We start from the raw sequence: 230,686 nt of genomic DNA, 5'->3' as shown, positions 1-230,686 counted from the left end.
CAGTTATTGGGCACGCCATTGATGGTGCGATTAATGTAATTAATCATCTGTAAGCTGTCAATATAATTGATGTACCCCTGTTGAGGAATAGGCTGGCTTGTACTTAACACTTTACAGGTAAAGCTGGTAGCTCTGCCGAGGCTGTCCACTGTAACCGTCAGCGTGGTGTCCCATCCGTTTTGCAGGAAATATCGGTGGTTACCACAATATCGCACATCAAATGACCACACATGCCACAGATCGGAGTAGTCTGAGTTCATGGTGAGATGGGACAGGCGGCCGGTGCTGTCATAGGTATATAATGCAACCGGGCGAAGCTGTCCGTTGATGGTGTACCAGAATTCTTTAATGCGCCAGGTAGTGTCTGTACCGGCGTTGGTTTGGGAAAGAGATAAGGCCTTTTTTCCGGTAATGGGCTCGAGGCCGGCATGTGGTTCCCGGGTACAGGCGGCGAGTAACAACGCCGCGAATACGGCCAGGAATAAGGGTCTCAGATGTTGGGTCATAGAAGGCTGATTTGTGGGTGAAAAAATTTAAGTACGTATCAGCGGCGTATCGGTAGTAGGATGCTGGCAAAATTAGGAGGGGAGCAGGAACGAAAAAAAGTGGTTTTTCGGGTAAGTATATACGAAAAAAGCTGGTCTACTGACCAGCTTTTCCTTGTTATTTGAAAACGTAATTTACTTACGCTTTGTATTTTTTGAATACGCAGATAGCGTTGTGACCACCAAAGCCGAAAGTGTTGCTCATGGCGATGTTCACAGGTCGCTCCTGTGCTTTACCCAAGGTCAGGTTCAGGTTGGTTGGGATACCTTCGCCCAGCTCTTTGGTGTTGATGGTAGGAGGAACGATATCTTCCTGTGTAGCTTTGATACAAGCGATCGCCTCAATAGCACCGGCAGCACCCAGGAGGTGACCGGTCATGGATTTGGTAGCGGAGATGTTGAGTTTCTCTACATGTTCGCCAAATGCGGCGCAGATGGCTTTCAGTTCGCTGAGGTCACCAACCGGAGTAGAGGTGGTATGTGAGTTGATATAATCCACATCGGCTACAGTCAGTTCTGCATCTTCCAGAGCCTGTTCCATACCCAGTCTGGCGCCGAGGCCTTCAGGATGGGTGGCAGTGAGGTGATATGCATCACAGGTCATGGCGCCACCTACCATTTCACCGTAGATGGTAGCTCCGCGTGCAATAGCATGTTCATATTCTTCGAGGATGATAGCACCGGCGCCTTCTCCCATTACGAAACCATCGCGGTCAGCGTCGAAAGGACGGGAAGCGGTGGAAGGATCGTCGTTGCGGGTAGACAGTGCTTTCAGTGCGTTGAAGCCGGCAATACCAGCGCGGGTTACAGGGGCTTCGGAGCCACCGGCAACAATCACATTGGCTTTACCCAGGCGGATATAGTTAAATGCATCCACCAGCGCACTGCTGGAAGAAGCACAGGCAGAAACTGTACAGAAGTTGATACCCATGAAACCATATTTCATGGCAATCTGGCCGGCAGCAATGTCGGAGATCAGTTTCGGAATAAAGAACGGATTGAATTTAGGTACAAAGTTTTGCTGAGTAAACTCTACGATCTGCTCTTCGAAGGTGAGCATACCTCCGTTTCCGGAAGCCCAGATTACCCCTACTTTAGTTTTATCAATGCCTTCGTTGGTGAGGCCTGCATCCAAAACAGCTTCCTGTGCAGCCGCCATAGCGTACTGGGTGAAGTTGTCCATTTTGCGGGCTTCTTTCTTATCCATGTATTTTTCTACATCGAAGTTTTTAACCTCACAGGCAAATTTGGTTTTGAACTCTGTGGTGTCAAATTTGGTGATGGGGCCAGCGCCACTAACACCAGCCTTTAAGTTGCTCCAAAAAGTATTTACATCATTCCCGATAGGTGTTAATGCCCCCAAGCCGGTGATCACAACCCTTTTCAGTGTAACAGTACGCATATTTTTTACTTTAAATAAAAAAGTTAGAGCGCAAATTTAGTTACTTATTGTTATGAATAATCATAATCATTAAGATATTCTGTTATAATATCTGTTAAATAGTCTTAAAAATCAACAGGGGCAAAGGTTTTAAGCCCTTGCCCCTGGTATAAAAATTAAAAAATCAGACTGAAATGGTAAATAATTGTATTATGCTGCGGCCATTGCAGGTGCTGTTACCAGCGCAATAGGCTGAGTTCTGGCCCGCAGGAAAGCGATAATTTCTTCGTCAGACTTGTATTTGCCGCTAATATTTACAAAGTGTTTAGCTAATAAATCGTAACGCCTGGTCACCAGCCACAACCATACGTGAAGGAAGTGAATACCATCAAAAACGATCGCATCGTTATCTACATACAATGCTAAAGTTTTCTTAAAATAGATCGGATGTTCCGTCCAGTGCATGTTCGGTTTATCGTGGTGACTGATATGATACCCGTCGTTCCAGCACTTGTGGTTATATTTTGTGTTGATGCAGGTGATACTGTTTTTATAGGCATTGTCAGGGTCGGCAGCATCTATGAACGCATGCTGTGCCCAGTTACCCACCATCATAATCACCCTGGAGATCAGCAGCGGCAGGATAAACACCACAAAGGTTGCCGGGAAGTTTACGATGGATAGACCTATGCAGGCAAGTACAAAAAATACTTCACCACGTATGGAACGTACCATCAGGTTTTTCCTTTTTTTCCTGGAAAAGTAACGGGCAAGATTGTATATCCCTCCCCAGCAGAACCTCCACAGGTATTGCATAAATCCTTTGAAGGAGTCCCGCTGGTAAGCCATGGTAGAGCTTTCATCTTCCGGCATATTGTTTTCCGGATGGTGCATGCCTATATGGTGACTATAATATGTTTCAGGTGTTTGGCCAAAGAGCGGGCCTATCACCCAGGGCAGGTAGTGATTGAGAAGCTGGTATTTGCGGTCAAAGAAAACCCGGTGGCTGGTGCAATGCAGCATCAGGCCAAAAGGTCCCTTAAATGTTATATTGTTGAGGAACTGGTAAGCAATTACCGCAGTCCACCATATCCAGTTGTTAAGTCCGGGTACGTAAAGCAGTAACGCCAGCGGCCAAAGGGTAAACGTGATTTGTAAGGTCAGGTATACAAAAGGCAGGTCCCTTTCATCACGGATGTAACGCAGGAGAAACCGGTCCAAAGCCGTGTAGGTTGCAGGTTTCGTATATACCGGGTCTGTGATCGTAGTGAGTTGCTTCATGTAAACTGTGTAAAGTTGGCTACAGCAGAACTGCCTCCGTGAATGAAATTGCGAGCTATATTTGCTTAACGTGGAAATCACGTGTGATATTATCCAGCAAAAAAAAACTGTTTTGGGAAGATAAGCAATTTAAGCTGGTCTGCCACTATTTTTGTAATTTCCGGCCCCGGAAATCGGCAGAATGCTGTTAAAATTTGTTAAAACACGGCAAAGCGTTCTGGAAACTGTCCAAAATATTCCCAAATGAAGAGACTGACTCTCAAAGATGTAGCCAGAATGGCTGGCGTAGCACCTAGTACAGTATCGTTTGTTTTAAACGGCAAAGCAAAGCAGATGCGTATCCGCGACGAGGTAGCGCAGAAAATCATGAGCGTGGTCAATCAATCCGGCTATGAGCCACATCGTGTAGCCGTTAACTTACGTACCGGGCAATCCAAAACGCTGGGCCTCATTGTAGAAAGTATTTCAGGCAGCTTCTTTGCCAGCCTGGCCCGTACCATTGAAACCGAAGCGGAACGCCTCGGCTATAACGTAGTTTACTGCAGCACTGAAAATAACGCCGAAAAAGGTGGTGAACTGATTCGTATGCTGGGCCGCCAGATGGTAGATGGCTACCTCATTACCCCCGCCCCCGGCATGGAAAATGAAATCAGGCGCCTGCTGCAGATGCATAAGCCGGTAGTGCTGATGGACAGCTATTTTCCGGGCATTAAGGCGCCGTATGTGCTAATCGACAACTTCCACGGTGTACAACTGGGCATGGACCACCTTTTCGAAAGGGGCTACCGCAAAATCGGCTACGTAACCGTAGATGTGTCGCTGATACAATTAGCTGAGCGCCAGCGTAGTTATACACAGGCACTGAAGAAAAAAGATATCCCTTTCCGTAAGAAACGCGTGCTGGAACTGAATTACCATGATAGCCGGGAACAAAACCTCGCTACCCTGGAAGCCTTTATCCAGGAAAATAGTGATATGGACGCTATCTTCTTCGCTACCAACTACCTGGGGATATTGGGCCTCGAAGCCATGGGACGGTTAAAAATCAGTATGCCTAAGCATATGGCCGCCATTTGCTTCGATGACCATGATATCTTCCGCCTCTATCCGCCGGGCATAACGGTGATAGAACAGCCTATCGAAGGTATCGCGGCCAAGGCTATCAGCCTGCTGATGAAGCAGCTCGACAAACAATCAGGCCCGCTCAGGGAGTCGCAGGTGGCCCTTCCCGGCAGGTTGATCGTGCGCAGCTCCACCTGATTTTGCCGGCCATAAAATTCTGGCCGATATTTGCCTGCAATCAGGAAAAAAATTATACATTTATTGCCAGTAGCGGTAAAGAGATAGTAAAGATTCTTCAGAGAATCTTTTTTTAATTCACCTGTGCTAAATCGATTTTGTAAGTATTCCATTTATAAATACAAGTATGAAAAAAGTTGGATTGCTCGCTGTAGCTGTTTTATTAATGCACCATGCCAAGAGCCAGACGGTCGAAAAGACAGGCGAACCGGTGGAATGGGTCAACACCCTCATGGGTACCGATTCCAAAGTAAGCCTGTCTAACGGTAACACCTATCCCGCCATTGCCCTGCCATGGGGAATGAATTTCTGGATGCCTCAAACCGGCGCCATGGGCGACGGATGGGCGTATCAATACAGCGCCGACAAAATAAGGGGGTTCAAACAAACACACCAGCCTTCGCCATGGATCAACGACTACGGCCAGTTTGCCATCATGCCGGTAACGGGATCAATTAAGTTTGACCAGAAAAAAAGAGCCAGCTGGTTCTCCCATAAATCAGAAATTACCAAGCCTTATTATTATAGTGTATACCTCGCCGACGCAGACGTGACCACCGAAATCACGCCTACTGAAAGGGCCGCGCAACTGCGCTTTACCTACCCTGCCAGCGATAGCTCGTTCCTCGTGGTAGACGCGTTCGACAAAGGCTCTTACGTCAAAATAATTCCTGAAGAGAAAAAGATCATTGGCTACACTACCAAAAACAGCGGCGGCGTACCAGCGAACTTCAAAAACTATTTTGTTATCTATTTTGATAAACCGTTTACGGTTGCACATACCTGGCACGACAGCGTGCTCGTGGCCGGAAAGCTGGAAATGCAGTCCAACCACAGTGGCGCGGTAGTAGGCTTTAAAACAGTACGCGGGGAAAAAGTGACGATTAAAACAGCATCTTCCTTTATTTCCTACGACCAGGCTGAACTGAACCTGCAAAAAGAAATCGGCAACGATAACTTCGACGTAACCAAAAATAAAGCAAAGGATACCTGGAATAAAGAGCTGGGCAGGCTGGCAGTACAGGGCGGCACACCTGAGCAGGTGCGCACATTCTACTCCTCCCTATATCGGGTACTGCTCTTCCCCCGCAAGTTCTACGAAATCAACGCTAAAAATGAAGTGGTACACTATAGCCCATACAACGGCCAGGTGCTGCCAGGCTATATGTTTACGGATAACGGCTTCTGGGACACTTTCCGCGCGGTACATCCGTTCTTCACCCTGATGTATCCCAGCCTCACCAGTCACATCATGGAAGGCCTGGCAAACGCTTACAAGGAAAGCGGCTGGCTGCCTGAATGGGCAAGCCCCGGCCATCGTGATTGTATGATCGGCTCTAACTCCGCTTCCCTCATCGCTGACGCCTATATTAAAGGTATTCGCGGTTATGATATCAACACCCTCTACGAAGCGGTACTGAAAAATTCTGAAAATGAAGGCCCGCTTACTTCTGTGGGCCGTAAAGGGGTAAAATACTACAACACGCTGGGCTACGTGCCTTATGATGTGGATATTAATGAAAACACTGCCCGTACGCTGGAATATGCCTACGATGACTTTACCATCTTACAACTGGCAAAAGCCCTAAACAAACCTAAAGCTGAACAGGATCGCTTTGCTAAACGCTCCCAGAACTTCCGCAATGTATTTGATCCGGAAACGAAACTGATGCGCGGTAAAAATAAGGATGGTAAATTCCAGGTACCTTTTAACCCATTCAAATGGGGCGATGCATTTACAGAAGGTAACTCCTGGCATTATACCTGGTCTGTTTTCCACGACGTAAACGCGTTATCAACTTTAATGGGCGGAAAAGAACAATTTGTGCAGATGCTTGATTCTGTATTTAAGATGCCTCCAGTATTTGATGACAGCTACTACGGCGGCGTGATTCACGAAATTCGTGAAATGCAGATCATGAACATGGGCCAGTACGCACACGGTAACCAGCCGATTCAGCATATGATCTACCTGTATAACTACGCAGGCCAGCCATGGAAAACACAATACTGGATCCGCCAGGTGATGGACCGTTTATACAAACCTACTCCTGATGGTTATTGTGGTGATGAGGATAACGGCCAAACTTCCGCCTGGTACGTATTTTCTGCTATGGGCTTCTATCCGGTATGCCCTGGTACACCGCAGTATGTGTTTGGCACACCATTGTTTACCAAACTCACCATGACGTTGGAAGATGGTAAAAAAATGGTGATCGAAGCGCCTGCCAATAGCGATAAAAATCTCTATGTGCAAAGTGCTGCACTTAACGGTAAAAACTATACGAAAAACTGGATCAGCCACCAGGACCTGCAAAATGGCGGTAAGCTGATATTCAATATGGGGGCCAGTCCGGCGAAGAACAAAGGAACAAATCCGGCCGATTTCCCGTACTCTTACTCTACTGCGGTAAAGTAATTGAAAACGATTTTCATTGTTCACTGTAAATATTTCATCCCGATTCTTCGGGATGTATTTTTTATAGCTCTTAAATGTCAACCATGAAGAAAATTCTAACGCCACTGCTTCTCACTGTTGCAGTAGCAGCCAACGCACAGGAAAATGTATTGCAATACGTAAAGCCTATCACCGGCACCATGAAGATGGGACACACCTATCCCGGTGCTACCGTGCCTTTTGGGGCAGTACAGCTGAGTCCTGAAACGGATACTATCCCCTATGAAATGGATGGTAAGTATAATAAGGATGTGTATAAGTATTGCGCAGGCTATCAATACGAGGATAAAACAATTGTCGGGTTTAGCCATACCCATTTTAGCGGTACGGGGCATGCTGATCTGGGCGACTTCCTGATCATGCCTACCACCGGCCCGCTGCAACTCAACCCTGGTACAGCCGATCATCCTGAAACAGGTTACCGTTCTACCTTTTCGCATGCCAACGAAGTGGCCGAAGCCGGCTACTATAAAGTGAAACTGGATGAGCCGGATGTATTGGCGGAACTCACTGCCACCAGTCGCGTAGGGTTTCATCAATATACTTTTAACGGAAAGGAACCTGCACATATCATACTGGATATGATGTCCAACATCTATAATTATGAAAATAAGAATGTATGGACTTATATCCGCGTGGAAAATGATTCCACCATCACCGGGTATCGCCAAACTAACGGTTGGGCACGTACGAGGACGGTCTATTTTGCCATGACTTTCTCCAAACCGTTTAAAAGCTATGGCCATCAAAACTATGCAAACAACGTGTACCGTGGCTTTTGGCGAAAGTTTGATCAAACACATAACTTCCCTGAAATGGCCGGCCGGCAGATCCGTGCCTGGTTTGATTTTAACACCACACCGGGAGAGCAGGTCAAAATTAAACTGGCTATCTCCCCGGTAAGTACAACAGGTGCACTCAATAATTTAAACACGGAAGCACCTGGATGGGATTTTAATAAAGTAAAAGGGGATGCACAGGCACTGTGGATAAAGGAACTGAACAAGATCCGCATCCAATCTCCGTCAAAAGAAGAGAAAGAGAATTTCTATACCGCGATGTATCACGCTTTCATCAATCCTACTACTTACATGGATGTGGATGGTAATTACCGCGGTCTGGATATGAATGTGCATAACACCAACGGATATACGAATTACACTACGTTCTCACTTTGGGATACTTATCGTGCGCTGCATCCTTTCTTTAACCTGATCCAGCCTGCCCGCAATGCGGACATGGTGCGCTCTATGGTGGCGCATTTTGAACAAAGTGCCCAGCATATGCTTCCGGTATGGTCGCACTACGCGAACGAAAACTGGTGTATGATCGGGTACCATAGTGTATCAGTAATCGCGGATGCCATCATGAAAGGCAATGCCCCGTTTGACGCTGCCAGGGCATTGGATGCCTGCGTTACCACCGCCCGCCACCGTAGTTATGATGGCCTGGGATACTACATGGATAATGGTTACATTCCCGAGGATAAGCAGGGAGCATCCGTTTCCAAAGTCCTGGAATATGCTTACGACGACTGGTGTATTGCGCAGGTAGCGAAAAAGTTAAACCGCCAGGATTTATATGAGGAGTTTATCAAACGCTCTCAAAACTATAAAAACGTGTATGATGCCGGCACCGGTTTTATGCGTCCGCGCCTGAGCGACGGCTCCTTTAAGAAAGATTTTGATCCCCTGCAAACACACGACCAGGGCTTTATTGAAGGGAATGCGTGGAATTACAGTTTGTATGTACCACAGTATCCGGCTGAAATGATTGAGATGATGGGTGGCAAAAAACAATTTGCCCAACACCTGGATTCCCTGTTTACCATGGAGCTGCCGGATAAATATTTTGCTGAAACGGAAGATATTACCCGTGACGGAATCATTGGTAATTACGTACATGGCAACGAGCCATCACATCACGTAGCCTACCTGTATAACCACACCGGACAGCCCTGGAAAACGCAGGACCGTATCCGTATGATCCTCAAAAAAATGTATCATCCGGGCCCTGATGGCCTTGGCGGTAATGATGACTGCGGACAAATGAGCGCCTGGTATATATTTTCTTCGCTGGGATTTTATCCGATGTGTCCGGGGGCTGATCAGTATGAGCTGGGGAGTCCTGCAGTGGATAAGGCTACATTGCAATTAGAGAATGGCAAAACATTCACTGTTGATGTAAAAAATCAATCCGACAAAAACGTATATGTGCAAAAGGTATTACTGAATGGTAAAGAGTGGAAAAAATTAACCATCAGTCATGGTGATATTATGAATGGAGGGGTGATCACCTTTGTGATGGGGGCTAAACCGAAGGACTATACGAAATAAGAACTGTGGACAATTTTTAAAGGAAAAGGCGCAAGTGATTGCGCCTTTTCCTTTTGGTATAAGCAATGACACCTTCGGTGTTATTGGCGTAGGTGCCGCGCTGCGCGCGGTTAGCTACTGTGATAAATTTATTTCAGCAAAATCGTCGTGATTCCTAACTGCGCCTGTTTAGCAGGGTCAATCGGTTTAAACACGAATTTCAGTGTATGTTTTTTACCATCACTCACGCCTTGTAATTTTACCGAACCAGCTGCTGGCTGCATTGGCTGAGCACCCGGTCCTACCTGGAAAGTACCAATCTGGTTGCCATCCAGGAAAGCAGTTACATCAAAGCCTGCATCGGTAGCTGCGTTGATCATATAGTTCATGTCTACGGAAGTAACATCGGTGAGGTCGAGGTCACCATATTCCACAGCGCTGGAAGGAATGCCCGGAATCAGGAATTTCATGCCGTTGATTTCAAAGCTGGACACGCCATCCGCCTTGGTATAGGCAGATGCCGGAATACGCGGATTATACAGCGCTACGCTGGCAGTACCGGTCATTGGTTTAATGCCTGCGGCTCCTTTATCGGTATAGCTGGCATGGATATACAATACACCGTCGTCTTTCAGTGGTCCTTTTGAGGCAGGGTTGATGCTGCCGGAAGCTGCGAGTGACGGCTCTTTGGAGGTGGCACCACCCACGGAGTAAATATATTCCACCAGTTGTTTTGCTTCTGATGTAGAGAGACCCGGGTGCGCCGCCATAGCAGTTTCACCCCATACACCACCGCCGCCGTTGATGATTTTCTGCGCCAGTTTCTCCGGTGCATTCGGATCTGCTTTGTATTTGTCTGCCACTTGTTTGAAGGATGGTCCTATGGACTTCTCATCTACTTTATGACAGGTTTTACAATCGGAAACCTCCATGATGTTTTTACCTGCAATGGCACCGGTGATAATCTGGTGGCCCTGTGGCATAGCGGCTTTATCACGGCCCTGTACATAATCGGCTTTTACATACAGGTTACTGTTATCGATTTTGCCGTTGGCGGAAGAACCATCTTCTTTATCCACCACGTTTACCGCGTATTGCACCTGCTTACCAGGGAAGTAGAACATTTTGTTACCGGTGATATTGATGCTTACCACTGGTGCTTCGTTACCTGCATACACAGGTATCTGCTGGCTACGGGTGCTGGCACCGTTGTTATCTTTTACTTCCACGCCTACATTGTATTCGCCGGCAGTGGTAAATGTGTAGGTAACAGTAGGTTCAGTAGTCTCCTTTTTATTCCCGTTACCAAATGTCCAGAGGTAAGTAAGTTTATCGCCGTCCGGATCTTTACTGCCATTAGCAGTGAGTTTCACGGTGAATGGCAGTCCGCCGCTGAGTTTATCCACCTGGATGTCGGCTACGGGAGCGCGGTTACCACCATTGTAATCGATACGGGTGAGGGCTGCATCCGCATTTTTGCTGAACCAGCCATTACCGTATTCGAGGACGTAAAGGCGGCCATCAGGACCCATTTCCATATCGATAGGCGCGTTCAGCTTCAGGTGAGGCATGAAGCGCTCCATTTTCGAATAGTTGTAATCCTTATCCATAGTTACTGCCATAATCCATCCACGTACCCAGTCGTAGATAAACAGCTTGTTGTTATAGTAATCAGGGAAGCGTGTTTCTTTCGGATAAAACTCACTGTAGTATACCGGACCGGCTTCGGCATTACGGCCACCAGCGCCTACCAGCGGGAATTCTGCTGATTTGGCGTAAGGGTACCAGATGAATGCAGGCTCGGCAGGAGGTAATTCTTTCAGTCCCGTATTATTGCGGGAGTTGTTGATCGGTTTTTTGGGATCATAGAATTTACCACTTTCACCGGTTTCATAATTATACTCACGATAAGGTTTGTTATCTGCAATAAACAACGGATAACCGTAGTAGCCGGGCTTTTTAGCCTGGTTCACCTCATCATAGCCACGCGGGCCACGGAGGGAGTCGTCGTTGTTGGCGTCAGGACCTACTTCTCCCCAGTACACATACCCGTTTTTACGATCCACGGATATACGATAAGGGTTACGGGTACCCATCGCAAAGATTTCAGGCCTGGTGCCTGCTGTACCCTGCGGAAACAGGTTGCCTTCCGGAATAGTGTAGGTACCATCTGCCAAAACCTTTATACGCAGAATTTTACCACGCAGGTCGTTGGTATTGGAAGAGGATCTTCTGCCATCGTACTGCAAATGTCCGGGGCGATCGTCAGTAGGGCCATAACCTTTGCTGCCGTATTTCTGGTTCGGCTCATCAAACGGTGTAGTATTATCACCGGTAGAAAGATACAAGAGATTATCAGGGCCGAATGCAATAGAGCCACCGGTATGGCAGCAGATATCACGCTGCGAATAGAATTGCAGGATGATTTTTTCTGATGCGCTATCCAGTTTATTATCCTTGAAAGTGAAGCGGGAAAGGCGGTTTACCGATGTATCTCTGGGAGAATAAAATGCATAGATATAGTGGTTGTTCTTATAATCCGGGTCTGCTGCGAGGCCCAGGAAACCTTCTTCAGCGTTTACATGCGGCACTTCCGTTTTATGATAAACATGCAGGAAGCCTACCTGTGAAATGGACCTGTCCGCCTGTTTATACAGCAACAGTTCCCCACGGCGCTGTGCCACGAGGATATCGAGGTTAGGCAGGATGGTCATTTCTGTAGGTTCGAAGAACTGACCGGCTGCCAGTACGTTTTTGGTAAAACGATCTTCGGAAGGTACGCGGATAGTGGTCGCTGCTCCGTAGTCCAGTACTTTGTTGTCACCGATGGCATATTTCAGCCCTGCTTTCAGCTGGTTAAGGAAATTCTCCTGAGAATATGCTTCAGGAGTGTGTCCCATACCGGTGTAAAAAGCGCGGCCGCCGTCGTAATCGTGGTACCAGGCGATGGGGTGATTATTATTCATGGTACCGCCTTTGTACGACGTTTCATCCAGCTGGATCAGCACTTTGAGGGTGGAGTCCATTTTTTTGAAATTGTACCACTCATCGATCTGGTTGAAGGTGGCCAGCAGCTTATACGGATCAAAAAACTGCTGGTCTTTCACGAGGAGTTTAGCATCGTGGATACCTTCCGGGTGGTTGGCAAATTGCGCACCTACCAGGTGGTTGTACCATGGCCAGTCGTATTCTGTATCAGTGCCTGCGTGTACACCTACAAAGCCGCCGCCAGCCTGAATATATCTTTCGAAGTCGGCTTCCTGGTAGTTGTCCAGTACATCGCCGGTGGTATTGAGGAATACTACGGCTGCGTATTGTGAGAGGGTATCTTCATTGAATTTGCTGGCATCTTCTGTAGTATCAACAATGATATTCAGGTCGCTGGCAATTTTATTCTGAAAGGCTGCGATACCGGCAGGAATAGAAGCATGCCTGAACGCCGCGGTTTTGGTAAACACGAGGATGCGGGGCTTGCCTTCTCTTTTTTTCGTACATCCGGCAACGGTAGCAACAACGGCTATTACCAGGAGTAGTCTGAAAATAGGTTTCATAATTTTAAAGGGATTATTTCACTTTGATGTTAGCGGCATATTGTATTCCTCCGAGCAGGTGCTGCAGGTACAGCGGGTCGGCGTAAGACTCTTTGGTATGGCCCATTTCGGTGTAGAAGGAACGTCCTCCTTCGAACTCATGGTACCAGCACATCGGGTGGTTATCGCCGTTCTTACCTCCTTCGTAGGTAGATTCGTCTATTTTAATGAGCACGTGAATATCCGGGTTGATATCTCTGAAATTATACCATTCATCTTTGCGGGTCCAGTCGTCCGGGAGGTGTTTGGTAGAGATATGAGATTTATCGACCACTTTAAGGGTTGCCACCTGCTGTTTAGGGTGACTGGTGAAATAGGCGCCGGAGAGCTTACCGAACCATGGCCAGTCGTATTCCGTGTCGGTAGCGGCATGGATGCCCATAAACCCACCACCTTTGTGGATGTATTTTATGAAAGCTTCCTGCTGGGCGCTATCCAGTACATCACCTGTGGTGCAACTGAAAATAACAGCGTCGTATTTTTTCAGGTTATCGTAAGTAAAAACGGAGGCATCTTCCGTGGTGTCTACTGCAAAGTTATTTGCTGCGCCAAGTTGCATGATGGCTTGCCTGGCAGTAGGGATACAATCGTGGCGGAAGCCTTTTGTTTTAGAAAATACCAGCACGCGGTATTTGTGTTTAGCATTGGCCGAAATGGCGGCCACCAGTAATAAAAAGGCGAGGAACGTGGTGAGTTTCTTCATCGTATGTGCGTGGTTGTTATAATAAAATGGCTGTAAAAGGAAAATCCGCCTGAGGCGGATCTTACCTGCTTTTGTTCGGGAGAGCGGAGGGACCTTGGGTCCCCGCTCCCCCGAACTTTAACGTCCGCCGAAGGCGGACGTTAAAGTTCGGGCTTGTAATTACAGTTGACGGATCTTAATGTCGCGGTAAGATACTACGTTGCCATGGTCCTGGAGGGCGATATGGCCTTTTTGATATTTGCCGAAGCCTTTCCAGGTTTTAAACTTACTGTTGGCTACCAGTGCATCCCATTCAGGAGTACCTATGGTAGTGGTAACGGTGGTTACCCCATTAAGTTTCAGTGTAAGGTGACCATCCTTTTTAATGATCTGTGCGGTGTTCCATTGGCCTACTGGTTTTACGGCAGGTTTGGAAGACTTTTTCAGGTCGTAGAGGTCGCCGGAATTATGTTTAACGATTTTGCCGTCGCTATGTCTTTCATCATCCAGCACTTGCATTTCAGGACCGGTTTCGTAGGTAGCGTGAAACTCAGGTGATTCGTGTACGCCGAAGATGATACCACTGTTGCCGCCTTCGGAAATTTTCCATTGGATGCTCAGTTCATAGTTTTCATATTCATCGTTGGTAACGAGGTCACCACCTGGCGCGCCGTTCTTTTTGGCTTCCTGGTCGAGTACCAGTGCGCCGTCTTCTACTTTCCAAGCAGGGCTGGCTTCATTTTTCAGGTAAGTATGCCAACCGGTGGTGGTTTTGCCGTCAAATAGCAGTTTCCACCCTGCTTTCTTTTCCTTTGCGGTAAGTGTATTGATATTTTGAGCAGATGCAGCGGTGCACATGAATGCAGCCAGGGCAGCTCCCATAATTACTTTTTTCATGCTGGCATTTTTGAAGATGAAAGGTTATTAGTTGGCAGAAGAAAGAGAAAGGATATATTTCACCATTTCCTTCGCATCGTCTTTAGAGATGTTGGAATGCGGCAGCATTGCTACTTCTCCCCAGTTGCCTGAGCCACCTTTGATGATTTTATCAGCCAGTTTATCCACGTTTTCTTCGTTGTTAGGATATTTTCCTGCGATGTCTTTGAAAGACGGGCCTACCAGTTTCATTTCTTCTTTGTGGCAGGTTTTGCAGTCTTGCTGTGCCATCAGTTCCTGACCTTTGGTCATTGGCTTATCGGCATTAGGTGATACCATGGAGTTGTCTGCTGCATGCTCAGTTTCGCTGGTACTAGCCTGTTGCTCTCCTGAATTACTACCGCCTCCGCAGGCTGCGAAGAATAAAGCACTCAATACAAACGGCGCCAAATATCTCTTTTTCATTTTTCTGTTTTTTTTAGATGCTTGTTATTTTATCAGATTCCCAAAATTCTCTTGTTGAAAGCGTCGTCAGTGGCGGCGCCTGCGAAATCATCGAATGCCTTGTCGGTCACACGGATGATATGATTTTTAATAAACGGAGCACCTTCCCTTGCACCGTCTTCCGGATGTTTCATGCAGCATTCCCATTCCATTACTGCCCATCCGGCGTAATCGTATTGAGTCAGTTTGCTGAAGATGGATTTGAAGTCTACCTGTCCGTCGCCGAGGGAGCGGAAGCGTCCGGGGCGGTCGATCCATGCCTGGAATCCGCCATATACGCCGCTGCGTCCTGTTGGGTTAAACTCAGCATCTTTCACGTGGAATGCTTTGATTCTTTCGTGATAAATGTCGATATATTCGAGGTAGTTGAGGCATTGCAGTACGAGATGGCTTGGATCGTAGAGCAGGCAGGCACGTTTGTGATTGCCTGTGGCTTCGAGGAAGCGTTCGTAGCTGGCGCCGTCGTGGAGGTCTTCCCCTGGGTGGATTTCGTAGCATACGTCTACACCCTGTTCGTCAAACGCGTTGAGGATAGGCATCCAGCGTTTTGCCAGTTCGGCAAAGCCGGCTTCTACCAGTCCTGCAGGGCGTTGCGGCCATGGGTACATGGCTGGCGCCCACAGCAGGGCACCGCTGAAAGTAGCGTGTGCATCAAGGCCCAGGTTACGGCTGGCTTTAGCAGCGTATTTCAGCTGGTTTACGGCCCACTCCGTACGTGCGTTGATGTTATTATGATATGGTGCAGGTGCAAACTGATCGAACATTTCAGTGAAGGCAGGATTTACTGCCACCAGTTGCCCCTGCAGGTGCGTGCTCAGTTCGGTGATTTCCAGTCCGGCTTCATTTACGATGCCTTTGATCTCATCCGCATAGGTTTTACTTTCTGCTGCTTTTTGCAGATCGATGAGGCGACTATCCCAGCTGGGGATCTGTACGCCTTTAAAACCGATGGAGGCTGACCATTCGCAAATGCTTTTCAGGCTGTTGAAGGGTGCTGCATCGCCCATGAACTGAGCGAGGAAAATACCAGGTCCTTTAATAGTTCTCATAAATACCTTTCCGTTTAACCGATTAGATCTCGAAATTAGTCCATTTAACGTCGCTCTGCGAAGATTTCACCACGTTGTCGATAAACGCCATACCGCGGATACCTTCTTCTACACCCGGGAAGTCCAGGGATTCTGCAGAAGGCTGTGTGCCGTCGATTTTGGCAGATAACGTCTGTGCAAAGTTACGGTACAGGTTACCGAACGCTTCGAGGTATCCCTCCGGATGGCCGCCTGGTGTGCGGGTATTATGAGTCATGTAGGAGCTCTGGAAGCCATATCCGTTGCCTGCTCTGTAGATTTCGGTTGGTTTATCCAGCCATTTTACCAGCAGGGTGTTAGGTTCGTGCTGTGCCCATTCAAGGCCGCCTTTTTCGCCATACACGCGGATTTTCAGTGCATTTTCTTCACCGGCAGCTACCTGTGATGCCATGAGCACACCGGAAGCACCATTGTCGAAGCGCAGCAGTACGCCACCATCGTCATCCAGGGCGCGACCCGGCACTACGATATTAAGGTCAGCGCACAATTTTTCCAGTTTTGCGCCGGTGATATATTCAGCCAGGTTAAAGGCATGCGTACCGATATCGCCCATGGCACCGGCTTTACCGGAACGTTTAGGGTCGGTTCTCCATGCGGCCTGTGCATTTCCTTCTCTTTCGCTGAGTTTAGACAGCCAGCCCTGCGGGTATTCCACCCATACTTTGCGGATTTTTCCGAAGTCGCCGTTTTTCACCATCTGGCGTGCCTGTTTTACCATAGGGTAGCCGGTGTAGGTGTGGGTGAGCAACAGGGAAAGTCCGGTAGCTTCTACCTTGGCTTTCAGTTGTTTGGCTTCGTCCAGGGAGATGGTGATCGGTTTCTCGATTACCACGTTGAAACCCAGGTCCAGCGCCATCATCGCAGGTTCAAAGTGCGCGAAGTTAGGGGTTACGATCGTAACAAAATCCAGGCGTTTATCTGCCGGCATGGCAGCTTCTTTTTCCAGCATTGTTTTGAAATCGGTATAAGTGCGTTCCGGATCGAGGAACAGCATTTTACCGGATTCAGTGGCCACTTCAGGATTAATACTGAGTGCGCCTGCAACGAGTTCAATAAGACCGTCCATATTGGCGGCGATACGGTGGATAGCACCGATGAAGGCATCTTTACCGCCTCCGATCATTCCCATTCTTAGCTTGCGTGTCATATATTCAGATCAGCTTTTTATCTAGATAATTGAGATGTATTTAGGCAATTGCGATATCCGGTTTCTTACGGTTACGCATATAGAAGTACAGGCCGGTAAAGGCAAATATCAGTACAACAGGAATTACTAAAGTCACATTCAGGATTTCCGGACCTGCAACGGCCTGCGCTTTGGCAAAGGCGGCAGCTTCTTCAGTGCCTGCGGCAGCGGTACGATAGGCGTCCAGTGAGGCGCCGGCAGGTAACTGCTTAGCCAGGATGCTGTCGTAAAATCCACCCATGAAGATAGTGTAAATTGAAACGGCAAACATCCCTGCACCACCTACGAGGTTCATGCCGAGCGCACCTGATTCAGGAATATTTTCAGATACAAAACCTATCATACAAGGCCAGAAATAGGTTACGCCCATACCAAATATGAAGGCGGCCAGAAATACCATATTTCCACTCACATGCGCCAGCATATACAGGCCTACGGCAGAAAGTACAGCGGAAATCAACAGTACGCCGGTAGGTGACATGCGATGTACAATAGGACCTGCAAAAGCACGTCCCAGGGTTTGCACACCGGCAGTCATCGCCAGGATCAGGATGGCATTTTCTGTTACATTTTTTAACAGTACTTCTATCCACTGACCGGTAAATAGCTCGGTGATAGCGGTACCAAACATTAATACAAAGATCACGATGAAGAGCGGACTACCAATGCTGCGGTACATCTGGGCATTGCTGATGCCGGAAGCTACACGCTCAGTTACAGGGAAGTCCAGTTTGAGGAACAGGTAACCATATAATAATGTTGGTATGATCATCGTAGCCATCTGCACCTTGTAGTTGAGGCCCATCCCGGAGAGGAAGAACACCACCAGGGCACCTACCACGATACCGCCGGGGAACCAAAGGTGAAAGTGATTGAGTTTGGTAGTTTTGTTATTGGGGTAGATGGTAGCTACCAGCGGATTACACGCTGCTTCTACAGTACCATTAGCCATACCAATAAAAAGGGTGGATACAAACAGCGTACTGAATCCGGTGGCGAATATAGTCAGCAGAATGCCGGCAAGGTGGAGCACAAAGGCTGCCAGGAGCAGGCGTTTCATGCCTATAATATCCACCACAAACCCTCCTATAACTACTGCCAGCGGGAAGCCCCAAAAAGCAGTGCTGGCTATAATGCCCAACTGCGACGCGCTGAGATCAAACTGTTTTCCCAGGTCTCCCAAAATACCGGCACGGATACCGAAGGACAGGGAAGTAACCAGTAATGCCATGCAGCTGGCCACAAATAATTTAGACGGCTGAATCGCCTTTGCCATAAACGTGGAGTTTTGTGTGGTTTATATAAACTAGTAATAAAACGACTAAATTTATAAAAAGTATTCACACTTTTCAGGGTTTTTCTGGATGAATGGCATTTTTTTGAAAATTTTCAGGAGGTCCGATGAAAAAGCATTTCTGACGCCGGACAAGCCCCCGGATTTTGCAATTAAAAATCCACCTTTCCTTATTAAATAATCGCCGTTTAGATTAGCCGGCCCGCCTTTCGCTGAGCAGTTACTTTTTCGGCATTTTGACAGCCCGCCGTGTCCAATCCGCAGTATACATGTCAAAATCCGTCAATTTGACCTGATCCGGAATTGTATTTTGTTAAAAATCATTTCTTGCGTATTATGCCCCGAATTCATCCCGGAATTCCCCAAATTTATTACTAATTTTACAGGCCTTGAAAAGCAGTACCTGCAACTGTCACCTTGTCAGGGAGGTTTTCCAAGCATAGTATTTGAATAGCTACCATCCCCGTCTATCCAACTAACCAGGCCTGTCAGCGGCCATTTTAGGGGAAGATGAAAACTGATGATGGATTTTGCTCCACCACAGTCAGAGGGAATGGTTACACAAAGAAATTGAAATCGTAATTCGTAATTAAACATTCTATATGCTAGGTTTTTTAACAAAACTGTTTGGAGGGAATAAGTCTGAGAGAGATATCAAGTCTATCGCTCCAATAGTGAAGCAGGTCAATGAGGAGTTTGAAAAACTGCAATCCCTGCCTATTGACGACCTGCGTCATAAAACCCAGGAATTCCGCGCTCGTATCAAGGAACACCTTGCTGCTATCGATAAAGAAATAGCCGAGAAAAAGGAAACTGCCGATAGCTCAGAGGATGTTACTATAAAAGATGCTATATACCAGGAAATAGATACACTTAAAAAAGATCGTGATAAACAACTGGAGGTGGTTCTCCTGGAACTGCTACCACAGGCTTTTGCAGTGATCAAAGAAACTGCCCGCCGCTTCTCCACAAATCCTACACTCACTGTTTCCGCTACTGCACTTGATCGCCAGCTGGCTGTTACCAAAGACTATGTGACCATCGAAGGCGATAAAGCCACCTGGAAAAACACCTGGACTGCCGGTGGTAACCAGGTAACCTGGAACATGGTGCACTATGATGTACAGTTGATTGGTGGTATCACCCTGCACCAGGGTAAAATCGCTGAAATGGCTACAGGTGAAGGTAAAACCCTCGTATCTACCCTTCCTGCCTATCTCAATGCATTAGCCGGCCAGGGTGTACACATCGTAACGGTGAATACTTACCTCGCTCAGCGTGACTCTGAATGGAACGGTCCGCTGTTCGAATTCCTCGATATTACTGTAGACTGCATCGACGCACATCAGCCTAACAGCCCTGCACGTCGTCAGGCCTACCTTGCTGATATTACCTACGGTACCAACAACGAATTTGGCTTCGACTACCTGCGCGATAACATGGTGCATAGTCCTGAAGAAATGGTACAGCGTAAACACCACTTCGCAATGGTCGATGAGGTGGATAGCGTATTGATCGATGATGCCCGTACCCCGCTGATTATCTCCGGTCCGGTACACCGTGGCGAAGAACAGGAATTCCATGTGCTCAAACCACGCATTGCCGACCTGTATGAACTGCAGAGAAGAGAAGTGAATAAATATCTCCTCGAAGCTAAAAAACTCATCTCCGAAGGTAAAGATGATCCTAAAACAGGTGGTCTGGCCCTGATGCGCGCCTGGAGAGGCTTGCCTAAGAGCAGCGCCCTCATCAAGTTCCTCAGCGAACCTGGTATGAAAGTGCTCCTGCAGAAAGCAGAAAACTACTACCTGGCCGATCAGCAACGTGAAATGCCTAAAGTAGATGCTGGCCTGTACTTCACCATCGAAGAAAAAAATAACAGCGTAGACCTCACCGATAAAGGTATCGCCCAGATCACCAAAGCAGGTGAAGATGCAGACTTCTTCATCATGCCGGATGTAGGTTCTGAAATCGCTGAAATCGAAAAACTGGATGTGGCTCCTGAAGAAAAACTGCAGCGCAAAGATGCATTGCTGCAGGACTTCGCGCAGAAATCAGACCGTATCCACTCCGTACAGCAACTCCTCAAAGCATATACCCTCTTCGAAAAAGATGTGGAATATGTGGTGATTGATGATAAAGTTAAAATCGTAGACGAACAGACAGGTCGTATCCTCGATGGCCGCCGCTACTCCGATGGATTGCACCAGGCAATTGAAGCGAAAGAAAATGTGAAAGTAGAAGCTGCGACACAAACCTTCGCTACCATCACCTTACAGAACTATTTCCGTATGTACCACAAACTGGGTGGTATGACCGGTACCGCTTCTACTGAAGCTGGTGAGTTCTGGGAAATTTATAAACTGGATGTGGTAAATATTCCTACCAACATTCCGATCTCCCGCATTGATGCGGAAGACCTGGTTTATAAAACCAAGAGAGATAAATACAAGGCAGTAATTGAAGAAGTGAAAAAACTCCAGAGCCAGGGCCGTCCTGTACTGGTAGGTACCACTTCCGTAGAGGTATCCGAATTGCTGAGCAAAATGCTGACCTTCGAAAAAATCCCTCACAACGTACTCAACGCAAAACAACACGCCCGTGAAGCACAAGTGGTGGCTGCTGCCGGTTTAGCCGGTGCCGTTACCATCGCTACCAACATGGCGGGTCGTGGTACGGATATCAAGCTCGGACCTGGCGTGAAAGAAGCAGGCGGTCTGGCAATCATAGGCACAGAAAGACACGAAAGCCGCCGTGTAGACAGGCAGCTGCGTGGTCGTGCAGGTCGTCAGGGTGATCCGGGATCTTCCCAGTTCTTCGTGTCCCTGGAAGATGACCTGATGCGTATGTTCGGTTCCGACCGTATCGCAGGACTGATGGACCGTATGGGTTACAAAGAAGGGGAAGTGATTCAGCACAGTATGATCACCAGATCCATCGAAAGAGCACAGAAGAAAGTAGAAGAAAACAACTTCGGCATCCGTAAACGCCTGCTCGAATACGATGACGTAATGAATAAACAGCGTACCGTTATCTATGCTAAACGTAACCACGCCCTTTTTGGCGAACGTCTGGCAATCGATGTGGACAACGCATTCTACGATGTAGCGGAAAATATGATCACCACCCACAAAGAAAGCGGCGACCACGAAGCTTTCAAACTGGATGCTATCATGAACTTCGCAATCGATACCGAAATCACTGCGGAAGAACTGGCTCGTACAGACGCACAGGCACTGGCTACCCGACTGTATAACGAAGGTAAATCCAACTACCAGCGTAAAGTAGATGCCATCAGCGCACATATGCTGGAAGCAGCGCAGAACATCCTGCAGCAACACAACCAGTACGGTACCATCCGCGTACCTTTCCACGACGGAAGAAAACAACTCTGGATTTATGCGGACCTGCAGCAGATCGAAGCTACCAAAGGTCATGAGGTAATGAACTCCCTGGAGCGCAACATTACCCTGCACCTGATCGATGACGCCTGGAAAGAACACCTGCGCGCCATGGACGACCTGAAACAATCCGTACAGAGCGCCGTTTACGAACAGAAAGATCCGTTGCTGATCTATAAATTTGAAGCCTTCAACCTCTTCAAACAAATGGATGGCGAAACTAGCCGCGATATCGTCTCCTTCCTCTGTAAATCCATGATCCCTGTACAACAGGATGAGCAGGAAGAACAACTGGTAGAAGAAGCACATCGCCCTGAAGAAAGGACTGATATGAGCAAAATGCGCGCTACCCACGAGGAAATGAACGAGCATGCCAACTACCAGGAATCAGGCCCGCATTACGCCCAGGAAGTCGAAGAGAAGACAGAACCGGTACGCGTAGGTCCTAAGGTAGGTCGCAACGACCCTTGCCCTTGCGGAAGTGGTAAAAAATTCAAACAATGTCATGGTCGTGATCTGTAAAAGATAACACCAGCATCATAGGTTGTGAATTGCTTTCAATCATACTGAAAACGGATTGCAGAAAATGCAATCCGTTTTTTTATTTAATTTCGCCCTAACAACTGTACAAAATGGAGATAAACCGCTATATAGATCATACCGTATTGAAGCCTACCACCACCCTGGAAGATATCAAGAACCTGTGCCTGGAATGCGTGGAATACAACTTTGCCGCTGCCTGTGTACCACCGCTGTACGTGAAGCTGGCCAAGCAGTTCCTCGGCGCTACGGAGTCCAAAGTGGCCACCGTAATAGGTTTCCCTTTCGGGTACTCCGCCATAGAGGCGAAGGTGGCCGAAACGGTACTGGCAATAGTAGACGGAGCAGATGAGCTGGACGTGGTGATTAACATCTCCGCAGTAAAAAATAATGACTGGGAATTCCTGGAAAAGGAAATTGCCAACCTGATGCTGGTAATCCGCGAAAGAAAGAAGGTAATCAAGGTAATTATCGAAAGCGGCATTCTTACCGACGACGAAATAGTGAAATGCTGCCAGCTGTACGCGAAGTACGGCGTGGATTTTGTTAAAACATCTACCGGTTATGCGGAAAAAGGTGCCAGCGTACATGCAGTGCAACTCATGCGTACCAACCTGCCGGCAGATATCCAGATCAAAGCCAGCGGCGGTATACGTACCCTCGCCTTTGCGCAGGAACTGATTGATGCCGGTGCTACCCGTATAGGTGCAAGTGCCAGTGTATCCATCGTAAAAGAGGCCAAAGCCTGATTGCTAACGACCAATAATTAAGCTATGCATAAGATTTTCATCCTGATCTGCTGTCTCCTCGGAAGTACCTGCGTAATGGCGCAGGACGTGGCCAGCAATGGGAACGTAAAAGTGATCAAAGATAGCCGTATCGATGTGATGATTAAAAAACAGGTCTACATCAATACCCTCGCTATCCGCAACCAGCCCGGATTCCGTGTGCAGGTGATCTCCACCAACAAACGCGCCGATGCCAACGAAGCGAAACAAAAGGTGATGCAATTGTACCCGGATGTACGTACCTATCTTGAATTTCAGGCTCCCTATTTCAAAGTGCGTGTAGGCGACTACAAAAGCCGAGAAGAAGCTAGTGAGCTGCGCGAAAAACTTTCCAGCCTGTTTTCAGGAGGAGTTTTTGTTGTACCAGCTACTATTAACGTGACACCGGATAAAGAACTATCTAATGAAGAATCTAATTAAGGAGCTGGCAAAAACCTATGCTCCTGAGTTTATCAGCATCAGGCAACACCTGCATGCACACCCCGAACTCTCTTTCCAGGAATATAAAACGTCTGAATTTATTCAGCAGAAACTGACTGAATTCGGTGTTCCTTTTACTGCCGGCATCGCCGGAACCGGTATCATTGCCCTGATCGAAGGTAAAAATCCAACATCCAGGGTCATAGCCCTCCGGGCCGACATAGATGCGCTGCCTATCACCGAAGCCAATGACGTGCCCTATAAGTCGCAGAACACCGGCGTAATGCATGCCTGCGGCCACGATGTGCATACCACCTGCGTGCTTGGTGCAACCCGCATCCTCCATGAATTAAAAGACCAGTTCGAAGGAACGATCAAAATATTATTCCAGCCGGGAGAAGAAAAACACCCGGGAGGCGCCAGTATCATGATAGAAGAAGGTGCCCTGGAAAATCCAAAACCGGATGCTATCCTCGGTATGCACGTGCAGCCTACCATGGAAGCCGGTATTGTTGGTTTCAGAGCCGGCCAGTACATGGCCAGCGCAGATGAGATTTATATCACGGTGAAAGGTAAAGGGGGGCATGCTGCTTTACCGCAGCTTACTGCGGATACCATCCTCATCGCTTCCAATATTGTGGTAAGTCTGCAGCAGATCATTTCCCGGAATAATAATCCATTCTCTCCGTCAGTATTGAGCATCTGCGCTTTCAACGGGGGCTTCACCACCAATGTGATCCCAAGTGAAGTAAAGCTCATGGGCACTTTCAGGGCAATGGATGAAACCTGGCGTTTCAAAGCGCACGACCTGATCCGCAAACAGGCCAAAGGCATTGCCGAAGCCATGGGCGCTGAAATTGATATCGATATCCTCGTTGGGTATCCTACCCTGTATAACAACGAAGCTGTAACTGCCCAGGCACGTGGCCTTGCAGAGGACTTCCTCGGCAAAGAAGCGGTAGTGGATACAGAAATTCGTATGGGTGCAGAAGATTTTGCCTTCTATTCTCAAATCATACCTGCCTGCTTTTACCGCCTCGGAACCGGCAACGTAGCCAGAGGAATTACCTCCGGTGTGCATACTGCTACCTTCGATGTGGATGAAAAAGCTATTGAAGTAGGAATGGGTACTATGGCTTATCTGGCCACCCAGTTCGTTAAATAAATAATGCCGATAGAAATCGGCATCACTCTTTTTGGAAAATGTTGTTAAAGAAGTCCTGATGGAGATCAGGACTTTTTTTATTGCTTGTAAAACTGATAAGTATAATTTATTCTTAACACTATTTTTCTTGTTGACCGGAGATCATCTTTACTGATTTTCCGTTGAGTGATACCTCTACCTTTTCGTCAAAATTGAAATGATGCTGTTTGAAATACACATCATTCAGGTTAATACCGCCTCCATCATAAATAGAGATATCTGCATTACCAATATCTTCACAGCTAAACATTTCAAGTTTTGTACGACGGCTGCCTTTGTAACTAAACTGCCCGAAACCAGCATTCGAAATCGTTATCCTGGCAGCAGTATCCGCTACGATGTCTAACTGGTTCGCATGAACGCCGTTGATTTCCATCCAGGCAGCGTGGTTGATAATTTGCGGTATATCTTTTCCCACGGCGACTTTAAATCCACCTGATCTGGCAGTTAAAGTTATCATGAGCGTGTCCCCGTTGCGTTTGTATTCGTCTCCGTTATAGCTGGTAACCGACCACGCATCCTCCTGCACTACTTCCACTTTGTTATGCTGCCGTACCTCTTCAAGGCCCTCTCTTTCTGTTCTGTCAGCATTTACATGCTCCCGGCGTGTCACATTCGTATTAAAGACGACCAGTACTTTAAAAGGTTGCACCGTAACCGGCAATATTTTTTTATTTTCTTCCTGGTTCACTTTTCTATTATGGACGTCTATCCATTCCTGGTTGGTAATGCCCTTCTTGTAATTGGCCCAGATGGTGATATCTGTGAGCAGCATCAGGAAAATCAGGATGCCTAAGGAAGCTATGATGAGTTTGGTACTAGTTTTCATGTCCGTTGAGTTTATTTTGCCTGAAAGTGGCGTAATAAGGTTTGAGATCGTCCAGGGTCATATCCAGGAGATATAAGTTGCGGAAGAACTGTGGTAGCTCGTTGCTGATGAAGGCAGCCTTTTTGGCCGCGATGATTTTTTTCACCGCATCTGACTGGATAAAGTAACCAATACCCCTTTTATTGGCAATGATTTCCTGTTGCTGTAGTAGTTCACAGGTACGCATCACCGTATTGGGATTTACTTCGAGGGTTACCGCCAGCTCCCGTACAGACGGAATTTTTTCTTCCGCCTGCCACTTGCCGAGCAGGATCTGTTCGTTTATATAGTCAGCAATCTGGAGGTAGATTGCTTGTGTATCTTTAAATTCCATTTGTCAAGATTTTATTGGATTTCTTTATCACCAATCCGGAAATAACTAAGCACCCACAAAGCTGGTATCAGCAGGAACTGTGCGATGAAGAGATTGGTTCTTCCTAACCATTCCGGTACTACGTAGGCAAACTTTTCCTGGTTGGTAAAAACGGCGAAGAAGGGAATGTTGGTAAACCAGTCGTGGAGTGATTTCCCAAATAAAACATTCGATATACCAATATTCAGGAACCATAAACCAAACAGGAAAATTAATAAGCAGAAAAATATTTTCGGAAAGCTGAATTTATAAAAGAAGGTAGCGCCAAAGAAGAAGGCTGCATGCAATCCCAGCATCAGCTGCAGAAAGTTGAAATAGGTAAATTTAGGATGGAACATGTTGTGCCAGTCGTATACCACCACGGCGTCTTTGTAAGTGACAGCAAGGGTCTGGTAGGTTTTGAAACTGATCCAGGCACATAAATGAAACACAATGGTTACAAATACGAAAGTGATCAGAAACTGACCCAGCACCTTTTCAAATTTAGAAGCCGGTAACAGGAAGAAGTCCATCCGCCGCTCCGTTTTAGCCAGGGCATTAAAGCTCCTGGAGGCATCCAGACCTATATACAGCGCAAAGAAGATAATATAGGGCGGCAGCATGTCTGATACACTGATTTCCTTTTCCCATTGGTGGAGATTAAAAAATGCAATGAGCGCAAAGCCGATGCCTGCGGCCAGCATCAGCGAAATAGTGAGCAGGTATGCTTTGTAGTTATCCGAAATTTCTTTTCGGAGATACATGCCCATTCTGTTTATTGAAAAGAAGTTGTTCTGCATGATAATTAGTTGAAGATTTCCTGGATAGATTGACGGTTGGAGAGTACAGCATTGAACAGCAGTTCCATATCGATGCGGCTGTGCTCCTGGTGTTGGTTAGGCGTCACGATCGCGTGGCCTCTCAGGTTGCTGTCGGCATACAACACTGTTTCCGCGGGGTTAAGCTGTGGCACCACTTTAAAACTCAGTTTATCCGTTACCGTTTCCACTGCTTCGCGGAAGATAATGCGGTGGTTATCAATAATCACAATACTATCGATCAGGTTGTCGAGGTCACGTACCTGGTGTGTGGAGATGATAATGCATTTGTCGTCCGTAAGCGTACCTGCAATCAGTTTCCGGAAGATGCTTTTGCTGGGAATATCCAGGCCGTTGGTAGGCTCGTCCATCACCAGCACGCGGGTGTTGGCTGCCAGTGCAAAGCTGATCACAAACTTCTTCTTTTGCCCGTAAGACATTTCAGGGAGATATTGGTGCTGCGGGATATCAAATTCTTTCAGGTAAGCTGCAAATGCTTTGTGATCAAAATTCGGATAAAAGCAAGCCCTCGTGGCCAGGTATTGTTTGATTTTTACTTTAGGGAGATATAACTCTTCCGGTACCAGGAAGATATCCTGTAAAAAAGAAGGGTTTCTTTCGGACGCTACTTCGCCAAATACCTCCACCTTGCCGGCATCGGGGAATAATAGCCCGGTTATTTGTTTCAGAAGCGTGGACTTACCCGCTCCATTTTTGCCCAGTAGGCCATAGATGTGGCCTGGCTGCAACTGCAGGTTCAGGTTTTCAAACAAGGGCCTGCCTGGCTTGTAGCTGAATGTAAGGGATTGGATGTTAATCATATACTAAGGGTGTGGTTTAGTGTACTACTTAACTAGTACACCATGAAGGTACGATAATTTTTGAATGGGCAAAGTTTTTTGTGAAGAAGATAAGTTCCCTGTTTTAAGTGCAGGCCAAAGGCCTGCACTTAAAACAGGAAGCCCGGCGCCAACGGCGCCGGGCTTCCTCTAAATAATATTTGCAAAGGATTGACTTATCCCAGCTCAGGATACAGCGAAAACTGGTGCATAAAGCCATTCACCTCACCACGAACTTTAGTAATCAGCGCCTCATTGTCAGCATCCATGAGCAATTGATCTACCCAATCAACGATTTGCTCCATGTGACCTTCTTTCAGGCCACGGCTGGTGATAGCAGGAACGCCCATACGAATACCGGAGGTAACAAACGCAGATTTATCATCGTAAGGAACCATGTTCTTATTAGTAGTGATATCTGCCTTTACCAGCGTTTGTTCTGCTTTTTTACCGGAGATATTCTTGTTACGCAGGTCGATCAGCATCAGGTGGTTATCGGTACCGCCAGAAACGATTTCATAACCTCTGCTGACAAAGCTTTTCGCCATTGCCTGCGCGTTCTTGATGATCTGGTTAGCGTATACGGTATAGTCGTCAGAAAGAATTTCGAAGAAAGAAACTGCTTTAGCAGCAATCACATGCTCCAGCGGACCACCCTGGATACCTGGGAATACCGCCAGATCAATCAGGGAGCTCATCATACGGGTTTCGCCTTTTGGTGTTTTCAGGCCGAATGGATTTTCGAAATCCTTACCCATCATGATCATACCGCCGCGAGGGCCACGTAATGTTTTATGTGTAGTAGTCGTTACAAAGTGGCAATGCGCAAAAGGAGAGTTCAGTAAACCTTTTGCGATCAGACCTGCAGGGTGTGCAATATCTGCCATTACAAAAGCACCTACCTGATCAGCGATCTCACGGATACGTTTGTAATCCCAGTCACGGCTGTAAGCAGAAGCACCGCAAATGATCACCTTTGGTTTCTCACGGTTGGCTACTTCTTCCATTTTATCATACTCTACAAGGCCTGTTTCTTTGTTTACACCATAGAAATGAGGCTCATATAATTTACCGGAAAAGTTAACGGAAGAACCGTGCGTCAGGTGTCCACCCATACTCAGATCCAGCCCCAGAATTTTATCGCCTGGTTTCAGAATAGCCAGCAAAACCGCAGCATTAGCCTGTGCACCAGAGTGAGGCTGAACGTTTCCATATTCAATACCGAAGATCTGTTTTGCTCTGTCAATAGCCAGTTGCTCGCTCAGATCCACGATTTCGCAACCGCCATAATATCTTTTGCCTGGGTAGCCTTCGGCATATTTGTTTGTCATCACATTCCCCATCGCCTGCATTACCTGAAGGCTGGTGAAGTTTTCAGATGCGATCAACTCAATGCCATGGCGCTGACGCTCCAACTCCTGGCGGATGATATCAAATATTTGCTGGTCTCTTTGCATGATGCCTTAAAATTTGACGCAAAGGTAGAATAAACCTGAATCAATTGCAATGCGCCGCCACAGAGAAAATTAATTTGCCATCACATAAAGATTTTGCTATATTTTTATACCGGTCTGACTATAGCCAAATTTATCCTATTTTCGCCCCATCATGAAGGCAATAATACCAGTGGCCGGAGCCGGCACAAAACTCCGTCCACATACATATACACAACCCAAAGCATTAATTCCACTGGCAGGTCGCACAATACTCAGTATTATTGTTGATCAGCTTGTTGAAGCAGGTATCAGCGAATTCGTATTCGTAGTGGGCTACCTGGGCGACAAGATCCAGAACTACGTGGAAAATAAATACCCGAACCTCACCTGTCATTTCGTGCAGCAAAACAGCCGCGAAGGAACGGGACACGCTATCCTGCTCACACGCGAAGTAGTTGCCAATGATGAAATCCTGATCGTACTCGGCGATACTATCGTGGAATGCGACCTGCAGGATGTGATCAACTCACCTTACTCCATGCTGGGCCTCAAAAAGGTAGACGACCCGCGCAACTTCGGCGTTGCCGAGCTGGACGATAAGGGCTTTATCACCCGCGTAGTGGAAAAACCCCAGATACCTAAGTCCAACCTAGCACTGGTAGGCCTGTATAAAGTGAAGGAAACACCGCTGCTCTTCGAATGCCTCCAAAAAAACCTGGATAATAAATTCAAGTCGCACGACGAGTTTCAACTCACCGACGCATTGGAGTGCATGATTGAACACGGCGTGAAATTCAATGGCTTCCGTGTTAACAACTGGTTCGACTGCGGTAGGAAAGACACGCTCCTGGAAACAAATGCCATCCTCCTGAAAAAATATAAAGCCGCCAGCAACCCGGTGCTGCCCTACGAAAACACGATTATCATCCCACCGGTAAGTATCGGCGAAGGCTGTAATATTAAAAACTCTATCATCGGACCTAATGTGGCCGTAGGTGATAACACCGTTGTCAACTACTCCATCGTAAAGGATTCCATTATTGGCTCCTTCAGCAACCTGTATGAAGTAGTACTCAAATCATCCCTGATCGGTAGCGATGCCAACATCAGAGGACTGAGCCAAAGCCTGAATATTGGCGATAATACAGAAATAGATCTCGGCTGATATTGATATTTATCTGATTGCTTATGAACAGGATTAATGAACTTTTCGGCATACGTTATCCCATCATCCAGGCCGGTATGATCTGGGCCAGCGGCTGGCGTTTAGCCAGTGCTGTTAGTAACGCCGGCGGCCTTGGTATTATCGGAGCCGGCAGCATGTATCCTAACGTATTACGTGAGCATATTCAAAAAATAAAACAGGCAACAGATAAGCCTTTCGGGGTAAACGTGCCACTGCTATACCCGGATATCAATCAGCTGATCGCCATCATCCTGGAAGAAAAAGTACCGATCGTGTTCACTTCCGCAGGAAACCCCAAAACCTGGACAGGCACCCTTAAAGCCGCTGGTATCAAAGTAGTGCACGTAGTGTCCAGCAGTCTTTTTGCAGAAAAAAGTGAAGCCGCCGGCGTAGATGCCGTTGTAGCGGAGGGGTTTGAAGCAGGAGGGCATAATGGGAGAGAAGAAACCACCACCATGGTGCTCATTCCCGCCGTTACCGCAAAAGTCAATATTCCGGTAATAGCCGCGGGAGGCATCGCCACGGGGAGAGGGATGCTCGCCGCCTTCGCATTGGGCGCCGAAGGAGTGCAGATAGGCAGTCGCTTCGTAGCCACGCCGGAAGCATCATCTCACCAGAATTTTAAAAACGCCATACTGGACGCCAGGGAAGGCGATACCATGTTATCTCTCAAAAAATTAACGCCGGTACGACTCATAAAAAACCATTTCTACGACCTGGTAAAGGCAGCAGAAGACAATGGCGCAGATGCAGCCGTACTTAAAGAAATACTGGGCCGCGCCCGCGCCAAAACCGGTATGTTTGAAGGGAACCTCTCCGAAGGAGAACTGGAAATTGGCCAGGTGAGTGCCCTTATCTCTCAAATAAAACCCGCAGCAGCTGTAGTAGCCGAAATCTGGGAAGAATTCGAAGCCGCCAGAAAGCAGCTTACGACTTACTGAAAATCCACCTGGTAGCTTCTTTCAGCGTAATCTTCTTACCATACATCAATATACCGGTCCGATAAATTCTGCCGGCAATCCAGGTGGAAGCTATAAAACCACCAATCAGTACCACCATACTTAATAACAGCTGCCAGTAAGGTACCGTGCCAGGTACGCCCGCCGGAATCCGCGCCATCATTACCAATGGTGAACTAAACGGGATAATACTGGCCCATACCGCCAGCGGACTCGTTGGATCGGCTACCGCCTTCACCAAAATAATACTGCTGATGATAATCGGCGCCGTGAGTGGCAACGTCATTTGCTGAATGTCACTCGCATCTTCATTAGCCAAACTACCCACTGCCGCATATAATGAGGAGTAAAACAGGTAACCCCCAAGGAAGTAAAACAGGAAGCAACCGATAAACAGCGCCCAGTTAATCTTACCCAGCATGAAGGAAAATTTCTGCACCGCTTCCGCCATTTCCGGGTTAGAACCCGCCTGGTTAGCGGATTGCAGGGCCTCGGGCGACATAAACACCGGCAATGCCATCGACAATAATATCAATAATATCCCCCATATCAGGAATTGTAATAGTCCTACTGCTGCAATACCAATAATTTTGCCCATCATCAGCTGAAAGGGCCTTACGCTGCTGATCATTACCTCAGCAATCCGGTTTACTTTTTCCTCCATCACACCGCGCATCACGGAAGTACCAAACAGCAACAACATGAAGTACATGGTAAAACCGCTGGCATAGCCCAATACAAACGACGCTGCTGAACTACCTTTCTTTTCATCCTTGCTGTCTTTGAACTCCACGGTAACATCGGCACGAATAGCATCCACTTTCGCCTTATCTATTCCATTCACCTCCATACGTTTTCTTTCGATCACGCTGTTCAGATTATTGGTGATGGTGTGCTCCAGCGCAATACTGGCTTGTGCGTCACTGTAGTACTCAAAGCCCGAAGGGCGTTCCAGGTCAATCTCAGGTATCAGCAGTACGCCGCTGTATCCCTGATCTGCGTAGTGGCGTTTCAGTGAGTCCGGCTGCTGGTCCGTAATAAATTTGAAATAGGTACCACGGCTATCGTGAAACTGTCCTGTAAACATGCCACTTTTATCTATCACGGCTACCTTGGTGCTGGAGTTCGAATTGCCGGCCAGTACAGCAGGTATGATAATCATGGCGGCAAAGGCCAGTGGCACCAGCAGGGTAACGATCAGGAAAGAACGTTTGCGGACACGGGAGAGAAATTCTCTCTGTATAATGAGGTATATCTTGTTCATGATTGAGTTGGATTAGGCGGTGGCAGCCAGGTTTTCGGTGAGCTGTACCTGTGAAATGAAAACTTCGTTGATGCTGGGGAGTATCTCTTCAAAATAGGTCACCGGTATCTCCTGGCGGATAAAGTGCAGCAGGATGTCGTTGGTGGTACTATCAGGATTCAGCTTCAGGGTATAGGAATGATCGTCGATGGATACGATGGTAAAATGCCAGGTGGCCATCTGTGCGGCATTGGGCATAACACCTACCCCTATACGGAAAAGCCCCTGTTTAAAGTCCTGGCGGATCTGCTTTACGCTGCCATCCAGTATCTTATGGCCTTTATTCACCAGCATAATATGGTCACATATTTCTTCTACCTGTTCCATGCGATGTGTGGAAAAGATAATGGTAGTGCCATTGTTACTGAGATTAAAAATTTCCTGTTTGATTAGATTGGAGTTGATAGGATCTAATCCGGAGAAGGGCTCGTCGAGGATCAGCAGTTTAGGTTCATGTATAATAGTGGAGATGAACTGGACCTTTTGCTGCATGCCTTTACTTAACTCATCTACTTTTTTGTTGGCCCAGGTGTTCATTTCAAACTTCTCAAACCAGTGCCTGATGCGGGTGTTCGCTGTTTTCTTATCAAGTCCTTTGAGTTGAGCGAGGTAAAGTATCTGTTCGGCCACGGGCATTTTCTTGTAGAGGCCCCGTTCTTCGGGCATGTAGCCGATGGCTTGCAAATCGTTCATCGGGTCAAAGTGTTTGCCATTCAGCAGGATGTTGCCGGAGTCGGGATAGAAGATGCCGGTGATCATGCGTAAGAGGGTTGTTTTACCGGCGCCGTTGGGGCCTAACAGGCCAAATATGCTGCCCTGCGCAATATTGAAGGAGATATCATCTACTGCTTTGTGGGAGGCATAGTATTTTTTCAGGTGTTGTACTTCCAGGAGGTTCATACTGGAAATTAATGATAAATCCTGATAATCCTCCTGGGTACATATTATAAAGTTTATAGAGATAATTTGGCTGCAATGGTAGCAGCTACGCGTTCGCCATCCATGGCTGCGGATACGATTCCACCGGCGTAGCCGGCGCCTTCGCCGCAAGGGTAAAGGCCTTTCACCTGCGGATGTTCCAGGGTATCGTTTTCACGGGGAATTCGTACAGGCGACGACGTGCGTGATTCAGTAGCCACCAGGATAGCATCGCTGGTGTAGTAGCCTTTCATTTTTTTGCCGAATGCTTTAAAGGCGCCACTTAGGCGGTTGTGTACGGCAGCGGGTAATACCTCCCGGAGGTTTACGCTGTTTACGCCGGGCACGTAGGAGCATTCCGGTAGGGTGGTGGATACTTTGTTGTTCACGAAATCGGTCATGCGTTGTGCCGGTGCTACAAACTTGCCTCCGCCGGCGTTATAGGCGGCTATCTCTACTTCGCGCTGGTAGTACATGGCGGCAAGGCTGCCTTTGTCTGCAAACGGCTGGTAGTCGCCGGCTTCGATGCTCACCACCATGCCAGAGTTAGCGAAGGGGTTATTACGTTTGGAGGGCGACCATCCGTTTACCACCAGTTCACCGGGATCGGTGGCGGCAGGTGCGATGATACCGCCCGGGCACATACAGAAGGAGAATACACCGCGGCCATCCACCTGTTCCACCAGGCTATAGCTGGCCGGTGGCAGGTATTCGCCGCGAATGGCGCAATGGTATTGAGCGCTGTCGATCAGCTCCTGTGGATGTTCAATACGTACGCCGAGGGCGAAGGGTTTGGCTTCCAGCAGTACCTGCTGTTCATCGAGCATGATAAATATATCACGGGCGGAGTGGCCGGTGGCGAGGATCAGGTGTTGCCCGGCGAAGTATGCGCCGCTGGCGGTTTTCACACCTTTCACCTGTCCGTCTTTGATATCTATGTGGTTAATACGTTGTTCAAAGTGCACTTCACCGCCGCTGGCGATGATTTGTTCACGCATGGCGGTGATGATATGCGGGAGTTTATTGGTACCGATATGCGGGTGTGCGTCGATGGCAATTTTCTCTTCTGCACCAAACTGTATGAAGATATTAAGGATGCGGTTAATATCGCCGCGTTTGTTGGAGCGGGTATACAGTTTGCCATCGGAGTAGGTGCCGGCGCCGCCTTCCCCAAAGCAGTAGTTGGAGTCGGGGTTTACTACACCGGTTTTGTTGAGGGCGGCGAGGTCGCGTCTGCGGGCGCGCACATCTTTTCCTCGTTCCAGTATGACAGGTTTCACGCCGGCTTCAATGAGCCGGAGTGCTGCAAACAGGCCAGCGGGGCCTGCTCCGGCAATGAGCACGGTGGGTGCTGTTGCTGGCAGGTCTTTATAAACCGGGGCATCAAATTCTTTTTTGTGAAACGGTTCATTGACGTACACCTGCACGGTGAGGATAAAGTACACTTGTCTGGAACGTGCGTCAATAGAGCGTTTGATGAGATTGTAACCGGTGATGGTTTGTGGAGCCACGCTGAGCGCTGCGGCAGCGGCTTTGATAACAGCGTTGCTGGACCCGGCATCGGCGGGCAGGAGTTTAAGGGAGACTTGTTGAATCATGTTAGGTAGTTATCCTAAAGAAATACGGATTTGCAGTGTTCAGGGGCTGCCTGATATACGCTGCAAATCCGTATAGGTATGTTGAATACAAAAATTAGAACGGCAGATCGTCGCTGCTATCTCCGCCACCAGCTGGCATTTGCGGAGTGTTGTAGTTAGGCATTGGATCAGCTCCCGGAGCAGGGGCAGCCATAACGGACTCCATACGCCATGCATCGAGGTTGGTGATATAGTTTACTTTGCCATCTTTTTCCCAACGGGTACCTTTGATATTGAAATAAACTTTAACGTTTTCACCTTCGTTGAACCGGTCAACAATACCAGTGCGGTCTTGTACAGCCTGGAACTTAATGTAGTTATTGATAACGCGACCGTTGATATCATCGGATTTCTCTATAACGAACTCTCTTGTTTTAAAAGTTTCGCTACGTTGAACTGTATTATACTTCACGACCAGCTTTCCGGTAATTTCAAAACTCATAGAAAAATATTTTAAATTCAGAAGGTCCAAAGATAGGTATTCGTGAAAGTGCGTGCAAATAATTTTTATTGATTACAAGCGCGCGGGTATATAAAAAATTAGTTCCTTATAAACTAGCCCCAAACACATTTTTTTTAATGGAGATACTAACATAGTTTTGCACCCTCGTCGGAAAAATTGTGAATATCTACAGAAATGATCTCTGAAAAAAAATAAGGAGAAAAAATCTACGATAGTATTTTATCATGAATGCGATACTATTTATGAGAAATGAGTCAATGCTTCCGGAAAGAGGTTGCAAATCAAGCTGGTTTGTAATACAAAAAAAGTGAGGAATGTCAATGCTGTAAAGCAATAGCAGCGGGCAGGAACAAGGTGTTTTCACACTGTATTCAGGATAATATAAACAAGGGTAGATAAATTTTTTTTTTCAACATTTTCTACAGATATTCGTCGTCCTGTCTGAACATTTTTCGACATCCTGCGTTGAGGAATAGCGAATTCGAGAACATCCTTAATTAGACGTGAATTGCTTTCATTAAATTAAGAAACAAACTAATTTTTTTTATCTCAATGAATAAAACTTGCGACCAAGTTTGGGAAAGGTGTCTTAATATAATTAGGGATATTGTTGAGTGGCAGCCTTTTAAGACATGGTTTGAGCCAATTAAACCGATTAAACTTGAAAACAATGTTTTAACCATCCAGGTCCCCAGCCAATTCTTTTACGAGTACCTAGAGGAGCATTATGTGGGATTGTTAGGAAAAACCATCAAGAGAGAATTAGGTAAAGAAGCCCGGTTGGAATACCGCATTGTAGTAGAGAACGGTACGCCACACCAGAACCCTAGAACTGTAAACATGCCTACGCAGTTTACAAAGCCCCAGAAAGACAATGAAGTTGATTTTCCATTAACGATCCAGAACCCGGTCAAAAACCCGTTCGTGATCCCCGGCATTAAACGTGTACAGATTGATTCGCAGCTGAATCCCAACTATACGTTCGATACCTATATAGAAGGAGACTGTAACCGCGTGGCTCGCCGCGCCGGTAAAACAGTTGCGGAAAAACCGGGAGGAACTTCCTTCAACCCACTCGTTATTTACGGTGGTGTGGGGTTAGGTAAAACACATCTGGCACAAGCCATCGGTAATGAGGTGAAGAGAATTCATCCCAATAAAGCCGTGCTGTACGTAAGTGCCGAGAAGTTTATCAATCAGTTCATCGATCACTCTAAGAATAATATCATAAATGACTTCATTCACTTCTATCAGTTAATAGATGTACTGATCGTGGATGATATCCAGTTCTTTGCCCGTGCAGAGAAAACACAGGATGCGTTCTTTGCTATCTTCAACCACCTGCATCAATCCGGTAAGCAGCTGATCCTTACTTCTGATAAGGCACCTAAAGACCTGGACGGTGTGCAGGAGCGTTTGCTCAGTCGTTTCCGCTGGGGCCTCAGCGCTGATATCCAGATTCCGGACTTCGAAACAAGAATGGAAATCCTGGAAATGAAAATGCGCAACGACGGGCTGGAAATGCCGAAAGAAGTAGTGAAGTATGTGGCGTATAATATACAAACCAACGTTCGTGAACTGGAAGGAGCGCTGATCTCGCTGCTGGCACAATCTTCACTCAACCGTAAGGAGATTGACCTGGAGCTGGCCAAGCGCGTGTTGAAATCTTTTGTAAAAACATCCTCAAAAGAAATTACCATCGAGAGTATTCAAAAGATGGTATGTGAGTATTTTGATGTACCATATGATAAGCTCCTGCAAAAAACACGTAAACGTGAAATCGTGCAGGCACGCCAGATTACCATGTACCTGGCTAAATCATTTACGAAAAACTCCCTGAAAACAATCGGTGAACATTTTGGCGGTCGTGATCATACTACGGTTATTCACTCCTGCCAAACAGTAAAAGACTTAATGGATACTGACAATAACTTCCGCGACAGCGTTATTGAGCTACAGCAGAAAGTGCAATTGGCAGCAATGTAATTTACCCCCTGTAACCTATTTGTGACATGCCCCCGTTTTAAACGGGGGCATGTCTCTTTTTATACAGGTAGTAGCTATCCTGCTTTCGTGCCGGGCAACAGGCGCCTTGTTAATAATCTCCATAATCACATTTAATTCATCGGCAGTAACAATTGCATTTTCGTGCTGCGGGTAATAGCCGCCTTGCAGGTTTAACCTCCTTCATAAGCTGCATTAAATTCCTAGCACTTTCGTACTGCCGGGTAATAGCCATCTTGTAGGTTTAGCAACCTCCATAAGCGGCATCAAATTCCTTGCACTTTCGTGCTGCCTGGAACTACCATCCTGTAGACTCAACAACCGCTATATCCTCTTTTAAGTCACCGGCGGTAGCCAACCGCGCGAAGCGCGGAACCAACCCAATGACACCGAAGGTGTCATTCTAATTCCCAACTATGTTTTTTATAATCGCACCTTTTTTCAAATATATACTGCTGTCTTTTTTAGGGAGAGAACTAACTGCCCGCCAGGAGTAACCTTGCTATTTTTAACTCGCTTTTGCACCTGTTAACCCAATATTTGAAATTTTTTTTCGTGTAGGTATGTCTGCGATGGAGGTGCTGAAATGTAATACAGTAAATGGTTTTGCAGTTTTTGTACCATCTCCTTCAATTATTTTTCAAAAAAAAGTTTGAAAAAACTGTAAATGTTTTTTGTGAATTTAAAATAATTCCTATTTTTGCAACCCCTTCAAGGAACTAACGCGAAAGGCGCTAATAGAAGGTAAACGGTGAGGTGCCTGAGTGGCCGAAAGGAACGGTTTGCTAAACCGTCGTACGGGTTAAACTGTACCGAGGGTTCGAATCCCTCCCTCACCGCAAATCCAGGTCGGGATTTTTTTCGGGGTGTAGCGTAGCCCGGTATCGCGCCACATTTGGGATGTGGAGGTCGTAGGTTCGAATCCTGCCACCCCGACTTAGAACGCTAAAAGCCTTACAGTACAAACTGTAAGGCTTTTTTATTGTTGTTTTGCTGTACACCTGATTCATGCAGATGACCCGGTCACTTTGATCTTTATGAAAAAGCGTTTAAAACGCATACCTCCGCATTCCTCCATCCACTACCGCCACTGTACCAGTTACATACTTCGCTCTCGGTGATACCAGAAAGGTAGCCATGTTCGCTATGTCCTCAGGTTCACCAAAATCACCCATCGGTATTTCTCTTTCTGCAAATTTCTTCCTTTCATCACCAGGGAAAATCCGCCTGATCTGGGCCGAGTCGATGATGCCAGGCTGCAGACAATTGACGCGGATACCCTGTGAAGCCAGTTCTCCCGCCAGCGCTTTTGACCAGGATGCAATAGCAGCTTTTGCCACCGCCGATCCATTGATGCTGCGCAGCTCATAGGTACTGATTAAATTGAGGATGGCTCCCTGTTTGCGTTCCATGAATTGCGGCAACAATGCCTGGGTTAACTGCCGGTGATGGTGGAAGTCGAGCGTAAAGGCAGCTTCCCATTCTTCTTCCGGGGCGATTGGGCCCAGCGGGCGACTAGCGCCGGCGTTATTAATCAGTATGTCCACATGACCCAATGCCTGGAGTGCAGCAGCGGCAATCGCCGCCGGGCCACCAGGTGCTGTGAAATCCTGTACCAGTATTTCAGGTACAACTCCGCCTTCCGCTTTGATTTCAGACTGTAATGACAACAGCAACGCTTCATTCCTGGCAGTAGCCAGTACTTTAACGCCTTCTGCGGCGAGCGTTTTAACGATACTGCGACCCAGGCCCTGACTGGCACCTGTAACTACTGCTGTTTTGTGTTGAAGATATAAATCCATGATGCATTAAATTTTTGTAATACAGATAATACCGTATTGCAAAAGTATTGCCCAAACGTAGTGTGAGTATGTGTTACAGTCGATTGTGAGTTGCGTACATTTTTGTTAGCAGGGAAGTACCGGATAAAAAAGCGGAGACCAAAAACGTCTCCGCAATATGGGGCCAACAAGATAACTCGAGTGCTACGTCAGATCTTGCAAATGGTTGTATTCGGATTGCTTTAATCGGTTAGAAGTAGTAGTAATGTGAAAGTACAAAGCCTTGTTTACCCATGGTAACGAAAAATGGCCGCCGGCAATTTCTGTTTCCTAAGTGGAGGCTTTACAACTATAAGTGCAATGCCTCCATCTTATCTACTGATAAAAAGTTTATTACTTACCCAACCTTTCATTTCCCCGCACCCGTTTACTTCAATATAAACCATTTTGTATGAGATATATACCGCTACTATGTTTGACCATGTTACTTGCCGTTATTATTGGTTGCAGAAAGGATCAGGCAACATTGCAGTCGTTGACTGTGAATACTTTAGCTAAGGCAAAAGATTCGGCTGGCATTCCCCGTGATACAACCGGTCATCCTGGCGATACGAACGGACATCCGCATGATACTATTATCCTGCCGCCCAAGGATTCAAATGTGCATATTCCTGGCGATACTGTTATCTATCCCCCTGTAGATTCACCATGGCACCCTCCTGTGGATTCGCCCCGGCATCCACCGGTAGATTCACCCCGGCATCCGGTTGATACTCCCTGGCACCCTACGGATAGTTCAATTGCTTCCCGTAAGTAATCAAGTTGTCGTGTAGCCGGCCATGTTAGTTTAACCGCGCAGGCATAGTATATTTACACTACTGTATGCTGCAACTTAAAACATAACAGGGGAGTTGCTATTTAACCCTGCATTAAGGCAACTATTGCTGTTGATAATAATGACCTTAATTCATATTCTTAACTGGTACTGTAATCAGGATTAGCCCTTTGGAAGAGATTCAGCAATTAGTACGGGATTGTTTGGCCAACAACAGGCTTAGTCAGGAACGACTATACCGGAAATTTTATCCGGCGCTATTCCTATTGTGCAGAAAGTTCTTCAATAATCCGGAAGAAGCAGTGGAAGTATTGAATGATGGCATGTTGCAGGTGTTTACGCAGTTGAGTAAATACGATGCCGAAAAAGGCGCTTTTTTTAACTGGGCTTATACAGTGGTCAGAAATACTGCATTAGATCGTATAAGGCTTCGAAAATGGCCGGAAAGCCAGGAGTTGGAGGAAGACGTTGGCTCTACGCAGAATAATATCCTGAGTAAGCTGGCCTGGGAAGATATTTATAAACTGCTGGATAATCTTCCCCCAACTACCAGGGCCGTCTGCTCCCTTTTTTACCTGGAAGGATTTTCTATCAGAGATATCAGTGATAAACTGCAGCAAAGTCCGGGAACAGTAAAATGGCACCTCAGCGAAACACGCAGTAAACTAAAGCCAATATTGGAACAACACTACCTTAAATAATGTACCGCCTGTGAACGAAAGCAATCTGCATAAGGGCCTGCCCAACGAAGGCACTCCACCCATTCCCATTCCTCCTGTCGGCGACAGCTGGATGAAAATGGAAGAGCGCCTCAATGAAGCTATGCCCCTGCAACCGGGTACACCGGAAAATGCTTTCAACCAAAACACAGGCCCAATAGAATCTGCAACCATGGAGTATAAAACTGGTAACGCCCTGCCAGGATTATCCCGGATCATAAGCAGCGCCGGTATCCTGGTATTGACGGCAATCATAATAACGGTTATCACCTGGCGTGTGATGACCTATAATAAACATGAACACCAAAGTACAACGGCTGGCACTGAACATAATGTTACCTCCGGCAAGGCAACCACCGGCGCCGTGGATATCGGAAGCAATGCAGGTTCCGGTAATAAGCGTAACAGCTTGCCGGCTGAACATGCAACAGACGACAGCATAGCCTTCGGCACCATTGACCCAAAAGCCGCAGCGCATGAGGAAACCGGTGGCAGGCCCACACCAGCAAGTAGCAACGATGCAGCAAGTGCAGGTGCAGGCGCCAGCCAGGCAGAGGTGAATAAAGTGACCGGCGAAAATTTGTTGCCAAATGGAGCAAATGCAGTAACGGCAGCCAAGGCAGCAGTGCCAGCTTCCAATGGCATGAGTGCACATAATTCCGAGGTGGAGAAGTCTGGATCGCACCACAACATTACCAACAAATCCAGGCATGGTGTCAGCAATACAGATCATACCATCCGCCGTACCAATCCGGCTACCATTAACACAGGAGCTCCTGCAGAGGATGATCAAAACACGCATGCCGGTAATTACAAACCACCGACTGCTGATACCCCGGTTGCCGCAGAAAATAAAACGGCAGGTACAAGCACCGATGTTGCCCGTGTAACCAAATACAGCACACCACAGATTGTCCTCCCGTCAACCACTGAGGTGGATAACCAGCACCTGTCAACCTCCACTCCAATGCTGCTGCAGTCATTACCGGTACTTAACAGTAGCCGCAACGCTATACCAACACTGAAAGCGCCTCCCGCTGTTACCGACAGGTACGCAAATCCATGTCTCATGGGGCCAGGCCCCAAAGGATACTGGCAACTTATGCCGCAATGGTCAGCCCAGCTGCCAGTTAACGGAAGTGAAAGCTGGTATAAAGGCCCCACCGGCAACAGCCAACTGTATAAAATATTGATCCCCGGCATCCGTGCGGAACGTACCTGGCCCAATGCAGCACTCAGTCTCGACCTTAACGCCATAGCTACACAAGCATTTAATAATAAATGGTACGATACCGTCCCGTACATTGGCAGTGGTACTAATACCATCTTTATTAGCCTCGTGCAAACCTACGGCTACAGCGCCACCCTGTCCTACAGCCATCGCGTAAAAGGTAACTGGTTCGCCGGAATAGGTGCACAGGCTTACTATGGCCGCCTCGCTGGTAAACAACGCACCTATCAGTACAACCTGGCTGTCGACACCTTCCGCCTGGCTCAGTTCTTCGGTGATAAAACGGAAATCTGGAATGCCATCGGACGCTTCCAGGGCAACGCCACCGCAGAAATATACTATGACCATACCAAATGGCAGGCTGCCATCAGAACCACCATACCAGTATATTTTCAGCGTATCGAACCCCTGGCAGACCCCATCAAACCCAAAATGCAATTAGAATTATTGTTCCGGTGGAAAATAATTTATCCTAAATGGTGATTTGTTGAAACGCTTTGTGGTACTACGATTTGGGTTGTAGTATGACCAGCAGGCCCCCACCAACACACACAGTTTGACGAACTTTTTTTTAAAAAATCTAATTCCTGATTTGGTTTTCTCGTAAACTTCGCTACCTTTGCACTCCGCAATCAGAGATACAAACACTCAGATTGCACACCGGAAAAAGTTCGGGGTGTAGCGTAGCCCGGTATCGCGCCACATTTGGGATGTGGAGGTCGTAGGTTCGAATCCTGCCACCCCGACTCAGAAAAGGACAAAATAGCACTTGCTGTTTTGTCCTTTTTTATTTAACCAGGATATATCATATCCCCCACCTCCACCCCAGTTGAAACCAATTTTATTACGCTATATTTAGGAATACAATAAGCTTCCGTCAAACGAAGCAACATGACCTCCGGATTAGCATATGGATCAACTAAATACATTACTGCCGTATTACACCGATATAAATGACTTTCTAGCCTCTATCCCCTGGCCAGGCCGGACAACTAATCCGGACTTCTACTGCCTGAGATTAACAAAGCAAAACCTCGAGGACCTACAGGTTTATAAACCACCTTTCAAACGTTCCTTTTACTTTTTAGCACTGTTGTACAACTCAGGAAGCGCAGAGGTAAACTATGGCAGCAAAAAGGTGAATAATCCGGAATCGTACCTCGTTTTCCACTCTCCTAATCTGCTCTATAGCTTTTCGCATAATAATTCACTTGAAGGGTATATCATCTATTTTAAGCCAGCATGCTATGCATTCTTCAAGCCCGACTTTCATAAAACATTTCCACTCTTCGACGTGCTGCACACCAACCTGTTTAAATTTGAACTGGATACTTTCCGGCAGCTGGCGCCACATTTTGAAGAAGTGTTCCTGGCCTATGAACGCTCTTCACAAGGCCAACACATGGAGGCTCGTATCAAACTATTGGGCCTGTTGTATTTCCTGGAAAGTTTCGCGAATGAAAAAAGGCACGACAACAGGCAGGCCAATGCACAGCAGTTATTACTACAGCGATTCACACAGTTAGTGAATCATCACTATATCGATAAACGAACCGTAAAGGAATATGCAGATATGTTATCCGTTACTGCAAACTACCTGTCGCAATCGGTTAAAACACTCACCGGTAAAAATGCACTGAGCTATATAGCTGACCGCCTCACCAACGAGGCACGGTCACTTATACAATACACCGATTTTGAAATTTCCCGGATTGCATATCAACTGAATTTTTCTGATCCTGCTAATTTTGGGAAATTCTTTAAAAAGCAGGTAGGACTTTCACCTTTGGAATATCGAAGGCTGCACAAGTGATGGAATGGACTGCTTTAACCAACGAATTGACCAAACCGTTTAAGAAGGAAATAGTTGTTTTGTACTCGTAATTTTTAAATCTCAACATTATGTCAAAGCAAATTTTTATTAACCTGCCTGTAGCGGACCTGAAGAAATCAATGGCTTTCTATGAAGCCATCGGATTTAAAAATAACCCACAGTTTACTGACGAAACTGCTGCCTGTATGGTGGTTAGCGATACGATATTCGTGATGCTGCTTACACACGAAAAATTCCTGCAATTTACCTCGAAAAAAATCACGGATGCAAAAAGCAACATCGCAGTGATTAACTCTCTTTCTATGAGTAGTAACGACGAGCTGAATACATTTATCGCAAATGCACTAAAAGCAGGAGGACGGGAATACCGTGAGCCGGTAGATTATGGTTTCATGCAGCAGCGCAGCTTTGAAGACCTGGATGGCCACAACTGGGAAGCAGTGTATATGGACATGAGCAAAATGCCTCCTCAGGGTTAATCTTACAGTATGACATAAAAAAGTCGGATACCAGCGGTATCCGACTTTTTTTATAAGGAGATGTTTACCGCAACATCAGCTGCATCGCCTTCTTATGCTCCAACTCCCGGTGATGCCGGAATACACTCTTCGTCACAAAGTGTCCCAGCGACATACCAATCAATACATCACTGCTCCAGTGCCGATTTTCATACATCCTCGTGACTCCTGTTAAACCGGCAATACCATAGGCTACCCACGGTACCCATGGATGATCTTTGCCATACAGTTCCGCTATGGCGGTGGCAACCGTCATCACCGTGTTGCTATGCCCGGAAGGGAAGGAAGTATGCTGTTTATCGCCGCTAAGCGGCGGTGCAAAGTTAAACGGACTATCGTAATAGGTAGGCCGCCCTCTTCTCACCACACTTTTAATAACGGTATAAATAGCGGTAGAAATAACCAGCGATTTAGCAGCCATTAAGCTGCCGCTCTCCAGTTTGCGGTCGTGTGTAACCACACCTGCCACATACATACCCGCTACAATGTAAGGGGCATAGGCATTACCGAAGGGTTCAATCTGATCAGTAACGCTGGTCCAGAAAGTACTTTGGTTGTGTACGAAGAATTGCTTTATACCATAATCGCTCGCCAGCAGTACACCGGTTAGGCCAACTATCGCTCCCGCCTGTACGAAATTTTTCTTTTCCCAATGCAGTGGTCGTGTTACAGTGTATTTGGTATCATCCCAGATGCTTTTAAAATATTTGCCATTAATCCGGTATAGGATAGTGGTATCTGCAGCGGTAATAGGGCGTATGGTATCAGCGGCTATGGCAACGGGCAGGCTGTCCGGCCTGGCCCGGGTAGTATCCTCCTGTGCGTATAATCCGGTTCCTGCTAATAGTAGCAGGAGTAAGCCAGTTATCCTTTTATTCATCATGTCGGGTATCGGTTCAATCTATTAAGCCGTCGTCCTTTAGTTTACGAAACGCCGTAAGAACACCAGGCACCTGGTGCTCCTCCGTGCTGTAGTCAGCAGGACTAAAAAATCTGATCGCTTCAATTTCTGCTGTAGGTTGAGGCATAGCTGTCAATTGGCACAAGTAGGTGTGCTGCTTCATCAGCTTATTGTTTTCACCGAATGCAGGCGCTTCGATGTAGTAATATTCCTGTAATTGTTCAGGGGAGAGTTCGAGGTTAAGTTCTTCCTTTATTTCCCTTCTGATAGCTTCCAGGTTGGTTTCCCCCGGGTCTACCTTCCCGCCGGGAAGGTACCAGGCCTGTTTATTGCGACTGTAAGCCAATAATAATTTCCGGTTTTCCAGCGCAATAAGTCCTACACAATTTATGTAATCCATCCGGCAAAAATAACTCATTATTCTATGAGCTTCCGCAGGCGCATTTCATCACGGATAGAGATCTCTTTTCCGGAAACAGTAACAATGCCCTCGTCTACCCATTCATTCAGCGTTTTAAACAGTGTTTCATAGGTGGTGCCGGCAAAGGAAGCAATTTCCTGGCGGCTAAGGGTACTGCGTATGGCGCCCTGAGGGGTAATGCCAAATATTGAACTTAGTTTGATGAGCGCATTTGCCATGCGACTTTTAGCGCTCATGTGCACCATGTCACGCATGCCCTGCTCGGCACGCTGTAGCTCGTTGCCATAAAATAATACCATTTTATAAGCGAGCTCATGATTTACCAGTAAAGTGGTGTGGAAAAACTCAGCCGTAATAAAACAGGCCTCTGCTTCCTCAATGGCGGTAGCCGTTACCGGGTAAAAATGATTTTCCCCCAGTCCCCTGTGCCCCAGAATATCCCCTGCAGCCGCGAATTTCACGATCAGGTCTTTATTGTCATCTCCCCACTTTTTATGCACCTTCACCCGGCCGGAATGCATAAAATAAACTCCTTTTACCTCCTCCTTTTCATGGAAAATCACTTCATTCTTCTTGAAATGCCGGATGGTGGCATTCGTGGCAATAGCCGCCTGCCATTCCGCTAAACTATGCTGGCAAAGGAAACAATGTTGATGTACATGCATGAGTTATATATGGATTTTATTGCATTGGCAATAAAATTTTAGATAAAATTGATAAATAATCTTGTTTAAATATTGCCAAGGCAATAATTTTGTACAAAAATACGCTATAATGAGTCACAAAAATAGGAAGCAGGCAGTATTTATTGCCCCTTCACTTGATAAATCAGCCTATGACCTCAAAAAAACATCTGAAAACGCAGTGTCTGGAAGATTGTTCTACGTATGTGTACAGGTAGTAATAAATGCAGTTATCATCGGTTTTATCGCAAAAGGATTAGTGGCATTGATCAGCCTCATTACCAACCTCTCTTTTTACGGAAAATTCTCCTTTGCAGAATCCAGCCCCGCTCATAACCAGTTGGGCCTTTGGGTGATAGTGATACCTGTTATCGGTGCTGTTATCATTGGTATTATGGCACGACTCGGATCAGCCGCTATTCGCGGCCATGGTATCCCGGAGGCTATGGAGCAGGTACTCACCAACGAAAGCAAAATCAAACCGGTTATTACGATATTAAAACCCTTGTCCGCTGCCATTTCCATTGGTACTGGTGGTCCCTTCGGTGCGGAAGGCCCTATCATCTCCACAGGTGGTGCCTTCGGTTCATTTGCCGGACAAATCATGCGGATATCGCCCAACGAGCGTAAAATCATGCTGACCGCTGGCGCTACCTCCGGTATGGCTGCAATATTCGGTACACCGGTAGCTGCCGTGCTGCTGGCCATTGAACTGTTATTATTCGAATTCAGTCCTAAAACAATTATTCCTGTGGCCCTGGCATGTGCTACAGGTACTGCTATGCACATCGCAATGTTCGGCTCCGGCCCGGTATTCCCTATGGCTGAACTGGCCGCCCCCACACCGGAAGCCCTGGCTTGGTATATCGGAATCGGTGCTGTTATTGGCGTGCTTGCTGCAATAGTTTCCAAAAGCATTTATCTGATAGAAGACCTGTTCGAAAAACTCCCCATGCATTGGATGTGGTGGCCGGCCATTGGTGCTGTCGCCATAGGTGTGGTTGGTTACTTCGCGCCTTACACCCTGGGTGTAGGATATAACAATATTACGGAACTCCTCAGCGGCAACCTGCCATTACAAATGGTGTTAGGTCTCTGCTTTCTTAAATTCATTTCCTGGTCCATCTCCCTGGGTAGCGGCACCAGCGGCGGTACACTGGCGCCTCTGCTTACTATCGGTGGCGCCACTGGGGTACTGATAGGTATGGCAGTAATGCACTTTGTGCCTAACACACAAATCAATCTTCCCACCTGCGCACTCATCGGCATGGCTGCGATGTTTGCCGGTGCTGCCAGAGCACTCCTCACCGCCGTGATTTTCGCCTTTGAAGTAACCATGCAGCCGCATGGCCTACTGCCACTGTTAGGTGCATGTACGGCTTCTTATTTCGTATCCTTCTTTTTGATGAAGGGAACCATTATGACGGAAAAAATCCAACGCCGCGGCGTTGCTACGCCTGATGCCTATGAGCCGGATATCCTCCAGCGCCTCAAAGCTGCTGATGTCATGGCCTCCGCACGTCAGGAAGAAGATGCAAAGGATACAGAAATTTACGTGTATCCGGATACACCGCTGCACATAGCGGTAGCCCTCATGAGTGAATATAAACTTACCAGCCTTCCCGTTCTCAATACTGCGGATAATACGCTTACTGGTATTATCACACCTGCGCTAGTGTTCGACGCCTATACCAACTTCCGTCAAACCGGAAATCAACATCAGCAGGTTATTTCCGTGAAGAGAAGAAGAAATAAGCTGCTGGTTCGGGGACGACATCTTTTCAATCGCCAATAGTTTACGGGTAAAAGCAAAGCAAAAAACGGCTGCCGTTACTGGCAGCCGTTACTTTTTAAAACTATTATCTGGTATAAGGACAAATAGGGAAAGGATTCATAGCAAAAGAAATAATTTTTCCCTGATCCACCATATCTCCTGTCCAAAATGGTATTTAAGTGTGATGACCATTTTTCGTATATCCTTATACTTTATTAAAAGCAGGTGGGTTTAGGTAGATGTCATCCTCGCGCGGGGCCGTAGCTACAGACAGGAGCGCATGCATCAGCCGGTCAATCGCCGTGAGCGTTTCCCCGTGCGTGATCACCCCATCCGGACTCATCTTCGTTTTAATAGCCGGTATCACCAGCTGCATCTCCTCCCTCATCCTCGACTCAATAATCAGTAAGGTGCCTAACAAAGATTTGTGTGCATGTACCCCTGAGGTACCCGCCGTGATCAATGCCACCGGCTTCTTCGAGAACTCCATGCTGGAAACGGTCCAGTCAATCGCATTTTTCAGACTACCGGGAACGCCTATCGCATACTCCGGTGTGCAAATCAATACGGCATCCGCCCCACGCAGCTGCTCCCGAAACGCTGCCACCGCCGCAGGCGGCTGATCCTGATCCAGGTCAGGGTTAAAATGTGGTAACTCCGTTAACCCGTTGAATAATGTAAGCTCCGCCTGTGATGCGTAACGCGCAGCTATTGCTGCTATGAGTTGGTGATTGGACGATTGCTGCCTGGTACTGCCTGAAATTGCCAGAATTTTAATCATAGAGTTTTCAATTATCAGCAGCAATTTAAGTGATCAATTTGATATCGCACCATAAACCACCTGTTGCAGATTTTCACGGAGTGCATTATAATCTTCCGGTAGATATTCCTGTGTTAATATGATGCCGATGATCTTCGATACCGGGTCCTGCCAGTATTTCGTATTAAAAGCACCGCCCCAATATATTGTTCCGATGCCGGCTGGCACCAGGTGCTGCGTACGGGGTGTTATAACAGCTACGCCTAAACCGAATTGCAACTGGTCAGTGTTTGCACTGCCGGTAAGGTGATTCAAACGCAGCTGGGCAATGGTGGCGGGACTCAAAAAACGATGCCCCTTATAAGTACCGCCCGCCTCCAGCATCAGCAAAAATTGCGCATAATCTTCAGCAGTACTGCTCAATCCTCCTCCGCCGGAATGAATCGTGCCGGGATCAGTAGGGTACTGTGGATCCACGCCATTGAACAGCATGCCCTTCACTTTCTGCAATTGGCCCTCCACCCGTTGCTGCAATGTTACCAGGCGATGCTCCTTTTCCTGCGGCAAATGAAAATGTGTATCGTGCATCTCCAGCGGATCAAAAATCCTTTCCTGGAAAAATTGTTCCAGGGTTTGTCCACTCCAGATTTCCACCAGGTAACCGAGGATATCGGTATTGAGGCCATAGGTGAAGGCTTCGCCCGGATGATGCCGCAATGGCAGTGACGCAATCTTTTCCACCACCGCCTTCAACTTTTCGTGTGTCCCGAAAACAAAGCCTAGTGCGGATTTGGCATAGATAGCATTCATCCGGGGATCTTCTGAAATCAAACCATAGCCAATGCCTGAAGTATGGGTAAACAAGTCCCGCACTGTAATCGGCCTCGCAGCGGGACGCGTGGTATAAGTACCGTCTGTTTCGTTGTACATGTCGAGTACTGCGGCATCTTTAAACGCGGGAATATGCTTTTGCAGCGGATCATCGAGCCGGTAGCAGCCTTCTTCCAGCAGCATCAGCGCAGCCACGCTGGTAATGGCCTTCGTTTGTGACGCAATGCGGAATATATGATCCGTGCGCAGCGGTGTTTGTGTGACTACATCCGCATAGCCCACTGCTTTGTTATACAGCACTTTCCCGTCTTGTAAAATGAGGATATGTGCCCCGGTCATCGCGCCGGAAGCAAGGCGCCTGGCAGCAAACTGATCTATACGGATGTTAAGTAGTTTACTGTCAAGCAAATGAGGCTGCGTGGCGGATTTTATTGCTGGTCTGGCGGATATTAGTTCATTAGTGTATGTTTCCATGGCTTGAATGTTTTAAATTTGTAAAGCAAAGGTAACACCAGTTAACCCGCATATTCAATACTGTGGCGGATTGTAAGGAACTAACAAAAATGTAAGCAAGCATGGCCAGCATCAAAAAAAACTCAACCAATAACATCAACCGGGAAACCATAAAGTCCCGTTGCCCGGAAGCATATGCTATGGATCTGATCGGCACCCGATGGAAGCTGTCGGTTTTCTATAACCTGAAAAACGGTCCTATGCGCTTTACTGTGCTCAGAGACAGGATTGGAAATGTAACAGACCGTATGCTTACGCTACACCTGCGCGAAATGGAGCAGGACGGCCTGGTGATCCGCACCGTTTATCCGGAAGTACCGGCACGCGTGGAATACCAGCTCACGGAAAGTGCCATGGAACTGCAACCGGTATGGGAGCTGCTCAGGGCGTGGGGAAGCCGTCATCGTAACCGGCAGGAGGGCGTAGAGGTAGCACCGTGATGGGGCCCGTAAGGCTAAACAAACAGTTCTCGTATGACCAATAACGTTATAAAATTATCGTGTTGGCCCGCTACCATTGTTGCGGCTATTTAGGATAGTATTTCAACAAAAACACAAGTCTTTCCTGCTTTGCTGCTCCTATGTTTGCAACAAACAACAAACAACAAAACACAAGTCTTAGCTGCTTACCTGCTTGGCTGCTTTGCGTGCAAAAAAGATCGCTCTCCTGGCGCCGAAGGCGCCAAAAGTCCAATAAGTCTTTGCGAGCTTAAAATCCTATGCTGTTTTGCGAGAAAAAGATCGCAAGGCTATTTAGCATAGTATTTGCAACTGTAGCCGCAAATCCCGAAAATGCTTTTCCACTATTACCGGATGATTACTGCGCTCAACCTGCCGTTTTCCCTTGCCGCCGCCGTGCTGGCCTGGCTGGCCACCGATTACGACTGGTATATTTTTCTAAGAACTTTTGGCACCGGATGGCTGACGGGTGGCTTTTTCATGGCCCTTTTCCTGTTTCAGCTGCGCTATAATCACCTTTATTACTTCTATCATAACAAAGGTTACTCCCGTACGCGACTAATCGTTTGGTCGTATGTGATAAACGTTTGCGAAGTCATTACCCTTGTTTACGCGTATAAACTAATCCATGCTTATGTCACACCGGCTTGAAGCGGATAGTATCATTAAATCATTCGGTGGCCGTGAACTGTTGACGGACTGCTGGGTATCCTGCGATACCGGCGAAATTCTGGGTATGCTGGGGCGTAATGGCTGTGGTAAATCCACCCTGATGAAGATTATTTTCGGGACCGAGCCAGCACTGAATAAAAGTATCCGTATTGATGGAAAGTATTACGAGACGCCGTTTACAGCAGGTAACCTGATTGGGTACCTGCCGCAAAAGTCGTTTCTGCCCAATAACTTAACCCTGCGCAAAATTGCAGATTTATATCTCCCCGATATAAAAGCAAAAGAAGCACTATTGGCCCACCGCCTTATTCAGCAACACATGCACCTCCGGCGCCACCAGCTTTCAGGTGGCACCGGCCGATTCTTTGAAATACTGCTGCTGGTGCATCTGGATGTGCACTTTGTGCTCCTGGATGAACCATTTAACGGCCTGGAACCTTTACTGAAAGAGGAAGTATTGCATCTCTTACAAGAAAAGAAAAAAGAGAAAGGCTTTATTATTACGGATCATGATTTCAGGAATATTATCCAGGTAAGCGACCGCATTATGCTGATCGACAATGGCGTTTGCAGGCATATAAAACAAATACAGGAGCTGGAAAGGTTTGGTTATGTACCTTCAGGTATTTTTTAGGGAGATGTTAGCGCCGTTGCGCCACGAGTCAATCGCGGCCACCCCAAAGAAGCCATACATTACCCCACCCAGGATGACAGCCAGGTAGTCCATTCCCTCGCAGGCGATAAAGTGGACCTGTTCATTAATTACCAAAATAATGCTGGATAAGATTCCAACCATTACCCAGAAAACGATCGCCGGCAGGAAAGGTATCCTGTTGGCAGCCGGCTTTATGGGAATTTTGAAAAAGTAGTAAAAAAGCACCATTAGCCCGGCTACGGAGGTCAGTATCTGCATCATATACCAGGCGGGCAGTTGGCCCCAGTGGCCCTGTAACGGGGGGATGATCCTTACAAAATACCCGCTTTCATGGGTAAAGGCGTCCAGGAACAAATGCGTGGTAATGCCTGCCAGTACGGAATAGAGCACTACCAAAGTATGCTGCATAAAATACTGGTGCCAGTTGAAAAAGTGGTAACGGGTTACCCGCGCCGCCGCAAATGTAGGTGCATAGCGCATCACCGGATACCGCAACCAATGATGCCAGGCATATGCCAGCAAAATGGCCAGGGGTAAATCGTACAGGAAAATGCCAGGCAGGTGATGCCCTGCATCAGCATAGGGATTTAAACGGAAAAAATACAGGAAATCCGGTACCATACTGCCTATGATCAATCCGGTTAAGGAGGCATCTTTAGGCCTGATCTTGTATAAAGGCGCCACTATGGCGGCATGCGAAATGGTAAAAGGCATACTTCCCCGACGATTTGGAATTATTTTTGGTAGGTTGATGGAAATTCGTCCATCGTTTCCGGTAATTTATCCAAATATAATTACGTTATAACACTTAATTTTATAGTCAAATAGAAAAATAGAAGAAACCATGGCAACCTGGAAAATTGACGAAGCGCACAGCGAAATCGGCTTTAAAGTAAAACACCTGATGATTACAAATGTTAGCGGTTATTTTACCCGCTTTACAGGTGAAGTGAAAACAGAAAGCGAGGACTTTCACGATGCATCGATCTCCTTCGAAGCAGCGGCCGACAGCATTGATACCTCCAACGCACAGCGCGATGAGCACCTGAGAAATGGTGAATTCTTTGATGCTACACATTTCCCTAAAATCAGTTTCGTTTCTACCAAAGTAAAAAAACTGGAAGACAAACAGTTTCACTATAGGGTGTTGGGCGACCTGACCATCAAGGACCAGACGCATCCAATTGAGCTGGAAGTAGAACACGGTGGTGTAACTAAAGACCCATGGGGTCAGGAAAAAGCAGGTTTCACCCTGAAAGGCCGCTTACACCGCACCGATTACGGTTTACGCTGGAATGCTACTACAGAAGCGGGCGGACTGGTACTCAGCGACGAGGTAAAACTCAACATGGAAGTACAGCTGGTGAAAGCGCAGTAATCCACGCCTTCTCCTTATCTTTGGCGCATGAAATTCGAACAGTACAACATTTCGTCCGAGATAAAAAAGAGCCTGGCTGATTTGGGCTTCAAACGCCCTACAGATATACAATTCAAGGCCATCCCATCTATCCTCAAGGGTGACGATGTGATGGCCGTTGCACAAACAGGAACCGGCAAAACTGCCGCTTTTGCCATTCCTGTGCTGCATCGCCTCCAACAACAAAGCTTCAGATACGATAAACGCAAATATGAGGTAAAGTGCCTCGTAATGGTGCCCACCCGGGAACTCGCCATCCAAATCGCTGAGGTATTCCAACAAATAGCCCAGTATACCGACCTGTCCATCCTCGCCCTCGTAGGTGGTGTGGACCAGTCCCCGCAAATCAAAATCCTTGAAAAGGGAGTGGATGTACTGATTGCTACCCCCGGCCGCATGTTCGATCAGCTCAACCAGGGCCATATCGACCTGCGCAGTGTGGAAACGCTGATCCTCGATGAGGCGGACCATATGCTGGACCTGGGCTTTATCCGCGATATCCGCGACGTAATCAAACACCTCCCGCGTGTACACCAAACGCTGTTCTTTAGTGCCACGCTGGACAAGGATATCAAGGACCTCGCCTATTCCGTGGTAAATAATCCCATCCGTATTCAGATATCCCCGCAGGACCCGGTATCTAAAAATGTTACCCATGCCGTTGCCTACGTAGGCATGGATGATAAACGCTTTTTCCTGGAGCGCCTGGTAAAAGAGTTTCCGGAAAATAAGATCCTCGTGTTTGTACGTACCAAAGTACGTGCGGAACGCGTAGTGGCTGCAATGGCCCGCGTAGGTATCACTGCCCTCGCCATGCACGGCGGTAAAGAGCAGGACGATCGCCTTTCCGTAATGGAAGAATTTAAAAGCGGCGCCATTAAAGTTTTGGTAACTACTGATGTAAACGCACGAGGTATCGATATCCCCAACGTGGAATATGTGGTGAACTATGACTTGCCGGATGTTCCTGAAAATTATGTTCACCGCGTGGGCCGAACTGGTCGTGGTGTGCAAAAGGGTAAAGCTGTTTCATTCGTGAGCCCTGAAGAAAAGCCCCTCCTGGATGAAATCCAGAAATTCATCGGTAAGCCTATCAGCGAAATGACCATTAGCAAGGATGATTACCGTGAAACCGTCAGCTTCTCCGAAGATGTGCCGAATGATAACTGGCAGCTGCTGCTGGATCAACACAACAAAGAGATGGAGGGAATGAAGAAGAAAAAGAAGAAAAAAAAGTAACTGATCTCTTAATAAAAGAAATGCCTTCGCACAAGAAGGCATTTCTTTTTCTGCTTGGGCTGCAGGGCGGCAGCCCTGTAACCCAAGCAGGGTAACTCAAGGCCTTCGGCCTTGAGTTACCCTGCCAAAAAATAAATTATTGTTTTACAACCTCCACATTCACCAATACATCCACAGTAGGTGATACCGCATACACACCGGAAGGTAATTTATCCGCATATTTCACGCCATAGTCCAAACGGTTTACCGTTGCTTTAGCAGTAAAACCAGCTCTTCTCAAACCCCAGGGATCTTTAACGATGCCGTTGAAAGTAACGTCAAAGGGTACACGCTTAGTAGTGTTGCGAATAGTAACATCCGCCAGCATCACATATTTGTTACCAGTGATTTTTTTGAAGGAAACACTTTTTACAGTGATGGAAGGGAATTCGGCAGCATTAAAAAAGTCATCCGATTTCAGGTGACCGTCACGCTGCGCTACACCGGTGTTGATACTGTTTACATCCGCAGTGAATTCAATTTTAGCGTTCTGAAAGCTGGTGCTGTCAGCAGTTTCCACGGTGCCGTTGAATTTATCAAACTTACCGTTTACGTAATTGATACCAAGGTGATTAACACTAAAGCCTATTTGACTATGTGCAGGATCTGCTCCCCATTTTACCTGTGCAAAAGAAGATACACCAGCGAGCAGCATAGCAGCGAATAAGAAAACCTTTTTCATGATTTGTTAGTTGTAATTTATTTTTAAAATCTTAGTTAGTATTCCTGATTATTGTTAAACAATAAAGTAAATAGTTGAGTTGTGTTACAGTTATGTAGCTACTATTATTGTATATACAACAGTTTAGCAAAAAAAATAGCTCAGCCTCTGAGCTTATCCAGCAATTCGTTTAGCAGTGCGGCTTCCTCCCTGCTGAAGTGCTGGAATATACGTTTGTTGTTAGCCTCCACAACGGGGTCTAACTCTTCCAGTAAAGCCAGGCCTTTGTCTGTGATAGCTATTTCCACTTTCCTGCGGTTTTCTTCGCATTGCTTACGTGTTAATAAGCCCTTCTGGCGGAGTTTTTCTACCAGGCGGGTAGCATTGCTCATACGGTCCATCATACGCTCCTGTATGTCCAGCAGGTTCAATGGGGAAGGCCTGCTGCCCCGGAGTATACGCAGTACGTTGTATTGCTGGGAAGAAAGATCATAAGGCTTCAGGGTATGCAGTATTCCTGCCTCCACCCATCCGGATGTAAACAGGATATTCAGCATCGCCCGCTGATAGTCGTCTTTAAATTTCGACTGCTTTAGTTCTTCTTCTAATCTCATTATTACAGTAACAACTATTGTATATACAACAAAGGTAAAGATTAATCTGCTTTCCGGCAAAAAATAATAAAAATTACCGGAATGCTACTGACATACTGTTGTCATACCCCGGTTGTTACTTTGTATTAACAAAACAAAATCAATATGTTACAAGCTACTCATCCACTGAATACCACTACTGCTTCCTTTACTGGAAATATTCTTGACCAGGTGCGTTACAACTGCTGGGCAAATACTACCCTGGTAAACTTCCTGCGCACCAAATCACCTGAACTGCTGGAAACAAATGTAGCCTCCAGCTATCCAAGCATAAAGGCTACATTATTACATATGTGGGATTGCCAGGACTGGTGGATGGCTAACATGCGGAATGAAAAGCCGGGATTTGCATGGTCCGAAGGCTACAACGGCACCCTGGAAGACATCCTTACCGGCATCGTGGAAAACTCTGAAGAGCTGGTGAATTATGTGGAAAACCTCCCGCCGTCGCAACTCAACGATACCTGCCTGGTGGCTATCCCGTTTACCGGCGATTTCCTGATTCCCCGTTTCGAAATGATGCAACAGGTAGTGATGCATAGTACTTACCACAGAGGTCAGGCAGTTACCATCGGTCGCCAGCTGGGCTTTACCGACGCACCCAACACCGACTTAATGTGGTACCTCCTGCTGGTAAAAAATAAATAACTAGATATTGTACCCGCCGTCAATCGTTTGCTCGGTACCGGTTATAAAGCTGCTCTCAGGGCTGGCCAGGAACGTCACCAATGATGCAATCTCCCTGGCTTGCCCATAACGGCCAATTGCGGTATGGGAGCGGATGCTTTCGGCATGTGGACCGTCAGCAGGATTCATGTCAGTGTCTATCGGTCCCGGCTGCACGAGATTGGCGGTAATGCCTTTGCCGGCCAGGTCCCGCGCCAGTCCTTTGTTAAGCCCCAGCAGCGCTGACTTCGACATGCTGTATAAAAGAGCACCCGCTGTAGCCAGTCTCTCTGCCATATTACTACCAATAGTGATAATCCTGCCACCCGCCGGCATATGCGCTACAGCGGCCTGTGAGGCCACAAATACCGCCTTCGTATTTACCGCCATCATATGGTCATAATCTTCCAGGGTATAATCTTCCAGCATCTTCATCTGAAATACACCGGCATTGTTTACTAAAATGTCGATTCGGCCAAACGCAGCCACCGCCTGCTTTACCGCCTGACGGAGGTCGTCCGCTACGGCACTATCAGCCTTCACTGCCAGGGCATTACGCCCCTGCTGCCTTACTTTTTCCACCACTTTATCCGCGCTATCCGCACTTTTCGAATAAGTGATCACTACATCCGCGCCTTCTGCTGCAAATCTTTCTGCAATGGCCGCACCCATACCGCGACTACCGCCAGTGATCAGGGCTACCTTGTTTTCCAGTCTTTTCATAGTTTTCGTTTTTGTAACACAAAACTATTACGGGGATTTGGAGGAGAGAAGAACGGCAGCAATTGTTAATAACTAACCTGAATGTTAGTTAAGCCACCAGTAAGGGTAACAGGAATACGGGATGTAGGCGTTGTTACGCTTACACCCCGTATATAATTTGATGAATAATTTATTTAGCAGCTAATATTTCCAGGTAGTGCGGGTTATACATTACACCCAGTACATTTCCAAACGGGTCCACTACAGAAGCTGTTACAAATCCGCCACCACGTTCGGTTACCTCATCAAACAGTGTAGCTCCCATACTCAGTAAACGCTCCACGGTAGCCTTTACATCATCCACATGCCAGTAAACAATTGCACCACCGGGCTTTGTAGCCGCACCACCCGGCGCATACCTGCTGTCAATAATTCCTAATTCAGCCTGGTAGTCGCCCAGCCGAAACTCTGCATAGCCAGGCCTTTCAAAGTAAGGAGCCATACCGGTTAATTCCGTGTACCACTTTTTTGCCGCGTCATGGTCAGCAGCAAAGTAGCTAATAGTAGCGAAGCCTCTTAATGGGTTTGTATTCGTCATAGCGATAGTTTTTGTGTTTTTGATGATGATGTAAAGATAGTAGTGAGGGTATGACAACCTTATGTCAGCAGGAACAAACAACCTTTAAAAAATATATTTTTGGGAAACGGTAGGTTTACTTCATATATCCACGAAAGCGGCCATGAGCATGCAAAAGAGCTGCTTTCTCCTTGTCAGAATGATAACCCGATTATTATGATGGGTGATGCCGTGGACATGCACCGGAAAGTAAGGACGCGCTTACAGATATTTTTCGCGCAGTACTTTAAAGTGATGGAGCTGATGGCCAATCAGCGTAAAGCCCAATGCCAGTACACTGGTTTCAATTTTCCAGCATACACCTGTGCGTAACATCACCGCCTCATTAAAGCCCCTGAATAAGGCTTCACTCGCCATACGGGTAGCTTTTAACTCATTTACTATATCAGACAGTGAACGGCCCTGGCTCAGCGTATTAGCTGCGTATTTTTCTTCATCAAATCCCGGTAACGGACCTTTGTCGTTACGGGCAAATACCATCGCCCTGTACATAAATACGCGTTCTGCATCCGCCATATGAAGAAATACATCCTTCATACTCCATTTGTCGGCCGCATACGCATAATTCCCCCTCGGCTCATAACGTGCTATGTCAAACTTATTCAACTCCTCATTAGCCAACTGGAAGGCATCTTTAAGATCCACATCCGGCACCAGATTGATATATCGGTCATAAAACTTGGGCACAGGAAAAATCAAACCTTTTTTCATAGCGGTAAGTTCAGGATGCTTTTGTATTAGTCTTTAATGTTCAGGCGCTGAGGCGCTGGTAATCCTGTCGCCCATTGCAGCGCTGACTGCAAATTAACATTTCTTACACTAAAATCCGCATCTGCATTATAGATTCCCTCCGTGCCGGGTTTAAGATTGATGGTAGTTCGTTGATCCGTCACCGTTACAGTGCCTTTGGCCAGTATTGTGCGTACATGTCCGCGGTCGTAACTATTGATTGCAAATTCAGCATCGGACGCATTAATGTCAGTCATAGGTGTATGTACCGTCAGTGAAGTAGAGTCGCCGGGTAATAACCTGAAATAAGCCTCCCCGTCTACAAACAACTGCTTGTTTCTGCCGGCAGTAATAAATTTGAACCGTACGGTGGTTTTGCTGTTCAGCAACACGTAGGTGCCATCGGCAAGTATGAGTGAGTACATTTTCCCTTCCGGAACATACAGCGTATTCCAGCTGGTAACCCCGATCCCTTTAGGACTGTAGGTAATGCCCTGCGGGGATGCATAAATAGTAGCATCACGGGATTGGAAAATCTTGTGCTGCCGGGCCGTAAGGTCCAGCACATCTCCGTTGGCCAGTGTTAATAATATCCTTTTCTCCGCCTCTTCCTTTACGATCGGAACAGGAACAATAGTTGGCTGCTGTACCCACCACCATATACCTCCGATTACGGTCAGTATGCAAACTAAAGTTATCCACACTGCCGGTGTTGCGGCTTGTTTCGGGTGTGGTTTCATGTGTTTAAATTACAGGTTTGGTACCAGGCAAATTTTGCCTGCGGAAAAGTACAAATTGCCTGGAAACTGACCAACAACGGCAGGCCTTACTTTGTTAGCATCCTGTTAAAACTGGTTTAAACTTTTAGCGGTTTTAATTGTCTATCTTTATTCACATTCACTTTTTTTACCAAATAGCCCGGCGGATGAGTAAATATTTTCTGTCTGTATTTATGGTAACGGTGACAGTCGCCTTTGCATCCTGTGGGCACCGTAAACAACCGGCAGCCAAAGAGTCCGGCCCTGTTATAGTAGATGTTATTGTTGCAAACCCACGCACTATCAGTAATATCGTAGAAGCCAACGGAACTGTTGTCGCTAACGAATTTGTGGAACTACACCCCGAAACCAGCGGGCGTATTACCTATCTGAACGTACCCGAAGGGGCACTGGTGCAAAAAGGCACCGTCATCGCCAGAATCAATGATGCGGATCTGGTAGCCCAGCAGGAAAAAGCCAAAGTACAGCTGGACCTGGCCGTTAAAACAGAGGAAAGACTTAGAAAACTACTGGCAATCAATGGTATAAATCAGGCAGACTACGACGCGGCATTGAACCAGCTGCAAGGCCTCCGCTCAGATATCGCCTACTACCAGGCCCTGATCGATAAAACAGTCGTTAAAGCCCCGTTTACCGGCGTTATAGGCCTACGCCAGGTTAGTATAGGCGCCTACGTTAGTCCCACCAATATTATTGCCTCCCTCCAAACCACCCATACGCTCAAAATTGATTTTACCATCCCTGAACAATATAATTACCTCGTAAAAAAGGGTAATAAAGTACAGGTAGCCATGGACGCTACCTCCGGTAAATTAATCGATGCCACCATCATCGCCGTGGAGCCACAGGCTAACGCCGCTACCCGCAACCTCGTGGTTCGGGTAATGCTGCCCAACGTATCCGCCCACCCCGGCGGCTTCGCCAAAGTATACGTCGATGCCGGCTCCCATAATAAAGCCATCCTCGTACCTACCAATGCACTTATCCCGGAAGATAAAAGCAATCAGGTGATCGTAGTCAAAAACGGCAGGGCTTCCTTTGTAAGTGTACAAACAGGTGTACGCCAGGCATCTAACGTGGAAATCACCAGCGGGGTCAACAGCGGCGACTCAGTAGTAGTCACCGGCGTGCTCTTTGCCCGCCCTAACGGTATCGTAAAAGTCAGGGAAATAAAACAACTGGAGAACTGATGAATATCTCGGAGCTGTCGCTGAAACGGCCGGTAATGGCCACCGTAATGAACCTGGCACTCATCCTGTTCGGAGTGGTAGGATTCACGTTCCTGGCTATACGCGATTATCCCGCCATCGATCCGCCCATCATCACCGTTTCCACCTCCTACACCGGCGCCAACGCGGATATCATTGAAAGCCAGATCACGGAACCACTGGAAAAACAAATCAACGGTATCCCCGGCATCCGTACCATCACCTCCTCCAGCTCCATCGGCAGCAGCGCTATCACCGTGGAATTCAACCTCGGGGTGGACCTCGAAGCCGCCGCCTCCGATGTACGCGATAAAGTAGGACAGGCCCAACGAAACCTGCCACAGGATATCGACGCCCCGCCGGTAGTTACCAAAGCCGATGCCAACGCCGATTTTATCCTCATCCTTGCTGTACAAAGCCCCACCAAAGGCCTGATGGAATTGAGCGACTACGCTGAAAATGTGCTCCAGCAACAGTTCCAGACCATCAATAACGTTAGCTCCATTAATATCCTCGGGCAAAAGCGCTACGCCATGCGCCTCTGGCTGGACCCCGACAAAATGAGCACCTATAACGTGGCATTCACAGATGTAAGTACCGCCCTTAACAACGAAAACATAGATCTCCCCCCGGGAAAAATTTATGGAACAGCAACGGAACTGACTATACGAACACTGGGGCGACTCACCACAGAAAAGGAATTTCGTGACCTCATCATCCGGGAAGACAGCAGCGGCATCATCCGATTGTCTGATGTGGCCAAAGTAGAACTGGGCCCCGAAAAATATGAACAGAGCTGGAAATACAATGGGGTAAATGCGGTAGGCCTCGCCATCACGCCACAGCCAGGAGCCAACAACGTAGAAATCGCCGATGAATTCTATAAACGGCTGGAAGCCATCGAGAAATCCAATAAATCCGATATTCAGTTTAAAGTACTGATCGACAATACTAAAATTATCCGGCAATCCCTGGAAGAAGTGGAAGAAACGCTGATGATCGCCTTTGCACTGGTAGTACTCGTCATCTTCTTTTTCTTCAGAAACTGGCTGATCGCCGTCCGCCCGCTGATCGACATTCCCATCTCCCTGATCGCCACCTTCTTCGTGATGTATATAGCCGGCTTTAGTATCAATATCCTCACGCTCCTGGGGATCGTACTGGCCACCGGACTCGTGGTGGACGATGGTATCGTGGTCACAGAAAACATCTTCCGGAAAATGGAAGAAGGCATGCCTATTCACCAGGCAGCACTGGAAGGGAGTAAGGAAATATTCTTCGCGGTAATATCCACCTCTATCACACTGGCAGTAGTATTTTTACCGGTAATATTCCTCGAAGGCTTTGTTGGGCGACTCTTCCGCGAGTTCGGAGTAGTGCTGGCTGCCGCGGTACTGATCTCCGCGTTCGTATCGCTCACCATTACGCCGGTGCTTAACGTAGTACTGAACCGTAAGGATGCGCAGCACTCTAAATTCTACCTGAAAACAGAACCCTTCTTTCAGGGCATGGAATCAGGCTACAAACGGTTGCTGGAAGGCTTCATGAAAATACGCTGGGTAGCCTGGGTAATTGTAGTAGTGTGCGGCGTCATCATTTACCTGATCTTAAATGGCCTGAAAAGTGAAATAGCGCCGTTGGAAGACAGAAGCAGTATACGCTTCCAGGTGACTGCGCCGGAAGGTACCAGCTTCGAAGCCATGCAATCTATTACAGACAGGATCTCCGACTATTTATACGATTCCCTCCCGGAACGTGATTTTGTGTTTGCCAGAACACCTGGCGGCGGCGGTGGTGGCGGTGGTGCCGTTAATCAGGCGCAGCCGCGGGTAGGCTTAATTGCGCCGCAGGACAGGATCCGTTCCCAAAACGATATTGCCAACGACCTGCAGCAAAAACTCTCCCGGTTCAACGAAGCCCGCATCTTTGCCGTGCAGGAACAAACCATCGCCGTAGGTTCCGGATCTAAAGCGGCTCTGCCGGTGCAGTTTGTATTGCAAACAACGGATCTGAACAAGCTGCGGGAGATCATTCCAAAATTCCTGGACGAAGCCAGAAATGATAAAACCTTCGCTAACGTGGACGTAAACCTGAAGTTCACGAAGCCGGAAGTACAGCTCTCGCTGGACCGTACCAAAACCCGCGACCTTGGCCTGTACGCCTCCGACGTAATCCGGGCTGCGCAGGCAGCCTTCAGCGGCGGACGTATGGCCTATTTCATCATGAACGGCTACCAGTATCAGGTGATTGGCCAGGTGGCATGGAATAACCGCAACAAACCCAACGATATCAATAACCTGTATGTCCGCAACAACAGGGGCAACCTCCTGCCGCTGGATGCAGTAGTGCATTTACAGGAGGGTACCAATCCGGCTATTCTGTATCACTATAACCGGTATAAGTCGGCCACCATATCGGCTTCCCTGTCGCCCGGCCATACCGTAGGTGACGGCATTGCAGCCATGCAGGCCATCTCCAACCGCCTGCTGGATGAAACATTTCAGACATCCCTGTCCGGCCCTTCCCGCGATTATGCAGAGAGTTCTTCCAACATCGTATTTGCGTTCGGGTTAGCCTTGCTGCTGATTTATTTAGTACTTGCTGCACAGTTCGAAAGTTTTATTGATCCGCTCACCATCATGCTCACCGTACCGCTGGCCTTAGCTGGTGCTTTGCTGAGCCTGTGGGTGTTTGGGCATACGCTTAACATATTCTCTGAAATAGGCATGATCATGCTCATAGGCCTGGTAACAAAAAATGGTATCTTAATCATTGAGTTTACTAACCAAAAAAGAGAGCAGGGGATGGCGAAGGTAGAAGCAGTGATTGAAGCAGCTTCCCAGCGTTTACGCCCCATCCTGATGACGAGCCTTGCTACCTCACTCGGTGCATTGCCGATTGCCATGAGCCTCGGTGCGGCCTCTACCAGCCGTGTGCCGCTGGGTATCGTGGTGGTAGGAGGTATCCTGTTTTCACTGATCCTTACATTACTGGTTATACCGGCGGTATACACCTATATCTCTGGTAAACACAAAGCGCATAGTCACGAATGAAAAGCGTAATGATTTTTTTAGGGTTGATGACCTGCTTGGCGGTGGCAACTGCACAGCAGCCTTATAAGCTGCCCCCGTATAAGCAGCCGCTGTATATGAAGCCGCCTGTAAAGCAGGACCCGCTTACCTTGCAGCAGGCGGTGAATATTGCTTTAAAAAACAGCCTCGACCTGCAACTGGCACAAAACGACCTGGAAGCCAACACGTTGCTCAATACCTACGGTTATGCCGGCGGATTACCCTTAATACAGGCCACCGCCAATGATAACGAGCAAACTACCAACCTCACGCAACGTCTCAACTCAGGGGAAGAAATCAAACGTACCGGTAACGTGAGCAATGCACTGCAAACAGGCCTCGGTGCGAGTATTATTTTGTTTAATGGTCGCCGTGTGGTAGCCACCAAGCGGCGACTGGAGCAATTACAACAGTTATCGGATACCCAGCTGGATTCCATGATACTGCGTGTAGTCGCTAACGTGGAATTAAAATATTATGATGTAGTGAGACAGCAGAGCCTCGCCGGAACACTGTTGCAGTCTATAGCGGTATCGCAGCAAAAACTCGATATTGTAAAAGCCCGCAAGGAAGTTGGTATGGCCAATGACGCGGATCTGTTTCAGGCAATGGTAGACATTAATGCGCAGCAGCAGGCATTGCAAACGCAGGACCTGGTAATCCAGCAATCCAAAACAGACCTGCTGACATTGCTCACCCTCCGGCCGGATTCCGTTATCACCATAAAGGATACTGTAATGGTGGATAAAGGGATCAGCCTTGATACAATCCTTAATCGCTTATACACAGAAAATCCACGATTGCAGGCTGCTGATATACAGGTGCGTATAAACGAACTGAGAGAAAGGGAGGCCGCTGCATTGCGCTATCCCAGCCTGTCTGCGAATGCAGGTTATAATTTCAATCGTACCTCTTCCTCAGCAGGTAATGTTACCTTTAACCAGAACTATGGCCCCTATGTGGGAGCGGGGTTAACGATCCCTATATTTAATGGTGGTATCTATAAAAAACAGCAGCAGGTAGCATCAATAGATACACGAAATGCAAAGCTGCTGAAAGAAACCTATATACGTGATTATACCGCGGCTACGGTGAAGTCGTGGCAGGCATATAATAATAACCTCGAACAACTGGCCACCGCCCAAAATACCTATGAGTTGTCCGCAAAACTGGTTAGTCTTACCATTCAGCAGTTACAGCTTGGGCAGGCCACCGTAATAGATGTAAAAACGGCACAGCAGAGTTTTGAAGTGGCTGGTTATCAGCTCACCAACCTCGCATATGCCGCCAAGGCAGCAGAAATAGAGCTAAAGCTGCTGGCTAATATGCTGCGCTATTAACTAACGTGCACGACTCATCTTCGCCTTCGCGTAAAAGTAATTCACGCCTAATACAACGATGCAGATAAACAAACCAAAGAACTCACGGGTATCTTCTATCCATGGTTTGGTAGCTTTCATGGACTGTGCTATGTTCTCAGCCTGATGCTGTGATACCCAGTCGACCACGCCATCTTTCGTAAAAAATAAATAGATAGCATATAACAGGTAGATGCCAATGCCGAGTAAATACAATTTTCTGTAGAACCTGTTGCGTGCTGCCATGGCGCAAAGCACGGCTGCATACAGGTAAATGGGCATCCACACGTATGGATCGGGGTCGTTGTATTGCAGGCCGGCGAAGATAACGAAGATGACGGCGAAAAAAATATTAAAAGCTTTCATGTATATTGAAAAGTATTGCAGCGCTAAACTTACGCAAAATGGAGATTGAAAGCGAGCAGGTTAGGAAATATTTTAAAAAAATGTTAAAGCGATACTTGTTTGAGTTAAATTATATTTCTAAATTAGTTGCGAAGAACTTATAAAATTCCACGTGAGAACCAAAATCTGGGTATGAGATAGAAAGGTTATGGAGCGCACTTCTCACATTTATTAATTTGTATTTTTTGTTATTCTGATTTCATTTAAAAAAGACACTGTTTGTTTTTTATGAGCTGAATTAGTATTGGTTTTACATAACGCTATGTATTGCCTGTCCCCTTATTGCACAGTTATATTGTAGCTGTCATCTACTCAATGTATATGCTTGCTGGTGCTGCATCTTGCCAGGAAGCAATGGCAAACTATTGCCCGTATTTTACTGCATTGACGGTAGGTGGTGGTGTGATATATACCAGGTACTCTATTTCTTAATTTTTCTTAAACGTCACCCTTAAACCACGTTATGAAAAAACATTTTTACCAGGCGCTGGCCGTTTTATGCGGCTTATTGCTGTTGTTGCTCGGTACTAACGTTTACGCACAAACGAAAATTACGGGGAAGGTTACTGATAAAACATCAGGAAATCCCCTGCCCGGCGTAACAATAGTTGTGAAAGGTACCAACAGAGGTACCGCCACCGATCCAAACGGTGTATTCTCTCTCCAGGCTAAACAAGGAGATATACTGGTAGCCTCGTTTGTAGGCTACGATCCACAGGAAGTACCAGTAGGTAGCGGCCCCGTTACCTTTGTACTCGCAGAAAAAGTAGGTTCATTGGAAGAAGTAGTTGTAACCGGTTATGCCAGCCAGAAAAAGAAAGATCTTACTGGTGCAGTAGCCGTAGTGCGTGTAGACAACCTTACCAAACAACCTACCGCTCAGATCTCTAACCAGCTGCAAGGCCAGGTTTCCGGTATCACTGTACTCGGTACAGGTCAGCCCGGACAAGAGCCACAGGTACAGGTGCGTGGTGTGAATACCTTCGGTAACAACACCCCGCTCTACATCGTGGATGGGGTGCCTATTAAAAGTCTGGTAGACATCAATCCTAATGATGTGGCAACCATGCAGGTATTGAAAGATGCCGGCGCCGCTTCTATTTATGGTGCCCGTGCTGCAAATGGTGTAATCGTAATCACTACCAAAAGAGGTACTGGTAAAGTAAAAGTTACTTATGATGGCTACTACGGCCGCCAGGTTCCTAAAGGAGGAAACGTGTACAACCACGCGAATCCTACTGAACAAGGCCAGCTTATCTGGACAGCCATCAAAAATACCAACGAAAGAAGCCCGGCCAACCAGCAGCTGAAATTCGAAGATGCACAATATGGTTCCGGCCCAAATCCAGTTGTCCCCGACTATATCGCCCCTGCCGGTAAAATGGAAGGTGATCCTGCAGTAGATCCATCTAAGTATTATGTAAATCCTTATTACAAAAACGCCAGCGATGTGGATAATTTCTACCGCATCTCCAAAGCAAATAAAGCTGGTACCGACTGGTTCCACGAAATCTTCAATCCTGCCCCTATTACCAGCCACAACCTTTCTGTTGCCGGTGGTGGTGACATCGGTAGCTATTATGTCTCTTTCTATTATTTTAATCAACAGGGTACGCTGATGAATACGTATAACAAACGTTATGCGGTTCGTGCAAACTCCAGCTTCAATATTACAGACCACATCCGCGTTGGTCAGAACCTGGAATACTCCCTGATCGATAACCCGCAAATCGGTATCCTTCAGGAAGGTAGTGGTATCGGTATGGCTTTCCGCGAGATGACTATCATTCCGGTGTACGATATCATGGGCAACTACGCTGGTTCCGGTTCCAAAGGCCTGGGTAACTCCAGAAATCCGGTGGCTATCCAGGATCGTTTTGGCAGAACCAAAACACTGGCTAACAGATTGCTGGGTAACGTATATGGGGAAGCAGACATTCTTCGTTTATTCACTTTCAGAACATCTTTTGGTGGAGAGATTTATTCCTTCGATAATAACAACTTCACTTTACCTGAATATGAAAATGCGGAAAATAATCGTGTGAATTCCTACACAGAAACTACCGGAAACGGTTACGACTGGACATGGACAAACACCCTCACCTTCCACAAAAATTTCAATAACAAACATGACCTGAAAGTACTGTTAGGTACTGAAGCATATGACGAATGGAACTACGGATTAACCGGTACTACCACCGATTATTTTACCTTCGATCCTGACTACGCTTCCTTGAGTACCGGTACGGGTTCTCCGACCAACGGCAGCTTCAAAAATTCAAACAGCCTCTGGTCATTGTTTGCAAGAGTAGATTATGCTTTTGCAGATAAATACCTGCTCGGTGCCCTGATCCGTCGTGATGGTTCTTCCAGATTCGGTTCCAATAACCGTTACGGTAACTTCCCTGCAGTGTCAGCAGCATGGCGTGTTTCCCAGGAATCTTTCATGAAAAATGTAACCTGGATCACCGACCTGAAACTGCGTGGTGGTTATGGTATCATGGGTAACCAGATCAACGTGGACCCAATGAACGTATTCAATACCTATAACTTCAACCGTACATCCACTTTCTATCCGATGGATGGAACAAATATTACCAAAGGTTTCTACCAGGATCGTATCGGTAACCCGAATGCGAAATGGGAAAGTAACGTGAACTCTAACATCGGTATTGATGCAACGCTGTTTAGAGGTAAACTCGAATTCACTGTTGACTACTACCAGAAAACAGTGAAGGACCTGCTTTACAATCCTGAACTCGCAGGTGTATACGGTGCCGCTATTGTGCCTTATTCCAACGTTGCTAAAATGAGAAATAAAGGTATCGACCTGAACATCACCACCAAAATAGATCTCGCAAAAGATCTGCGTTTGGATGCAACTGGTACCTTTACTACTTATAATAACGAAATCCTCGCCGTATCTACTGGTGCTAACTACTTCGATTCAGAACAACGCCGCTTCGGCAGCCCTATCATCCGTAACCAGGTAGGCCGTTCTATCTCTGAGTTCTATGGTTATCAGATCATCGGATTCTGGAACTCTAACGATGAGGTAAACAAGGCAAAAGAAGATGCGCAGAAGAAATACCCAGGCCTGGATGAATACCAGAAAGATGCCGCCCTCGGTCGCTTCAGATATGCTGATATCAACGGCGATGGTAAAATAGATGTGGACGACAGAACATTCCTGGGCGCCCCTACTCCTAAATTCAGCTATGGTCTTAACATCGGTCTGAACTACAAAAATATCGACTTCAGCATGTTCCTCTACGGTGTGTCTGGCAATAAAATCTGGAATCAGATTAAATGGTGGACTGACTTCTATGGTTCTTTTGCAGGAGCAAAAAGTAAAGATGCGGTGTACAACAGCTGGACACCAGAAAACCATAATGCTAAACTGCCGGTACAGGAAACCAAAGGCTTTGAAAGTACGTCCAACGTGCCTAACTCTTACTTCGTAGAAAACGGTTCTTACCTGCGCGCTAAAAATATGCAGATAGGTTATACACTGCCGGTGCATGTCCTGAAAGGTATAGGCGTAAGTAAGTTCAGAGCATATGTACAGGCTGCGAACGTATTCACCATCACTAAATACTCAGGCGTAGATCCGGAAATCACCGGCGCTACTACTGCATTCGGTATTGATGAAGGTGCTTATCCAAATCAGCGCCAGTATCTGATCGGTGTAAATGTGACTTTCTGATAGCATTATTCAACTAGCAAAACTAAAGAGATGAAAATAATTAAATATTCAGGTATAACATTATTGCTGGCTGCTACTATGCTGGGCGCCTGCAAAAAAAGCTTCCTGGAACGTCCGCCATATGCTGCATTAGGAGGAGACCTGGTTGCTAATAAGGATGGTGTTAATTACTTACTGATCGGTGCTTATGCCGCACTCGATGGACAAGCGCCCGACAACAACGCTTTAGGTGGCGGCGGCTCCGGCTGGATGGCATCACCTACCAACTGGGTATACGGCAGTGTGGCCGGTGGTGATGCGCATAAAGGCTCTGAGAGTCCGGACCAGCCAGACATCAACACCATTGCTACTGGTCAGCATTCTACGACCAACACTTTCTTCAATGCAAAGTGGAAAGCGGTGTTTGAAGGTGTGACCCGTTGTAACAACACCCTCAAATTTATGAAGGAAGCAAAGGATATGACCGCCGCTGAAAAAACACAGGTGGAAGCAGAAGCGCGTTTCCTCCGTGGTCACTACTATTTTGAACTGAAAAAAATGTTCAATAAAGTTCCATGGATCAACGATACCACCGCTGATGTGCTGCAGCCAAACAACGTGGACATCTGGCCCAACATCGTGGCGGATTTCACTTTCGCAAAAGATCACCTGCCTGCTACACAGTCAAATGTAGGTCGCGCTAACAAATGGGCGGCACAGATTTACCTGGCTAAATCACTGCTGTACCAGAAAAAATATGCAGAAGCATTACCACTCTTCCAGGATGCTATCGCCAGCGGTAACACTTCCAACGGTAAGAAATATGCACTGGAAGATGATTTCCAAAGGAACTTTAACGCTGCCTATAAGAATGGTCCTGAATCGGTTTTTGCTATCCAGATGACTGCCAATGATGGTACCAACGCTATCACCAATGCCAACGCTGGAGATATGCTGAACTATCCTTATAACAGTCCGTTTGGTTGCTGCGGATTCTTCCAGCCTACACAGGAACTGGTAAATGCTTACCGTACCAGCGCTACCGGTTTACCATTTGTAGATGATTATAATCTGCCTGCCAACGCAGTGAAAAACGATATGGGAATAAGCCCGGATGCTGCTTTTACTCCTGATGCAGGTTTCCTGGATCCGCGTTTAGACTGGACCGTAGGTCGCCGTGGGGTTCCATATCACGACTGGGGTCTGCATCCGGGAGCTGCCTGGGTACGTGACCAGAAAAGTGGTGGCCCATATGCTGGTAAAAAAATGATCTACTGGCAGTTTAACCAGAGCATCTATAAAGATTCTCACTCCTGGGCACCTGGATCTGCTATCAACGTAGTGCTCATCCGTTTCTCCGATGTACTGTTGATGGCTGCTGAGTGTGCAGTTGAAACCAGTAACCTGCCGCTGGCAGAAAGCCTGGTTAACCAGGTACGTGGCCGCATCGCCGACCATCCGGAATTCTGGCTGCACCAATACCTCGACAATACCAAGCCAATGGACGGTTTTTCCACCACCGCACTGGCAGCGAATTACAAAATCAGCAGATACCCTGCCGGTACCTTCAGTTCCCAGGCTATCGCCCGCAAATATGTTTATTTCGAACGTAAACTCGAGCTGGCCACCGAAGGTCACCGTTACTTCGATGTGGGCCGTTGGGGCGATATTGGCGTAGACCTGATGAAGAAGTTCTATGACTATGAAAGTACTATCACTACTGACCTCGTAGGGGCAAACTATAAAAAAGGTCGTAACGAATACTTCCCGGTTCCGCAACGCCAGCGTGATCTTTCGATTAAAAACGGAAAATCTGTACTGGATCAGAACGACGGATATTAATTATTTCATACTTGCCTGTCACAAAAATGAAATGCAGCGGACTGAGTGCCGCTGCATTCATTTTTTATCACCTTATTTGCTATTTTAGAGTCCCTTGAAAATTATTCCACATGTCAGCGCAACCAATGTCTATCAGAAAAGGCCTGCTCTACAGCTCTTTCGTTTTTGCTTCCATTATTGCCATTACCGTTGGTTGTCATACGCCTACCCGCGATGAACAGGCCGCAGCGCTGGCTGATAAACATTGTGGCAGCTGCCATATGCCGGTTTCGCCGGCATTGCTGGATTCTGTAACCTGGAATGACCATGTGCTGCCAGCGATGGCGCAGCGTGTAGGCATCCGCGTATGGAATGAAACCAGTTACTATCCCCCCATGCCGGGTGATCCGGCGCCTGCCATTCCATTTAAAGAATGGACAGAAATAGTGGCATATTACCAGCGAAATGCACCCAAAAAGCTGAAGCCGGCAGAGGTACCTGTTCCGCTGCGTCATGAATGGTCAGGATTCCAGATAGGCTTGCCACAGGTAAAAGATACCAGTACCAGGTCCACCGTGCTGGTGGCGGCCGATTCCGCCGGAAATATTTATACCGCTGACGCTTACGATAATACCCTTACCCGCTGGAACCCACAGCTGGTCCTTACCGGTAGCTGGAAAACACATTCCCCGGTAGTGGATATTGCTTTCCGGCAGTCGCCACAGCGGCAGCTGCTGGCCCGCATCACCCAGATCGGAGATATGAGGGCGGTGGATAAACCCAGCGGCATCATCGCCGATCTGAACCTGGAAGCCGGTACTACCACGGATATAAAGCCCTACCTGCAACGACCAGTACAAACTATTGCACTGGATTTTGATAAAGATGGTAGGGAGGAGATGGTCACCTGCGCTTTTGGTCACCATACCGGTGGACTTATTTACCTCCGGCAGCAGGCCGATGGCAAATATGAGGAACGCGCGCTGATGGAGCTGCCTGGTGCCACCAAAGCCATACCCGGGGATTTCAACAACGACGGCTGGACGGATCTGATGGTGCTTTTTGCAGCAGGGGAAGAAGGTATCTGGCTGTTTGAAAATGACAAAAAAGGAGGGTTTTCCTCCAAAAACCTGATAAAATTCCCGCCTGTTTACGGTTCAACGAGCTTTCAGCTGGCCGATTTCAACGGCGACGGAAAGCTCGATATCCTGTATACCTGTGGTGACAACGCCGATTACTCTATAGTTCTGAAACCTTACCATGGTGTTTATATCTATCTGAATGAAGGAAATAATCAATATAAACAGGCCTGGTTCTATCCCGTTAACGGCTGTACGAAGGCCATAGCGGCTGATTTCAACCAGGATGGTCAATTGGATATTGCCACAATCGCATTTTTCGCCGACCTGGAAAAGAATCCCGGCGAGAAATTTATTCTCTTCCAGGGAAATGAAAAACCGCTGCAGTTCACACCGTTTGCGCCGCCAATTGAAAAAGAAGGCCACTGGATGACCATGGAAGCCGCTGATATAGATAAGGATGGTGACCTGGATATCCTACTAGGTAACTATGCAAAAGGCTTTATTGTGCAGGAAGATTATAAACCTAACTGGAAGGAATATCAGCCGTTTATAGTACTTTTCAACACCCTCCGTTAACATAAATAATAACAAAATTTCAAAGAGAGATTTGGTGGGAAAATAGAATAATATGTATATTACAGCCGTATTTATCTTCCAAGACCATTAAAGTAACTGCCGGGCATCTCTGTGAAAGATTTTTCACTAAGATGGTTTTTGATCATAGTCGTTCTTGTTTTTTGCCCGTTTTCATAACTATAACACCTTATAAAGACATTATACAGGCCGTCGCTGTATATGTCCGGTAAAGATATCCTGATGAATAATCAGGCTTTAGAATGGCGGAAGGAGAGGCATTATTGCCTCTCTTTTATTTTATACCAGGCCAGCAACATTTTCAACACTACCATCCGCGCACAGTCAGAACAATCCCTGATATAATCCCTTTCAGTAAAATACTATAGCCAGCCCCGCGCGTAGCACGGCACTCGCGCCAATGAATCCTTCGGTGACATTGGAAACCTCACCGTTTGATCAACCACCCATCATATTTTACTATTTCCTTAGTATAAATCCGTGTTATCTGGTTAATTTTAGACCGTATTATTATTGCACTATATAAAAAGGCTTGAAGTGACCGCATATGTAATTGACCACGAAAATGTAAAAGCGTTATTAGGTCAACTCATCCAGCAACAGGAAAACGCACGCGCCATTGATTGGCTGCAACAACGCCAGGAACTGCAGCAAACCGCCCCGTTAACCCGGGATTTTTTGCAGACATTTACCGCTATGCCCAGATTTACAGGCAAACAGCCCGTAAAACCCGTCACGGAAATTATGGAGGCGCTGGAAAAAGCGATACCCGGATTTTTCGTGTATGATTGGACGTTAGACCGCCTCGCACGCGTTTGGTGGATGCTTTTTATTCCGGCAGCTGAAAAATCGATTTATGTAAATCAGGTGGAAGCACTTTTCAACGGCGCCGAAATGAATGAACTGGCAGCTCTTTACAGTGCACTGCCCCTGCTGGCCTATCCGGAAGAATGGATTGCCCGTACTGCGGACGGTATCCGCTCCAACATAGCACCAGTGCAGGAAGCCATCATGCTCCATAACCCTTATCCGGCGCAATACCTGCCGGAAGCCGCCTGGAACCAGCTGGTAATGAAGGCAATTTTCACGGAAAAGCCCCTGAACCAGATTTATGGCCTTCAGAAGAGGTCGAATGAGGCACTGGCTGCCATTATCACGGACTTCGCCCATGAAAGGCAGGCCGCTGGCCGCCCGGTGAACCCACTCCAATGGCAACTCCTCACCAACTTTCTCTCCACCGCCAACTTTCCGGACATAACACGTCTGTGGCAGTCGGCCTATAACGTGGAAAAAGAAGCCGCCGCCCTGGTATGCTACCACAGCAATTACCCGCCGGCAAAGGAACTGCTGGCATCAGCCCCCTACCTGGCCGATGAAATCAATACAGGCAGCCTCACCTGGGATAAAATTGCCGCTACCATCAACCTATCATAACTTTTTTTTGCCAACTATATTCCATCTTAAACAACATTTTTTATGTGCGGAATTCATGACTTAACAGAACAGGACCTCCAGCCACTGGCCCACTCTCCGGCATATCTCGATAAGATTAAGGGGATGAAATTTTTTGATCCCCATGTACACATGACCTCCAGAACAACGGATGATTACCAGGCTATGGCAGATGCCGGCGTAGTAGCCATTATTGAACCAGCGTTCTGGCTCGGACAACCACGTACCGGCGTCGACTCCTTCCGCGACTATTTCTCCAGCCTCGTTGGGTGGGAAAGATTCCGCTCCTCGCAGTTCGGTATCAAACACTACTGCACCATCGGACTCAATTCCAAAGAAGCCAACAACGAAAAACTGGCAGAGGCAGTAATGGAAATACTCCCACAGTTTATTTATAAAGAAGGGGTGGTAGGCATTGGCGAAATCGGCTTTGACGACCAAACCGCACTGGAAGAAAAATATTACCGTGCACAGCTGGAACTGGCTAAGGAAGCCAATCTCCCGGTGCAAATCCACACCCCGCACCGCGATAAAAAGCAAGGCACCCGCCGCAGTATGGATATCGCACTCGAACACGGCCTCGATCCTAAAATGGTCATAGTAGACCATAACAACGAAGAAACCGTGAAAGAGGTGCTGGACCGCGGGTTCTGGGCTGCATTCACCATTTATCCGTTTACCAAAATGGGCAATGAGCGTATGGTTCAGGTCGTAAAACAGTATGGAAGCGAAAGAATTATGATCAATTCCGCTGCCGACTGGGGCATCAGCGACCCGCTGGCAGTACCCAAAACCGCAGCACTTATGCACGAAAGTGGTATTGACTCGAATGACATTCATTTGGTAACTTACAAGAACGCACTGACAGCCTTCGCTCAAAGTGGACAAATTAATGAATCTGATTTCGGAGTTGTCACGGACCAAAGTGAAAAATTTAATGGTAGTACAGTGTTAAGAGGTGGACAACAACCAAGAATTAATAAGAATACGACCATCATCCGTTAGGCGCTTTTTGTACTGGAGTACAAGCCCTAAACCATGAAAACCTCATATTAAAGTGAGTTATATTGCTAGTAAATTGATTGGATACCTGCGCCTGATGCGACCCGCTAATATTATCACAGCCATCGCAGACGTTTTAGCAGGGGTAGCCATTTCGGGCTATTTTATAGATGTGACTTATCGTACAGTTACACTGGAGTTTTCACTTCCCGTAGTGTGCCTCTGCCTCGCGGCAGCCGGACTTTACGGAGGAGGGGTCGTATTTAACGATGTATTCGACGCAAAACTGGATGCAATAGAACGGCCGGAACGTCCCATTCCCAGCGGAATCATTTCCAAAACTCAAGCGATTATCTTAGGCGCTTACCTGCTGCTCGTAGGTGTATTAGGCGCCTTTTCGGTAGGACACCTCACCGGTGCCCCGGGATGGCTCGCAATTGCCATTACCCTCGCAGCGCTGGTATACAATAAATGGGGAAAACATCACCCCGTATGGGGCCCGATAAACATGGGACTTTGCCGGGGATTCAATCTGCTGCTGGGTATCAGTATCCTGCCGGAAGCCCTGGCGCAATACTGGTGGATGGGTATTATCCCCGTCATCTACATCGCTGCAATTACTAATATCAGTCGCGGTGAAGTACACGGCGGCAACACCAAAAGCCTTAAAGTAAGCGCAGTTGGCTATGCAGTCGTATACTCCGCCATGATCGTGCTGGCCATACACCAGGAACGCCTGTGGAGGGCACTGCCTTTCATCCTGCTGTTCATGTTTATGGTCAACACCCCGCTGATGAAAGCCATGAAAGAGCCTTCGGGGCCTAATTTAGGGAAAGCTGTAAAAGGAGGGATTTTGGCACTCATTGCCATGAATGCCGCCTGGGTAGCCGCTTTTGCACAAATGCCGTTCGCTATTTTCGTGCTGCTCCTGTTGCCGGTTTCACTCGGCCTGGGGAAACTTTTTGCGATTACCTGAGTATTAAATTGGGCCTTCGGCCCTTGCGATCTTTTTCCTCGCAAAGCAGCATAAGAGACAAAACAAAGTCCTTATGCGGCTCTGTCAGCGTTCTGATGACCGCCTACGGCGGTCATCAGAACGCTCTGCTACTATTTCGCCAGCTGCATCGGAATGATATTAAACGCAATATACGCGGTAGTTCCCCGCCCTGCCGACGCATCTATATCCAAATTTCCGTTCAACGCTTTAATACGGGTGTGCAGGTTTCGCAAACCCATACCCTGATGCAGTTCCGGCTGATGCTGGAAACCGATGCCGTTATCTTCTACCTGAATAGACAATGTATGCTCCTCCTGCATAAGCTGCACCAATGCTGCCGTTGCCCTGGAATGCTTGATAATATTATTAATCAGCTCCTGCACGATCCTATACACTGATAACTCAAAGCTGGCATTGTAACGCCGCACCTGACCGGTGCTTTCATACGTAATCAACAGCTTCCTGCTGTGACTCACATTGCGGCAATAAAAACCTAAGGCTTCCGATAACCCAACCCTGGAAAGTATTTCAGGCATGAGGTTATGCGCGGTTTTACGAACTTCCACTACGGCATCATCCAGGATACCCATGGCATGAAGGAAGCCGGGATCTTCTTTCAGGTACGGGCGCTCATGCCGCAATGCACTGAAATGCAGTTTTACCGCCGATAATAATCCACCCACGCCGTCATGCAAATCCTTGGAAAGCCGCGTGCGCTCCCGCTCTTCGCCCTGCATCATGGCCTCCAGTACCTGCACGGTACGTTCGGCTTCCATCGTTTGCAGCTGTTGCAATTGCAGCTTGTGGCGATGTTGCATTTTCAACCAGTAAATAATTGCAGGTATCATCAGCAAAATAAAACTCACCATACCATAAAGTATCCACTTGTTTTTGCGATGCAGTTCCAGGTTCATCGTAGCTACCTGTAATTTTTTTTCGGTGAGATTTTTTTCGTTCCGGGCAGTGGCGTAGCGTGACTCCAACTGTTGCACACTGCTGCGGGTAGTATTGCCCAGCAGTGAATCATGCAATTTTTCATATTGCTTGCGTAGTGCCAGCGCCTCCGCCGGCTTCCCAGTGGCTGCTTTCAGGTCGGATGCCACCAGGTAGGCCTGGTGAAGCTCATTGCCCGCCAGGTATAACTTACTCATGGCGATGGATTTGTTAATATACTCCTCCGCCGCAGCATACTTCCCGGATAGAAACAGCTCGTTGCCAATGCCCAGCAGTATACTTATCAACTTATCAGGTGCAGGATATAGTTTAGTAATAGCTTCCGCCTGATGAAATAATTGCAGGGCCTTACCATGCTCTCCTTTGCAGGAAAGTACAGACGCAATATTGATAGTGCCGTTCAGTACAAATATACTGTCGCCCGTTTCCCGGCCCAGCTGTATAACCTGCGTAAAGATCTGACTGGCTTGCTCGTGTTGCTTCAGATGCAGCAATGCCGCACCCATGCAGTTGAGTGCGCTCGCCATTCGCCGCTTATGCTTACGCTGTTCCGCAAACTGGTGGGCTTTCCTGGCATATTCCAGCCCCTTGTGGTAATCGCCTAACAATATAAATACCGACGACAGGTTAATGGTAATTTTATTGGCCTGCATACTGTCGCCCCGTATATCAGCCAATTCCAGCGTAGCCATGTACTGATCGGCCGCTGCCTTGAAATTACCTACCTGCTGAAACTCATTGCCCATGAAGTTATGCACATTCATAAGGTTGGTGGTATCTTTCAACTGGCTGTATATTTTTTCCGCCTGTTGGAGCAGGTACAGGCTCTGCATGTATTCGCCCTTCAGGTCCTGGATGTACATGTAATACATGGTGAAGTCGGCTACTCCTTTCTGATAGCCCAGCTGTATACTCAGTGCCAGCGCGTCCTTCATCATTTTTTCTGCTTTCTGCATACTATCCGGCACCAGTGCTTCACCGAGCGCCAGATAGGTATTTACTCTGTCAATGTTTGGCGGCAATTTATCCAGTTGCTGATACAAACTGTCTTTACGGGACAGCGTTTGTGCGGCGGCTGTCAGCATCAGCAGCGGCACTATCAGGGCAGGGATGACCAGTAACAACTTTCGGTACATAACGAATAGTGGTTTGGGGAAAAGGCTTTCCTTTACAGTAACAATTAATTTCCGGGGCCTGTAAGCAGGTTCACGGAGGCAAAGTTTATGCTTTTTCGGTGCATCCGCAAGGGTGTTTGGATGAATGGCGAAACCACTCATGCGTATAATTCCCGTCTGCCTAAACATAACCCGCCACAGTACGGTAATTTGCCGCCCATGTGTCTGGTTAAGTAGAAATACGGATTTTTGTGTACATTTAAAGGATAACTTATCAGATAGAATGTAAGAGGATTAGCCATGGAATATTTACTGCAGAATTTTAATGTCAACTTTCACTACCAGGTTCACTTTACCTCCCAGCTTTTTAGTCCTGACAATAACTGTTTGAGAGCATACCTGGAGGCACAGGCGGTACATACCCACCTGAAAAAAATACTTGTGGTACTTGACCAGGGCATGGCCGGCCATCATGCGGGCTTAACGCAGCAGATAGCCACCTATCTCAAAACCATCAAGGGTTTTGAGCTGGCACCTGAAATCCTGACTATTACAGGGGGAGAAGGTGTTAAAAATGATTTACCGTTGTTTCTTAACCTGGTAAATGCCATTGATAAATATAAAATCGATCGCCACTCCTACCTGATAGGCATTGGGGGAGGCTCTCTCCTGGACCTCGTGGGCTTCGTAGCGGCAGTATCGCACCGGGGTGTGAAACACATCCGTATTCCTACTACCGTGTTGTCGCAAAATGATTCCGGTATCGGTGTGAAAAACGGCATCAACTTCAACGGTAAAAAGAATTTCCTGGGTGCTTTCGCCCCGCCACAGGCAGTGTTCAACGATAGCCAGTTCCTTACTACCCTCGAAAAGCGGGACTGGAACTCCGGCATGGTAGAAGCTGTTAAAGTGGCGCTCATCAAAGATCTCGCGTTCTTTGAATGGATGGAAGCCCGCGCACTGGCACTCAGCAATGGAAATATGGCAGATATGCAGGAGCTGATCTACCGCTGCGCTGCCTTACACATGCAGCATATCGGCAATGGCGGCGATCCGTTTGAAAGCGGGTCCTCGCGGCCACTTGACTTCGGCCATTGGAGTGCGCACAAGTTGGAGCAACTCACCAACTTCGCACTGCGGCATGGAGAGGCGGTAGCTATTGGCGTGGCGCTCGACAGCGTGTATTCGTACCTGTTAGGATGGCTGAGCGAAAGTGATATGAAGCGCATTATCACCGTATTGAAAAATATGCAGCTGCCCGTGTGGCATCCGTTGCTTGAAAGGCAGGGTGGACAAGAGTCCCCGGTCATTGCCGGACTCGAAGAATTCCGCGAACACCTGGGCGGACAACTTACTGTATCTCTCCTTAGAAAAATAGGACAGGGAGAAGATGTTCATGAAATGAACCTGGAAATGCTGTACAAAGCGGCAGCGATCACCAAATCCATGCAATAAAAACTATCTCATGCAAACAGCTGTTGGTCACCTGACCTACTGTTCCAATATACATCCGGGCGAAACCTGGAGCGCACATTTTCAGCAATTGAAGGAACATATTCCCGCTGTGAAGCGGTTCGTATCCCCTGATAAACCTTTTGGGATAGGGTTGCGACTGGCAAACAGCGCCAGCCTTGAGCTGGCCAGGGAAGAGAACCTGCGGGCATTTCAGCAGTGGCTGCAGGCAAACGACTGCTATGTGTTTACCATGAACGGTTTCCCTTACGGCGGGTTTCACAATACCGTGGTGAAAGACCAGGTGCATGCGCCCGACTGGACCAGCGCCGATCGTGTAGCCTACACTATCCGCCTGTTCCGGCTGCTGGCTTCCATGCTTCCGTATGGCCGTGAAGGTGGTATTTCCACTTCGCCGCTGAGCTATAAATTCTGGTGCAACCGCTGCGAAGAAGAAAAGAATAGCGTGATGGAAAGCGCCACCCTCAACATCCTGCTGGTGGTGGAACACCTGGTGCGCGTGCGCCGCAGCGGCGGGCCTTTGCTGCACCTGGATATTGAGCCGGAGCCCGATGGCCTGCTGGAAAATACCGAGGAATATATGGACTGGTATCTCCACCAGTTATTACCCGCTGGCATCCCTTTTTTACAGGATAAATTCAAAATCGACGAGGCCACTGCTGCCGGGTTCATCAAGGACCATGTGCAACTATGCTACGACGTTTGCCATTTTGCACTGGAATACGAGCAGCCGGCTGTGGTGCTGGAAAAGCTCTCCGCCTACGGATTGAAAGTAGGCAAGATTCAGATCAGTGCTGCACTGAAAGCTGACATGCCAACGGAAACGGATAAACGAAAAAAAGTAATCGATGCATTTCGTCAGTTCGAAGAACCTGTTTACCTTCACCAGGTGATTGCACGCACCGCGGCAGGCGGATTGATACATTATCCGGATCTGCCTCAGGCCTTTGCTGATGCAGATAACAGCAAAGTAGCAGAATGGCGTTCTCACTTCCATGTGCCCGTATTCCTGGAAAGCTACGATCCGCTTTCCTCCACACAGGCCGATATCAAAGCGGTTTTGGCGCTGCAGAAACAGGAACCATTTACACAACACCTGGAAGTAGAAACTTACACCTGGGACGTATTGCCCACACCACTGAAAGAGAATATTGATATTTCCATCTCCAGAGAATTGCAATGGGTATTGCAGCAACTGGATTATTGATAACCGAATAACAGCATTATGCCACATTAAGCAATGGCTAACGCATCTATGAAAAAGACAGTTGTAATCGATGTGGTAGGGCTCTCTGCCTCCCTGCTCGAACACATGCCTTTCCTGAAGGCCTATACCGACACGCGTCATGTGACCACTATTCAGCCTATGCTGCCGGCAGTAACAACGGCAGTACAAAGTACTTATCTTACCGGCCAGTGGCCTGCCGAACACGGCATCGTGGGGAATGGCTGGTACGACCGTACCGACGCTGAAATCAAATTCTGGAAACAATCCAACCGCCTGGTAGATGCACCCAAGATCTGGGATAAGGCACGCCAGCTGAATCCGGAGTTTACCGTGTCGCAAATGTGCTGGTGGTACAATATGTACGCTAACGTGGACTACTCACTCACGCCAAGGCCCAACTACCTCCAGGACGGCCGCAAAATACCGGACTGCTATACCACACCGGCGGACCTGCGCGATTACCTGCGCGAAAAACTTGGCACATTTCCGCTGTTTAACTACTGGGGGCCCACCGCCAGCATTGTATCTTCCAAATACATCGCGGATGCATCCATCCTTACGGACCAGCGCTACAATCCTACCATGACCTTCATCTATCTCCCGCACCTGGATTACTGCCTGCAGAAATTCGGTCAGGATATGGAGAAAAATAAAAAGGAAATCCTGGAAATAGATGCCGTGGTAAAGCAACTGGTAGACTACTATCAGCAACAGGATACCGCAATTATCATCTTATCGGAATATGGAATTTCCAACGCGAATAAACCGATCGATATCAACCGGATCCTGCGTAAGGAAGGACTGATTGCAGTACGTGAGGAGCGGGGCCTGGAACTGCTCGATGCCGGTGCCTCCAAAGCCTTTGCAGTAGCCGATCACCAGGTAGCACATATTTACATCAATGATCCTGCTGTGTTTAAAAAAGTGCGGGGCCTGCTGGAAGCGCATCCTGATATTGAGCTGGTGCTCGACCGGGAGGGTAAGCGTCAGTACAATCTCCATCACGCCCGTAGCGGCGAATTGGTAGCCGTTGCAGCGTCTGGCAGCTGGTTTACCTATTATTACTGGCTGGATGATGCGAAAGCGCCGGATTTTGCACGTACAGTAGAGATATTTAAAAAGCCGGGTTATGATCCTGTGGAGATGTTTATGGACCCTAAGGATCCGTTGATAAAGTTGAAGGCAGCATTCAAAGTGCTGAAAAAGAAACTGGGCTTCCGTTACCTGATGAACGTAATCCCACTGGATGCATCGCTGATAAAAGGCTCCCATGGTCGCCTCGAAACTGACCCGGCCCTGCAGCCGCTCGTGATCACCGATACGCCTACCGGGAAAGCATCCGTACCTGCTACCGAAGTGTACCAGATCATGTGGAATCACCTGAATAGCTAAGCTTCGCCGCCGGTCATAAAAAATCCCTGACAGTGGAATATTTGTATATTTTCATGCAACCGATTGCCGAAAATCTAAAAATATACTATCGTTATGAAGAGAAGGGATTTTGTTAAAACCGGCGCTGCTGCTGGCTTAGGCGCAGGACTTACCTATCTGAATTTTCCTGTATTTGGTAAAGATGCCCCGAGCAATAAAATTGTAGTGGGCGTAATGGGGGTTAACTCAAGGGGCAACTGGCTGGCGCAGCTGGCTGCCAAACAGCCCAATGCAGCAGTCGCCTACATCTGTGATGTAGAGGACGGGGCCGTGGCCAAAGGCCTGAAAGCCTTATCCGGCGCGCAAAGCAAAACTCCTACCGTAGAAAAGGATATCCGTAAATTACTTCAGCGAAAAGATTTTGATGCACTGATGGTGGCTACGCCGGACCACTGGCATGCGCCAGCAGGTATTATGGCCGCCGCTGCCGGGAAGCATGTGTATGTGGAAAAGCCTTGCGCACACAACCCGCGTGAAGGCGAGTTGCTGGTTGCCGCGGGGGCTAAATATGGCCGCCACATTCAGATGGGTAATCAGCGCCGCTCCTGGCCTAATATGCAGCAGGCGGCAGCAGAGATTAAAGCAGGCGCCATTGGCGAGGTGTATTATGGTCGCGCATGGTATGTAAATAATCGTAAGCCAATTGGTGTCGGTAAAAAAGTGCCGGTACCTGCCACACTCAACTGGGACCTTTGGCAAGGGCCTGCGCCCCGCAGGGACTTCCAGGACAACATCGTGCATTACGACTGGCATTGGCGCTGGCACTGGGGCACCTCTGAAACCTGTAACAACGCCACCCACGAACTAGACTGCCTGCGCTGGATGATGAACCTTGGTTTGCCTACAAAAGTTACTGCTGCGGGTGGGCGTTATGCTTATCCTCCGGATGACTGGGAAACGCCGGATACTCAAACGGTAAATTTCGAATTTGAAGGCGGTAAATCCGTTACCTGGGAAGGGCGTAGCTGTCACCCATTCACCCTGGAGGGAAGTGGCCGGGGATTCGCTGTATTTGGCAGCAAAGGGGCATTGTATTGCAATGGCAGCGATGCTTATAAAATTATGGATAACGATAACAAGCTGATCAAAGAGGTAAAACAACAGGACCCGCCAACGAGGAATGTTACCAATACGGTGAGTCCTGCAGGCGAATACCTGGATGGCCTGCATATCCGGAACTTTTTTGACACCATCCGCGGCGATGCCAGGTTAAATGCTGAAATAAGCGAAGGTTACCGCAGTACGTTACTATGCTTACTGGCTAATATTTCGCAGCGAACCGGGCGCGTATTACACACCGATCCGGCCAATGGTCATATCCTTGCGGACGATGCGGCGATGAAGCTGTGGAGCCGCGACTATGAAAAAGGCTGGGCACCTAAAGTATAATGCTGAATTTATATTCTATCAACAGCGCCTGCCATCGCAAGATGGCAGGTTTTTTTATCCCTCAATCCGATAAAACCCTTATCCCTATTCTGTTTATAGACTAAAAATAAATATAATAAATAGTTATTGCCCATAACTTTTAGTTATTGCTTTTATTTCTTTAAGGAATGTGGTTGGCCTACATTTGTAGTACCTGTAATTTTATTTTTAAGCGAACCAACCACCATATTTTGGAATTTTTGTTACAACAAACGCAGTACCTGCCGGTATTGATTATTGGCCTTATTGTAGGTTATCTTTCCGGCTTGCTTGGCAAAGGAGGCAGTGCGATTAGTACACCGGCGCTGCAGATTTTTGCAGGCGTTAATCCGTTTTTTGCGCTGGCGTCACCACTGCCGGCATCTATTACCAGTACACTTTCTGCTACCGCTGTATACCGCAAGGAAAAGTTATTTAATGCAAGGGTTATTTTACTCAGCGCGGGAATGGCCGTGCCGGCCACTATAGCGGGCTCGTGGTGCAGTAGTTACCTGCCGGGAAAAACGTTGATGATATTGACAGCTGTGTTTATCATGGGCATTGGCATCTCCCTGTTATATTCCTTTTTGAAAAAGAAAAACACGGAAGAAGATACAGTGGTGGCAGCAGAAGATGTGCCTGCGGTAAAACTGTTGGGAGCCGCTATGGGTATTGGATTGCTGGCAGGCTTACTAGCCAATGCCGGTGGTATATTGTTTAGTACTTTCTTTATTAAAAAACTCAAAATGCCCATCAAACAGGCACTGGCCTGTGCGGTGGTATTGTCCGCCATACTTTCTGTACCGGGAGCACTTACGCATTGGTGGTTAGGGCATATCGACTGGAATATCGCGTTACTGTTATCGCTGACCGCTTTTCCTGCTTCTTACCTCGGTGCCAAAACTGCGGTGAAAATGAAAACGCCTGCGCTGGAAAAATTATTCGCCATCACACTGATCATATTCGGTGTGTACGATATCTTCTTTACCATTTTCGGGAAATAACCATTATGCACTTGCGTGATGGTTTTGTATAAGTTGTTGTTCAGCTGCTGGTAAAGAGTTGAACACCAGTTCATATGCCTTTTGCAGGTATTGTTCCAACTCTGTATCTGGCAGGGTGTCGTCCTGCTTGAGCTGTACCCAGTGATAACGGGCCAGGTGCGGCGCCGGCACAATGCCCGGCTTGCAGATCAGCTTGTGAAACTGTGCAGGCTGACATTTAAAAGAAATCCTATGGGGTTCATCCATAGAAAGCATTGCAAATAATTTTTCTCCTACGAACAAACGCAGTTCATTGTCCCACTTCACTTCGGTGGTAACGGCTGGTAAAGCACGGCAAAACGCCAGGGTATTGTCAAACATAGCAGCAGGTTTAAAACTCCATAAAATAGTTAATCAGTTTGTCATAACGGACTTAAAGGCTAACGAAAAACCACATATGTAAATAAGTTACATATGCGCGTGATCACCCCTGAAACGAATTCATCAGGAGTTATTTGTCAAGATTCAGGTAAATAGATTGGAACTGCGTTATAAAAATACGAAATAATATCTCTAAAAATCAAGGTTAGGGAAATCTTCAGAAATTTTTAATGCACCCACACCATTTCCACCCTGGTGCGTAGGACTAAAGTGAAAAACAAAAGGGACCAAAGCCGCATGGCCCTGATCCCTTTTGCTGTATACTTTTAAATTATCTGTGTCCGTGACCATTACCATGGCCCTTTCCATTTTTGCCTTTATTGCCCTTTCCGTTATTCCCGTGATTACCATTGTTTCCCTTATTGCCCTTTCCGTTTACCTTGTAATACTTCGGATCATCACTATCGCGGATAATTACCTGCTTACCATAATGGTTTTTATACTTTCCATATTTACCCCGGTAATAGTCAGGCCTTGTCCATGGATCCCTGTCATTCACCACTACCTTGTATCCACGGTATACGTCGTAATGATAACTGGCTGGTAAAGCATTGGCGAAAACCCATTTATTCCCGTGCAGGTACACATACTGGCGCTGAGGAATAGAGTAATACGCATCTATGTCAGGAAAATAATAATAGTTTGCATAATCATAGCCTACCGGCCCCCAAATCGGCTGACTTCCAATATTCACGTTAATGTTCACCTGTGCACTGGCAGTACGGGCTGAAAATACGCCCAATGAAAAAAACATGACCAGGAAGAATAATCCTTTTTTCATAAGTTTTTCGTTTTAATGAACTTATGCTAAAACAATGCCAGCCATTATTTGGTTCGGGGTTCATATATACATATGATTTTTAATATTCAGTGGAAAAAAACAAGTTTTATATTATTTTTACGTGCCATATAATAAAGGCATAAATTTTGTTAAAACTCTGTTCTAAATTAACCGTACACATGAAGAACCGTTTCACGGCCGCCCTGACGGCCCTCGCCGCAACTGTATTACTGTTTAGTTCCTGCTCAAAGAATGAGGATAGCAAATCAGGCACTACCAAATTCAGCGTTTACCTGACTGATGCTCCATCGCCATACGATGAAGTGAACGTAGACATTCAGGACGTAATGGTAAATTCTACCTCCGATACTGCCAGCGGATGGCAGTCGCTCCACATCATTAAACCAGGTATTTACAACCTGCTTGATTTCAGCAATGGTATCGATACCCTGCTGGCTTCTTATGATATTCCTGCTGGTAAAATTTCACAGGTTCGCCTGGTGCTGGGAAGCAACAACAGCGTGGTAATCGGTGGCAGCAGCTTTCCACTGGAAACACCTTCTGCGCAGCAGTCTGGTCTGAAACTGAATGTACATGCCGACCTCGTAGCCGGCGTGGAATACCGCCTCTGGCTCGATTTCGATGCTAACAGATCTGTGGTTACTACCGGAAGCGGCAAGTATATCCTGAAACCGGTAATCCGCACTTATACAGAAGCTACCAGCGGTTCTATCGCCGGTATCGTTCTGCCGCCATTATCTGCTAAAGGCGTATTCATCCTGCAAAATGCTGATACAATTGCCGCTGCAATTCCTGACGCTACCGGTGCATTCCTGGTGGCCGGGTTAAATGCCGGTGCATATAATGTTGCCGTAGCTGGTAATGGTATCTTAAAAGATACTACCTTGCTGGGTGTAAATGTAACTGTAGGTAAGGTAACCACCGTAGGTACGGTGACTTTACACTAAAGTTGGTTATTTCGAGTTTTATAAAGATCACTCACTTATCGAAAAAGGCCACTCCGTCCTGGAGTGGCCTTTTATCTTATGTCAGCGTCGTACTTCCTTATTTATCTCTCCGGTGATCCCTGCGGTCATCGTCCCTTCTGTTGTCATGTCCGTTGCGGCGGTCGTTATCCCACCTATCGTTACGGTCATTCCGGTTGTCCCTGCCCTGATTAATTCTCCAGCTGCTGTTATGATTACGGTTATCGTGATCATCTGCAAAATAACGTCTGTCATTGTCCCGGTAATCCCGGCGTACCTGTACATATCTTACATCCCTGCTATTGCGGATAAGCGGCTGTCTGTCATAATAACCCTTGTACCTGCCGTAAGTATTACGGTAATAATCCGCCCGGCGGAACGGATCACGCTCATTTACCACTACTTTATAACACCTGTCAATATCGTAATGATAATAAGCCGGTAATGCGGAGGCATATATCCACCTGTTGCGCTCCTGGTAAATAAACTGGCGGTTAGGTACATCGTAGTAAGCATCTACATCCGGCAGGTAATAGTATTGCACATAATCATAGCCTGTGGGCCCCCACAGTGGCTGACTGCCTATGTTGATATTCACACGCACCTGGGCAAAACTTTTGTTGATGCTAACGCCTGCTATCATTGCTGCTATAAGTAAAATTGTTGCCTTTTTCATATACTATCGGTTTGACTTACATAATACCAAAGCAATGCCAGCAATTGTTATCCCGGTAGTTAAAGGTTAAACGTTTTTGCAGTCGTATCTATTTGATTTATAGAGAGATATGATTTCCATTATGGAGAGATTTTTTCGTAAAATCTCTCCATAAAATTCTGTTAAAATGATTTTGACCACCTTTCCATTTTCAGATCAAGAACGGAAAGCGGTACGCAACCGTCTTTTAATAATTCATCGTGGAAAGAAGAAAGCTGGAACTTATTCCCTAATTCTTTCGTGTATTTATTGCGCAGATCACGGATCTTGATTTCACCTATTTTGTAGGAGAGAGCCTGCCCCGGAATGGCCATGTAGCGCTCGATTTCAGCGGTTACCTCCTGCTCGGAAACAGGTTCGTTATCGAGCATGTATTTGATCGCCTGCTCGCGGGTCCAGCCTTTGGTATGGAGTCCTACGTCCACGACTAAACGAATCGCCCGATGAATTTCATCACTCAGTCGCCCGAAGTACATATAAGGATTGGTGTACAATCCCAGTTCCTTACCCAGGCTTTCGCAATAAAGTGCATATCCTTCGCCATAGGAACCGATCCAGGCAAAGCGGCGGAATTTAGGCAGGGAGTCGTTTTCCTGCTGCAATGAAAACTGGAAGTGATGGCCTGGAATGGCTTCATGGAGGAACAGGCATTCCATGCCTACATAGCTAAATTTGGTGGCATCGAGGATGGGCACGTAGAATACGCCGGGGCGGCTGCCATCCGGGCTTCCAGGCTGATATTCCGCGCTGGCAGAAGCAGCACGGAATGCTTCCGTTTGGCGGATTTCGAATTTTGTTTTAGGGAGATGGCCATACATTTTTTTCACTCCGGGCATAATTTTATTTTCAATGGCCTTGAAGGAATCAAGTACTGCCTGCGGTGTCCGGAAGATGCGGAACTGTTTATCGTTTCTTACAAACTCAAAGAAAGCGGGGAGGTCGCCCTGGAACCCGGTGCTGTTCTTGATCTGCTCCATTTCCCCGCGAATGCGTGCTACTTCCTGCTCACCGAGTGCAAATATTTCATCTGGTGTTTTAGCGGTGGTAGTCCAGTATTTTATAAGGTAGCTGTAGTAGGCTTTGCCATCCGGTACGCCGTTGATGCCGCTGGTGGCGCGGGCTTTAGGCAGGTATTCCGTTTCCAGGAACTGCTGCAGCTTAGCGTACGAAGGAATGATGTAATCGTTTACTGTAGCGGTATAATCCAGCACCAGCTGGGCTCTTTCGGTACCGGTAATAGTATCTGGAATAGATTTCAGCGGTGCGAAATAAATATTGGATGAGTCTTTTTGCGCCAGGGCGGCCATCTGCGGGATGGTTTTCACCACGAGTGCCTGTGGCAGCAGATAACCGGTAGCCATGCCCCTTTTCATGTTTGCAATGGCGGTATCGGTCCACACTGCAAAGCGCTGCATACGGTGAATGAAGTTTTTATAATCCTTCAGGGATTTAAATGGCTGTGCGGCACTGCCGGAGCCGAGTTGCGCCAGCGTAAGCGGCAGGCAGGTAAACTGCTGCACCGGCATCAGGTTATCATGAAAGGTAAATCCTTCGCGGGTAATGGCCAGCTCCCTGGTCAGCATATCGTAGGTAATGCGGTCGTTGCTGCTGAGCACATTGGTGTCGATGCCGGCCAGCTCCTGTTGAAAACGTACGCAGAAGGAGTCTACGCGGAGGCGCCATTCATCGCTGATGTCGATGGCGAGTTCGCCGTTATATTTGTCTTCTCCGTTGAAGGTGGATTGGATAGGGTTAAAGGCCATGTTTTCCTCATAATACCGGGAGGCAATGGCCTTTAGTTTTTCGGCTGTTTCCTCGCGGCCGGCCCGCTTACAGGAAGCGGCACATAATACGGCGAGGGCGATCAGGCCTGCTTTGTACTTAGATATGCGCATAAGAAGTGTTTAGACGATATTAAATCTAACTAAAAAAAGAAAGCATTCCGAAGAATCGGAATGCTTATTTAGAACAGTGAACAATGAAAAAAAAGATGAATATTTTTATTTGAGAGTTTTAATTCTTAAGCTCCTGTAGGATACCTCGTTGCCGTGATCCTGGAGAAGTAAGCGACCTTCCGGCCACAGACCAAAGTTATTCCAATTTTTGTATTTGCTGATAGCTACCAGGTCTTTGAAAGCCTGAGAGCCTCTTTCGTATTCCAACACCTTAAAACCGTTCAACCAATGCTCAACGTGGTTATTTGGATACACAATTATACGACCTTTGTTCCATTCTCCAATGGGTAGCAGGGCACGTTTTTCCTGTTTTCTTGTCATGAGATCGTAAAGTGACGCCAGTGTGCGGTTTCCGTCCCTTCCCAATTTGGCGTCAGGATGGGTTTCGTCGTCCAGTACCTGGTATTCCAGCCCGATGGCAGATTTCCCTTTGGTGTCATATGACTCTTTTACGAAGTATTTCACGCCGGAGTTGGCTCCTTTGGTCAATTTAAATTCAAATTCCACTTCGAAGGCGCTGTATTCCTTTTCGGTAACGATATCGCCGCCGCTGCCCATCTCGTCGCCATTGCTGTTGTGGATGGTCATGGTACCGTCGTTATAAGTCCAGCCTTTGTCAGGGAAGCCTTTCTGGTTGTAGCCTCTCCATCCTTTGGAGGATTTACCGTCCCACAGCAGCTGGAAACCATTTTTTTTCTGCTGGGCGGATACGGTGTTTACCACATTGTTTACCACATATATATTATCATAGGGGGAATATTGGGATGGAGAAGGGTTTTCGATGATGCGGACATTACGCCATCTGATATCTTTGCCGGCGTCGGCACCGTCTTTACCGATGGAGTGTACCTGCAGGGCGATGAAGCCTTTAGGCAGGGCCGTATCCACCAGGTGGGCGGTAGCTACACCATTTACCCAGGTACGGATTTCGTTGCCGCGGCACTCAATACGGTATTTGTTCCAGTCGGTTTTTTTGAAGGCATTTTGTCCGCCAGGGTTGTATTCCATTGGATACTGCCATCCGCGGCGTCCTTCTTCATAAATACCACCGCTCCATTTACGGTCAGACGGGTCAATTTCCATCTGGTAACCGAATACGCGGCCGTTATTATAGTCGGGGCGGCTCTGGCTGCGGAACTGAATACCAGAGTTAAATTCCTTGTCCAGTTTAAATTCCAGCTCCAGGATGAAGTCGCCATAATCCTTTTCAGTTGCCAGGAAGGAGTTTGGGGTATTTACCACGGTAGTACCCACGATTTCGCCGTTACGGGCGGTGTAGATTGCCTTACCACCCAGCTGTTTCCAGCCTTTAAGATCTTTTCCGTTAAAAAGGTCCTGCCATCCGGATTTCGAGGCTTTCTGAGCCTGCAGCGCACCCGTTAGGAGTAACACACTGCCACATACTAATAATATCTTTTTCATAACTAATTCTGGAATGAGAGACCCAAAATATAAAATGATCCTGACTTTTACAACCGATTGCAACCGGCTTTTTTATAAAGATGTTAAATCTGCTGGTGAACGGAAATAAGGCTGGGTGAAATTTACTATCTTCAAAAGGTCATTTTTAAAATTCTTACAAAAACTCAATAAACCATGGCACAAAAGAAAATACTACTGCTTACCGGCGATTATGCAGAGGATTATGAAACGATGGTACCCTTCCAGATGCTCCAGATGATTGGTCATGAAGTGCATGCTGTATGTCCGGATAAGGCGGCAGGGGACAAGATAAAAACGGCGATTCACGATTTTGAGGGGGACCAGACCTACAGTGAGAAGCCGGGGCATGGTTTTGTGCTGAATGCAACTTTTAACGACGTGGCGGGGGCCGATTATGATGCATTGGTGATTGCTGGTGGCCGTGCGCCGGAGTACCTGCGGCTCAACAAAAATGTACTTGAGCTGGTGAAACACTTTTTTACAAATGATAAGCCGGTGGCTGCCGTATGCCATGGTATCCAGATATTAACAGCGGCGGATGTAGTTCGTGGCCGCAAACTTACAGCATATCCTGCGGTAGCACCGGAGGTAACAGCGGCTGGTGGCACTTATGTAAATGTGAATGTAACCGAAACTGTGGTGGACGGGAAGCTGGTGACAGCACCAGCCTGGCCGGCCCATCATACCTGGATCGCGGCATTTTTGCAGGTGTTGGGTACTACCATCACCCTATAATAAAATTTTATCTACAACAAATTGATTATCAATTGTGTAAATAAAATTTAAATTATCTCTTTGCGGATTTTCAAATTAAGGTTGCAATGCTTACCTTTGCAGCCAAATTCGGGGGCAGACCTTGGATTTTACTCATTTGTAATTCGTAATCGATTTTAATTATATGTCCGGACAACTTAAAGAAGTTCGTAACCGAATCAAATCTATTCAATCTGGTCAGCAGATCACCAAAGCCATGAAAATGGTAAGTGCTGCGAAGTTGAAACGTGCCCAGGATGCTATTTTGTTAATGCGTCCTTATGCACTGAAACTGCAGGAAATGTTACAAAATATTGTAACCAACAGCGAAGGTAACATCAATACCCCGCTGGCGGCTCAACGTGAGATTGAAAAAGTGCTGATCGTTGTAATTACTTCCGACAGGGGTCTGTGCGGGGCTTTCAACTCCAACCTGATTAAAGCTGCAAAACGTACCATTCGTGAGAAGTACGCTGAACAATTTGAGAAAGGAAATGTTGAAATCATGCCTATCGGTAAGAAAGGCTATGAGCACTTCCTGAATAACGGCTATAAAGTTGATAACCGTTTCTGGCAAATGTTCGGTAGTCTGACCTTCGAACACGTGAAAGAGGCTGCTGAAGTTGCGATGACTGGCTTTATCGATGGTACCTACGATGCGGTGGAAATTGTGTACAGCGAATTTAAAAATGCAGCTGTACAGGAATATGTGACTGAGCAGTTCCTGCCGATCGCTAAAATTGACCAGGATGATAACGGGCTGAAAGCAGATTATATCTTCGAACCAGAGAAAGATGTACTGATTGCAGAGCTGATGCCTAAAATCCTGAACACACAGTTCTTTAAAGCTATCCTGGATTCACACGCCTCCGAACACGGTGCCCGTATGACTGCTATGGATAAGGCAACTGAAAACGCCGCTGAATTGCTGCGCAATCTGAAAATCTCCTATAACCGTGCACGTCAGGCAGCCATTACCACCGAGCTCACCGAGATCGTTAGTGGTGCCGCCGCACTCGCTGGTTGATAAGATTTCAGCGTTATTCAAAGTTTATCAGCAACTGAATAATAAATTTTTCAGAAAAGGGTCAAAGACGGTATTTTCGGTCTTTGACCTTTTTCTTATAACCGCCACCCGTACAATAATTTTATGGAAATATCTCAGATCATTCCGCACGTGGAAGCACTCATTTTTGCTGCCGACAGGCCACTGCCCGCGCTGGAAATCCTGGATTTATTGAACAATGCACTGGCATTCCTGGAAGATCGCGCAACCCTGGATCAGGTGGAAGCCGCCATTGAAGCCATTAAAGAAAAGTATAGCTCGGAGTTTTACGCGTTTGAAGTAAGAAGCAGTGGTGGTGGCTATCAGTTTCTTACCAAAAAAGATTATTATCAAACAGTGGCCCAGCTGAACGGCGACAAGTTCCTCAAACGATTGTCGACCGCCGCACTGGAAACACTCGCTATCATCGCTTACCGCCAGCCCATTTCCAAGGGTGAAATCGAATATATCCGCGGCGTAAGTACCGATTACTCTATCCAGAAACTACTGGAAAAAGAACTGATCGTAATCAGCGGCCGCAGCGAAGACCTGCCGGGAAAACCACTGCTCTATGCAGTGTCACGCACATTTATGGACTATTTCGGCATCAACTCCCCCGCCGATCTGCCAAAACTCAAAGAACTCTTCGATGAGGAAATGGTACAACCTACCCTCATCAATGATGAAACCGCCACCATCGGCCGCGGCGACCGTACAGAAGCCGTGGTGAACGGGCATACCATGATGGTGTCTGAAGATGGTGAACTCCTCGATCCGGATCACCAGCTCGACGACCTCAACACCACCAGCCCACGCTCCGATTTCCACCTCATGTCGGACGAAGAAGAAAATATTCCCGCCTCCGAAGATGAAGAAGCCGAACCAGATGATGAAATCATCCATTTCGATAGCTTCCTCCGCCAGGCCGAAGAAGAGGAACGCGATGGCGCCTCCGAAGATGAAGACGCAGAACCGGATGATGAAATTATTCGGGATAGCTTTGATGAAGAAGATGTAACAGCATCTCAGGAGGAAGCGGAGGAGGAAGAGGAGGAAGAAGATGACGATGATAATGATGATGAAGAGGAGGAAGGAGATGAGGATAATGATGATAATGAGGATGAGGAAGAAGATGATGACGATGATGTTGATGAGGATGATGATGACGACGATGACGACGATGATGATGAGGATGATGAGGATGATGAGGAGGAGGAAGACGATGACGAGGACGAAGAACAGGGCCTGGAAGACGATCAGGACAACCTGGATGACTTCCCTGGCACAGATACGGACGACGCAGATGAAAATGACCTTGATAAAAAATAAAGTCTAACGGGGACGAATACACGCCCTGTTGAAACTAAAAACAACACAGCCGGTTGCACAGCAACCGGCTGTGTTGTTTCCCCTGAATCCGGACACCCTACCGTCCTAATCCGGACATTTGCAAAACTGATTCTCTATTGAATAATTTGACATTCAATGCCTTAAGATTTTGGTCTGCTTTTAGGTAGGTGTCGACCATAAATACCACCTTTCATGCTGAAAAACTATTTTAAAATAGCGTTCCGGAATCTCCTTAAACATAAGGTGTATACAGTCATTAACATTGCCGGTCTGGCTTCCGGCATCGTTACGGTATTGCTCATTGGTTTCTGGATGGTGGATGAATGGAGTTACAACAAACAGTTTAATAACTATCCAAGGATTGCGCAGCTCTATCAGCGGACCACCGCCAATGGCAGCATAGGGGTAGGTAATAATATGCCCTTTCCGATGGCAGCTACACTGCGCAGCGATTATGGCAGCTATTTCCAGCAGGTGGCCCTCGCCACCTGGGATCAGACGCATGTACTCACTGTAGGTAATAAACATCTCAGTAACACTGGTATTTATTGCGAGCAGGGATTACCCGATATGCTACAGGTACAGGTAACCGGCAGTAAAGACCTCTCAGACCCCAATAGCATCCTGCTGGCAGCATCCACAGCTAAAGCCTGTTTCGGGCACGAAGATCCGCTGAATAAAACCATGATAGTGGATGGCGATCAGCCCGCGAAAGTAACAGGTGTTTACCCTGATTTCCCTTCCAGCAGTGCATTTGCAGGGGTGAAATTCATCATGCCCTGGCAAAAATATGCCAGTTTACAACAGCTTGAACTGAGCGATAATCCCTGGCGTGCCAACTCCAACAGGGTGTTTGTGCAGATTGCTCCCAATACCACCATGGAACAGGTGTCAGCGGTTATCAAAGATGTGAAGTACAACCATGTGCGTGCAGAAGAGAAAATTTTTCATGCAGAAGTATTCCTGCATCCTATGGGGAAATGGCATCTTTATAACGAGTTTTCCAACGGCGTTAATAGCGGCGGCCAGATCCAATACCTCTGGCTATTGGGTATCAGCGGCTTTTTCATCTTACTACTGGCCTGCATTAATTTCATGAACCTGAGTACGGCAAGGTCAGAGACAAGGGCCAGGGAAGTAGGTGTGCGCAAGGCTATAGGTTCCCGCCGCCGGCAACTGATCCTTCAGTTTTTTATAGAGGCCCTGCTGCTTACCACCATCACTATGGTGCTGTCAATATTGGTGATACAGGCACTATTGCCGGTTTTCAATAGTATTAGTTATAAAGAGATAGTAATGCCATGGAGTAGTGGTTATTTCTGGGGTTTTACAGTAGTTTTTAGCGTAGGCGTTGCCTTACTGGCGGGAAGCTATCCTGCCATGTATCTCTCTTCCTTCAGGCCTATAAATGTATTGAAAGGTACCTTCCGGGCTGGAAAAGCCGCCATTGGCCCAAGAAAAGTGCTGATCGTTACGCAGTTCACCATTGCGATGGTACTGCTGATCGCCACGCTGGTAGTTTACAGACAGGTAAAGCTGGGCGCAGAGCGGCCTTTAGGCTACAATAGCAATGGACTGATTACCGTACAGGTGCACACCAATGTATTGCATACTCATTTTGAGCTGTTAAAACGCAGGCTGCTGGAATCCAATGCAGCCGTGGCCACAGCGGAAGCCTGGAGTCCTGTTACTTCGGTATGGAATACAAACAGCGGCTTTCACTGGCCTGGCAAAAATGAATCAGTGGCACTGGATTTCCCTAACGAAGGCGTTTCCCACGATTATGGTAAAACGGTAGGCTGGCAGTTTGTGGCCGGCAGGGATTTTTCAAAAGCTTATGCCAGCGACTCCAACGCATTTGTGATTAACGAAATGGCGGCAAAGTATATGGGACTGAAGGAAACCGTCGGTGCCGTGGTTACGTGGGACAACGAAGCCTATCATATCATAGGCGTTGTGAAAGATGTAGTAGCAGAGTCACCTTTCGAGCCCGTCCGGCCTGCATTTTATCATATATCAAATGATCCGGGTACCCAGATCCTGGTGCGAATAAACCCGGAAATGAGCGTAAGTACAGCCATGGCAAAAGTTGAATCCATTTTTAAGGAAGTGAACCCTAACGATTCATTTGATTACAGTTTCGTAGACCGGGATTACCAGGTAAAATTTGGGGCAGAACAACGCTTTTGTAAGTTGGTAGGGATATTTTCCTGCCTGGCAATATTTATCTGCGCTATTGGCCTGTACGGTATGGCGGCTTATATGGTGGAGCAGCGTACCAAAGAAATGGGCATCCGAAGAGTATTAGGCGCCAGTATTTTTAGTATATGGCGGTTATTGTCCGGTGATTTTGCAGCATTACTTCTGATAGCAACACCGCTGGCTTTCGCAGCTGCTTATTATTTTATGCACAACTGGCTGCTGAATTATAGCTATAGAACCGCCATGGCCTGGTGGATGTTCGGCATTTCTGCGGTAGTAACTATAACGCTATCCCTCATTGCGGTAAGCTTACAGGTACTCCGGGCTGCATCACAGCAACCACTGAAAAGTCTGAAATCAGAATAATTAAGAAAAGCAGGACTGGCTGGGTCCTGCTTTTTCCAATCTCCTTCGGGCATTAATAGCTGTTATAGTATAGGTATAAAAATATAGGGAGATGTCAGTACGGCTCCACAACTATTTCGCGGATTGCTGTAAACCGAAGTGTTCATAGAAGTAAGATGCCGGTTTTAGGTTCAACCATGCTTCTCTGTTCTTTACCAGATCAGCATAAGTTAGTCGCTCAATTTCTTCCGGAGTAAAAGAAAGCATCGATTCGGGCTCACCTTTAGTGATGATACCCAGCCCAAAATCACAATCAAGAACGAATACATTCAGGTCTTTACGGGTACTTCTCATATGTAAGATAGATTTCCAAACATCACCATTCCAGTTATCCTTGAAACCACGGGCTTCCCATTCGCTGAAAGTGCTGGCAGCTGCAGGAGTAGCTGGATTACAGTCATGCATGATGATCACACCATTTTTTTCCATGTATTGCAATGCATTTTCTACGTCTCTTAACGCATAATGATATTCATGCATCCCGTCTACCAGGCACACCCCCATTTTTCTGGATTTGAAAACGGCCTTAGCTTTCTCTGCAAAGAAGCGGTCGCTATCCAGCTCATAGTAGGAAGCATTCCAGTTTGAAGCATTTGTGATAGCACGTTTCAATTTTTTGAACCAGTTGAATTTGAAGTCTGGGTCGATCGCAATTTTTTTCTCCGCTTTGATAGGGAAAAAGTTCTTTCCGACGAATACACCAATTTCCGCGTAGGTTTTAAAGTCGTGTTTATTAATCAGCGACGTTGCAATTTCTTGCCTGTTTAAAGACATGATATTTTTGGTTTTTAGTTGACAGTTGTAGATGGCATTAGCTATAGGTTCATAGTGATCTGTCTGAAATTTTCAGACTTTGATCCACAGTTACATCGTTGCGTGCTTAGTCGCATGTTGGCTTTCTAAAGATATAAAAATTGAATTATACGTCTGGGGAATTGGATAGAGTCGGTTTATTCACAGTGCAGAAATGAGGACAGCTGCCCGATGTGATGTCAGGTAGCGTAAGCGGACGGCAGTTTTCAGGTGATCTGCCCGTTAAGTACTAAGTACCAGATATTTTTTATATAGGATGAACTATACTTATCTAGCATGTAAGGGCTTATTTTTTCAGCTCTTCAACCGCTTTTTTCAGCGCGGCGGCGGCCAGGTGCACGGCAACGGACCAGTCGTCGGCAGCGGCGCCATCAGCGCCATCAGAAATATATTTGAGGCAGAGCAGGGGGATGTTTTCCTGTTTGGCAATCCATGCAATGGGATATGCTTCCATGTCGATTACGTTGTAATCGTCAGTAACATGGCCAATTTCAAAGCTGTCGCCAGTTCCGCAGGTGCCGGATGGCAAGCCCGGTGCAGTGATGCCATATTCCAGTAAAGGCGGCTCACCGGAGAGTGGAGTTTCATATAAAGCAAAGCCCAGTGGCCTAACATCCATATCGCGTTGAATGAAACGGGTACAGCACACCACGGTGCCACGCTCGAAAGTATTACTGCCGGCAGATCCCAGGTTCACTATAATCCCGGGTTTGTACGTAGCAATAGCTTTGGTCAGGTGGTAGGCGGCATTCACTTTGCCGATGCCCACAAAAAGGGCATTCACATCATCAAATTCACCGGTAGCTTCCGACTTCAGTGCAAATACAAACAGGGGATTTTGCTGAAGGAGGTCGCGCAAAGGTGCGGTGGCTGCTATGGTATCTAATTCGGACATTGCTGTAAAATCTGTTAAACAGGATGCAAGTTAATTCCCTTTGCGGGCAATCACATAAAATAATGGGGGAAAATATCGTTTTATCCACAGCAGTACTTTTTCGGCCCTGGCGATTTTTACCAGTTTACGCCGTTTATGCATGGCCGATATAATCTTCCTGGCGCAAACGTCCACCGGGATACCATGGGCCTGGCCCGGGTCCATTTTCCCAAAGGCGCTGCCATCTCCCGTTATAGCCGAATAGGTAATGGGAGTATGTATCCTGCCCGGACAAACGATCGTTGTGTACAACTCCGGAATAGGTTGCTCCGTTTGTAATGTTTCAAAATAGCCGTTCAGTGCATGTTTGGCAGCATTATAGCCCGAGCGCCAAGGGTAGCCAAACAGGCCGGCCATACTGCTGATCACCACAATCTGACCGTCTCCCTGGGCTTGAAATTGTGGTAGCAGGGCCTTGGTGAGCATCACAGGTCCAAAGAAATTTACTTCCATCAGTGTTCGGATAGCTGCCACCGAGGTGTCGATGAGCTTGGAACGCTGCGTAACTCCTGCGTTATTAATTAAAACATCGATGCGGCCGTACAGCGCTATGGCCCTGGCGGCGCCGGTATTCACCTGTGCTTCATCCGTTACATCCATGGGGAGCAGCTGGCAGTCGGGTGTGTATTGCAGGCATTCCTGCTGTACCGCCATCAGCTTTTCTTTATTTCTGGCGGCGAGTATCAGCCGTGCCTGTTGTTGTGCAAGCAACAACGCCAGCTCCCGGCCTATACCGGAGCTGGCGCCTGTGATGAGTATAACTTTGTGTTGGTAGCTCATTATGACTTTAATGGTACCAATTTAACGCTTTTCCATCTTACCTTAATGCCGCCACCTGAGTGGATCTGCAAGGCAATCTGACCGTCCGCAGCGCCGATTTTTGCATCATTCAGCGTGATCATCTCATGGCCATTGAGCCAGGTAGTTACCTGATCGCCCTGTACTCTTACTTTCATGGTGTTCCATTCGCCCATTTTGAGATATTGTTCCTTCTCTTTGTCGGGCTTAATCAGCCATCCGCGGCCGTACGACTCATAAATTCCACCGGTATGCTGATCCGGAGGTGCTACCTCTGCCTGCCAGCCGGTAATTTTTGTACCCTCGATGGAGGAGTGGAAGAAAACGCCGCTGTTACCATTGGCTTCCTGTTTGAAAACCACTGTCAGCTCAAAGTTCTTGAAGGATTTGTCGGTGCCCAGGTAACCATATTCCTTATCCGGGCCGCTTTCGCAAATAAGTTCACCATTGTCCACGTACCATTTTTCCGTACCGTAAATTTTCCAGCCGTCGAGGTTTTTGCCATTAAAAAGAGAGATTGCTTTTTTCTGTGCATAGGCCTGGCTGGCGCCCAGGAGAATACAAGCTCCCAGCATCAGTTTTAACATGGTTTTTTTCATTCGAATAGTTTGCGTTTAGAGTTACAGAAATAAAAAAGGCCTTCGGTACTAACCGAAGGCCTCAATATAAAATCTAAATTCTGTTATTCTAAATTTATTACACGAATTAGCGTGCAACGTTTACCGCTCTTTTCTCGCGGATAACGGTAACCTTGATCTGGCCAGGATATTGCATTTCCGTCTGGATCTTTTGAGCGATGTCGAAAGAGAGGCGGTCTGCATCGCTATCGGAAACTTTATCAGATTCAACGATTACACGCAGTTCGCGGCCAGCCTGGATAGCATAAGCTTTTTCCACACCATCGTGTGCGATAGCGAGGTTTTCCAGGTCTTTAATACGCTGGAGATAGCTCTGCATAATTTCGCGGCGTGCGCCTGGGCGGGCACCGGAAATCGCATCACAAGCCTGTACGATCGGGGAAATAACATATTGCATTTCCATCTCATCGTGGTGGGCACCGATGGCATTCACCACAGCAGCATGTTCACCATATTTTTCAGCCAGCTTAGCACCGAGGAGGGCGTGGCTGAGCTCTGTTTCTTCGTCAGGTACTTTACCGATATCGTGTAACAGGCCGGCACGTTTGGCGAGTTTAGGGTTCAGTCCCAGTTCAGCCGCCATTACAGCACAAAGGTTTGCAGTTTCTTTGGAGTGCATGAGCAGGTTCTGACCATAAGAGGAACGGAAACGCATTTTACCAACGAGGCGAACCAGTTCTTTATGCAGGCCGTGGATACCCAGTTCGATAACGGTTCTTTCACCGATATCCATTACCTGTTCTTCCAGTTGTTTCTTGGTTTTTTCTACTACTTCCTCAATGCGGGCAGGGTGGATACGACCGTCTTGCACCAGGCGTTGCAGGGAGAGGCGGGCGATTTCACGACGCAGTGGATCAAAGGAAGAGAGTACGATTGCCTCCGGGGTATCGTCCACGATCAGGTCTACACCGGTAGCGGCTTCGATGGCGCGGATATTACGGCCTTCACGACCAATGATCTGGCCTTTGATCTCATCACTTTCCAGGGTAAATACCGTGATGGTATTTTCAATCGTCTGCTCAGCAGCGGTACGCTGGATAGACTGGATAATAATTTTCTTGGCTTCTTTGTTAGCCTTTGTTTTGGCGTCTTCGATAATTTCCTGGATATGCGCCAGTGCCTGTGAGCGGGCTTCTTCCTTGAGGCTTTCCACCAGCTGGTGTTTCGCTTCTTCGGCGGTGAGGCCAGCCACTTTTTCGAGACGGCGGATGTGTTCCTCCTGGTGTTTTTCCAGTTCGGTACGTTTGATGGTAACCAGTTCCATCTGGCGGTTCAGGGTTTCTTTGATCGCGTCGTTTTCGTTGATCTGTTTCTGAACCTGTTCATTTTTCTGGTTAAGACTTTGTTCTTTCTGTTTAATCCTGTTTTCGGATTCCAGAATTTTCTGATTGCGTTGGAGCACTTCCTTTTCATGCTCACTCTTCATCTGAAGGTATTTCTCTTTTGCTTCCAGGAGTCTGTCTTTTTTCAGGTTCTCACCGGTTGTTTGCGCATCAGCAATGATTTTTTTAGCTTGTTGTTCGGCCTCGTCAATCTTCTGCTGCGTGTTTTTAGCAAATATCACCTTACCTAACGCAATCCCTATTATTAAAGCTGCTATAGCAGTTATTGCAAGTGTAACATCCATATGTTTTCTTTAATCTTGATTTATGTAGCATTCTCCGGCCCTGTTCGCCGAAAAGGCGTATCAGGGGCGAGAACTGACCCGCGAAAATACAAAAAAATAGCAGTAAAGCGTGTTTAATACGTGATTATTAGCATTTTAGCTAATCCGTTGTAAAACAACGTGTAACGTGTTAACCCAGTGCTTGGTTGATTAATTCTTCCAGTTTCTCGAGCTTTTCCTGTAAAAATGGGGCTGTGCTGGCTTGTGCTTTGCCGCCGCTGGTTACCGGGTGGGTAGCATACATGATGAGGGCCATAGCGATGTAGTCCTGCAAGTCCTTTCCTGCATAAGACGCCTTAAAATCAACAATTTTCTCATTCACTTCTTTCATAATACGGCGAACTTCCTCCTCCTCCTCCGGTTTAATCTTGATTCGGTACGAGCGGTCGGCCACTATTATATTTACGGGAATGAGCTGCTCCATAGTATTGCTTGTTTACTTCAGGTTACGCTTATGCATTGAGCAAAGCGATACATCTGTCAATTTCCTTGATATAATCATTGATTTTGCCACGTATCTCTTTACGGAATGCCACATCATCTTCTGCTACGGGATTTGCTCCCTGGGTAGTGGCAGCTATTTTCATCAGCTGCAGTTTATCTTCCAGGTGTTGTATTGCTCCCTGCTGCTCTTGCAACTCTTGTTGCCTGGTGTTGAGCTCCTCTCGCAGCAACGTATTTTCTAACTGCACCTGTTGCATCTTTTTGAGCAGCAGGTGCAGTTTTTCTTCGACACGTTGTATGTTTTGCTCGAGGATCATTAATTCTACAGCTTATTTTCTGATATCTGCCTGCAATTGTGTCTGGAAGTTTTTCACCAGTTTTTCCATCACACTGTCAATTTCTTTATCGGTGAGGGTTTTTTGTGGATCCAGGAAGGTAAAGCTAACTGCATATGATTTCTTGTTTGCACCCAGCTTTTCACTCTCAAACACATCGAACAGGTTGATTTCCTGCAGTAAAGCTGATTTAACAGCCTTTGCTGCGGCTTCCACGGCGGCGAATTTCACCTGTTTGTCCAGCACAAGGGCCAGATCGCGTCGAACTGCCGGGAAGCGAGGAATTTCTTTGTAAAAGTTATCACTTTTTTGCAACAGTCCCAGCATTTTATCCCAATTAAAGTCTGCAAACCAAACGGGTTGTTTAATGTCGAACTGTTTCAGTTTTTGTGAAGATACGCCACCCAGCGTTACCACCACCTGATTTTTTACTTTAATTTCCCAGGAAGGAGTGAGTCCTGTGCCTTCAGTTTCAACCCATTGGAGGTTTCGGTAACCGAGCTGAGCCAGTACATTAATCACATATCCTTTCAGGAAATAGAAGTCAACCGCACTGCCTTTATGCATCCAGGTTTCAGCGGTTTTCTGACCGGTGATATAGAGGCATAAGTGGTTGTTTTCGAAATACTTACCGTTGTTTGCCACATAGGTTTTACCGAATTCGAAAAACAACAGGTTTTCGTTTTTACGGTTCAGATTGTAACCGATGCATTCCAGGCCGGATTCAAGCATGGAAGGGCGCATGATATCCAACTCTACGGTGAGGCTGTTCATCATTTTCACGGCAGTGGCCAGTACCTCGTCAGTATAATACTTACTGTTGGTGATGGAGTTGGTGAAGATCTCGTTGTATCCGTTGCCGGCGAGATAATCGGCTATCTTCTCCTTTACTTTTTCAGGATCCGGCTGGGCAGACAAGGCAGGTGAGATGCTTACTTTGGAAGGGATCTCGATGTTATCAAGCCCGTCAATCCGCATTACTTCCTCTACCAGGTCGGCCGGCAGACTGATATCCGGTTTGCTGAAAGGTACCGCCAGGCGGATGGCCTCAGCTGTTTCGTGCAGGATCTGGAAGCCGAGACTTACCAGGATATTTTTGATTTTATCGTTGGAGTAGTTGCTGCCACTGAGTTTACGCACATACGCAAACGTGGTTTCTACTTCGGTCTTCTTTTTAACAGCTGGATATACATCCATCACTTTGGAGGCAATTTTGCCGCCTGCCAGTTCAGCGATGAGGTTGGCGGCGCGTTCCAGGGCGAACACGACGTTGGAGATATCCACACCTTTTTCGAAGCGGGTGGCTGCGTCGGTGCGCAGGCCGTGACGGAAAGAGGTGGTACGGATCATGCCCGGATTGAAAAAGGCACTTTCCAGGAAAATGTTTTGTGTTGCGTCAGTTACACCGGAATGGGCACCACCAAATACACCGGCAATGCACATGCCTTCACCGGCGCCGTTGCAGATCATCAGATCGGTGGCGTCGAGCTTTCTTTCTTTTTCGTCCAGGGTAACGAAGATGGTATCCTGTGGGAGTGTTTTTACCACTACAGCGTTACCTTTCAGCGCTGCGTAATCAAAGGCATGAAGTGGCTGGCCGGTTTCGTGCAGTACGAAGTTGGTGATATCCACAATATTGTTGATGGAACGTACGCCGATTGCTTCCAGTTTGGTTTTAAGCCATTCCGGAGAAGGGCCTACAGTTACACCGGAGATGGATACGCCGGCATAGCGCGGGCAACCATCCGTATTTTCGATGGTTATGCTGACAGGCAGTTCTGTGCCGGCAGGAACCAGGCCATTGAACTGAGGCAGCTGTACCTGATATTTATGCGTGTGCTCCAGGTTGTTGAGGAAAGCGCAAACGTCTTTGGCTACGCCGATATGACTCATTGCGTCCATACGGTTAGGGGTAAGCCCAATTTCGTATATCCAGTCCTGTGCAGGTTTAAAAACTTCACTTACAGGCGTTCCCGGAACGAGGGATGGATCGAGCACCATGATGCCATCGTGACTGGTACCGAGTCCAATTTCATCTTCAGCGCAGATCATGCCCTGGCTTTCCTCGCCGCGGATTTTAGCTTTTTTCATAGTGAGTGGCTCACCACTCACCGGGTAGATGGTAGCGCCGATAGGGGCAACCACTACTTTCTGGCCTACTGCTACGTTAGGAGCGCCACATACGATGTGGAGCGGTTCTGCAGCACCAATGTTCACTGTCGTGAGGCGCAGTTTATCTGCATTGGGGTGTTTTTCTGCTGTTAATACTTCACCTATCACTAATCCGGCAAAACTTCCTTTTACAGCTTCAAATTGTTCGAGGCTTTCTACCTCCAGGCCTATACGTGTCAGTATGGTGGATAATTCCTGTGGTGTAGGCTTCACCGGTAGATAATCGCATAGCCAGTTGTATGAAATCGTCATTTTCTTGTCTGCTCTATTTATATATGTATGGAGCGTAAAGTTAAAGGTTTCTGGCTGATGAGCAAAGGGACCTTTTTTTCGGTTTCCTCCGGTGCCGTAGGCGCCGGAGGAAACCGCGAATCTGACCGGCCGCAGGCCGTTCCGATTCGCGGTAAAAAATATTAATCTACACCATTCAAAAGTTTTTTTAACAAATGTGTGTGAATAATCAGACCTTTGCTTGGGTATTACCTAAAAATTGGTGGATAACTAGGGTGTAGTCAGTGGATAACTGACATGTTGCCGGTGGATAACCTGTGATTTGAGCTTAATAAATTTAGTCCCTTCCGTATCGGGGTTAAATGGAAAAATGCGATTACCTTAGTTTGTACGGCTCGAAAAAGATTGCAATTTTAAAAGTTGAATTAACGTCGGAATGCGAGAATGAATTCCATGTAACCAATTGTAAATCAATAGAAAAAGCCCATTGACAGTAACCTTTTATTAACTTTTTTTAACACACTAACCATAAATGGATCTCAATCTCAAGAAAGACCGCAATGTGCGTAGAAAGCCGTCCATTGAGGTATCATCCTTAGTGTACGGAAAAGTACCGCCACAGGCTAAGGAACTGGAAGAAGCTGTTTTGGGAGCCATCATGCTGGAAAAAGGTGCCTTCGATATTGTAGTGGAGATATTGAAAGGAGAGTGTTTTTACGTAGAGGCACACCAGTTAATTTTCTCTGCCATGACCCGTCTGGCAGCCAAATCAATGCCAGTTGATATCCTCACCGTTACAGAAGAACTCCGTTCAATGGGTTCGCTGGAAGCTATCGGTGGCGGATACACGGTGATGAAGCTCACAAATGCAGTGGTTTCCTCGGCCAACATTGAGGCGCACGCCCGTATCATCCTGCAGAAATTCATTCAGCGGGAACTGATTCGTATCTCCGGAGAAATTCTCACGGAGTCGTACGAGGATACAGCGGATGTATTTGATCTGCTCGACAGCGCGGAATCGAAGCTTTTTGAGATCACCAACAATCACCTTCGGAAGAACTATGATTCTATCGACCGTGTACTGGTGAATACCATGAAACGTATTGAGGATCTCAGGAATAAAGGAGATGATATCACGGGTGTTCCTTCCGGATTCCCATCGCTGGATAAAGTAACCTACGGCTGGCAGTCCACGGATCTGATCATTATCGCGGCACGTCCGTCTGTGGGTAAAACCGCTTTCGCCCTTAACCTGGCAAGAAACGCCGCCTTACACCCCCGTTTCCCGAAAGGTGCTGCCGTATTTTCGCTGGAGATGTCCTCCGGCCAGATCGTACAACGTATCCTGTCCGCGGAATCAGAAATCAAGCTGGAGAAAATCTCCCGTGGTAAGCTGGAAGAATATGAAATGAAGAAGCTGATGACCCATGGTATCGAACGCCTGGCAAAAGCTCCCATCTTCATTGATGATACCCCGGCACTCAACATTTTTGAGCTTCGTGCCAAGTGTCGCCGACTCGTACATAACCACGGTGTGGGCGTAATTATCATCGACTACCTGCAGCTGATGAGCGGTAGTGGTGATGGACGCGGATCAAACAGGGAACAGGAGATCAGTAAAATCTCCCGTGATCTCAAAGGCCTCGCAAAAGAGTTACAGGTACCGGTGATTGCGCTGTCGCAGCTGAGCCGTGATGTGGAAAAACGTAAGGATGGTAACAAGATGCCACAGCTGAGTGACCTCCGTGAATCCGGAGCGATCGAGCAGGATGCCGACATGGTAATGTTCCTGTACCGTCCTGAATATTATGAAATCAATACCAACGAAATGGGTGAATCCAACAAAGGTGAAACCCACGTCCGTATAGCCAAACACCGTAATGGTCAGCTGGATACCATCAAACTGAGAGCCGTACTGGAATTCCAGCGCTTCGAAGATGATGGCAGTCTCGAAAACCCTGGTGGAGGCAATCCGTTCGCAGGCATGCGCCAGCAACACGGTGGCGGAGCCGGCGGTAATGATGAAGCTAAATTATATATCCAGAAAGGGTCCAAGATGAACGATATGGACTTTGATGAAGGATTTGAAGATGCACCATTCTAGCAGATAAAGATATTTGCAAAAGCCGGCATCGACAGATCGCCGGCTTTTTTTATTGTGTAAAGAATAACAGAAGAATTCATGAAACAGCTGTACTTAAAATACAAAGGGCACTACCGGGACAATTTCAGTCTGGCCTATCCGGTGGTGATCAGTCAACTAGGCCATACATTGGTTGCATTGTCCGACAGCCTGATTATCGGACATACGGGAAAGGTGCCGCTGGCAGCGGTTTCCCTCGGTAACAGCCTGTTCTCCATTTTCATGGTGACGGGCATCGGTATGTCCTATGGTTTAACGCCGCTGATAGCGCAGGAGAATGGTCGCGGTAATAAAAAAAGCCTCGACCACTTACTTAGTCATAGTTTAATAATCAACATGACGGTAGGCGTGCTCCTGTCGCTCGTAATCTTTTTGGGGAGTGCGAGGATGGACCTGCTCAACCAGGAAGCAGACGTGGTGGAACAGGCCAGGCCTTTTCTACGCTACCTTGGTTTCTCCTTTATACCCCTGATGCTGTTCCTGTCGTTCAAGCAGTTTGCGGAAGGGCTGGGCTTTACCCGGCAGGCTATGAACATCAGTATTATCGGGAATGTGCTGAACATTGTGGTGGGTATTACGCTGGTTTATGGCTTTCATATGGGCGTGGTAGGTGTGGGTATTGCCACCTTTACCGACCGGCTCCTGATGGGTATTACAATGATGTTTTATGTGCTGCGTTCCCCACGTTTTAAGGAGTATCTGGCTTCATTCGGGTTTTCAAATATTGAGTTTAGTAAGATAAAAAAGATCCTTGGCATTGGCACTCCCGTGGCATTGCAATATATTTTCGAGGTAAGTGCCTTTAGTGGCGCGGCTATCATGGTGGGCTGGATGGGGGCTGCTGAACTGGCGGCGCATCAGATTGCACTGAGTCTGGCCGCTATGACCTACATGATGGCCAGTGGCATTTCAGCAGCGGCGGGTATTAAAAGCGGTAATAATTTTGGCCGCAGAGATTTTAAAGAGCTGCGCATGTCGGCCATCGCGAGCTACCATATGGTACTGGTGCTGATGGGCTTTACGGCGTTGTTGTTTATGGTGGGCAATCATATTCTGCCACGCTTTTATATCCAGGATCCGGAGGTGGTCGGTATTGCGGCTAAGCTCTTGATTATCGCGGCTTTCTTCCAGTTGTTTGACGGTACGCAGGTGGTTGGCCTGGGGGTGCTGCGTGGCCTCGGGGATGTAAAGGTACCTACGGTTATTACTTTGCTGGCATACTGGGGGCTGGGGCTGCCGTTGGGCTATGTGCTGGGCATCCGGCTCGGACTGGGCGTGGAAGGTATCTGGTGGGCCTTATTGCTGGGGTTACTGGTAGCATCTGTATTACTGTTTGTAAGATTTCACTACCGCACTAAAAAACTGGAATTACAAGCAGATATTTAGGACTTTTGCAAAAACGAAGAACGATCAATATGGAATTGCCTGTTTTTTACGCACCGGACATACAGCAGGATGCAGTTACTTATACGATGAACGAGGATACCTCCAAGTATTGTATACAGGTATTACGCCACGAAAAGGGCGACCAGGTGCTGCTGGCTGATGGCCGGGGTTCAAAATATACGGTGGTGATCACCGATGATAACCGGAAAAAATGCCAGGTACAGGTGCAGGTTAGGGAGATGTTACCGCCTCCGGTGCCGGCGCTTCGTATAGCCATAGCATTTACAAAAAATGCGGGGCGTATTGAATGGTTCCTCGAAAAGGCGACGGAGATAGGGATTCAGACCATCATACCGCTGGTAACTGCCCGTACGGAAAAGGAGAAGATTAAGGCGGAGCGACTGAACAGTATTTTAGTATCGGCTATGTTGCAGTCGAAACAGTTCTGGTTGCCGGTATTAGAGGAGCCGCAGTCGTTTGATAAGGTTGTAAAGGGAAATGTGGACCCGCAGCGATTTATCGCCCATTGTCTCCCGGAGCAGAAGACTGAATTGCAGGATGCGATGATGGCGGGCAAGGATACGATTATACTGATTGGGCCGGAAGGTGATTTTACACCTGAAGAAGTACAACAGGCGCTGGCGGCTGGCTTCCAGCCGGTGTCGCTGGGGCGTACGCGTTTACGCACTGAAACGGCGGGTATGGTGGCGGCGGTGCTGATGAATGCGAAGTTACCATCTTAAAAAAGCTAAAAAAATTTTTGTGTGTACAAGCGTGGGGTTAAAACCCACGCTTTTTTTATGCCTTTTATGCGCGTATGGCTGGATGAAAGAAATGAAGCTGGACGTACTTAAAAATACAATTTGATCTGTTCATTATCAGGTTGATCTGTTCATTCCATTCGGGGATGAAATCCTTTGTAGAAGCGGTTTTTGAATGTTTTTTAGGATTAATTTTGAGGTAGAAATTTATTGTTAATCACTAAAAAAAATGATTATGCAAAGATCACCTGAGTATTGGGCGCGTATTCGAAAGGCTACGGACAAGTTTTGGGATGAAATGGAATCTTCTCCGGAGAAATGGAAAGAAACGGTAATGACTTTAGACATTCCGGATGAATTAAGGGTATGGTTACTCGAGAATTCAATCCATACCGACAAATACAAAGCTCAAATTGAAGACAATTATTAATTAAAAATTATGTGTTTTATGACAAAATCTGAATTTATTTATTCGGCTGACCCAGGTTTGCTCTTGGGATTTCACGGATGTGACCGGCAAGTGGCTGAGAAAATAGTGTTAGGTAGGGACAACATGAGGCCAAGTATTAACAGGTACGATTGGCTGGGGTCTGGCGTATATTTCTGGCAAAATAATTATGAAAGAGCATATGACTTTGCATGTCAGTTGGCAGCAGCCGGAAAAATTAAAGAACCAGCAGTGGTGGGCGCCGTTTTGTGCCTGGATTATTGCCTGGATTTATTGGATAAAGACAGTATTGATGACGTCAAAAATAACTGGGAAAAAATTATCAGGTTAATTGGCGAAGGAACCTTGCCTCGCAATGTTAATCCAGGGCATTTGGCAGGTAGTCAGGATAAACTCTTACGATATCTGGACTGTATGGTCATTGAGGTGGCTCATACAATAGCCCGTGAGGATAATGATCCACCTTTCGACACGGTCCGTTGTGCATTCATCGAGGGGCAACCTATCTTCCCCGGCGCCTCCTTCATGGACAAAAGCCATATTCAGATCTGTGTACGCAATCCGAATTGCATCAAAGGTTTGTTTATGCCACGGTTAAGGCAACCCTGGAATGGCGATATTTTCCATAAAGAAGAAGCGACGCCCGCAATAGCCAGCTGATTTTTTAGTTAACCGGTTCTTTTTGTTACCCATTACCTCCTTCTCCATTTCAATCACGTACCACCCTTAATTTGCTGCAAACCCAGTATGGGTGCAGGTCCTATAGTGTTGGGTAGTTCCGTTCATTTTGTTCATTTTATCTTGATCGTGTTCATTCTCATTCGGGGACTTTCGTGCCCGAAAACGTGGTTTTTGCCTTCTCTCTTTGAATAATTTTGGATCATAATTATCATTCATTCAACAGGGGTTTTTGAATAAAATGGTGATGTTTGTTAGCCCCCATTGTTTTGTTAACCTCATTTGTTTGTTAACCACATTATTACACAATCGCTCGCATAGTACTGTTACATTCCTTATCAAAAAAGGCTGGCCGTTTCTACGGCCAGCCCTATTAAATAAAGTAGGATAAAGCTCAAAAATTAATACTGATACACCGTCTTAATGTAAAGCCCCCACACGGTATCATTGCTTCGCTTAGCGGCGCAGCCCCGCACAAATCTTCTTCACAATCGTGGGGCCCTCATAAATAAACCCGGTATACACCTGTACCAGCGCGGCTCCTGCATCTAACTTCTCCTGCGCATCCGCGGCTGTAAAAATGCCACCTACCGCAATAATCGGAAATGCACCATTGCTTTTTTTATGAATATACCGGATAACCTCGGTGGATTTATCTTTTACCGGCAACCCGCTTAAGCCTCCGGCACCAATTTCCGTTACTTCAGCAGCCGGCGTTTGCAAGCCTTCCCTGCTAATCGTAGTATTGGTAGCTACTATACCCGCCAGCTTAGTTTCCTGTACTATCTCCACAATATCATCCAGCTGCTCCGTAGTTAAATCCGGCGCTATTTTCAATAATATCGGCTTCTGCACTTTTTTCTGACTATTCAGGAACTGCAGGTGATGCAGCAACTGCTTCAGCGGCTCCTTCTCCTGCAAGGCGCGCAGGTTGGGCGTATTAGGAGAACTTACATTCACCACAAAGTAATCCACCACCTCATACAGCGCATGGAAGCACTTTTCATAATCGCTCACCGCTTCTTCGTTAGGCGTAACCTTGTTCTTTCCAATGTTACCACCTACTATGATGTTGGATTTTTTGTGCTGCAGGCGTCTGGCCGCAGCTACAGCGCCCTCATTATTAAAGCCCATCCGGTTGATCAGGGCCTTATCTGCCGGCAGGCGGAACAGCCTCGGTAAATCATTTCCTGGTTGCGCTACCGGAGTAACAGTACCTATCTCCACAAATCCAAAACCCAGGCTCGCCAGTTCATCAATGTATTTGGCGTCCTTGTCGAAACCAGCAGCCAGTCCTACCGGATTGGAAAATTTGAGCCCGAAAACTTCTCTTTCAAGCCCCTTCGTTTTTACCCCGCAAAATGCTTCCAGGATTTGCTTGCCAAGTGGCAGGGAGTAAATCGTCTTCATACCACGCATAACGCTGTGGTGAATGCTTTCCGGTGGATAACGGAACAGAATATTTTTGATCAGATTGTACATGTCGGCAGCAAAGGTAGAAATTTTTTCTATCCATTGATGTTACAGGAGATGCCCTATATTTGCACCTCATCATGTTGGCGCTCCAATCATTTGAGGATTTGTTCAGGGAAAACCATGCACACTGCCTCGCCTTCGCGGCCCATTATACGGGCGATATGCACGAGGCAGAGGAAATTGTACAGCAGGTGTTCCTGAAGCTATGGGAAAAAAGGGATACAATTGTTATTACCGGGCCCGTAAAGTCATACCTGTTTTCTGCCATCAGGAATGCCGCCATCAGCCAGTGGCGCAAGGATGCTGTTCGAAGCGAAAAAGAAACCGCCTACAGCCAGCAGCGCGACGCCGCCACCCAGGCCGCCGAAGTACGTGAACTGGAACAACTCTACCACCAGGCCCTGGAACGCCTCCCGGACAGATGCCGCGAAGTATTCATCCTCAGCCGCCATCAGCAGATGAAATACGCTGAAATCGCTGCCACCATGAATATTTCAGTGAAAACAGTGGAAAACCAGATGGGGAAAGCACTGAAAATCCTTCACCAGGAACTCAAAGAATACCTGCCGCTATTGACAGGATTCCTTTTCTAAAAAAATATCCGGCCAGGATAGGGGACAACCCTTTTGAGGTGCGTCATATATTCAGGTCATTTATAAACAACGCATACACTGTATAATGATACCATCGTTCTCTGACGAAGCACTCTATACCCTGCTCTGCAAATATCTGCTGGATGAAGCGGACGGGGAAGAACGTGCCTGGGTCGATAACTGGCTTACAGCGCATGCGGACAACCGGCAACTGCTGGATGCCCTGCGGAAAGTGCTGGACACAGCCGCCGCTAAGCAATACACCATCCAGGCGGATACCGGTGCCTCCTGGCAACGACTATACCAACAGCTGGATGTGCCGGAAACACCTGCCCGGTTACGGCCTGTACGAAGCTTCTCCTGGAAAGTTTTTGCCAGGGTTGCCGCCGTGCTACTGCTCCTCATCGGCGCCGGAACCTGGTATCTCGCTACCCGCCCGGCAGAAAAATACGCCGGCCCCCTCCAGGCCACCCTGCTGGATGGTAGCAAAATCGAACTGAAAGGAAAAGCCTCCACCCTCCATGTGGCCAAAGGCTTCAACGATAAAAACCGAAAGGTTTCACTGAAAGGCAGCGCTGCTTTTGACGTAGCCGCAAACCCTGACCAACCCTTCATTGTATCCCTCGGACGCACAGAAGTGAAAGTATTAGGCACCAGGTTTACGGTAAATTATCAACCCGACAGCGCCATCCTGGAAGTACACGTCAGCAGCGGTAAAGTAATGGTAATCGATCATGTAAGGGTAGATAGCGTGGTGCTCACCGAAGGGATGCTCCTCCAACAGGACGCCGCCCGGCAGGACTTTCGTATAGCCACCCACGTACTCGATCCGGTACAGAAATCACTGGTATTCCAGGATGTACCACTGGAAGAAGTATTACAAACCATCACGGTCCTTTACGATGTTAGAGTAATAGTGGAAAATACTGCCTTGCTGAAGTTTACTGTGAAAACAAACCTGAACGGAGCCAGCATAGAAGAGGTGATGGAGTCCCTGGCACTCAGTGTAGGTGCTGAATGGAAACAAACCGGCCCAAGGCAATACCGCCTTAAATAAAGGCACTGTATCACTATAATCTGTTAAACATACTTTTAATTTAAGAATATTATGTCGTTGACCGGAAGACTGTTGACGGTGCTCTTTTTGTTGAGCTTACCGCTGCAGGTTCTGGGATGGGATTGGCAAACGAAGGTGACGGTAGTAGTGCAGCACCAATCTTTGCAAACCGTATGCGAGCTGCTGGAAAAAAATTACGGAATCCATTTTTCTTATAGCCGCGACCTTGTCAATTTATCCAGGAAAGTAACAGTAACTGTCCATAACCAACGCCTGAAAACGGTGCTGGAAGATCTCTTTGCCCCCGATAATATTAAGTTTACCAGGGTAGGCGACCTCCTCGTGCTCCTACCCGACAACCGCACTACACGCACCATCAACGGCTATGTGAAAGATGCCGCTACGGGTGAGCGGCTCCCCGGCGCCACCATCTGGTCGCCCACGCTGAAACAAGGCACTGTTACCAATCAATACGGTTTCTTTAGCTTCACCACCACCAAAGATACCAGCAGTGTAGTCGTGTCGTTTATAGGGTACCAGCCACAGTGGCAACAATTTCCCCAAAACGACAGAACTATCGAAATCTCACTGGAGTCAACCACCCATCTAAAAGAGGTAGTAGTGTCAGGAACAGAAGGCAACAACCTGCAAAACCAGACACAGATGAGTAAGGTCAACATCTCCTCGGCAGCAGTAAATAAAACGCCACGCCTCCTCGGCGACGCCGACCTGATACGTACCCTCCAAGCCATACCTGGCGTAAGTGGTGGTATGGATGGCGTTTCCGGCCTCCACGTACGCGGAGGCAGTCCTGATCAAAACCTTATCCTGCTCGATGGCTCCCCTATCTTTAATTTTTCCCATTTCTTCGGAATATTTTCACTTATCAATCCGGATGTGGTAAAATCCACCGACCTCTACAAAGGCGCATTTCCGGCCAGGTTCGGCGGCCGGCTTTCTTCCGTGGTGGATATTACCCTGAAGGACGGGGATATGAAAAACTACCACGGTGATGCAGCCATTGGCCTCATTTCCACTAAGTTCGACCTGGAAGGCCCCATCATAAAGGATAAAACGTCCTTCATTGTATCGGCCCGCAGATCATATCCCGACCTGGTGTACAATTCCCTGATCCGGCTGGAAGACGACGAAAAAAACGAAGCTGATTTATCTGCCTACTTTTACGATATCAATGCTAAAGTGAATCATATCTTCTCTCCCAAAGACCGGCTATACCTGAGCTTTTATACCGGGGAAGATAAAATGAACCTCCACCTGGATTCAACCAGTATCCCCGATACCGCAAAGATCAATATGATCAGCAGCGGTTTTGATGTGAGCTGGGGCAATACCATCGGGGCTTTGCGCTGGAACCATATTTACGGCCCCAGACTGTTTTCAAATATCAGTCTCAATTACTCCACCTATTCCTTCAGTACGCAGATCGGCTACAAGTACATACTGCCGGCTGCCAATGAACTGATCGACCAGGTAGGCACTTACCGTTCCAGGATGGAGATTGCAGGCGTGCGCGCGGACTTCGATTACCGCCCTTCGCCGGATCATGGGGTACGGTTTGGCACAGCGGTGAATATCCATGACTTTAAGCCATCCATGTCCACCTTTGCGGATAAAACCGGATCAGTAACACCATTGGATACTATGGCCAACGGGCCGCAGAATACGGCTGCAGAAATGCTGCTATACATCGAGGACGAGTGGCAGCTGACGCCCTCCTTTTTTGTGAATGTGGGTATCCATGCATCCGGATTTTTGGTGTCAGGGAAATTGTATCATAGTCTGCAACCTCGATTGGGCCTGCGTTATATGCTGCCGAAAAACTGGGCTTTCAAGGCCGCTTACACGCAGATGAATCAATATATTCACCTGTTGTCCAACTATGGAACCTCGCTGCCTACAGACATCTGGGTGCCGGCAACCGACCGGGTGGCGCCCATGTCGTCCCGCCAGGTGGCGCTGGGGATTGCCAAAACCAGCAACCGGCAGGTCTATGAATTTACGCTGGAAGGCTATTACAAGAATATGCATAACATGATTGAGCTCCGTGATCCGATGGGCTTTATCACACCGGACCTGCTTCGCTGGGAAGACCAGGTAAGCGTGGGGCGTGGCTGGAGCTATGGAGGGGAAGTGATGGTAGCTAAGAAAAAGGGGAACACCACCGGCTGGATTGGTTACACGTTGTCGTGGAGCACCAGGCGATTTGCAGACATCAACGGCGGTAAAATCTTCCCGTATAAATATGATCATCGCCATGATGTAGAAGTGGTATTCAACCAGGTGTTAAGTAAAAACTGGGATTTCTCTGCGTCCTGGCGATTTACTACCGGCTCGCCAATGACTTTGCCGGTGGCCAGTTATGAAGGTATTGAAACCGGCTCGCCTTGGGACCCGGTAAGCGGCCCTGGTAACTCAATTGATCGTTATGGTAACCGGTATAATTACCGTACGGAAAACTCGCATCGGCTGGATATAGGCATTAACTGGACGAAGCAACGGCCCAAATGGAGCCGCACCTGGAACTTCAGCGTCATTAACGTCTATAATCATAAAAATCCTTTCTATTACTACGTAAAAAGAGATGATGAGGCAAAGCAGCGTTATCTCTCCAAAGTAGTGATACTACCCATTTTACCCAGTGTAACTTATTCAGTTAAATTTTAGTTTATGAAGAAGTTGGTGTTTTTCATATATGCGTTCGCGTTAGTAATATTATGGTGTTCCTGTGAAAAGCGGGTGAATATTGAAATTGCCTACGACGGGGACAAGTTGGTGATGAATACCTTCATACAACCGGATAGCCTGATTTACGTGAGAGTTACCCGCAGCGTGCCTGTGAGTGTGTATGATGAAACCGCCTTTAAAGAAGAAGCAGGTGCGCAGGTAAACATTGCCGCCAGCGATGGTTCCGTGTTGCCGGTGGTGTTACAGACTATCGCCGGCCGCCGGTTTTTTGTTTCGGGTATGCCTGCAAAGGCTGGATTGCAATACAATATAAGTGCTGCCAGCAGTGGTTTACAAGCCGTATCCGCATATGATACCCTTCCCGCAGCACCGCAGGCCAGGGATGGTAGCGCACAAAAGTCCTCCACCAGGATAAAATTCATCCTGAAGGATCATCCGGGTACAGGCAATTATTATCGCTTGCGGGTATTTACAGTAGAAAACAACGCCGCCAAAAGTGCATTACTTTTTCGCCTCGATCCGGCGTTTAATAATAACCTGATCGACATCATCGCCAACGGCAACAGCACGAGTCTGATCATGGACGACAGCCGTTTCGACGGGCGCGAACTCACCTTTGTATTACAAACGCAGGACCCCATTAACCAGTCGGATAGCCTGATGGTGGAAGTCACCGCATTAACCCACAACGCATGGTCGTACCTGCGTACCGTTGCCTTGCAACAGGGGAATAGCGGCGTAATTGTGTCTGAGCCGATAAGAGTGTTCTCTAATGTGCTGAATGGCTATGGTATAGTAGCTGGCATAAATACGAAACAGTTGGTTTTTAAAGTTGACTAATAGGTTTATTCATTCCTCTTCAGCAGGGCCCTGCTGCATCGCTTCATGAATAGCGTTGGCCATCTGAACGGACTGGCTGATGATCACCCGCTGCAGCTTTTTCTGCGCCTGTGCCGATAATTTTTCCGCTGAGGGAAAATGTGCTTTAACCAGGGCGTTGGCGGCAGTAACCAAACCATCCTGTACATTTACTATCCTTAATTGTTCTTCCATTGCCTGCTGAAAATCTTGTGAAAAAGGATCTAAGATCTCATCCCAATCCATGTGAATACGAAATTACTTTCCGCCTATAACGCCTGAGGTTGAATTTAGTTGAACAACGAACTATTTTTTTTGAAAATTTAATACGGCTCGTCTCCATTTTGTTGTGTATGAACATTTTCGGAACACATGTGTTCTCTTAGTCAGCGCGCACAAATCGTCGTTTTTTATAGTCCTATTCCCTGCTATGGCGCTGCTATGAAACCGCGGAAACCTGCATCTTTTAATCACTAAATCAAAATGGTCGATTATGCCCTTACAGATTTTTAAACACCAGAGCAATGGGTCAGACAAGCCCCATTTAGGCGAAGACATTTACACCTCACCTTACATGCGGGAGGGAATACAGTTAAATAAAATGCCCGAAACTTCCCATCTGCCTGAAAATGTGTACGCCTTGTTGAAAGATGAGCTGCTGCTGGATGGTAACTCTAAACAAAACCTCGCTACATTTTGCCAAACCTGGATGGATGAAGAGGTGCATAAGCTGATGGACGACTGCATCGATAAAAACATGATCGATAAAGATGAGTATCCGCAAACAGCGGCCATTGAGGCGCGTTGCGTAAACATTCTCGCAGATCTGTTTAATTCGCCTGCGGCTACCACCACTATTGGTTGTAGTACCACCGGTTCCAGCGAAGCAGCAATGCTGGGCGGCCTGGCCCTGAAATGGCAATGGCGTAAAAAACGCAAAGCCGCCGGCAAAGATGATTCCAAACCAAACCTGATATGCGGTGCCGTGCAGATATGCTGGCATAAATTTGCCCGTTATTTTGATGTGGAGCTGAGAGAAATTCCACTGGAGCCAGGTAAGCTGACCATGCAACCAGAGGATGTGATCAGCAGAATCGACGAAAACACGATCGGCGTGGTTCCTACGTTAGGCGTTACTTTCACCTGCATGTATGAAGATGTGAAGCTGATAAGCGATGCCCTGGATAAACATGAAAAAGAAACAGGCCTGAATATTCCGATGCATATTGATGCGGCCAGCGGTGCTTTTATTGCCCCATTCATTACCCCGGACCTACTTTGGGATTTCCGCCTGCCAAGGGTGAAGTCCATTAATGCTTCGGGGCATAAATATGGCTTGTCGCCACTGGGAGTAGGTTGGGTGATCTGGCGCGACCGTACTGACCTGCCGGAAGAACTCATCTTCAATGTGAACTACCTGGGAGGTAATATGCCTACGTTTGCCCTGAACTTCTCCCGTCCGGGCGGGCAGATTGTTGCCCAGTATTACAACTTCCTGCGCCTGGGAAGGGAGGGCTACAAAAAAATAATGGAAGCGAATATGTCGCACGCCCAATATATCGCCGATGCCATCAAAGAACTCGGTTTGTTTGATTTGTTCTATGATGGCCGTGGTGGATTGCCGGGAGCTTCCTGGCGTATCAAAGAGGGTCTGAATCCTGGTTTTTCCCTATATGATTTGAGTGATCGTTTACGTATGAGGGGATGGCAGATAGCCGCATATCCATTACCATCCAATATGGGTGATGTGGTGATACAGCGTGTGCTGGTGCGGCATGGATTCAGCAGGGATATGGCTGATCTGCTGATCAATGATATCAAACGAGCTATTGACTACTTCCAAAAACACCCGATTTCTGTTCCTCTCACCAGGGAAGAAGCCGGAGGTTATGCACATAACTAAAGTAAAACTCATGCTGGCAGTTAGTAACAATCCGTAAGGCTTGTTATTGGCTGCCAGCGTTTTTTAACGCATTCAAACTGTTTCTGAATATGGCTGCAACTTCATCCAGCAAAATAACATACGTTAGTCTGGCCCTGATGACCGCTGCTGCGGTGATCAGCTTACGTGGACTACCCATGATGGCGAAAGAGGAGCTTACCATGTTTTTTTACATCGGTTTTGCTACATTTTTATACCTCATACCGGCGTCGCTGGTGGCGGCCGAACTAGGCAGTGCTTTCAGTAACAAGGGTGGTGGTGTGTACACGTGGATCAAGGCTGCATATGGCTCCCGCATGGGATTTCTGGCCATCTGGCTGCAATGGATTCAAAATGTGGTCTGGTATCCCACGGTGCTGGCCTTCGCCGCAGCCTGTATAGGTTATACCATCGGTAAACCGGAGCTGGCCAACAACGGAACATTTGTGGGTGTCTTTTCCATTATTATTTATTGGCTGGCTACCCTGCTGGCTTTTAAAGGCACTGATCTGATCAGTAAAGTCACCAGTTATGGGTTTGTAGTGGGTACCGTAATTCCGGGAGTTGTCATCATCCTGATTGCTATTGTTTATATTCTTAAGGGAGATGAAATTCAATTCCTTCATCCACAGGAAAACGTGGCCAGTATAGTGAAGGAGGTGGATGGCAGACTGCATCCACGCCTCTTTCCATTTATCGGCGGTGTAGGTGACATCGCCTTCCTGGCCGGTATCCTCCTGTTGTTTGCCGGTGTGGAAGTACATGCCGTACATGCGCAGGAGTTAGACAATCCGCAGAAGGATTTTCCCAAATCTGTATTGCTTGCAGGTATTATCATCTTTGCCCTCTTCACCTTTGGCTCACTGGCTGTAGCTACTGTATTGCCTTACGATCAGATTGACTTGCAGGCCGGTTTGATGGAGGCTTTCCGGGTGATCTTTACCAAGGTAGGTGTGCCGTGGGCCACAAGTATCATTGGCATCCTGGCGGCCTTTGGTGTGCTGGCGGGGGTTACATCGTGGATTTCCGGCCCCAGCCGTGGTTTGTTGTGGACAGCCAAGGAAGGTGTGTTACCGCCCTTCTGGTCTAAAACCAATGCAAATGGCGTGCAGGTGAATATCCTTATCGTACAGGGTTGCATCGTAACGATCCTATCGTCCCTTTATTTCTTTATGGATAATGTAAGTGTGGCCTTTTTCCTGTTGAGTGCCCTCACCATCGGTTTATACCTGATTATGTACCTGATGATGTATGCAGCAGGTATCAAGCTGAGGTATACGGAACCTGATTTACCGAGGACTTATAAAGTACCTGGAGGCAATGCAGGCATGTGGTTTTTCGCGGGAATTGGTTTTGTGGCTACCCTGTTTTCTTTTGTGGTGGCATTTTTCCCGCCAACGCAGTTGCCCGTGGGCAGTCCGGCTTCCTACGTAGCCATGGTGGCTGGTGGTACGGTGATATTTGTGGCGATTCCGCTGATAATTGCCAAAAAGCCGCACACACATCTCTAAAAAATAAAAACAGATATTATGGGTAAATACCTTCGGTTTGCGAGTGGTATTTTATTCGGCAGTATACTCGGGTTGTTGATAGCCGGGCCTTTGCAGGCTCAGGTAGATACCGACAGCCTCCTGCGGAGAATAGATAGCCTCGAGGCCAAAGTAGACAGGATTCAGCAACGCAATATCCGGCCACAGCCTGAGAGTCGCTCCCAAACAAGGAGTGCATTGGAATCCGGCCGCTATGGCGGGTTTGTAGTAGCCGACCTGAATAATACCAAACTGACTATAGGCGGGTTTATCCAGGCGGATTTCATTTATGATTTCAAGCAACCGGGTAATACACAGGCGTTTGTGCCTGCCAGTATTCCAATAAATAATCTCTCCCGTGGCAACCTGGCTTTTTCGCCCCGGCAAACCAGGCTTACCATCGGATCGGAATCGGATACCAAATTAGGCAAGCTCAAAACCATCCTGGAATTTGACCTGTTTAATCCCGACGGCTCCTCCGTACCCCGCCTCCGCCACGCCTGGGGCCAGGTGGGCAGATGGGGTGCAGGGCAGTACTGGTCCGGCTTTATGGACATAGATGTGTTCCCCAATACCCTGGATTACGAGGGACCAAATGCCATGGTATTTGTGCGCCAGATCCAGGTAAGATATACACAGCCGCTTACGCGGAAAGCAACGCTGGCATTTTCCCTGGAAAACCCCGGCAGCGATGTGAAATATCCTGCAGACTCCGGCCTTTCATCCCGTACACTTTACCCCGATGTAGTAGCACAGTACCGCTGCAATTTCACTGAAGGCAGCCACATACAGCTGGCAGGGTTATTACACCCCATCTCCTATCAAACGGCCGCGGATAACACCACCACCGATATAGGCTGGGGTTTTAACCTGACGGGTACAATCGAAGTAAGCAAACGTAATAAGGATAACTTCGTGTACCAGGCTACTTATGGCCAGGGCATTTCCAGGTATTTTAATGACCTGGGAGGCGGTGGCTACGACGCGGTGGCAAAGAGTCAGACCGCACTCAAAACCATACCGGTACTGGGTCTCATGGGCTTTTATGACCACTGGTGGAGCGACAAGCTCAGCACTTCGCTCGGCTATGGTTATCTCAAGCTGGACAACCAGCAATGGCAGCCGGTTACAGACTTTAAATCCACCCAGTACGGGGTGCTGAACCTGCTCTATTATCCATCTTCCTTTGTGAAATTCGGCCTGGAATATCTCTATGGCAAACATATCACGATTGATGACCAGAGTGGCGACAATAGCCGGCTCCAGCTATCAATGATGTACAAATTTTAAAACACTCCTTATGAAAAGCATGTACACTGTTATCTGCGCATTGATATGTTTACTGCTCCAAGCTGGCAGTTTGATGGCGCAGAAGGCAAAACCAGGGCTCACAGAAGCTAATATCCGTGCAGCCATGAACGAGGCGTATGATAAATTCAAGAATGCTTCCGGCGGAGCCAACGCCAATTATATTCCCTACCTGGCGGATGTGGACCCCAAACTATATGGCATCGTGGTGTGCACCGCCGACGGAAAAGTTTTTGAGGTAGGCGATACCAAGTATGAGTTTGGTATTGAATCTATTTCAAAAGTATTTGTACTGGCCCTGGCTATGCAGGACAACGGTCAGAAGGCCATAGAAGACAGCATTGGCGTGAACGCCACCGGTATGCCATTTAACTCCGTACTGGCGGTAGAGTTAGAACCTGCCAGAGCAGTAAACCCACTGGTAAATGCCGGTGCCATGGCTACTAACAGCTTTGTGAAGGCCCCCAACAAAACTGCAAAATGGGCAAAAATCGATGACATATTTGCCAAATTTGCAGGGCGCCGACTACCTGTCATAGATAAGCTCTATCAGTCGGAAACCGCTACCAATCAGCATAACAGGGCAATCGCCTGGTTGCTGTATTCTTATGGCAGGTTTTATGATGATGTAGATATGTCCGTGGACCTTTACACGAAAGCATGCTCCTATGGTACCAATGCCAAAGACCTGGCAGTGATGGCGGGCACGCTTGCCAACAACGGTATTAACCCGGTGACAAAGGAAAAAGTCATCAACCCTGATTTCTGCCCTAAAATATTAGCGAATATGATGACGGAAGGCTTGTATGACTCTACCGGCGACTGGGTATACCACACAGGACTGCCTGGCAAGAGCGGCGTGGGCGGCGGCATTATTGCCGTTGTTCCCGGTAAACTGGCAATAGCCGTGTTTGCGCCACCGTTAGATAAAGCAGGAAATAGTGTTAAAGGTCAGTTAGCGGTGAAATATATGGTTGATAAATTAGGTTTGAATTTGTTAGATGGAAGGAATTAGTTTTTGATAATACCCGGAGATTGTACTGTGCCTGCGGCGCAGCACAATCTCCGGGAGTGGTAAGGCCTTAGGCCTTACCACTCCCGGAGGAAAAAAGCAAAAATCTTTATGATTCCGTAATTTCATAGAACAAGTTCATACCATAACAAGTTTTATAATTATGGATGTAAAAGACTACTATAAAATCCTGGGTGTAGAAAAAAGTGCAACGGCTGATCAGATAAAAAAAGCCTACAGAAAGCTGGCGGTGAAGTATCACCCCGATAAGAATCCTGATAACAAAGCGGCCGAAGATAAATTCAAAGAAATCAACGAGGCCTATGAAGTGTTGAGCGATGAGGAAAAACGCAAAAAATACGATCAGTTCGGCGAAAATTACAAGTATTACGAGCAGCATGGTGGCCGTCCGGAAGATTACGACTGGTCGCAGTTTGGCGGCGGTGGTGGTGGACAGTCCTACCACTACCAGGGTAACATGGAAGATATGTTTGGCGGGGAAGGCGGAAATTTTTCTGACTTCTTTGAGCAGCTGTTTGGTAACCGCTTTTCCGGTGGAGGCCGCAGGCAGCAGCGTACCACACGCGGCCGCGATGTGCAGGCAACCATGGAGGTGAGTCTGGCAGATGCCTATAACGGCGCTACCCGCCAGGTAGAAGTAAACGGCAGCAGATTGAATATTAAGCTCAAACCGGGCCTTTACGAAGGCCAGGTAATACGGTTGAAGGGCAAAGGTTCCCCGGGCCGCCAGGGCGGCGAAAACGGGGACTTACTCATCTCCATACAACTGGCTCCCCATCCCGGATATGAATTGAAAGGGCAGGACCTGTATGCAGATGTGGACATCCCCCTGTATACTGCCGTGCTGGGTGGAAAAATTACCGTGCCTACACCTGGAACTTCCCTGAACATGAATATTCCCGCAGGCACAGATAGTGGCAAGGTTTTTCGGCTGAAAGGGAAAGGGATGCCTGCATACGACAATAAAGGAAATGCCGGCGATCTCTACATTAAATCGGTGGTACACATACCCACCAACTTATCTGACAAAGAAAAAGAACTGTTTCAGCAACTTTCACAACTAAATGAGAATGGAAATGCTTAAACTATTTGATTATCTCGAAGATATTGCGGCAACGGAAAGGATTTCACAACTGCGTAATCCGCCATTGCTGTATACCGCCAGTGAAATCATGAAGGAGCTGGGCTATGAAGAGCTGGCCATGGCTCAGGAGCCGCTGGATAGAGCCATGCACGCCTGTGCAGCCCTGCATATACCGGTTAATTTCAATTTCCGTAAAGTATACTGTTTTAAAGACGGTGAAATGGTGACCGACTGGCAATTATCAGAACTGGCATCGTACCTGTTTATGATCAACTGTAATCCGCTGAATCCGGTGGTTGCAAAAGCACAACTGATATTCATGATGAAAGATAAAGTATGAGAGATGTAAACCGGACGGGTATATTGATTGTGATCATTATGGGAACTATCATGGCCGGGATAGATTCCAGTATTGTCAATATATCCCTTCCCGTTATGAGCCGGCAGTTTAACTGTACACTCGATGAAATTGAATGGGTGATCACAGTCTACATGCTCAGCTTCTCTGTACTGATGCCACTTACCAACTGGCTCAAAAACCGCATCGGATTTTTTAATCTCTATCTCGGTGCCATTACCCTTTTTACACTCGGTTCTCTGTTTTGTGCCCTTTCCACCGATCTCCCCAGTTTACTGATTGCCCGTATTATACAGGCCCTTGGCGGTGGTGCTATGGCGCCTACCAGCATGGCCATTATTTCCTATGTATTTCCTGCACGGGTGCGTGGCACCATACTGGGCTGGTGGGGACTGGGCAACCTCGTGGGACCTGCCATAGGCCCTACACTGGGTGGTATACTCACAGAGCATTTCGGATGGCCCTCCATCTTTTATATCAATTTACCAATTGGTGTACTTACCGTGGTAATGGCCTTTAAATACCTCGGCATTTTGCGGAAGCAGCCGAAGATAAAGCTGCCATTCGATCTGGCGGGATTTACCACACTGACTATTTTCCTCGTGGGCTTGCAGTATGGTATCGCAAAAGCCGAAAGAGTAGGTCTGTCATCTCCCCAGATAATAATTACATTGGCAATAGCTTTCCTGTCGCTCATTGCATTTATCGTGATCGACCGCCGGGTGAAAACGCCTATCATCGATTTGCAGCTGTTTAAAAATTATGCATTCGTAAGTTGTATACTGGTTACGATATCGCGGGCGGCCGCCCTCTTCGGCGGGCTGTTTCTTATGCCGTTTCTGCTGCAGGAACAGATGGGTTTTTCAGAGGGGATGTCGGGCCTGCTGATATTGCCTAACTCCGTGTTTATGGCGGCGCTGATGCCCTTTGCCGGCAAATGGTCCGACAGGCACGGGAGCCGGGAAATTTCCATGGCGGGGCTGGTGCTGCTGGCAGCTTCGATGTTTCTGTTTGCGCGACTGGATGTAGGCAGCACGGTGCAGAGTGTGATCATCACCATGGTTATTCGCGGCCTCGGAATGGGGCTGCTACTGGCACCACTGAATGCGGCTACCCTCAGCGCCGTGCGGCCGCCGGAGGTGACTATGGCTTCCAGCATCAGTACCTTAATGCAGCAGGTAGGTGGCGCCCTGGGTATCGCAATGCTGGCCATTATAACGCAGGGAGCGTACAACGGTCATATTCTCAATGGCGTGTCCAATATGCAGGCGCATCACCTGGCGCTAAAACAGGGGTTTCATATTTCCATGATTATCCTGCTGGTAACCCTCATACCTGCCTGGTTTATGCCACGACGAAACATCGTACGCAAAGCAGAAGAGGAAGTACATATCGACACTTAGGAACAATATTTGACTGCATCTCAGAAAAAACTATTTTTAAGAATGGCCAACACAGGAATGAAGCGCATTTTAATGATTGATGATGATGAAGATGATTTCTTTCTCGTAAATGCACTACTGCAGGATATTTCGCCTGATCAGTACCTGTTGGAATGGGCATCCTCCTACCAAAAAGGCATTATCGCCATTGAATCCATGCAACATGATTTGTACCTGGTGGACTACCGTTTGGGTGGTTTCACAGGTATCGATGTGTTGAAGCATTTTCGCCAATTGGGGATTAATGCCCCCGTTATTTTATTCACCGGAAAGGGAGATTATCGAATAGATAAAGAGGCGATGGAAGCCGGCGCCTCCGATTACCTGGTAAAATCAGAAATCAATGCAGCCCTGTTGGAAAGGGCTATCCGTTATACACTTGATAAGTATGCACATCTGAGTGCCATCGCAAAAAGTGAAAAGCGCTACTTCAGTATTTTTGAAAAATCCAATGACCTTATTTTACTGGTAGATGCAGCCCAGCGCATCATTGCAGCCAACCCGGCTGCATTAAGGCTGCTGGGGTACGACGACGCTACGCTGTACAGTTTTCATCTGCAGGATTTATTTGCTACGGAAGAAGAAGGGGCACGCTTTGCGGCGCAGCCGCTGTCGGCCTTTAACACGCAGCATAAAGAATACCTTTTCCGCAACCGCCAGCAGCAACTGCTGGAAGTAACGATGAGTGTTTCCCTGCTGGATGAAAAGAAGGAATTATATCTCTGCCTGATCCAGGATGTAACTGCCCAAAAGCAGAAAGCAAGAGAAAAGCAACAGCATGAAAAATTTGCGATCACCGGTCGTATTGCCCGGGTAGTAGCACATGAAGTAAGAAACCCACTGACGAATATTTTACTGGCTACCAGTCAGTTGAAAATGGAGCCGGTGGCTGAAACGGAGGATGCGGTGCTGTATCTCGACATCATGGAGCGCAACTGTACAAGGATCAACCAGTTGGTAACAGAATTACTACAGTCAACAAAAATGGTGGAACTGACTATGCAGGAGCAAAATCTGCACACCATGATCCACAAAGCTATACAGATGGCTGCGGACAGAATGCAGCTGCATAACATGCGCCTGGAATACAAGCTGGCCAATCACTCTCCTATTATTTGGGCCGATGAAGAAAAGCTGCTCATTGCCCTGCTGAACATTATTATTAATGGCATAGAAGCTATGGAGCCAGGAAAGGGCGTACTCGAAATAGAAACTACTATTGATAACAACAAAGTGTTACTTCGTATAACCGATAACGGTAGCGGCATTTCTGCCGAAAACCTGGGTAAATTGTTTGAACCGTTTTTCACCAGTAAAACAAAAGGTACGGGACTGGGGCTTACTGCTACTCAAAATATCATTCTTAATCACAAGGGTACAATCAACGTGAAATCCGCTCCCGGAGAGGGAACCAGCTTTTTTGTCACCTTCCCGCTGCTATGCTGACCTGAAAAAAAAATTAAATTTGCGAAAATAATCATCTATCTTTCCGGCCGAATTATACCTACTTCATTTTAGCCACCCTACCGAAAAGCTGCGAATCGCATTGCCTGCAGCAGATAATCGATCGCTTTACCACATCAAAATCAATTATTTAAGTACTACCAATACGTGCAGCTTATCCCTGTATTTCTATTGGCTATTCATCCGACTATGCACCACTTTACCGTACATCGTCAGAGAAACAGCTTTGTGTTTTCTCTTGTTTTACTCCTACTAACCTTTTTCGCAGTCACAGCCAATGCGCGTACTGCGCCCCTTAAAGCGGCCGCCGTGCCGGTAATCGCCAGTGTTCAGGTACCTGTTACCGGCAATTACAAAAAAAATGACAAGCTCACCTTCACCGTAAACTTTTCCAGTGTTGTACGCATCACTGCATTGTCGCGCATAGCGCTGACGATCAACGGTCAAACCCGTTATGCCATCAACGAATCCAATGGGGACGCCAGTGTGCAGAAATTTAGCTATGTGGTAGGGCTGGGCGATGATCTCAGCAACGGCACCGTTTATTTTGATAACAAACTGGAAATTGTGTCTGGCCTGATTCGCGATGTAGCCTCCGGTGATTACCTTGATCAGGGATTAGTGAATTTACCCGTTGGTACGCCAGTGAGCATTACTAATACAAATGTGGACGGAACACCGCCAGTACCGGGCGTTTTCCAGCTTACCGGCCCTAAGGATGTGGCGGTGAGCGTGCCTGCATTATCTTTTACCATCAGCTTCTCAGAAAAGGTTGCCAATGTAACAAAGGCAGGTTGGGTGGCTACAGGTACTACCAAGGTTACCTACAGTGATTATAATGTAGTTATGAATCCTGACCAGCAAACAGGATTGATCACTTTCCTGAATGTTACCAACCTGGATCACCGCGATTCCGGTATGCTGGGCGTGGCCTTAATTCCGGGCCCGAGTGGCATTACCGATCTGGCAGGAAACCCGTTGGAGGCTACAGGCGTTAGTAACTCCTACTATATGGAAAAGGCAGTACTCACGGCACCTGTTCCCACTATCTCCGTGGTAGGTGGCAAAACTAAAGTGAACGGGCCTTTCACCGTGAAAGTGGTGTTTGATAAAACAGTGTTGCCTGCTACATTTGATGCTGCTAAATTAACTGTAACCAATGGTACTGCCGTATTTACAGGCAATCCCGCTATTGGTGTATACGAATACCAGGTAACTCCCGCCAGCACGCCGCAGTCGGGCGCTATTACCGTGAAGCTGCAACCGGGCGCCATTAAAGGCGAAACAAACCTGGATAATGTGGCGTCTAATGAGCTGATTTTAAATTATGACCTGGTGCGGCCTGTGGTACAGAGTATTGTGCCTTCTACCAACAATGTACTGAATCAGTTTGAGGCAATAGTTACCTTCAGTGAGCCAGTGTCGGGGCTTTCCGCCACCGGTCTGCTGGGTACCAATGGTGCGGTTACCATTAGTGAGCTGGCGCCTGTTAATGGCACGGTTTATAAAATAACTTTTGTTCCTGTTACGCCTACGGCAGATATTAACTACGGCGTTATGGAAAATGCCGCGTATGATGAATATGGCAACGGTAACGTAGCCAGCACCATCGGCACTTATCATTATGACGCGGAAATACCAAGGCCGCTGTCGCTGGTGCCTGCAACGGCTACACCTACCAACCTCAATACCGGCGCGTTTGTGCTGACTTTCAGTGAAGAGGTGACGGCACCGCTGATCACCGATTTTGTTACTGCTACAACCGGTTCTGTGGCGGGTGCTACGGTGTCGGCCGTGGTGCGACTTACGCCGGCGTCTTTTCGTATAGACTTAACCGGTATCACCGGCGATGGGGATTTGAACTTGTCGTTACTCGGTACCGCTAATGTTCGGGATAACTACAATAATAAAATCGGAACCGGCATTAGCAGCAGTTATATTACTTACGATCATACATCACCGCAGATTACATTGCCTGCCGGCGGCGGTGCTTACGGAGCACCATTTACCATCACATACAGCTTTAATGAAGCCGTAGTGCCTGGAGATCCGGCCGCATTCAGCTTTACCAATGCCACGCAGGGTGCTTTAACGAAGGTGGATGATACACATTACAGCACGCTGGTGTCGCCTGGTGTTACCGGCAACTTCAGTGTAACGGTTCATCAGAATGCGTTTTACGATAAGGCAGGTAATCCGCTGGCTGCTGCGGCAACATTCCAGGCGTTGTATAACAATGATATCCCTCAGCCGGAACTCACCAGGGTGCCGGGATATACCTCACCATTTACGGTGAATGTGCATTTCTCTATTCCGGTAACTACACCGATAACTGTGACGGGCTTTGCTGGCACTAACCTACAGGCGCTAACCCTGCAGCCGCAAGCAGGTACTAACAACCAGGACTATACGTTGCTCGTAACGCCGTTTGCGGCGGGGCCTGTATCTGTATACCTGAATGCAGCTGTGACACAGAGTAGCACCGGTATCCCCAGCGCGATATCTAATACTTTAACCTGGACATACGACGACGCCGATTTCAATGTGGTGCTCACCGGACCTTTGGTAGCGGTAAACAGTTTTGTGGCGGATGTTGTGAGCAACAAGGATATAGATCCGTTAACCGCGGATAAATTCGATATTGCCAATGGCACCATTACCAATATTCAAAAAATTTCGAACACCCAATATAAACTTACAGTAACTGCGGCCAGTACGGGTATCGTTACGGTGCAAATGCCGGCCGGCGCTTATTTTGATGCGGTGGGCCGCCCGAATACGGCAAGTAACAGTCTGGCCGTTGATGTTAGTGTTAACCTGGCACCTACGGACATCACGCTCTCTAAATCCAATGTAGATGAAAACAGTGTAACCGGTACCGTGGTGGGTATATTGGGCGGTGTGGATCCTAATGCGGGTAATACTTTCACTTTTGACGTGATTGGTGGGCCGGATATGGCCAGCTTTGAAGTGAATGGTGCAGGTGAGCTGGTGACTAAAGCTGTATTTGATTATGAAACTAAAAACGAATACCGTATCACTATCAAGATAACGGATAACTATGGTGCCTGGTTTGCCAAAGATTTTGTGATAACGGTGAATGACGTCAACGAAGCGCCAACAGATATTCTCTTAAACAATACCAATGTAGATGAAAACAAGCCTGTAGGTACAGCCATCGCTAATGTAACCGGTATGGATCCGGAAAATAATTCACTCATCTTTACACTGGTGAATACCGCCGATGCAGCCATGTTTACCATAGGTGCAGATAAGATACTGAGAACAGCGGCGGTATTTGATTATGAAACTAAATCGACCTACACCATCCGCATCAAAGCGGAGGATCCCGGAGGCCTTTCTTTTGAGAAAGATTTTACCATTCACGTGCAAAATGTGAATGAGAGCCCGGCATCCATCTCCCTAAATAATAATACAGTGGATGAAAATAAACCTGCCGGCACATTAGTAGGTACATTCACTGTGCAGGACCCAGATAACTTCACCTTTGACATGGAACTGGTGCCTGGCGGTGATGCCGATAAGTTTGAACTGGATGGCTATGAACTGAAAACAGCTGCATCTTTTGATTACGAAGTCAAAAATCAATATAACATCCGCGTAAGAGCGGTAGATGGAGAAGGATTGGATGTGGAAAAGGATTTTGTGATTTATGTAAACAATATAAATGAGCAACCTGTAGATCTTACCATATCCAATAGCACCGTAGGTGACAATGCTGCTATCAATACCACGGTTGGTACGCTGAGTACCACTGACCAGGATGCCGGCGACACCTTTACCTATTCACTTGCTGCCGGTGGTGATAACGATGCGTTCCTGGTGTCAGGCAATACGCTGCTCACTAAGCAAACATTTGATGTTACAGTGAAAACCAGTTACACCATCAGTGTAACCACTACAGATGCAGGCGGATTGAGCTTTACTAAACAGTTGACCATTACCATTGTGCATGTGCCATTGGCACCAACGGATATCAGTTTATCAGCTAACACTATCAATGAAAACCAGCCGGTAAATACGGAAATCGGTACGTTCACCACAGTGGATGCCAATGCGCATGAAGCATTTACCTATACACTGTTGCCGGGTTTGGATGCAGACAGTTTTAATATTGTAAACGACAAGTTGTACAATAAGGTAGTATTTAATTACGAGAAAGGACATACTTATAGCATTAAAGTGCAGGTGAAAGATGTGGATGGACTTACTTTTGAGAAGGTATTTACCATTACCGTAGCAGATGTAAATGAAGCACCGGTACTTGCACTGAGTAATACAACTGTGGATGATTTCAGCCCCGCAGGTACCATCATTGGCAACCTCACCGTAACCGATGAAGATGCCAATGAAACACAGGCCTTGACCTTTGACGGCGGTGCAGATGATGCCAAGTTTGAAATGGTGGGAGGCCAGCTGAGCATTAAAACAGTAGTGGATTATCTGGCAAAATCATCTTATGAAGTAAAAATTAAAGTAACAGACAAAGGCGGGCTCACAGATAGCAAAACCTTTATCATTACTGTAAACCGGGTGAATAAAGTACCAACGGATATTCAACTGAGCAGTAATACGGTAAATGAGAATCTGCCGGCTGGTACGCTGGTGGGTACCTTAACCGCCACCGACGCCAATGCGGATGATACCCATACTTTCAGCATTGAACCTGGAGGGGATGCCGCAGCGTTTACTGTTGTTGGTAATGAATTACGTACGAATGCAGCCTTTGACTTTGAAACAAAAAATAGCTACGCTATTACCATTAAAGTAACGGATGCAGGCAGTGCGACTTTTACGAAATCCTTTACCATACAGGTAAATAACGTAAATGAAGCACCCGATGTAAATCTGAGTAAAACAGCAGTAGACGATTATAGTCCGGTGGGTACCGTAGTGGCAAACATTATCACCAGCGATCCGGAAAACGACGCAGTAACCCTGGCGTTTGCAGGCGGTGCGGATGATAGCAGGTTTACCATTGCTAACAATGTGCTCAGTATGGCTGCAGTGGTAAATGCGGCTACACAGTCTTCCTACACGATAAAAATCAGGGCAACGGACAGCCATGGAAAAGATACCGTGAAAACATTTGTGATCACTGTTACAATTGTGAATCCGGCGCCTACAGCTATTCAGTTATCTAACAATACGATTGAAGAAAATAAACCTGCTGGTACTGTAGTGGGCACTCTAACGGCTACTGATGCCGGTAACGATACGCACACCTTTACAATTTTGCCGGGTGGTGACGCAGCATCCTTTACTATTCAGGGAAATGAGTTGCGCAGCAGTGCAGTATTTGACTACGAAGTGAAACAGGCTTACACCCTGCGTATACGCGTAACCGATGCAGGAAATAATACATATGAAAAAGACTTTACGGTAACCGTAACGAATGTGAATGATGCACCAACGGCCATTAGCCTGAGTGGGAATACCGTGATGGAAAACGTGGCTGCCGGAGCTACGGTGGGAACTTTAACCGGTACTGACCAGGATGCCGGTGATATACTCACCTTCAGTTTAGCAGGTGGGGCAGATGATGCGGCTTTCGAGATCAGCGGTACTACGTTAAAAACCAAAATTGTATTTGACTACGAAACCAAGCGCCAGTATAACATTAAGATTAAAGTGACAGATGCAGGCGGATTGAGTTATACGCAGGACTTTGTGATCGGAGTGACGAATGTAAACGAGCCACCAACCGACTTCCAGCTGGATAACAATACATTGCCGGAATTAAAACCGGTAGGTACCGTAGTAGGAAATCTTACTGCTACCGATCCTGATGCAAACGAAACCTTTACCTGGACGCTTGTTGGCGGTGCCGATCAGGCTAAATTCAAGGTGACCGGTAACCAGGTAGTAGTGAATGGAGTGCTGGATTATATGCAGCAGAAGAGCTATACCATTCGCATCCGTGTAACAGACGCTGGTGGCTTATGGATAGAGAAGGACGTGACCATTACCGTAACATCCACGAACTCCGCGCCAACTAATATCTCCCTGGATAAAAACAGCATACTGGAAAATGCACCTGCCGGCACTGTTATCGGTACGCTGAGTGCCACCGATCCGGATGCTGGAGATGTATTTACCTATGCATTTGCCGGAGGAGCAGACGATGCTAAGTTTAAGATCAACGCCGGCAACCAGCTGATTTCAGACGCTGTATTTGATTACGAACAGAAGAACAGTTACAGCGTTCGTGTACGCGTTACCGACAAGCGCGGTTTAACGTTTGAGAAAGACCTGGTGATTGCCGTAACAGATGTGAATGAAGTGCCTACCATTAATGCCGTTACCAAACAGGTAGTGTGTGATGGACACCAGGCACAGGAAATACGCCTTACCGGACTGAGTGCAGGACCTGAAACCGGGCAAACTATTACGCTGGTGGCTACCAGCACCCAGGACTTCTTTACCAGTCTCACCACCCGGGATAACAAGGATGGTACCGGTGCTGTAAGGTTTACTTTAAAAGACAACACCAAAGGCTCAACCACTATTACTGTATTGGTGCGTGACAATGGCGGAGTGGCAAACGGTGGTGTAGACCAGGTGGCGATTACTTTCGAGTTGCTGGTAAACGAGTTGCCGGATGTAAAAGTGGTGAGTGATAAACCGAACCCTGTGCCAGCGGGCAGCATCGTGAAGCTGACTGCCAGTGGTGGTGTAAGCTACGAGTGGGGCGACGGGGCTTACATTATTGACGGAAGGAATATGCCAGTACTTACGCTGAAACCGGAAGCGACCAGTGTATATCTGGTCACGGTTACTAACGAGAACGGCTGTACGGTTACTACCGATTTTAAAGTAGAAGTAAGCGGAGAGGTGCAGGTAGAAGCTGCGAACCTGCTTACGCCCAATAGTGATGGTATCAACGACCGCTGGATGGTAAAAAATATTGGCCGTTATCTGAATAACGAAGTGAAAATTTTTGACCGTGCTGGCAGGCTGGTGTACACCAGAAAAGGTTATAACAATGAGTGGGATGGAAAGCTGAATGGGCAACTGCTGGCAGAAGGCACTTATTACTATATCCTTGATCTTGGCAATGGTACCCGGATGAAAGGCTTTATCACCATTGTTCGCGAACATTAAACACATTCATCAGATGTTACATAAATTTCTCAGCGCCGTTGCTTTTTTGTTGATACTCGGATATGTACCTGTGGTGCATGGGCAGGGCTGGTCGAAGGGTACAGCTGCCCTGCAGCCGTTAGGTAGTCAATACTTCCAGAATCAGTACCTGGCAAATCCGGCTATGGCGGGTATTGACACCGGACTGCATATTAATCTATCGTATCGGGGGCAATGGAACGATGTGCCTGGTTCGCCGGTAACGAAGGCAGGTACTGCTGATTATTACGTAGGGAACCGTGTGGGAGCGGGTTTGAATATTTTTAATGATGAGGCAGGGTTGATTAAGCGCACAAAAATTGCGATGACATATGCCTATCATTTACCGCTGAATGCTGCGGGTAAGGACCAGTTGCATTTCGGTTTATCACTGGGTATTAACAGCGAAAGACTGGATAAGTCGGCCATTGTGGGCGAGGTGAATGATCCGGGCATTGGTGCATTTAATCGCCGGGATAATTACTTTGAGATAGACTACGGTATGGCTTATACGAATGGGAATGTTACCTTGCAGGCGGCCATGCCTAATATCATGAATAATTTGCGCAAGCAGGACCACCAGACGATTGATGCGTCTACCTTTTTTGCGGCGGCATCTTACCGGGTGCGTATCAGCGATGCGGTGCCATATATAGAGCCAAAGGTCTGTTACAGGGGAGTGCGTGGTTACGACGATCTGGTGGATGTGGGTGCGAAAATTGTGCTGGCCAGCGAATACCTGAATGTATTCGGGATGTATCATACCAGTAAAAACTGTACGATAGGGGCGGGATTTAATTACCGCTCTATTACCGGATTCCAGGTGATGTATACTACACAGACGGCGGGACTGAAAAACTACACCAGTGGAGTGCTGGAGGTAGGTTTGGTGCTCCATCTTTTCAAATAACTCTATTTGTGAAAACCCACTATCTTCAAGCAGTCGCGCCCGGCGCGACTGCTTCTTTTTTATATCGGGTATTCCATTCTTATTTGGTAACTTTGGTTCTCTAACTACTACCCAACTTTAGATTTTGAGAATATTTCTTGCATATTAATTCTCCCATATAGCTTACTGGAATATAACTACTTACGCATATAGTTTTAGCGAACTAGTGCTGTTGTGCCCGTCTAATCGTGCGTATTCAAGGTATATTTCGAGTTTTAATGCCGGAGAAGAACCCACATATAACCAAAGCCTTTGGTGCCAACCTCAAAAGACTGAGATTGGCGCGTAAACTCACACAGGTAGATGTCGCATTTGAAGCTGATATGGAGCCCAGTTATATGACCCGACTGGAAAACGGAAAAACTGATCCAAGTTTAAGCACTGTATATGCGCTGGCGGAGGCTTTGCGTGTATCCCCGCGGGAGTTGCTTCCCGAATTACCTGATAATTGAAACCCTTCATAGACCATGGTTTGAGGAAATGTTATACCCTTACTGCTCGTAGCAGGTTACATAATATGGCATTGGTTTACTACCCTGTTGCTCGTGAATGGTTTTAATGTTTCCATCCACTTCCAGCTGTTGCCTGTAGCCGGTTTTAGGGAAATATTCCGGGTTAATTGTGAGTGTCACCGTGACAAGCGAAACCGCATTCTGCTCAATGGCTGCTAATTCTGAAAGAAATTTTGAAATTATTACATTTATTTTCTTGTCTTTTTCTACGTTATTCATTTGAATTTAAATTATTTATATATATTGTACAATATTGCTAGCATCATTGTGCTTGACTTAAAATGCTACACAAAATTAAATTGCCTCCATGTCCAATTACATGGAGGAATTATACATTTTTGCCTTTAACGTAACTGCTGCCCAAAATGCCCGGGGATTTTCGGAAATGGACCTGGCGGCCATAATGGGCGTAGAAGTTTCGTACTTGAACAAAATACTAAATGCCCGCCGGCAGCCGGGTTTTCGAATGATCCACCGTATTGCTGAAGCATTGGACATGCCGGCCGGAGAGCTACTCAGTACAATTCCACCGCCGGAAGAATTGCAAAAATTCAAGGAGTCGCTGATTGAGTTGCACCGGAAAAACCTGGAACGCAAAAAGCAGCAGGCTGCCAGCAAACCACGTAATTCCAAAACCACCCGTAAGAACAGTACTGCTGCTAAATAACTGTATACGGGAAACAGGCAAGCTGCGCACTTCTTCAATAGCAGTACTTCCAGTAAAGTAGCAAATGAGGGTGACCGCTGACAAACCTTATAATCCCCGGCTTGCCAGGGCCACACCAAAAGTGAACATTCACCTAATGAGTTAATGCAGGGCTACCTGCCATGAGGATAACTTAGCTTTTTCATAGTCAATCTTGAGGTTTGATAATCAATTACATCTCGTAACAGGTAACGTAATGTTTAATTGGTGTTTGACCCTCTTTTTCGAGGATAGCTTTCAGCTTGTCATTGACCTCATACAGTTCACTGTGGCCATCTTCAGGGAAATATTCAGCTTTAACTGTGAGTGTCACAGTGACAAGGGAAATTGCATTGTGATCCATTTCGTACAATTCCGAGAGAAATTTTCCAATTATGACATTTAACATCTTGTCTTTTTGCATGCTTTTTCCATGAATATAAGTATTTTATACATATTGTACAATAGTGCTAGTACTATTGTGCTTGAACTGGAATGCTCGGTGGGTCTATCTTGCCGCCATGTTCAAATACACAGAGCAACTGATCATCTTTGCGTTTAATGCTGATGCTGCCCGGATAGCTAAGGGTTGGACGCAGGCGATATTTGCCTATGAGGTGGGAGTGGAACCGGCGTACATGAACAAAATTCTGAACGCCCGCCGGCAGCCCGGGTTTGACATGATTCACAGAATCGCGGAAGCACTGGAAGTGCGGGCAGGAGATTTACTGAATAACATCCCGCCCGAAAAAGAATTACTCCATTTCAAGGAGCTTCTGTCGGAGAAGCATCTGAGAAATCAGAAAAGAAGAAACGAGGAAGTAGGCACTGGCGAGCATCATCAGCCCAAGACCGCCAAGGCCAAGCCTAAAAAAGGTTTTAATTCCAATAAGTGAGTTTGTACTGGCAACAAATGCGCTCAGTGCGATGAAAATGCCGAGGGCTGCGGCAACAATTGCGATTTTCTTCATAAATCTATGGTTAGGATAGTAATACTCTAAGATAACACATATGTGTTATCGATGCAAGCGCAGCCCCACGATTTTTCTTCTTTTATTCCTCTACAGCCTTAAAACCAGTTTGTGTAAACAGTATCTTTTTTTGCTTGTAAAGGTTACCGGTAGTCATTTTAAACGTCTTTTTACTCATGCCGAAAAACGCCTGGATCTCTTCCGGGGTGGACTTATCATGATAAGGCAGGTAGCCATTATTTTCCTGCAGGAGGCGCAGAATTTTAGCACCTTCATCTTCCACTTTCTTAAAGCCGGGCTGTCCCAACGCCACATCAATTTTGTTGTCTTTTACCTGGCGAACAAAACCTTTCAGCTTGTCACCCACATCTACCGGTTTAAAAATATCACTGTGATGCAGGATGCCCAGGTGTGCGTTATTCACAATTACCACGTAACCAATCTGTGTTCTGCGGTATACAATAAGGTCCACCGGGTCTTTTTCGGTGAGAGATATATTTTCATTGCTGAGCGTGCCCTCGATCCTTTCTGTAGCTGCCACGCGGCCCGTGAGCTCATCCAGGTAGATCTTTACCAGGTACTCCTGCCCCGGCACCATCTTAGAAAGTTGCTGGGAGGTAGGTACAAAAATATCCTTCATCAGGCCCCAGTCGAGGAAAGCCCCCTGGTGCGTTGTACTTACGGCTTTCAGACTCACAATATCCCCAACCACACCGTAAGGCTTTTGGGTGGTTGCAATTAACCGGTTTTCTGAGTCGTGGTAAATAAAGACCTTCAGCTCATCGCCCACTTTAGTACCTGCCGGCACAAAACGGGTAGGCAGCAGGATTTCCTGGTCCACGCCTTCGAGGTATACACCAAATTCAGCCTTTTTCTTTACCCGCAGGTAGTTGTATTCACCAACTCGTATCATAATAATCAGTTAATTAACAGCCTGCAAGTTACTTATAGATTGTGGGATTGCCAGAATCATATTCTGCTTACTTTTGCAACAATCATATAAATTTCAGGGTTTAGTACCTGGAATTGCATCAAAACACCAACCAACCATCTTATGACGATTTTAGCTTTCACGCTGATCCTGCTGCTGGGCGCATTCACGGCCGGCATGCTGGGGTCCCTCACCGGCCTGGGAGGCGGTGTGGTCATTATTCCCTTACTCACGCTTGTATTTCATGTCGACATCCGCTATGCCATCGGTACCGCCCTCATTGCCTCTATTGCTACTTCTTCCGGATCGGCTTCTGCCTATGTAAAGGAAGGTATTACCAATATCCGCCTGGGGATGTTCCTGGAAATAGCCACCACTACCGGCGCCGTAATTGGTGCACTCGTGGCGGTTTTTATGCCCACCAATATCGTGGCCATTATCTTCGGTTGTGTACTGATCTTTTCCGCTATCATGTCGTTTAAACCAAAAGTAAATAATGCAGATCAGGGAGATACCAGTGAACTGGCCCGCAAACTGCGGCTTAATGGTGAATATCCAACGCCTGCAGAAAAAGTATCCTACACAGTACACCGCGTGGCAGGTGGTTATTTTATGATGATGTTTGCCGGCATTATGTCCGGGTTACTCGGCATCGGCAGCGGCGCCCTCAAAGTGCTTGCTATGGATAATATCATGCGGATACCTTTTAAAGTTTCTACCACCACCAGCAATTTCATGATTGGCGTTACCGCCGCCGCCAGTGCGGTAGTATACCTGCAACGTGGCTATATTTCTCCGGGCCTGTGCCTGCCCGTGGTGCTTGGCGTACTCGCCGGTGCCTTTGGCGGTTCCAAACTACTGGTACGCGCAAACGTAACAAAACTTCGTTTAGTCTTCAGCGTGGTGATCACCTTCCTCGCCGTTCAGATGATTTACAATGGTTACACCGGAAAACTCTAAACACATGAAACACTTATTTACTAAAGGCTACTGGGCCGATAAAGACATTCAGCAACTCATCGGGAAGCAGTTGCGCATCGGTGTTATTACTGCCAGCGTACTGGTTATCATCGGTGGACTCATCTACCTCTATCGCCATGGCGGCGAGCTACCCAGCTACCGGGAGTTTACCGGTGTGCGTGCCGGGCTCGACAGCTTTTCAGGAATCATCCAGGGAGTAAGGGGTATTCACGGTATGGAAATTATCCAACTCGGAGTAGTATGCCTGATCGCTACGCCTATCATCCGCGTGGCATTGTCCGCATTCGCATTCCTGCTGGAACGCGATTATCTCTATGTATTTATTACGCTGATTGTGCTGGGGGTTATTTGCTTTAGCATGTTGGGGGAACTTGTTGGGTAACGTTTATTTTTGAAAAGCCCAGGACCTTCGGCCCTGGGCTTTTCAAAATCTGAGCCGCCGAAGGCGGCTCAGATTTTGAAAGTAAATAGTTATAGCCAATCCTTATTCTGCCCATAAGCTGGTCCCGTTGTTACCGCATTAATCTGATCCAGCGGAATAGGTCGCAGCAAATGCTTAGGACTCTGAAAACTGCTCCTGCATTCAGTATTATGCTTTCTGATACGTGCTTCCAACTGCCCCGTACGTGCCAGGTCCAGCCAACGTACATTTTCGCCAGCCAGCTCCCGGGAGCGTTCATCCAATATAAAATCAAGGTTCAGTTCTGCTGCTGTAATATCCATCAGGGCTTTATTGCCTGTGGGATAAGCCGCACGTTCGCGCACTGCATTTATATATGGCACTGCATCGGATGCCCGGCCCGCCATCATCAGCGCTTCGGCCGCTATCAGATAGGTTTCCGCCAGCCGGTAAGCTATCACCGGGCGTACAGAGGGTGCATTCATATCACTGCGCTTGGTATCAATATATTTCATTAAGGCTGGACTCATCCGTGCATTATATTGATCCGAAGGAATCATGGTATAAGGTGCTGCCGCAATCTGCTGAGCTGTTTTAGGTGCCAGTGGCAAATAAATGGCTGTATCTCCCAGTTTAAATTTAGGACCACCTGCGGTGGCACCCGCCGGAGCGCCCGCTGGCAAAGGGGTTGGCCATTTTGGAATACTGTTGGCATTATTGCAATACCATACCGTCTGGAATGTTTTATGAAACCTGGTATCGTTCTTTCTTTCTGCAAATACAGTGTCTGTCAGCCAGCGGGAAGGAACTGTGCGGATGTAGGGCCGGCCGCCAAGGATGTCGCGCTGCATACCGTCCACCTTTTCATATTGCGGTACAAACAAATGCACCAGCATATTATCCGGAGTACGGTTGTCCTGGTTGGGTGATCCGTTGTACGCCAGGCTGGTAGTATGTTGTACGGCCCACAAAACCTCTGGGCTGTTCTCATTACCCTCTGCAAACACACTGGCGAAGTCAGGCAGGAGCGACATGCCTCCGTTATTGATCACCTCCAGCGCATTCGTATAGGCGTTCTGGTAATCATCCGGTTGTTTGGCACTGCTGCCGGCGCGGGTAAGGTATACTTTTGCCAATACATGCTGGGCCGCCACTACAGTAGCTCTCCCGGGGTCCACTCCTTTAGTGACGGGGTTCTTTGGCAGTACGGCAATAGCATCTTTCAGATCCTGAATAATACTGGTATACACGTTCGCCAGGGGATCACGCTTAGCGGAAGTAAGCGGTTCCGTGTTAAATTTCGTAGTGAGGGTAACATCTCCCCACAACTGTACAAGTACGAAATAATAATTGGCACGTAAGAATTTGGCTTCCCCTACCATACGGGCTTTCAGCTCATCTTTAATGCCGGTAACAGTAGCTGCGTTTTCAACCACCGCATTGCAGGAATTGATGTAAGTATAACAGTTATTCCACAGCGCAGTGACCTTGCCATCAGTGGATTGATAGGCTGTTGACAGCAGAAATAAATCTTTATTGCCGTCATTTCCGCGTAGCCATTCATCCGTAGCAGGCGTGGTAAGAGAGAAATAATCTTCATTACCCCAGATCGTACGGGTGCCGGCGTAAGCCGCATCCAGACCCGCTTTGAGGCCCTGGCTGGTTTTGTAAAATTCCGGTGTAAGCACACCATGCGGTTGTTCCTGCAACATTTTTTTACATCCGCCTAATAACTGTGTAGCAGCGGCAATGCAGCATATATAAAGTATCTTTTTCATAACGGAATGCATTATAAAGTCAGGTTAATTCCAAAAATCATAGACCAGGTGCCGGGCGTATCAGCATTGATATTGCCGGCCGATTCCGGATCTACTCCATGGTATTTATTACGGTATTCACTGAAGAGAATAAACGGATCCTGTGCCGTGGCATACACGCGCAGGGAGCGGGCTTTCAGGAGCTGCACAAACGACTGCGGCAGGTTGTAGCCCAGGCTCAGGCTTCGGATTTTCAGGAAGCTGCCATCCAGGTAACCAAGGGTGGCGTTATATTGGGTTTGGGTAGATGAATTGTTTGGTTTCGGATAATAGTTTTCGCCGTTGGTAGGTGTCCAGTACCGAACATTCAGGTTGTTGTAATTGCCCTGGAAGGTATTGGCGAAACCGCCCCCGTACAATTTACTGTTCAGTATACCGCCTACGCGTGCAAACACTACGATCGTAAAGTCAAGTCCCTTGTAACTGAACCGGTTAGTCATACCGCCTTCCCATTTCGGCTGCGGACTTCCTATCAGCGTTTTATCAGCGGCACTAAACGTGCTGTCTTTATTTACATCCACCACCCGGATATTTCCAATTACAGAAGTAGGCCCGCTTACACTTTGCTTAAACGCCTTTGCCGTCAGTGAGTCTGTCTTGGTATTTTGCCAGAGGCCCAGCCGTTGATAATCGTAATATTCACCAATCGGGTAGCCCACAAACCAGTTGTTAGCAAGGTCCTGTTGAATGTTATTGTACAGCTGGGTGATCTTTCCACGATTCACGTACCAGTTGAGATCGGTGGTCCAGTTAAAGCCGTTGGCTTTATTGGATTGGATATTTACAGTGGCTAAATGAACTTCAATTCCTTTGTTTTCTGTTTTTCCCACATTCACCAGCACGTTGCCGGGAATGCCGGTGGTGCCGGGGAGTTTTTGTGGCAGCAGGAGGTTGCTGGTGTTTTGCGTGTAGGCGTCAATGTTACCACTGATGCGGTTGTTGAGCAGGGCAAAGTCCACCCCGAAGTTAGCGGTGGTAGTGTACTCCCATTGCAGGTTCATATTCGGTGCTGCATTGAGGTAAGCACCGGTAACATTGGTACTGCCGTAGTTATAGTTGAGTGCATTGAGTGATCCTTTTGTTTGATACGGATCAATGGCGGTGTTACCAACGCGGCCGTAGCTGGCGCGGATTTTCATGTTAGAGATAATCCGGGAGTTGCGGGCCCATTTTTCATTGCTGAGGTTCCAGCTCACCACCGCAGAAGGGAAGCCCTTGAACTGGTTGCCTGGCGCCAGCCGGGAGCTACCGTCGGACCGCATCACCAGCGTGAGCAGGTAGCGGTCATCGAAGCTATAGAACAAGCGACCCATATAGGAAATGATATCCCACTTAGGATCGGTGCCGCTACCGGCAAGGTTGGAAGCGTATTGTGGATTGGCGAATTCCAGGTTGTCGGATAGCAGCGTGTTGTTAGTGTATTTCGTAGTTCTGCCATCGGACTCCTGTACGCTGTACAGGCCTGTAAAGCTGAGTTTATGCTTACGGATTGTTTTATCGTAGTACAGCAGGTTTTCTACGGTGAAGCTGGTATTCTGTCCGTAGTTGGTTTCGCTGGTATTGAGGTTGCCGAGGTTGTTGGTAGTTTTGCTGGCGTAGAAGTTGCCGTAATTATCGGTTTTAATTTCCGCACCTGCGTTTAGGCGGTACCGTAGTCCGGGAAGGATGTTTACATCCAGGTAACCGGTGGTGAAGGTACCGGTGCGTTTACGCCTTTCCACCACAGCGCCTGGCAGGAAGTTGGCCAGCGGATTCCATATCTGTGCGGCGCTGCCGGCCACGAAATCATTGAGCACATTACCGGTACTGTCAAACGCCGGTGCCATAGGGCTGGCACGCAGCACCTGACCCATAGGATTTGCGCTTTCTCCAAGTGTTGTGGAAAAGTTGTTGAGAGAGCTAATGCCGACTTTAAAGATTTTATTGATCTGGTGGTCCACGCCGATCTTTACGCTGAAGCGTTCGAAGGACTGACCAGGATACACACCTGTTTCTTTATAGTAGCCACCGCTGATGCTGTACTGAGTTTTTTCACTGCCGCCGGAAACTCCTACCTGGTGATTGGTTTGCATACCGGTGCGGTATACCAGATCCTGCCAGTCGGTACTGCGGCCGTTGGCGAGTCCCTCGCGTTCTACTGCGTCAAAGGCATCCTGCATGATTTTAGGATCTTCCGGACTACTGTATTTCACCGGATCGGCATTGTAGAATGCCCATTTTTTGAGTCCTGCATACTGTTCTGAGTTCATGAGGTCATACCGGCCGGAAGGCTTTACAAAACCGGCATAACCGCTGTAGGTAACAACAGTACCGCCGGCATTGCCGCGTTTGGTGGTCACGAGTATGACCCCGTTAGCCCCGCGGGAGCCGTAGATGGCAGTAGCCGAGGCATCTTTAAGCACCTGAATGGAACTGATATCGTCCGGGTTGATGTCGTTAATATCACCGTTAAACGGAATACCATCCACTACAAATAAGGGAGAATTGGTGGCTTTCAGGGAGCGGCTGCCGCGGATCAGGATTGTGGGTTTAGCACCTGGCTTGCTGTTGCCGCCGCTTTTCTGTACGTCGATACCGGCGCCCTGCCCTTTCAGGGCCTGACTGAGGTTGGCAGCGGGTACATCACGCAGTGCCTGTGAACTGATGCTGGTAATGGCACCGGTGAGGTCGGATCTTTTTTGTGTACCGTAACCTACTACTACCACTTCATTCAGCTCGCCTTTATTGACGTTTAACTGGATGTTAAGGTGTGGCATATCTGTACTGCCTATGGTGATTTCCTTTGCGAGAAATCCTGTATAGGTAATGCGAAGAATAGCGCCGGCAGGGGCACTCAGTGTGAAGCCACCATCTGCGCCAGTGGCAGCGCCTTTGGAGGTGCCTTTGATTTGTACGTTGGCGCCGGGCAGGGGTTCTCCGCTTTGCGAAGTTACCTTGCCATTGATATTTACATTTTGTTGTGCGTATAACGTGGACGAGCATACGCAGAGGAGCAACACCAGCAGCATTTTCCAGTGAAGGAAAAAGCCGGGTGGAATAGCGATTGATGTACAATCGTACTTGTTTTTCATAACGTTGTTTTTTGGTTGAGTAATGGGTGTGGAATGCCTGGCCGGCAACAACGTTTGTTGCCGGCAATAGTGTACCGGAACTGCTTTTGGCAGCCCTTCCGGGAATTTAGTTTTGCTGGTTGTTACTTAGTTGTTACGGTATTGTCCGCCACTTCTTTGCCGAGTGTAACCTTTAATTTTTTTGCCACAGTAATAGCGGCGTTATTAGTGCCGCTAACGTGTAGGAAAGTGAGGTGTGCGGGAGCCGTGATGTTGGTAAAATCTATGTTTTTAGCGTCAGAAATTTTTGCCAGTGGTTCTTGCCCGTTGTTAGCAGGGATTTTCCATTTGCTGATAGTAATGTTTGCCAGGTCGTATCCTATTATTGCCGGTCTAGCGTCTGTATTGTCGGATGTAATGGTGACGTTGTGCAAGCGGATGTTGGCTGCATGCCGTATGTAGAGCGCAGAGGCAGGGATTTTCTTTCCGAACATTTTGATTTCGGGATAGTCTGCCGGTCGCTCTTCCAGTGCGATTTGCGCATCTTCACGTGTACCCGTTCCTGGTATATTGATCTGGATGTTTTCCAGGTTTACGTTTTGGATGGTGTGGTCAGGGATACCGCTGATAAGCATGCCTGTCCAGGTGCCATGTTTTACGTTTACATTGCGGATGTTGATATCGCTGATGGTGCCTGGTGGCTGTTTGGCATCAGCTTCGCGGAAAGTTTTGAGTCGCGCGCCGAGCCGCATAATAATCGGCAGGTGTACGGTATCCATATCCACATCGGAAATACGGATGTTGCGGATATGTGAGCCATCCACGGAAAATATTTTGATACCGCCTTCGCGTGCGAAATCAACTTTAATATTTTTTACGGTGATGTTTTCAAAGTTGCCGGCGGATTCGGTGCCGAATTTGATGGCTCCTTCGCCGGTGTTGATGCGTATGTTCGATACTGTTACATTGCGGCAGGGGTATGGGCTGGTGGTTTTAAAGCAGATGGCATCGTCGCCGCTGTTGATGTTGCAGTCGCTGATTTGTACGTTTTCGCAGCAGTCGATATCAATACCGTCGTTGTTACCGAGGCCGCGACTAAAGATCGAAACGTTTTTTGCAACGATTTGCTGACAGTGGAAGAAGTGCATGGTCCACGCAGTAGGGCCGGTGAGGTGTACGTCTGTAACACGTATGTTGCTGGATCGTACGAAGCGGACGAGGAAGGGGCGGCGCTGGTGCCCTCCGGAGGCGTATACAAGTTTACCCTGGCCGTTGATGGTGCCTTTGCCGGTGATGGCGGTGTTATGTACTTCTACGGCGCCTATGAGCGCATAGCCCATTTGCTGACCGAGCCCGTCTTTAAACCCATCTACCACCTGGTAGTCGTTGATATCCGGGCTCCCTAGCAGCGTAGCATTTTCATCTACCTGTAAGGTAACATCATTTTTAAGGAGCAGTGTGCCGGTGAGCCAGTTGCCCGGAGGGATGCGTACAATGCCGCCTCCACTACGGGAGCAGCTGTCGATAGCGGATTGTATAGCCGCTGTATTTAAAGTTTTTCCGTTTCCGTTAGCGCCAAACGCAACAATGTCGAACGAGGCTTTTTGTGCCTGTGATTGCACTGCAAACAGGATCAGTAAAACAGAGAGTAGGTAGTTCTGTTTCATGGATTCGCTGCAAAAGATAGGTTTCGAATGGAGCCAGGGCATTCAGCGCTGGCTCCATTCGAAAAAGTCCGCTGCCGAAGGCAGCGGACTTTTTCGAAAAGTGATTAAAGACTTGTTTCTATTTTGATCACAGACGCAATATTATCAGGCGCCTGTGATGGCACAGTCACCACCAGCGCATCCGCTTCTGCAGCAGTTTTCAGCTTGCTGCCATTTGCCAGCAGGGTGGCTTTGGTGACTTTATTTTTCAATCCAGGCACAACCAGTTTACCATCTGATGGCCAGTTAAATACATGGAGATAGTAAGTGGTTTTGTTGCCGGTGGTTTTTTGTGTGCAGCGGCCCCAGGTGAGGGTTGGCAGCTGACTACCGGAGGTAGCGTAGATGGATTCGCCGTTTACCTTCATCCATTTACCGATACCGGCCAGGCCGTCGATGCTTTGTTGCGGGAAGGTACCTTCTGCGGTAGGACCTACGTTGAGCAGGTAGTTACCGTTTTTGGAAGCGATATCGATCAGGTTTCTTACCAGTGTTTCCGTGCTTTTCCACTTGTTATCCCACTCTTTATATCCCCAGGTGCCGTTCATGGTCATGCAGGTTTCCCAGTCTCTTCCATCCAGTTCTTCCTTGGTAGGAATTTTTTGTTCCGGTGTTTTGTAATCGCCGGGGAAGTTAGGGCGTTTCAGCCTGTCGTTGGTAATGATATTGGGTTGGAGGGACAGTGCCTGCTGGAGTTTTTGCGCATATTCATCTGTCATGTTCGTAGGCGTATCCCACCAGAGTACCGCTACATCTCCATAATTAGTTAATAACTCCTTTACCTGCGGTACTGCTACTTTATCGATGTAGTCCGACATGGAAGCCGTTGTTTGCAGTGGGTCCCAGTGGCCGGTGTTGGCGGCGGTGTAAGCGTCTATTTTAGCGCTGTCCGGGTTAGGCCATCCTTCGGAGGCTACTTTACGTGCAGCGGCGCCACCAGGGTTGTTCCAGTCCTGTGCCTGTGAGTAGTAGAAGCCTAATTTAACGCCGTGCTTTTTGCAGGCCGCAGCGAGGTCTTTTAATACATCTTTGCCATACGGTGTAGCATCTACGATATTAAATTTGCTGGCATTGGATTTAAACATGGCGAAGCCGTCGTGATGTTTGGCGGTGATCACGATATATTTCATGCCGGCATCTTTGGCCATTTTCACCCATGCGTCCGCATCATATTTAACAGGGTTAAATTTCTTTGCATATTCCTGGTATTCTTTCACGCCTATCTTACCTCTGTTCATGATCCATTCGCCACCGCGTTGTACCTGATGCCCTTTATACCATCCAGCGGGCACGGCATAGTCGCCCCAGTGGATAAACATGCCGAATCTGGCTTCTCTCCACCATTTCATACGTTGCTCGCGGGAAATTTCTGTGGTGACGGCGGCAGTAGTTTTTGTTTGCGCCGGCAGGCATTGACTAATGGCCAGCAATGCCAGGAGGCAGCAGGTCAGTTTTTTCATAATGGAATTATTTTAATTAATCTATGCAAACGATTGCAAGTTGGCTCAAAAAATAAGCGCATTCGCGCCTTAGTGATTGATAATCAATTAGCAATGAGTGTCTTTGTTACGCTTGCAAATTACACTACTAAAATCAGTAAAAAACTGATACGATTATGATTTCATTTTGGCTATTGCAGGTATTTTTTTATCTAAAAATGAAAAACCGCCGCGGTGGTAAGCCGGGCGGTTTTATAAGTATTAAAATTATGACAGACCTTAATTATGCGGTTTCCATCTGTTGCAGTTCCAGCACTTCGGTGGTCCATTTCCGCAGTTTGGCGGTGAGTTCAGGATTGCTGAGGAGTGACTGTCCGTAAGAAGGAATCATTTGTTTCAGTTTCTGTTGCCATGCTTCTGTGTCCACATCTTCTTTGAAGCAGCGTTTCATCAGGTTGAGCATAATGGACACTGCGGTGGAAGCACCTGGGGAAGCGCCGAGCAGCGCTGCGATGGAACCGTCGGCAGCACTAACTACTTCTGTACCGAATTCGAGGATGCCACCATGTTCAGGATCTTTTTTGATGACCTGTACACGTTGTCCGGCCATTTCCAGTTCCCAGTCTTTCATTTCTGCGTCCGGGAAGTATTCGCGGAGGGCTTCCAGCCTGTCTTCCGGTTTTTGCCGCACCTGAGCGATCAGGTATTTGGTCAGCGGAATATTATCGAGGCCTGCAGATACCATTGGGTAAATGTTATTGGCTTTGATGGACAGGGGCAGGTCGAGGTAGGAGCCATTTTTCAGGAACTTGGTAGAGAATCCTGCGTATGGTCCGAAGAGCAGTGCTTTTTTACCGTCGATCATGCGGGTATCCAGGTGTGGTACTGACATAGGAGGTGCGCCTACAGAGGCTTTTCCATATACTTTCGCCTGGTGTTTTTCGATGATTTCAGGATTATTGCAACGCAGCCACTGGCCACTCACCGGGAATCCGCCGAAGCCTTTACCTTCAGGGATGCCTGATTTTTCAAGCAATGGTAAGGAACCACCGCCTGCGCCAATAAATACGAATCTTGCGTTGAGTACATTTTTTTCGCGGGTATCACGGTTCTTCACTTTTACAATCCAGCCACCGTTATCGGATTTTTTCAGATCGCGAACATCGTGGTTGAAGTGCATGGACACGCCATCCAGCTTTTGGAGGTAGCGGAACAACTGACGGGTAAGAGCGCCAAAGTTCACGTCTGTACCCATTTCAGTATAGGTAGCGGCCACTTTCTGGGAAGGATCACGGTGTTGCATCACCAGCGGCATCCATTCGCGGAGCTGCTGCTGATCTTCAGAGTACACCATGGTATCAAACAGGTGGCATTGTTGCAGGGCTTTGTAACGCTTTCGCAGGTAATCCACATTCTCTTCACCCCAAACAAAGCTCATATGAGGAATACTTTGTATAAATTCCTGGGGATTGGAAATAATGTTTTTTTCGACCAGGTATGACCAGAATTGGCGGGAAACTTCAAACTGCTCTGCAATGTTCACAGCTTTCTTGATGTCTACTGACCCGTCTGGTTTCTGTGGTGTATAGTTCAACTCACAGAAAGCAGAGTGCCCCGTGCCGGCATTGTTCCATGCGTCGGAACTTTCGGCGGCGGCAACATCCAATCTTTCATAAATGGCGATGGTAAGTTCCGGTTGCAACTCCTTCAGGAGCATTCCCAGGGTAGCGCTCATAATACCAGCGCCTATTAAAACCACATCCGGACCTGTTTCAGACGTACTCTTGCTTCTAAACATAACCCCTATTTAATTCGAGGTGCAAAGTTACAATACAAACAATTAAGCAGGGTGAATTAAATGCGTCTTTTGAAGCAAATTAACAAACTGATTACAATTCTTTCTGAATAAATTGAAAGTTTAATATCAATCGCACTGTACAATACGTTATATTAAATAAAATCAAATGTGGAGAAAAAATTTTTAGAAATAATTTTTTAACAAACTTATCTAGTTTGATTTTATTCAATTTCAGGGATTTTCCGGCTCATAGGTAATCTTTGTTTTATATTTATGTTAACCCTGTTTCAAGGCCTGTTATCCACCTTTAAATCGCGCTATTTTTATATGATGAACAGAAGAGAATTCCTTGGTGGCCTTTCTGCCGCCGTTATCATTTCCGCCTGCGGTACGATTGTAAAAGCAGCTACCGCCGATCACCTGCATAAAAAAACTGTTTTCCGGTTTGCTGTAGGGTCCGACTGGCACTATGGCGAGCCCAATACGCCCTATGAGCAATACTTTAAGGACCTGAAAGCAGCGTTCGGCAAAGTGCATGCAGCTACTCCCTGCGAGTTTTTTGTACTCAACGGTGATGTGATTCACAATGAACCCTCCTTATTACAGCCGGCAGCACAACTATTTAAAACCATTCACCCGAAAGTATATGCCACCCGTGGCAATCACGACCGCGTTACGCCGGAGGCCTGGCAGCAGGCCTGGGGCAATCCGCTGCAACACCAGCAGGTAATCAATGGTAACGTATTGCTCTTCGGCGATACCTCCAACATCAAGGGCGATTTCCTGGCACCTGACCTCCAATGGTTCGAAGAGCGCCTCGAAGCCAATAAAAAAGCCAAAGCCATTTTTATCTTCCTGCATATTACCCCGGTTAAATGGACGGAATATGCCGCCGACTCTCCCGCTTTTGCGGCGTTGGTCCGTAAGTATCCTAACGTGAAAGCCGTATTCAACGGGCACGACCATGACCAGGACAACGTGAAACTGCTGGATAACCAGCTGCCTTTCCTGTTTGATAGCCACATCGGCGGTAGCTGGGGTACCAACTACCATGGCTTCCGGATTGTAGAGCTAAAAGATGATGGCTCAGTACTTACATATATGATGAATCCAGATACAAGAATCAACGAATTTAACAGCAAAAAAAGTCTGGCAGGATAGTCCATTTTCCCGGTGAAAGTGAGTACCTTGGTACAGCCCGAAAAACCGCTGAATACTAAGAATACTATGCATCTCGAAGAAATAGAAGACTTGTACAACTTTAGATACCCTGCACTATACAAACAACTATATGCAGATGGTATGCTCAACTGGGGAACGTTTGGTCCGGATTGGCACCAGCGCATATTTCCGCAGTTGCAGGAAAATCCTCCTTTCCTGTTGTATGCACACGACCTGGAGGTGATCAACACATCCGCTGTGGCTGATTACCTGGAAGAAGGCATCCTGTTTGCAGATCCGGTGCACCGCTTTATTCCGATTGCCACTACCGGAGCAGGCGACTGGTTTGCACTCTATTATAATTTGCAGGACGGGGATGATGTGCCGGTGGTGCTGGTATGGCACGATTCAAACGAGGCCTGCATACTTGCTAAAAACCTGCAGGACTTCATCTTCCTCCAGATGCTGGAAGCGGTTACCGATATAGATCCGCATTATCCGGGTTTAATAACAGTGGGAGATATGAAGGCTAACTGTGAGCGCTGGCTCGAATCGCATGAACCTTACCTGACGGCAAGCCAGGTAGCCATACTGCGGGAGGTATTTGCCAAAGGGAAGCTGACGAATGCAGAATTGAAGGATATCCTGGATGAAGAAATTAATTTCCAGTGGATGGATAGTAGCTTTCCTTACCAGGAAGCTATATAACCTGATTTTTCAGAAAACTGTTTCTCCCCCGCCGGGGGAGAAACAGAAAAGGAAATTTAATCCTCATAAAACTCTATCAACGCCCCAAAGTACTGTGTAGTCCAGCCTTCCGTAATATCTTCAAAAGCCTCATCCGGAATATTGGTATGCCTCAACTCTACATCCGTTCCTTTCTTGGAAGGATGCAGTATGATTGTTACAATCGAAGGCTGCTCCGCTTCCTCTTCCCCGAAATACCATTCCTGCACAATCTTCCTGCCTTCTTCAAACTCGAGGTTGCGACCTACGATACTGTCTTCCCAAAGGGAAAATTCCGTGCCCGGCTCGGTGCTCATCACCGCCTTTTCGCCAGTCCACAGCTGAATGGTAGCCGGATTGGTGAGTGCTGCATATACCTCCTCGGGCTCAGCACGTACAATGAAATGCTTTTTGAAATCTTTCATGCTCCAAAGCTAGGCATTTGTTAAAAATAAAAATAAATTAGGCCAAATGTACTAATTTGATAAAAGTCGCCTTACCTTTGCCCCGGAATAATTCAGATACCCATGAAAGCGATCATTATCGGCGCCGGTATCGGTGGGCTCACCACCGCCATAGCGCTGCAACAGCAAGGAATCGACTATGAAATTTATGATGCCGTTCCCGAATGCCGCGCAGTAGGAGCAGGCATCATGCTGGGCGGTAATGCCATGACGGTGTATGAGCGATTAGGCGTAGGTGAAGCCATCCGTAACGTTTCCATCTTCCCGGAAAATATTTTTGTAAGCAACTACAAAGGGAAAGTGTTACAGCAGGTAAGCAATGCGTATATCCGTCAACGTTACGGACAGGGAGCACACATGATTCACCGTGCTACCCTGCAGCAACTGCTGCTGCAGGCGGTAACGAAGGAAGTGCACTGGGGAAAAAATTTCCAGCGCCTGGAGCATCACTCACATGGCGTGGTCGCCTATTTCGAAGATGGCAGCACTGCCACTGCCGATTTGCTGATTGGTGCAGACGGCATCCGCTCGGTAGTGCGGGAGAAATATGTAGTACCTGCGGAATACCGCTACTCCGGCCAAACCTGCTGGCGCGCCATCATCCCCATGAAATTATCCCACGAAGAACAAATGAATGCCACCGAAGTATGGGGCAACGGTAACGGCTTACGTGCTTCCTATATGCAGGTGGACGGTGATCGGGTGTACTTCTGGTTTACCAAAAAAATGCCCGCAGGCAAGCCGTTTACAGACATCGACGCCATTGCATTTATGAAAAAGGAACTGGCAGCATTCAGTGGAAAAATGCAGCAGGTAGTAGCAGCTATAAAGCCGGAAATGCTGCTCCGTGCCGACTTATACGATTTCAAACCTATCAGCACCTGGTATAAGCATAAAGTGGTACTGTTAGGTGATGCCTGCCACGCTACCACTCCCAACCTCGGACAAGGTGCCAGTCAGGCTATTGAAGATGCACTCATGCTCGCGCGCTGCCTCAAACAGGAAACCAGCATTGATGCCGCCTTTAAAAAATACCAGGATGGCCGCATCGAAAGGGTGCAAAAAGTAGTAGGTATCTCCTGGCAACTGGCACAGCTGACTAACTGGAAAGGATTACTCGCAACCAGTGTGCGTGATATGATCGTGCGGATGGTCCCCAACAGGATTACGCAGCAGCAGATGGAGTTTTTGTATAGCCTTAAATGGTAATTGCGCGGTGTTTTCAGGGCCGCAGGCCCTGAAAACACCGCGTATGACGCTGTGCCGAAGGCACAGCGTCATACGCGGAAAACGGACCAAGTGAATAACTTTTGATAGCTTTATTCACCTAATCCACGGAAGCTCATGAAAAAACTACCCGCCATCGCACTCACCTTGCTGCTCGCCAGCTCCGCCTTTGTGCAGCAGCAATGGATACGGATCAACCAGCTGGGATATCTGCCTGACGGCATCAAAGTAGCCGTTTTCGGCACAAAGGATAACGCCACCCCCAAAAACTTTCAACTGATCGACTCCGCTTCCGGCGAAGTGGTGCTCAGCACCGCCGCCAGCAAGGACTTTGGCGCTTACGGACCATTTACACATACTGCGCGACTTAATTTCTCTTCCTGGAAAAAAACAGGTACCTACCGGCTGAAAGCCGGCAATGCCTACTCTCCTTATTTTCGTATAGCCAACAACGTATATAACGGTGCGGCAGACTTTTGCCTGCGTTATATGCGCCAGCAACGGAGCTGGTTTAATCCCGTGCTGCAGGATAGCTGCCATACCCACGACGGCTATACGATGTATGGCCCCATGCCCGACAGTACCCGTATTGATGTGGCCGGTGGCTGGCACGATGCTACGGATTACCTGCAATATGTAACTACGTCTGCAAACGCCACCTGGCATTTGCTGGCGGCGTACCGGGATTTTCCACAGGTGTTTTCCGATCAATATGCGGCCAATGGGCTACCGGGCAGTAACCAGGTGAGTGATGTGCTGGACGAAGCCCGCTGGGGGCTGCAATGGCTGCTTAAAATGCATCCTGCGGATAACATCATGTTTAACCAGATTGCGGACGACCGCGATCATAAAGGATTGCGGCTACCCAAAGAAGATCCGTTTTATGGAAAAGGCTTTGAGCGCCCCGTGTACTTTTGTACCGGTGAGCCGCAGGGCCTGGGAAAATATAAGAATAAGAGCACCGGTGTGGCTTCTACAGCCGGTAAATTTTCAAGTGCGTTTTCACTGGCGGCAGGTATTTATGGAGATGCTGATCCTGCGTTGGCTGCATTGCTGCGTAAGCGGGCGTTATCCAGCTACCAGATGGGCGTGCGGCAACCGGGCGTATGCCAGACAGCCTCTGTTTTATCGCCCTACATTTACGCCGAAGATAACTGGACGGACGATATGGAACTGGCCGCAGCAGGTTTGTACCAGCAAAGCCGGGAGCCGCGCTACCTCCGGGACGCATTAAAATACAGTAGCCAGGAAACCATCACGCCCTGGCTGGGAAAAGATACCGCCAATCACTATCAATGGTATCCGTTTATTAACCTCGGACATTACGAACTCGCCAAATCCCTGCCTGCTGCGCAGCGTACAACCGTTACCGGCTACTACCGCGAAGGCATAAGCCGGGTTTGGAAAAAAGCGGCTGCCAATGCTTTTTACCGGGCTATACCGTTTATCTGGTGCAGTAATAACCTGACGGTTTCTTTTGCCATGCAGTGTTACTGGTACCGGCAGCTCACCAAGGATGTGGCTTTCCGGGAATTGGAGCAGGCGAATATCGACTGGCTGTTTGGTTGTAATCCCTGGGGCACCAGTATGGTGTATGGTTTGCCTGCTAACGGTGACTACCCTACGGACCCGCACGCGGCTTTCAGCACCGTTGCCAGGTTGCCGGTGGATGGCGGTTTGGTGGACGGACCAGTGTACACGGCTATCTATCAAAACCTGATTGGTATTAAATTATCCGAGCCGGATGAGTATGCGGACTTTCAGAGTGACCTGGCCGTGTATCACGATGATAGGGGCGATTACAGTACTAACGAGCCTACCATGGACGGCACTGCATCGCTGATATATTTGCTGGCAGCTATGGCCGGAGAAGCGCCACAGCAGCACACCTTAGCTGCCGGTGGCATCATCCGGGGAAACCGGCATGAGAAAAAACTTGCCCTCGTATTTACAGGCGACGAGTTTGCAGACGGTGCGGCTGCTATCTCCCAAAATTTAAAATCAGCCACCATCAAAGGTTCCTTTTTCCTGACCGGAAATTTTTATCGTCAATTTCCAAAAGTTATTCAACAATTAAAGCGGGATGGGCATTATTTAGGTACGCATTCCGATAAGCATTTATTGTATTGCGACTGGGCGCATCGGGATAGTACGCTGGTTACGCAGGATTCATTCCGTACCGACCTCAGAAATGCTTACCGGGAGCTGGAAAAGGCAGGAGTAACAAAAGCTGCAGCGCCCTATTTCCTGCCGCCGTATGAGTGGTATAATCAACAGGTGGCGGACTGGACAAAAGCGGAAGGTTTACAACTGATTTCTTTTACCCCAGGTACCCGGTCTAATGCGGATTACACGTATCCGGATTTAAAAAATTATATAGGTAGCCGGGAGATACTGGATGCGATTATGGCATATGAAAAAGGACAGGAGCAAGGGCTCAACGGGTTTATGCTCTTATTGCATATTGGTACTGACCCGCGGCGTACAGACAAATTTTATCCCTACCTGCCTGCGTTAATCAGCAGGTTAAAAGCAAAAGGATACAGTTTTGTGCGGGTTGACGAACTGCTCCAGCCTTAATTCCGGCACGAACCCGCAAAATTTTGCGGGTTTATATTTGGATTCATGCATTTTTTTGCCGAATTTGACGGAAGATTTGTATCCATGTTAAAAGAAGAACGCCAGGCCTATATACTCCATCAGGTAAACCTGCACAACAAGGTATTGTCCTCCCATCTGAGCGAGCAGCTCCAGGTGTCGGAAGACACTATACGCAGAGACCTTACCGAACTGGCCCGGGAAGGAAAGATTCTGAAAGTACATGGAGGCGCATTATCGAAGTCGTACCGCGATGGTATTGCATCCCACGACGTATACGCTGCCGCAGAAAAACGCATCATTGCCATGAAAGCGGTGCAGCTCATACAGGACGGGATGTTTGTACTCACCACAGGGGGTACTACCATCATGGAAATGGCGAGATTACTACCGGAAGATTTACGTGCTACATTTATTACCGTGAGCTTACCGGCAGCTTTTGAATACGCCAACCACCCGAACATTGAAGTAATTGTGATTGGGGACAAGCTGGCAAAAGATTCGAAAATCACCGTAGGAGGAGAAGCGATTACCAAAATCATGAATATCCGTGCAGACCTGTGCTTCCTCGGTGTAAATGCGATAGATGCAGATGCGGGCCTCACCGATAATGACTGGGAGGTAGTGCAGGTAAAGAAAGCCATGATCGCCACCTCCAGAAAAGTAGTGGCCCTTTCCATTTCAGAAAAAGTAGATACAGCAGACAGGTTGAAGGTCTGTGATATTGATGCAATAGATATTATAATAACGGAATTACAGCCAAAGGCAAAGAAATTAATACCGTACGGCAAGAAGGGAGTAAAAATCCTCTAAGGGAAGCCATCCTGTAATTGCCCAACTATTCGAATGTAACCAACAGCTTTGCCTGGAACGGGTGATAGAGATCCCCATTTATCAACAAGTCTAAACAACAATTATGAAATTGCTCCGATTCAAATGGGCAGTGTGTCCGCGCACCATGTTGCTCTTTCTGCTATGCTGCTTTATGTCCCTGGCAGCATCCGCGCAATTCGTTATTTCGGGAAAGGTTACGGACGAAAAAGGATCAGCAGTTCCCGGTATTACCATTGCCGTAAAAAACACCAATCAGGGTGCTTCCACGGATGTTGATGGCAAATACACCATTCGCCTGACACAGCCCGCAGGTACCTACACCCTCGTGTTTTCCGGTATTGGCTTTCAGCAACAACAAAAACAGGTAACCGTCAGCAGCAGTGGCAGCACCACCGTAGATGCCACCATGGCGGAAGACGTATCCAAGCTGGATGAGGTAGTAGTTACCGGTACTTCTGCCGGTACCACCCGCCGTCAGCTGGGTAGTTATATCAGCTCCGTAAAAGCAGATGCATTAGATAAAGGCGCCACCAGCAATGTGCTCACTGCACTGCAAGGTAAAACCGCCGGTGCTCAGATCATCCAGAACTCCGGTGACCCTTCCGGCGCAATGTCCGTAAGACTCCGCGGTATCAGTACCATCAGCGGCTCCTCCGAGCCACTGTATATCATTGATGGGGTGATCATTGATAACAGTACCACCCGCGTAACCAATACCGACCCTAACTATAACGGGGGTACGACGGTTGGTACCATTGGCCAGAGCCGTATGGCAGATATTAACCCCGCTGATATCGAACGCATCGAGGTGCTGAACGGTGCCGCGGCGGCAGCCATCTACGGTTCCCGCGCGAATGCCGGTGTGGTACAGATCTTCACTAAAAGAGGCGCAGAAGGTAAGCCGGTGGTAAATTTCTCCACCAGCTTTAATGTGAACCAGATTCGCAAGAAACTGGAGGTAAACCAGGCGCCACTTAAATTCGGCGGCGATCCGGATGTATCCACACAAAACCTCATTGGTACGCCACCATTGGCCACCAACACCACCCCTGTTAATCGTTATGACTACCAGGATTACATTTTCCGCACGGGCGTAGGTACCGATAATAACGTATCCGTAGCGGGTGGTCGGGATAAAACGAAATACTTTGCTTCTGCCAGTTACATGTATAACCAGGGTATTATCAGAAACACTGATTTCAATCGTTTCAGCTTCCGCCTTAACCTGGATCAGGAGATCACCAAATGGCTCACCTTCAACGGTTCCATGAACTACGTTTCCAGCAGGTCCAACGAAAAGCCGGATGGCAACACGTTTTACTCACCAATGAACTCCGTTACCATTATCGGTAACTACTACGATATCCATAAGCGCGATGCCATCGGTAACCTCATGAAAGTGGGTAACCTGGGTCGTGTAAACCCGGTATCTATTATCGAAGATTTTGATCAGCGCCAAACAGTTGGCCGTATCATTGCCGGTGCCGGTTTGTCGATCAAACCAATCAAGAACCTGAGCATCGATTATAAAATGGGTATCGATAACTATTCCCAGAACGGAACAACCCTGATTCCGCCGTATGCCTACTTTGTAAGCACCGGATTTTATGGAGGTGGTAACCCTAACAACCCTACGTTGAATGGTTATTCCAGTGCGGCTACTAATATTTCATTCATGATCAACCATGATGTGAATGCTACCTATAACGCACAGATCAGCGAAAACTTTTCTTCCGTTACACAGGTGGGTTACTCCGTGCAATATCAGAAGATGAACTATACCATGATCCAGGGAAGAGGTTTGCCGCCGTTTGTACAGAGTGCCGCCAAAGCTGCCACCATCATTCCGGGCGAAGATCAGCGTACAGAGCTGAGCATTGCCGGTGAGTTCATCCAGCAAAACTTTAAATACAAGGATCAGTTGTTCATTACCGGCGCACTGCGTCTGGATGGTTCGTCTGTATTCGGAAAGGATGAGCGCAATCAGCTGTACTCCAAACTGAGTGGTAGTTATGTGTTGTCCGGTGCGGATTACTGGAAGAATTCCAATATTGCTAAATGGTGGACTTTCCTGAAATTCAGGGCAGCTTACGGTGAGTCGGGTAACCTGACAGGTATCCCGGCCTATGCGCGATTCAATACCTATAATGCTACCGCTTTCATTGGTGCGTCCGCATTCCAGTCGCCCCTCACCTACACCGATCCTAACGTGAAGCCTGAAAGGCAGCAAGAGCTGGAATTCGGTACAGACATGGCTTTCCTCGGTGATCGTATAGGCCTGAGCGTTAACTACTATCGTAAGAAAGTAAAGGACCTGCTGATTGCCAGGGCGATTGCACCAACCGATGGTTTTACTTCTTACCAGGCCAACATTGGTACGCTGGAAAACAATGGTATTGAGGTAGTGCTGAACGCCACTCCTGTAAAAACGAAAACATTCAGATGGGATTTCACCGGCATCTTCAACAGGAACAGAAACAAAGCTACTGATATTGGTGGCGGTTTGATCCTGTATAACAATATCGGTGGTGCCAGCGTAAGTATTGCACAAAATGAGCCTATCGGATTTTTCTATGGCGCATTTTATGCGAGAGATAACAGCGGTAATATAATCAAGGATGCCAATGGTATTCCACTCACCGAAAGAGGTGTACAGAATACTTCACTTACGTATACCCCTGGCCGTGATGGCAACGGCCTGCCTACCGGTGCTGTGCTGAATAAAAAAATCGGTGACCCGAACCCGGATTATACATCTACCATTACCAACGACTTCACCTGGAAAAACCTGACTTTACATACTCAGCTGGATATCGTACAGGGCGTGGATGTGTTTAATGCCGACTACAGAACACGCCAGGGTGTGGACAACGGTAAAATTGCAGAAGCAGAAGATCTTGGCCTGCTGCCTCGCGGATACATCAATGGTGTATACCAGATCCAGGAATTCAGGATTGACGATGGTTCCTTTGTGAAGCTGCGTGAAGTTGCCCTCTCTTATAATTTCGGAAAAATCAAAGGATTCAGTGATCTGACGGTGATGGCCAGTGGCCGTAACCTGGTGTCTTGGGATAACTATAAAGGATATGATCCGGAAGTAAATGCTGCCGGCCAGAGTACGCTGCTGCGTGGTATTGACTTCGGTGCTGTTCCTATTCCAAGAACCTACAGCATAGGTGTACGTGCAAAATTCTAAATCCTTAAAAGAGAAAAGTCATGAATCAATATATTAAATATTGCCTGATAGGAACACTGGCCATTGCCACCTCCTGTTCCAAAAATTTTTCGGACCCGAGCGGACCCTCGTCTGATCAGGCTTACAGCACCCCTGCGGCCATTGCGGATGTAGTAGTGGGCTTACAGGCCTATTATGTAAAGGATCGTACTGGTTTGCTCTATAATTCGGTTACCGCGGGCAGCATCCTTACGGGTGAAACTTTTGTAACCAACACAGGAAATGTGGATGAAGCGCAGTTGCAAACCGGTGGCGTTGCAGTATTAAATACCAACTCCGTTATTAACCAGTTATGGAATACCAGTAACAAGATTATTTATGAATCCAACAGGGTGTTAGCTACCACTCCGAAGGTGATTACCGATGCAGGTTTTGCCAGTGGTGTAATTGCCTACGCCTCGTTGTATAAAGCATGGGCAATAGGTACACAGGCCGCTTTTTTTGAACAGGTACCTGATACCAGTGGTTTCCCTGGCCCTAATACGCCACCGGTAACCTTCATTAGCGGTCAGGCTGGTTATCGCAAGGCAGTAGGTGTGCTGGATAATGCGATTAATACCATCACGGCAACGCCTATAGGTAGCAATTTTACACCGTATGTACCGGCAGGTGTAAATATACTCAACTCTCTGTATGCGCTGAAAGCAAGGTATGCCCTATGTGCAGGTGATTACGATGTAGCGTTGGCTGCGGCAGATAAGGCTAGCCTCACGGTTAAATCCACCCTTAACTTTAATGACCAGGTAAACAACCCGATCTTTTTCCTGGTGGCGGCTACGAGCAACATTTATCAGGCTACGGATTCCACCATGGGTTTACCGGTTGGATTCCGCCCGGAAAATGCTGACCAGCGCCTGCCATTTTATTTGTTGAGAAACCCTACGTCTTCACTGAAATGGGGTATCAAAGGTTTCTGGACTTCTACCACAGCGCAGATACCGGTGTATTTACCAGGAGAAATGACTTTGATCAAAGCAGAGTGTTATGCACGTAAAGGCGATGTCCTTAACGGCTTAATTGAGCTTAATAAAGTGGTGACCAAACAACCTTCCGGCGATATTTACGGCGTAGGTGCAGGACTTCCTGCCATCGCCGGTGTTGCCTCCCCAGCGGCTTTATTAGATTCCATTTATAAGCATAGGAGAATAGAATTATACCTGGCCGGACAGGAACTGGAGGATAGTCGCCGCTTCGGCAGACCAGCGTCTGAACGTAAGCGTACCTACTTCCCTTATCCGCTCGTTGAACGGAACGATAACGCTAATACCCCGGCTGATCCTGCACAATAACAGGAAAGCTTTTTTGCGGAATTTTACCATGCATGTGAATGAAAGAAGCCAGGTCCTGAAAAATGGACCTGGCTTCTTTTCGTTTATGGCTTTACGTTAGTCTTTTGTATCTGCTATTACTGCCTCCAGTTTACTGATAACAGCCCCGAGGGATTGTTCCTGTTTGGCAATTGCCTTCTTCCTGAAATAAAACCAGTTGATTAACCCCCAAACCGTAACCGCACCATATATCATCAGGGTGGTAGTGATGCTAAGATGGCTGGTGTACTCGATCATATAAAGTGCCAGACCGGAAAACAGCAGGATGAAGTAGGCGTTTAAAATGCCGCGTTGCAGGTAGCGTTGTTTTTCCCGGATCTGCAACATGTTTTGTAGGTATTCCTGCACTGGTACTTCTTCCTGGCCTTTGGCGAAAAGTTGTTTGATAAGGCCGGCGGAACTGGCAAGATACAGCAGGATGGCCATGATGGCCAGTGCTACGCCTATCCAGGTGGTGATCATTTTCGGGCGCGACATCGCTACAATGTAGCAGGCCCAGAAGATGGTGGCGATCAGCAGCACGTACGATAAAATGAGCTTGCGTTTTACGGCGCCCTTCACTTTGGCTGCCTTTTCCAGTAGGGCTTTGATATCTGGTGCCGGCGCTGTTTTTCTGCTACGCCACAGCTGTTGAAATTTATCGTCAGCGTTCATATGCCTTAAATTTTTCCGTCAGTTTTTCTTTAATGCGATGTACTCTCACCCGCACATTTGATTCGCTCATGCCCAGGATGCCGGCTATTTCTGCCTGTTTCACATCTTCCAGCTCCATGGAGATTATCAGTCTGTCCGTTTCATTTAAAGTAGCAATACACTGATACAGAAAGTTCACTTCATCTTCATTTACCACCGGGCCTTCGTCGGCTTTATCCACTTCCTTTCTCACAAATTTGCTGCTTCTTTCCAGCTGGCGTAAACAGTTATTACAGGCGATGCGGAAGATCCAGGTACCGATGGCAGCTTCGTTCCGGAAGTTGGGCAGCTGCTGCCAAACGGTAATAAACGTGTCCTGTGCAATATCCTTGGCCCAGTCATCATCATTTACGTAACCCATGCACAGGCGGAAAACTTTGTCCCAGTAGTCGGCGTACAGCTCATCAAAGGCTTGCTGCTGGCTAATTGAGGAATTGGGTGATTTCGTTAAGATACCATTCTGTATCGTCATACATGATAAAATGTAATCCCTTGGTGGCGTATTTCAGGGTGGCTGTTGTCAGATGCTTATATTGTTCTTCTATCGCCGGTTTAAAGTTAATAAAAGAAGATTCTAATAACACCAGGGTCGGAATTTTTACGGCAGAAATTGTGGTACGCTGATCCAGGTTGGAAAACTGACAGTATGTATCCACGTATGTTTTACGGTCTGTTTTTACACCCCACCTGATAATATCTTCTTTATGTACGGTATCTGTAGTAAGGCGTGAGATGGTCATTTTTTGCATTTTGTACATGGCAGAGTCATTCATCGGTAGGATGCGGTTTGCAAAGGCAGAGCAGTCAGGGGTTTCAGCCTGTTTGAAGTCAGGGTTCATCAGTGCACCGAGGCACGGTAACGCATCTACGATAACGGCTTTGCTGAACAGGTCAGGGTAGCGTGAGGCAAGCGTCATTACCAGTCCGCCACCAAGGCTATGCCCGATCAGTATCGGATGATGCAGATTGTTTTTGCGTACATAGGCAGCAATTTCCTCTACCCAGTTGCTGATGTTTGGTGCGGCTTCGGCAGGAGCACCTGCGTAGCCAGGCATGGTTAATATATAGCTCGTATATTTATTACCAAGGCCGGCAGCGGTACCATCAAATACATCGCCACTGCAGGTAAATCCGGGAATCATGATGACTGCCTGTTTACCTTTTCCGACAGTTTTTACCTGGAAACCAGGTTGTGTAGTTTGCGCAAATGTATTCAGGCAAAGAGCAGCGAGTGCGAATATCAGGAAGAGAACGAATAACTTTTTCATGGGTGTTTGTTTTTAAATTTCCTTTTAGATACGCGACCTTTCAGAATGTTACACGATCACTGAAAAAAAATTAAAAAATTTTTCACACCCATGAAAATCAATTACTTATTCGCTCCTTAAACTTTTAATTGGGTTGGCAAGGGCGGCTTTTACTGCCTGCAGGCTCACCGTTAATAAGGTAATAATAATGGCGCCAAACGCCGTTGCGGCAAAAATCCACCAGTGGATATCCACCCGGTAAGCAAAGCCTTTCAGCCATTGCTGCATCAGGTACCAGGCCGCCGGTACAGATAACAGGAAGGCCAGCAACACCAGTTTCAGAAAATCGGTGGATAGTAACCTCACAATACCTGAAACACTTGCTCCCATTACTTTACGCACGCTGATTTCTTTGGCGCGCTTACGGGCGGTGTAGGTGGCCAGGCCAAATACCCCGAGGCAGGCTACAAAAATTGTAAGGCCGGCAAATATGGCGAGGATGCGGCCGGTATTGGCTTCCGACTGATAGCTGTCGGCATAGTGTTGATCTAAAAAGGTATAATAGAAGCTCACATCGGTGTTCATGGATTTCCACTGGCCTTCCAAACTGGCTACGAGTTCTTTTGTATGAGCAGGATCATGCTTGATGATAAACATTGGCCCCCAGCCGTTGCCAAGCTCCATTACCAGCGGTGAAATAGGAGAATGCATGGATTTAAAATGAAAGTCTTTCACCACGCCTATCACCTGGTACGTTTTGCCGGGTGCGTTAATATCCATATGCCGGTAGGTTTTGCCTATTGCATTATTACCCCAGCCCATGGCTTTGGCAGTTGTTTCGTTGATCACCGCTGCGGAGGTATCACCGCCGAATTTAGCGGAAAAGTTGCGCCCTGCAAGCAGCTGCATGCCCATTACGTCCAGGTAGTTTTCATCTACTTCATAGCGCAGCGTTTTAATCTGTGCATCGGACGTCTTTTCGTAAATGAAATAGTTATTAGAATAGCTGGGGCCTGAAGGCAGATAGGCTGATACCGTGAGGCCTTTAACTCGGGAGTCCTGCAACAGCTTACCCTTTAAGGCTTCCCGCTGCGATCCGCTGATACGGTCGGTTTGGTGCAGCAGGAGCACATTATCTTTATTATACCCCAGTTTCTTATGCTGTATATACGACAGCTGATTATAAACAATAGCGGTGCTCACTATTAAAGTAATGGATACAAAAAACTGGAATACTACGAGGCTGCTGCGGATCCGTGTGCCTTGTTTGCCACCGGGGCTGAAGCTCCGTTTCAGCGCTGCATCCGGCTTAAAAGATGCGAGGAAGAAAGCTGGATAACTGCCGGCTATCATACCTGTAATCACTGCAAAAACCAGGATGATCGGTATAAGCCATGGGGTGCTGAGCCAATGCAGTTCTATATTCCGGCCTGCCAGTTTATTAAAGGTAGGGAGTAACAGGAACGCGAGTACGACTGCAATAATAGTGGCAATGAGGGTAAGCGCAATGGATTCCAGCATAAACTGTATCACCAGCCTTCCCCTGGCGGCCCCCAATACTTTCCGCATGGCCACTTCCTTTACCCTGCCTACGGCATTAGCGGTGCTGAGGTTCATGAAATTGATGCAGGCAATCAGTATCATGAACAGGACAATAGCGCCGAAGATATAGATGTAGCGGATATCGCCGGGGGTATCCAGGTCGTAGGCATAATCGGAATGAAGGTGGATGTCTGTCAGTGGTTGCAGGCGAAGGTCAAATTTGTTACCGGCCGCTTTGAATTCGCTGAGCGACATGTGCATGTGTTCCTGCATTTGCTGGCCTACATATTTTTCCACCAGCGCCGGTAGCTTGGCTTCCAGCTTCGTATAATCGTAACCTTTAGGCAGCAGCAGGTAGGTGAAATAGCCGGAAGTAAGCCAGGACTCGGAGCGGGAGTCAGCAACAGAGCTCATAGAGGCGAGCATATCAAAACGCATATGCGTGTTGGCTGGCTGTTCTTTATATACCCCGGTCACGCGGTAGTATTGGTTTTCATCCTTAAAGAAGAGCATTTTGCCCATGGGGTCGGCGTTGCCGAAATATTTTCTGGCGGTTTTGTCGGACAGGATGATAGTAAAAGGTTCCGTCAGTGCCTGGGATTTATTCCCATCCAGCAGGTCGAAGTCGAATATTTTAAACAGGGATGGATCGGCGTAGCCCATCATATATTCCTGGTAAGTTTTGTCTTTATAGGTGATGGTAGGGATGCCGGCGTTTCGGAGTCGCACGGTTTCCTGAATTTCCGGGAAGGTGCTTTTCAGCACGGCGGCCAGTGGTGGAAATACATTGGCTTCCCGCATTGGTTCGCCTTTTACCTGTCCCCGCAGCACTACTCTTACGATGCGGTCCGAGTTTTTGTTGAACCGGTCGTAGCTGAGTTCATAGCTCACATAGATGGAAATAACCAGGCAGGTGGCTATGCCTATGGCCAGCCCGGTGATGTTGATGGCGGAAAAAGCTTTGTTTTTCCACAGGTTGCGCAGCGCTATTTTCAGATAATTGCGTATCATGATGGAGCAGGAATCAAAGTAGATGCCGCTTAGCGGAGTTATTGATTTTCAGGGAGATGTAAATGTTGCATGCGCCCTGAGTGTCCGGTTTTAGTACATTATTTGTCCGAAAGCAGACGTTTAGTATAAAGATAGGGATGTATTAATTTTGTGACAAACAGGAAATATATGAAGATATACCAGCAAGGCGTTAGGTTGCGGCCAAGAAGCAGAGGTTTTCATTTGATTACCGGGGAGGTATTACAGGCTATTCCGCAGGTTTCGCGGATTAAAACGGGTATGTTGCAGGTATTTATACAACATACCTCCGCGGGGCTTACTATCAATGAAAACGCGGACCCAACGGTACGCACTGATTTTGAGATGTGGTTCAACAAGGCGGTACCGGAAAATGATCCGGATTACGAACATGACTACGAAGGAGCGGATGATATGCCGGCGCATATTAAAGCCTCGTTGCTGGGTGCTGCTGTAATGATACCGGTGCACAATGGCAGGCTGGCGTTGGGCACCTGGCAGGGTATTTATTTATGTGAACACAGAAACGATGGCGGTTCCCGGAGTTTAGTACTGACGGTGTGGGGAGAGGAATAGATTAGCTGCCCGCCTGCTGCAGCGATGTTTTATAGGCCTGGAGCAGCAGCATCAGTCCAGGCATGGATACCTGCATGATATCCCTCATACTCTTCAGGGCTCTTGCCGACAGCTTGTAAGCTCCTTTTACAGAGATGCCCATAATAGCGCCTATCTGGTCATAATCCAGTTCTTCAAAGTATCGGAGGTAAATAATTTCTTTCTGCCGGCTGTTTAGCTGGTTGAGTGCTTCGGTGATTTGTTTATGTTGTTGTTGCTGACTTTCTTTATTGATATAGGTTTGCTCGTAGGAAAAGTTAGCGAGGAAATCATGTTGTTCCTTGTCGAAGGAAACGAGGGTTACATTACGCCTTGGTCGTAACCGGTTGTAGAGTGTACTGCGCAGTGCCACGAAGAGGTAAGGGCGGAGGTCCACATTTGCGCTCAGGTTATGGCGGTTGGTCCAGAGTTTAATAAACAGTTCCTGGATGGTATCTTTTACGAGTTCTTCCTGCTGATGCAGGCGCATAGCATACTCATATAACCGGTTGAAGTACCGGTCGTAAATTTCTGCAAAAGCCAATTCGTTGTTATGTTGTAGTGCTTCCCAGAGCGCCGTATCAGATGCTGATGAAAGATCCATGTCCCAACTTCTCGCCTTAAAAATACAAAAAAATAGTGTAGCCGTTGGTGAAGGCTGTTAGTAAACTGTCCGTGGTTGCCTAGATATAAGAATATTAATACGGATGTAAATGTATAAAAACAATTGATTTAAAAATTCATTTAAGAAAAATTAAAAAAATTAAAAAAAAGTGGGGTGTTTTGCAAAATCCTTGTGTTCTGTTTAAGTCAGGGGGTTACTTTCTCCATGCGACCTGAAATTGTGGTACTAACGATTGTTGGGATTTGAAACATAAAAATTATCAGTCATACACTAAAGAAGAGTTCCTGGAAGACGCGTTCTTCACGGAGTGGGTACGTAGTGCCCAGCCTGATGCAGCGGCTTTTTGGGAGGCCTGGGAGGCGGAAGGGCATGCAAATGCAGCGGTGATGCGGGAGGCCAGGACTGTACTGGAGGGTATTTTTAGTTTGGAGAGAATAAAGTCGCCGGCGGCTGCAAAGGCAGCAGTATGGGCAGGTATTCAGGCGGGAATGGAGAAGCAGCCGGATTCCGTTAGCACTCCTCTTTATCGGCGGTTCTGGTATGCAGCAGCAGCTGTGATCTTACCAGTGGCCATTTTTGGAGGATATTATTTGTTTAGTAACCGGGAGAAGCGATATTCAACCGGGAACGGAGAACATTTAGTGGTAACTTTGCCGGATTCTTCGACCGTTACGATGAATGCAAATACGACGATCACCTATCGCAGGTGGAGTCAGGAAAAAAGGGAGGTTTGGCTTAGCGGGGAAGCGGTTTTTGAAGTGAAACCTTCCGTTAAAACACTCGCGGCGCCGTTTACCGTTCATGCCGGGGAGGTAGATGTAGATGTATTAGGGACAGTATTTAATATAAAGAACAGAAGAAACAAAGCAGAAATATTTCTGCAAAGCGGTAAAGTAAGAGTTACCGGGCTACAAAAACACAACAGTGTAGTGTTGATGCCTGACCAAAAAGCCAACTATTCGTCAGATACACTACAGGTAGTGACCTCCTCCGCCGGTAATACAAAGCCAATGGCCTGGCGGGAGTATAAAATGGAGCTTACCAACACTTCTGTTAAAGATATCATAGAGACATTGCAGGATCAATATGGCTATACCATCGTACTGCAGGACTCATCCATTGCCAACACACCTATCGAAGGAACTTTAAGGTTACAAAACATCAACAGTGTACTGTTCGAGCTGTCGAACATCCTGAACGTTACCATCGAGAAGCATAACGATACGCTGACGTTTAAGAACAACGGTCCGCGGGGCTATTAAACTTACTATTTTCTAAAAACCAAGATCAATGGGGATTTGTACCAGACAAAGCCTACGGGGCTTCCTGTACCTATGCGTACTTTTGCTCACTTTTAACTATGCCGGCGCTCAAAGTAAGGCAGGCAGAGTTTCTGTTAAAGAGGCATTAGCACAGGTCACAAAAATTTACGGCACCACCTTTATGTATGAAGGGGCACTCGTAAATGGTAAAACTACTACGGTAGATGTTAAGGCGCAGCGCAACAGGCCAGTGGAAGAAGTGCTCAAAGGCATTCTGTATCCTAATGACCTGTTGTTTCTGTATGTCGACAAGAATCACTATACGATAGTAGCAAAGCAGAAAACACAGGCACGGCAGGGGACTGAAAGGCGCCTCGTGGATCCGGGAAAGGATTTACAGAACGTGCCTACCAATAAGATTTATGGCTACGTATATGATGATGCTAATAATCCTATTCCAGGTGCGATAGTACTTGCTGCAGGCAGTAAATTTTATACAGGTACTGATGCAATCGGTCATTTTAGTATGACCCTACCGGACACCGTTAAAGTGGTTACTATTACCTTCCCGGGTATGGATAAAGTAACGGAACCGATCGTTGCAGGCCAACCGATGAAAGTTACCCTTAAAACCAAAGTCCTGAATGAAGTGGTGGTTACCGGTTACCAAACTATCAGCCGTGAACGTGCTACCGGTTCATTTGCTACCGTAAAAGCCGCTGACCTGGATAAACGCCGTATCTCTTCCCTGAACCAGGTACTGGAAGGTAACCTGCCGGGTGTAATGGTGTATAAGGACAAAATACAAGTACGTGGCCAGTCCACCTTTGATACCAGAGGAGCCAATCCTCTATATGTAATTGATGGTTTCCCTGTGGAAAACAGCACCATCGATGCAAACGGCTGGGTGGTAGATCAGGTGCCAAATATTAACCCGGAGGATATTGAGAATATCACTGTTTTAAAGGACGCTGCCGCTGCCTCTATCTATGGCGCACGCGCAGCTAACGGTGTGATTGTTATCACCACCAAAAAAGCAAAAAAGGGCAAAACCAGTATTAATTTCAGTGCTGATTATGCCGTAACACCAAAATGGGACCTGAGTTATCGTAAGAAAGCCAGTTCAGCAGAATTGATTGACCTGACTACGTATTATTTTGATAACAATCCGCTTTTTGTTACTAACCCTACGGGTACTGCTGCCAGCATCAGAGAGGCGAACGGTTATAATAACCCGGCGATGGAACTGTTGCTGCAGGTGGCTGAAGGAAAAATTACCAGAGCGGAAGCGGATGCACAACTGGAGGTACTAAAAGGTACTAACCAATATAACCAACAGATTATGGACAGGCTGATTCGGCCAAAGCAAAACCAACAGTATAATCTTTCTATTGGAAAAGCAAGCGAATCCAATGTATTTAATCTGTCTGCTACATTTAGAAATGATCAGGCTTACAGTATTAATGATAACAACAAGTTTCTCGGTGTCAACCTGAGAAACTCCACACAAATTTCCAAATGGCTGACGGCTGATGTGGGTGTATACATGAATTATTCGGATGGTCAGTCGCCCGACAACGCAACCGGGCAGATCACCACTGGCAGCGGTTGGTTTGATTACCTGATGCCATATGAATCTGCACTGGATGCTAATGGTAATATAACAACCGTTCGCCTGAAAGAATCAAAGGCAACACAGGATATCATTAAAAACAACGGATTATTTAGCCTGGGGATAAACCCGGCAGATGAGATGAACTACAACCTGGTAAAAAGTAAAGGATGGGATATGAGAACAAATCTCCGCCTGAACGCAAAAATTACCAAATGGCTAAATTACGATGTGATGTTCCAGTACGAACGTAACACGGATAGAATAGAACAGTTAATGGATCAGAACTCACGTTACATGCGCGGTTTCCTGAATTCTTTTTCTTATAAAGATGCTGGTGGTAACCTGAAGTTTAAATTGCCGGTAGGAAACAGCTTGCGTAATACCCTGGCCACTACTCGTGCTTATACATTTCGCCAGCAACTGAATTTCAATCATACATTCAACCGCAAACATGAACTCGTTGGATTGTTGGGATCGGAAGTACGTGAATCAAAAATTAACAGGGATTACTTTGCATTATTCGGTTATGACTGGCAAACCATGTCATCCATGCCGGTGAATGTGGACGATATTAAGAATGGTTTCTTAGGATTGAACGGTGCGCGTGGACAACTTAGCGCTTCTGACCTGGGTAAAGTTAGAGAAGTGATTAACCGCTTTGTATCTTTATACGGCAACGTGGCATATACCTACAATGAAAAGTATATGTTGTCCGGTAGTGCACGTATGGATTTGTCAAACCTCTTTGGTACCAATCCCAAATACCAGTACCGACCGTTATGGTCTGCCGGTGCAGGCTGGATTATGTCCCGGGAAGAATTTATGTCTGGCATCTCCTGGCTGGATATGCTGAAACTGCGTGCCTCTTATGGTATTAACGGAAATGTTTCTAAAGAAGCCAGTCCTTACATGGTGGCAAACTATAGTGCCAGCAACCAAACGGGTAACCTGGTGGGAGCCATCGGCTCTCCTCCTAACCCTAATCTCCGTTGGGAAAAAACAGCTACCACCAACGTAGGTTTCGACTTTGCAACGTTAAGCAACCGCCTTTCCGGTACCATGGATTTCTATGTAAGAAACAGTACCGACCTGTTGGCCAATGTTACCCTGGATCCGGCACTTGGATTTTCCAGCTCAAAAGTGAATAACGGCGGTATGCGCAACAGTGGTGTAGAGGTTTCCTTAAGAGGCAATGTACTCCGTAACAGAAGCTTCAACTGGGATATTACGGTGAACGGTTCCTATAATAAGAACAAGGTGACTAAAGTCGATTATCAACCTAAGCTCGTATCCGAACTGGTACCCAACGGAGGTAATTACTATCTGCAGGGTGATCCATATTATAGTTTTTACAGCTACCGGTATGCCGGTGTAAATGAAAAAGGAAATGGAATGATTTACGGGGTAGACGGTAAGCCAACAGATGCCCTGGTAACAAATCCGGCAGTATTGCAATATAGTGGAACTTACCTGCCACGTTATACGGGTGCGGTAATTAATAACCTGAGTTATAAACAATTCCAGTTCTCGTTTATGGTGGTGTTTAATGCAGGTCACATTATGCGTTATGAATTGCCAACCTTGAATGGAGGCTACCCGAGTTATGTGGCTATGGAAGGTATTATGAACGCCTGGAAAAAACCAGGTGACGAACTGACAACGGATATTCCTAAACTGCCGTTCGACTACGATAAAACCGTGTTGACGCAGAGCAGACAGTACTACATTTATTCTGATAAGTCTATTGCTAACGCCAGCTTTATCAAGGCAAGAAATCTCTCGCTGAGTTATAACCTGCCGCAAGATTGGCTGAAGCGCCTGAAGGTGGCTAATGCCCGCATACGGTTCCAGGCAGATAACCTGTTTTATATCGGATTCAATGGTCAGGGAATAGATCCGGAGGCTGCCACTATTAGCAATACCACTATTTCCAGAGGATTACCGATCATGCCTACTTATAACTTTGGTATCAACCTTTCAATTTAGTACAGATGAGAAAATTAATAACTACTATATTTTGCGGTGCCGTGTTGATAGGAGCTTCCAGTTGTAATAAATACCTGGAGATTGTTCCGAGAGGTGATAAAATTCCGCAGACATTACTCGATTACAGGGGGCTGATTGAAAGCGGTGACGCTCACGTTATCGACTACTCGGTGCATGCAGGGCTGGTGAATGACTGGCGGTTGCTGCCTACATCTCAAACGGCAGTCAACCTGGGTACCGTCAATTATAACTGGCAGGAAAGCATTGACAGAACGCAGTTTATACAGACGGACGCAGGCTATTCATCTGCCTATAAAAATATTTTTATTTCCAATGTAGTCATCAATAATGTTCCTGGTGCTACTACCGGTACAGATGCAGAAAAGGCTACCCTGATTGCCCAGGCCAGAGTGGCACGTGCTATCAGCTACTTTTACCTGATCAATACCTATGCAAAAACCTATGATGCAAAAACTGCCGCTACAGATCCTGGTGTAATCATCAATGTAGCGGAGGAAATGGAGCAGACGTTGACGCAATCTACCGTACAGCAGGTATACGATTTCATGTTGAAAGATCTGAACGAATCACTGCCTGCATTGCCGAACATGGGAGCCAATCCAATGATGGCCGGTAAAGGAACGGCATACGCATTGCTGACAAAAATTTACATGTTCCAGCAGAAGTATAAGGAAGCGGAAGAGATGGCGGATAAAGCTCTGGAAATGAACAGCCAGCTATTCGATTATGTGAAGTATTATACCGATAATAAAACGGTGGCTGATGGTACCTCCCCTTCCATTGGTCTCACTAAATACGAGTTCAATAATCCGGAAAACTATTATTTCAATTACGGTGGCACCATCGTTAAAAACCAGGGCTTCTATGCTTCACTGTTACTGCCAACTGACAGTGCTACCTATGAGCCGGGCGATGCAAGGTTTAAAATCAATTTCGTAGGCAGAACACTTTCTAACATGCGTGTATTTACACAGCGCCGCATGGATGATGTGAATAGTGGTGGTATCCGTACACCGGAGATCTATTATGCTAAAGCAGAATGCCTGGCCAGAAGCGGCAAATATGCAGAAGCAATGGAAAAGCTGAACACGGTGCGTCGTAAACGTATTATCGCCTCTTTCTATAAAGACCTGACTGCGGCCACCGAAGCAGAGGCCATCGCATTGATTCGGAAAGAATCCCGGAATGAATACCGTGGATATGGTAATAACTACCTTGACAACCGCCGCTTCAACAATGATCCGGTTTACAGAGCGCCTATTACCAAAACAGAAAACGGTGCTACCTATACGATTACGCCTGATTCTCACCTGTGGATCTTCCCATTCTCCCAAACGTCTATCGCCTACGGAGAAGGCCGCCTGGTGCAGAACAGCCATTAATGATATGTCTTAACAAATGCCAACTATTGAGAAGTAGAAAGGGGAGCCGGGAGGCTTCCCTTTTTCATTTGTATGCCTTACGGTGAACCCCAATTTCGTTTTCTTACAATTTTACCCGCCACCATTCCCGGAGTTTTGTGTCATAAATCATAAATCATAAAGCTATGAACACAGTAAAAACACAAGCCACCATCCTGCTGACAGGTGCCACCGGAAAAATCGGAACCCAACTCGCTAAGCTGCTGTCGGAACAAGGTATACCCTTTCGCGCCATGGTGCGCAATGCGCAGGATACTGCAAAATTTTCTTCCCTTAATGGTGTGGAAGTAGTAGTAGGAGATTTTGATAACCCGGATTCATTGCGACAGGCAGTGGCCGGCATGCACAGCGCTTTTTTACTAACTAACTCAACGGCCAGTGCAGAGCAACAGCAGATTACCTTCGCCAATATCGCTGCTGAAGCAGGGGTAAAGCATCTGGTGAAATTGTCGCAGTATAAAGCGGATGCGGCCTCACCTGTCCGTTTCCTCCGGTATCATGCCGCGGTGGAAGCGCATATCGCTGCCAGCGGCATGACGTATACCTTCCTCCGGCCCAATTTATTTATGCAGGGGTTTTTGTTGTTCAGAGATAGTATTATCCACAAAGGCCAGTTTTTTGCACCGGCCGGGAATGCGAAAGTAAGTCTGGTGGATGTACAGGATATCGCTGCAGTGGCTGCCTGGGTGCTCACCACCACCCACTGGCATAATCAGGTACTGGATATTACCGGCCCTGAATCACTCTCCCATTATGAATTGGCGGAGATGTTATCAGTAGTAACTGGAAAGAGCATACGTTATATAGATGTGCCCCCGGCAGACATGCTACAAGCGGTATTATCCCTGGGCTTCCCGCAGTGGCAGGCGGAAGGGCTGATAGAGGATTACGCACATTATGCCCGTGGTGAGGCCGCTGCCGTAAGCAATGCCGTTCAGCAAGTAACAGGCAGGCCTGCACGAAGTTTTGCGGAATTTATTTCGGATAACGCTGGCTATTTCATCGCCTGATTTTTATCTCTCCCCGAACCGGTTACAAAGAAATTATTATCCTTTAGTACTTTCATAAATTGCTGCGGTGTAGTATCCAGGTAATGCCTGAAATCCTTTATCAGGTGGGATTGGTCATGATAATTAAAGGTGGCTATCAAGTCAAATACATCCGGTAAATTTTCTTTTTGGGAGATGATAGTGTTGATGACGGCTTTAAACCGGAGGAACCGCAGTAATTCTTTCGGTGAGTAACCGGTATATTTCTGAAACCTTAGCTGCACGGTTCTTTCGGACAGCTGCGCATTAGCGGCTATGGCTTTCGCCGGCTGTATTACCGGGTCGTGAAAATAGTTTTTACCGGCTAACAGGGGTTGAGAGGCTGCATCGTTGTCTGTTGTAATGGATAGCAGGTAGTCATTTAACAGATCAACCCTCTGTTGAATGGTTGCAGCCTTCAACTCCTGCCAAAGCTCCTGTATATAAGGCAAGACTACAGGAAATACCACCGTTTTATATTGATCAATGGCCGTGTTGAATATCCGGTAAAATCCGTTGAGATGAAAGTTAAGCACCATCGCATCAGCGCCGGGAACCAACGTGTAGTTGAGCATTTTCCGAAGTGGACCCACCGCGGAAATAGCTTCCAGGTGATAGGTGCCCGCAGGTTCGCTGCCAAACGAGAATGGTATCGTAGGTCCAAAGTTAAGTACCACCATCATTTCCAGATTTGGAGCCAGGTGCTTATTAACATTACTGCTGCCGGCAGGGTTATATACGTGGTAATAATGCGTGATGATCTCCTGCAGGGCAGGAGCGGATTCGTAAAGGTCGCCGTGATGGTCAGTAATCATGGAGTGGTGATGTGGTTAGGGCAAAGGTAAGGGATGTGTGGAATTGCCGAACGTCCGTACAAAAATTGTAAATTGATGTTTAAAATTGGGCAGAATGATGACGGGAAGAATCTTCTCTATTCTTTACCTATTGGTTTTCAATATCCTGCATGTAAGCGCACAACTAAAACCAATGGCCGAAAGTGCCATTGAAATGCAGCTGCGTAACCTGGCACATCGTTTTTTACTGGCATCGGGGGATAGCAATTCCTACATCTTGCCATTAAAGAAAATCAATAACGGCTATAGGATCGAATTTGAAAACCCGGTTACTTTCAGTCCCGATTCGCTCGCTGCTATTGCCGGGCAACTGGGGAAACACCGGCAACTACCGGTACCGTATACACTGAGCATAACAACGGTAACATCTCCCGATATTATTTACGGATTTTCCAGCGAAAATATTCAAAAGGGACAGGTGCCCGCAACAGGGCGGCGTATGCCGGCAGATAATTATGTGATGAATATTTATTTTCCGGCAACCACAAAAAATAACGTTTATACTACCATTTTTCTGGCAGCTATGCCTGCACTGGGGCTCCTCATTTACACCGTAGTGGTGCGCAGGAAAAGGCTCCAGCAGGAGCCCCCGGAAGAAAAAAATACGCATAGCGGGTGATCATCTGTATTCTTTGGTATATACCATAAAACATGGCCGGAATTTCAGCAAGCGAACTTTCAGTGCAGCTAACCCAGGGGAACGGTAAAGCCTATACGGACCTATATCAGCATAGCTTCCCTGCTATCTGCCACTATATTCAACAAAATAGCGGGAATGAACAGGATGCGGAAGATATTTTCCAGGAGGCACTATTGGTGCTGCTCGAAAAAATCAATAACCCGGATTTCAGATTAACCGCTTCCTTAAATACTTTTCTGTTTGCAGTTGCCAGAAACCTCTGGCTGAAAGAGCTGCGAAACCGAAGCCGGATCAGTAATACAGATATTCCCGATGTTCCGGAAGAACATATGGAACCAGCCAAACCATATCAACATAGCTTGTCAGGCTGGTGGAGCAAAATGACAGGCTTCTGCCAACAGGTATTGTCCGCCATATTCCTGCACAACACTCCTATGCAGGCGCTCATGCTAAAAATGGGCTGGAAAAATAAGCATACTGCTGCCCAGCAGAAGTATAAATGCCTGCAACAAATCAAAAAATTAAACACAAAAGTGGGTGATCAGGGAGATGCCATTGGTATCAATTAAAAAACCAAAGGCAATGAAACAACAACAAAGTGCAGTAGTACCGGTTTCCCAAGCCGGCAATCACGAAAAAAGAAATAACCTGTTGAAATTTGGCGTGTGCCCTCTATGTATAATGACGGCAATTTGCCAGCGCATAGGAAAGCTGTGCGGCAGGTGCCTTGTGAAATGCGGACTCAGGAAGCAACCCTGAACCAATGTCACAGGGATACGCCCTGTGACATTGGCTTAAATCGCATATTAAATGCAATCAATAGTCAGTTTGCAGCCACCAGGACAGGTAGTTTGATCTGCTGAAGTTAAGCAGACTTTGTTTTTCTGTTTTGGAGCAGTCAGGTTAGCGACTTTAACTTTGGTTAACTGGAGCTTTTTTGGAGTTGCGCTCTGTTTCATAGTAAATAGCATTTATTGTTTGTCCTCTCCTGTCTTTAGCCGGGGGCAATGCCATGGAGTGGTTGTTCAGCATATAAGGTATGTAGTGCTATGGGAATTAATTACAGGTTTTTTGGGTTACATGATATATAAAAGTAGGATAGATGGGTGTTGCCGGGTTGCAGTAGGAGGAAAATTCTCTCTATTTCCACTTAAACTGCAACGAAGGACCTTGAAAAGTTTAAGATGCTCCATAGACTCCGGCAAGGTTATAATGTTGGAGATAATGGCTTCTTTTTGTTGCACATATGAAAAAAAACCAGCAGCTTTGCCTTTCTTTCTGATAAACTGTGTACTAAAACAACGGTACGCAAATTGATGAATACGAACCTATATTGAACTAAATTAAACCACCAACACAATGGCCTCGGGCATATTTGCGATCCTGGATGATATTACGGCATTATTGGATGACGTTTCTGTAACTGCTAAAGTAGCCACGCAAAAAACAGCGGGCATCCTGGGGGATGATCTCGCTGTGAACGCAGAGAAGGCGACAGGTTTCCTGTCTTCCCGGGAACTCCCTGTACTCTGGGCTATCACCAAGGGATCGTTTCTCAACAAGCTCATCATCATTCCTATTGCATTACTGTTAAACGTGTTTTTTCCAATCGCGATAAAGATTGCGCTGATATTGGGCGGACTTTACCTTGCATATGAAGGGGTAGAGAAAATCATTGAATACCTCTTTCACCGTTCGGAAGAAAAAGCAAAACCGGAGGAGCCGGCTGCGGAAGTGCTGGAAAATGACCTGGCAGCGGAAAAAACCAAAGTGAAGTCTGCCGTTACCACGGATTTTATTTTGTCTATAGAGATAGTAATTATCGCGTTGGGATCAGTGCTGGATAAGCCACTTGTTACCCAGATCATTACCGTTTGTATTGTAGGTATCCTGGCAACCATAGGCGTATACGGTATCGTAGCGCTGATTGTGAGGATGGATGATGCCGGTTATAAACTGATCAAACGTTATGGCAACAAGGGGTTTCTTGCCTCCATCGGTATGATGCTGGTAAAGGCGCTGCCATTGATTATCCGGTTACTGGCGGTGGTAGGTACTTTTGCGCTTATACTGGTGTCTGGCGGTATCTTCCTGCATAATATTGAGTATTTCCATCATTTCCTGCCCAATGTGGCTTCCATTTTAAAAGAGTTTGGAATAGGCCTGGCAGCAGGGCTGGTAATGGTGGGATTGATGATGATCGGGAAGCAGGTAAAGAAGTTGTTTACAAAGTAAGTTATATAAAGGCCCGACAGCCCCCACAGGCGAACTCCGTGGGAAAATATTTGCCATAAACAGGACAGGGATAAATTTTTCCCTGTCCTGTTTGTCGTTTAGCCATTTTATCTTTGGTTAAAACCAATAAAGATGTACCAGAAGAAAATACCTGAAGTGCTGGACTGCGGCATTGCAGTGGCTGTAAAAGTGATAGGAGGTAAATGGAAGGCCTGGATCATCGACTGTATCCGGCGTGGCGTTGCCCGTCCAAGCGCCATCCACCGCGAGATGGAAGTGGTGAATCCACGCATCATCAATCTCCACCTGAAAGAACTGGAAGAGATGGGGATTGTTTATAAAGAGATCTTCGCCGAGGTGCCCGCCCGTGTGGAGTACCGGCTTACGACCGTTGGCCGCAGCCTGCTGCCGGTGATCAACGTTCTGGAGCAGTGGGGTAATGAAAATAAGGAGTACGTGAATGGCCATCACGCGGAATATATCCTCGGTAACAACTAGTTCTAACTCACTTTTCTCAGTACTTTGATAATGGCGGCATGTTCCTCCTTGCCATACCCTGCGTCTATCGCCCGTTGGAACAGGCTGGCAGCGAATTCAGGGAGCTCGCTGCTGATACCCGCTTCCCGGGAATGCTGCACCAGCAGATGCAGGTCGTGGCCGGTAGTATCTACCGTACTTTCGGGATCGCTGAATTTATTCTGATCGATCACCCGGCCCATGTGCTTCGATTCTTCTGCCAGCATGGGTGAAACACTATGGATTAATTCTCCGAATTTTTCAGGGGGGAATCCTTCGTTCTCCGCAATCAGCGCTCCATGCACAAAGCCGATCCAGCTGCCCGCGAGGTATGCCAGCACTGCTGCAAACAATACTGACGACTGCCCGGGCTCTTCACCGAGGAAGCTGGTGCTGCCCAGTAATTTTAGCGTAGTGGCGTGGGTGTTATATGCTTTTTCGTTGCCGCTGAAGGTAATCGTTGCAGCATCCGTTCCTACCTGCCGTGGCCATGCGAGGATGTCGCCATTGAGCAGGACTGCCCCGTGCTGTTGGGCCCATGCCGCCGCCTCGCGGGATTCTTTGGGCGTACCGGTACTTAACTGTACCAGGGTGCGGCCACTTAGTGTATTTTCTACTGCTTTGTTTTTAAGGATTTTGTCTGCCGTTTTGTAGTCCGACACGCAGATGACGGTTAGGCTGCTCGCCGCTATAGCATCTTCAGCGCTCGCCGCTGCGGTAGCACCTTTTGCCACCATAGCCTGTACCTTTTCCGTATTCCTGTTCCATACGGTCACATGGGCGCCCTTACTGATAAATGCCTTTGCCAATGCTGAGCCCATAGCCCCCAATCCTATCACTGATACTTTAGTTCCTTTCATATTGATGTACTTTTTTTGTTACAGGAGCAAAGCTATGAACAGTGGGAAATCCGGTCAATATGGGATAAATGATTCATGTAGGGGAAAAATTTGTCAGTATGATCAATATTTTGGTAAACGGAAATATTACGCTGCAGGAAACTAAACGCCTGCATTAACCGACATAAGCAGTTTTAATGGTAGTGCTTTCACGTCTGATAAGCATCTAAGCTTCTAATCGGACAGCAGGATTTCATTACAATGATTTTTTAAAAGAATGCTTAATTTTATTAATAAAAGTCTTTGCATTATATACGCTAACTATGGACGCTAAAGGAACTTTAAAGGATCACATATCTAAACTAACCGTTCTGAGTGACGAGGAATTTGACTATTTCTTTTCGCACTTTCAGCAGCAAAGCTTCAAAAAAGGACAGGCCATTATTACGCAGGGCGATACCGTTAATTACGAATACTTCGTGATTTCGGGCTGCCTAAAGACTTTCTTCGTTAACGATGATCTCAAAATGTTCATCCTTCAATTTGCAATGTCTACCTGGTGGGCATCGGATTATAATGCCTTGTACAATCATGGCAAAGCCACCGTTAATGTTGATTGCATCTCGGATACCGAAGTACTTTGTTTAAGCAATGCCGATCGGGAGAAATTGTGTAAGGAGCTTCATCAGGTAGAGCATTTTTTCAGGTGGCGCACCAATAGGGGATATGTCGCCGCGCAAAAAAGATTGCTGTCTTTTATGAATAATGATGTCAAAGGCAGGTATGAAGAACTTTTAAATTTATATCCCGAATTATATAATGCTGTTCCTAAACACCTCATCGCAGCTTATTTAGGTGTTTCGCGTGAAACGCTTAGCAGGTTACATTAATATCTATTTGGATATACGATTGTCATGAAGGTTCCATAATTATGTGATCGTTTGCCAGCAAAAGAAAATCACAAACTATTGTTTTTTGCATATTTTTTTTCAATACCTAATTTTTTGATTCGTGAATTCAAAGTGGAGGGGTGAAGTTCCAGTAATGCTGCAGCACCATCTTCCCCATATATTTTCCAGCCGCATTGTTCCAGCGCATATAGAATATGATCCCGTTCATTGTCCACCAGTGACTTTATCCGCCCGTTACCTGCAGTCTCCGTTTTTTTATTGGAACCGGAAAGGGTAAGAGAATTGACAATGGGGCCGTTTGTTAAAAGCACAGCTCTGGCCATAGCGTTTTCCAATTCCCTGATGTTGCCGGGCCAATTGTAATTTAGCATCGATTGGATTACGTGGTCTGCTATCCCGTCGATTTCTTTTTTTTCTTTGAGTGCATAAATATTCACGAAATGTTTAGCCAGGGCAACAATATCATCTTTACGTTCGCGCAGTGGTGGTAACAGAATAGGGAAGATGTTTATCCGGTAATAAAGGTCCAGCCTAAATTTACCTGCTGCCACCTCTTCTTCCAGATTGCGATTAGTCGCTGCGACAATACGTACATCTATTTTTTTGGTTTTTCCACCAATGGGTTCAATTTCTTTTTCCTGCAATACTCTGAGTAGCTTCGCCTGCAGGTCCAGTGGAAGTTCACCGATCTCGTCTAAAAAGACAGTCCCTTGGTTTCCCTGTTCGAATTTGCCGATTCTTTTTTCAGAGGCCCCGGTAAATGATCCTTTTTCGTGACCAAATAACTCTGACTCGATCAGGTTGGCCGGCAGCGCAGCGCAGTTTACGGCAACGAAAGGCTTTTGTTTACGTTCGGATAGCTGGTGGATACTCCGCGCAATTAATTCTTTCCCCGTGCCACTCTCTCCTAAAATGAGCACAGATATATCGGATCCACCAACTATATGGACATTTTTCATCACTTCCTTCATACAGTCACTCTCGCCGATGATTTCCCTGAAGTCAGCTGCCTTTGTATTTTTGCTGATATCTTTGGATGGTTCTGATAAACCGTGGTCCTGGCGATGCAGGTACCAGGCGACATCTAACATCACCAACACATCTTTTTCCCTAAATGGTTTTACCAGAAATCCGTAAGGCCTGGTAGCCTTTGCAGCATCAAGGGTCTGTTTGTTTGAATTAGCAGAAAGGTAGACAAAGGCAATATGTCTCTCCCGTAAAGTTTTGGCCAGGTCAATACCTGTTAAGGGCCCTTTTAAATAAATGTCAACTAAAACCAAGCTCGGTTTCTCCTCTTCAATAATTTGTAATGCTTCCGGGACCGAACGGGCGATCTTGCAAACAATATAACCGGCGCCGCGCAGTATTCCACGCAAGTTGTCTGCTTCTATAAATTGATCCTCAACAATCAGAATCTTTGTATTCATATCTTTTAATGCTTTATGTTCTTGCCTGTTTAGAACAATAATAGCTGCCTGATTTTAACTGCAGTCTGATACCTTCAGTCGCTAACTCATTTTATCGCGATGTCATCCCATTTCACTGTGTATAGTTGCTTAACAAGAAACGAATTAATATAGTTTCAGAATAAATTCAGCAAGTATTTTCTTGAATAAAAATACGGTGCTCAATTTAATTTATTGGAATTTTTAATATCTCGATATCTCGCTGGACGCTCACACACTTTAACGATATTTAAATAAAATATACAAAATTTACAATTGTATTTAATTGTAATGTAATAATATAAGGCTGGCATGCAATTAGGTTGGCGAAATCGAACCATAAAAACAACCTGAAAAATGAAAAATACCAGAAAAGTTATTGCAGGTACGATTGCCGCAGGCGCATTGATGGTGCAAAGTGCGTTTAGCATTGCGCAAAGAGCTCCGATGGGAGCAGCTGATGATAGTGAAGCAATACGCCCCTTCCAGGTGAAGGTCGCCCAAAGCAGCATCGTTGATCTTAAAAAACGCATATTGGCAACCAGATGGCCGGAGCGCGAAACGGTAGGGGATAAGTCGCAGGGGGTACAGCTCGAAGTGATGCAAAAGCTGGCACATTACTGGGCAACAGCATACGATTGGCGCAGGATTGAATCCAAACTCAAGGAGCTGCCACAGTTTGTCACCACCATCGACGGGTTGGATATTCATTTCATACACGTGCGCTCCAAACATAAAAATGCATTACCGATCATCATTACTCATGGTTGGCCGGGCTCTGTTATAGAGCAGCTCAAAGTTATTGGTCCGCTGACAGATCCAACGGCGTTTGGCGGAAAAGCAGAAGATGCGTTTGACGTGATCATACCTTCACTACCGGGCTATGGTTATTCTGCAAAACCAACGGCAACAGGCTGGGACCCACAACGCATTGCCCGCGCATGGATTACCCTGATGAAAAGGCTGAATTATAAACGATTCGTAGCCCAGGGGGGTGATTGGGGCAATGCAGTTACAGAACAAATGGCCCTGCTTACCCCACCGGAGTTGATTGGTATTCATACCAATATGCCTGCTACGGTTCCCGCCGATGTTGCAAAAGCGCTTCAGTATGGTGAACCAGCACCAGCTGCTCTTTCTGCTGATGAAAAACATGCCTTTGATCAGCTCGACTATTTTTACAAACATGGCTTAGGGTATGCCAATGAAATGGCGAACCGCCCGCAAACATTATACGCCATTGAAGATTCTCCGATTGGTTTGGCAGCCTGGATGCTTGATCATGATGCGGCAAGCCTTAACCTCATATCAAATGTATTTAACGGGGAGGCTGAAGGACTGACGAAAGATGACGTTCTTGATAACATTACGTTGTATTGGTTAACCGGAACAGCAGTTTCTTCAGCACGCCTGTATTGGGAAAGCAAACTTTCCTTTTTTGCACCGAAGGGTGTTAGCATACCTGTAGCCGTTAGTGCATTTCCTGACGAACTTTATCAGGCCCCGCGAAGTTGGGCAGAAGCGGCATACCCCAAGCTGATTTATTATAATAAGCTTGAAAAAGGTGGCCACTTTGCTGCCTGGGAGCAGCCGAAAATATTTGCCGAAGAAATGCGGGCTGCATTTAAGTCGTTGCGTTAATCCATAAACCTGCCCCGGGCCAGCGTGATCTACATCACAAAAAATAATGTTGGCCGCTATGTGATGCAGATCACGCTCCCGGCAGGGAAATACCACCGAAATTTGTTCTGTCATCTAAAACACAAATAAAATGGAAAATCAAAAATTTGAAATTGTAAGTACTCAAAGCAATATTGACTGGGTAGGAAAAAAAGTAACCGGTGCACATAACGGCACGATCGACATCAAAGAAGGTGAAATAATATTAAATGATGGAAAACTGGTAGGCGGCAAATTTATTGTCGATACAACCTCCATTAAAATATTGGATGTAAAGGACCCTGCATTAAACGCCCAATTCTGGGGGCATCTGGCATCTGATGATTTCTTTTCATCTGAAAAATACCCCGAAGCATTTTTCGAAATAATTTCAGTTTCAGGCAACCGTGTTTATGGCGACCTGACTATTAAAGGGATTAAACATCCTATTAGCTTTAATGCGAGTATCAGCGTAAATGGCAACGTATTACATGCAACCGGTACCATCATCGTTGACCGTACCAAATACGAAATGAAATTTCGATCCGGTAATTTCTTTAAGGACTTAGGCGATACGCTGATCTACAATGACTTTGAACTGAATGTTAACATTACTGCTAAAGCTGCTTAATAAGTGCTTTATCCTAAAAATTAAAATCATGCCATACATAAAAATAGAAGTCACCCGCGAAGGTATATCCAGGGAACAAAAGCAAACGCTCATCAAAGGCATTACTGATCTGATAACCGATGTGCTTAACAAAGACCCGCAATTAACCCACGTCGTGATACAGGAAGTAGATTTAGATGATTGGGGATACGCAGGTGAACAAGTTTCAGTTTTGCGCGAAAAAGGGATTACCGCAGATAAAAAGTAATATCATGAAAAAACAAACAATAATCGTTACCGGTGCATCTTCTGGTATCGGTAAAGAAGTAGCCCGACACTTTTTGGACAATGGCGATAATGTAGTCATCAATTCTTCCACTGCTCATAAACTGGAACAGGTTTACAGGGAATTAGGTGCGGGACCAAATTTGGCCTGGGTAGCAGGAAACGTAAGTGATAAACGAACCGGTGAAAAGTTGGTGACAGCCGCACTGGAGAGATTTGGTTCGGTGGATGTACTGGTTAATAATGCTGGTATATTTGAAACTAAACCGTTCCTGCAGGTAGATGAAGCCTACCTTGACCGATTTTTGAATACTAATCTGAAGGGAACCTATTTTACCACACAAGCTGTTATTCCGCAGATGATGAAACAACATGATGGTGTAGTGATCAACATCGGTACCCCCCTGGTGAACCATGCACTTGGCGGAGTGCCGATCACAGCACAAATGGCGTCAAAAGGAGCCATACATGCGCTAACGATACAGCTGGCAGCTGAGTTTGGGAAAGAAAATATCAGAGTCAATACCATAGCGCCGGGCACTATTCGAACGCCAATGCACGGAGCTGATGCGGACAAAGGTGCCGGATTGCACTTATTGAACCGGATAGGAGAAGTGGAAGACATTGCACAAATGGTTTATACCGTTGCAAAGAGCAACTTTATTAGCGGTGCTATTATCAATGTGGATGGTGGTATGGCTGCCGGGCATAACTTAAACTAAGGAAAATTGTTTTATTAACGACTTTGTTGTTCAGCATTTTAGCGTTCCAAATGCATAAATCAAAATAATATGGAAACTAATAATCAGGATAAATTAGCAATCACCCGGGCTTTGAAGGAGCTGTATCTGAAAGGCATCTACGAGGGTGATATCGCACTGCTTCGTGAAGTGTATCATCCGGGGGCTTTACTGTTCGGTGATATCAAAGGCGTGCCGTATGCCAAAACGCTCGTTGAGTACCTGGATGCTGTAATGAACCGGGTGAGTGTGAAAGACTCGGGTAAACCTTTCCAGGGCGACATTCACACGATCGATGTAGTCAATTCAATAGCCGTCGCTAAGCTTCATGTCAAAATGTACGACTTTAATTATGATGAGTTCCTGTCTTTTCATAAGATCGATGGTAAGTGGGTTATCGTCAATAAAATGTTAACTGACATGGCACAATAAACAGCAGCGTTATGTGGTATCAAACAAAAGCAGCTAAAATACTGGGTATTGAATACCCGATTCTCCAGGGCCCATGTGGCGGTGGCCTGTCGTCGGTGGAACTCGTATCGGTTGTATCAAATGCGGGCGGACTGGGTGGATATGGCGCATATACGCTACATCCGCAGGAATTGAGTGATATTATCCGTCAGCTTAAGGTTGCAATGGACAGGCCTTTCAATATCAACCTTTGGGTTTCGGATACTGATGCGGTGGGTGGTGATGTTCCGGATGATCAGTTCATCCGGACACAGGAATTGTTTAAACCTTATTTTGATGAGTTAGGCATAGCGATGCCGGAAAAGCCTGCACCTTTCAAAACCCGTTTTGAAAACCAGGTGGAAGTGATCCTGTACGAACGGCCACCCGTGTTTAGCTTTATGTTTGGGATTCCATCTGCTGATATATTGGAACAGTGCCATCAGCTGGGCATTGTTACCATCGGTGCTGCCACTACTTTGGATGAGGCTATTGCGCTGGAGGCGGCGGGTGTTGACCTTATCATCGCGTCAGGTTTCGAAGCGGGTGGCCACCGCCCTTCCTTTCTTGCTTCAGCCGAATCATCCACTATCGGAACATTTGTATTATTACAACTGATCAAAGAAAAGGTAAAAACTCCTGTGATAGCCGCAGGTGGTATTGCCAACGGTAAAGGTGTGGCTGCAGCACTTACACTTGGCGCCGATGCAGCCCAGATAGGGACAGCGTTTCTGGCTACCGACGAATCGAACGCTATACCTGTTCATAAGCAAATGTTACGCTCAGATGCTGCAAAGTATACCATGTTATCAAGAGCGTTTACCGGCAGATTGGGCAGAGGGATAATCAGCCGCATTGCGAGTGACCTTGAAGGTCGGGAAAAGGAATTCCTCCCTTTCCCATTGCAAACACAATTTATGTCGCATATCCGGAAAGCGGCTATTGAACAGCAGAAGTGGGATATGGTCTTATTTTGGGGTGGTCAGATAGCACCGCTATTAAAACATACCAAAGCCATTGACCTGATGAATGCGCTAATAACCGAAACCACTGCCCATTTTGAACGCTTAAAAGCTTAAGACGATGAAGCACACAATCAATGTTATTTATCTCGGCGGCCCAACCATCATATTGGAGATAGCGGGCGTAAGGTTTATGACGGACCCAACACTTGACCCTGCTGGCGAAGTATTTAACATCAATGGTAAGCCTGCCTATTCGAAAACAGAAGGACCTGCAGAAGTGGATCCCGGTAAAATTGACGTGGTGTTGCTGAGTCACGATCAACATGGAGATAACCTGGATCATACAGGGAGGGAATTGCTAAAGTCAGTACCGAAAATATTTACCACCAGGGTGGGAGCAGACAGATTACAAGGCAATGCAGTTGGATTGGCTCCATGGGAATCCATCGTCCTGGATGAGCGTATCACCATCACTTCTACACCTGCCAGGCACGGCCCAGCTGGAAGCGAGCATCTCACGGGTGACGTAACCGGGTTTATTGTGGCAACACGGGAGCTGCAAATCTACCTGACAGGAGATACCGTGTTCTATGAAGGCGTACAGGAAGTCGCCGAAAAATTTAACCCCAAATACGTATTCATTTTTGCCGGTGCCGCCAGGCCACGGGGGCCTTTCAATGTCACGATGGGAAGCAACGATGCCATAGATACTGCCTTTGCTTTCCCCGAGGCAACGATTATCCCTATTCATTTTGAAGGCTGGTCACACTATACGGAAACAGGTGAAATGCTCGGGCAGTCCTTTACGGCATTGGGAATTGCCAATCGTTTGAAATTTCTGAAAGCAGGTGTAAAAACACAACTATAAGAATTAGCCATAAGCATTTGTAAAGCCGGGAAATAGCCGGACAGGAATTGCTTTGCCTAAAAATCAAGTTAAAATGTCAAAATTATGAAAATCAACAAAGTTCTATTCGTTGTCACCTCTCATGATAAGTTGGGTGACACGGGCAAAAAAACAGGTTTATGGATTGAAGAGTTTGCGGCACCTTATTATAAGTTACGTGATCTCGGTAAAGAGATTGTGATCGCATCACCGAAAGGTGGGCAAGCACCAATTGATCCAAAAAGTGACCTGCCCGAAAACAAAACTGAGGCTACCAGGCGGTACTATAGCGACCCTGAAACACAGCAAAAATTAAGCAATACGGTAAAACTGAACAGTGTTTCAGAACAAGATTTCGACGCTATTTTTTATCCTGGTGGTCACGGCCCCATGTGGGATCTGTCAGAAGACAGGGACTCCGTGAAGCTCATTGAAGCATTTTATTTTAACCGGAAGCCTGTAGTACTGGTTTGCCATGCTCCTGCGGCTTTGAAATATGCAAGAACGCCCGAAGGTTTGTGGCTGATTGACGGAAAAAGAGTGTCCGCTTTTACCAATACGGAAGAAGAAACAGCTGAACTTACTGAAGTGGTGCCTTTTCTGTTGGAAGATATGTTAAAGCAAAGAGGCGCAAATTTTCAAAAAGGTGAAGACTGGAAACCGTTTGTAACCCGCGATGGTCTGCTGATAACCGGCCAGAATCCGGCCTCCTCAGTATTGGCAATCGATACCTTACTGAACTACGCTGAAAGGTCCTGATAAAAATGATTATCAATGGCACGGCTACACACCTAAAGTTTAATACTTAACGGGCGCTTTCCGAGGTTCTTGTTGAAAAAATTGTTAGCTCATGAAAAGAACAAAAAATCTTTTGATGCTCTGTTGCCTCTGTGTATTGCTAAGAGCATTCACCAGCCATGCTCAGGGGCTTCCTGACAATAAGTTTGGTGACATCTATTCAGAGAATATTAAATGGTCGCCGTTCCCTGCATTTCCGCCGGAGGCGCGCCTTGCTATACTGGTAGGTGAACCCCAAAAAAACGGCCCATATGTTATCCGTGTGAGGGTACCTGCCGGCGTAATACTGCGCCCGCATATACATCCTGAAAACAGGATTTATACAGTCATCTCCGGTGTTTTTTATATCGGCATAGGCGAAAAATTTGACGCTTCCAAACTAACAGCGTATCCGCCCGGAAGTGTTGTTGTGTTGCCTGGAAATACACCACATTTCCATTGGGCGAAATCCGGCAGTTATGAAACACAAGTTACCGCCAACGGCCCTTTGGGAATAAGTTATGTAAATCCGGAAGATGATCCGAGGAATAAAAATAAACAGCCTGAGAATGTACACTAACAGGCTCAATTTTAATTTTAAAAGTCAAGTCAATGGAAACCATAAAAAATAGTGATGCAACAATAAGTCCCAAAGTAATTTTAATAACCGGCGCTTCGCGCGGATTTGGCAAACTATGGGCTGAAGCGTTTTTAAAGCGTGGTGATAAAGTTGCAGCGACCGCAAGGGAGCTTAAACATCTTGATGAACTTGTTGCCCGGTATGGAGATGCTGTATTGCCAATAAAGTTGGATATCAATAACAGGTCGGAAAGCTTTGAAACGGTACAGAAAGTAATAGCAAAATTTGGCCGCATTGATGTATTGATCAATAATGCAGGCTATGGTTTGTTTGGAACGATCGAAGAAACGACAGAAGCGCAAGCACGGGATCAAATGGAAACCAATTTCTTCGGGTTACTATGGATGACGCAGGCAATATTGCCGGTAATGCGCGGACAGCAAGCTGGTCATATTTTACAGGTATCGAGTATGCTGGGGTTAGCTACCCTGCCCGTTTTAGGTTTATACAATGCTTCCAAATTTGCAGTGGAAGGTTTGAGTGAAACTTTAGCAACAGAAGTAGCAGCTTTTGGTATCAGGGTTACTTTAATAGAGCCAAATGGCTATTCCACAGATTGGTCAGGCGCATCTGCTATCCGCACAGAAGAAAATGAAGTTTATACGCCGCTGAGAGAAGCTTTTTATGGAAGTCTTACACCTGACGCCTGGGGTAAGCCCGAAGCCACGGTGAATGCTATTCTTAAACTCGTTGATTCAACAAACCCACCGCTCAGATTACTCTTAGGTAAAGTAGCCTATCCACTGGTAAAGCAAAGCTATGAAAAGCGGTTTGCTGAGTTCGAGGAATGGAAGGACGTTACGGAAGCTGCACACGGCTAAGGAGTTACGCATTTGGGTGATCAAATGGTTTTTTACAATATGAATTTTAAATCTTAAAAGATGAAAGAGCCCCCAAAAATTACAGAGCAACTGGAGGGTACCCCGGTTCGTTTAACCCGTCATAGCCCTGGTTACTGGCAGGTAACCTTCGATGCACCACCACTTAATTTGTTTGGCCCTGAATTACTGACTGGTCTGGAGGAAGTAGTGCGGCGTATGCAGGCCTCGCCTGAATTGCGGGTGATCGTATTTGACAGCGCGCTACAGGATTTTTTTATCGCGCACTTTGACGTCGCCAGAGGTGGTGAGATTGTGTCCCGGAAAACAACTTCCGGCATCCTGCCGGTGTTTGATGTTGCGGTAGCCCTGTATGAGTCGCCGGTAATTTCAATTGCTGCTATCCGCGGCCGCACTCGTGGAGTAGGTATTGAGTTTGCGGCTGCCTGTGATATCCGCTTTGCCAGCGACAAGGCAATATTTGGTCAGTTTGAGGTAGCAGTGGGCACAATCCCTGGCGGGGGGAGTATGGAATTTCTGCCGCTTTTAGTAGGGAGGGCGCGTGCACTGGAAATCATTGTAGGTGGTGAAGATCTGGGTGCCGGCATTGCTGAACGCTATGGGCTAATCAACCGGATGATTACTGATGACAAGCTGGATGAGTTTGTACACAATTTTGCGCTCCGTATCAGTCAGTTTGATCAGGTAATAACCGGGAAAGCTAAAGCTCTCGTCAATGAGCGGGCTTCAAGGCCACAGTTAGCACATATGTATGAGTCGCGGGCGGCGTATGTACAGACTGCCAGCCGGCCGGAAAGAAAGCCCATCATAGAAAAACTCCGGAGCTGGGGTTTTCAGCAGGATAGCGATTTTGAATATAACGTAGGCGATTATTTAAACCGGATTGGTGAGAATAACGACCTGCCACTACAATAAAATCTTAGAAACACAACTTAAAATTTTGTTATCATGGAAAACGAACAAATTATCGTTGATTCCAGCTTTTCCGCTGTGATCAACGCTCCCATAGAAAAGATCAATATTCCCGAATGGTGCTTTTCACTCCCGGAAAATGAATACCAGGCATGTTCGCCTGCCCATGTAGCTGCAGGTGTTACCACCTCGCCAGAAGGAAAAAGAATGTCCATTAACGTGGAAGTATTAGGCGGTAGCCCAATGGTGCAGCATTACATAGAAACGTTGTCGGAACCTGCACACCTGATTCTGGAGTCAGTATCGGATGTATTTACGCCAACAGGTCGCGTTAACATTTTAGTGCATTGGGAATTAAGCGTTGAAAAGGTAGATGACCATACCTGCAAATTTACCAACCGGGTAATTTCAAGGCCAACAGAAGGGTTTCTAAAAGCTTTGGAGAAACAGGGAATACCTTTCGACCTGTTTAAAACACAGCGTCAACCTGTTTCAATCTATCATAATCAAAGTGAAACACCGTTGTTCGCCAAAAGCATCGAACGGCATGCTTTAAGAAGTTAATAAGGGCCTTAATTAAATTTAAAAAAATGGAAACTCAAACCTATATACGCGAAACAACCGCGTTGATGTTTATCGACCCTTACAACGATTTTTTGTCAGAGGGCGGAAAGGTGTGGCCAAGGGTTAAGGGTGTAGCCGAGAGTAATAACTTACTTAATAACCTCCGGACCATTGTTAAAGCTATCAGGCAAGCCGGTATCCAAATTTTTATAGTACCACATAAACGGTGGGAACCAACAGACTACCAATACTGGAAGTTTCCCAATCCAACCCAGGTAGGTATCATGAGCCGCCATTCCTTTGCAAAAGGTACCTGGGGTGGCGAATGGCACCCTGATTTTGCGCCGCAGGAGGGTGATATTGTGGCCAAAGAACATTGGGCACAAAGCGGCTTCGCTAATACAGATCTGGACATGCTGCTTAAACAACGGGGTATCACCCACGTGATCGCTGTTGGATTACTGGCTAATACCTGTGTAGAAAGTACCTGCCGTTTTGCTATGGAACTGGGATACCATGTAACGCTGGTGAAAGACGCGACAGCTGCCTATACGCCGGAAATGATGCATGCTGCTCATGTATTGAATGGACCTACTTTTGCGCATGCTATACTAACGACGGGTGAACTGGTGCAAGCATTGCCCGCAGCACTGCCTGAAGCCTAAATAATAGTAATGTTAAGCAACAAACCGCCTGCTAACGGTGGCTTGTTGCTTATATAGCCTTTACAATACCTGATTTGAAACTTGACAATTATACAACCTCAACTGTGATATCTAGATAAGAAAATATAGCGTAACAACGAAATGATATCGTCATCTATAGCAGGGTAATGAAAACGCACGGATTGTTTTTTTAAACAAAAAAGCCGAAATTTAAATCGGGCACTTAATTGCCCTTCATTCAGCCTGATCGATAGCTAAAGCAAGTTTACCAACTAATAGGATTGTCTTTTGTGAAACAGGACTCAATCCTGGGCTTTATATTCAAATTATTAGCTTTTACGATATCAACTATCTTTACCCATGTGCAAGATTGCTCAAACGATCCCCCATTACTTTACTCTCCTGATTAAAGGTACTTTATCCAAATTGCCGGTGCTGATTTTGTGCTGCCTACTACCGGTTTTATCTGTGTCGTATGTCGCAGCCCAGAATTTTTCAGAACTACATCCTCAGGAGTTGCTTCCACAACTTAAAGCCAGTAAGCCGGATACTAACAGAATAAGTCTCCAGATAAAGATGGGAAAATATCATCTTTATAAACCTGGTGAGTTCAAAAATGACCTGGACAGCGCCCTGAGCTTTTTTAACGAGGCCCTGCAATTAAGCATTAAGCTCGGGGAAAATGACTGGAAGTATAAAGCCATTACAATGATAGGTACTTACTACTTCGAAGCGGGCGACAAGAAGCGGTTTATTCAATCCTTCATGGATGTTATAGCCTATTATCACAATACAGGGGATAAGCAAAAGGAAGGCAAAGCCTGGCATGAATTAGCCAAACTTTATGAGAATACTATTTCAGACGCCGAAATGCAGGACAGATTAGATTATTACCAGCATGCCCGATCCCTGTTTCTGCAAACGAATGACCAGATTAATGCAAACGATGCTTTACGGGGTATTGCCGGTATTCAGATGAGAAGAAAGCAGTTTGACATAGCTGAAAAAGAGTTGCAGGAGGTGTTGGCGCAATATCAGAAGTTAGGGTATAATATACTACATCCGACATATGAGATGCTACAGTACCTGGAGTACGATAGGGGAAATTATAACCGGTCCATCGCTTACTGCCTGAAAGCCCTGGAAAATATGAAAGTACATGGTGATACTGGCTGGTCCGCACATTTCTATGGCAGTATCGCTAAATCGTACTTTACTAACGGAAAATTTGAAGAGGCACTGGAATGGCAAAGGAAAGCGGCGACTGTCGAGCACCCGAATTTTCCGGATGTATGTGGCCAGATTCAAATATTATTAAGATTGGACAGATTAGAGGAAGCACGTCGAGTTTTGGAAAGCGTTCTAAAGCAGGAATCAACCATTACTTATGATCAAAGAGTATATCTCTATCGGATATCAGGACTTTATTACACAAAAGCTAACCAATACGAGGTAGCGCTTTCATACTATAAGAAGTTATTAGCCATGGATCTGAAAAACAATTATCACAGTGAGGCAATCCACAATCCCGTGTTATTGATGTGCTATACAGAAATGGCCGACATTTATCAAAGGTCTGGTAATTTGGATGAGGCGGGAAAATACTTTAACAATGCTGAAATTCTCGTTAAAAATAGCATAACGCCTGTGCAGCCTGGTATGCTGGTAACGCTGTATTCCGGTTTATATAAGTACCTGCTCGCCAGGGGCGATTATCGGGGAGCCATAAAAAACCTGGAACGGCGGGACGAGCTTAAAGATTCAATTTTTACGGCTAATAAGGATAAACAGATTGCAGAATTGCATGTACAATACCAGACCACGCAAAAGGAACTGGCTATAAAAGAACTGCATAGTAAAGAAGTCGCCCAGAAGGCTCAGTTAGACAAAGTTAGTCTGCAGAAAAATATTACTATTGGCGGAATAGTCCTATTGCTGCTGTTATCAGGAATAGGTTATAAATCATACCGCGCAAAGCAAAAGACCAATCTGCAATTGCTGGCCAAACAACAACAGATTAACCGCCAGAATGCTACACTGCAACATCTGCTCAAAGAAAAGGACTGGCTACTGAAGGAAGTTCACCACCGCGTAAAAAATAACCTGCATACGGTGATATGTTTGCTGGAGGCGCAGGCCCGTAATCTTGAAAATGACGCGCTGGAAGCGGTAGAAAACAGCCAGAACCGCATATACGCCATGTCACTGATCCATGAGAAACTTTATCAGTCAGACGACATTAAAACAATCGACATGGCCGAATATATTCCTGAACTGATGGAATCCCTAAAGGATAGTTTTGGAGTTGCTAAACAAATAAAGTTCAAACTGAATATCGATCCTGTCGAACTGACGCTTTCGCAAGCCATCCCATTAGGCTTGATTTTGAACGAAGCGGTGACCAACTCCATCAAATATGCCTTTCCCGACAATAGGAATGGGGAAATCTCCATTTTTATGAAGAATGACCACGACCTGATCACTTTGCAAATTATGGATGATGGGATTGGAATGCCCGCATTTGATCAGGAAGTTGAACCCGAGTCTATGGGCTTGCGGTTAATAAAGGGATTAAGTGAGGATATTGATGCGGCTATTAGCTTTCAGGTTGAGCAGGGAACCAGCATAACCATCGTTTTCAAAGCTGACGCATTAAATGATGTAGCCGGATTTTCGGAATCAAGGGAGAAAGAAGTGGAGTTTGCATAAATGAACAAGCGGCTGTGTAAGCCGCTTGTTCAAAGAGGTGACCCTGTAGGGACTCGAACCCTAGACCCGCTGATTAAGAGTCAGCTAATCCCCTCAGTGTCTGCAATTATATTGTTATTGGTGATTGAATTATGTATTATAAGTTTTATAATTTAATTGCTTCTTCACAACTGGTGTTAAGTTTTGTGTTAAGGCTACTTTTTCTTTGCAAGCTCTTTCTCAGCTTCACTTACAGCCAATTTTAGCAACTCAATTGTGGAGAGGTCTTTCAGATTTGATTTCATTCTTGCTGAAAATCCAAAAAACCAGTTTGTATCAATTCCATAAACTTCGGCGGCCTTCCGGATCATATCTACCGTGAATCTTTGATGGCCGGTTTGATAGTTTGACTGATTCCTAGGATTCGCTCCAATACTGGCTAAAAATTCAGCCTTAGTTCCTACTTTCCCCTTCGTGATGGTAAATTCCATTAGTTCGAGCATCCGTCGATCGGTAATTACCAAATCCTCAGTTTTTTTCATTTGTTATGGTATTATCACCTGGCAGGTAGCTGTATATGAAGAAGGTGTCCCTGGGTTTAGGGTAATAGTTGCATTTTCTGCCAGCACTGATCCGGTCGCACTTTTTATCCTGAGCACCCACTTGTTAGAAGTTGCATGTTGCGCCTGGAGGATTGCCCCGCCACCTTTTTTTATGTGAGCGTGTTTCTCGAACGTTCCAGTGCCGGTTACTTTCCATTCTATAAGACCGGTAGCAGAAGTAGCATCCAAATCTGCGTATCCTACATAATCGAAGGGGGTGCCTGCATTGGTACTGACCTCATAGATAACTTCGGTAGAATTGGGCTGCGGATCATCCTTACTATTTCCACATGATAAGATGCCAAAAAGAACTGCGATCAGTGCACATTTTTTCATTCGTGTAAGCGTTTAAGTTAGAAGTGAATCTCTAATACTCAGCACAGTTATGATTTTATTAACGTTAAGATTGGTACATTCCTATTCCAAGCGAACCAGGACACATCTTAAATTAACCCACAGACAGTGACCATAATTTTGCCACGCGCATACAATGCGTAGTGAATGGATACATTAGGTTGTTGTCTGTCGATGCCCTCATTTTTATTAAAGAATTGGAACCGTCATGAAAAGAAGAGTAACCGCCACGAAATCGACGCGTAAGCCAAAGAATGCGCCTACAAACCCTAAGACTTTTCCCTGTCCTTCTGAGGGTCTGACGGACCAAAGGAAAGCCGTCCTGCTCTCAGATCAGCTAAAATCGTCGTTCTGTCATCATCTATGTCTGCTAAGACCTCCTCGTATGTTCGAGGAGTCCCCAACAAAGCGTAAACCTTAGAAATTGCCATCGCCGTAGCCCTTTTGGTAGCGAGAATTTCTGCCCTTTCCCAATTAAGCTCGTCATCAGCTGGGAAAGGGCTTTTTATTTGTTTGGGCTTTTTAGTATCTGCTTTTCCGCCCCTATTGCTATTTCGATCCAGCTTTGCCATGTATGATGCCACTTCCTCTGCCGGCATCATTTCCTTGTTGAGCAAGTCGTTTATGTTGATGTTGTAATATTTTGCCAAGCTTTTCTGGGTCTCAAGGTCCGGAACCCACTTACTTTCATAGCCAGTATATGTACTTCTAGCAATATTGAGTGCCTCGGCAACCTGTTGCTGGGTAAGCCCTTTGCTCGTTCTGAGGTAGTACAGATTTCTATTTATTGTATTTGGGTTCATTCCTTGAAGAATTATCAATAAAAGACACGATACGTTTAATTTTTTCGAAAAATGTCGACTATGTTGATATTTATGTTGACTATGTCGATTATGTTGATTATGTTTGTGATGTCAACGTAAAAATACAACGTTAAAATTAAACGCAGAAACGTAAATGTACGCAAATAACATCAAAGTGGAACCACGGGCATCAAAGTCTGAAAAATTGAAAGAACAACGTAGTTTGAAACTTGCGCTTAGTAAAAAACTAATTCATGGAGATGCCCGGGAGATAACGGTTTTAATGAACATGGCAGCTAAAGAGGATCCAGAAAAGTATAAGCCAATTCATTATGGCAGCGTGGCTAACGCTTTGAATCCCGAGAGCCACTTTTGGTCTGATAGAGTTTATGAATTTGCAATGATTTACGCTGATGCCCGACAAAGTAAACAAGATGAACAGCAATAATATTCGTTCCGAATTTCCACAGGCAATTCAGAAACGTCTGGATAAAATAGAACTGTGGATTTCCTGGATCAAAGAAGAGACCATACATATACAAGCAGACTGGGAGCAGCTCTCTGCTCCTGAAAATTCTACCAATCAAACATCCAGTTTGTCCGAAGAGGAAATGAAAGCCTTAATGGATAAGCGTCTTAGAAATATTACCATTCAATAATCTAACTCTATTGGTTATGGCAATCTATTGGATTTATCTCGCCATTCTGGTACCGTCTGCGCTCATTGGCGCGGTGCAGGTTATGCGCTACTACGCTGCTGATAGTATTGTGTTGCAAGACATCAGATTCGCTACTAAAGTGGTATTCCTGAAAATACTTGTGATGTTGATTAAGATGATTATCTGGTTTAAGCGTTGACTAACTCAACATTATTTCTATTAATAATGTATTTCCGGAATCCCCAAAGCAGTTTAAGCCGGGCTGCTCCTGTAAACCACATCCGGGGCTCACCTAAATGTTTGATTATGATTTAACCTTTCGAATCTCTGAGTTCAGGACAGGTCAGGCGGCTGTAGGAGAGCCGCCTGATTTTAAACCACCTTTTAAATCTCATGAAGAAAACCATTTTCAAACAACACCGGAGCTCTATAAAGGACATAGAGTGGATAGGTGCAATTCTAATCGCAATTATCCTCGTGTGCATCGCAATTGTGGTGTGCAGTGTAAAAAAGTAAGGTACCGGCGGCGACCGGTACCCTATAGGCAAAAAGCCAAATTTTCATTGACTTAAAAACAAATGTATGAAAAGCGACAAAAATCAACAAGGGGAAGTCGTGATATCCCCTACTACCGGTGTAGCAGTAGCTTCAGGTAATTCCCATCCGGTAAGCGTTGTAGAAATGTCATCAATCGAAAATATGCCCGATTTGGATGACGCTGTGGTAGTACCAATTGACTTAATGGCTGAATATTGGGAACCGGCAGCTATTGGGGAATCCAAAAAAGTGTATTTCCATAGTGTGGCGCCACAAATGTTCCCTGACTTCAATGACCCCAGTGTTGAAGTAGAGATTGATTGTGCCCTTTTTTATGAGAAGACAAAGGGAGAGGTTAAGCCATGGCGGAATGCCAGTAAACGATTAGTGTCCTTACTGAATGGACTTACTCAAGGGAGTGTTGTTCAGATAACATATTTGGGCAAAAAAAAGAATAAGAAAAACAGCTTCGAATCTGCTGTCTGGTCAATTAAACCTATTGTAATTAACCTTCCAAAAGCTTAAACCATGGATTTTAAAAACTTCCCCGACCTGGACGATGCACAGGTTATTGATAAAGAATTGAATCCGCTGGGATTTGATCCATCTGAGTATCCTACGCTGCAGGATATGTTGCACAGCCATCAGTTTAACTCCGATGAAGTACATCCTATTGACCTGGTAAGCCTATCTGTAAACGGCACCGTGGTGCGCGATGAAATGCAGAAGTACCTGGATAAAAAGGCTAATTCTTCCAGTGCCTTAAAAGAGGTATTAAAAACTCCATTCCACTATTTTTTTTATACCAACCAACGTCACAAGGATAAAAAGAAAGATCACTTTGAACTCGGGACGTTTGCTCATATGGCATTTTTAGAGGAAGAGTTGTTTGATAAGTTTATTATCCAACCTAACCATCCGTTGAATTCTACAGTTGGTGTTACTGATATGATACGTTGGTTTGAGTGCATCAATCAGGTGCCTTCAGAAACGTTGGATGGAAAAAAAATGCCAGAACTACGCGCTTATCTGGATGAGCTGCGCCAGTCCTGTGAGTACCAATTGATTGATGAAGAGCACCAAGTAATTATTGATGCTGTTCGTCAGGGTTATAACCTGTACGGCGGCGGTATAATAAAGCGGATACTTAAAGGTGCAGTTTCCGAAACTTCTTTTTACGGAAAGGATCCTGTTACCGGCCTGCCGGTGAAGGTACGACCAGACTATTTTAATGTTAAAGAAAATATCGGAGTCGATGCGGTGATTTCGTTTAAAACGACCTCAGCTCAGACACTCGGCAAATTCCTTTATGATACGGCAAAGTTCCAATATGAGCTTAGTGAGGGAATGTATCAAAAGGTAATGAGTGATATAACTGGCCGTCAATTCAACGTGACAATCATGATTATGCTACAGACTGTACCGCCTTATCTCCCCGCGGTATTTATCTGGACACCGGAGGATCTGGCTAACGGTAAATATAAGTACCGGTTCGCTCTCGACACCATAAAAGAGTGTCAGGATAAGATGATATTCCCCGGTTTTGATGCGGCAGCTGAAAGTGGCAATGCTGGTATCATTGAATTGGAACAGCCGGAATGGTCGGCTAAACTTCTTCATCCAGTAGATATTGATGAATAATCCTACATACTGTCACCTTGTAGCTGAGGCTAAGTCGGTCTTTTATGCAACTGATCCGACGTCAGGTAAAAAAGGACCATTGGTATATGCACCCAGGGGAACCAGATTAGCAATCATCAGTGATCATGGGGAAGTCCTGATTGTTGAGGACGGGAAAGGTAATCGCTTTCCCGTCCATTCATCGAAAACTACTGCTAAATAGAACACAAATGAACAAATTCATTATTAATTCTAAAACCCTTAAAAACGCCCTAAATAAATTGGGGCAGGCGGTACCCAAAAAGCCGGTATTGCCGGTTTTGAGCAATGTCTTATGTAAAGTAGGTGAAGCAGAAGTAGAGTTCTGCAGTACTGACCTGATGACCACAATCCAACATCGCGTAGAATGTGAGGTGGTTGGAAAACCTTTCCATGTATTATTACCATTTGATTTCCTAAAACGGGTTGCATTCTTATCAAAAGAAGCGCCTATCACCATTGAAGTTGAAGAGGAACTTATTCGGATCATTGGCGCTATGCAGGATGAGTTTATTTTGAAAGCTACTGATAAGGTGGAAGATTACCCTAAACTGCCTGCTATACCTCGTAAAAACTTTATGACAGTTGAGGATGGCCTGGTTTATTGGATGAATAAAGCTTTGGCTACTGTGAGCGCAGATGAACTACGGCCTGCATTATGTTGTGTCTGTTTGGACGTATTGGCAAATGGCCTGTCCGTTGTAAGTACAGACGCTCATTCACTGTTTTCCCGGTCATTCTCAGTCGAAGCGAAGGGAGAGGCTAAGTTATTGGTTACTTCAAAAATGGTTAAGGCACTTGAAGGATTTGATAATGCTGAAGTTTATTGGAATAGTAACCATGTGGCATTCCACACAACGTCAACCAGCGTAATTGCAACTGCTGTAGATGGTAAATATCCTGATTACAGATCGATTATTCCTACTGACTTCCATCCCAACTTAACCCTGGACCGGGAAGAAATGATCAGTGCTTTGGAGCGATGCTGTCTCTCTTTAGCTGCAGATCGATCGGCTGAGATCTTACTAAAAGAAGAAAAAGGAATAATCCGTTTTGTTTCTGAGGATCTGGATATGCAGAGGCGTATTGTGGTGGATATACCCGGTATTTATAAAGGTGACATATCCAGTATTAACGTAAGTGCAGATCGCCTTCTGACTCTCATGCACCAGGTGACATATGATAAAGTGCAATTTGCTATTCACGATCCTAAACGTGCAATATTGGTAACGGCAGAGGATGATCCTGATTACCTCGGATTACTGATGCCTTTGTTAAAACAAAAAATCTAAATCATGTCATTTTTTGTAGAACTAGCCCAGCTGGGCAATAATATCGATATAGACATCCGCATAAAGCAGAAAGGCGGAAGTTTCACCGTCAGTGTACTGCCGGCAATGCATGGGTTAACCATTCCTGTAATCGTGACGGGAACCCCGGAGGAGCTAGATGGAGGATTTTTATCTGCAATTTCCCTACCGGTCAAAGAAGCCATGGGACTGGTAGTTAATGCCGATGACTTTTCTGATGAAGTACGTCTTAAGCAGGAAACGGAAAGCAAAAAGCCAGATAAGAAAAAAGCTGCGGCTATAACTAAAGAACCGGTACCGGTGGAGGTGAACGCCGCGTCAAATTCTTCAGAACCAACTCTTTTTGACTAATTAAATAATCTATAAATCATGGTGCTTAAAAAAGTAATACCAGGTGAACGTACCACTTCCAAGAGCAATAATCCAATAATTCGGTTTGACCAACGGGGGCTTATTACTCTGAATAGAGAATCTTGCCTGCTTATTGGGCTTCAGGGTGGTGATTGCGTTGTAGTATATCAGGATGATGAACATCCGACCGATTGGTTCATCGGGAAGGCAACAGAAGGATTTAGGTTAAGGGCTATCCGGCCGTCTGGTTGCGGTTTTAATTGCAAGGGTATGGTGACAATGGTAAAGGAACTGTTGTCTTGGGACCACACTGCCAGCATAGCTTGCCGTATTTCCAATAATGCCATAACTAATCCTGACCATGGAGAGGTATATCCAATCCTGTTATCATCTGCCCTTTAATCCGAAATTTTAAACTACAATTTGCTATGGCACTTGAAATTACAAATTTGAAGCGTGCTTTTAAATTCAAGAAGGACGGCGAAATGGTAAATCTGCCTGATCCAAACGTTGATTTTACGGCTGCAGAGGTTTTGCAGTTCTATTCAATGCAGCATCCTGTTTTAACTACGGCAACCATTGCCGGCCCATCAATTGAGGAAGATAAGGCGGTATATGAGTTTAAAACAACCGTAGGTACCAAAGGGTAGATTATGAAAAAAAAAGACACAAAGAAGGTATGTCGAAAAAAAGGAATCAACAAAAGCGTTCTCCATCGAGGACTGGCCAGGATATTTCTTCAGGAAGCGCGGGATACCAAGCTGTATGCACAGCAGGAAACGTCTCCACGGGTACTGGTATCCACGTCAGCAATGCCATTTGTGCTTTGAGATTTCAATCTAAGCCGGGAACAGAGGTCTTTTTTAAACAGGATGGGGAACTGGAGGCTACACCGTCCGTTAATGATTTCTATTGCGACTTATGGGAATCTTACAGGAGTGCCTCCAGGATCCTTACCGGTAAAATTTTAAGAAAAGTACCGCCAAGCTGCGGCTCCTTATCAGAAGGTTTGAATGAAATCCTCAAATGCATTAAACAAATCATTCCTAAGGGCTATGAATACAACATAGATTATGATGAACGAAGGCATGAATATCACTTTACCATTTATTATTCGTGCGCCTGGCCATTTAGTTGGAATTGTTTCCACATAGGTCCCGTACTGAAAAAGCTCAGGTTTGAGCACCCTGAAATATATGAACTGCTGATATTATTCTTAAAATGCTTTTGTTCCCACACTCAGGTTGAGCTATGGACCCAGGGTTTAATGTGCAACACACTGGATTGGATGGAAGATTCACTTTATGAGATGATGCGTGCAGGTAGTCAGGAGGGGGGATGCTCCGATATTGAGTCCATCATTGATCTTGCAAAAGATATTCACACCTATACTAAAGGTGAAGCAAAGGAGTACCTGGAAAAGATTCAGAAAGCCCCTCTTTTAACAGCTCTGGATATATTGGTACGGGTGTATGCACTACGTGATAAATTTAATTATATGCCAATTCTGGAGCTGATTAGGCAGGGGTGTTGTATCGTGCAAAATGGCAAACCTTTATCCACATTCTCCTACTTTGAATCAGGAGATGAAGATGACTACTACATGTTAGATCTCGATTGCCAGTGTACAATCTTATGGGATGAAACCGATTCATTGAGCTCAGAGCATGAACAAAATATAGAGGCTCGAGCACAGGAAGGTATAAAGGAGCCATTTTTGGTTATTCCTTTTTACCGGCAAATGAAGCGGTTCAACTTTGATGAATTACATGAATTGTCAACTTGGCCGAAATCACTTGCTGATTATATGGATATAGCCAGAAACCTGGTAAAAGCATACTTACATGAATAAATTAACAGAAGCTTTAACAACTCAGTTTAAGCCATCAATGATTTTGGTGGTATATCAGGGACCAAGAGAGGATTATTACCTGGAGTCACATGTAATTAGTCCCGATGGTGTAGTACTGGAGGGACGGCCATTGCAACAGGAGACGATTTCTGATATGGTCGACTTCTTTTTTGATGAGCGTCAAAGTCAAAATAGGGTTGTTGGACTATTGCCTGAAAATCTACTTTCTTTTGAAGCATTGCCTGGAGGAAAATATACTATGATCTGGTACTGTCCTGCACAAACGAGAGTATTATACTTCGCTAAAGACCTACACTTGCCTTCCGGAAAGGCTCAGGTGCCGCCCTTAATATTTAAGGTTTCATCGGGGAATTTGTATGTATATGCCTTTACAGAAGCAACCCGTCCGGCAGAGGATACACAATTGTTTTTGGCGCCATTCCATAATGTTTCTGCTGATGGACATGTTTGCCTGGGCAGTGCCAAGGTTAAAGCTCCTTCCAAACCTACGTATGCCGATATTATTAAGTACTGGGAAGATTTATTTTTTCTGAGTGAGTTCTCACATCTTGCCGGGAATAACAATCCTACCGTTGGTAATTTGAATACAATTTGGAGGAGTCAAATATCGCCTAATCAGTTACCATTCCCGCTTTGCGAACTTATTGAGTATAAAAAAAATAAGCTGAAAAATTTGCTATGAAAATTCATTATACAGCTCCTTACCTTCTTGATCCTACTCATAGGGTTACTATACACCTGATAGGGGTCGGAGGAACTGGGTCATTATGCCTTACACATCTGGCCCGACTTAATGAAGCCTTATTGGCTTTAGGGCATCCAGGAATTCACGTTCGTTGCTGGGATGATGATACAGTGAGCGAAGCGAATATAGGTCGACAGTTGTTTTCTGCCGTTGATATTGGGTTGCACAAATCTGTTGTACTTATTTCCAGGGTAAATCGGTTTTTTGGTTATAACTGGGAAGCATACACGGAGAAATTTACTGGTGAAAATACGGCTAATATAATCATGAGCTGCATCGATACTGCCGCCGGCAGAATTAAAATTTATAACAACCTGCAGAAATTATCAGTAAACCATATGGCGCCCGACAAGAAACCCCTGTATTGGCTGGATATGGGGAATCTCCAAAGGACTGGTCAGGTAGTTCTAGGTACCATTAGTAGTATTGAGCAACCACAATCTACCTTCCCTACATGTGCTAACCTACCAACGGTGGTAGACATATTCCCACAGTTAAGGAAGCTGAAAGAGAAAGATCAAGGGCCCAGCTGCTCGCTGGCGGAGGCTCTTAACAAGCAGGATCTATTTATAAATTCCTCAGTTGCCAATTTCGGCTGCCAGCTGCTATGGAGGTTATTTAGAGAAGGTTCAATTACGCAACATGGCTGCTTTGTGAATTTAGAAACCTGTTGTGTTAATCCATTACCAATTGGGTAGGTAATAAAATTTTAATATGGCAAAGGATCCATCATTCCCTTTCTATGCATCCGACTTTTTAGTAGACACCATTCGGTGGTCGCGGGCAATGAAAGGCCTGCATGTTGATTTGTTGGCGGAATCGTGGGTAAATGGCCCTCTACAGGATGATGGAGGGTATCCTGCTGGACTTGTTGGTGAAGACCTGGAACTTTGGGCTAAGATTCGAAATAAGTGGCAGCTGATTGACGGGTACTGGAGTAATGATCGGCTTGAGGATGTACGCGCTCGACGTGAGCAATTCCGCGAAAAGCAAAGGGTTGTAGGAAGTAAAGGTGGACGGCCACGCAAAACTATTGCCGGCAAAGAGGAACCCAACCCTTTACCAGATAAAAACCCAGAAAAAACCCAACCCTTTATTTTAAATAACCCAGAAAAAACCCTTTTAGAAAATGAAAATGAAAATGAAAACGAAAACGAAAACGAAAATCAGGAAGGGGGACCGGGGGAAACGCCTGCACGTTTTCTAATCCCAGAAATGCAATCAGTATGGTTGGCCCATCGGCCAAAATATCCAACTGATCGGGATAAAGACTACGTGGCATTAGGTGCGTTGGCCGAATTCATATGTAAGCAGGCAAAAGTTTGCTTTCATCCTGAGGAGCCGATCGTAATCGAACAGGTTTTGAGTTCCTGGACGGCCATCGCTAAATATTCGACAGCCCATCCGTTTTTCAGGAATTTCAGTCTGCAGCAGATAAACACTCATTCACAAACAATATTTCAATCTCTGACAAATGAACAGAACCAACAAAGTACTCAGTCTGGAGGAACTGTTGCTGCCCAAGGTCCCAAGCGGTTTACCCGACTATGAATTGACCGAGGAAGAGAAGCAGGCAGCGATAATTGATGCGCAAGCGAAGAAGAAGGCGAAGGTTCAGTATGACCTGGAGCGCCAATCAGAATGGCAATGGGAGCAGGTGATGGCAGAACTCCCATGGAAGCCATCCCAGCTATTAACCTTTGCGACTTGGAAACTGGCTACTGAACAATTTCATTTTGATATCGATGCGGAGAATCATGCAGCAGTAAAAGCTTTGTCCTTGTACTTTTCTGGGTCTGAAAAGTTTGCTTCCGCTGGTAAGGGATTTTCCCTAAAGAAAGGCCTGATGATATGTGGGGACGTTGGTAGGGGTAAAACTACTCTCATGAAGCTATTCAGATGTAATCCGCATAAAACCTACACCTTGATCAATTGTAGGAGCGTTGCCGATGAGTTTGCGGTATCAGGTGAATCGGTGCTCATGCGTTACACGAATCCCATTAAGACCATACCACAACCTGCAACCTTTCTTCAATCTGAAATCGGGATTTGCTTTGACGATTTTGGTGTTGAGGAGCTCAAAAAGAGCTATGGCAATACGGTTAATGTACTTGGTGAAATTATCATGAACCGCTACGACTCCGGGCTACCTCACAACTTTACCCACATAACAACTAATCATACGGCTGAGGAAATTGAAGCTAAATACTCGGAACGGGTGCGTAGCCGAATGCGGGAAATGTTTAATATGATCGTTTTAGGTGGTCCAGACCGCCGGTGTTAAATCTAACAAATTGATATCATGAAGCAGATTCCAATTCTTTTCAATACAATGATGGTGTACAAGCTTTGCGCCAACGATAAGGATCAAACTAGACGGACCACTGGCCTTGAAGTTGTCAATCAATTACCTGATCGTTGGGTAAGTTTAGGGATGAAACCTGACAACGGAATTCTAAAACAAGTTTTCCATGACTTTGGGAAGTATCTTCCAATTGAATGCCCCTTCGGTCAACCAGGCGACATCCTATGGGTTCGTGAAACCTTACAGCAGGTGACCGCTGGTATTTTAGAATACCAGGATGGCAGCTTGGTGAAGGCGGTGCCTGAGGGGTATTGCTACCAAGCAGGTCAGCGGTGTAAAGTACCCAGCATTCATATGCCCAAATGGGCTGCCAGGATCTGGTTACAGGTTTTGGATGTTAGGGTTGAGAGACTGCATCAGATCAGTGATCAGGATGCGATTGGTGAAGGTATCACAGTTCTGAACCGGTTTGGCTTGACTCTATACCAAAATTATGATGGTGTTAGGGACTTTTTAGAAGGTAATAAGTACACCTTCGATTTTGGCAAAGAGATTCACAGCGCGGCAAAGGCAAGTTTTTGTACCCTGTGGATGGATGTTTATGGCAGGGATTCCTGGGTGACCAATCCATGGGTTTGGGTGGTAAAATGGCAGCCACTTTCTGTTACCGGTAAACCAGTAAATATTCCTGAACAGTGAAAAGAAAAGGAGCAAGCCGTATAACACTGGGGCAGTTGAAGTTGACTCCATCTGCTCGGGTAAATAAGGGAATAATACTTAGATTGGAGCAGCAGGAGAAAGAGTCCGGATGTGGGGACAGCTAGTGGATTGGTCCCTAAAGTCAGGGCACCATGTCGTCCGGGAGTACAAATTTTCTACTACTCGTAGGTATAGATTCGATTTTGCAGTGCCGGCTTTAAAAATTGGGATTGAGTATGAAGTCTGGGCATACTACCCTCAACGGATATACGAAAGATACGGACAAATACAATCTTGCGACAATAGATGGATGGCGACTATTGAGATTTACAATAAAAAATTATAAGCAGGTAATAAAAAAGTTGTGTGCGGTTACTGGAGGTTAGGATGTTCAGCCTCCGGTATGCTTTAATCGCCTTCGTCTGGTAGAAGCCTTGGTGAGCTAAGGTTTATAGATGATCCATGAGTTCCAACTGAAACCTTAGCGTGTTGTATAAACTTCATGTCATCGTCATTTTGAAAATTAAAAAAAATGTCCATCGACTGTCCCAAGAAATGCGGGTTATTTAATCGGATGCTAATTTGGATGTGATCTCCTGGATGAAGTACCATTCCTAAAGCTTTTTGGCCAATTATCGTTTCTATTTGCAGGGATATTGCACCAGGTGGGACACTTGTATAACTATTTATTCTCATGGTTTTATTTTCGACAACAAACTCATGCGAGGATTGTTGTTTGCCGGTGCTGGGTAAGGCCTTCAATTTCGGTGTTAATGATTCCAGCCTGTTTGCAAACTCAAGACGATATAATCCTTCCATTGATTTGGCTTGAGTTTGCATAGCCTCAGATTGACTTTTGAGTTCTATTGTTTGATTGGCTAATTCTTTCGCTTGGGTATTTAGTGCATCTACCATTAGAGTGAGCTCTTTTATGGACTTACCTTGTAATAAGGTAATAATACTCAAAATTAGGGCAATTACCGTGGTAACTGCCTGAACTACAGTCCAGAACTCTGTAATGCCGGGTGTTCCTTCTAGCAAAGCCATTAGTTTTTATTTTATCATTAAATATAGAGGGAAATTGATATATAAATACAGATTGCCGGTTTAAATATGATACCAACCAAAACATAAACCAAAACATAAACCAAAACATAAACCAAAACATAAACCAAAACTGAAACAAAAATCAATTTTTGTATGTATCTTTGTTTCAACAAAAAAGAAACAAGGGCAGTTGGGTGCCCCTGTTTCGAATGGAATTACCACAGTTCTCGTACTAGTTTAATAAGCTGAGTGATCAGCAAAAGTAAATTCACTAGTAGATAGACGTTTTCCATTAGGATTCGACCTTGGTGGTCGTCCAATTTTCTTCTCATTTTCAGTAATTTTATAATGAGCCGTGTTAACGGCATAATCAAAAGCCAGGTTGGTGCAAACAACCTGGTTTTTTTATAACACTACAAATGTATGTATTTACCTCCTACTGTTCTATATTGTATTTTTTTCTATATTAGTAAATTTTTCATTTGTTTTTTATAAAATGGCCTATGGTGGCTCATTTAGATGAATGAATGTTGTTTTTTTGATATATTATATGTATGAAAAAATCTGTATAATTGAGGTTGGAAGGGGCTCATATTAAAAAAAAGTAGTTATAGATAGGCGTTCATTTTCCAGCTATTATTCCACTTGGTGCTATCTCGGCCTGCATATTTGTAAAAGTGAATTCCAGGCCTTTCTCATCAGTTGCATCCTCGCCATAATAAAAGATGAGTCGTTTTAATTCCTCTGAGACAAATTTTCCATCCCGCCAGAACCCCTGGTATACCTTAACAGTAACTACTTTTTTACCATGTTTACTACGGGCACCGGACGGCTGTAGGAAGATAAATTTACCTGTAGCGCCAACCGCCTTTGCCTTCTTCTCCAATGCCTTTTTATACAGAAAGGTAAAGTTTGTGCGTACATATGCCCCTCTTTGGGAAAAAAACTGATCAAGGCAGTAGTAGGTTGATCTTTCTCCATAAATCGGATTTAGGTATTCTGTTGTCCTCGTAGCTACATCAGGGAAAAGTTTTTCGCTTAGGATTCGCTCATAAGTGGATGTTTCCTGTCCAAATGCTGCTAATGTGAAGAACATCGCAAGCGCCGTGATGATTGTTTTCATGAAACTGTAAGGTTGTTTGGTGGTTAAATAAATATGTAAAGCCACCCAGGCTTCTGGGTGGCTAGGTGTCAAGGATATGGCGTCAGAGTGCAATAGGCAGCCGGACTAACATAGAGAGGGTTGTTGTTGTCGATACCGCATGGATATCCCCTCCAAGTTGCCGGCATAGCCTTTTGCAAGTACTTAATCCTATTCCACAGCCTGGTCCCGTCGTATCTAATCGAACATAAGGATCGAATATTTTTTCCAGGGCATGAGGTGGAAAGGATGGGTAGTCGTTGGTAATTGTGATTAATAGCTCGCCATTGTTTGAGGTAACCGTTACCTCAATGGAGCTTTCCTGGGGGGAATATTTACAAGCGTTGGTAATTAAATTGTCCAGAATGAGACATAACTTGTTCGGATCGGTCTTGGTTCCACCAGACAGGTCCATGTTCCAGGACAGTTTTCTGTTAGAGTATGAAATTAGGTATTGTGCAATCTCCTTCCTGCTGGTAAAAAATTCGTTCAGGTCTATGTCAATAAAATTGAGGCCGTCTTCCTGGGTTTTGGAGAATTGGTACATCGAACGAGCCACATGATGAAGGGTCCATATGCGTGACAACGTATTTTCTAAAAATTCCAGGACTTCCTCTGGGTCCTCTTTGTTGATCATGCTGTTGATCTGCAGTATGCTACTGCATTGTTGCATAATATCATGTCCCCATGAAGCCAGGATTAACATAATAGGGTCGGCAGCAGGGGCTTGGAGACTCTCTTTTTTAGGGAAACTGATTGTTTGCATCATTACGGTTCTGTTTTTGAGGTGTATATATGGAACCGCGCACCATTGTTATATAGAAGTGCGCGGGACTCAAATCATCCACTCCAGATGGCCGCTAAACCACATTTAGAGTTTTAGAAAAGAGCCCGCGCACAAAAATATACGCGGGCCTCGTAACCAGTTACATGATCAGCCTGTGGTTTGGCGGCCCAGCCGATCAGCCTCGAGTACGATGCCGATGCAATTCAATTTTTGACAGAATTTGCAAAGATAAGCGAATATAATGTTTTTTTTAAAATTCCGGTCGATCGACCGATTTTTATAAAGCACGGTTCCGCCAAATTTAAAGGTGGACGAAAAACAATTAATATTGAAACGCTTAGGGGAGCGCATCAAAGCTGCCAGAAAAGGTCAAAATCTCACTCAGCTTGACCTTGAAATTGTCACAGGCATATCCAATCAGGATATTTCTAAAATAGAGAAAGGCAGAAAAGACTTGCACTTCACAACTGTTGTCCGAATTGCTAATGCCCTTGGAATTACGCTAAATGATCTTTATCCTCCCGAGTCCAAATAAGAAACTGCCCAAGCCTTGATATTGTAAACAATACACCCCAATATTGCTGGAAAAAATGATTATGGACAATCAAGAAACTTCCCGCATAGTGGATTTGGAAACCTTTATAGCTACTCTTCCCACCATAATTTTATTGGATATCATGAAGGGGGAATATGATTTAAATGCTATCATAGAGGAAATATTAATAATGCGGGCTGAGAAGTAATTAATATAATTCATAAATAATTAAAATAATTACTTTTGTGTCATAATATGACACCATAAAGGCATTATTTATGAGATCCATTACATCCCGCGTAATTAAAACCGAATCCATAGACTGGCGCCAATTACAGTTTTTACAGAATGACCAATTTAAAGATTGGTCAGGTTTGGATAAGGAAAAGCTGAAAAAGTCTATAATTAACAATAGTTTTTCACAGCCTTTTTATGTATGGCAGGATTCTGCTGGTATTATTTTTTGCCTTGACGGATTCCACCGATCCTTATTACTAACGGAGTTGTTAGAAGATGGTCACCAGATACCAGATCAATTGCCGGCAACATTTATTGACTGCGCGGATAGGCAGGAAGCGGCAAAGCTTGTACTTCAATATTCATCCGTTTATGCGAAAATCACTCAGGAAGGCCTTATTGATTTTCTGGAAGCTTTTGAGTTACCCTATGATGAAATTAAGTTTGAAATCAACCTGCCTGACTTTGATCCCATCAGTTTTGAAGGAGCAATGAATCACTCTGAAGAAGAACACCAGGAGAAGGTTAAAAGCTCGTTACAGGAGCGATTTATCATTCCACCGTTTTCAATCTTGGATTCCCGTCAAGGATACTGGCAGGATCGAAAAAAAAAGTGGCATGGACTCGGTTTTGATTCTCAGGAAAGTCGGGAGAATGTTGACTTAATATCCGAATCCGGGCAGGCGCCGGCCGTTTACGAACTGCGTAATGAAATGCGTACTGTGCTGCAACGGGAACCGAGCTGGGATGAAATATTGGAAGAGGCTCGTAAAAAAGGAATTCATCTTTATGGCGGTGCTAGTATCTTCGATCCCGTCCTTAGTGAAATCCTATATACTTGGTTTACGCCTTCCGGCGGGACAATCGTTGACCCTTTTGCTGGTGGGTCAGTCAGGGGGATTGTTGCCGGTATGCTCAACTATCCTTATTATGGTATAGATTTACGAGCAGATCAGGTAGAAGCCAATCGCAGGCAAGCTGCCAGCATCAAAATGGAGACGCAACCCATTTGGTATGAAGGCGACAGCAAAAATATTCAAAGTATTATTCCAAGTATACAAGCAGATCTTATCTTTTCTTGTCCACCCTATTTTGACCTTGAACAATATAGTTCTGATGCGAACGACCTTTCCAACATGTCGTGGGATGAGTTTTTAAGTACATACCGGGCGATTATCGCTGACTCCTGCAAACTTTTAAAAGACGATCGTTTTGCATGCTTTATTGTGGGCGAGATTCGAGACAAAAAAGGCAATTACCGTGATTTTGTTGGGGAAACCGTCCAAGCCTTCCGAGATACTGGATTACAGTATTACAATGAAATGATACTCATAAACGTTGCAGGAAGCATGCCTATCAGGGTGGGTCGGCAGTTCTCGCATTACCGGAAAGTTGGTAAGACACATCAGAATGTTCTGGTTTTTTATAAAGGCGATCCCAAGGCTATTAAATTCAATTTTCCTAATGTCCAGACAGATCTGGAATCAGATTTACCTATTTCAGATGTTGAAAAAAAATAATAATGATAATCGAACAGCATAACGGTATCCTTGTCTTACGAGATGATCTATTACTGGGAGGAACAAAGAGTATATTCATCCAGCAGTTGCTTAATCCCACTGCTAAACAGTTCGTATACGCCTCTCCTGTGTATGGCGGCTTTCAGATTGCTTTATCTGCTATCTGCCAGCACATAGGCAAAAAAGCAATTATTTTCTGCGCAAAGCGTAAAAATCCTCATGCGAATACATTGCGTTGTGAACAACTCGGTGCGGAAATCCACCAGGTGAACGCCGGTTATCTCAGTGTGGTTACCGCCAAAGCAAAGGAATATTGCCGGTTGGTGCCAGATTCTGAACTCTTACCATTTGGTGCTAATAGTGAGTTAGCTATAAATGCAATTGCTACGCGTTGCCGCCTGCTTATTGCTACCATAGGGGTAGAACCAGACACCATAGTCTGCGCTGTTGGTAGTGGTACCCTTTTGCAGGGAATACTGAGAGGTACAACTACCTCTAAAGTGATAGGTGTGCAGGTAGGCAAAGAATGCTCTGTCGCACATCCTCGTTTTACTCGATATGTTTATCCCAAACCATTTGAAAAAGAATCTTCCTGTAATTCTCCTTTTCCGTCGTGCAGCAACTACGATTTAAAGGCTTGGGAAGTATTGAATGATTTGCAGCCGATTCCGGGTGTGACAGTATTCTGGAATGTTATGTAAATAATTTATTTTCATATTCAATCAAATTTTATTGGATATGGAATCATCAGCTAAAGTAATGTTCATGGTCGAAGTCAGACAAATCGTTATAGATTACCTACAGGAGGAATTAGGTATCAATTCAATTGCCCTAAAGGCTTATGACAGTGATTCTCCTATTCAAAATGGAGATGCTGAGATCAAACGTATGCGGGAAATAGAAGCAATTAAACTTCGCGACCGCATTCATGAGTTAACCAGACATATCGCAGTTATCAAAAGGATGATTCCGAATGCCTAATACACCACGTGTTGATAAAGTTGAATATGAACGTAGAATCCGAATCGTTCAGGAATGGCTGGTTGATGATTGGCCATATCAGGACGTTATTTCCCAGATCATAAAAAAATGGGACCTGGAGGAGCGTCAGGCAAAGCGTTATATTAAATGTGCGAGAGAGAGGTGGTCAAAGGCTGCGCAGGCTGAAATTAATGAAAAGCTCGCAAGGCGCATAGAGTCATTGCAGAAATTAAAGCGGAGTATGAAGGCCGAATATATCGGTACACCTGCCGGAATGCATGCCCAGCTGGCAGTCGAAAAAGAAATTATCAAGCTTGAAGGGATAGCAGCTCCGCAAAAGTTGGAACATTCGGGTAAGGATGGGAAGCCTTTAATGCCCACGGAAACTGTCCACCGTGTAATTTTTGAAGACTATGGTGGAGCATAGGTTTAAATTTAGCAAGGTATACCAGGCAGTATTCAAAACTTTGGCCAGGTACATCCACATATGGGGAGGTAGAGCCGCCGGCCGATCCTATTTTGTAACCAGTTATTTCTTATTTCTAATTACTCAGCCTAAATATTTTCGTGGAGCATTCCTTAGGCATGTATTTGGGGATATTCGCTCATCCCTTTGGCAAGATTTCAAAGACAGGGTTGAGGAGTCTGATTTCGATGAAAACGACTTTGAATTCAATGAGTCCCAGATGACTGTACGGTACAAACCGACAGGCAATACTATCATTAGTAAAGGTTTCAAGAAGTCAGCTGGTAACCGCAGTGCAAAACTTAAATCACTGGCAGGGATTACCCATGTTGCCTGCGAAGAGGCTGATGAGAATTATGAGGAGGACGTAAATAAATTGGATGATTCAATTCGTACCGATAAAATCGATGACATTCAAATAATATTCCTATATAACCCACCCAGCCGAAATCACTGGCTAATAAAGCGTTATTACAATTTGGTGGATGCTGAGGTATTTGATCGAGATGGAAACCCTGTTCCCTATTATCGGGCTATTCCAAAGGAGAATCCCAACATTCTTTGTATACATAGCACCTATCGCGATAATATTAAAAACCTGAACCGAAAGAGTATAGAGAAGTACCAGGCTTATGGTGATCCTGATAGCCAGTTTTATAATGAGGAAGCCTGGTTCGTCGACATTAATGGTTTGGTTTCTGAGGGTGCGAGAGGCCGTATATATCGTGGATTTAAGCACATTTCCCTGGAGTTCTTTAGGTCACTACCATATCCATCTTTCTATGGATTGGATTTTGGCTACTCAGAGGATCCTGTTGCTCTGGTTGAAATGAAAGAGCATAATGGTCGTTTGTTTTGGCATCAGGTAATTTACGAAACCGGTCTTACAAACCCCGCCTTGGCTAAGAAGATGCGTGCTCTATCTGTACCTAAAAACGCATTGATTTTTGCAGATAACGCGGAGGCAAAATCCATTGATGAACTAAAAGACCTTGGTTTTTACCAGATAAAGCCCGCTGATAAAGGACCGGATTCGGTACTTTATGGCATAAAAGCAATAATTGCATGTGAAAACTATATGACTGATACCTCCACTGAACTATGGGAAGAAAATCAGGAATATAAATGGCAATTAGATGAAAATGGTCAACCAACAAATGTACCTGTTGATAAAAATAACCACGCAAAGGATGCTGGACGCTATGGTTATACCACGTATAAGAAGATTCGGCGCCGGAAAAAGTTTACCACAGCCAGCCCATCAAAAGAACATAATGGTAGCGATGATTTATTGAATGCTGTATAATTATTTTAATTATTTTTGAATTAAAATAAATACATATGGCAAATGAACTGAATTTAGCTGTAGACATACTCGTAAAAGCGAAAGAGGATGTCGTAGCCCTTATTGCGGATGATCATAAAGCCTATTCCTTGGTGGTAATTGGAGGAATGGATGCTATCATAAATCGTCTGAAATATCCCTCCAAACGGCTTTCCCAGCAGGCCCTGTATAAGTTTGAGCCGATTACAAATTTTATGGGTGACGAAATCTCCCGGCCTGAGTTATTGACGAAGGAGGATCTGTCACCGGATGAGGCCAGGAAAGCAGAATTTATTCGTAAAGTGGATATGTTGCTGGCTCAGTTCACAACAATGGATCCTGCTGGTATCCTGAGCGCATACACCATGCCTGAGGATCAACTTGTTGTAAGGGGTGTGGCCAAAAGAGCCGGTATTGATGATTACAGGGATCGCCCTGTAGACTTGCGCTTTATTGAAGACATTGCCGGCGCATTAGAGGAAGCTGCTGCCTCATCTGCTGAGCAAAAGCGAATCGATACCGAATTGGGTGGTAACGGTACCACCAACATTGCCGAGAATGTCAATAAGCAATCAGGAGATTCGCAGACCCCAGGATCTACCGGTAAACAGGAAAGCAGGAAATCTTCCAACCGATGAGAATATTAATCAATGATATGGAGGTAGTCATTCCCTCGTCATTGTCCGAAATTACTCTCGGACAAAGAATTGACTTCCATAATCAATTCGGTAAGGCTTTTGATGCCCATCTTGATTCCATAATGGCAATGGAAGACGGTGTGCCACGGGATATTGAAATAATGGACTTAAACCTGCAAAAGGCTTATGCCGCTTTTTCTTTTTTTAGTGAAATTGATATTGACGTCTTAAGGCAATCTGCCTTTACAGACGAGATTTTGCAGATTTACCACAGTAGCCTGGCTCAGCTCTTTCAACATGAACAGGAGATAGTCCTACAGGATACCTACTATTTCAATGGTGAGAAGTGGCAGCTTAGTACCCCAGAGCTGCATCCGGGGCATCGTATGCGATTTGGTGAATTCATTGACGCCAAACAAATAGCCCTGGACCTATATGATTTTGGCCAAGGTAAGTGGGACGTGATGCTCAGGCTATGTGCAATTTATTTGCGGAGAGAGGGTGAAGAATATGCTGCAGAATTTACACGAGAAAACAGTCAAAGATTGCAGCTGATGAGATCCCTCCCATTAGAAATTGCACTTAGTGTAGCTTTTTTTTTGAGCGCTTCAATGAGCATCTATTACAACACTTCCCGCTTTTCGCACGAAGTAGGATTAAAACACATGAGCCCCACACAGCTGAGCACTTCGAGCGCTGGTGCTGGGTGAATATGTTAAAGGCCATAGCAAAGACAAAGGTTTTTGATAAGGCCGCTTCCGGAATGAATAGCATTGAATCAGCCCGTAATGCGTCTGCTTTTGATGTACTGATTTATGCCTCAGAGGAAAAAGAGCTTGCAGAAGCTCAATATTTAGATTTTGAACTCCAAAAAACCAAATCTTCATGACTAATGTGAAATCAGCTGAACAGCAATTTGCTGAGGCTTTGACAACCGAGAGGTTCCCTTCTGTGGTACCAATTTCTGAAAGTTGGTATAAGGTTGCTCTTATAGGGTTATCGTTTTCCAGCAAGAATAAAATTGGATTAACCTCCGACCAGTATAGGACTTTGCTTAAAACCCCTAAGGAACAACTATCACTAATGCAGGTGGCAGTACTTAATAATAATCTTTTGGATTGTAACCCAGCTGATCTGGGATGCCACCTGGAGGAGTATGTTATCCTTGTAGAGGAGTCTGAATTGATTTCAGATGCGTTTAACCAAAAGGCAGAGGCCCTGCGGGAAATGATCATGCAGGATTTTGCCCGGGATAAAGTTCTTTCCACCTCCCAACTCGCAGCACAGGCATGATCGGAATACCTTACATAAACGATTTGTTTAGGGCCGTTTTGAGTAAGTCAAAGGCGATTGCCGGACGTTTTCATATTTGCCCTCGTTATGGAGCTGAGATATCTGCTGATCAACTTGAGCAGGTGCTAAAGGATGATGTAAAGCCCCAAACAGGGGCAAAGTACCCCTTGGTGCTTATGATGCCTCCGCGTATGGCTGGCCAGCCTGGTCAATCGGAGTGGACGACTTACAGATTAGTACTTTTCTTTTTAACTACAAGTTACTTAACCAGCGATGGCCAGGTTAAGTGGCAGAACAAGGCTACTCTTACTAGCACACATTCAATTGATGGTGACTGGCATGATATGCATCGTGCCGGGCACTGCTTTATCCAGGCATTACAGCATATAGACAGGCATCATAAGTTGCATAGCAACTTTTTCCGTTTGGGTTTAAAATCTCAGAAGGAATTCCTAATTGATCCAATTTCAATGATAGGCTTGGACAATGTTAGTGGTATAAGACTGGAATTTCAGGTACAGTTATTTCCCGGGTGCGACCTGGAGGATTACAACTTGGATGACCTACTTAGTTTAACCGTTCCCGTTATAGATTCCCATCCAGAACACAAACTTTAACTAAATGAAACCAAAGCTATTACAACCTCTAAGCGGCAATGAGGTCATTTTACATCATACACCCGGGGCTTCTGGGGTTGGAGCCGGCCAACCTGGCTTATCGCAGGGTCAAATAAATGAAATGCGAGCATTTGCCCGGCAGTTACGCAAAAATAATCCGCGAATGTCTGACCGGGAAGTTCGTAGAAAAACAGCTTCACACTTTAATATTAAACTAATATGCCATTATTAACCGTACTCGACTTTGCCGGTAAAATTCCAGCTGAATACCGCAGGGAAATTCTGGCTACAAATATGATCTACCATGCCGTGGCTAATGCTGGGGATGCATCTATGTTCTATCTATTTACGATCTGGTCAAACTATATTGAACCAGGACTGCAAATTGGGTGTGGTGCTTGTCTGGAAAGGATTTTGCACAATTTTAAGGAGATGCAGCCGCATCTAGTAACCTTAGAACAGCAGAACAAACTCCTGCAAAGCCTATGAAACTACTGGACGTTCAGCGGGGGGGACAACGAATAATAGAGAAAGCTATTCGTGAAGAAAGTATCAGCCAGGGGCATTATTTGACCGGAGCAATGCAGGCCTCACTGGCTGGCTATGTTCTGACTTCTCCTGATGAAAGTACCTTAACTGGCACTGCCGTTGGCTATGCAGTTGTGGTGAACAGCGGAGTTACCACAGGTCGTATCCCCTACGCTCCGGGCTCAGGTGCTGGTAGCTCAAAATATATTGAGGGCCTTATAAACTTCTGGCGATTACGAGGGCTGAATGAAAAGGAAGCAACACGGGCTGCGTTCGCCACCGCAAATAAACATAAAGAGGAGGGTATGCCCACCCGCGCAAGTGGTGGCTTTTCGAAGACAGGGGAAAGAAAGCAGATGATCGACAAAGCCTTTGACAAGTGTAGCTCTGATCTCGATCAGTTTATGCTCTCAGGATTTGATAGCATAATAGAAACAGAATTTCAGAAAACTAAAAGTGAAGTAATTTAATTTATCATGCCTATTACGTCCATTGTTACCCAGCCAGGGGCTGCGTCCTTAAAAGGTGCATATCAGGAGATACAGTATGCAGTTACTGCGATTGCACCGAGTGGTGAAACTCCAGCAATTATTTGGTGCGATATATATTTTGGTAATGTGTATTATAAATCTCTATCCACAACGATTTTAATTACAGGGGCATGGCGGTTTGATATCCAGGATGCCGCCCAGGAGTATCTCAGATCAGCACTTGCCCCCAATGGTGCTGGGGACGTATTCCTTGCCGCAAAAAGTTTGACAAAAGTATTTTGCCGGTTTAGAGTTGGATTTTATGATACAAATGGTTTTATTACCTCAGAAGGTACAGTGCCGGTTCAGGCTACTGGAACGCTGCCTGCGGTATCTGGAACAGGTCTTCAGAGTAGCACTTCGTTTATTGTTAACTCCGCGCTTCAGCATGAGGATAATCCGGACCTGCCGCAGCACCTATTTCACTATAAGTCTGGAGTTTGGGCAGAGAAAACTCATCCTCTTACCCATAGACCAGCACCCTATAAAGTAGGTTCAGGCAACAGTGATTACTTCCCACTTGTACATCTTGATAATTCACCTCTTAAGTGTATCAGGTTGAATTACAGATTTGAAGGTCAAACCGGTTTCCAGCAGCGACTGAAATGCTATCCAATACCTTGCCCGGTAATCACTCCTGTGCTATTAGGTATTATTATTAATGCAGACAGTACCCAAACAATTAGCTTAGGATGGCAACAATTACCGCCATATGCAACTGGTGTTAAAGTAAAGTATAGAAAAACCAATACAGCTGACACTTTACAGGCACAAAATGTTATTGGAGCAAGTATTGCTATCACGTTACCATTAGGTAAATATGATTTTTATTTTACTGCTATAGGTGACTGTACCCAGGTGGATGATTCCACTATGCTTGCAATCGGTGAAGATCGAAACCCATGTCAACCGGTATCTGGGCTTGCTGTGACAAGAATATCAGCCAATATTTGGCGGGTGTCCTGGAATGTGGTTTCAGGCAGTTCTGGATATTATCTATACTATAAAAAAGATACAGATCCGGATTTTAGTCAAATTTTTGTGCCAGGTAATAGCTATGATTTTAATAATCCGGAACCTAACAGGACATATACCATTAAGGTTTCCAACTACTGTAATCCTTGGGAGTCTGATCTGTCAGAAATAACCACGTTTAATGTGCCTTCATCCTACACCCTTAAGTTAAATCTTTTCGCTGGGGGAGTTTCAACGTATATAACGGAATATGATTTGGCAGGAATAAATCCAATTTCCAACAGCGCAGGTCGTATACAGGGCGCTGGCTCCAACGCAGGGTCATCTCCTTCGTTTTATCTTTTCGAAAAGATTCATAATGATCGTGCAGCAACAGCTGTGCGCCTTCATGTGTATTCTTCGAATGGCAAGCAGATCGTGGGAAACTACCAGCTATTTATGGATGGAGTTTTAAAAGCGACAAGTAACGTGAATACGCCAAACAATACCTGGATAAATATTCCGGTGGAATTATTCAATGCAAATATTGTTGATCTTAAATTAAATTTCTGATGGAAGTACCTGGTGTGTACCAAATTCCCAACGGCCCCAAAAACTTAGAAACTCTCTTTCCTGATTTGGATTGGCCGCGTATAGCGGAATACTTTATTGAAGTGTTAAATGCAGAGGAAGCTGTTGTGGCGACGTGCGGTAGAGTGATACACGAAACCTATTGTGAGAACATTAGAATACACTTTATTAATTATTTGGGGGGCGTTGATGCAATAAATTTCGAGCTATGGCAGGAAACACATAAAAGCCAAAGCGAATCCTGGCAGGCACTTTCCAGCAATATCAAGCGGGAGGGCGGAACGCGCAGATTCAAAGTTACTGCAAATGACACTTATAGGGTCACAACGATAGTGTATTCAGAAGCTGAAATGGAATGGCTTAAAGAGGTATTAGATAGTCCCATGGCCTGGATGGAATGGAAAGGCGTACAGGGCCAGGCAGATGACTATCTTCCAATTACAATTGTGGATTCATCAGTGGTAACTCGCGCTGTATCGGATCGATACCAGTATGAGTTTACTATTGAATATACAATGAGTAACTCCGACTTAACAATACGTAACTGATATGGCTAAACGTGAATTTGTTGAAGTTTTAATTGATGATCAGGTTCTTCTACAGTCTGAGGATAATACTGCGGGAATATCAATTTCCTATAAATTAGAGGATGCAGAAGATTTTACCCGTAAAAAGTCCTCAGAAGCACTAAGTATTACTGTGCCGGCAACCGTGGAAAATGATCAGGTAGGAAATACGCTCCACAACCCAAGCGTAGAGGATATGACAACAGGACAGCTATTCCGAGCGGCACGCAAAGCTTCTGTAGTCGCTGCTGGAGTGGAACTTTTGGTGGGAAAAGGGTTTCAGGTTTCAAGTGCGCATAATGCTGTTCCGGTATCCTATGAGTACGACCTTTATGGCAATAATGGGGACTGGATCATTTCCTTGCGTGAAGCGACAATATATGACTTCCTTAAGCATATTAGCTTCACCTTTACTGAATCCGCGATTTCGGAGTCCTGGGCTTTCGATGGACGAAATGAGAATTTACCGTATGTTTTTGCTCCAGTGCGTTACAGGGATACTATGGACTCAATGGATACTGAGGTTGAGAATGATGCCTTCACCGATGCGTACATGACTCCATTATACTTAAAGCCATCTATATCCGTGTACTGGATAATATACTGGGCATTTAAATCTATTGGGTACCGTATCCAATCAGCTTTCTTCGATACTGATTATTTCCGTCGGCTTGTATTGCCATGGACCTGGGGTAATTTCCTTTCAGCAGAGGGTAACCGCCAGGATAATTTAAAATTTCTGGCCAAAAGTACCGAAAGAGTTCAAAGTACCTTACGTTATGATGGTTACCTGGATGTTAAGGCTAGTAACGACAATACAGACGGAGGGTTTGATGCAAATGGGGTTTACCAGTACCTACCTGGATCTGCTGAAATGAAATGGACGTATTTGCCGGCTTTTAATTATCAACGCATCGAGGCAACTTTTTTCCTGCAGCTGGACTGGGAAGTTTATGTACCGGTGAACGCGGAAATTTTAGTTAGAGTAGAGCTTTTTATTAATGGAGTGCCGGCCCCAAATGGCCATCGAGAAATTATTCACCAAAATACAGGCAACCAGTTTGATTTTACCAAGCGTGATTTTTGGGAAGACTACTTTACCTTTTCGGTAGTTGCCGGAGATTCAATCTCTGCTAAGGTATATACTAAGGCTTTGGGCTTGGCCTATTGTTGGACCAAGATTGATGTTGTTGGTTTTTCATTATCAGACATCAGGATACCAATAGGAGGTAATATTGATTTTGAGAACTACAATGCCTTCAAAAACTATAAAGTGGTGGACCTAATAGCAGGGGTAGTGGATTCTTTTAACCTCCTGTTGGGTGCTGATAGTATCTCTAAAGTTGTTTTATGCGAGCCTGCGCATCCATATAGCCTGAATGAGTCGTTACAGCCCACCATGGTCGGATATTTTAATGGAGACTGGCTGGATTGGTCGGTGAAGCAAGATCTGTCTAAAAATTCAGTTGTAGAGCTATTTCGCGACTATGAGAGAGAAGTGAACATGAAATTTAAGGATGATAGTAATGATGGGATACTAAAGGTAGTGCAGGATCGCAATACAACGATACTGGCGGCTGCAAAATATGTTTTTCCTGATCGATTCAAGGCAGAAAAGCGAAGTATAGAAAATAGATTTTTCGCGCCGACGATGCATGGGGATGTACCGCAATGGCAGGATATTACTGGTGTTCGTCCACAATTGATCTGTATTATTCCCGAAAATATCAGTAATACATCCAATAATGAGAGTCAGAACACCTTCCAGCCCAAGCTAGCCTACTATAAGGGTGTGAGTCAAAATGTTGGAGGTTGGCGTTATAAAGCGGGTGGAATAGTTAATGCCTATACCTCATTACCATTTATGTTCGCTGTAAACTACCATCCAGGTGGGGAGGCTGATCCAGTTCTTTCTTATTCCGATGAGAAGATAGGCAGCAGGATTGGATATGGCCTATTTCGGAGATTTTTCCTACAGCGATTTGCCATCATGCGGAACGGCCAATATTACCGTACTTATATGAAATTGAATAACTATGATGTGACTAACTGGTTTCATCGTGAACATAAGGTCTGTCGTGGACAACGATGGGAACTGGTAGAAATAGTCAATTATCGGCCACTAACCCAGGAGCCGGTTGAGTGTTATCTGCGTAAATGGGCACCGGTTACCAAAGTTGATTTCGATTCCGTATATCCTTCTCTGCAGGTAAATCTGAAGGACCAATTTGATACCAAATATTTTCAATTAAAATGCTTGGTGAGTGACATCCCAGGCCCAAATGGACAATAATGGCTATAGGTAAAGTTGAGAAGATTTATTCCCTAAAGACTTTGGGTTATGATACCATAATTAGGGAACTAAATGATGTGGATGCCGCCTTCCAACGAATCCGCCGTTCAAAGCAATCAGCTTCAGAGCGTTTTAATACCTCACAGGACTCAGCTGAGGCGCGGAAGCTATCGGAAGAACTGGCAAATCTCACTAAGGAGGAGGCAAAGTTGCGCGTTGAGCGTCAGCGCTTAATGAATGAAGCTAAGGCACAGCAAGCAGCTCGGCAGGCGGAAATCACCCAGCGTGAGAAGGAACGGGATTTTGTAAACGAAGAGCTTCGAAAGCAGGCTGAGTTACGCACTGCCAGAGAGCAGACAGCATTGAAGATTAAGGAGGAACAACTTCAACGCCAGCAAGAGATTAGTCAACGGAAGCAGGAAAAGTTGGCTTTGGATGGTGTTGCGGGGAGTTATAATGCCATTGCTCGTGAAGCGCGTGAACTATCACGCGCTACAAAGGCAGTATCTCCCGGTCAACAAGTTTCTTTCCGTGGTGAAATATTAGCCTATGACCAGGCTATTGAGAAACTCAAAGTATTATCCAAAGCTGAACAGGATTGGCGCCGGCAGTTCACCCGGGATAACTTGTTGGTTGGTGAATATACTTCGGGAATAATCCAGTCATTTCAACGTCTTGGCTTGGATGACCTTATTTCAGGTCAGATTACTAAGGCACAAACCCGCTTGAAGGCTTTGGATAGCACTTTTCAGGAATTGCGTAATGATTTGAGTGCCATCCGTGTTACCGGTGAAGGTAGCCTTGAGGCTGTTGAGAGACAGATGATTGAGAACCGTCAGGAGGCAATAAGGCTACGCCAAGAAGTTGATCGGCTCAGAAATGACTTCCGTGGCGCAGGTGATATCGGTAACCAGATCACCGCCAGCATATCTGCTGGATTTAAAGAAGCAAGAAATCAGATAGCACAGTTTGTTCTAGGTTATGTGGGCGTTCAGGCAATGCTCAGCGGATTACAACGTGGAGTTGCCACGGCAAAAGAAATTTCTGATGAAACCACAGCTTTGGAAATAGAGCTGGGAAGAGCTGTAGGTGGGGCAGATGCTATCGTATCCGGCCTGCGGCAGCTGGATACCAGAACCAAGGTGAAGGAACTGGAAAATATTGCCAATGTGGCGCTGCGTGCTGGTACCACTGAACAAAATTTATTAGGGGTAGCTCGAGCAGTTGATATTACTAAAGTCGCTTTTGGTAAAGATTTTGGCAGCGTGGAAGAGGGGACAGAGACATTCGCGAAATTGATAAATATTTTTTATGCTGATGGTGAGATCACTGGTGAACGTATCCTTCAGATTGGAAATGGCATCCGTACATTGGCGAATGAAACGGTGGCCAGTGTCCCATATATTAACGACTTCGCTGGCCGTATGGCTGGCCTTCGCCAAATTTCAAATATTACACTTCCTGATGTCATTGGGCTGGGTGCAGGGTTTGAAGAATTTAAACAGTCAGCGGAGGTATCCTCTACGGTGCTGGTAAAAGTGATACCGAAACTGGCTTCTGAAACGGAGAAATATGCAGCTATTGCCAAGATGACAACTGATCAATTCCGTGAGTTGCTTAATAATAATCCTGCGGAGGCCTTGCTTCGTATTTCTGAAAACCTGGTGAAGTCTGGTACTGGAATTGAAGATGTGGCTGCCGCTCTTGCCGATGCAGAACTCGGTGCCGGCCGGGCGACCACTATATTGGCAACTCTCGGAGGGAAAGCAGATGTTTTTCGTGAACGGATCGCGCGTGCCAAGCAAGCTACAGCAGATACTGGGGCGGTATTGGACGCATTTAATGCCAAAAATGAGAATCTGGCTGCAACACTCGACAAAATTGGTAAAAAGTTTTCTGACGCAGCCGGCAGCAAGGCATTCCTGGCAACATTAACTGGTATTTCAGGTGTTATCCTGTTTTTTCTCTCCAACTTGCCGGTTATCTTAACACTTCTCACTTTGTGGACAGTAGGTTGGACAGTACTCAATAAGGAGATGCTGATTGCACATGCGCGGCTCCTACTGGTTAACGCACAGCTAGTTGCCGGCAGGGTAGCTCTTGCGGCAATTACAATTTTACAGAATGCCTTTGCTATTTCGATAGGTGTCGTTACCGGCGCATATCGCCTTGCAACTGCCGCTGCACTACTTTTCAATAATACGATACGCGCTACTCCATTGGGAGTCATATTGACTATCATCGGGCTGTTGGCTGGGGCGTTTGTTGCGCTTGGTGCTGCGGTGACCAATTCATCGGCGGCTTTGGGTGCTCATGCCGCACAGCTTAAACTTAATGCAGAGGTAGCTAACCAGGTGAAGCAGCAGACAGATACAATCATCAACCGCATGTCTGTTCTCACTGCCGTTGCCAAAGATAATACCGCTTCATTGGCTTCTCGGACTAAGGCACTGCAGGATTTGATTGCTTTGTCACCGCAGTATTTATCCGGATTAACACTTGAGAATATCCGTACCGCAGAAGGTAAGCAGATTTTGGATGGTTACATACAGTCACTCAAACAAAAAGCAGAATTGCAGGCTGGTGAAGCAATTTCAAATAAAGCCATTGAGGAACGTACCAAACTTCAAAAGACCCTATACGACTTAGAAACTAAGCGTGCGCAAGGTTTAACTGGTAAGAGAGATTTAACCGAAGAAGAACGAAGCTTTCTGCCTGCCGGGCGCCGGTTGCCGTTTGGAGCTCTGACGGGTTCAATTTTTACAGGTGTTAGCACGGTTGATGCAGCGATTAATGGGGTGAAGGCAGCGATTGCTGCGAAAGATTTGGAAGTTGAGCAGGCAAACAATTTTGTTAAAGCTAAGCTTACCAAACTGGGAGCAACGGTGGATGCAGGAAATAAGTCTATACCAACGGTTAAGCCTGTACGAAATGCAGAAACTGTAAAGGCCGAATTGAAAGCATTAGATGATGAAATAGATAAGGCAGAATTTGGGAGTAAGAAACTGGCGGATCTGGTTGCCCGCAGAAAACAACTTCAGGATGAATTAGATAAAGAAACCGGAAAATTTAAGGATAGCCTCTACCATGGCTCACGCTTGACTGGATCTGACAAAGATGTATTACGTGAAATCGATTCACAGCGTGATCAGCTGCTGGCAGATCAGAAGCTACGATATACGGAAGGGAAAGTTTCTGAGGAGGATTACCTGGCTTCCGTACTTCATATAAATCAGGAAGCAGTAGATAAAAAGTTGAAGTTGGTGACTGCAGGAAATGCAGCTGAGAAAAAGCTAATTTCGGAACTTAAGCTGGAACGCATCACGGCTGAACGGGAAACCAATGAGCAGCTGTTCGCATTAAAAGAACGTAATGCACTATCCCAGCTTGAGCAAAGTAAAAAGCAGGCCGAAGCAGCTCTGAAAGCCATTTTAGATAATCCAAGATCTTCCGATTTGGAGAAAGCGCAGGCAAAACTTGCAGCTGATAAATTAATGCTTGCCGCTCAAGAAAAGTTTAATTCAGAAATGGATACCCTGGAAAAGCAGTTTTCAATTCGTTCACGACAAAATTCTGTGGATAGGAAAAATGCTATGATACAGGTGCAACAGGATCTTACACGTGATGAAATAGCCGTTTCTAAACAATCAGTAGCCGATATAATGGTACAGGCTGAAAAAGGAATATCTGATTTCCGACTGAAAATGGCTAAGATACGAGCAGAAATACTCGGAGACCCATCTATGACTACTCCCAGGAAAAAGCAGCTCACTGATAAGGTGGATAAAACCGAAGCAGTTGGCGTTCTTGCGAGGGAAGTTAATGCGATGAAACAGCAATTACCATTATATAAGCAGTTGCTGGATCAGAAAAAAATCAGTGATCAGGAGTATTACTCTTTTGTGGAGGCACTATATAAAAAGCAGGAAGCGCTGCATGATGCCAATGAGTCTTCGATCCGGAGTCACACCCGGTCTATTCAGGAACTTATCAGAGATGGTATTTCCTCCTCATTGCGGATTTCGTCGGAGTATACTGAAATCGTTGATAAAGCGATCGCCGAAACCTATTCACTGGCCAAGGATGCGATGAATAGTTATTTTGACAGCGAGAGGGCACAGATACAAGAAAGCCTAAGAGCACAGCAAGAACGCTTGGATCTTGAACTACAGCAAAAAAAGGCAAGGACACAGAGCCAGGCAGAACAGGAAAGGCTTGATAAAGAGTATGCCAATAAAAAGCGGCAGGCAGAGGTAAAAGCAGGCGAGGATTTGAAAAGAGTAAAAAAAGCTGAGGCTCGTATTGCCTTAGCAACGGAATTGGCGAACATTTGGGCCAGCGCCTATCAACTGGGCCCGATAGCTGGTCCTATTGCCGGGGGTATTTTTTCTCTTATGGCATTAGGCAGATATGCCCTTCGAGTAAAAGAAATAGAAAGTACCAAATTTGAATATGGTGGTATGCCAGCTCTCGGAGGTAAAATTGGAGGAAAGCCCCATTCTGCAGGAGGTACTCCATTTAGTTTCCGGGGGCGCCAGTATGAAGCAGAGGTAAATGAATTGTCGATTATCCGTACCCGGAACGCCCCCTCAGGCAAATTTACTATCACCGGTAACCATGCTCAAATTGCAAGCACTTTGAACCAACTTGGAGGTGGGGTGAGTTTTGCCCCTGGCGGGATGTTGCACAAATTTGCGTATGGCGGCAGTTTAGGCACATCGCTACCGGCTCCGGCATACTATACGTTACCGGCATCACCTGCCATGCCGACCACTAATGTTGATGTACAGTTCTCTTCGATTATTGAAACTTTGCAACAGCAAGGGGCAGCAATAGTAGCTGTTTCGGGGCGTATAGATCGCCTACAGGTGACGCAGGATACTGATTCAGTTCGAAATGCGCTTCAAAAAAAGGTTAAACAACAATCACCAGGTACATTATGATGACAGACCTCGATAAGAAGCTTCAGGAGATGGCCATGACGAACTGGGAGCAGTTTGTTCACCTAATTGGGGAAGATGCGTTAACTGCAGCAAAGGTGTGCCTTCTAAGACAGAATAATGCCTCATATGGAAAAATCTCTCAGAAGTTAGGCATTACTGAAAAGCAAGTCCGAGGCCGATGTGATAAGTGCAATTAAAATACTGTGCCCTTTTTGGGCATAATATGTAATTATATTAAAGTGATTACATTTAAAATAATTACAAATTTGTAACAGAAATAAATTTCATGAAGCGACCAGTTCAGGTGTTTAACTACCGAATTCAAAATAACTCCAATAGCCACCTTGATATTTATATCGACGGGGCCATTGTTGATGCAGAAACACAGGAAATCTATGAGGTGTGGTTTGGTGATACGACTTCGGTATCCTTCAAATCAATCCGCGAGCAGATTAACGCAGCCAATCCTTCATCAGTGAAATTCCATGTGAACTCTCCTGGTGGGAGTGTCACTGATGCTATGGCTATATATGATTATATGCAACAGCTTAAAAGGAGCGGTGTAAAGGTTGATGCAATTGGTATAGGACTGGTAGCTTCTGCTGGTACCTACATTGTAATGGGAGGGGAAGTTCCCGCCCTTACACCAAACACCTGGTGGATGGTCCATAATGCATCAGGCTGGGCTTGGGGTGATGTAAATGAAGTGGAACGCCAGGCTGCCACACTGCGTAAGTTTAACAATCAAATCCGCGATTTCTATTGTGAAGCAACCGGGTTGTCGGAACAGGAAATAACTGCCATGATGGATGCTGAAACCTGGATGACTGCGGAAGAAGCCGTAGCTAAAGGATTTGTAAAGGAAGTCGATAATTTGTCCACCTCAAACGTTACTAACAAGGTCACAGCGGAACCTTGGGGTTTCAAAAATAAAGCAGGAATAGCTGCCTATAACTCTGCCTTAGTAACACAGCCTCCTTTCGATCTTCAGCAAATTTTATTAACACAAAATAATGACATGAAAAACTTTCTTAAAAACTTCCTGGAAGGCTTTAAAGGTAATTTTAAGCCTGCGGAAAATGCAACGACGGAAGATATCCGTAACCAGTTGGCTGATGCCTTGGAGAAGTCACTTGGATCACTGGAAACAGAGGTGACTAATTTGGTGACTGAGCAGGTTAACTCAATGAAAAGCAACATTATCAATGAGATTAAAGGTGTGTATGATGATAAGATTACCACTTTAACCAATAAGGCGACCGAGCTCGAATCTGAGATAGCGAATAAAATCGGTCAAAAAACTACAGCCCAGAATTCCGAAGTGTCAAATGAGGGCAGAGGTAAATTTAACAAAGCGGAATAGGCCGGCCTTTAATCCATTGTATTATTTAACCCCATATACTCCATTCCATGAATGCTATTGATAACAAAGACCTTCTTCACTATCGAAGCAATGGGCCGATTTCGGCTTTTACACCAAAGGTGCAGTACACCTATGATGGTGCAGCCAAAACATTAGAAGTGACAGATGCCTCTACATATCCTGCTGGTCAGGCATTGAAAAAAGTGATTGTAAAAGTCCATGATCACTATGGTAAAGACATAACTGATTCTATTACCGTTACAGGTGTGGCTGGAAAGAAAGTAATCAGTGTAGCCAACCTAAATGCTGCAAAAGGGCTTAATATATCCGTGACCGTAATTTCAGATGCAGGTCTTATTGCGGATGGTACCTGGTTTAAGATTGCCGCTGCTGGTGAAGTGTCTAACTGGGACAAACAATAAACTGTACAGCCGTTCATCCATTAATAACCCCAATTATGCAACAAACATTTTCATTAGATTCACTTGCATTCCACGAATTGATTATAGCTCCTGCCTTTGCTGATCTGATTCCAGATGGATCAGAATTTCAAGGGTTGCTTAATGAGTTTACAATCATGGACAATGTGGTAAGTAAACGCCCCATTATTGATATTCGCCGTGTGCAGAATATCCTGCAGCGCCGAGATGCATCGTGTGATATCAATTATAAAAAGGTCGCAGGTGCCTCTATCAGACAGATTTCTACAGATGAAGTATATGGAGCGACTGCCTTTTGTCGCAATGAATTTTATCAGGGAGATTTAAAAGATTTCCGGAATCAAGATCCGGCATTCGAAGGTAATATTTTGCCATTTTTTCAGGGTGCAATGCGCACAGATATTGCGTCTAACGCCTACTTTGGTGATATTGAGCGTGTGCCGCCAGTAAACGCTCAGTGGAGCACCAATGTCTTTGACGGAATTTTTAAATGGATTAAAAAGTACATTTCCGCTGGTGCCATCCCTGCAGACCAAACTCTTCAGATTCCTGACGGTACAGATTATTCTGCTGATCCCGAGGAAGCATACAATTTGATCAAGTCAATGTTCGACCGCCAGCCGGTGCGGATGGATTCCTTCCAGGATTCTCAGAAGGCTTTTTATGTATCAAAAGAAATTGCGCGTGGATACGGCAATTACCTCAAGCTATTCGGCAAAGAGGCTGAAGGGTATACACTTCTATCAAATGGTATAAAGACTCTTTCCTATGATGGGATACCCGTATTGGTAGAGAGTATCTGGTCACCAATCATCCAGGAGCTGAAAGGCAGTAAAGGCTACGCAGCAGTACTTACCTTACGTGGAAACTTTGTTTTCGGAACAGACAAAAAGTATGGTGAAGGTGAGGATGGTACAACTGCCTTAGAAGTATGGTATGAAAAAAAGGAGATGCAGTGGTATTACCGTTTGTTTCTCAAGGTTGGTACCCAAATCGCTTTGCCTGAGTACATCGTGGTAGCATTATCTTCTTGGGCGTAACATTTTCATTCATCCATTTTAATTTAGTATAAAATGTTAAGTATTAAACTCAAACCATTTACAAGGGTGTGCGGTCCTACCAGTGGTGGTATTAGTGATCTGGCTGCCTTTGATCCAGCCGACTTTAATTTCACTCAAGCCGTGGATGACGATTCTACCTATTCTGCAATCGCCCTTCGTGAAGGCGCCACGGCCGAGAATGGTGCCAAAATGTTTGGGATCTCATTCCAGGAAGGCGAGGCTGAACGCACCTGGAAGCAAAGCCGAAAAGGAGCATCTGTGCGCTATGATCATGAGGTGAAATTTCAGGCAAACCGGCTGTCAAAAGAGCTTACCTCTTGGTTAATCATGATGGATGCTGCCAGTTCTTGTGCCGGTGTCGGCCTCGTTATTCGTCATAATTCAGGCGAAATTTTCGTTTTGGGAGAGCGATTTGTAAATGCAAAGGAAATCCCT

Annotated in this window: 204 protein-coding genes and 3 tRNA genes (2 of these 207 only partly in view); 135 read left to right on the top strand and 72 right to left on the bottom strand. The window is 46.3% G+C overall.

Going from position 1 to position 230,686, the window contains the following annotated elements:
* The 3 genes from BUB18_RS04085 to BUB18_RS04075 all read right to left on the bottom strand — a co-directional run.
* A protein-coding gene (locus BUB18_RS04085) for a hypothetical protein (RefSeq protein WP_073078229.1) crosses the window boundary here: on the bottom strand, nucleotides 1–506 show its 5' portion. Its footprint begins 349 nt before the window's first position; the window shows 506 of its 855 coding nt (coding positions 1–506); the start codon lies at nucleotides 504–506; its stop codon lies off the left edge, out of view.
* A gap of 178 nt (nucleotides 507–684) precedes the next feature.
* Nucleotides 685–1,947 (bottom strand): beta-ketoacyl-ACP synthase II, encoded by a 1,263-nt coding sequence (fabF, locus tag BUB18_RS04080; protein WP_073078227.1) that lies wholly within the window; start codon nucleotides 1,945–1,947, stop codon nucleotides 685–687.
* A gap of 189 nt (nucleotides 1,948–2,136) precedes the next feature.
* On the bottom strand, nucleotides 2,137–3,207 hold the full coding sequence (locus BUB18_RS04075; RefSeq protein ID WP_073078226.1) for a fatty acid desaturase family protein: 1,071 nt from the start codon (nucleotides 3,205–3,207) through the stop codon (nucleotides 2,137–2,139).
* 243 nt (nucleotides 3,208–3,450) lie between these two features.
* Between BUB18_RS04075 and BUB18_RS04070 the strand changes: the two genes are divergently transcribed.
* The 3 genes from BUB18_RS04070 to BUB18_RS04060 all read left to right on the top strand — a co-directional run bounded on the left by BUB18_RS04070 (nucleotide 3,451) and on the right by BUB18_RS04060 (nucleotide 9,300).
* Complete coding sequence (locus BUB18_RS04070) at nucleotides 3,451–4,467, top strand: LacI family DNA-binding transcriptional regulator (protein ID WP_073078224.1); 1,017 nt, start codon at nucleotides 3,451–3,453, stop codon at nucleotides 4,465–4,467.
* Between the two features lie 166 nt (nucleotides 4,468–4,633).
* Nucleotides 4,634–6,925 carry a GH92 family glycosyl hydrolase gene (locus BUB18_RS04065; protein ID WP_073078222.1) on the top strand — a complete coding sequence of 764 codons (2,292 nt, stop codon included), beginning with the start codon at nucleotides 4,634–4,636 and terminating at the stop codon, nucleotides 6,923–6,925.
* A gap of 83 nt (nucleotides 6,926–7,008) precedes the next feature.
* On the top strand, nucleotides 7,009–9,300 hold the full coding sequence (locus BUB18_RS04060) for a GH92 family glycosyl hydrolase (protein WP_073078220.1): 2,292 nt from the start codon (nucleotides 7,009–7,011) through the stop codon (nucleotides 9,298–9,300).
* A 128-nt stretch (nucleotides 9,301–9,428) separates the two neighbouring features.
* On the opposite strand, the gene BUB18_RS04055 is transcribed toward BUB18_RS04060, so the two are convergent.
* From BUB18_RS04055 to BUB18_RS04025, 7 genes are all read right to left on the bottom strand, one after another.
* Nucleotides 9,429–12,830, bottom strand: a complete 3,402-nt coding sequence (locus BUB18_RS04055; protein ID WP_073078219.1) for a ThuA domain-containing protein — start codon at nucleotides 12,828–12,830, stop codon at nucleotides 9,429–9,431.
* A gap of 13 nt (nucleotides 12,831–12,843) precedes the next feature.
* On the bottom strand, nucleotides 12,844–13,572 hold the full coding sequence (locus BUB18_RS04050; RefSeq protein WP_073078217.1) for a ThuA domain-containing protein: 729 nt from the start codon (nucleotides 13,570–13,572) through the stop codon (nucleotides 12,844–12,846).
* A gap of 159 nt (nucleotides 13,573–13,731) precedes the next feature.
* A complete protein-coding gene (locus BUB18_RS04045; protein WP_073078215.1) occupies nucleotides 13,732–14,448 on the bottom strand; it encodes a 3-keto-disaccharide hydrolase in 717 nt (238 codons plus the stop codon).
* Between the two features lie 27 nt (nucleotides 14,449–14,475).
* Nucleotides 14,476–14,892 carry a c-type cytochrome gene (locus tag BUB18_RS04040; protein ID WP_073078214.1) on the bottom strand — a complete coding sequence of 139 codons (417 nt, stop codon included), beginning with the start codon at nucleotides 14,890–14,892 and terminating at the stop codon, nucleotides 14,476–14,478.
* A gap of 32 nt (nucleotides 14,893–14,924) precedes the next feature.
* The gene (locus BUB18_RS04035; protein ID WP_073078212.1) at nucleotides 14,925–15,980 is read right to left on the bottom strand and encodes a sugar phosphate isomerase/epimerase family protein; all 1,056 of its coding nucleotides are present in this window, start codon (nucleotides 15,978–15,980) and stop codon (nucleotides 14,925–14,927) included.
* Nucleotides 15,981–16,002: 22 nt separating this feature from the next.
* On the bottom strand, nucleotides 16,003–17,166 hold the full coding sequence (locus tag BUB18_RS04030; RefSeq protein ID WP_073078210.1) for a Gfo/Idh/MocA family protein: 1,164 nt from the start codon (nucleotides 17,164–17,166) through the stop codon (nucleotides 16,003–16,005).
* Between the two features lie 40 nt (nucleotides 17,167–17,206).
* Nucleotides 17,207–18,481: an MFS transporter gene (locus BUB18_RS04025; protein ID WP_073078209.1), complete on the bottom strand. Its 1,275-nt coding sequence runs from the start codon at nucleotides 18,479–18,481 to the stop codon at nucleotides 17,207–17,209.
* Between the two features lie 620 nt (nucleotides 18,482–19,101).
* On the opposite strand from BUB18_RS04025, the gene secA reads away from it, so the two are divergent.
* From secA to BUB18_RS04005, 4 genes are all read left to right on the top strand, one after another.
* Entirely contained in the window at nucleotides 19,102–22,422 is a 3,321-nt protein-coding gene (secA, locus tag BUB18_RS04020) for a preprotein translocase subunit SecA (protein ID WP_073078207.1), read from the top strand.
* A 110-nt stretch (nucleotides 22,423–22,532) separates the two neighbouring features.
* Entirely contained in the window at nucleotides 22,533–23,189 is a 657-nt protein-coding gene (gene deoC / locus BUB18_RS04015) for a deoxyribose-phosphate aldolase (RefSeq protein WP_073078205.1), read from the top strand.
* A gap of 24 nt (nucleotides 23,190–23,213) precedes the next feature.
* Complete coding sequence (locus BUB18_RS04010) at nucleotides 23,214–23,648, top strand: SPOR domain-containing protein (RefSeq protein WP_073078203.1); 435 nt, start codon at nucleotides 23,214–23,216, stop codon at nucleotides 23,646–23,648.
* On the top strand, nucleotides 23,632–24,813 hold the full coding sequence (locus tag BUB18_RS04005; RefSeq protein ID WP_073078201.1) for a M20 metallopeptidase family protein: 1,182 nt from the start codon (nucleotides 23,632–23,634) through the stop codon (nucleotides 24,811–24,813). The genes BUB18_RS04010 and BUB18_RS04005 overlap by 17 nt, the downstream gene beginning before the upstream one ends.
* Nucleotides 24,814–24,931: 118 nt before the next feature.
* Here the strand turns inward: BUB18_RS04005 and BUB18_RS04000 are convergent, their stop codons facing one another.
* From BUB18_RS04000 to glyA, 5 genes are all read right to left on the bottom strand, one after another.
* Nucleotides 24,932–25,681 carry a hypothetical protein gene (locus BUB18_RS04000; RefSeq protein ID WP_073078200.1) on the bottom strand — a complete coding sequence of 250 codons (750 nt, stop codon included), beginning with the start codon at nucleotides 25,679–25,681 and terminating at the stop codon, nucleotides 24,932–24,934.
* Nucleotides 25,671–26,054 carry a GntR family transcriptional regulator gene (locus tag BUB18_RS03995; protein WP_073078198.1) on the bottom strand — a complete coding sequence of 128 codons (384 nt, stop codon included), beginning with the start codon at nucleotides 26,052–26,054 and terminating at the stop codon, nucleotides 25,671–25,673. Before BUB18_RS03995 ends, BUB18_RS04000 begins: the two co-directional genes overlap by 11 nt.
* 11 nt (nucleotides 26,055–26,065) lie before the next feature.
* Nucleotides 26,066–26,836, bottom strand: coding sequence for a hypothetical protein (locus BUB18_RS03990; RefSeq protein WP_073078196.1), 771 nt, complete (start codon nucleotides 26,834–26,836; stop codon nucleotides 26,066–26,068).
* 41 nt (nucleotides 26,837–26,877) lie between these two features.
* Nucleotides 26,878–27,711 carry an ABC transporter ATP-binding protein gene (locus BUB18_RS03985; protein WP_073078195.1) on the bottom strand — a complete coding sequence of 278 codons (834 nt, stop codon included), beginning with the start codon at nucleotides 27,709–27,711 and terminating at the stop codon, nucleotides 26,878–26,880.
* Between the two features lie 194 nt (nucleotides 27,712–27,905).
* Complete coding sequence (gene glyA / locus BUB18_RS03980) at nucleotides 27,906–29,186, bottom strand: serine hydroxymethyltransferase (RefSeq protein ID WP_073078193.1); 1,281 nt, start codon at nucleotides 29,184–29,186, stop codon at nucleotides 27,906–27,908.
* Between the two features lie 151 nt (nucleotides 29,187–29,337).
* Here glyA and BUB18_RS03975 point away from each other — a divergent pair, with 151 nt between their 5' ends.
* Nucleotides 29,338–30,330 carry a sugar phosphate nucleotidyltransferase gene (locus BUB18_RS03975; RefSeq protein WP_073078191.1) on the top strand — a complete coding sequence of 331 codons (993 nt, stop codon included), beginning with the start codon at nucleotides 29,338–29,340 and terminating at the stop codon, nucleotides 30,328–30,330.
* A gap of 23 nt (nucleotides 30,331–30,353) precedes the next feature.
* Nucleotides 30,354–31,292, top strand: coding sequence for an NAD(P)H-dependent flavin oxidoreductase (locus tag BUB18_RS03970; protein ID WP_073078190.1), 939 nt, complete (start codon nucleotides 30,354–30,356; stop codon nucleotides 31,290–31,292).
* On the opposite strand, the gene BUB18_RS03965 is transcribed toward BUB18_RS03970, so the two are convergent.
* The 4 genes from BUB18_RS03965 to BUB18_RS03950 form a co-directional block, all read right to left on the bottom strand.
* On the bottom strand, nucleotides 31,279–32,574 hold the full coding sequence (locus tag BUB18_RS03965; protein WP_073078188.1) for an ABC transporter permease: 1,296 nt from the start codon (nucleotides 32,572–32,574) through the stop codon (nucleotides 31,279–31,281). The genes BUB18_RS03970 and BUB18_RS03965 overlap by 14 nt on opposite strands.
* Nucleotides 32,575–32,586: 12 nt before the next feature.
* On the bottom strand, nucleotides 32,587–33,513 hold the full coding sequence (locus tag BUB18_RS03960; RefSeq protein ID WP_073078186.1) for an ABC transporter ATP-binding protein: 927 nt from the start codon (nucleotides 33,511–33,513) through the stop codon (nucleotides 32,587–32,589).
* A gap of 53 nt (nucleotides 33,514–33,566) precedes the next feature.
* Entirely contained in the window at nucleotides 33,567–35,129 is a 1,563-nt protein-coding gene (locus tag BUB18_RS03955; protein ID WP_073078184.1) for an NAD(P)/FAD-dependent oxidoreductase, read from the bottom strand.
* Nucleotides 35,130–35,223: 94 nt separating this feature from the next.
* Nucleotides 35,224–35,610: a DUF3127 domain-containing protein gene (locus BUB18_RS03950; RefSeq protein ID WP_073078182.1), complete on the bottom strand. Its 387-nt coding sequence runs from the start codon at nucleotides 35,608–35,610 to the stop codon at nucleotides 35,224–35,226.
* A 573-nt stretch (nucleotides 35,611–36,183) separates the two neighbouring features.
* Between BUB18_RS03950 and dnaA the strand changes: the two genes are divergently transcribed.
* The 3 genes from dnaA to BUB18_RS03935 all read left to right on the top strand — a co-directional run bounded on the left by dnaA (nucleotide 36,184) and on the right by BUB18_RS03935 (nucleotide 38,571).
* Nucleotides 36,184–37,617 (top strand): chromosomal replication initiator protein DnaA, encoded by a 1,434-nt coding sequence (gene dnaA, locus BUB18_RS03945; protein ID WP_073078180.1) that lies wholly within the window; start codon nucleotides 36,184–36,186, stop codon nucleotides 37,615–37,617.
* Nucleotides 37,618–38,385: 768 nt separating this feature from the next.
* Nucleotides 38,386–38,474, top strand: a tRNA-Ser gene (locus BUB18_RS03940).
* Nucleotides 38,475–38,497: 23 nt separating this feature from the next.
* Nucleotides 38,498–38,571: transfer RNA gene (locus BUB18_RS03935), tRNA-Pro, on the top strand.
* Nucleotides 38,572–38,684: 113 nt separating this feature from the next.
* On the opposite strand, the gene BUB18_RS03930 is transcribed toward BUB18_RS03935, so the two are convergent.
* Nucleotides 38,685–39,437, bottom strand: a complete 753-nt coding sequence (locus BUB18_RS03930) for an SDR family NAD(P)-dependent oxidoreductase (RefSeq protein ID WP_073078178.1) — start codon at nucleotides 39,435–39,437, stop codon at nucleotides 38,685–38,687.
* A 430-nt stretch (nucleotides 39,438–39,867) separates the two neighbouring features.
* On the opposite strand from BUB18_RS03930, the gene BUB18_RS03925 reads away from it, so the two are divergent.
* The 6 genes from BUB18_RS03925 (at nucleotide 39,868) to BUB18_RS03900 (ending at nucleotide 44,514) form a co-directional block, all read left to right on the top strand.
* Nucleotides 39,868–40,233: a hypothetical protein gene (locus BUB18_RS03925; RefSeq protein ID WP_143159815.1), complete on the top strand. Its 366-nt coding sequence runs from the start codon at nucleotides 39,868–39,870 to the stop codon at nucleotides 40,231–40,233.
* Nucleotides 40,234–40,421: 188 nt separating this feature from the next.
* Nucleotides 40,422–40,952 carry an RNA polymerase sigma factor gene (locus tag BUB18_RS03920; RefSeq protein ID WP_245805607.1) on the top strand — a complete coding sequence of 177 codons (531 nt, stop codon included), beginning with the start codon at nucleotides 40,422–40,424 and terminating at the stop codon, nucleotides 40,950–40,952.
* 10 nt (nucleotides 40,953–40,962) lie between these two features.
* Nucleotides 40,963–42,684, top strand: a complete 1,722-nt coding sequence (locus BUB18_RS03915) for a hypothetical protein (protein WP_073078173.1) — start codon at nucleotides 40,963–40,965, stop codon at nucleotides 42,682–42,684.
* Between the two features lie 189 nt (nucleotides 42,685–42,873).
* Nucleotides 42,874–42,947, top strand: a tRNA-Pro gene (locus BUB18_RS03910).
* Nucleotides 42,948–43,111: 164 nt separating this feature from the next.
* Nucleotides 43,112–44,014 carry a helix-turn-helix domain-containing protein gene (locus tag BUB18_RS03905; protein ID WP_073078171.1) on the top strand — a complete coding sequence of 301 codons (903 nt, stop codon included), beginning with the start codon at nucleotides 43,112–43,114 and terminating at the stop codon, nucleotides 44,012–44,014.
* Between the two features lie 89 nt (nucleotides 44,015–44,103).
* On the top strand, nucleotides 44,104–44,514 hold the full coding sequence (locus tag BUB18_RS03900) for a VOC family protein (protein ID WP_073078169.1): 411 nt from the start codon (nucleotides 44,104–44,106) through the stop codon (nucleotides 44,512–44,514).
* A gap of 64 nt (nucleotides 44,515–44,578) precedes the next feature.
* Here the strand turns inward: BUB18_RS03900 and BUB18_RS03895 are convergent, their stop codons facing one another.
* The 3 genes from BUB18_RS03895 to BUB18_RS03885 are packed head-to-tail and all read right to left on the bottom strand — an operon-like array spanning nucleotide 44,579 to nucleotide 46,540.
* On the bottom strand, nucleotides 44,579–45,436 hold the full coding sequence (locus BUB18_RS03895; RefSeq protein ID WP_073078167.1) for a phosphatase PAP2 family protein: 858 nt from the start codon (nucleotides 45,434–45,436) through the stop codon (nucleotides 44,579–44,581).
* A 13-nt stretch (nucleotides 45,437–45,449) separates the two neighbouring features.
* The gene (locus BUB18_RS03890; RefSeq protein ID WP_073078491.1) at nucleotides 45,450–45,854 is read right to left on the bottom strand and encodes an NUDIX hydrolase; all 405 of its coding nucleotides are present in this window, start codon (nucleotides 45,852–45,854) and stop codon (nucleotides 45,450–45,452) included.
* Between the two features lie 17 nt (nucleotides 45,855–45,871).
* Nucleotides 45,872–46,540, bottom strand: a complete 669-nt coding sequence (locus tag BUB18_RS03885) for a Crp/Fnr family transcriptional regulator (protein WP_073078165.1) — start codon at nucleotides 46,538–46,540, stop codon at nucleotides 45,872–45,874.
* A 109-nt stretch (nucleotides 46,541–46,649) separates the two neighbouring features.
* Between BUB18_RS03885 and BUB18_RS03880 the strand changes: the two genes are divergently transcribed.
* Nucleotides 46,650–48,353 (top strand): chloride channel protein, encoded by a 1,704-nt coding sequence (locus BUB18_RS03880; RefSeq protein ID WP_073078163.1) that lies wholly within the window; start codon nucleotides 46,650–46,652, stop codon nucleotides 48,351–48,353.
* Nucleotides 48,354–48,537: 184 nt separating this feature from the next.
* Here the strand turns inward: BUB18_RS03880 and BUB18_RS03875 are convergent, their stop codons facing one another.
* Together BUB18_RS03875 and BUB18_RS03870 are read right to left on the bottom strand one after the other, a co-directional pair.
* Nucleotides 48,538–49,113, bottom strand: coding sequence for an NADPH-dependent FMN reductase (locus BUB18_RS03875; protein WP_073078489.1), 576 nt, complete (start codon nucleotides 49,111–49,113; stop codon nucleotides 48,538–48,540).
* A gap of 33 nt (nucleotides 49,114–49,146) precedes the next feature.
* A complete protein-coding gene (locus BUB18_RS03870; RefSeq protein ID WP_073078161.1) occupies nucleotides 49,147–50,397 on the bottom strand; it encodes a serine hydrolase domain-containing protein in 1,251 nt (416 codons plus the stop codon).
* 101 nt (nucleotides 50,398–50,498) lie between these two features.
* Here BUB18_RS03870 and BUB18_RS03865 point away from each other — a divergent pair, with 101 nt between their 5' ends.
* The 3 genes from BUB18_RS03865 (at nucleotide 50,499) to BUB18_RS03855 (ending at nucleotide 52,200) form a co-directional block, all read left to right on the top strand.
* Nucleotides 50,499–50,876, top strand: coding sequence for a winged helix-turn-helix transcriptional regulator (locus tag BUB18_RS03865; RefSeq protein WP_073078159.1), 378 nt, complete (start codon nucleotides 50,499–50,501; stop codon nucleotides 50,874–50,876).
* 351 nt (nucleotides 50,877–51,227) lie between these two features.
* Nucleotides 51,228–51,545, top strand: coding sequence for a hypothetical protein (locus BUB18_RS03860; protein WP_073078157.1), 318 nt, complete (start codon nucleotides 51,228–51,230; stop codon nucleotides 51,543–51,545).
* Complete coding sequence (locus BUB18_RS03855; RefSeq protein WP_073078155.1) at nucleotides 51,529–52,200, top strand: ATP-binding cassette domain-containing protein; 672 nt, start codon at nucleotides 51,529–51,531, stop codon at nucleotides 52,198–52,200. The genes BUB18_RS03860 and BUB18_RS03855 overlap by 17 nt, the downstream gene beginning before the upstream one ends.
* On the opposite strand, the gene BUB18_RS03850 is transcribed toward BUB18_RS03855, so the two are convergent.
* A complete protein-coding gene (locus tag BUB18_RS03850; RefSeq protein WP_073078154.1) occupies nucleotides 52,186–52,935 on the bottom strand; it encodes a DUF4184 family protein in 750 nt (249 codons plus the stop codon). The two genes, BUB18_RS03855 and BUB18_RS03850, sit on opposite strands and share 15 nt — an antisense overlap.
* 130 nt (nucleotides 52,936–53,065) lie before the next feature.
* On the opposite strand from BUB18_RS03850, the gene BUB18_RS03845 reads away from it, so the two are divergent.
* Entirely contained in the window at nucleotides 53,066–53,599 is a 534-nt protein-coding gene (locus tag BUB18_RS03845; protein WP_073078153.1) for a YceI family protein, read from the top strand.
* Between the two features lie 27 nt (nucleotides 53,600–53,626).
* Complete coding sequence (locus BUB18_RS03840; RefSeq protein ID WP_073078152.1) at nucleotides 53,627–54,877, top strand: DEAD/DEAH box helicase; 1,251 nt, start codon at nucleotides 53,627–53,629, stop codon at nucleotides 54,875–54,877.
* A gap of 136 nt (nucleotides 54,878–55,013) precedes the next feature.
* Here BUB18_RS03840 and BUB18_RS03835 read toward each other — a convergent pair whose 3' ends face one another.
* Nucleotides 55,014–55,598 carry a YceI family protein gene (locus BUB18_RS03835; protein ID WP_073078150.1) on the bottom strand — a complete coding sequence of 195 codons (585 nt, stop codon included), beginning with the start codon at nucleotides 55,596–55,598 and terminating at the stop codon, nucleotides 55,014–55,016.
* Nucleotides 55,599–55,738: 140 nt separating this feature from the next.
* Nucleotides 55,739–56,191, bottom strand: coding sequence for a MarR family winged helix-turn-helix transcriptional regulator (locus tag BUB18_RS03830; protein ID WP_073078148.1), 453 nt, complete (start codon nucleotides 56,189–56,191; stop codon nucleotides 55,739–55,741).
* A gap of 144 nt (nucleotides 56,192–56,335) precedes the next feature.
* Here BUB18_RS03830 and BUB18_RS03825 point away from each other — a divergent pair, with 144 nt between their 5' ends.
* Complete coding sequence (locus BUB18_RS03825) at nucleotides 56,336–56,878, top strand: DinB family protein (RefSeq protein WP_073078145.1); 543 nt, start codon at nucleotides 56,336–56,338, stop codon at nucleotides 56,876–56,878.
* Here the strand turns inward: BUB18_RS03825 and BUB18_RS03820 are convergent, their stop codons facing one another.
* The 4 genes from BUB18_RS03820 to BUB18_RS03805 all read right to left on the bottom strand — a co-directional run bounded on the left by BUB18_RS03820 (nucleotide 56,879) and on the right by BUB18_RS03805 (nucleotide 59,704).
* A complete protein-coding gene (locus BUB18_RS03820) occupies nucleotides 56,879–57,619 on the bottom strand; it encodes an SDR family NAD(P)-dependent oxidoreductase (protein WP_073078143.1) in 741 nt (246 codons plus the stop codon).
* Between the two features lie 169 nt (nucleotides 57,620–57,788).
* Nucleotides 57,789–58,196 carry a VOC family protein gene (locus BUB18_RS03815; protein WP_073078141.1) on the bottom strand — a complete coding sequence of 136 codons (408 nt, stop codon included), beginning with the start codon at nucleotides 58,194–58,196 and terminating at the stop codon, nucleotides 57,789–57,791.
* A 240-nt stretch (nucleotides 58,197–58,436) separates the two neighbouring features.
* A complete protein-coding gene (locus BUB18_RS03810) occupies nucleotides 58,437–58,946 on the bottom strand; it encodes a DinB family protein (protein ID WP_073078140.1) in 510 nt (169 codons plus the stop codon).
* 26 nt (nucleotides 58,947–58,972) lie between these two features.
* A complete protein-coding gene (locus BUB18_RS03805) occupies nucleotides 58,973–59,704 on the bottom strand; it encodes a FecR domain-containing protein (RefSeq protein WP_073078139.1) in 732 nt (243 codons plus the stop codon).
* A 185-nt stretch (nucleotides 59,705–59,889) separates the two neighbouring features.
* Here BUB18_RS03805 and BUB18_RS03800 point away from each other — a divergent pair, with 185 nt between their 5' ends.
* From BUB18_RS03800 to BUB18_RS03790, 3 genes are read left to right on the top strand one after another with little or no spacing between them, the layout of a single operon-like run.
* Nucleotides 59,890–60,933 (top strand): efflux RND transporter periplasmic adaptor subunit, encoded by a 1,044-nt coding sequence (locus BUB18_RS03800; protein WP_073078137.1) that lies wholly within the window; start codon nucleotides 59,890–59,892, stop codon nucleotides 60,931–60,933.
* On the top strand, nucleotides 60,933–64,004 hold the full coding sequence (locus tag BUB18_RS03795) for an efflux RND transporter permease subunit (RefSeq protein ID WP_073078136.1): 3,072 nt from the start codon (nucleotides 60,933–60,935) through the stop codon (nucleotides 64,002–64,004). The genes BUB18_RS03800 and BUB18_RS03795 overlap by 1 nt, the downstream gene beginning before the upstream one ends.
* Nucleotides 64,001–65,362, top strand: a complete 1,362-nt coding sequence (locus BUB18_RS03790; RefSeq protein WP_143159814.1) for a TolC family protein — start codon at nucleotides 64,001–64,003, stop codon at nucleotides 65,360–65,362. Before BUB18_RS03795 ends, BUB18_RS03790 begins: the two co-directional genes overlap by 4 nt.
* Here BUB18_RS03790 and BUB18_RS03785 read toward each other — a convergent pair whose 3' ends face one another.
* Nucleotides 65,363–65,746, bottom strand: a complete 384-nt coding sequence (locus tag BUB18_RS03785) for a transmembrane 220 family protein (RefSeq protein ID WP_083549328.1) — start codon at nucleotides 65,744–65,746, stop codon at nucleotides 65,363–65,365.
* Between the two features lie 502 nt (nucleotides 65,747–66,248).
* Between BUB18_RS03785 and BUB18_RS03780 the strand changes: the two genes are divergently transcribed.
* From BUB18_RS03780 to eboC, 6 genes are all read left to right on the top strand, one after another.
* On the top strand, nucleotides 66,249–69,491 hold the full coding sequence (locus BUB18_RS03780; protein ID WP_073078133.1) for a SusC/RagA family TonB-linked outer membrane protein: 3,243 nt from the start codon (nucleotides 66,249–66,251) through the stop codon (nucleotides 69,489–69,491).
* Between the two features lie 30 nt (nucleotides 69,492–69,521).
* Nucleotides 69,522–71,312, top strand: coding sequence for a RagB/SusD family nutrient uptake outer membrane protein (locus BUB18_RS03775; protein ID WP_073078130.1), 1,791 nt, complete (start codon nucleotides 69,522–69,524; stop codon nucleotides 71,310–71,312).
* 110 nt (nucleotides 71,313–71,422) lie between these two features.
* The gene (locus BUB18_RS03770) at nucleotides 71,423–72,949 is read left to right on the top strand and encodes an FG-GAP repeat domain-containing protein (protein WP_218587981.1); all 1,527 of its coding nucleotides are present in this window, start codon (nucleotides 71,423–71,425) and stop codon (nucleotides 72,947–72,949) included.
* 555 nt (nucleotides 72,950–73,504) lie between these two features.
* Entirely contained in the window at nucleotides 73,505–74,401 is an 897-nt protein-coding gene (locus BUB18_RS03765) for an EboA domain-containing protein (protein ID WP_073078124.1), read from the top strand.
* Between the two features lie 42 nt (nucleotides 74,402–74,443).
* Nucleotides 74,444–75,424: a TatD family hydrolase gene (locus BUB18_RS03760; protein ID WP_073078121.1), complete on the top strand. Its 981-nt coding sequence runs from the start codon at nucleotides 74,444–74,446 to the stop codon at nucleotides 75,422–75,424.
* Between the two features lie 52 nt (nucleotides 75,425–75,476).
* Nucleotides 75,477–76,397 carry a UbiA-like protein EboC gene (gene eboC, locus BUB18_RS03755; RefSeq protein WP_218587980.1) on the top strand — a complete coding sequence of 307 codons (921 nt, stop codon included), beginning with the start codon at nucleotides 75,477–75,479 and terminating at the stop codon, nucleotides 76,395–76,397.
* Between the two features lie 131 nt (nucleotides 76,398–76,528).
* Here the strand turns inward: eboC and BUB18_RS03750 are convergent, their stop codons facing one another.
* On the bottom strand, nucleotides 76,529–78,508 hold the full coding sequence (locus tag BUB18_RS03750) for an ATP-binding protein (protein ID WP_073078118.1): 1,980 nt from the start codon (nucleotides 78,506–78,508) through the stop codon (nucleotides 76,529–76,531).
* Between the two features lie 279 nt (nucleotides 78,509–78,787).
* Here BUB18_RS03750 and BUB18_RS03745 point away from each other — a divergent pair, with 279 nt between their 5' ends.
* The 5 genes from BUB18_RS03745 to BUB18_RS03725 all read left to right on the top strand — a co-directional run bounded on the left by BUB18_RS03745 (nucleotide 78,788) and on the right by BUB18_RS03725 (nucleotide 85,030).
* A complete protein-coding gene (locus tag BUB18_RS03745) occupies nucleotides 78,788–79,942 on the top strand; it encodes a 3-dehydroquinate synthase (protein ID WP_073078116.1) in 1,155 nt (384 codons plus the stop codon).
* A 10-nt stretch (nucleotides 79,943–79,952) separates the two neighbouring features.
* Nucleotides 79,953–81,167, top strand: coding sequence for a metabolite traffic protein EboE (gene eboE / locus BUB18_RS03740; RefSeq protein ID WP_073078114.1), 1,215 nt, complete (start codon nucleotides 79,953–79,955; stop codon nucleotides 81,165–81,167).
* 48 nt (nucleotides 81,168–81,215) lie between these two features.
* Nucleotides 81,216–82,580 carry an alkaline phosphatase family protein gene (locus BUB18_RS03735; protein ID WP_073078480.1) on the top strand — a complete coding sequence of 455 codons (1,365 nt, stop codon included), beginning with the start codon at nucleotides 81,216–81,218 and terminating at the stop codon, nucleotides 82,578–82,580.
* 93 nt (nucleotides 82,581–82,673) lie between these two features.
* Nucleotides 82,674–84,008, top strand: coding sequence for a Gfo/Idh/MocA family protein (locus BUB18_RS03730; protein ID WP_073078112.1), 1,335 nt, complete (start codon nucleotides 82,674–82,676; stop codon nucleotides 84,006–84,008).
* 230 nt (nucleotides 84,009–84,238) lie between these two features.
* Nucleotides 84,239–85,030 (top strand): sulfite exporter TauE/SafE family protein, encoded by a 792-nt coding sequence (locus tag BUB18_RS03725; protein WP_073078477.1) that lies wholly within the window; start codon nucleotides 84,239–84,241, stop codon nucleotides 85,028–85,030.
* Between the two features lie 3 nt (nucleotides 85,031–85,033).
* On the opposite strand, the gene BUB18_RS03720 is transcribed toward BUB18_RS03725, so the two are convergent.
* Nucleotides 85,034–85,390 (bottom strand): MmcQ/YjbR family DNA-binding protein, encoded by a 357-nt coding sequence (locus tag BUB18_RS03720; RefSeq protein ID WP_073078110.1) that lies wholly within the window; start codon nucleotides 85,388–85,390, stop codon nucleotides 85,034–85,036.
* Between the two features lie 331 nt (nucleotides 85,391–85,721).
* A complete protein-coding gene (locus BUB18_RS03715) occupies nucleotides 85,722–86,231 on the bottom strand; it encodes a hypothetical protein (protein ID WP_073078108.1) in 510 nt (169 codons plus the stop codon).
* 179 nt (nucleotides 86,232–86,410) lie between these two features.
* Here BUB18_RS03715 and BUB18_RS03710 point away from each other — a divergent pair, with 179 nt between their 5' ends.
* Complete coding sequence (locus BUB18_RS03710; RefSeq protein WP_073078106.1) at nucleotides 86,411–87,199, top strand: DUF4382 domain-containing protein; 789 nt, start codon at nucleotides 86,411–86,413, stop codon at nucleotides 87,197–87,199.
* Nucleotides 87,200–87,296: 97 nt separating this feature from the next.
* Here BUB18_RS03710 and BUB18_RS03705 read toward each other — a convergent pair whose 3' ends face one another.
* The 3 genes from BUB18_RS03705 to BUB18_RS03695 all read right to left on the bottom strand — a co-directional run bounded on the left by BUB18_RS03705 (nucleotide 87,297) and on the right by BUB18_RS03695 (nucleotide 91,309).
* Complete coding sequence (locus BUB18_RS03705; RefSeq protein ID WP_143159813.1) at nucleotides 87,297–87,893, bottom strand: hypothetical protein; 597 nt, start codon at nucleotides 87,891–87,893, stop codon at nucleotides 87,297–87,299.
* 161 nt (nucleotides 87,894–88,054) lie between these two features.
* Nucleotides 88,055–89,827, bottom strand: coding sequence for a DUF885 domain-containing protein (locus BUB18_RS03700; RefSeq protein ID WP_073078103.1), 1,773 nt, complete (start codon nucleotides 89,825–89,827; stop codon nucleotides 88,055–88,057).
* Nucleotides 89,828–89,932: 105 nt separating this feature from the next.
* Nucleotides 89,933–91,309: a 3-keto-disaccharide hydrolase gene (locus BUB18_RS03695; RefSeq protein WP_073078101.1), complete on the bottom strand. Its 1,377-nt coding sequence runs from the start codon at nucleotides 91,307–91,309 to the stop codon at nucleotides 89,933–89,935.
* A gap of 174 nt (nucleotides 91,310–91,483) precedes the next feature.
* Between BUB18_RS03695 and BUB18_RS03690 the strand changes: the two genes are divergently transcribed.
* The 4 genes from BUB18_RS03690 (at nucleotide 91,484) to BUB18_RS03675 (ending at nucleotide 97,046) form a co-directional block, all read left to right on the top strand.
* Nucleotides 91,484–92,065, top strand: coding sequence for a DJ-1/PfpI family protein (locus tag BUB18_RS03690; RefSeq protein ID WP_073078099.1), 582 nt, complete (start codon nucleotides 91,484–91,486; stop codon nucleotides 92,063–92,065).
* A 163-nt stretch (nucleotides 92,066–92,228) separates the two neighbouring features.
* The gene (gene atpG / locus BUB18_RS03685; RefSeq protein WP_073078098.1) at nucleotides 92,229–93,110 is read left to right on the top strand and encodes an ATP synthase F1 subunit gamma; all 882 of its coding nucleotides are present in this window, start codon (nucleotides 92,229–92,231) and stop codon (nucleotides 93,108–93,110) included.
* A 123-nt stretch (nucleotides 93,111–93,233) separates the two neighbouring features.
* The gene (scpB, locus tag BUB18_RS03680; RefSeq protein WP_073078096.1) at nucleotides 93,234–94,457 is read left to right on the top strand and encodes an SMC-Scp complex subunit ScpB; all 1,224 of its coding nucleotides are present in this window, start codon (nucleotides 93,234–93,236) and stop codon (nucleotides 94,455–94,457) included.
* 213 nt (nucleotides 94,458–94,670) lie between these two features.
* Nucleotides 94,671–97,046: an ABC transporter permease gene (locus BUB18_RS03675; RefSeq protein WP_073078094.1), complete on the top strand. Its 2,376-nt coding sequence runs from the start codon at nucleotides 94,671–94,673 to the stop codon at nucleotides 97,044–97,046.
* A 111-nt stretch (nucleotides 97,047–97,157) separates the two neighbouring features.
* On the opposite strand, the gene BUB18_RS03670 is transcribed toward BUB18_RS03675, so the two are convergent.
* From BUB18_RS03670 to pheT, 8 genes are all read right to left on the bottom strand, one after another.
* A complete protein-coding gene (locus tag BUB18_RS03670; protein ID WP_073078093.1) occupies nucleotides 97,158–97,859 on the bottom strand; it encodes a class I SAM-dependent methyltransferase in 702 nt (233 codons plus the stop codon).
* Nucleotides 97,860–98,184: 325 nt separating this feature from the next.
* A complete protein-coding gene (locus tag BUB18_RS03665; RefSeq protein ID WP_073078091.1) occupies nucleotides 98,185–98,793 on the bottom strand; it encodes a 5'-methylthioadenosine/S-adenosylhomocysteine nucleosidase family protein in 609 nt (202 codons plus the stop codon).
* Between the two features lie 30 nt (nucleotides 98,794–98,823).
* A complete protein-coding gene (locus tag BUB18_RS03660) occupies nucleotides 98,824–99,612 on the bottom strand; it encodes an SDR family oxidoreductase (protein ID WP_073078090.1) in 789 nt (262 codons plus the stop codon).
* The gene (locus tag BUB18_RS03655) at nucleotides 99,612–100,229 is read right to left on the bottom strand and encodes a 3-keto-disaccharide hydrolase (RefSeq protein ID WP_245805606.1); all 618 of its coding nucleotides are present in this window, start codon (nucleotides 100,227–100,229) and stop codon (nucleotides 99,612–99,614) included. Before BUB18_RS03655 ends, BUB18_RS03660 begins: the two co-directional genes overlap by 1 nt.
* Nucleotides 100,230–100,335: 106 nt before the next feature.
* The gene (gene rny / locus BUB18_RS03650) at nucleotides 100,336–101,895 is read right to left on the bottom strand and encodes a ribonuclease Y (protein WP_073078088.1); all 1,560 of its coding nucleotides are present in this window, start codon (nucleotides 101,893–101,895) and stop codon (nucleotides 100,336–100,338) included.
* Between the two features lie 169 nt (nucleotides 101,896–102,064).
* On the bottom strand, nucleotides 102,065–102,358 hold the full coding sequence (locus BUB18_RS03645) for a cell division protein ZapA (RefSeq protein WP_073078086.1): 294 nt from the start codon (nucleotides 102,356–102,358) through the stop codon (nucleotides 102,065–102,067).
* A gap of 28 nt (nucleotides 102,359–102,386) precedes the next feature.
* Nucleotides 102,387–102,695 carry a hypothetical protein gene (locus BUB18_RS03640; RefSeq protein WP_073078084.1) on the bottom strand — a complete coding sequence of 103 codons (309 nt, stop codon included), beginning with the start codon at nucleotides 102,693–102,695 and terminating at the stop codon, nucleotides 102,387–102,389.
* 12 nt (nucleotides 102,696–102,707) lie between these two features.
* On the bottom strand, nucleotides 102,708–105,137 hold the full coding sequence (gene pheT / locus BUB18_RS03635) for a phenylalanine--tRNA ligase subunit beta (RefSeq protein ID WP_073078082.1): 2,430 nt from the start codon (nucleotides 105,135–105,137) through the stop codon (nucleotides 102,708–102,710).
* Between the two features lie 27 nt (nucleotides 105,138–105,164).
* On the opposite strand from pheT, the gene BUB18_RS29580 reads away from it, so the two are divergent.
* The 6 genes from BUB18_RS29580 (at nucleotide 105,165) to BUB18_RS03610 (ending at nucleotide 110,514) form a co-directional block, all read left to right on the top strand.
* Complete coding sequence (locus tag BUB18_RS29580) at nucleotides 105,165–105,302, top strand: hypothetical protein (protein WP_178372079.1); 138 nt, start codon at nucleotides 105,165–105,167, stop codon at nucleotides 105,300–105,302.
* A gap of 346 nt (nucleotides 105,303–105,648) precedes the next feature.
* Nucleotides 105,649–107,220, top strand: coding sequence for a replicative DNA helicase (dnaB, locus tag BUB18_RS03630; RefSeq protein WP_073078080.1), 1,572 nt, complete (start codon nucleotides 105,649–105,651; stop codon nucleotides 107,218–107,220).
* Nucleotides 107,221–107,298: 78 nt separating this feature from the next.
* Complete coding sequence (locus BUB18_RS03625) at nucleotides 107,299–108,645, top strand: MATE family efflux transporter (protein ID WP_073078078.1); 1,347 nt, start codon at nucleotides 107,299–107,301, stop codon at nucleotides 108,643–108,645.
* Between the two features lie 29 nt (nucleotides 108,646–108,674).
* Complete coding sequence (locus BUB18_RS03620; RefSeq protein ID WP_073078076.1) at nucleotides 108,675–109,388, top strand: RsmE family RNA methyltransferase; 714 nt, start codon at nucleotides 108,675–108,677, stop codon at nucleotides 109,386–109,388.
* Between the two features lie 253 nt (nucleotides 109,389–109,641).
* A complete protein-coding gene (locus BUB18_RS03615; protein WP_073078074.1) occupies nucleotides 109,642–109,836 on the top strand; it encodes a hypothetical protein in 195 nt (64 codons plus the stop codon).
* An 18-nt stretch (nucleotides 109,837–109,854) separates the two neighbouring features.
* Nucleotides 109,855–110,514 (top strand): hypothetical protein, encoded by a 660-nt coding sequence (locus tag BUB18_RS03610; protein ID WP_073078072.1) that lies wholly within the window; start codon nucleotides 109,855–109,857, stop codon nucleotides 110,512–110,514.
* 474 nt (nucleotides 110,515–110,988) lie between these two features.
* On the opposite strand, the gene BUB18_RS03605 is transcribed toward BUB18_RS03610, so the two are convergent.
* Entirely contained in the window at nucleotides 110,989–112,014 is a 1,026-nt protein-coding gene (locus tag BUB18_RS03605; protein ID WP_073078070.1) for a quinone-dependent dihydroorotate dehydrogenase, read from the bottom strand.
* A gap of 71 nt (nucleotides 112,015–112,085) precedes the next feature.
* On the opposite strand from BUB18_RS03605, the gene BUB18_RS03600 reads away from it, so the two are divergent.
* The 4 genes from BUB18_RS03600 (at nucleotide 112,086) to BUB18_RS03585 (ending at nucleotide 117,204) form a co-directional block, all read left to right on the top strand.
* Nucleotides 112,086–112,601, top strand: a complete 516-nt coding sequence (locus BUB18_RS03600; RefSeq protein WP_073078068.1) for an RNA polymerase sigma-70 factor — start codon at nucleotides 112,086–112,088, stop codon at nucleotides 112,599–112,601.
* Nucleotides 112,602–112,686: 85 nt separating this feature from the next.
* Complete coding sequence (locus BUB18_RS03595; RefSeq protein ID WP_073078067.1) at nucleotides 112,687–113,658, top strand: FecR family protein; 972 nt, start codon at nucleotides 112,687–112,689, stop codon at nucleotides 113,656–113,658.
* Between the two features lie 51 nt (nucleotides 113,659–113,709).
* Nucleotides 113,710–116,343, top strand: coding sequence for a TonB-dependent receptor (locus BUB18_RS03590; RefSeq protein WP_073078065.1), 2,634 nt, complete (start codon nucleotides 113,710–113,712; stop codon nucleotides 116,341–116,343).
* Nucleotides 116,344–116,346: 3 nt separating this feature from the next.
* Nucleotides 116,347–117,204, top strand: coding sequence for a DUF4249 domain-containing protein (locus BUB18_RS03585; protein WP_073078064.1), 858 nt, complete (start codon nucleotides 116,347–116,349; stop codon nucleotides 117,202–117,204).
* A 9-nt stretch (nucleotides 117,205–117,213) separates the two neighbouring features.
* On the opposite strand, the gene BUB18_RS03580 is transcribed toward BUB18_RS03585, so the two are convergent.
* Nucleotides 117,214–117,468 carry a hypothetical protein gene (locus BUB18_RS03580; protein ID WP_073078062.1) on the bottom strand — a complete coding sequence of 85 codons (255 nt, stop codon included), beginning with the start codon at nucleotides 117,466–117,468 and terminating at the stop codon, nucleotides 117,214–117,216.
* 247 nt (nucleotides 117,469–117,715) lie between these two features.
* On the opposite strand from BUB18_RS03580, the gene BUB18_RS03575 reads away from it, so the two are divergent.
* From BUB18_RS03575 to BUB18_RS03525, 11 genes are all read left to right on the top strand, one after another.
* Nucleotides 117,716–119,125, top strand: a complete 1,410-nt coding sequence (locus tag BUB18_RS03575; RefSeq protein WP_073078060.1) for a glutamate decarboxylase — start codon at nucleotides 117,716–117,718, stop codon at nucleotides 119,123–119,125.
* Nucleotides 119,126–119,214: 89 nt separating this feature from the next.
* Entirely contained in the window at nucleotides 119,215–120,654 is a 1,440-nt protein-coding gene (locus BUB18_RS03570) for an APC family permease (RefSeq protein WP_073078059.1), read from the top strand.
* An 18-nt stretch (nucleotides 120,655–120,672) separates the two neighbouring features.
* Complete coding sequence (locus BUB18_RS03565) at nucleotides 120,673–121,962, top strand: DcaP family trimeric outer membrane transporter (protein ID WP_073078057.1); 1,290 nt, start codon at nucleotides 120,673–120,675, stop codon at nucleotides 121,960–121,962.
* A 10-nt stretch (nucleotides 121,963–121,972) separates the two neighbouring features.
* A complete protein-coding gene (gene glsA / locus BUB18_RS03560; protein WP_218587979.1) occupies nucleotides 121,973–122,995 on the top strand; it encodes a glutaminase A in 1,023 nt (340 codons plus the stop codon).
* 160 nt (nucleotides 122,996–123,155) lie between these two features.
* Nucleotides 123,156–124,097, top strand: coding sequence for a DnaJ C-terminal domain-containing protein (locus BUB18_RS03555; RefSeq protein ID WP_073078055.1), 942 nt, complete (start codon nucleotides 123,156–123,158; stop codon nucleotides 124,095–124,097).
* Nucleotides 124,090–124,437, top strand: a complete 348-nt coding sequence (locus tag BUB18_RS03550) for a hypothetical protein (protein ID WP_073078053.1) — start codon at nucleotides 124,090–124,092, stop codon at nucleotides 124,435–124,437. The genes BUB18_RS03555 and BUB18_RS03550 overlap by 8 nt, the downstream gene beginning before the upstream one ends.
* The gene (locus BUB18_RS03545; RefSeq protein ID WP_073078052.1) at nucleotides 124,434–125,858 is read left to right on the top strand and encodes an MDR family MFS transporter; all 1,425 of its coding nucleotides are present in this window, start codon (nucleotides 124,434–124,436) and stop codon (nucleotides 125,856–125,858) included. Before BUB18_RS03550 ends, BUB18_RS03545 begins: the two co-directional genes overlap by 4 nt.
* 42 nt (nucleotides 125,859–125,900) lie before the next feature.
* Nucleotides 125,901–127,343 carry a hybrid sensor histidine kinase/response regulator gene (locus tag BUB18_RS03540; protein ID WP_073078050.1) on the top strand — a complete coding sequence of 481 codons (1,443 nt, stop codon included), beginning with the start codon at nucleotides 125,901–125,903 and terminating at the stop codon, nucleotides 127,341–127,343.
* A 207-nt stretch (nucleotides 127,344–127,550) separates the two neighbouring features.
* Entirely contained in the window at nucleotides 127,551–134,486 is a 6,936-nt protein-coding gene (locus BUB18_RS03535) for a cadherin domain-containing protein (RefSeq protein ID WP_143159812.1), read from the top strand.
* Nucleotides 134,487–134,499: 13 nt separating this feature from the next.
* Complete coding sequence (locus BUB18_RS03530) at nucleotides 134,500–135,414, top strand: PorP/SprF family type IX secretion system membrane protein (RefSeq protein WP_083549320.1); 915 nt, start codon at nucleotides 134,500–134,502, stop codon at nucleotides 135,412–135,414.
* A gap of 257 nt (nucleotides 135,415–135,671) precedes the next feature.
* A complete protein-coding gene (locus BUB18_RS03525) occupies nucleotides 135,672–135,905 on the top strand; it encodes a helix-turn-helix domain-containing protein (protein WP_073078047.1) in 234 nt (77 codons plus the stop codon).
* Between the two features lie 39 nt (nucleotides 135,906–135,944).
* Here the strand turns inward: BUB18_RS03525 and BUB18_RS03520 are convergent, their stop codons facing one another.
* Nucleotides 135,945–136,184: a hypothetical protein gene (locus tag BUB18_RS03520; RefSeq protein WP_073078045.1), complete on the bottom strand. Its 240-nt coding sequence runs from the start codon at nucleotides 136,182–136,184 to the stop codon at nucleotides 135,945–135,947.
* A gap of 88 nt (nucleotides 136,185–136,272) precedes the next feature.
* On the opposite strand from BUB18_RS03520, the gene BUB18_RS03515 reads away from it, so the two are divergent.
* Nucleotides 136,273–136,632 (top strand): helix-turn-helix domain-containing protein, encoded by a 360-nt coding sequence (locus tag BUB18_RS03515; protein WP_073078043.1) that lies wholly within the window; start codon nucleotides 136,273–136,275, stop codon nucleotides 136,630–136,632.
* A gap of 211 nt (nucleotides 136,633–136,843) precedes the next feature.
* On the opposite strand, the gene BUB18_RS03510 is transcribed toward BUB18_RS03515, so the two are convergent.
* Nucleotides 136,844–137,074 (bottom strand): hypothetical protein, encoded by a 231-nt coding sequence (locus BUB18_RS03510; protein WP_073078042.1) that lies wholly within the window; start codon nucleotides 137,072–137,074, stop codon nucleotides 136,844–136,846.
* A 97-nt stretch (nucleotides 137,075–137,171) separates the two neighbouring features.
* Here BUB18_RS03510 and BUB18_RS03505 point away from each other — a divergent pair, with 97 nt between their 5' ends.
* A complete protein-coding gene (locus tag BUB18_RS03505; protein WP_073078040.1) occupies nucleotides 137,172–137,546 on the top strand; it encodes a helix-turn-helix domain-containing protein in 375 nt (124 codons plus the stop codon).
* Nucleotides 137,547–137,703: 157 nt separating this feature from the next.
* Here BUB18_RS03505 and BUB18_RS03500 read toward each other — a convergent pair whose 3' ends face one another.
* The gene (locus BUB18_RS03500) at nucleotides 137,704–138,534 is read right to left on the bottom strand and encodes a CvfB family protein (RefSeq protein WP_073078038.1); all 831 of its coding nucleotides are present in this window, start codon (nucleotides 138,532–138,534) and stop codon (nucleotides 137,704–137,706) included.
* A gap of 141 nt (nucleotides 138,535–138,675) precedes the next feature.
* Here BUB18_RS03500 and BUB18_RS03495 point away from each other — a divergent pair, with 141 nt between their 5' ends.
* Together BUB18_RS03495 and BUB18_RS03490 are read left to right on the top strand one after the other, a co-directional pair.
* Nucleotides 138,676–139,512: a sulfite exporter TauE/SafE family protein gene (locus tag BUB18_RS03495; RefSeq protein WP_073078036.1), complete on the top strand. Its 837-nt coding sequence runs from the start codon at nucleotides 138,676–138,678 to the stop codon at nucleotides 139,510–139,512.
* 4 nt (nucleotides 139,513–139,516) lie between these two features.
* Entirely contained in the window at nucleotides 139,517–139,915 is a 399-nt protein-coding gene (locus tag BUB18_RS03490; protein ID WP_073078035.1) for a DUF1634 domain-containing protein, read from the top strand.
* 89 nt (nucleotides 139,916–140,004) lie between these two features.
* Here the strand turns inward: BUB18_RS03490 and BUB18_RS03485 are convergent, their stop codons facing one another.
* The 5 genes from BUB18_RS03485 to BUB18_RS03465 form a co-directional block, all read right to left on the bottom strand.
* Entirely contained in the window at nucleotides 140,005–141,711 is a 1,707-nt protein-coding gene (locus tag BUB18_RS03485; protein ID WP_073078466.1) for a RagB/SusD family nutrient uptake outer membrane protein, read from the bottom strand.
* Nucleotides 141,712–141,722: 11 nt separating this feature from the next.
* Nucleotides 141,723–144,821: a SusC/RagA family TonB-linked outer membrane protein gene (locus tag BUB18_RS03480; protein WP_083549317.1), complete on the bottom strand. Its 3,099-nt coding sequence runs from the start codon at nucleotides 144,819–144,821 to the stop codon at nucleotides 141,723–141,725.
* Between the two features lie 122 nt (nucleotides 144,822–144,943).
* Nucleotides 144,944–146,467 (bottom strand): glycoside hydrolase family 28 protein, encoded by a 1,524-nt coding sequence (locus BUB18_RS03475; RefSeq protein ID WP_178372078.1) that lies wholly within the window; start codon nucleotides 146,465–146,467, stop codon nucleotides 144,944–144,946.
* 104 nt (nucleotides 146,468–146,571) lie between these two features.
* The gene (locus tag BUB18_RS03470) at nucleotides 146,572–147,966 is read right to left on the bottom strand and encodes an alpha-L-fucosidase (protein WP_083549315.1); all 1,395 of its coding nucleotides are present in this window, start codon (nucleotides 147,964–147,966) and stop codon (nucleotides 146,572–146,574) included.
* Between the two features lie 262 nt (nucleotides 147,967–148,228).
* Nucleotides 148,229–149,743 carry a malate:quinone oxidoreductase gene (locus tag BUB18_RS03465; RefSeq protein ID WP_073078031.1) on the bottom strand — a complete coding sequence of 505 codons (1,515 nt, stop codon included), beginning with the start codon at nucleotides 149,741–149,743 and terminating at the stop codon, nucleotides 148,229–148,231.
* Nucleotides 149,744–150,070: 327 nt separating this feature from the next.
* Here BUB18_RS03465 and BUB18_RS03460 point away from each other — a divergent pair, with 327 nt between their 5' ends.
* Entirely contained in the window at nucleotides 150,071–150,904 is an 834-nt protein-coding gene (locus tag BUB18_RS03460; RefSeq protein WP_178372077.1) for a metallophosphoesterase family protein, read from the top strand.
* 66 nt (nucleotides 150,905–150,970) lie between these two features.
* Entirely contained in the window at nucleotides 150,971–151,612 is a 642-nt protein-coding gene (locus BUB18_RS03455) for an SMI1/KNR4 family protein (RefSeq protein ID WP_073078455.1), read from the top strand.
* A 56-nt stretch (nucleotides 151,613–151,668) separates the two neighbouring features.
* Here the strand turns inward: BUB18_RS03455 and BUB18_RS03450 are convergent, their stop codons facing one another.
* Entirely contained in the window at nucleotides 151,669–152,055 is a 387-nt protein-coding gene (locus BUB18_RS03450; protein ID WP_073078029.1) for an SRPBCC domain-containing protein, read from the bottom strand.
* Between the two features lie 102 nt (nucleotides 152,056–152,157).
* Between BUB18_RS03450 and BUB18_RS03445 the strand changes: the two genes are divergently transcribed.
* The 5 genes from BUB18_RS03445 to BUB18_RS03425 all read left to right on the top strand — a co-directional run bounded on the left by BUB18_RS03445 (nucleotide 152,158) and on the right by BUB18_RS03425 (nucleotide 161,277).
* Entirely contained in the window at nucleotides 152,158–153,303 is a 1,146-nt protein-coding gene (locus tag BUB18_RS03445) for an FAD-dependent monooxygenase (protein ID WP_073078027.1), read from the top strand.
* Between the two features lie 135 nt (nucleotides 153,304–153,438).
* Complete coding sequence (locus tag BUB18_RS03440) at nucleotides 153,439–155,901, top strand: bifunctional glycoside hydrolase family 9 protein/polysaccharide deacetylase (protein ID WP_073078026.1); 2,463 nt, start codon at nucleotides 153,439–153,441, stop codon at nucleotides 155,899–155,901.
* Nucleotides 155,902–155,946: 45 nt separating this feature from the next.
* Nucleotides 155,947–156,732, top strand: coding sequence for a DeoR/GlpR family DNA-binding transcription regulator (locus tag BUB18_RS03435; RefSeq protein WP_317043086.1), 786 nt, complete (start codon nucleotides 155,947–155,949; stop codon nucleotides 156,730–156,732).
* A gap of 103 nt (nucleotides 156,733–156,835) precedes the next feature.
* Nucleotides 156,836–159,949, top strand: a complete 3,114-nt coding sequence (locus tag BUB18_RS03430) for a SusC/RagA family TonB-linked outer membrane protein (RefSeq protein WP_083549307.1) — start codon at nucleotides 156,836–156,838, stop codon at nucleotides 159,947–159,949.
* Between the two features lie 20 nt (nucleotides 159,950–159,969).
* A complete protein-coding gene (locus BUB18_RS03425; protein ID WP_073078024.1) occupies nucleotides 159,970–161,277 on the top strand; it encodes a RagB/SusD family nutrient uptake outer membrane protein in 1,308 nt (435 codons plus the stop codon).
* 96 nt (nucleotides 161,278–161,373) lie between these two features.
* On the opposite strand, the gene BUB18_RS03420 is transcribed toward BUB18_RS03425, so the two are convergent.
* From BUB18_RS03420 to BUB18_RS03405, 4 genes are all read right to left on the bottom strand, one after another.
* Complete coding sequence (locus BUB18_RS03420; protein ID WP_073078022.1) at nucleotides 161,374–161,970, bottom strand: hypothetical protein; 597 nt, start codon at nucleotides 161,968–161,970, stop codon at nucleotides 161,374–161,376.
* Nucleotides 161,960–162,481 (bottom strand): RNA polymerase sigma factor, encoded by a 522-nt coding sequence (locus BUB18_RS03415; RefSeq protein ID WP_083549305.1) that lies wholly within the window; start codon nucleotides 162,479–162,481, stop codon nucleotides 161,960–161,962. Before BUB18_RS03415 ends, BUB18_RS03420 begins: the two co-directional genes overlap by 11 nt.
* Entirely contained in the window at nucleotides 162,432–163,277 is an 846-nt protein-coding gene (locus BUB18_RS03410; protein WP_073078020.1) for an alpha/beta fold hydrolase, read from the bottom strand. The genes BUB18_RS03415 and BUB18_RS03410 overlap by 50 nt, the downstream gene beginning before the upstream one ends.
* A 105-nt stretch (nucleotides 163,278–163,382) precedes the next feature.
* On the bottom strand, nucleotides 163,383–165,809 hold the full coding sequence (locus BUB18_RS03405) for an ABC transporter permease (RefSeq protein WP_073078018.1): 2,427 nt from the start codon (nucleotides 165,807–165,809) through the stop codon (nucleotides 163,383–163,385).
* A 168-nt stretch (nucleotides 165,810–165,977) separates the two neighbouring features.
* Between BUB18_RS03405 and BUB18_RS03400 the strand changes: the two genes are divergently transcribed.
* Nucleotides 165,978–166,403, top strand: a complete 426-nt coding sequence (locus tag BUB18_RS03400; protein WP_073078016.1) for a secondary thiamine-phosphate synthase enzyme YjbQ — start codon at nucleotides 165,978–165,980, stop codon at nucleotides 166,401–166,403.
* 1 nt (nucleotide 166,404) lies between these two features.
* Here BUB18_RS03400 and BUB18_RS03395 read toward each other — a convergent pair whose 3' ends face one another.
* A complete protein-coding gene (locus tag BUB18_RS03395) occupies nucleotides 166,405–167,025 on the bottom strand; it encodes an RNA polymerase sigma factor (protein WP_083549303.1) in 621 nt (206 codons plus the stop codon).
* Between the two features lie 263 nt (nucleotides 167,026–167,288).
* Here BUB18_RS03395 and BUB18_RS03390 point away from each other — a divergent pair, with 263 nt between their 5' ends.
* The 4 genes from BUB18_RS03390 (at nucleotide 167,289) to BUB18_RS03375 (ending at nucleotide 174,361) form a co-directional block, all read left to right on the top strand.
* Complete coding sequence (locus BUB18_RS03390) at nucleotides 167,289–168,308, top strand: FecR family protein (RefSeq protein WP_073078013.1); 1,020 nt, start codon at nucleotides 167,289–167,291, stop codon at nucleotides 168,306–168,308.
* 28 nt (nucleotides 168,309–168,336) lie between these two features.
* The gene (locus tag BUB18_RS03385) at nucleotides 168,337–171,909 is read left to right on the top strand and encodes a SusC/RagA family TonB-linked outer membrane protein (RefSeq protein ID WP_073078011.1); all 3,573 of its coding nucleotides are present in this window, start codon (nucleotides 168,337–168,339) and stop codon (nucleotides 171,907–171,909) included.
* 5 nt (nucleotides 171,910–171,914) lie between these two features.
* The gene (locus tag BUB18_RS03380) at nucleotides 171,915–173,312 is read left to right on the top strand and encodes a RagB/SusD family nutrient uptake outer membrane protein (protein ID WP_073078009.1); all 1,398 of its coding nucleotides are present in this window, start codon (nucleotides 171,915–171,917) and stop codon (nucleotides 173,310–173,312) included.
* Nucleotides 173,313–173,476: 164 nt separating this feature from the next.
* On the top strand, nucleotides 173,477–174,361 hold the full coding sequence (locus BUB18_RS03375) for an SDR family oxidoreductase (RefSeq protein WP_073078007.1): 885 nt from the start codon (nucleotides 173,477–173,479) through the stop codon (nucleotides 174,359–174,361).
* Here BUB18_RS03375 and BUB18_RS03370 read toward each other — a convergent pair.
* Nucleotides 174,346–175,194, bottom strand: coding sequence for a helix-turn-helix domain-containing protein (locus BUB18_RS03370; RefSeq protein WP_073078005.1), 849 nt, complete (start codon nucleotides 175,192–175,194; stop codon nucleotides 174,346–174,348). The genes BUB18_RS03375 and BUB18_RS03370 overlap by 16 nt on opposite strands.
* A gap of 94 nt (nucleotides 175,195–175,288) precedes the next feature.
* On the opposite strand from BUB18_RS03370, the gene BUB18_RS03365 reads away from it, so the two are divergent.
* The 4 genes from BUB18_RS03365 to BUB18_RS03350 all read left to right on the top strand — a co-directional run bounded on the left by BUB18_RS03365 (nucleotide 175,289) and on the right by BUB18_RS03350 (nucleotide 178,606).
* Nucleotides 175,289–175,852: a hypothetical protein gene (locus BUB18_RS03365; protein WP_143159811.1), complete on the top strand. Its 564-nt coding sequence runs from the start codon at nucleotides 175,289–175,291 to the stop codon at nucleotides 175,850–175,852.
* A 32-nt stretch (nucleotides 175,853–175,884) separates the two neighbouring features.
* A complete protein-coding gene (locus tag BUB18_RS03360; protein WP_073078001.1) occupies nucleotides 175,885–176,442 on the top strand; it encodes an RNA polymerase sigma factor in 558 nt (185 codons plus the stop codon).
* A 790-nt stretch (nucleotides 176,443–177,232) separates the two neighbouring features.
* Nucleotides 177,233–178,108, top strand: coding sequence for a DUF808 family protein (locus BUB18_RS03355; RefSeq protein ID WP_073077999.1), 876 nt, complete (start codon nucleotides 177,233–177,235; stop codon nucleotides 178,106–178,108).
* 132 nt (nucleotides 178,109–178,240) lie between these two features.
* Nucleotides 178,241–178,606: a winged helix-turn-helix transcriptional regulator gene (locus BUB18_RS03350; protein ID WP_073077997.1), complete on the top strand. Its 366-nt coding sequence runs from the start codon at nucleotides 178,241–178,243 to the stop codon at nucleotides 178,604–178,606.
* Nucleotides 178,607–178,608: 2 nt separating this feature from the next.
* On the opposite strand, the gene BUB18_RS03345 is transcribed toward BUB18_RS03350, so the two are convergent.
* On the bottom strand, nucleotides 178,609–179,484 hold the full coding sequence (locus BUB18_RS03345) for an NAD(P)-dependent oxidoreductase (protein ID WP_073077996.1): 876 nt from the start codon (nucleotides 179,482–179,484) through the stop codon (nucleotides 178,609–178,611).
* 302 nt (nucleotides 179,485–179,786) lie between these two features.
* Here BUB18_RS03345 and BUB18_RS03340 point away from each other — a divergent pair, with 302 nt between their 5' ends.
* Nucleotides 179,787–180,353: a Crp/Fnr family transcriptional regulator gene (locus BUB18_RS03340; protein WP_073077994.1), complete on the top strand. Its 567-nt coding sequence runs from the start codon at nucleotides 179,787–179,789 to the stop codon at nucleotides 180,351–180,353.
* 68 nt (nucleotides 180,354–180,421) lie between these two features.
* Here the strand turns inward: BUB18_RS03340 and BUB18_RS03335 are convergent, their stop codons facing one another.
* Nucleotides 180,422–181,801 (bottom strand): sigma-54-dependent transcriptional regulator, encoded by a 1,380-nt coding sequence (locus BUB18_RS03335; protein ID WP_073077992.1) that lies wholly within the window; start codon nucleotides 181,799–181,801, stop codon nucleotides 180,422–180,424.
* A 375-nt stretch (nucleotides 181,802–182,176) separates the two neighbouring features.
* Here BUB18_RS03335 and BUB18_RS03330 point away from each other — a divergent pair, with 375 nt between their 5' ends.
* From BUB18_RS03330 to BUB18_RS03265, 14 genes are all read left to right on the top strand, one after another.
* Nucleotides 182,177–183,460, top strand: a complete 1,284-nt coding sequence (locus tag BUB18_RS03330; protein ID WP_073077991.1) for an epoxide hydrolase family protein — start codon at nucleotides 182,177–182,179, stop codon at nucleotides 183,458–183,460.
* A 130-nt stretch (nucleotides 183,461–183,590) separates the two neighbouring features.
* The gene (locus BUB18_RS03325; RefSeq protein ID WP_073077989.1) at nucleotides 183,591–184,109 is read left to right on the top strand and encodes a YceI family protein; all 519 of its coding nucleotides are present in this window, start codon (nucleotides 183,591–183,593) and stop codon (nucleotides 184,107–184,109) included.
* 28 nt (nucleotides 184,110–184,137) lie between these two features.
* Nucleotides 184,138–184,356 carry a tautomerase family protein gene (locus BUB18_RS03320; RefSeq protein ID WP_073077987.1) on the top strand — a complete coding sequence of 73 codons (219 nt, stop codon included), beginning with the start codon at nucleotides 184,138–184,140 and terminating at the stop codon, nucleotides 184,354–184,356.
* A 4-nt stretch (nucleotides 184,357–184,360) separates the two neighbouring features.
* Nucleotides 184,361–185,095 (top strand): SDR family NAD(P)-dependent oxidoreductase, encoded by a 735-nt coding sequence (locus tag BUB18_RS03315; protein WP_073077986.1) that lies wholly within the window; start codon nucleotides 184,361–184,363, stop codon nucleotides 185,093–185,095.
* Between the two features lie 69 nt (nucleotides 185,096–185,164).
* Nucleotides 185,165–185,545 (top strand): nuclear transport factor 2 family protein, encoded by a 381-nt coding sequence (locus tag BUB18_RS03310; RefSeq protein WP_143159810.1) that lies wholly within the window; start codon nucleotides 185,165–185,167, stop codon nucleotides 185,543–185,545.
* An 11-nt stretch (nucleotides 185,546–185,556) separates the two neighbouring features.
* Nucleotides 185,557–186,642, top strand: coding sequence for an NAD(P)H-dependent flavin oxidoreductase (locus BUB18_RS03305; protein WP_073077984.1), 1,086 nt, complete (start codon nucleotides 185,557–185,559; stop codon nucleotides 186,640–186,642).
* A 4-nt stretch (nucleotides 186,643–186,646) separates the two neighbouring features.
* Nucleotides 186,647–187,396 (top strand): MBL fold metallo-hydrolase, encoded by a 750-nt coding sequence (locus BUB18_RS03300; RefSeq protein ID WP_073077982.1) that lies wholly within the window; start codon nucleotides 186,647–186,649, stop codon nucleotides 187,394–187,396.
* Between the two features lie 84 nt (nucleotides 187,397–187,480).
* The gene (locus BUB18_RS03295; RefSeq protein ID WP_073077980.1) at nucleotides 187,481–188,173 is read left to right on the top strand and encodes a type 1 glutamine amidotransferase domain-containing protein; all 693 of its coding nucleotides are present in this window, start codon (nucleotides 187,481–187,483) and stop codon (nucleotides 188,171–188,173) included.
* Nucleotides 188,174–188,264: 91 nt separating this feature from the next.
* The gene (locus BUB18_RS03290; protein WP_218587978.1) at nucleotides 188,265–188,771 is read left to right on the top strand and encodes a cupin domain-containing protein; all 507 of its coding nucleotides are present in this window, start codon (nucleotides 188,265–188,267) and stop codon (nucleotides 188,769–188,771) included.
* Nucleotides 188,772–188,803: 32 nt separating this feature from the next.
* Nucleotides 188,804–189,652, top strand: a complete 849-nt coding sequence (locus BUB18_RS03285) for an SDR family NAD(P)-dependent oxidoreductase (protein WP_073077978.1) — start codon at nucleotides 188,804–188,806, stop codon at nucleotides 189,650–189,652.
* Between the two features lie 60 nt (nucleotides 189,653–189,712).
* Nucleotides 189,713–190,585, top strand: a complete 873-nt coding sequence (locus BUB18_RS03280; RefSeq protein WP_073077976.1) for an enoyl-CoA hydratase/isomerase family protein — start codon at nucleotides 189,713–189,715, stop codon at nucleotides 190,583–190,585.
* A 33-nt stretch (nucleotides 190,586–190,618) separates the two neighbouring features.
* A complete protein-coding gene (locus tag BUB18_RS03275; RefSeq protein ID WP_073077974.1) occupies nucleotides 190,619–191,146 on the top strand; it encodes a hypothetical protein in 528 nt (175 codons plus the stop codon).
* A gap of 26 nt (nucleotides 191,147–191,172) precedes the next feature.
* Nucleotides 191,173–191,811, top strand: coding sequence for a cysteine hydrolase family protein (locus tag BUB18_RS03270; protein ID WP_073077972.1), 639 nt, complete (start codon nucleotides 191,173–191,175; stop codon nucleotides 191,809–191,811).
* A 576-nt stretch (nucleotides 191,812–192,387) separates the two neighbouring features.
* Entirely contained in the window at nucleotides 192,388–194,520 is a 2,133-nt protein-coding gene (locus BUB18_RS03265; protein WP_178372076.1) for a tetratricopeptide repeat-containing sensor histidine kinase, read from the top strand.
* Between the two features lie 194 nt (nucleotides 194,521–194,714).
* Here the strand turns inward: BUB18_RS03265 and BUB18_RS03260 are convergent, their stop codons facing one another.
* The 3 genes from BUB18_RS03260 to BUB18_RS03250 form a co-directional block, all read right to left on the bottom strand.
* Nucleotides 194,715–195,041, bottom strand: coding sequence for a hypothetical protein (locus BUB18_RS03260; protein WP_073077968.1), 327 nt, complete (start codon nucleotides 195,039–195,041; stop codon nucleotides 194,715–194,717).
* Nucleotides 195,042–195,044: 3 nt separating this feature from the next.
* Nucleotides 195,045–195,437, bottom strand: a complete 393-nt coding sequence (locus tag BUB18_RS03255; RefSeq protein WP_073077966.1) for a hypothetical protein — start codon at nucleotides 195,435–195,437, stop codon at nucleotides 195,045–195,047.
* A 287-nt stretch (nucleotides 195,438–195,724) separates the two neighbouring features.
* Nucleotides 195,725–196,258: a helix-turn-helix transcriptional regulator gene (locus BUB18_RS03250; RefSeq protein WP_073077964.1), complete on the bottom strand. Its 534-nt coding sequence runs from the start codon at nucleotides 196,256–196,258 to the stop codon at nucleotides 195,725–195,727.
* A gap of 154 nt (nucleotides 196,259–196,412) precedes the next feature.
* Between BUB18_RS03250 and BUB18_RS03245 the strand changes: the two genes are divergently transcribed.
* From BUB18_RS03245 to BUB18_RS03170, 14 genes are all read left to right on the top strand, one after another.
* Nucleotides 196,413–196,706, top strand: coding sequence for a hypothetical protein (locus BUB18_RS03245; protein WP_073077962.1), 294 nt, complete (start codon nucleotides 196,413–196,415; stop codon nucleotides 196,704–196,706).
* Nucleotides 196,693–196,917, top strand: a complete 225-nt coding sequence (locus tag BUB18_RS03240) for a hypothetical protein (protein WP_073077960.1) — start codon at nucleotides 196,693–196,695, stop codon at nucleotides 196,915–196,917. The genes BUB18_RS03245 and BUB18_RS03240 overlap by 14 nt, the downstream gene beginning before the upstream one ends.
* Before the next feature lie 16 nt (nucleotides 196,918–196,933).
* Nucleotides 196,934–197,116, top strand: coding sequence for a hypothetical protein (locus BUB18_RS03235; RefSeq protein WP_073077958.1), 183 nt, complete (start codon nucleotides 196,934–196,936; stop codon nucleotides 197,114–197,116).
* 383 nt (nucleotides 197,117–197,499) lie between these two features.
* Entirely contained in the window at nucleotides 197,500–197,979 is a 480-nt protein-coding gene (locus BUB18_RS03230) for a hypothetical protein (protein WP_073077956.1), read from the top strand.
* 3 nt (nucleotides 197,980–197,982) lie between these two features.
* Nucleotides 197,983–199,095 carry a PD-(D/E)XK nuclease-like domain-containing protein gene (locus BUB18_RS03225; RefSeq protein WP_073077954.1) on the top strand — a complete coding sequence of 371 codons (1,113 nt, stop codon included), beginning with the start codon at nucleotides 197,983–197,985 and terminating at the stop codon, nucleotides 199,093–199,095.
* Between the two features lie 209 nt (nucleotides 199,096–199,304).
* Entirely contained in the window at nucleotides 199,305–200,405 is a 1,101-nt protein-coding gene (gene dnaN, locus BUB18_RS03215; protein WP_073077950.1) for a DNA polymerase III subunit beta, read from the top strand.
* A gap of 3 nt (nucleotides 200,406–200,408) precedes the next feature.
* Nucleotides 200,409–200,774, top strand: coding sequence for a PRTRC system protein E (locus tag BUB18_RS03210; protein WP_073077948.1), 366 nt, complete (start codon nucleotides 200,409–200,411; stop codon nucleotides 200,772–200,774).
* 428 nt (nucleotides 200,775–201,202) lie between these two features.
* Nucleotides 201,203–201,424, top strand: a complete 222-nt coding sequence (locus BUB18_RS03200) for a PRTRC system protein C (RefSeq protein WP_073077944.1) — start codon at nucleotides 201,203–201,205, stop codon at nucleotides 201,422–201,424.
* A 29-nt stretch (nucleotides 201,425–201,453) separates the two neighbouring features.
* On the top strand, nucleotides 201,454–202,626 hold the full coding sequence (locus tag BUB18_RS03195; RefSeq protein WP_073077942.1) for a hypothetical protein: 1,173 nt from the start codon (nucleotides 201,454–201,456) through the stop codon (nucleotides 202,624–202,626).
* Nucleotides 202,619–203,329 (top strand): hypothetical protein, encoded by a 711-nt coding sequence (locus tag BUB18_RS03190; RefSeq protein ID WP_073077940.1) that lies wholly within the window; start codon nucleotides 202,619–202,621, stop codon nucleotides 203,327–203,329. The genes BUB18_RS03195 and BUB18_RS03190 overlap by 8 nt, the downstream gene beginning before the upstream one ends.
* Entirely contained in the window at nucleotides 203,326–204,090 is a 765-nt protein-coding gene (locus BUB18_RS03185) for a PRTRC system ThiF family protein (protein WP_073077938.1), read from the top strand. The genes BUB18_RS03190 and BUB18_RS03185 overlap by 4 nt, the downstream gene beginning before the upstream one ends.
* Before the next feature lie 88 nt (nucleotides 204,091–204,178).
* The gene (locus BUB18_RS03180; protein ID WP_178372075.1) at nucleotides 204,179–204,943 is read left to right on the top strand and encodes a hypothetical protein; all 765 of its coding nucleotides are present in this window, start codon (nucleotides 204,179–204,181) and stop codon (nucleotides 204,941–204,943) included.
* Nucleotides 204,867–205,676, top strand: coding sequence for a P-loop NTPase family protein (locus BUB18_RS03175; RefSeq protein WP_143159809.1), 810 nt, complete (start codon nucleotides 204,867–204,869; stop codon nucleotides 205,674–205,676). Before BUB18_RS03180 ends, BUB18_RS03175 begins: the two co-directional genes overlap by 77 nt.
* A gap of 18 nt (nucleotides 205,677–205,694) precedes the next feature.
* Entirely contained in the window at nucleotides 205,695–206,396 is a 702-nt protein-coding gene (locus tag BUB18_RS03170) for a hypothetical protein (protein WP_073077933.1), read from the top strand.
* 408 nt (nucleotides 206,397–206,804) lie between these two features.
* Here the strand turns inward: BUB18_RS03170 and BUB18_RS03165 are convergent, their stop codons facing one another.
* The 3 genes from BUB18_RS03165 to BUB18_RS03155 form a co-directional block, all read right to left on the bottom strand.
* Nucleotides 206,805–207,443, bottom strand: coding sequence for a hypothetical protein (locus BUB18_RS03165; protein ID WP_073077931.1), 639 nt, complete (start codon nucleotides 207,441–207,443; stop codon nucleotides 206,805–206,807).
* A gap of 622 nt (nucleotides 207,444–208,065) precedes the next feature.
* A complete protein-coding gene (locus BUB18_RS03160) occupies nucleotides 208,066–208,566 on the bottom strand; it encodes a hypothetical protein (RefSeq protein WP_073077929.1) in 501 nt (166 codons plus the stop codon).
* Between the two features lie 82 nt (nucleotides 208,567–208,648).
* Nucleotides 208,649–209,353: a sensor histidine kinase gene (locus BUB18_RS03155; RefSeq protein ID WP_073077927.1), complete on the bottom strand. Its 705-nt coding sequence runs from the start codon at nucleotides 209,351–209,353 to the stop codon at nucleotides 208,649–208,651.
* 325 nt (nucleotides 209,354–209,678) lie between these two features.
* Here BUB18_RS03155 and BUB18_RS03150 point away from each other — a divergent pair, with 325 nt between their 5' ends.
* The 21 genes from BUB18_RS03150 to BUB18_RS03050 form a co-directional block, all read left to right on the top strand.
* Nucleotides 209,679–209,906: a helix-turn-helix domain-containing protein gene (locus BUB18_RS03150; protein ID WP_073077925.1), complete on the top strand. Its 228-nt coding sequence runs from the start codon at nucleotides 209,679–209,681 to the stop codon at nucleotides 209,904–209,906.
* 278 nt (nucleotides 209,907–210,184) lie between these two features.
* A complete protein-coding gene (locus BUB18_RS03145; RefSeq protein WP_073077923.1) occupies nucleotides 210,185–211,663 on the top strand; it encodes a hypothetical protein in 1,479 nt (492 codons plus the stop codon).
* A 2-nt stretch (nucleotides 211,664–211,665) separates the two neighbouring features.
* Nucleotides 211,666–212,364 carry a pyridoxal-phosphate dependent enzyme gene (locus tag BUB18_RS03140; protein WP_073077921.1) on the top strand — a complete coding sequence of 233 codons (699 nt, stop codon included), beginning with the start codon at nucleotides 211,666–211,668 and terminating at the stop codon, nucleotides 212,362–212,364.
* A 37-nt stretch (nucleotides 212,365–212,401) separates the two neighbouring features.
* Entirely contained in the window at nucleotides 212,402–212,644 is a 243-nt protein-coding gene (locus BUB18_RS03135) for a hypothetical protein (RefSeq protein ID WP_073077910.1), read from the top strand.
* Nucleotides 212,637–213,071, top strand: a complete 435-nt coding sequence (locus BUB18_RS03130) for a hypothetical protein (RefSeq protein ID WP_073077908.1) — start codon at nucleotides 212,637–212,639, stop codon at nucleotides 213,069–213,071. Before BUB18_RS03135 ends, BUB18_RS03130 begins: the two co-directional genes overlap by 8 nt.
* Nucleotides 213,058–214,416, top strand: coding sequence for a PBSX family phage terminase large subunit (locus tag BUB18_RS03125; protein WP_073077906.1), 1,359 nt, complete (start codon nucleotides 213,058–213,060; stop codon nucleotides 214,414–214,416). The genes BUB18_RS03130 and BUB18_RS03125 overlap by 14 nt, the downstream gene beginning before the upstream one ends.
* A 35-nt stretch (nucleotides 214,417–214,451) precedes the next feature.
* On the top strand, nucleotides 214,452–215,072 hold the full coding sequence (locus BUB18_RS03120) for a hypothetical protein (RefSeq protein WP_073077904.1): 621 nt from the start codon (nucleotides 214,452–214,454) through the stop codon (nucleotides 215,070–215,072).
* Nucleotides 215,069–215,782: a hypothetical protein gene (locus BUB18_RS03115; RefSeq protein WP_073077902.1), complete on the top strand. Its 714-nt coding sequence runs from the start codon at nucleotides 215,069–215,071 to the stop codon at nucleotides 215,780–215,782. Before BUB18_RS03120 ends, BUB18_RS03115 begins: the two co-directional genes overlap by 4 nt.
* 2 nt (nucleotides 215,783–215,784) lie before the next feature.
* Nucleotides 215,785–215,961: a hypothetical protein gene (locus tag BUB18_RS29575; RefSeq protein ID WP_178372074.1), complete on the top strand. Its 177-nt coding sequence runs from the start codon at nucleotides 215,785–215,787 to the stop codon at nucleotides 215,959–215,961.
* Complete coding sequence (locus tag BUB18_RS03110; protein ID WP_073077900.1) at nucleotides 215,958–216,365, top strand: hypothetical protein; 408 nt, start codon at nucleotides 215,958–215,960, stop codon at nucleotides 216,363–216,365. The genes BUB18_RS29575 and BUB18_RS03110 overlap by 4 nt, the downstream gene beginning before the upstream one ends.
* Entirely contained in the window at nucleotides 216,362–216,982 is a 621-nt protein-coding gene (locus BUB18_RS03105) for a hypothetical protein (protein WP_073077898.1), read from the top strand. The genes BUB18_RS03110 and BUB18_RS03105 overlap by 4 nt, the downstream gene beginning before the upstream one ends.
* Nucleotides 216,983–217,201: 219 nt before the next feature.
* Nucleotides 217,202–217,471, top strand: coding sequence for a hypothetical protein (locus BUB18_RS03100; protein ID WP_073077896.1), 270 nt, complete (start codon nucleotides 217,202–217,204; stop codon nucleotides 217,469–217,471).
* Nucleotides 217,468–217,980, top strand: a complete 513-nt coding sequence (locus BUB18_RS03095; protein ID WP_073077894.1) for a hypothetical protein — start codon at nucleotides 217,468–217,470, stop codon at nucleotides 217,978–217,980. The genes BUB18_RS03100 and BUB18_RS03095 overlap by 4 nt, the downstream gene beginning before the upstream one ends.
* Nucleotides 217,981–217,986: 6 nt before the next feature.
* Nucleotides 217,987–219,567: a fibronectin type III domain-containing protein gene (locus BUB18_RS03090; protein WP_073077892.1), complete on the top strand. Its 1,581-nt coding sequence runs from the start codon at nucleotides 217,987–217,989 to the stop codon at nucleotides 219,565–219,567.
* Entirely contained in the window at nucleotides 219,567–220,133 is a 567-nt protein-coding gene (locus BUB18_RS03085; protein ID WP_073077890.1) for a hypothetical protein, read from the top strand. The genes BUB18_RS03090 and BUB18_RS03085 overlap by 1 nt, the downstream gene beginning before the upstream one ends.
* Before the next feature lies 1 nt (nucleotide 220,134).
* Nucleotides 220,135–222,444: a hypothetical protein gene (locus tag BUB18_RS03080; protein ID WP_073077888.1), complete on the top strand. Its 2,310-nt coding sequence runs from the start codon at nucleotides 220,135–220,137 to the stop codon at nucleotides 222,442–222,444.
* Nucleotides 222,444–227,387, top strand: coding sequence for a phage tail tape measure protein (locus BUB18_RS03075; RefSeq protein ID WP_073077886.1), 4,944 nt, complete (start codon nucleotides 222,444–222,446; stop codon nucleotides 227,385–227,387). The genes BUB18_RS03080 and BUB18_RS03075 overlap by 1 nt, the downstream gene beginning before the upstream one ends.
* A 286-nt stretch (nucleotides 227,388–227,673) precedes the next feature.
* A complete protein-coding gene (locus BUB18_RS03065; RefSeq protein ID WP_073077883.1) occupies nucleotides 227,674–228,750 on the top strand; it encodes a head maturation protease, ClpP-related in 1,077 nt (358 codons plus the stop codon).
* Nucleotides 228,751–228,797: 47 nt separating this feature from the next.
* Nucleotides 228,798–229,172 carry a hypothetical protein gene (locus BUB18_RS03060; RefSeq protein WP_073077881.1) on the top strand — a complete coding sequence of 125 codons (375 nt, stop codon included), beginning with the start codon at nucleotides 228,798–228,800 and terminating at the stop codon, nucleotides 229,170–229,172.
* Nucleotides 229,173–229,207: 35 nt separating this feature from the next.
* The gene (locus BUB18_RS03055; protein WP_073077879.1) at nucleotides 229,208–230,230 is read left to right on the top strand and encodes a hypothetical protein; all 1,023 of its coding nucleotides are present in this window, start codon (nucleotides 229,208–229,210) and stop codon (nucleotides 230,228–230,230) included.
* A gap of 66 nt (nucleotides 230,231–230,296) precedes the next feature.
* A protein-coding gene (locus BUB18_RS03050; RefSeq protein ID WP_143159808.1) for a hypothetical protein crosses the window boundary here: on the top strand, nucleotides 230,297–230,686 show its 5' portion. It continues 150 nt past the right edge of the window; only the first 390 of its 540 coding nucleotides appear in the window; its start codon is at nucleotides 230,297–230,299; the stop codon falls past the right edge of the window.

This window comes from Chitinophaga jiangningensis (genome assembly GCF_900142605.1).
GTDB lineage: Bacteria > Bacteroidota > Bacteroidia > Chitinophagales > Chitinophagaceae > Chitinophaga > Chitinophaga jiangningensis.
This window is presented reverse-complemented; position numbering and strand designations above follow the sequence as displayed.

Excerpts from the sequence above, each read along its gene's own strand:
- BUB18_RS03315 (WP_073077986.1), top strand. The coding sequence starts at position 184,361 with ATGAAAAAACAAACAATAATCGTTACCGGTGCATCTTCTGGTATCGGT.
- BUB18_RS04070 (WP_073078224.1), top strand. The coding sequence starts at position 3,451 with ATGAAGAGACTGACTCTCAAAGATGTAGCCAGAATGGCTGGCGTAGCA.
- BUB18_RS03860 (WP_073078157.1), top strand. The coding sequence starts at position 51,228 with ATGCTTTTCCACTATTACCGGATGATTACTGCGCTCAACCTGCCGTTT.
- BUB18_RS03270 (WP_073077972.1), top strand. The coding sequence starts at position 191,173 with ATGGAAACTCAAACCTATATACGCGAAACAACCGCGTTGATGTTTATC.
- BUB18_RS03480 (WP_083549317.1), bottom strand. The coding sequence starts at position 144,821 with ATGAAAAACAAGTACGATTGTACATCAATCGCTATTCCACCCGGCTTT.
- BUB18_RS03540 (WP_073078050.1), top strand. The coding sequence starts at position 125,901 with ATGGCCAACACAGGAATGAAGCGCATTTTAATGATTGATGATGATGAA.
- BUB18_RS04030 (WP_073078210.1), bottom strand. The coding sequence starts at position 17,166 with ATGACACGCAAGCTAAGAATGGGAATGATCGGAGGCGGTAAAGATGCC.
- BUB18_RS03115 (WP_073077902.1), top strand. The coding sequence starts at position 215,069 with ATGAGAATATTAATCAATGATATGGAGGTAGTCATTCCCTCGTCATTG.
- BUB18_RS03885 (WP_073078165.1), bottom strand. The coding sequence starts at position 46,540 with ATGCATGTACATCAACATTGTTTCCTTTGCCAGCATAGTTTAGCGGAA.
- BUB18_RS04050 (WP_073078217.1), bottom strand. The coding sequence starts at position 13,572 with ATGAAGAAACTCACCACGTTCCTCGCCTTTTTATTACTGGTGGCCGCC.
- BUB18_RS03250 (WP_073077964.1), bottom strand. The coding sequence starts at position 196,258 with ATGAACCCAAATACAATAAATAGAAATCTGTACTACCTCAGAACGAGC.
- BUB18_RS03660 (WP_073078090.1), bottom strand. The coding sequence starts at position 99,612 with ATGAGCTACCAACACAAAGTTATACTCATCACAGGCGCCAGCTCCGGT.
- BUB18_RS03440 (WP_073078026.1), top strand. The coding sequence starts at position 153,439 with ATGAAAAAACTACCCGCCATCGCACTCACCTTGCTGCTCGCCAGCTCC.
- BUB18_RS03605 (WP_073078070.1), bottom strand. The coding sequence starts at position 112,014 with ATGTACAATCTGATCAAAAATATTCTGTTCCGTTATCCACCGGAAAGC.
- BUB18_RS04005 (WP_073078201.1), top strand. The coding sequence starts at position 23,632 with ATGAAGAATCTAATTAAGGAGCTGGCAAAAACCTATGCTCCTGAGTTT.
- scpB (WP_073078096.1), top strand. The coding sequence starts at position 93,234 with ATGGAAATATCTCAGATCATTCCGCACGTGGAAGCACTCATTTTTGCT.
- BUB18_RS03960 (WP_073078186.1), bottom strand. The coding sequence starts at position 33,513 with ATGAACCTCCTGGAAGTACAACACCTGAAAAAATACTATGCCTCCCAC.
- BUB18_RS03770 (WP_218587981.1), top strand. The coding sequence starts at position 71,423 with ATGTCAGCGCAACCAATGTCTATCAGAAAAGGCCTGCTCTACAGCTCT.
- BUB18_RS03400 (WP_073078016.1), top strand. The coding sequence starts at position 165,978 with ATGAAGATATACCAGCAAGGCGTTAGGTTGCGGCCAAGAAGCAGAGGT.
- BUB18_RS03200 (WP_073077944.1), top strand. The coding sequence starts at position 201,203 with ATGGCACTTGAAATTACAAATTTGAAGCGTGCTTTTAAATTCAAGAAG.
- BUB18_RS03795 (WP_073078136.1), top strand. The coding sequence starts at position 60,933 with ATGAATATCTCGGAGCTGTCGCTGAAACGGCCGGTAATGGCCACCGTA.
- BUB18_RS03830 (WP_073078148.1), bottom strand. The coding sequence starts at position 56,191 with ATGAGATTAGAAGAAGAACTAAAGCAGTCGAAATTTAAAGACGACTAT.
- BUB18_RS03730 (WP_073078112.1), top strand. The coding sequence starts at position 82,674 with ATGAAGAGAAGGGATTTTGTTAAAACCGGCGCTGCTGCTGGCTTAGGC.
- BUB18_RS03360 (WP_073078001.1), top strand. The coding sequence starts at position 175,885 with ATGGCCGGAATTTCAGCAAGCGAACTTTCAGTGCAGCTAACCCAGGGG.
- BUB18_RS03055 (WP_073077879.1), top strand. The coding sequence starts at position 229,208 with ATGCAACAAACATTTTCATTAGATTCACTTGCATTCCACGAATTGATT.
- BUB18_RS04040 (WP_073078214.1), bottom strand. The coding sequence starts at position 14,892 with ATGAAAAAGAGATATTTGGCGCCGTTTGTATTGAGTGCTTTATTCTTC.
- BUB18_RS03575 (WP_073078060.1), top strand. The coding sequence starts at position 117,716 with ATGCCCTTACAGATTTTTAAACACCAGAGCAATGGGTCAGACAAGCCC.
- BUB18_RS03350 (WP_073077997.1), top strand. The coding sequence starts at position 178,241 with ATGTACCAGAAGAAAATACCTGAAGTGCTGGACTGCGGCATTGCAGTG.
- BUB18_RS03905 (WP_073078171.1), top strand. The coding sequence starts at position 43,112 with ATGGATCAACTAAATACATTACTGCCGTATTACACCGATATAAATGAC.
- BUB18_RS03090 (WP_073077892.1), top strand. The coding sequence starts at position 217,987 with ATGCCTATTACGTCCATTGTTACCCAGCCAGGGGCTGCGTCCTTAAAA.
- BUB18_RS03925 (WP_143159815.1), top strand. The coding sequence starts at position 39,868 with ATGAGATATATACCGCTACTATGTTTGACCATGTTACTTGCCGTTATT.
- BUB18_RS03175 (WP_143159809.1), top strand. The coding sequence starts at position 204,867 with ATGAACAGAACCAACAAAGTACTCAGTCTGGAGGAACTGTTGCTGCCC.
- BUB18_RS03065 (WP_073077883.1), top strand. The coding sequence starts at position 227,674 with ATGAAGCGACCAGTTCAGGTGTTTAACTACCGAATTCAAAATAACTCC.
- BUB18_RS04060 (WP_073078220.1), top strand. The coding sequence starts at position 7,009 with ATGAAGAAAATTCTAACGCCACTGCTTCTCACTGTTGCAGTAGCAGCC.
- BUB18_RS03690 (WP_073078099.1), top strand. The coding sequence starts at position 91,484 with ATGGCACAAAAGAAAATACTACTGCTTACCGGCGATTATGCAGAGGAT.
- BUB18_RS03255 (WP_073077966.1), bottom strand. The coding sequence starts at position 195,437 with ATGAAAAAATGTGCACTGATCGCAGTTCTTTTTGGCATCTTATCATGT.
- BUB18_RS03195 (WP_073077942.1), top strand. The coding sequence starts at position 201,454 with ATGTCGAAAAAAAGGAATCAACAAAAGCGTTCTCCATCGAGGACTGGC.
- BUB18_RS03580 (WP_073078062.1), bottom strand. The coding sequence starts at position 117,468 with ATGGATTGGGATGAGATCTTAGATCCTTTTTCACAAGATTTTCAGCAG.
- BUB18_RS03610 (WP_073078072.1), top strand. The coding sequence starts at position 109,855 with ATGACAAAATCTGAATTTATTTATTCGGCTGACCCAGGTTTGCTCTTG.
- BUB18_RS03485 (WP_073078466.1), bottom strand. The coding sequence starts at position 141,711 with ATGAAAAAGATACTTTATATATGCTGCATTGCCGCTGCTACACAGTTA.
- BUB18_RS03125 (WP_073077906.1), top strand. The coding sequence starts at position 213,058 with ATGGTGGAGCATAGGTTTAAATTTAGCAAGGTATACCAGGCAGTATTC.
- BUB18_RS03475 (WP_178372078.1), bottom strand. The coding sequence starts at position 146,467 with ATGAAACAGAACTACCTACTCTCTGTTTTACTGATCCTGTTTGCAGTG.
- BUB18_RS03505 (WP_073078040.1), top strand. The coding sequence starts at position 137,172 with ATGTTCAAATACACAGAGCAACTGATCATCTTTGCGTTTAATGCTGAT.
- BUB18_RS03785 (WP_083549328.1), bottom strand. The coding sequence starts at position 65,746 with ATGAAAGCTTTTAATATTTTTTTCGCCGTCATCTTCGTTATCTTCGCC.
- BUB18_RS03300 (WP_073077982.1), top strand. The coding sequence starts at position 186,647 with ATGAAGCACACAATCAATGTTATTTATCTCGGCGGCCCAACCATCATA.
- BUB18_RS03735 (WP_073078480.1), top strand. The coding sequence starts at position 81,216 with ATGAAAAAGACAGTTGTAATCGATGTGGTAGGGCTCTCTGCCTCCCTG.
- BUB18_RS03700 (WP_073078103.1), bottom strand. The coding sequence starts at position 89,827 with ATGCGCATATCTAAGTACAAAGCAGGCCTGATCGCCCTCGCCGTATTA.
- BUB18_RS03460 (WP_178372077.1), top strand. The coding sequence starts at position 150,071 with ATGATGAACAGAAGAGAATTCCTTGGTGGCCTTTCTGCCGCCGTTATC.
- BUB18_RS03900 (WP_073078169.1), top strand. The coding sequence starts at position 44,104 with ATGTCAAAGCAAATTTTTATTAACCTGCCTGTAGCGGACCTGAAGAAA.
- BUB18_RS03190 (WP_073077940.1), top strand. The coding sequence starts at position 202,619 with ATGAATAAATTAACAGAAGCTTTAACAACTCAGTTTAAGCCATCAATG.
- BUB18_RS03110 (WP_073077900.1), top strand. The coding sequence starts at position 215,958 with ATGACTAATGTGAAATCAGCTGAACAGCAATTTGCTGAGGCTTTGACA.
- BUB18_RS03375 (WP_073078007.1), top strand. The coding sequence starts at position 173,477 with ATGAACACAGTAAAAACACAAGCCACCATCCTGCTGACAGGTGCCACC.
- BUB18_RS04045 (WP_073078215.1), bottom strand. The coding sequence starts at position 14,448 with ATGAAAAAAGTAATTATGGGAGCTGCCCTGGCTGCATTCATGTGCACC.
- BUB18_RS03410 (WP_073078020.1), bottom strand. The coding sequence starts at position 163,277 with ATGAAAAAGTTATTCGTTCTCTTCCTGATATTCGCACTCGCTGCTCTT.
- BUB18_RS03570 (WP_073078059.1), top strand. The coding sequence starts at position 119,215 with ATGGCTGCAACTTCATCCAGCAAAATAACATACGTTAGTCTGGCCCTG.
- pheT (WP_073078082.1), bottom strand. The coding sequence starts at position 105,137 with ATGACGATTTCATACAACTGGCTATGCGATTATCTACCGGTGAAGCCT.
- BUB18_RS03880 (WP_073078163.1), top strand. The coding sequence starts at position 46,650 with ATGAGTCACAAAAATAGGAAGCAGGCAGTATTTATTGCCCCTTCACTT.
- BUB18_RS03120 (WP_073077904.1), top strand. The coding sequence starts at position 214,452 with ATGGCAAATGAACTGAATTTAGCTGTAGACATACTCGTAAAAGCGAAA.
- BUB18_RS03210 (WP_073077948.1), top strand. The coding sequence starts at position 200,409 with ATGTCATTTTTTGTAGAACTAGCCCAGCTGGGCAATAATATCGATATA.
- BUB18_RS03930 (WP_073078178.1), bottom strand. The coding sequence starts at position 39,437 with ATGGATTTATATCTTCAACACAAAACAGCAGTAGTTACAGGTGCCAGT.
- BUB18_RS03525 (WP_073078047.1), top strand. The coding sequence starts at position 135,672 with ATGCCGGAGAAGAACCCACATATAACCAAAGCCTTTGGTGCCAACCTC.
- BUB18_RS03490 (WP_073078035.1), top strand. The coding sequence starts at position 139,517 with ATGAAACACTTATTTACTAAAGGCTACTGGGCCGATAAAGACATTCAG.
- BUB18_RS03965 (WP_073078188.1), bottom strand. The coding sequence starts at position 32,574 with ATGAACAAGATATACCTCATTATACAGAGAGAATTTCTCTCCCGTGTC.
- BUB18_RS03715 (WP_073078108.1), bottom strand. The coding sequence starts at position 86,231 with ATGAAAAAAGGATTATTCTTCCTGGTCATGTTTTTTTCATTGGGCGTA.
- dnaA (WP_073078180.1), top strand. The coding sequence starts at position 36,184 with ATGAATAAAACTTGCGACCAAGTTTGGGAAAGGTGTCTTAATATAATT.
- BUB18_RS03615 (WP_073078074.1), top strand. The coding sequence starts at position 109,642 with ATGCAAAGATCACCTGAGTATTGGGCGCGTATTCGAAAGGCTACGGAC.
- BUB18_RS03825 (WP_073078145.1), top strand. The coding sequence starts at position 56,336 with ATGTTACAAGCTACTCATCCACTGAATACCACTACTGCTTCCTTTACT.
- BUB18_RS03670 (WP_073078093.1), bottom strand. The coding sequence starts at position 97,859 with ATGTCTTTAAACAGGCAAGAAATTGCAACGTCGCTGATTAATAAACAC.
- BUB18_RS03790 (WP_143159814.1), top strand. The coding sequence starts at position 64,001 with ATGAAAAGCGTAATGATTTTTTTAGGGTTGATGACCTGCTTGGCGGTG.
- BUB18_RS03430 (WP_083549307.1), top strand. The coding sequence starts at position 156,836 with ATGAAATTGCTCCGATTCAAATGGGCAGTGTGTCCGCGCACCATGTTG.
- BUB18_RS03890 (WP_073078491.1), bottom strand. The coding sequence starts at position 45,854 with ATGGATTACATAAATTGTGTAGGACTTATTGCGCTGGAAAACCGGAAA.
- fabF (WP_073078227.1), bottom strand. The coding sequence starts at position 1,947 with ATGCGTACTGTTACACTGAAAAGGGTTGTGATCACCGGCTTGGGGGCA.
- BUB18_RS03240 (WP_073077960.1), top strand. The coding sequence starts at position 196,693 with ATGAACAGCAATAATATTCGTTCCGAATTTCCACAGGCAATTCAGAAA.
- BUB18_RS03675 (WP_073078094.1), top strand. The coding sequence starts at position 94,671 with ATGCTGAAAAACTATTTTAAAATAGCGTTCCGGAATCTCCTTAAACAT.
- BUB18_RS03645 (WP_073078086.1), bottom strand. The coding sequence starts at position 102,358 with ATGGAGCAGCTCATTCCCGTAAATATAATAGTGGCCGACCGCTCGTAC.
- BUB18_RS03080 (WP_073077888.1), top strand. The coding sequence starts at position 220,135 with ATGGCTAAACGTGAATTTGTTGAAGTTTTAATTGATGATCAGGTTCTT.
- BUB18_RS03665 (WP_073078091.1), bottom strand. The coding sequence starts at position 98,793 with ATGTCCGAATTAGATACCATAGCAGCCACCGCACCTTTGCGCGACCTC.
- BUB18_RS03870 (WP_073078161.1), bottom strand. The coding sequence starts at position 50,397 with ATGGAAACATACACTAATGAACTAATATCCGCCAGACCAGCAATAAAA.
- BUB18_RS03590 (WP_073078065.1), top strand. The coding sequence starts at position 113,710 with ATGTCGTTGACCGGAAGACTGTTGACGGTGCTCTTTTTGTTGAGCTTA.
- BUB18_RS03335 (WP_073077992.1), bottom strand. The coding sequence starts at position 181,801 with ATGAATACAAAGATTCTGATTGTTGAGGATCAATTTATAGAAGCAGAC.
- BUB18_RS04025 (WP_073078209.1), bottom strand. The coding sequence starts at position 18,481 with ATGGCAAAGGCGATTCAGCCGTCTAAATTATTTGTGGCCAGCTGCATG.
- BUB18_RS03130 (WP_073077908.1), top strand. The coding sequence starts at position 212,637 with ATGCCTAATACACCACGTGTTGATAAAGTTGAATATGAACGTAGAATC.
- BUB18_RS03450 (WP_073078029.1), bottom strand. The coding sequence starts at position 152,055 with ATGAAAGATTTCAAAAAGCATTTCATTGTACGTGCTGAGCCCGAGGAG.
- glsA (WP_218587979.1), top strand. The coding sequence starts at position 121,973 with ATGAAAAGCATGTACACTGTTATCTGCGCATTGATATGTTTACTGCTC.
- BUB18_RS03085 (WP_073077890.1), top strand. The coding sequence starts at position 219,567 with ATGGAAGTACCTGGTGTGTACCAAATTCCCAACGGCCCCAAAAACTTA.
- BUB18_RS03145 (WP_073077923.1), top strand. The coding sequence starts at position 210,185 with ATGAGATCCATTACATCCCGCGTAATTAAAACCGAATCCATAGACTGG.
- BUB18_RS04075 (WP_073078226.1), bottom strand. The coding sequence starts at position 3,207 with ATGAAGCAACTCACTACGATCACAGACCCGGTATATACGAAACCTGCA.
- BUB18_RS03280 (WP_073077976.1), top strand. The coding sequence starts at position 189,713 with ATGAAAGAGCCCCCAAAAATTACAGAGCAACTGGAGGGTACCCCGGTT.
- eboE (WP_073078114.1), top strand. The coding sequence starts at position 79,953 with ATGCAAACAGCTGTTGGTCACCTGACCTACTGTTCCAATATACATCCG.
- BUB18_RS03800 (WP_073078137.1), top strand. The coding sequence starts at position 59,890 with ATGAGTAAATATTTTCTGTCTGTATTTATGGTAACGGTGACAGTCGCC.
- BUB18_RS03135 (WP_073077910.1), top strand. The coding sequence starts at position 212,402 with ATGGAATCATCAGCTAAAGTAATGTTCATGGTCGAAGTCAGACAAATC.
- BUB18_RS03155 (WP_073077927.1), bottom strand. The coding sequence starts at position 209,353 with ATGATGCAAACAATCAGTTTCCCTAAAAAAGAGAGTCTCCAAGCCCCT.
- BUB18_RS03515 (WP_073078043.1), top strand. The coding sequence starts at position 136,273 with ATGTCCAATTACATGGAGGAATTATACATTTTTGCCTTTAACGTAACT.
- BUB18_RS04035 (WP_073078212.1), bottom strand. The coding sequence starts at position 15,980 with ATGAGAACTATTAAAGGACCTGGTATTTTCCTCGCTCAGTTCATGGGC.
- BUB18_RS03425 (WP_073078024.1), top strand. The coding sequence starts at position 159,970 with ATGAATCAATATATTAAATATTGCCTGATAGGAACACTGGCCATTGCC.
- BUB18_RS03970 (WP_073078190.1), top strand. The coding sequence starts at position 30,354 with ATGAACAGGATTAATGAACTTTTCGGCATACGTTATCCCATCATCCAG.
- BUB18_RS03990 (WP_073078196.1), bottom strand. The coding sequence starts at position 26,836 with ATGTATCTCCGAAAAGAAATTTCGGATAACTACAAAGCATACCTGCTC.
- BUB18_RS03640 (WP_073078084.1), bottom strand. The coding sequence starts at position 102,695 with ATGATCCTCGAGCAAAACATACAACGTGTCGAAGAAAAACTGCACCTG.
- BUB18_RS03810 (WP_073078140.1), bottom strand. The coding sequence starts at position 58,946 with ATGAAAAAAGGTTTGATTTTTCCTGTGCCCAAGTTTTATGACCGATAT.
- BUB18_RS03500 (WP_073078038.1), bottom strand. The coding sequence starts at position 138,534 with ATGATACGAGTTGGTGAATACAACTACCTGCGGGTAAAGAAAAAGGCT.
- BUB18_RS03290 (WP_218587978.1), top strand. The coding sequence starts at position 188,265 with ATGAAAAGAACAAAAAATCTTTTGATGCTCTGTTGCCTCTGTGTATTG.
- BUB18_RS03710 (WP_073078106.1), top strand. The coding sequence starts at position 86,411 with ATGAAGAACCGTTTCACGGCCGCCCTGACGGCCCTCGCCGCAACTGTA.
- BUB18_RS03820 (WP_073078143.1), bottom strand. The coding sequence starts at position 57,619 with ATGAAAAGACTGGAAAACAAGGTAGCCCTGATCACTGGCGGTAGTCGC.
- BUB18_RS03260 (WP_073077968.1), bottom strand. The coding sequence starts at position 195,041 with ATGAAAAAAACTGAGGATTTGGTAATTACCGATCGACGGATGCTCGAA.
- BUB18_RS03705 (WP_143159813.1), bottom strand. The coding sequence starts at position 87,893 with ATGAAAAAGGCAACAATTTTACTTATAGCAGCAATGATAGCAGGCGTT.
- BUB18_RS03370 (WP_073078005.1), bottom strand. The coding sequence starts at position 175,194 with ATGATTACTGACCATCACGGCGACCTTTACGAATCCGCTCCTGCCCTG.
- BUB18_RS03720 (WP_073078110.1), bottom strand. The coding sequence starts at position 85,390 with ATGTTTGACAATACCCTGGCGTTTTGCCGTGCTTTACCAGCCGTTACC.
- BUB18_RS03415 (WP_083549305.1), bottom strand. The coding sequence starts at position 162,481 with ATGACGATACAGAATGGTATCTTAACGAAATCACCCAATTCCTCAATT.
- BUB18_RS03995 (WP_073078198.1), bottom strand. The coding sequence starts at position 26,054 with ATGGAATTTAAAGATACACAAGCAATCTACCTCCAGATTGCTGACTAT.
- BUB18_RS03620 (WP_073078076.1), top strand. The coding sequence starts at position 108,675 with ATGGAATTGCCTGTTTTTTACGCACCGGACATACAGCAGGATGCAGTT.
- BUB18_RS03345 (WP_073077996.1), bottom strand. The coding sequence starts at position 179,484 with ATGAAAGGAACTAAAGTATCAGTGATAGGATTGGGGGCTATGGGCTCA.
- BUB18_RS03695 (WP_073078101.1), bottom strand. The coding sequence starts at position 91,309 with ATGAAAAAGATATTATTAGTATGTGGCAGTGTGTTACTCCTAACGGGT.
- BUB18_RS03355 (WP_073077999.1), top strand. The coding sequence starts at position 177,233 with ATGGCCTCGGGCATATTTGCGATCCTGGATGATATTACGGCATTATTG.
- BUB18_RS03625 (WP_073078078.1), top strand. The coding sequence starts at position 107,299 with ATGAAACAGCTGTACTTAAAATACAAAGGGCACTACCGGGACAATTTC.
- BUB18_RS03385 (WP_073078011.1), top strand. The coding sequence starts at position 168,337 with ATGGGGATTTGTACCAGACAAAGCCTACGGGGCTTCCTGTACCTATGC.
- dnaB (WP_073078080.1), top strand. The coding sequence starts at position 105,649 with ATGGATCTCAATCTCAAGAAAGACCGCAATGTGCGTAGAAAGCCGTCC.
- BUB18_RS03550 (WP_073078053.1), top strand. The coding sequence starts at position 124,090 with ATGCTTAAACTATTTGATTATCTCGAAGATATTGCGGCAACGGAAAGG.
- BUB18_RS03285 (WP_073077978.1), top strand. The coding sequence starts at position 188,804 with ATGGAAACCATAAAAAATAGTGATGCAACAATAAGTCCCAAAGTAATT.
- BUB18_RS03985 (WP_073078195.1), bottom strand. The coding sequence starts at position 27,711 with ATGATTAACATCCAATCCCTTACATTCAGCTACAAGCCAGGCAGGCCC.
- BUB18_RS03530 (WP_083549320.1), top strand. The coding sequence starts at position 134,500 with ATGTTACATAAATTTCTCAGCGCCGTTGCTTTTTTGTTGATACTCGGA.
- BUB18_RS03405 (WP_073078018.1), bottom strand. The coding sequence starts at position 165,809 with ATGATACGCAATTATCTGAAAATAGCGCTGCGCAACCTGTGGAAAAAC.
- BUB18_RS03105 (WP_073077898.1), top strand. The coding sequence starts at position 216,362 with ATGATCGGAATACCTTACATAAACGATTTGTTTAGGGCCGTTTTGAGT.
- BUB18_RS03325 (WP_073077989.1), top strand. The coding sequence starts at position 183,591 with ATGGAAAATCAAAAATTTGAAATTGTAAGTACTCAAAGCAATATTGAC.
- BUB18_RS03470 (WP_083549315.1), bottom strand. The coding sequence starts at position 147,966 with ATGAAAAAACTGACCTGCTGCCTCCTGGCATTGCTGGCCATTAGTCAA.
- BUB18_RS03555 (WP_073078055.1), top strand. The coding sequence starts at position 123,156 with ATGGATGTAAAAGACTACTATAAAATCCTGGGTGTAGAAAAAAGTGCA.
- BUB18_RS03895 (WP_073078167.1), bottom strand. The coding sequence starts at position 45,436 with ATGATGAATAAAAGGATAACTGGCTTACTCCTGCTACTATTAGCAGGA.
- BUB18_RS03805 (WP_073078139.1), bottom strand. The coding sequence starts at position 59,704 with ATGAAACCACACCCGAAACAAGCCGCAACACCGGCAGTGTGGATAACT.
- BUB18_RS03815 (WP_073078141.1), bottom strand. The coding sequence starts at position 58,196 with ATGACGAATACAAACCCATTAAGAGGCTTCGCTACTATTAGCTACTTT.
- BUB18_RS03060 (WP_073077881.1), top strand. The coding sequence starts at position 228,798 with ATGAATGCTATTGATAACAAAGACCTTCTTCACTATCGAAGCAATGGG.
- BUB18_RS03975 (WP_073078191.1), top strand. The coding sequence starts at position 29,338 with ATGAAGGCAATAATACCAGTGGCCGGAGCCGGCACAAAACTCCGTCCA.
- BUB18_RS03420 (WP_073078022.1), bottom strand. The coding sequence starts at position 161,970 with ATGAACGCTGACGATAAATTTCAACAGCTGTGGCGTAGCAGAAAAACA.
- secA (WP_073078207.1), top strand. The coding sequence starts at position 19,102 with ATGCTAGGTTTTTTAACAAAACTGTTTGGAGGGAATAAGTCTGAGAGA.
- BUB18_RS03495 (WP_073078036.1), top strand. The coding sequence starts at position 138,676 with ATGACGATTTTAGCTTTCACGCTGATCCTGCTGCTGGGCGCATTCACG.
- BUB18_RS04000 (WP_073078200.1), bottom strand. The coding sequence starts at position 25,681 with ATGAAAACTAGTACCAAACTCATCATAGCTTCCTTAGGCATCCTGATT.
- BUB18_RS03955 (WP_073078184.1), bottom strand. The coding sequence starts at position 35,129 with ATGATTCAACAAGTCTCCCTTAAACTCCTGCCCGCCGATGCCGGGTCC.
- BUB18_RS04065 (WP_073078222.1), top strand. The coding sequence starts at position 4,634 with ATGAAAAAAGTTGGATTGCTCGCTGTAGCTGTTTTATTAATGCACCAT.
- BUB18_RS03535 (WP_143159812.1), top strand. The coding sequence starts at position 127,551 with ATGCACCACTTTACCGTACATCGTCAGAGAAACAGCTTTGTGTTTTCT.
- deoC (WP_073078205.1), top strand. The coding sequence starts at position 22,533 with ATGGAGATAAACCGCTATATAGATCATACCGTATTGAAGCCTACCACC.
- BUB18_RS03520 (WP_073078045.1), bottom strand. The coding sequence starts at position 136,184 with ATGAATAACGTAGAAAAAGACAAGAAAATAAATGTAATAATTTCAAAA.
- BUB18_RS03225 (WP_073077954.1), top strand. The coding sequence starts at position 197,983 with ATGGATTTTAAAAACTTCCCCGACCTGGACGATGCACAGGTTATTGAT.
- rny (WP_073078088.1), bottom strand. The coding sequence starts at position 101,895 with ATGGATGTTACACTTGCAATAACTGCTATAGCAGCTTTAATAATAGGG.
- BUB18_RS29575 (WP_178372074.1), top strand. The coding sequence starts at position 215,785 with ATGTTAAAGGCCATAGCAAAGACAAAGGTTTTTGATAAGGCCGCTTCC.
- BUB18_RS03845 (WP_073078153.1), top strand. The coding sequence starts at position 53,066 with ATGGCAACCTGGAAAATTGACGAAGCGCACAGCGAAATCGGCTTTAAA.
- BUB18_RS03095 (WP_073077894.1), top strand. The coding sequence starts at position 217,468 with ATGAAACTACTGGACGTTCAGCGGGGGGGACAACGAATAATAGAGAAA.
- BUB18_RS03185 (WP_073077938.1), top strand. The coding sequence starts at position 203,326 with ATGAAAATTCATTATACAGCTCCTTACCTTCTTGATCCTACTCATAGG.
- BUB18_RS03775 (WP_073078130.1), top strand. The coding sequence starts at position 69,522 with ATGAAAATAATTAAATATTCAGGTATAACATTATTGCTGGCTGCTACT.
- BUB18_RS03165 (WP_073077931.1), bottom strand. The coding sequence starts at position 207,443 with ATGGCTTTGCTAGAAGGAACACCCGGCATTACAGAGTTCTGGACTGTA.
- BUB18_RS03380 (WP_073078009.1), top strand. The coding sequence starts at position 171,915 with ATGAGAAAATTAATAACTACTATATTTTGCGGTGCCGTGTTGATAGGA.
- BUB18_RS03950 (WP_073078182.1), bottom strand. The coding sequence starts at position 35,610 with ATGAGTTTTGAAATTACCGGAAAGCTGGTCGTGAAGTATAATACAGTT.
- BUB18_RS03840 (WP_073078152.1), top strand. The coding sequence starts at position 53,627 with ATGAAATTCGAACAGTACAACATTTCGTCCGAGATAAAAAAGAGCCTG.
- BUB18_RS03510 (WP_073078042.1), bottom strand. The coding sequence starts at position 137,074 with ATGCAAAAAGACAAGATGTTAAATGTCATAATTGGAAAATTTCTCTCG.
- BUB18_RS03745 (WP_073078116.1), top strand. The coding sequence starts at position 78,788 with ATGGAATATTTACTGCAGAATTTTAATGTCAACTTTCACTACCAGGTT.
- BUB18_RS03465 (WP_073078031.1), bottom strand. The coding sequence starts at position 149,743 with ATGTTTAGAAGCAAGAGTACGTCTGAAACAGGTCCGGATGTGGTTTTA.
- BUB18_RS03585 (WP_073078064.1), top strand. The coding sequence starts at position 116,347 with ATGAAGAAGTTGGTGTTTTTCATATATGCGTTCGCGTTAGTAATATTA.
- BUB18_RS03275 (WP_073077974.1), top strand. The coding sequence starts at position 190,619 with ATGGAAAACGAACAAATTATCGTTGATTCCAGCTTTTCCGCTGTGATC.
- BUB18_RS03320 (WP_073077987.1), top strand. The coding sequence starts at position 184,138 with ATGCCATACATAAAAATAGAAGTCACCCGCGAAGGTATATCCAGGGAA.
- BUB18_RS03875 (WP_073078489.1), bottom strand. The coding sequence starts at position 49,113 with ATGATTAAAATTCTGGCAATTTCAGGCAGTACCAGGCAGCAATCGTCC.
- BUB18_RS03865 (WP_073078159.1), top strand. The coding sequence starts at position 50,499 with ATGGCCAGCATCAAAAAAAACTCAACCAATAACATCAACCGGGAAACC.
- BUB18_RS03075 (WP_073077886.1), top strand. The coding sequence starts at position 222,444 with ATGGCTATAGGTAAAGTTGAGAAGATTTATTCCCTAAAGACTTTGGGT.
- BUB18_RS03160 (WP_073077929.1), bottom strand. The coding sequence starts at position 208,566 with ATGAAAACAATCATCACGGCGCTTGCGATGTTCTTCACATTAGCAGCA.
- BUB18_RS03305 (WP_073077984.1), top strand. The coding sequence starts at position 185,557 with ATGTGGTATCAAACAAAAGCAGCTAAAATACTGGGTATTGAATACCCG.
- BUB18_RS04055 (WP_073078219.1), bottom strand. The coding sequence starts at position 12,830 with ATGAAACCTATTTTCAGACTACTCCTGGTAATAGCCGTTGTTGCTACC.
- BUB18_RS03265 (WP_178372076.1), top strand. The coding sequence starts at position 192,388 with ATGGGAAAATATCATCTTTATAAACCTGGTGAGTTCAAAAATGACCTG.
- BUB18_RS03170 (WP_073077933.1), top strand. The coding sequence starts at position 205,695 with ATGAAGCAGATTCCAATTCTTTTCAATACAATGATGGTGTACAAGCTT.
- BUB18_RS03750 (WP_073078118.1), bottom strand. The coding sequence starts at position 78,508 with ATGTACCGAAAGTTGTTACTGGTCATCCCTGCCCTGATAGTGCCGCTG.
- BUB18_RS03365 (WP_143159811.1), top strand. The coding sequence starts at position 175,289 with ATGATGACGGGAAGAATCTTCTCTATTCTTTACCTATTGGTTTTCAAT.
- BUB18_RS03545 (WP_073078052.1), top strand. The coding sequence starts at position 124,434 with ATGAGAGATGTAAACCGGACGGGTATATTGATTGTGATCATTATGGGA.
- BUB18_RS03140 (WP_073077921.1), top strand. The coding sequence starts at position 211,666 with ATGATAATCGAACAGCATAACGGTATCCTTGTCTTACGAGATGATCTA.
- BUB18_RS03235 (WP_073077958.1), top strand. The coding sequence starts at position 196,934 with ATGGCAATCTATTGGATTTATCTCGCCATTCTGGTACCGTCTGCGCTC.
- BUB18_RS03595 (WP_073078067.1), top strand. The coding sequence starts at position 112,687 with ATGATACCATCGTTCTCTGACGAAGCACTCTATACCCTGCTCTGCAAA.
- BUB18_RS03760 (WP_073078121.1), top strand. The coding sequence starts at position 74,444 with ATGTGCGGAATTCATGACTTAACAGAACAGGACCTCCAGCCACTGGCC.
- BUB18_RS03780 (WP_073078133.1), top strand. The coding sequence starts at position 66,249 with ATGAAAAAACATTTTTACCAGGCGCTGGCCGTTTTATGCGGCTTATTG.
- BUB18_RS03100 (WP_073077896.1), top strand. The coding sequence starts at position 217,202 with ATGCCATTATTAACCGTACTCGACTTTGCCGGTAAAATTCCAGCTGAA.
- dnaN (WP_073077950.1), top strand. The coding sequence starts at position 199,305 with ATGAACAAATTCATTATTAATTCTAAAACCCTTAAAAACGCCCTAAAT.
- BUB18_RS03180 (WP_178372075.1), top strand. The coding sequence starts at position 204,179 with ATGAAAGGCCTGCATGTTGATTTGTTGGCGGAATCGTGGGTAAATGGC.
- BUB18_RS03445 (WP_073078027.1), top strand. The coding sequence starts at position 152,158 with ATGAAAGCGATCATTATCGGCGCCGGTATCGGTGGGCTCACCACCGCC.
- BUB18_RS03245 (WP_073077962.1), top strand. The coding sequence starts at position 196,413 with ATGTACGCAAATAACATCAAAGTGGAACCACGGGCATCAAAGTCTGAA.
- BUB18_RS04010 (WP_073078203.1), top strand. The coding sequence starts at position 23,214 with ATGCATAAGATTTTCATCCTGATCTGCTGTCTCCTCGGAAGTACCTGC.
- BUB18_RS03455 (WP_073078455.1), top strand. The coding sequence starts at position 150,971 with ATGCATCTCGAAGAAATAGAAGACTTGTACAACTTTAGATACCCTGCA.
- BUB18_RS03395 (WP_083549303.1), bottom strand. The coding sequence starts at position 167,025 with ATGGATCTTTCATCAGCATCTGATACGGCGCTCTGGGAAGCACTACAA.
- BUB18_RS03655 (WP_245805606.1), bottom strand. The coding sequence starts at position 100,229 with ATGAAAAAAACCATGTTAAAACTGATGCTGGGAGCTTGTATTCTCCTG.
- BUB18_RS03600 (WP_073078068.1), top strand. The coding sequence starts at position 112,086 with ATGTTGGCGCTCCAATCATTTGAGGATTTGTTCAGGGAAAACCATGCA.
- glyA (WP_073078193.1), bottom strand. The coding sequence starts at position 29,186 with ATGCAAAGAGACCAGCAAATATTTGATATCATCCGCCAGGAGTTGGAG.
- BUB18_RS03340 (WP_073077994.1), top strand. The coding sequence starts at position 179,787 with ATGGACGCTAAAGGAACTTTAAAGGATCACATATCTAAACTAACCGTT.
- BUB18_RS03330 (WP_073077991.1), top strand. The coding sequence starts at position 182,177 with ATGAAAAATACCAGAAAAGTTATTGCAGGTACGATTGCCGCAGGCGCA.
- BUB18_RS03435 (WP_317043086.1), top strand. The coding sequence starts at position 155,947 with ATGCATTTTTTTGCCGAATTTGACGGAAGATTTGTATCCATGTTAAAA.
- BUB18_RS29580 (WP_178372079.1), top strand. The coding sequence starts at position 105,165 with ATGGAGCGTAAAGTTAAAGGTTTCTGGCTGATGAGCAAAGGGACCTTT.
- BUB18_RS03855 (WP_073078155.1), top strand. The coding sequence starts at position 51,529 with ATGTCACACCGGCTTGAAGCGGATAGTATCATTAAATCATTCGGTGGC.
- BUB18_RS03850 (WP_073078154.1), bottom strand. The coding sequence starts at position 52,935 with ATGCCTTTTACCATTTCGCATGCCGCCATAGTGGCGCCTTTATACAAG.
- BUB18_RS03230 (WP_073077956.1), top strand. The coding sequence starts at position 197,500 with ATGAAAAGCGACAAAAATCAACAAGGGGAAGTCGTGATATCCCCTACT.
- BUB18_RS03310 (WP_143159810.1), top strand. The coding sequence starts at position 185,165 with ATGGAAACTAATAATCAGGATAAATTAGCAATCACCCGGGCTTTGAAG.
- BUB18_RS03565 (WP_073078057.1), top strand. The coding sequence starts at position 120,673 with ATGGGTAAATACCTTCGGTTTGCGAGTGGTATTTTATTCGGCAGTATA.
- BUB18_RS03295 (WP_073077980.1), top strand. The coding sequence starts at position 187,481 with ATGAAAATCAACAAAGTTCTATTCGTTGTCACCTCTCATGATAAGTTG.
- atpG (WP_073078098.1), top strand. The coding sequence starts at position 92,229 with ATGTCCGGACAACTTAAAGAAGTTCGTAACCGAATCAAATCTATTCAA.
- BUB18_RS03835 (WP_073078150.1), bottom strand. The coding sequence starts at position 55,598 with ATGAAAAAGGTTTTCTTATTCGCTGCTATGCTGCTCGCTGGTGTATCT.